This window comes from Bradyrhizobium glycinis (assembly GCF_016031655.1).
Lineage (GTDB): Bacteria > Pseudomonadota > Alphaproteobacteria > Rhizobiales > Xanthobacteraceae > Bradyrhizobium > Bradyrhizobium glycinis.
Window position 1 is genome coordinate 1 of record NZ_JACCHQ010000011.1, and the last position, 202,190, is coordinate 202,190.

At 64.2% G+C, this 202,190-nt stretch carries 187 protein-coding genes, 3 tRNA genes and 3 pseudogenes; 107 read left to right on the forward strand and 86 right to left on the reverse strand.

All coding sequences use genetic code 11. The features are described from left to right. The 3 genes from HZZ16_RS38155 to HZZ16_RS17415 all read right to left on the reverse strand — a co-directional run. On the reverse strand, nucleotides 1–1,988 hold a 1,988-nt coding region (locus HZZ16_RS38155), incomplete at its 3' end, for a primase-helicase family protein (protein ID WP_197949893.1). A gap of 114 nt (nucleotides 1,989–2,102) precedes the next feature. After that, on the reverse strand, nucleotides 2,103–2,726 hold the full coding sequence (locus HZZ16_RS17410) for a hypothetical protein (protein WP_197949895.1): 624 nt from the start codon (nucleotides 2,724–2,726) through the stop codon (nucleotides 2,103–2,105). Between the two features lie 512 nt (nucleotides 2,727–3,238). Continuing rightward, nucleotides 3,239–3,520: a helix-turn-helix domain-containing protein gene (locus tag HZZ16_RS17415; protein ID WP_246510189.1), complete on the reverse strand. Its 282-nt coding sequence runs from the start codon at nucleotides 3,518–3,520 to the stop codon at nucleotides 3,239–3,241. A gap of 17 nt (nucleotides 3,521–3,537) precedes the next feature. Here HZZ16_RS17415 and HZZ16_RS17420 point away from each other — a divergent pair, with 17 nt between their 5' ends. Then, entirely contained in the window at nucleotides 3,538–4,047 is a 510-nt protein-coding gene (locus tag HZZ16_RS17420) for a hypothetical protein (protein ID WP_197949899.1), read from the forward strand. Here HZZ16_RS17420 and HZZ16_RS38160 read toward each other — a convergent pair. Beyond that, nucleotides 4,044–4,421: a hypothetical protein gene (locus tag HZZ16_RS38160; RefSeq protein ID WP_311974181.1), complete on the reverse strand. Its 378-nt coding sequence runs from the start codon at nucleotides 4,419–4,421 to the stop codon at nucleotides 4,044–4,046. The two genes, HZZ16_RS17420 and HZZ16_RS38160, sit on opposite strands and share 4 nt — an antisense overlap. A gap of 127 nt (nucleotides 4,422–4,548) precedes the next feature. Here HZZ16_RS38160 and HZZ16_RS17430 point away from each other — a divergent pair, with 127 nt between their 5' ends. Continuing rightward, nucleotides 4,549–5,097, forward strand: a complete 549-nt coding sequence (locus HZZ16_RS17430) for a hypothetical protein (protein ID WP_246510190.1) — start codon at nucleotides 4,549–4,551, stop codon at nucleotides 5,095–5,097. Between the two features lie 31 nt (nucleotides 5,098–5,128). Here HZZ16_RS17430 and HZZ16_RS37215 read toward each other — a convergent pair whose 3' ends face one another. Both HZZ16_RS37215 and HZZ16_RS17440 read right to left on the reverse strand, forming a co-directional pair. Further along, nucleotides 5,129–6,829 carry a hypothetical protein gene (locus HZZ16_RS37215; protein WP_246510191.1) on the reverse strand — a complete coding sequence of 567 codons (1,701 nt, stop codon included), beginning with the start codon at nucleotides 6,827–6,829 and terminating at the stop codon, nucleotides 5,129–5,131. Next, nucleotides 6,826–6,999 carry a hypothetical protein gene (locus HZZ16_RS17440; protein ID WP_197949901.1) on the reverse strand — a complete coding sequence of 58 codons (174 nt, stop codon included), beginning with the start codon at nucleotides 6,997–6,999 and terminating at the stop codon, nucleotides 6,826–6,828. The genes HZZ16_RS37215 and HZZ16_RS17440 overlap by 4 nt, the downstream gene beginning before the upstream one ends. 64 nt (nucleotides 7,000–7,063) lie before the next feature. Between HZZ16_RS17440 and HZZ16_RS17445 the strand changes: the two genes are divergently transcribed. Continuing rightward, nucleotides 7,064–7,495, forward strand: a complete 432-nt coding sequence (locus HZZ16_RS17445; RefSeq protein ID WP_197949903.1) for a hypothetical protein — start codon at nucleotides 7,064–7,066, stop codon at nucleotides 7,493–7,495. Here HZZ16_RS17445 and HZZ16_RS17450 read toward each other — a convergent pair. The 7 genes from HZZ16_RS17450 to HZZ16_RS17480 all read right to left on the reverse strand — a co-directional run bounded on the left by HZZ16_RS17450 (nucleotide 7,441) and on the right by HZZ16_RS17480 (nucleotide 11,755). Beyond that, the gene (locus tag HZZ16_RS17450; RefSeq protein WP_197949905.1) at nucleotides 7,441–8,304 is read right to left on the reverse strand and encodes a phage tail tape measure protein; all 864 of its coding nucleotides are present in this window, start codon (nucleotides 8,302–8,304) and stop codon (nucleotides 7,441–7,443) included. The genes HZZ16_RS17445 and HZZ16_RS17450 overlap by 55 nt on opposite strands. A gap of 3 nt (nucleotides 8,305–8,307) precedes the next feature. Further along, nucleotides 8,308–8,976: a hypothetical protein gene (locus HZZ16_RS17455; RefSeq protein WP_197949907.1), complete on the reverse strand. Its 669-nt coding sequence runs from the start codon at nucleotides 8,974–8,976 to the stop codon at nucleotides 8,308–8,310. Then, nucleotides 8,973–9,227, reverse strand: a complete 255-nt coding sequence (locus HZZ16_RS17460) for a hypothetical protein (RefSeq protein WP_197949909.1) — start codon at nucleotides 9,225–9,227, stop codon at nucleotides 8,973–8,975. The genes HZZ16_RS17455 and HZZ16_RS17460 overlap by 4 nt, the downstream gene beginning before the upstream one ends. 2 nt (nucleotides 9,228–9,229) lie before the next feature. Then, entirely contained in the window at nucleotides 9,230–9,457 is a 228-nt protein-coding gene (locus HZZ16_RS17465) for a hypothetical protein (protein ID WP_197949911.1), read from the reverse strand. A gap of 110 nt (nucleotides 9,458–9,567) precedes the next feature. Beyond that, nucleotides 9,568–9,780, reverse strand: a complete 213-nt coding sequence (locus HZZ16_RS17470; RefSeq protein WP_197949913.1) for a hypothetical protein — start codon at nucleotides 9,778–9,780, stop codon at nucleotides 9,568–9,570. 68 nt (nucleotides 9,781–9,848) lie between these two features. Continuing rightward, on the reverse strand, nucleotides 9,849–10,337 hold the full coding sequence (locus HZZ16_RS17475; protein ID WP_197949915.1) for a hypothetical protein: 489 nt from the start codon (nucleotides 10,335–10,337) through the stop codon (nucleotides 9,849–9,851). Next, nucleotides 10,334–11,755, reverse strand: coding sequence for a tyrosine-type recombinase/integrase (locus HZZ16_RS17480; protein WP_197949917.1), 1,422 nt, complete (start codon nucleotides 11,753–11,755; stop codon nucleotides 10,334–10,336). The genes HZZ16_RS17475 and HZZ16_RS17480 overlap by 4 nt, the downstream gene beginning before the upstream one ends. A gap of 547 nt (nucleotides 11,756–12,302) precedes the next feature. Between HZZ16_RS17480 and HZZ16_RS17485 the strand changes: the two genes are divergently transcribed. Further along, a complete protein-coding gene (locus tag HZZ16_RS17485) occupies nucleotides 12,303–12,794 on the forward strand; it encodes a DUF421 domain-containing protein (RefSeq protein ID WP_197949920.1) in 492 nt (163 codons plus the stop codon). 69 nt (nucleotides 12,795–12,863) lie between these two features. On the opposite strand, the gene HZZ16_RS17490 is transcribed toward HZZ16_RS17485, so the two are convergent. Further along, nucleotides 12,864–13,487, reverse strand: coding sequence for a TetR/AcrR family transcriptional regulator (locus tag HZZ16_RS17490; RefSeq protein ID WP_311974185.1), 624 nt, complete (start codon nucleotides 13,485–13,487; stop codon nucleotides 12,864–12,866). A gap of 121 nt (nucleotides 13,488–13,608) precedes the next feature. On the opposite strand from HZZ16_RS17490, the gene HZZ16_RS17495 reads away from it, so the two are divergent. Then, entirely contained in the window at nucleotides 13,609–14,583 is a 975-nt protein-coding gene (locus HZZ16_RS17495; protein ID WP_197949924.1) for an alpha/beta hydrolase fold domain-containing protein, read from the forward strand. A gap of 152 nt (nucleotides 14,584–14,735) precedes the next feature. Here the strand turns inward: HZZ16_RS17495 and HZZ16_RS17500 are convergent, their stop codons facing one another. Next, nucleotides 14,736–14,975, reverse strand: a complete 240-nt coding sequence (locus HZZ16_RS17500) for a hypothetical protein (protein ID WP_025036674.1) — start codon at nucleotides 14,973–14,975, stop codon at nucleotides 14,736–14,738. Nucleotides 14,976–15,383: 408 nt separating this feature from the next. Here HZZ16_RS17500 and HZZ16_RS17505 point away from each other — a divergent pair, with 408 nt between their 5' ends. After that, complete coding sequence (locus HZZ16_RS17505; RefSeq protein ID WP_197949926.1) at nucleotides 15,384–16,355, forward strand: SDR family NAD(P)-dependent oxidoreductase; 972 nt, start codon at nucleotides 15,384–15,386, stop codon at nucleotides 16,353–16,355. Nucleotides 16,356–16,829: 474 nt separating this feature from the next. Next, nucleotides 16,830–17,942, forward strand: a complete 1,113-nt coding sequence (locus HZZ16_RS17510) for an alpha/beta hydrolase family protein (RefSeq protein ID WP_197949928.1) — start codon at nucleotides 16,830–16,832, stop codon at nucleotides 17,940–17,942. A gap of 15 nt (nucleotides 17,943–17,957) precedes the next feature. Here the strand turns inward: HZZ16_RS17510 and HZZ16_RS17515 are convergent, their stop codons facing one another. Further along, entirely contained in the window at nucleotides 17,958–18,464 is a 507-nt protein-coding gene (locus tag HZZ16_RS17515) for a MarR family winged helix-turn-helix transcriptional regulator (RefSeq protein WP_197949930.1), read from the reverse strand. A 409-nt stretch (nucleotides 18,465–18,873) separates the two neighbouring features. Here HZZ16_RS17515 and HZZ16_RS17520 point away from each other — a divergent pair, with 409 nt between their 5' ends. Next, entirely contained in the window at nucleotides 18,874–20,361 is a 1,488-nt protein-coding gene (locus tag HZZ16_RS17520) for a porin (RefSeq protein WP_197949932.1), read from the forward strand. A gap of 374 nt (nucleotides 20,362–20,735) precedes the next feature. Here the strand turns inward: HZZ16_RS17520 and HZZ16_RS17525 are convergent, their stop codons facing one another. From HZZ16_RS17525 to HZZ16_RS17535, 3 genes are all read right to left on the reverse strand, one after another. Then, nucleotides 20,736–21,215, reverse strand: coding sequence for a GcrA family cell cycle regulator (locus tag HZZ16_RS17525; protein ID WP_197949934.1), 480 nt, complete (start codon nucleotides 21,213–21,215; stop codon nucleotides 20,736–20,738). A 75-nt stretch (nucleotides 21,216–21,290) separates the two neighbouring features. Then, nucleotides 21,291–21,488: a hypothetical protein gene (locus HZZ16_RS17530; protein ID WP_024341172.1), complete on the reverse strand. Its 198-nt coding sequence runs from the start codon at nucleotides 21,486–21,488 to the stop codon at nucleotides 21,291–21,293. A gap of 200 nt (nucleotides 21,489–21,688) precedes the next feature. Beyond that, entirely contained in the window at nucleotides 21,689–22,630 is a 942-nt protein-coding gene (locus tag HZZ16_RS17535) for an acetamidase/formamidase family protein (protein ID WP_197949936.1), read from the reverse strand. 194 nt (nucleotides 22,631–22,824) lie between these two features. On the opposite strand from HZZ16_RS17535, the gene HZZ16_RS17540 reads away from it, so the two are divergent. The 3 genes from HZZ16_RS17540 to HZZ16_RS17550 are packed head-to-tail and all read left to right on the forward strand — an operon-like array spanning nucleotide 22,825 to nucleotide 25,618. Then, nucleotides 22,825–23,592: a YdcF family protein gene (locus HZZ16_RS17540; RefSeq protein WP_197950206.1), complete on the forward strand. Its 768-nt coding sequence runs from the start codon at nucleotides 22,825–22,827 to the stop codon at nucleotides 23,590–23,592. A gap of 55 nt (nucleotides 23,593–23,647) precedes the next feature. Next, nucleotides 23,648–24,430 carry a DUF169 domain-containing protein gene (locus tag HZZ16_RS17545; RefSeq protein WP_197949938.1) on the forward strand — a complete coding sequence of 261 codons (783 nt, stop codon included), beginning with the start codon at nucleotides 23,648–23,650 and terminating at the stop codon, nucleotides 24,428–24,430. Nucleotides 24,431–24,439: 9 nt separating this feature from the next. Then, complete coding sequence (locus HZZ16_RS17550; protein ID WP_197949940.1) at nucleotides 24,440–25,618, forward strand: saccharopine dehydrogenase family protein; 1,179 nt, start codon at nucleotides 24,440–24,442, stop codon at nucleotides 25,616–25,618. 154 nt (nucleotides 25,619–25,772) lie between these two features. Here HZZ16_RS17550 and HZZ16_RS17555 read toward each other — a convergent pair whose 3' ends face one another. Then, nucleotides 25,773–26,969 carry an FAD-dependent monooxygenase gene (locus HZZ16_RS17555; RefSeq protein WP_197949942.1) on the reverse strand — a complete coding sequence of 399 codons (1,197 nt, stop codon included), beginning with the start codon at nucleotides 26,967–26,969 and terminating at the stop codon, nucleotides 25,773–25,775. Between the two features lie 148 nt (nucleotides 26,970–27,117). Between HZZ16_RS17555 and HZZ16_RS17560 the strand changes: the two genes are divergently transcribed. Continuing rightward, nucleotides 27,118–27,594 (forward strand): MarR family winged helix-turn-helix transcriptional regulator, encoded by a 477-nt coding sequence (locus HZZ16_RS17560; RefSeq protein ID WP_197950208.1) that lies wholly within the window; start codon nucleotides 27,118–27,120, stop codon nucleotides 27,592–27,594. Here HZZ16_RS17560 and HZZ16_RS17565 read toward each other — a convergent pair. From HZZ16_RS17565 to HZZ16_RS17575, 3 genes are all read right to left on the reverse strand, one after another. Further along, complete coding sequence (locus tag HZZ16_RS17565; RefSeq protein WP_197949944.1) at nucleotides 27,563–28,819, reverse strand: O-antigen ligase family protein; 1,257 nt, start codon at nucleotides 28,817–28,819, stop codon at nucleotides 27,563–27,565. The two genes, HZZ16_RS17560 and HZZ16_RS17565, sit on opposite strands and share 32 nt — an antisense overlap. A gap of 158 nt (nucleotides 28,820–28,977) precedes the next feature. Next, nucleotides 28,978–30,528 (reverse strand): undecaprenyl-phosphate glucose phosphotransferase, encoded by a 1,551-nt coding sequence (locus HZZ16_RS17570; RefSeq protein WP_197949946.1) that lies wholly within the window; start codon nucleotides 30,526–30,528, stop codon nucleotides 28,978–28,980. A 117-nt stretch (nucleotides 30,529–30,645) separates the two neighbouring features. Then, entirely contained in the window at nucleotides 30,646–31,779 is a 1,134-nt protein-coding gene (locus tag HZZ16_RS17575) for a glycosyltransferase family 4 protein (RefSeq protein WP_197949948.1), read from the reverse strand. A 201-nt stretch (nucleotides 31,780–31,980) separates the two neighbouring features. On the opposite strand from HZZ16_RS17575, the gene HZZ16_RS17580 reads away from it, so the two are divergent. Next, nucleotides 31,981–34,305, forward strand: coding sequence for a GumC family protein (locus HZZ16_RS17580; protein ID WP_197949950.1), 2,325 nt, complete (start codon nucleotides 31,981–31,983; stop codon nucleotides 34,303–34,305). 148 nt (nucleotides 34,306–34,453) lie between these two features. Here HZZ16_RS17580 and HZZ16_RS17585 read toward each other — a convergent pair whose 3' ends face one another. Further along, nucleotides 34,454–35,635 (reverse strand): GNAT family N-acetyltransferase, encoded by a 1,182-nt coding sequence (locus HZZ16_RS17585; RefSeq protein WP_197949952.1) that lies wholly within the window; start codon nucleotides 35,633–35,635, stop codon nucleotides 34,454–34,456. Nucleotides 35,636–35,765: 130 nt separating this feature from the next. Here HZZ16_RS17585 and HZZ16_RS17590 point away from each other — a divergent pair, with 130 nt between their 5' ends. After that, a complete protein-coding gene (locus HZZ16_RS17590) occupies nucleotides 35,766–36,812 on the forward strand; it encodes a polysaccharide deacetylase family protein (protein ID WP_197949954.1) in 1,047 nt (348 codons plus the stop codon). On the opposite strand, the gene HZZ16_RS17595 is transcribed toward HZZ16_RS17590, so the two are convergent. Further along, on the reverse strand, nucleotides 36,796–37,017 hold the full coding sequence (locus tag HZZ16_RS17595) for a DUF2842 domain-containing protein (protein WP_197949956.1): 222 nt from the start codon (nucleotides 37,015–37,017) through the stop codon (nucleotides 36,796–36,798). The two genes, HZZ16_RS17590 and HZZ16_RS17595, sit on opposite strands and share 17 nt — an antisense overlap. Before the next feature lie 109 nt (nucleotides 37,018–37,126). Here HZZ16_RS17595 and HZZ16_RS17600 point away from each other — a divergent pair, with 109 nt between their 5' ends. After that, nucleotides 37,127–38,209, forward strand: a complete 1,083-nt coding sequence (locus HZZ16_RS17600; protein WP_197949958.1) for a COX15/CtaA family protein — start codon at nucleotides 37,127–37,129, stop codon at nucleotides 38,207–38,209. Here the strand turns inward: HZZ16_RS17600 and HZZ16_RS17605 are convergent, their stop codons facing one another. From HZZ16_RS17605 to HZZ16_RS17620, 4 genes are all read right to left on the reverse strand, one after another. Further along, the gene (locus tag HZZ16_RS17605) at nucleotides 38,210–38,551 is read right to left on the reverse strand and encodes a hypothetical protein (protein ID WP_197949960.1); all 342 of its coding nucleotides are present in this window, start codon (nucleotides 38,549–38,551) and stop codon (nucleotides 38,210–38,212) included. A 189-nt stretch (nucleotides 38,552–38,740) separates the two neighbouring features. Next, the gene (locus HZZ16_RS17610; protein WP_197949963.1) at nucleotides 38,741–40,021 is read right to left on the reverse strand and encodes an O-acetylhomoserine aminocarboxypropyltransferase; all 1,281 of its coding nucleotides are present in this window, start codon (nucleotides 40,019–40,021) and stop codon (nucleotides 38,741–38,743) included. 150 nt (nucleotides 40,022–40,171) lie between these two features. After that, nucleotides 40,172–40,756: a CoA-binding protein gene (locus tag HZZ16_RS17615; protein ID WP_197949965.1), complete on the reverse strand. Its 585-nt coding sequence runs from the start codon at nucleotides 40,754–40,756 to the stop codon at nucleotides 40,172–40,174. A 26-nt stretch (nucleotides 40,757–40,782) separates the two neighbouring features. After that, nucleotides 40,783–41,607, reverse strand: a complete 825-nt coding sequence (locus HZZ16_RS17620) for an enoyl-CoA hydratase (RefSeq protein ID WP_197949967.1) — start codon at nucleotides 41,605–41,607, stop codon at nucleotides 40,783–40,785. Between the two features lie 85 nt (nucleotides 41,608–41,692). Between HZZ16_RS17620 and HZZ16_RS17625 the strand changes: the two genes are divergently transcribed. The 6 genes from HZZ16_RS17625 (at nucleotide 41,693) to HZZ16_RS17650 (ending at nucleotide 45,485) form a co-directional block, all read left to right on the forward strand. After that, a complete protein-coding gene (locus tag HZZ16_RS17625; protein ID WP_025036650.1) occupies nucleotides 41,693–42,121 on the forward strand; it encodes a PaaI family thioesterase in 429 nt (142 codons plus the stop codon). 158 nt (nucleotides 42,122–42,279) lie between these two features. After that, nucleotides 42,280–42,744 carry a 50S ribosomal protein L13 gene (rplM, locus tag HZZ16_RS17630; RefSeq protein ID WP_197949969.1) on the forward strand — a complete coding sequence of 155 codons (465 nt, stop codon included), beginning with the start codon at nucleotides 42,280–42,282 and terminating at the stop codon, nucleotides 42,742–42,744. A 1-nt stretch (nucleotide 42,745) separates the two neighbouring features. Beyond that, entirely contained in the window at nucleotides 42,746–43,225 is a 480-nt protein-coding gene (rpsI, locus tag HZZ16_RS17635; protein ID WP_028178828.1) for a 30S ribosomal protein S9, read from the forward strand. Between the two features lie 229 nt (nucleotides 43,226–43,454). Then, on the forward strand, nucleotides 43,455–44,675 hold the full coding sequence (locus HZZ16_RS17640; RefSeq protein ID WP_197949971.1) for a GGDEF domain-containing protein: 1,221 nt from the start codon (nucleotides 43,455–43,457) through the stop codon (nucleotides 44,673–44,675). 59 nt (nucleotides 44,676–44,734) lie between these two features. After that, nucleotides 44,735–44,971, forward strand: coding sequence for a hypothetical protein (locus tag HZZ16_RS17645; protein ID WP_197949973.1), 237 nt, complete (start codon nucleotides 44,735–44,737; stop codon nucleotides 44,969–44,971). Nucleotides 44,972–45,188: 217 nt separating this feature from the next. Further along, nucleotides 45,189–45,485: an antibiotic biosynthesis monooxygenase family protein gene (locus HZZ16_RS17650; protein ID WP_025036647.1), complete on the forward strand. Its 297-nt coding sequence runs from the start codon at nucleotides 45,189–45,191 to the stop codon at nucleotides 45,483–45,485. Between the two features lie 82 nt (nucleotides 45,486–45,567). On the opposite strand, the gene HZZ16_RS17655 is transcribed toward HZZ16_RS17650, so the two are convergent. Then, the gene (locus HZZ16_RS17655; protein ID WP_197950210.1) at nucleotides 45,568–46,716 is read right to left on the reverse strand and encodes an AI-2E family transporter; all 1,149 of its coding nucleotides are present in this window, start codon (nucleotides 46,714–46,716) and stop codon (nucleotides 45,568–45,570) included. Nucleotides 46,717–47,044: 328 nt separating this feature from the next. Here HZZ16_RS17655 and HZZ16_RS17660 point away from each other — a divergent pair, with 328 nt between their 5' ends. From HZZ16_RS17660 to HZZ16_RS17700, 9 genes are all read left to right on the forward strand, one after another. Continuing rightward, on the forward strand, nucleotides 47,045–47,695 hold the full coding sequence (locus tag HZZ16_RS17660) for a class I SAM-dependent methyltransferase (protein WP_197949975.1): 651 nt from the start codon (nucleotides 47,045–47,047) through the stop codon (nucleotides 47,693–47,695). Continuing rightward, nucleotides 47,692–48,558 (forward strand): glycosyltransferase family 2 protein, encoded by an 867-nt coding sequence (locus HZZ16_RS17665; protein ID WP_197949977.1) that lies wholly within the window; start codon nucleotides 47,692–47,694, stop codon nucleotides 48,556–48,558. Before HZZ16_RS17660 ends, HZZ16_RS17665 begins: the two co-directional genes overlap by 4 nt. Before the next feature lie 22 nt (nucleotides 48,559–48,580). Continuing rightward, nucleotides 48,581–50,494 carry an asparagine synthase (glutamine-hydrolyzing) gene (asnB, locus tag HZZ16_RS17670; protein ID WP_197949979.1) on the forward strand — a complete coding sequence of 638 codons (1,914 nt, stop codon included), beginning with the start codon at nucleotides 48,581–48,583 and terminating at the stop codon, nucleotides 50,492–50,494. A 14-nt stretch (nucleotides 50,495–50,508) separates the two neighbouring features. Continuing rightward, entirely contained in the window at nucleotides 50,509–51,312 is an 804-nt protein-coding gene (locus HZZ16_RS17675) for a class I SAM-dependent methyltransferase (RefSeq protein WP_311974193.1), read from the forward strand. A gap of 356 nt (nucleotides 51,313–51,668) precedes the next feature. Continuing rightward, nucleotides 51,669–53,069 (forward strand): hypothetical protein, encoded by a 1,401-nt coding sequence (locus HZZ16_RS17680; RefSeq protein WP_197949981.1) that lies wholly within the window; start codon nucleotides 51,669–51,671, stop codon nucleotides 53,067–53,069. A 90-nt stretch (nucleotides 53,070–53,159) separates the two neighbouring features. Next, nucleotides 53,160–53,933 carry a gamma-glutamyl-gamma-aminobutyrate hydrolase family protein gene (locus HZZ16_RS17685; RefSeq protein WP_197949983.1) on the forward strand — a complete coding sequence of 258 codons (774 nt, stop codon included), beginning with the start codon at nucleotides 53,160–53,162 and terminating at the stop codon, nucleotides 53,931–53,933. A gap of 154 nt (nucleotides 53,934–54,087) precedes the next feature. Beyond that, on the forward strand, nucleotides 54,088–54,621 hold the full coding sequence (locus HZZ16_RS17690) for an REP-associated tyrosine transposase (RefSeq protein WP_197949985.1): 534 nt from the start codon (nucleotides 54,088–54,090) through the stop codon (nucleotides 54,619–54,621). A 576-nt stretch (nucleotides 54,622–55,197) separates the two neighbouring features. Beyond that, complete coding sequence (locus tag HZZ16_RS17695) at nucleotides 55,198–56,580, forward strand: NfeD family protein (protein WP_197949987.1); 1,383 nt, start codon at nucleotides 55,198–55,200, stop codon at nucleotides 56,578–56,580. Beyond that, on the forward strand, nucleotides 56,577–57,338 hold the full coding sequence (locus tag HZZ16_RS17700) for a slipin family protein (RefSeq protein ID WP_197949989.1): 762 nt from the start codon (nucleotides 56,577–56,579) through the stop codon (nucleotides 57,336–57,338). Before HZZ16_RS17695 ends, HZZ16_RS17700 begins: the two co-directional genes overlap by 4 nt. Nucleotides 57,339–57,481: 143 nt before the next feature. Here the strand turns inward: HZZ16_RS17700 and glnA (HZZ16_RS17705) are convergent, their stop codons facing one another. Continuing rightward, nucleotides 57,482–58,891, reverse strand: a complete 1,410-nt coding sequence (glnA, locus tag HZZ16_RS17705) for a type I glutamate--ammonia ligase (protein ID WP_197949991.1) — start codon at nucleotides 58,889–58,891, stop codon at nucleotides 57,482–57,484. 153 nt (nucleotides 58,892–59,044) lie between these two features. Further along, nucleotides 59,045–59,383 (reverse strand): P-II family nitrogen regulator, encoded by a 339-nt coding sequence (locus HZZ16_RS17710; RefSeq protein WP_007603495.1) that lies wholly within the window; start codon nucleotides 59,381–59,383, stop codon nucleotides 59,045–59,047. Nucleotides 59,384–59,763: 380 nt separating this feature from the next. On the opposite strand from HZZ16_RS17710, the gene HZZ16_RS17715 reads away from it, so the two are divergent. Then, the gene (locus tag HZZ16_RS17715; RefSeq protein ID WP_197949993.1) at nucleotides 59,764–61,263 is read left to right on the forward strand and encodes an NAD(P)H-hydrate dehydratase; all 1,500 of its coding nucleotides are present in this window, start codon (nucleotides 59,764–59,766) and stop codon (nucleotides 61,261–61,263) included. A gap of 4 nt (nucleotides 61,264–61,267) precedes the next feature. On the opposite strand, the gene HZZ16_RS17720 is transcribed toward HZZ16_RS17715, so the two are convergent. Further along, nucleotides 61,268–62,569, reverse strand: a complete 1,302-nt coding sequence (locus HZZ16_RS17720) for a multicopper oxidase family protein (protein WP_197949995.1) — start codon at nucleotides 62,567–62,569, stop codon at nucleotides 61,268–61,270. Nucleotides 62,570–62,723: 154 nt separating this feature from the next. Between HZZ16_RS17720 and HZZ16_RS17725 the strand changes: the two genes are divergently transcribed. The 3 genes from HZZ16_RS17725 (at nucleotide 62,724) to HZZ16_RS17735 (ending at nucleotide 65,261) form a co-directional block, all read left to right on the forward strand. After that, a tRNA-Leu gene (locus HZZ16_RS17725) sits at nucleotides 62,724–62,808 on the forward strand. A gap of 174 nt (nucleotides 62,809–62,982) precedes the next feature. Next, nucleotides 62,983–64,344, forward strand: a complete 1,362-nt coding sequence (gene tig, locus HZZ16_RS17730) for a trigger factor (protein WP_197949997.1) — start codon at nucleotides 62,983–62,985, stop codon at nucleotides 64,342–64,344. A gap of 281 nt (nucleotides 64,345–64,625) precedes the next feature. Then, on the forward strand, nucleotides 64,626–65,261 hold the full coding sequence (locus HZZ16_RS17735) for an ATP-dependent Clp protease proteolytic subunit (RefSeq protein ID WP_027559514.1): 636 nt from the start codon (nucleotides 64,626–64,628) through the stop codon (nucleotides 65,259–65,261). 61 nt (nucleotides 65,262–65,322) lie between these two features. Here HZZ16_RS17735 and HZZ16_RS17740 read toward each other — a convergent pair whose 3' ends face one another. Continuing rightward, complete coding sequence (locus HZZ16_RS17740) at nucleotides 65,323–65,529, reverse strand: hypothetical protein (RefSeq protein WP_197949999.1); 207 nt, start codon at nucleotides 65,527–65,529, stop codon at nucleotides 65,323–65,325. Between the two features lie 182 nt (nucleotides 65,530–65,711). On the opposite strand from HZZ16_RS17740, the gene clpX reads away from it, so the two are divergent. From clpX to HZZ16_RS17760, 4 genes are all read left to right on the forward strand, one after another. Beyond that, nucleotides 65,712–66,983 (forward strand): ATP-dependent Clp protease ATP-binding subunit ClpX, encoded by a 1,272-nt coding sequence (gene clpX, locus HZZ16_RS17745; RefSeq protein ID WP_008547851.1) that lies wholly within the window; start codon nucleotides 65,712–65,714, stop codon nucleotides 66,981–66,983. 322 nt (nucleotides 66,984–67,305) lie between these two features. Continuing rightward, nucleotides 67,306–69,729 (forward strand): endopeptidase La, encoded by a 2,424-nt coding sequence (gene lon / locus HZZ16_RS17750; protein ID WP_172783507.1) that lies wholly within the window; start codon nucleotides 67,306–67,308, stop codon nucleotides 69,727–69,729. 59 nt (nucleotides 69,730–69,788) lie between these two features. Beyond that, nucleotides 69,789–70,193, forward strand: coding sequence for a GFA family protein (locus HZZ16_RS17755; protein ID WP_197950001.1), 405 nt, complete (start codon nucleotides 69,789–69,791; stop codon nucleotides 70,191–70,193). Nucleotides 70,194–70,240: 47 nt separating this feature from the next. Then, a tRNA-Val gene (locus HZZ16_RS17760) sits at nucleotides 70,241–70,317 on the forward strand. 166 nt (nucleotides 70,318–70,483) lie between these two features. Here the strand turns inward: HZZ16_RS17760 and HZZ16_RS17765 are convergent. Beyond that, the gene (locus tag HZZ16_RS17765; RefSeq protein ID WP_197950003.1) at nucleotides 70,484–71,098 is read right to left on the reverse strand and encodes a hypothetical protein; all 615 of its coding nucleotides are present in this window, start codon (nucleotides 71,096–71,098) and stop codon (nucleotides 70,484–70,486) included. A 300-nt stretch (nucleotides 71,099–71,398) separates the two neighbouring features. Continuing rightward, nucleotides 71,399–72,484 (reverse strand): acyltransferase family protein, encoded by a 1,086-nt coding sequence (locus HZZ16_RS17770; RefSeq protein WP_197950005.1) that lies wholly within the window; start codon nucleotides 72,482–72,484, stop codon nucleotides 71,399–71,401. 178 nt (nucleotides 72,485–72,662) lie between these two features. Between HZZ16_RS17770 and HZZ16_RS17775 the strand changes: the two genes are divergently transcribed. The 3 genes from HZZ16_RS17775 (at nucleotide 72,663) to HZZ16_RS17785 (ending at nucleotide 76,454) form a co-directional block, all read left to right on the forward strand. Continuing rightward, nucleotides 72,663–73,523: a class I SAM-dependent methyltransferase gene (locus HZZ16_RS17775; protein WP_197950007.1), complete on the forward strand. Its 861-nt coding sequence runs from the start codon at nucleotides 72,663–72,665 to the stop codon at nucleotides 73,521–73,523. 140 nt (nucleotides 73,524–73,663) lie between these two features. Beyond that, nucleotides 73,664–74,698, forward strand: coding sequence for an acyltransferase family protein (locus HZZ16_RS17780; protein WP_197950009.1), 1,035 nt, complete (start codon nucleotides 73,664–73,666; stop codon nucleotides 74,696–74,698). 76 nt (nucleotides 74,699–74,774) lie between these two features. Then, nucleotides 74,775–76,454: a hypothetical protein gene (locus HZZ16_RS17785; protein WP_197950011.1), complete on the forward strand. Its 1,680-nt coding sequence runs from the start codon at nucleotides 74,775–74,777 to the stop codon at nucleotides 76,452–76,454. Here HZZ16_RS17785 and HZZ16_RS17790 read toward each other — a convergent pair. The 6 genes from HZZ16_RS17790 to HZZ16_RS17815 form a co-directional block, all read right to left on the reverse strand. Next, nucleotides 76,447–77,421 carry a cation diffusion facilitator family transporter gene (locus tag HZZ16_RS17790; RefSeq protein WP_197950013.1) on the reverse strand — a complete coding sequence of 325 codons (975 nt, stop codon included), beginning with the start codon at nucleotides 77,419–77,421 and terminating at the stop codon, nucleotides 76,447–76,449. The two genes, HZZ16_RS17785 and HZZ16_RS17790, sit on opposite strands and share 8 nt — an antisense overlap. Before the next feature lie 2 nt (nucleotides 77,422–77,423). Further along, the gene (locus HZZ16_RS17795) at nucleotides 77,424–80,642 is read right to left on the reverse strand and encodes an efflux RND transporter permease subunit (protein WP_197950015.1); all 3,219 of its coding nucleotides are present in this window, start codon (nucleotides 80,640–80,642) and stop codon (nucleotides 77,424–77,426) included. Further along, nucleotides 80,635–81,612, reverse strand: a complete 978-nt coding sequence (ihpB, locus tag HZZ16_RS17800; protein ID WP_197950018.1) for a divalent metal ion exporter adaptor subunit IhpB — start codon at nucleotides 81,610–81,612, stop codon at nucleotides 80,635–80,637. Before ihpB ends, HZZ16_RS17795 begins: the two co-directional genes overlap by 8 nt. After that, complete coding sequence (gene ihpA, locus HZZ16_RS17805; protein ID WP_197950020.1) at nucleotides 81,609–82,883, reverse strand: divalent metal ion exporter subunit IhpA; 1,275 nt, start codon at nucleotides 82,881–82,883, stop codon at nucleotides 81,609–81,611. The genes ihpB and ihpA overlap by 4 nt, the downstream gene beginning before the upstream one ends. Before the next feature lie 56 nt (nucleotides 82,884–82,939). Further along, the gene (locus HZZ16_RS17810) at nucleotides 82,940–83,302 is read right to left on the reverse strand and encodes a hypothetical protein (RefSeq protein ID WP_197950022.1); all 363 of its coding nucleotides are present in this window, start codon (nucleotides 83,300–83,302) and stop codon (nucleotides 82,940–82,942) included. 120 nt (nucleotides 83,303–83,422) lie between these two features. Beyond that, nucleotides 83,423–83,653: a hypothetical protein gene (locus HZZ16_RS17815; protein WP_197950024.1), complete on the reverse strand. Its 231-nt coding sequence runs from the start codon at nucleotides 83,651–83,653 to the stop codon at nucleotides 83,423–83,425. Nucleotides 83,654–84,012: 359 nt separating this feature from the next. Between HZZ16_RS17815 and HZZ16_RS17820 the strand changes: the two genes are divergently transcribed. After that, on the forward strand, nucleotides 84,013–84,903 hold the full coding sequence (locus HZZ16_RS17820) for a hypothetical protein (protein ID WP_197950026.1): 891 nt from the start codon (nucleotides 84,013–84,015) through the stop codon (nucleotides 84,901–84,903). A 17-nt stretch (nucleotides 84,904–84,920) separates the two neighbouring features. On the opposite strand, the gene HZZ16_RS17825 is transcribed toward HZZ16_RS17820, so the two are convergent. The 5 genes from HZZ16_RS17825 to HZZ16_RS17845 all read right to left on the reverse strand — a co-directional run bounded on the left by HZZ16_RS17825 (nucleotide 84,921) and on the right by HZZ16_RS17845 (nucleotide 88,094). Then, nucleotides 84,921–85,757: an alpha/beta fold hydrolase gene (locus HZZ16_RS17825; protein ID WP_246510192.1), complete on the reverse strand. Its 837-nt coding sequence runs from the start codon at nucleotides 85,755–85,757 to the stop codon at nucleotides 84,921–84,923. Nucleotides 85,758–85,774: 17 nt separating this feature from the next. Then, on the reverse strand, nucleotides 85,775–87,025 hold the full coding sequence (gene pepT, locus HZZ16_RS17830; RefSeq protein ID WP_197950028.1) for a peptidase T: 1,251 nt from the start codon (nucleotides 87,023–87,025) through the stop codon (nucleotides 85,775–85,777). Between the two features lie 97 nt (nucleotides 87,026–87,122). Then, the gene (locus HZZ16_RS17835; protein WP_157283547.1) at nucleotides 87,123–87,452 is read right to left on the reverse strand and encodes an HU family DNA-binding protein; all 330 of its coding nucleotides are present in this window, start codon (nucleotides 87,450–87,452) and stop codon (nucleotides 87,123–87,125) included. A 201-nt stretch (nucleotides 87,453–87,653) separates the two neighbouring features. Continuing rightward, nucleotides 87,654–87,730 (reverse strand) — tRNA-Asp (locus HZZ16_RS17840). 160 nt (nucleotides 87,731–87,890) lie between these two features. Then, on the reverse strand, nucleotides 87,891–88,094 hold the full coding sequence (locus tag HZZ16_RS17845) for a hypothetical protein (protein ID WP_197950030.1): 204 nt from the start codon (nucleotides 88,092–88,094) through the stop codon (nucleotides 87,891–87,893). Nucleotides 88,095–88,468: 374 nt separating this feature from the next. On the opposite strand from HZZ16_RS17845, the gene HZZ16_RS17850 reads away from it, so the two are divergent. The 28 genes from HZZ16_RS17850 to HZZ16_RS17985 all read left to right on the forward strand — a co-directional run bounded on the left by HZZ16_RS17850 (nucleotide 88,469) and on the right by HZZ16_RS17985 (nucleotide 117,448). Then, nucleotides 88,469–90,718, forward strand: a complete 2,250-nt coding sequence (locus tag HZZ16_RS17850) for a TonB-dependent siderophore receptor (RefSeq protein WP_197950216.1) — start codon at nucleotides 88,469–88,471, stop codon at nucleotides 90,716–90,718. Between the two features lie 707 nt (nucleotides 90,719–91,425). Beyond that, on the forward strand, nucleotides 91,426–91,791 hold the full coding sequence (locus HZZ16_RS17855; protein WP_008136158.1) for an NADH-quinone oxidoreductase subunit A: 366 nt from the start codon (nucleotides 91,426–91,428) through the stop codon (nucleotides 91,789–91,791). Beyond that, a complete protein-coding gene (locus HZZ16_RS17860; protein WP_036025347.1) occupies nucleotides 91,782–92,372 on the forward strand; it encodes a NuoB/complex I 20 kDa subunit family protein in 591 nt (196 codons plus the stop codon). Before HZZ16_RS17855 ends, HZZ16_RS17860 begins: the two co-directional genes overlap by 10 nt. A gap of 11 nt (nucleotides 92,373–92,383) precedes the next feature. Next, nucleotides 92,384–92,995, forward strand: a complete 612-nt coding sequence (locus HZZ16_RS17865) for an NADH-quinone oxidoreductase subunit C (RefSeq protein ID WP_197950032.1) — start codon at nucleotides 92,384–92,386, stop codon at nucleotides 92,993–92,995. 2 nt (nucleotides 92,996–92,997) lie between these two features. After that, nucleotides 92,998–94,194 (forward strand): NADH-quinone oxidoreductase subunit D, encoded by a 1,197-nt coding sequence (locus HZZ16_RS17870; RefSeq protein WP_197950034.1) that lies wholly within the window; start codon nucleotides 92,998–93,000, stop codon nucleotides 94,192–94,194. Then, the gene (locus tag HZZ16_RS17875) at nucleotides 94,194–95,186 is read left to right on the forward strand and encodes an FkbM family methyltransferase (RefSeq protein ID WP_197950036.1); all 993 of its coding nucleotides are present in this window, start codon (nucleotides 94,194–94,196) and stop codon (nucleotides 95,184–95,186) included. The genes HZZ16_RS17870 and HZZ16_RS17875 overlap by 1 nt, the downstream gene beginning before the upstream one ends. 12 nt (nucleotides 95,187–95,198) lie before the next feature. Beyond that, entirely contained in the window at nucleotides 95,199–95,810 is a 612-nt protein-coding gene (gene nuoE, locus HZZ16_RS17880) for an NADH-quinone oxidoreductase subunit NuoE (protein WP_061877839.1), read from the forward strand. Continuing rightward, a complete protein-coding gene (locus HZZ16_RS17885; RefSeq protein ID WP_197950038.1) occupies nucleotides 95,810–96,016 on the forward strand; it encodes a hypothetical protein in 207 nt (68 codons plus the stop codon). Before nuoE ends, HZZ16_RS17885 begins: the two co-directional genes overlap by 1 nt. 15 nt (nucleotides 96,017–96,031) lie before the next feature. After that, entirely contained in the window at nucleotides 96,032–97,357 is a 1,326-nt protein-coding gene (gene nuoF, locus HZZ16_RS17890; protein WP_183238902.1) for an NADH-quinone oxidoreductase subunit NuoF, read from the forward strand. Between the two features lie 4 nt (nucleotides 97,358–97,361). Next, nucleotides 97,362–97,571, forward strand: a complete 210-nt coding sequence (locus HZZ16_RS17895) for a hypothetical protein (protein WP_197950041.1) — start codon at nucleotides 97,362–97,364, stop codon at nucleotides 97,569–97,571. Between the two features lie 13 nt (nucleotides 97,572–97,584). After that, nucleotides 97,585–99,660: an NADH-quinone oxidoreductase subunit NuoG gene (gene nuoG, locus HZZ16_RS17900; protein WP_197950043.1), complete on the forward strand. Its 2,076-nt coding sequence runs from the start codon at nucleotides 97,585–97,587 to the stop codon at nucleotides 99,658–99,660. Nucleotides 99,661–99,670: 10 nt separating this feature from the next. Further along, entirely contained in the window at nucleotides 99,671–100,738 is a 1,068-nt protein-coding gene (gene nuoH, locus HZZ16_RS17905; RefSeq protein WP_100232716.1) for an NADH-quinone oxidoreductase subunit NuoH, read from the forward strand. A gap of 8 nt (nucleotides 100,739–100,746) precedes the next feature. Next, nucleotides 100,747–101,241: an NADH-quinone oxidoreductase subunit NuoI gene (gene nuoI, locus HZZ16_RS17910; RefSeq protein ID WP_210342510.1), complete on the forward strand. Its 495-nt coding sequence runs from the start codon at nucleotides 100,747–100,749 to the stop codon at nucleotides 101,239–101,241. Nucleotides 101,242–101,250: 9 nt separating this feature from the next. After that, nucleotides 101,251–101,889 carry an NADH-quinone oxidoreductase subunit J gene (locus tag HZZ16_RS17915; RefSeq protein ID WP_197950045.1) on the forward strand — a complete coding sequence of 213 codons (639 nt, stop codon included), beginning with the start codon at nucleotides 101,251–101,253 and terminating at the stop codon, nucleotides 101,887–101,889. Further along, nucleotides 101,886–102,194 (forward strand): NADH-quinone oxidoreductase subunit NuoK, encoded by a 309-nt coding sequence (gene nuoK / locus HZZ16_RS17920; protein WP_008547737.1) that lies wholly within the window; start codon nucleotides 101,886–101,888, stop codon nucleotides 102,192–102,194. Before HZZ16_RS17915 ends, nuoK begins: the two co-directional genes overlap by 4 nt. 8 nt (nucleotides 102,195–102,202) lie before the next feature. After that, nucleotides 102,203–104,302, forward strand: a complete 2,100-nt coding sequence (gene nuoL, locus HZZ16_RS17925; protein ID WP_197950047.1) for an NADH-quinone oxidoreductase subunit L — start codon at nucleotides 102,203–102,205, stop codon at nucleotides 104,300–104,302. Beyond that, the gene (locus HZZ16_RS17930; protein ID WP_197950049.1) at nucleotides 104,303–105,811 is read left to right on the forward strand and encodes an NADH-quinone oxidoreductase subunit M; all 1,509 of its coding nucleotides are present in this window, start codon (nucleotides 104,303–104,305) and stop codon (nucleotides 105,809–105,811) included. A gap of 22 nt (nucleotides 105,812–105,833) precedes the next feature. After that, on the forward strand, nucleotides 105,834–107,270 hold the full coding sequence (gene nuoN / locus HZZ16_RS17935) for an NADH-quinone oxidoreductase subunit NuoN (protein ID WP_197950051.1): 1,437 nt from the start codon (nucleotides 105,834–105,836) through the stop codon (nucleotides 107,268–107,270). A 1-nt stretch (nucleotide 107,271) separates the two neighbouring features. After that, the gene (locus HZZ16_RS17940) at nucleotides 107,272–108,078 is read left to right on the forward strand and encodes a biotin--[acetyl-CoA-carboxylase] ligase (RefSeq protein ID WP_197950053.1); all 807 of its coding nucleotides are present in this window, start codon (nucleotides 107,272–107,274) and stop codon (nucleotides 108,076–108,078) included. Then, nucleotides 108,078–109,748, forward strand: a complete 1,671-nt coding sequence (locus tag HZZ16_RS17945; RefSeq protein WP_197950056.1) for a ribonuclease J — start codon at nucleotides 108,078–108,080, stop codon at nucleotides 109,746–109,748. Before HZZ16_RS17940 ends, HZZ16_RS17945 begins: the two co-directional genes overlap by 1 nt. A gap of 10 nt (nucleotides 109,749–109,758) precedes the next feature. Beyond that, entirely contained in the window at nucleotides 109,759–110,163 is a 405-nt protein-coding gene (gene mce, locus HZZ16_RS17950; protein ID WP_197950058.1) for a methylmalonyl-CoA epimerase, read from the forward strand. Between the two features lie 9 nt (nucleotides 110,164–110,172). After that, the gene (locus tag HZZ16_RS17955; protein ID WP_197950060.1) at nucleotides 110,173–110,448 is read left to right on the forward strand and encodes a DUF1467 family protein; all 276 of its coding nucleotides are present in this window, start codon (nucleotides 110,173–110,175) and stop codon (nucleotides 110,446–110,448) included. 144 nt (nucleotides 110,449–110,592) lie between these two features. Beyond that, nucleotides 110,593–111,873, forward strand: coding sequence for an S-methyl-5-thioribose kinase (mtnK, locus tag HZZ16_RS17960; RefSeq protein WP_197950062.1), 1,281 nt, complete (start codon nucleotides 110,593–110,595; stop codon nucleotides 111,871–111,873). A gap of 197 nt (nucleotides 111,874–112,070) precedes the next feature. Continuing rightward, a complete protein-coding gene (locus HZZ16_RS17965; protein WP_197950064.1) occupies nucleotides 112,071–113,660 on the forward strand; it encodes an ABC transporter substrate-binding protein in 1,590 nt (529 codons plus the stop codon). Nucleotides 113,661–113,714: 54 nt separating this feature from the next. After that, a complete protein-coding gene (locus HZZ16_RS17970; protein WP_197950066.1) occupies nucleotides 113,715–114,638 on the forward strand; it encodes an ABC transporter permease in 924 nt (307 codons plus the stop codon). Further along, entirely contained in the window at nucleotides 114,635–115,456 is an 822-nt protein-coding gene (locus HZZ16_RS17975) for an ABC transporter permease (RefSeq protein WP_197950068.1), read from the forward strand. Before HZZ16_RS17970 ends, HZZ16_RS17975 begins: the two co-directional genes overlap by 4 nt. Then, nucleotides 115,453–116,433 carry an ABC transporter ATP-binding protein gene (locus tag HZZ16_RS17980; RefSeq protein WP_197950070.1) on the forward strand — a complete coding sequence of 327 codons (981 nt, stop codon included), beginning with the start codon at nucleotides 115,453–115,455 and terminating at the stop codon, nucleotides 116,431–116,433. The genes HZZ16_RS17975 and HZZ16_RS17980 overlap by 4 nt, the downstream gene beginning before the upstream one ends. Next, nucleotides 116,426–117,448, forward strand: coding sequence for an ABC transporter ATP-binding protein (locus tag HZZ16_RS17985; protein WP_197950072.1), 1,023 nt, complete (start codon nucleotides 116,426–116,428; stop codon nucleotides 117,446–117,448). Before HZZ16_RS17980 ends, HZZ16_RS17985 begins: the two co-directional genes overlap by 8 nt. A gap of 109 nt (nucleotides 117,449–117,557) precedes the next feature. On the opposite strand, the gene HZZ16_RS17990 is transcribed toward HZZ16_RS17985, so the two are convergent. The 4 genes from HZZ16_RS17990 to HZZ16_RS18005 form a co-directional block, all read right to left on the reverse strand. After that, nucleotides 117,558–118,037 carry a YybH family protein gene (locus HZZ16_RS17990; RefSeq protein WP_197950074.1) on the reverse strand — a complete coding sequence of 160 codons (480 nt, stop codon included), beginning with the start codon at nucleotides 118,035–118,037 and terminating at the stop codon, nucleotides 117,558–117,560. Between the two features lie 483 nt (nucleotides 118,038–118,520). Beyond that, the gene (locus tag HZZ16_RS17995; protein WP_197950076.1) at nucleotides 118,521–119,060 is read right to left on the reverse strand and encodes a c-type cytochrome; all 540 of its coding nucleotides are present in this window, start codon (nucleotides 119,058–119,060) and stop codon (nucleotides 118,521–118,523) included. Beyond that, nucleotides 119,047–120,318, reverse strand: a complete 1,272-nt coding sequence (gene soxC / locus HZZ16_RS18000; protein ID WP_197950218.1) for a sulfite dehydrogenase — start codon at nucleotides 120,316–120,318, stop codon at nucleotides 119,047–119,049. Before soxC ends, HZZ16_RS17995 begins: the two co-directional genes overlap by 14 nt. A gap of 398 nt (nucleotides 120,319–120,716) precedes the next feature. Next, nucleotides 120,717–121,343, reverse strand: coding sequence for a LysR family transcriptional regulator (locus tag HZZ16_RS18005; protein WP_197950220.1), 627 nt, complete (start codon nucleotides 121,341–121,343; stop codon nucleotides 120,717–120,719). A gap of 130 nt (nucleotides 121,344–121,473) precedes the next feature. Between HZZ16_RS18005 and HZZ16_RS18010 the strand changes: the two genes are divergently transcribed. Both HZZ16_RS18010 and HZZ16_RS18015 read left to right on the forward strand, forming a co-directional pair. Further along, on the forward strand, nucleotides 121,474–121,866 hold the full coding sequence (locus tag HZZ16_RS18010; RefSeq protein WP_197950078.1) for a RidA family protein: 393 nt from the start codon (nucleotides 121,474–121,476) through the stop codon (nucleotides 121,864–121,866). A gap of 46 nt (nucleotides 121,867–121,912) precedes the next feature. After that, nucleotides 121,913–122,614, forward strand: a complete 702-nt coding sequence (locus tag HZZ16_RS18015) for an L-2-amino-thiazoline-4-carboxylic acid hydrolase (protein ID WP_197950080.1) — start codon at nucleotides 121,913–121,915, stop codon at nucleotides 122,612–122,614. A 269-nt stretch (nucleotides 122,615–122,883) separates the two neighbouring features. Here the strand turns inward: HZZ16_RS18015 and HZZ16_RS18020 are convergent, their stop codons facing one another. The 4 genes from HZZ16_RS18020 to HZZ16_RS18035 all read right to left on the reverse strand — a co-directional run bounded on the left by HZZ16_RS18020 (nucleotide 122,884) and on the right by HZZ16_RS18035 (nucleotide 126,761). After that, nucleotides 122,884–123,909, reverse strand: a complete 1,026-nt coding sequence (locus HZZ16_RS18020; RefSeq protein ID WP_197950082.1) for an ABC transporter permease — start codon at nucleotides 123,907–123,909, stop codon at nucleotides 122,884–122,886. A gap of 11 nt (nucleotides 123,910–123,920) precedes the next feature. Then, nucleotides 123,921–125,423 (reverse strand): sugar ABC transporter ATP-binding protein, encoded by a 1,503-nt coding sequence (locus HZZ16_RS18025; RefSeq protein ID WP_197950084.1) that lies wholly within the window; start codon nucleotides 125,421–125,423, stop codon nucleotides 123,921–123,923. A 15-nt stretch (nucleotides 125,424–125,438) separates the two neighbouring features. Then, nucleotides 125,439–126,461 (reverse strand): sugar ABC transporter substrate-binding protein, encoded by a 1,023-nt coding sequence (locus tag HZZ16_RS18030; protein WP_197950086.1) that lies wholly within the window; start codon nucleotides 126,459–126,461, stop codon nucleotides 125,439–125,441. Between the two features lie 138 nt (nucleotides 126,462–126,599). Further along, complete coding sequence (locus HZZ16_RS18035) at nucleotides 126,600–126,761, reverse strand: hypothetical protein (RefSeq protein WP_197950088.1); 162 nt, start codon at nucleotides 126,759–126,761, stop codon at nucleotides 126,600–126,602. A gap of 480 nt (nucleotides 126,762–127,241) precedes the next feature. Between HZZ16_RS18035 and HZZ16_RS18040 the strand changes: the two genes are divergently transcribed. The 8 genes from HZZ16_RS18040 (at nucleotide 127,242) to HZZ16_RS18075 (ending at nucleotide 136,192) form a co-directional block, all read left to right on the forward strand. After that, complete coding sequence (locus HZZ16_RS18040; RefSeq protein WP_197950090.1) at nucleotides 127,242–127,616, forward strand: DUF2946 family protein; 375 nt, start codon at nucleotides 127,242–127,244, stop codon at nucleotides 127,614–127,616. 86 nt (nucleotides 127,617–127,702) lie between these two features. Then, nucleotides 127,703–129,913, forward strand: a complete 2,211-nt coding sequence (locus tag HZZ16_RS18045) for a TonB-dependent receptor family protein (RefSeq protein ID WP_197950092.1) — start codon at nucleotides 127,703–127,705, stop codon at nucleotides 129,911–129,913. A gap of 68 nt (nucleotides 129,914–129,981) precedes the next feature. Beyond that, entirely contained in the window at nucleotides 129,982–130,515 is a 534-nt protein-coding gene (locus HZZ16_RS18050; RefSeq protein WP_197950094.1) for a copper chaperone PCu(A)C, read from the forward strand. A 29-nt stretch (nucleotides 130,516–130,544) separates the two neighbouring features. Continuing rightward, nucleotides 130,545–131,063, forward strand: coding sequence for a YcnI family protein (locus HZZ16_RS18055; RefSeq protein ID WP_197950096.1), 519 nt, complete (start codon nucleotides 130,545–130,547; stop codon nucleotides 131,061–131,063). After that, nucleotides 131,063–132,625 (forward strand): copper resistance CopC/CopD family protein, encoded by a 1,563-nt coding sequence (locus HZZ16_RS18060; RefSeq protein WP_197950098.1) that lies wholly within the window; start codon nucleotides 131,063–131,065, stop codon nucleotides 132,623–132,625. The genes HZZ16_RS18055 and HZZ16_RS18060 overlap by 1 nt, the downstream gene beginning before the upstream one ends. A 164-nt stretch (nucleotides 132,626–132,789) precedes the next feature. After that, nucleotides 132,790–134,109, forward strand: a complete 1,320-nt coding sequence (gene proS / locus HZZ16_RS18065; RefSeq protein ID WP_197950222.1) for a proline--tRNA ligase — start codon at nucleotides 132,790–132,792, stop codon at nucleotides 134,107–134,109. A 90-nt stretch (nucleotides 134,110–134,199) separates the two neighbouring features. Further along, nucleotides 134,200–135,480 (forward strand): lipoprotein-releasing ABC transporter permease subunit, encoded by a 1,281-nt coding sequence (locus HZZ16_RS18070; RefSeq protein ID WP_197950100.1) that lies wholly within the window; start codon nucleotides 134,200–134,202, stop codon nucleotides 135,478–135,480. Between the two features lie 7 nt (nucleotides 135,481–135,487). Further along, nucleotides 135,488–136,192: an ABC transporter ATP-binding protein gene (locus tag HZZ16_RS18075; protein ID WP_197950102.1), complete on the forward strand. Its 705-nt coding sequence runs from the start codon at nucleotides 135,488–135,490 to the stop codon at nucleotides 136,190–136,192. Nucleotides 136,193–136,285: 93 nt separating this feature from the next. Here the strand turns inward: HZZ16_RS18075 and HZZ16_RS18080 are convergent. Beyond that, nucleotides 136,286–137,364: pseudogene (locus HZZ16_RS18080) on the reverse strand (quinone oxidoreductase family protein). A gap of 121 nt (nucleotides 137,365–137,485) precedes the next feature. On the opposite strand from HZZ16_RS18080, the gene HZZ16_RS18085 reads away from it, so the two are divergent. Next, complete coding sequence (locus HZZ16_RS18085) at nucleotides 137,486–138,271, forward strand: helix-turn-helix transcriptional regulator (protein ID WP_197950104.1); 786 nt, start codon at nucleotides 137,486–137,488, stop codon at nucleotides 138,269–138,271. A gap of 58 nt (nucleotides 138,272–138,329) precedes the next feature. Here the strand turns inward: HZZ16_RS18085 and HZZ16_RS18090 are convergent, their stop codons facing one another. From HZZ16_RS18090 to HZZ16_RS18100, 3 genes are all read right to left on the reverse strand, one after another. Continuing rightward, nucleotides 138,330–139,634, reverse strand: coding sequence for a hypothetical protein (locus HZZ16_RS18090; protein WP_197950106.1), 1,305 nt, complete (start codon nucleotides 139,632–139,634; stop codon nucleotides 138,330–138,332). Between the two features lie 169 nt (nucleotides 139,635–139,803). Further along, nucleotides 139,804–140,685 carry a DMT family transporter gene (locus tag HZZ16_RS18095; protein ID WP_197950108.1) on the reverse strand — a complete coding sequence of 294 codons (882 nt, stop codon included), beginning with the start codon at nucleotides 140,683–140,685 and terminating at the stop codon, nucleotides 139,804–139,806. A gap of 71 nt (nucleotides 140,686–140,756) precedes the next feature. Beyond that, nucleotides 140,757–141,293: a TetR/AcrR family transcriptional regulator gene (locus tag HZZ16_RS18100; RefSeq protein ID WP_446479843.1), complete on the reverse strand. Its 537-nt coding sequence runs from the start codon at nucleotides 141,291–141,293 to the stop codon at nucleotides 140,757–140,759. Nucleotides 141,294–141,899: 606 nt separating this feature from the next. On the opposite strand from HZZ16_RS18100, the gene HZZ16_RS18105 reads away from it, so the two are divergent. The 18 genes from HZZ16_RS18105 (at nucleotide 141,900) to lpxB (ending at nucleotide 165,093) form a co-directional block, all read left to right on the forward strand. Then, nucleotides 141,900–142,625, forward strand: a complete 726-nt coding sequence (locus HZZ16_RS18105) for an outer membrane protein (protein ID WP_197950110.1) — start codon at nucleotides 141,900–141,902, stop codon at nucleotides 142,623–142,625. A 450-nt stretch (nucleotides 142,626–143,075) separates the two neighbouring features. Next, entirely contained in the window at nucleotides 143,076–146,579 is a 3,504-nt protein-coding gene (gene dnaE, locus HZZ16_RS18110; protein WP_197950112.1) for a DNA polymerase III subunit alpha, read from the forward strand. Nucleotides 146,580–146,685: 106 nt separating this feature from the next. Next, nucleotides 146,686–147,195: a DUF2846 domain-containing protein gene (locus HZZ16_RS18115; protein ID WP_311974214.1), complete on the forward strand. Its 510-nt coding sequence runs from the start codon at nucleotides 146,686–146,688 to the stop codon at nucleotides 147,193–147,195. A 171-nt stretch (nucleotides 147,196–147,366) separates the two neighbouring features. Beyond that, on the forward strand, nucleotides 147,367–149,994 hold the full coding sequence (locus tag HZZ16_RS18120; RefSeq protein ID WP_197950116.1) for a caspase family protein: 2,628 nt from the start codon (nucleotides 147,367–147,369) through the stop codon (nucleotides 149,992–149,994). Between the two features lie 220 nt (nucleotides 149,995–150,214). Continuing rightward, nucleotides 150,215–151,210 (forward strand): 30S ribosomal protein S2, encoded by a 996-nt coding sequence (locus HZZ16_RS18125; RefSeq protein WP_197950118.1) that lies wholly within the window; start codon nucleotides 150,215–150,217, stop codon nucleotides 151,208–151,210. Between the two features lie 133 nt (nucleotides 151,211–151,343). Then, nucleotides 151,344–152,267, forward strand: coding sequence for a translation elongation factor Ts (gene tsf / locus HZZ16_RS18130; RefSeq protein ID WP_197950120.1), 924 nt, complete (start codon nucleotides 151,344–151,346; stop codon nucleotides 152,265–152,267). Nucleotides 152,268–152,327: 60 nt separating this feature from the next. Then, entirely contained in the window at nucleotides 152,328–153,044 is a 717-nt protein-coding gene (gene pyrH / locus HZZ16_RS18135; protein ID WP_197950122.1) for a UMP kinase, read from the forward strand. A 66-nt stretch (nucleotides 153,045–153,110) separates the two neighbouring features. Next, a complete protein-coding gene (gene frr / locus HZZ16_RS18140) occupies nucleotides 153,111–153,674 on the forward strand; it encodes a ribosome recycling factor (RefSeq protein ID WP_027575609.1) in 564 nt (187 codons plus the stop codon). Nucleotides 153,675–153,686: 12 nt separating this feature from the next. Further along, the gene (locus tag HZZ16_RS18145) at nucleotides 153,687–154,445 is read left to right on the forward strand and encodes an isoprenyl transferase (RefSeq protein WP_197950125.1); all 759 of its coding nucleotides are present in this window, start codon (nucleotides 153,687–153,689) and stop codon (nucleotides 154,443–154,445) included. Then, nucleotides 154,442–155,284 (forward strand): phosphatidate cytidylyltransferase, encoded by an 843-nt coding sequence (locus tag HZZ16_RS18150; protein ID WP_197950127.1) that lies wholly within the window; start codon nucleotides 154,442–154,444, stop codon nucleotides 155,282–155,284. Before HZZ16_RS18145 ends, HZZ16_RS18150 begins: the two co-directional genes overlap by 4 nt. Nucleotides 155,285–155,288: 4 nt before the next feature. Continuing rightward, nucleotides 155,289–156,512 (forward strand): 1-deoxy-D-xylulose-5-phosphate reductoisomerase, encoded by a 1,224-nt coding sequence (dxr, locus tag HZZ16_RS18155; RefSeq protein ID WP_197950129.1) that lies wholly within the window; start codon nucleotides 155,289–155,291, stop codon nucleotides 156,510–156,512. 44 nt (nucleotides 156,513–156,556) lie between these two features. Beyond that, the gene (gene rseP / locus HZZ16_RS18160) at nucleotides 156,557–157,708 is read left to right on the forward strand and encodes an RIP metalloprotease RseP (RefSeq protein WP_197950131.1); all 1,152 of its coding nucleotides are present in this window, start codon (nucleotides 156,557–156,559) and stop codon (nucleotides 157,706–157,708) included. Between the two features lie 176 nt (nucleotides 157,709–157,884). Further along, the gene (bamA, locus tag HZZ16_RS18165; protein WP_197950133.1) at nucleotides 157,885–160,410 is read left to right on the forward strand and encodes an outer membrane protein assembly factor BamA; all 2,526 of its coding nucleotides are present in this window, start codon (nucleotides 157,885–157,887) and stop codon (nucleotides 160,408–160,410) included. 125 nt (nucleotides 160,411–160,535) lie between these two features. After that, nucleotides 160,536–161,603, forward strand: a complete 1,068-nt coding sequence (gene lpxD / locus HZZ16_RS18170; RefSeq protein WP_197950135.1) for a UDP-3-O-(3-hydroxymyristoyl)glucosamine N-acyltransferase — start codon at nucleotides 160,536–160,538, stop codon at nucleotides 161,601–161,603. Then, complete coding sequence (gene fabZ, locus HZZ16_RS18175) at nucleotides 161,600–162,061, forward strand: 3-hydroxyacyl-ACP dehydratase FabZ (RefSeq protein WP_036010015.1); 462 nt, start codon at nucleotides 161,600–161,602, stop codon at nucleotides 162,059–162,061. Before lpxD ends, fabZ begins: the two co-directional genes overlap by 4 nt. A gap of 185 nt (nucleotides 162,062–162,246) precedes the next feature. Beyond that, nucleotides 162,247–163,038: an acyl-ACP--UDP-N-acetylglucosamine O-acyltransferase gene (lpxA, locus tag HZZ16_RS18180; RefSeq protein WP_197950137.1), complete on the forward strand. Its 792-nt coding sequence runs from the start codon at nucleotides 162,247–162,249 to the stop codon at nucleotides 163,036–163,038. A 7-nt stretch (nucleotides 163,039–163,045) separates the two neighbouring features. Next, complete coding sequence (locus HZZ16_RS18185) at nucleotides 163,046–163,915, forward strand: LpxI family protein (RefSeq protein ID WP_197950139.1); 870 nt, start codon at nucleotides 163,046–163,048, stop codon at nucleotides 163,913–163,915. Beyond that, complete coding sequence (lpxB, locus tag HZZ16_RS18190) at nucleotides 163,915–165,093, forward strand: lipid-A-disaccharide synthase (protein WP_197950142.1); 1,179 nt, start codon at nucleotides 163,915–163,917, stop codon at nucleotides 165,091–165,093. The genes HZZ16_RS18185 and lpxB overlap by 1 nt, the downstream gene beginning before the upstream one ends. Before the next feature lie 122 nt (nucleotides 165,094–165,215). Here lpxB and HZZ16_RS18195 read toward each other — a convergent pair whose 3' ends face one another. Continuing rightward, nucleotides 165,216–166,751: a PAS domain S-box protein gene (locus HZZ16_RS18195; protein WP_197950144.1), complete on the reverse strand. Its 1,536-nt coding sequence runs from the start codon at nucleotides 166,749–166,751 to the stop codon at nucleotides 165,216–165,218. A 312-nt stretch (nucleotides 166,752–167,063) separates the two neighbouring features. On the opposite strand from HZZ16_RS18195, the gene HZZ16_RS18200 reads away from it, so the two are divergent. After that, nucleotides 167,064–167,276, forward strand: a complete 213-nt coding sequence (locus tag HZZ16_RS18200) for a hypothetical protein (RefSeq protein WP_197950146.1) — start codon at nucleotides 167,064–167,066, stop codon at nucleotides 167,274–167,276. 151 nt (nucleotides 167,277–167,427) lie between these two features. On the opposite strand, the gene HZZ16_RS18205 is transcribed toward HZZ16_RS18200, so the two are convergent. The 9 genes from HZZ16_RS18205 to gltX all read right to left on the reverse strand — a co-directional run bounded on the left by HZZ16_RS18205 (nucleotide 167,428) and on the right by gltX (nucleotide 177,190). After that, a complete protein-coding gene (locus HZZ16_RS18205) occupies nucleotides 167,428–167,745 on the reverse strand; it encodes a hypothetical protein (protein ID WP_197950149.1) in 318 nt (105 codons plus the stop codon). 207 nt (nucleotides 167,746–167,952) lie between these two features. Beyond that, nucleotides 167,953–168,720 carry an SDR family NAD(P)-dependent oxidoreductase gene (locus tag HZZ16_RS18210; RefSeq protein WP_197950151.1) on the reverse strand — a complete coding sequence of 256 codons (768 nt, stop codon included), beginning with the start codon at nucleotides 168,718–168,720 and terminating at the stop codon, nucleotides 167,953–167,955. Next, complete coding sequence (locus HZZ16_RS18215; protein ID WP_197950154.1) at nucleotides 168,717–169,826, reverse strand: ABC transporter ATP-binding protein; 1,110 nt, start codon at nucleotides 169,824–169,826, stop codon at nucleotides 168,717–168,719. Before HZZ16_RS18215 ends, HZZ16_RS18210 begins: the two co-directional genes overlap by 4 nt. 10 nt (nucleotides 169,827–169,836) lie before the next feature. Beyond that, the gene (locus tag HZZ16_RS18220; RefSeq protein ID WP_197950156.1) at nucleotides 169,837–170,694 is read right to left on the reverse strand and encodes a carbohydrate ABC transporter permease; all 858 of its coding nucleotides are present in this window, start codon (nucleotides 170,692–170,694) and stop codon (nucleotides 169,837–169,839) included. Then, entirely contained in the window at nucleotides 170,687–171,592 is a 906-nt protein-coding gene (locus HZZ16_RS18225) for a carbohydrate ABC transporter permease (RefSeq protein ID WP_376707575.1), read from the reverse strand. The genes HZZ16_RS18220 and HZZ16_RS18225 overlap by 8 nt, the downstream gene beginning before the upstream one ends. Nucleotides 171,593–171,606: 14 nt before the next feature. Continuing rightward, complete coding sequence (locus HZZ16_RS18230) at nucleotides 171,607–172,893, reverse strand: ABC transporter substrate-binding protein (RefSeq protein WP_197950161.1); 1,287 nt, start codon at nucleotides 172,891–172,893, stop codon at nucleotides 171,607–171,609. Between the two features lie 59 nt (nucleotides 172,894–172,952). Beyond that, on the reverse strand, nucleotides 172,953–174,131 hold the full coding sequence (locus HZZ16_RS18235) for an ROK family transcriptional regulator (RefSeq protein ID WP_197950226.1): 1,179 nt from the start codon (nucleotides 174,129–174,131) through the stop codon (nucleotides 172,953–172,955). A gap of 185 nt (nucleotides 174,132–174,316) precedes the next feature. Next, on the reverse strand, nucleotides 174,317–175,618 hold the full coding sequence (gene gltA / locus HZZ16_RS18240) for a citrate synthase (RefSeq protein ID WP_197950163.1): 1,302 nt from the start codon (nucleotides 175,616–175,618) through the stop codon (nucleotides 174,317–174,319). 144 nt (nucleotides 175,619–175,762) lie between these two features. Further along, complete coding sequence (gene gltX / locus HZZ16_RS18245; RefSeq protein ID WP_197950165.1) at nucleotides 175,763–177,190, reverse strand: glutamate--tRNA ligase; 1,428 nt, start codon at nucleotides 177,188–177,190, stop codon at nucleotides 175,763–175,765. A gap of 155 nt (nucleotides 177,191–177,345) precedes the next feature. On the opposite strand from gltX, the gene HZZ16_RS18250 reads away from it, so the two are divergent. Next, nucleotides 177,346–179,022 carry a glutamine--tRNA ligase/YqeY domain fusion protein gene (locus tag HZZ16_RS18250; RefSeq protein WP_197950167.1) on the forward strand — a complete coding sequence of 559 codons (1,677 nt, stop codon included), beginning with the start codon at nucleotides 177,346–177,348 and terminating at the stop codon, nucleotides 179,020–179,022. A gap of 8 nt (nucleotides 179,023–179,030) precedes the next feature. After that, nucleotides 179,031–179,417, forward strand: coding sequence for an SgcJ/EcaC family oxidoreductase (locus HZZ16_RS18255; protein ID WP_197950169.1), 387 nt, complete (start codon nucleotides 179,031–179,033; stop codon nucleotides 179,415–179,417). A 40-nt stretch (nucleotides 179,418–179,457) separates the two neighbouring features. Here the strand turns inward: HZZ16_RS18255 and HZZ16_RS18260 are convergent, their stop codons facing one another. The 3 genes from HZZ16_RS18260 to HZZ16_RS18270 are packed head-to-tail and all read right to left on the reverse strand — an operon-like array spanning nucleotide 179,458 to nucleotide 181,687. Further along, nucleotides 179,458–179,943: an adenosine-specific kinase gene (locus tag HZZ16_RS18260; protein ID WP_197950172.1), complete on the reverse strand. Its 486-nt coding sequence runs from the start codon at nucleotides 179,941–179,943 to the stop codon at nucleotides 179,458–179,460. A gap of 37 nt (nucleotides 179,944–179,980) precedes the next feature. After that, the gene (locus tag HZZ16_RS18265) at nucleotides 179,981–180,661 is read right to left on the reverse strand and encodes a phosphoribosylanthranilate isomerase (protein ID WP_197950174.1); all 681 of its coding nucleotides are present in this window, start codon (nucleotides 180,659–180,661) and stop codon (nucleotides 179,981–179,983) included. A gap of 21 nt (nucleotides 180,662–180,682) precedes the next feature. Beyond that, complete coding sequence (locus HZZ16_RS18270) at nucleotides 180,683–181,687, reverse strand: ribonuclease Z (protein ID WP_197950176.1); 1,005 nt, start codon at nucleotides 181,685–181,687, stop codon at nucleotides 180,683–180,685. Between the two features lie 118 nt (nucleotides 181,688–181,805). Between HZZ16_RS18270 and HZZ16_RS18275 the strand changes: the two genes are divergently transcribed. Further along, nucleotides 181,806–182,255, forward strand: a complete 450-nt coding sequence (locus HZZ16_RS18275) for a YbhB/YbcL family Raf kinase inhibitor-like protein (protein WP_197950178.1) — start codon at nucleotides 181,806–181,808, stop codon at nucleotides 182,253–182,255. Nucleotides 182,256–182,268: 13 nt separating this feature from the next. Here HZZ16_RS18275 and glnA (HZZ16_RS18280) read toward each other — a convergent pair whose 3' ends face one another. Continuing rightward, nucleotides 182,269–183,699, reverse strand: a complete 1,431-nt coding sequence (gene glnA, locus HZZ16_RS18280; RefSeq protein WP_197950180.1) for a type I glutamate--ammonia ligase — start codon at nucleotides 183,697–183,699, stop codon at nucleotides 182,269–182,271. A 156-nt stretch (nucleotides 183,700–183,855) separates the two neighbouring features. Continuing rightward, on the reverse strand, nucleotides 183,856–184,038 hold the full coding sequence (locus HZZ16_RS18285) for a hypothetical protein (RefSeq protein ID WP_074120097.1): 183 nt from the start codon (nucleotides 184,036–184,038) through the stop codon (nucleotides 183,856–183,858). A gap of 279 nt (nucleotides 184,039–184,317) precedes the next feature. On the opposite strand from HZZ16_RS18285, the gene HZZ16_RS18290 reads away from it, so the two are divergent. Beyond that, nucleotides 184,318–184,641, forward strand: coding sequence for an SPW repeat domain-containing protein (locus tag HZZ16_RS18290; protein ID WP_446479844.1), 324 nt, complete (start codon nucleotides 184,318–184,320; stop codon nucleotides 184,639–184,641). A 157-nt stretch (nucleotides 184,642–184,798) separates the two neighbouring features. On the opposite strand, the gene HZZ16_RS18295 is transcribed toward HZZ16_RS18290, so the two are convergent. Then, nucleotides 184,799–186,127 carry an MFS transporter gene (locus HZZ16_RS18295; RefSeq protein ID WP_197950182.1) on the reverse strand — a complete coding sequence of 443 codons (1,329 nt, stop codon included), beginning with the start codon at nucleotides 186,125–186,127 and terminating at the stop codon, nucleotides 184,799–184,801. 292 nt (nucleotides 186,128–186,419) lie between these two features. On the opposite strand from HZZ16_RS18295, the pseudogene HZZ16_RS18300 reads away from it, so the two are divergent. Both HZZ16_RS18300 and HZZ16_RS18305 read left to right on the forward strand, forming a co-directional pair. Next, nucleotides 186,420–186,582, forward strand: a pseudogene (locus HZZ16_RS18300) (DUF2171 domain-containing protein); the annotation flags it as partial. A 99-nt stretch (nucleotides 186,583–186,681) separates the two neighbouring features. Then, the gene (locus tag HZZ16_RS18305; RefSeq protein WP_197950184.1) at nucleotides 186,682–188,961 is read left to right on the forward strand and encodes a ComEC/Rec2 family competence protein; all 2,280 of its coding nucleotides are present in this window, start codon (nucleotides 186,682–186,684) and stop codon (nucleotides 188,959–188,961) included. A gap of 126 nt (nucleotides 188,962–189,087) precedes the next feature. Here the strand turns inward: HZZ16_RS18305 and HZZ16_RS18310 are convergent, their stop codons facing one another. The 6 genes from HZZ16_RS18310 to HZZ16_RS18335 all read right to left on the reverse strand — a co-directional run bounded on the left by HZZ16_RS18310 (nucleotide 189,088) and on the right by HZZ16_RS18335 (nucleotide 194,534). Next, a complete protein-coding gene (locus tag HZZ16_RS18310) occupies nucleotides 189,088–189,522 on the reverse strand; it encodes a hypothetical protein (protein WP_197950186.1) in 435 nt (144 codons plus the stop codon). A gap of 557 nt (nucleotides 189,523–190,079) precedes the next feature. Beyond that, nucleotides 190,080–190,781: a transcriptional repressor LexA gene (lexA, locus tag HZZ16_RS18315; RefSeq protein WP_036009965.1), complete on the reverse strand. Its 702-nt coding sequence runs from the start codon at nucleotides 190,779–190,781 to the stop codon at nucleotides 190,080–190,082. A gap of 176 nt (nucleotides 190,782–190,957) precedes the next feature. Continuing rightward, nucleotides 190,958–192,166: a molybdopterin molybdotransferase MoeA gene (locus HZZ16_RS18320; RefSeq protein ID WP_197950188.1), complete on the reverse strand. Its 1,209-nt coding sequence runs from the start codon at nucleotides 192,164–192,166 to the stop codon at nucleotides 190,958–190,960. Between the two features lie 220 nt (nucleotides 192,167–192,386). After that, nucleotides 192,387–192,590 (reverse strand): hypothetical protein, encoded by a 204-nt coding sequence (locus HZZ16_RS18325; RefSeq protein WP_057030494.1) that lies wholly within the window; start codon nucleotides 192,588–192,590, stop codon nucleotides 192,387–192,389. Between the two features lie 159 nt (nucleotides 192,591–192,749). Then, on the reverse strand, nucleotides 192,750–193,373 hold the full coding sequence (locus HZZ16_RS18330; RefSeq protein WP_197950190.1) for an HAD family hydrolase: 624 nt from the start codon (nucleotides 193,371–193,373) through the stop codon (nucleotides 192,750–192,752). A gap of 27 nt (nucleotides 193,374–193,400) precedes the next feature. After that, complete coding sequence (locus HZZ16_RS18335) at nucleotides 193,401–194,534, reverse strand: alpha-hydroxy acid oxidase (RefSeq protein ID WP_197950192.1); 1,134 nt, start codon at nucleotides 194,532–194,534, stop codon at nucleotides 193,401–193,403. A 303-nt stretch (nucleotides 194,535–194,837) separates the two neighbouring features. Between HZZ16_RS18335 and HZZ16_RS18340 the strand changes: the two genes are divergently transcribed. Further along, entirely contained in the window at nucleotides 194,838–196,172 is a 1,335-nt protein-coding gene (locus HZZ16_RS18340; protein WP_197950194.1) for a S41 family peptidase, read from the forward strand. Between the two features lie 83 nt (nucleotides 196,173–196,255). Here the strand turns inward: HZZ16_RS18340 and HZZ16_RS18345 are convergent, their stop codons facing one another. From HZZ16_RS18345 to HZZ16_RS18365, 5 genes and pseudogenes are all read right to left on the reverse strand, one after another. After that, nucleotides 196,256–198,988 (reverse strand): bifunctional diguanylate cyclase/phosphodiesterase, encoded by a 2,733-nt coding sequence (locus HZZ16_RS18345; RefSeq protein WP_197950196.1) that lies wholly within the window; start codon nucleotides 198,986–198,988, stop codon nucleotides 196,256–196,258. 183 nt (nucleotides 198,989–199,171) lie between these two features. Further along, nucleotides 199,172–199,702 (reverse strand): cyclic pyranopterin monophosphate synthase MoaC, encoded by a 531-nt coding sequence (gene moaC / locus HZZ16_RS18350; RefSeq protein WP_197950198.1) that lies wholly within the window; start codon nucleotides 199,700–199,702, stop codon nucleotides 199,172–199,174. A 1-nt stretch (nucleotide 199,703) separates the two neighbouring features. Next, complete coding sequence (gene trpC / locus HZZ16_RS18355) at nucleotides 199,704–200,525, reverse strand: indole-3-glycerol phosphate synthase TrpC (protein WP_197950200.1); 822 nt, start codon at nucleotides 200,523–200,525, stop codon at nucleotides 199,704–199,706. Nucleotides 200,526–200,533: 8 nt separating this feature from the next. Continuing rightward, complete coding sequence (gene trpD, locus HZZ16_RS18360; RefSeq protein WP_197950202.1) at nucleotides 200,534–201,547, reverse strand: anthranilate phosphoribosyltransferase; 1,014 nt, start codon at nucleotides 201,545–201,547, stop codon at nucleotides 200,534–200,536. Nucleotides 201,548–201,561: 14 nt separating this feature from the next. Continuing rightward, nucleotides 201,562–202,190: pseudogene (locus HZZ16_RS18365) on the reverse strand (peptidylprolyl isomerase); the annotation flags it as partial.

Below are 202,190 nucleotides of genomic sequence, written 5' to 3' on the forward strand. Positions count from 1 at the left end.
ATCGGCGGCGTCTGTAAACCTGCCGCAGACAGCCGTTCCGCTGCTGCGATCTGGTCCCGCAGCGAGAGTTCGCACTTGGCGTAGACGGGCGCTCGCTTCCCATTCACCACCCAATAGCCATCCCCGGCGGACGGGTTGCGGACCGCCACGTAGTCGCATTCCTCGAACCGGTGCGGGATCTTGCGACGATTACGACGGTCTTGCAGCCATTCGCCGAAGCTCGAGGCGGCTCGCGTCAAGACGTGCCCTACGGTAACCGCGTCGGGCTTTCCAAGCGCATCGAGCGCGTCGGCCATCTCCGCATCCTCAGGAGCGCGAGAGCTGTCCACCATCTCCCAAAAGGCGCGCGTCTTGGGCGGAGGCGCCTTCGGATCAAAATCGGTCAGGTCGAGCGTTGCAAGATGATGAGCCACGATCTCGGAGCCGCCGTGGCCGAACCAATTGTAGAGCTTATTCCAATAGTCCGGTCCAAAGTCGTCTTTGGTGCGTGCGGACCAGGCCACGAAATGGCGGCGGTCATCGGCCGGCAGATGCATGGAGTCCTTGTTGTTGGTCGTTATGATGACGCCACAGACGTTGAGCACTGCGTGTTCCCGCAAATGTTTCTCGTCAACACGAAGCACGTCGGGCGGTGCCGCAGTGAGTGTTTTCATGTGCTCATAGAAGCCGTATCGATCCACTTCACCGAGATCGCGAGCTTCGCTGATGCGTAGGATCACAGACTTGACGAATCCGTTGAAGCGCCCGAGCATTTGTACTGGCGAGACCTCGGTGAAATTCCATGGCCCGATGGCCTGTTTCACAGGCTCAAGCATGGTATCTTTGCCGATGCCCTGAGGGCCTCCAAGGACGAGCGCGTGATTGATCTTCTGTTCGGGACGCTGCACCCGATGAGCGAGCCATTTGATGATGTGGGCGGCATCGGTCTCGAAAATGCGCGCAATGTGTGCGGTCCAAAGCGATGCGTCGCCGGCTACCGGTTTGATCACAGGCGCACGGTATAAGTTGAACACGCTGCACCCCTGACGATCGATCCAACCGCCGTCGGCAATCAGTTTGTCGGCAATGACCATGGGGCGCCCGGGTGCCCAAGTCATTTGCTCAACGGCGCGGTGCTTCGCGAGCCACGTAGAAGCTTGAATCGGCTTCTCCCGCATTGGCACGGTGACCGGCCCGATTTTGGAATTAACGCTGGTCGATGGCCACATTTCCCGCGTTGGCGTGAAGATATAGGCGCCGGCGGGCAGGCACGCGTAGAAGTCTTCCAACGCGACTGCCTGTTGCGCTGTCAGATTGGGATGGCCAGGGAGGGGGAGCGGGCACGGTATGGCTTTTTGGGCCTCGTAGCGGGCCATCATGATTTCGTTCTCAATGCGTAAGCGGTCGCGAATGGACAAGGCCGCTAAATCGGAGTCGGTCAGCCTCAGTAGGCCCTTGGCCCGCATCGCGGCCAGCGCGGCGGGATTCGTAACGCCTGCTGCTATCTCCAACTGCTCGATTTCTGCAGAGTCGAGTTCGTAGAAAAGGCGGTGGAGCTGCTTGATTGCTTCCACCTCATCGGAGGCGCCTTCGTCGCCATCCGGCAGGAGCACCCACAACCCGCCTTCGTCGTCTTCCTCGTGAGATAGTGAAGCCAACGCACGAAGGACCAGAACGTCTTTGCCATCCTCATACGGGCGATCCGCTTCGGTCCACAGCGCCTCCAGGTCTTCGGGATCGCCCCATTCAGCCAGTACGGGCGCAAGCCACTCCTCGGCGAATTCATAGTCGCCATGGACCAGCCTTCGAATGTCCCAAACAAAATGCCGGATGGGGAAAACGGGAGGATGCTTTTCGCAATAGAACAGCCATGAGGCCACGAGATTGCGCGGGATCGCCACCACCAGAGCATCTTGCAACGTAGCTGGCATCGCATATGCGTGCCCCTGTTCGTATTGGAAAAGGCGCTCATGCGCGCGCGCCCATTGTTCGACGTTCTCAACTCTCACTGTCGGGTACTCCTACTTTGCGGAGCCCCGAACCAACATCTGATTGCAAAAGTCGCGGAACGTGCTAGGTAAAGGCCGCCAAGCAATTTACCGAAGACGTCTGCGGCCCTGCGATCAGTCCTGATCCGGGGCCGTTTCGTTTGTTGCCAGTTCCTCGAATACGATTCTGTTGAAGCGGACGATGCGTTCGATCGCTGCTTCCGCTGGCGAGCGGTGTCCCGCTGGTTCAAAAATGAATATTGCCGAGTTGTTGACCTGTGGGCGGTCCATCGTGATTGCAGCGCTACGATCGTCATTGAAGTCCACCACCACGTTGGCGCGAACTCCATCTTCCCAGCCGCTGAAAGCGCCGCTTCGCATACTTCCGACAATGCCGTCGAGCGCCCGCCCTAAGTCATCGAATTTAATTCCCAATCCTTCTACAAATTGAAACGCGGCACGCGCGTTGTCTTTAGGAGACAATTTCGTTCGCAGCGGATTGTAGGTGGCTTGAGCAAGTTTGAAACGCCGGATGCGCTTCACGTTCGAGACACGGGACTCACCTCGGCCCGGATCGAAGGCGAAGCCGAGAAGCGTGTTGATCCGATCGGAGTCGGTCATCGTCACGCCGCCATACCGGCCGGGTTCGCCCTTCGATACCAACTTACCGGATTGCAGATCCCGGAAACGATCTGCGGCCGTCCCTGGTGGAATGGACGTCAGCTTTGAAACTGTTGCCTTGAGCAGATTTGCCTTCATGGCAACAGAAGGTAGCAGGTTAAATGTTGAAAGTCAATGTTTAGAAGATTAATGCCAAAGCCGGCGAGTGATGTTCAGGAAGCCAGCCAGAGGCACGCCTATCAAAATGCCAGCCATGCCGTATGCAAGCCCGAACAGCGTCGCTGTCCATGGTCCAGTGCTTGTGGCGATGCCATAGGCTGCCCCGAGAGTGCCAAGCGTCCCGGCGACTACGAACATATTGCGGTCATTGCGGGCCTCGACGTTGTGGGTGGGCGGCCTGCGACCCAGCTTAGGCGGCCCAGCCAAGTGCTTTGAACCACAGCTCGGGCACGCGGTCGCATTGAGTGAAACCGCATTCCCGCAGTCGTAGCAATCGACAAGTTTCCGGATCTGACCCATAGCCTTGTACCGTAGGGCGTCACGCTCCCGGTGTCTATTCCCTGTCCTTCGAGCGCGACGCTTTCAAACCCATCTCAATCAGCTGCCTGATGGCGTCCGAGGCATTGGGAATCGGCCGCTGTTTGGCGCGCCTACGTCTGAACAGCCGGTAAACTTCCCCGAATCCCCGCGCCTTGAGCGTTGGGTGGTAGGAAGGTTATGCCGGCTCCACTTAGTGCCCGGCCGATTTTTTCAATCGCTTCGTCGCGCGCAGCTGATCGCCACTGCAAACTAGATTCGATGCGCGGTTCGCCGTCTATCTTCTCGATCTCTTGGACGGTTGAAATTCCGACGCCAGCAGATTTCGCCAGATCGGCGGCCGTCCATCTGAGAAAAGCCCTTGCCGCTCGGATTTGTGCACCAGTGATACGCATTGTCGTCTCCGACATTGATGTTGACAATCAACATAGAAAACAAGGGCGGCAATAGTCAACGAAAATCATTGACTATTAGAATCGAATCCTTATCCTCGACGACATCGCCAAGCCAACGAGGAGTCCCCGCCATGATCAATCCTTCCACCTTCAATCCTGCCCGCAGCACGCACATCTACACCCTCCCGGGTGCTTACTTTCCCGGCGCAGGCGCCTTCATGGAATTCGCGCTCGAGCGCCGCCAATATGAGGCGGCCGTACAGACGTTCGCCAAAGAGGCGAGTCCGGCCGGCATCGCTGCATCGATCGCGGCGGCTCGCCGATCCGGCTTCAAGATGAGCAGGGCCGAAGCCCGCGAAGCTGCCGCCGTCGGACTGCGCGAGAGCCTTTTGGCGCTCGGCTATGACGAAGAGGAGATCCAGTGGCATGCGGCCCGCCGCGGCCGCCGTGATCGCCAATTCTACTTCACGGACCTGCGCACGGTAGCCGCGCATTGGGATGAACTGAGGAAGCGCGGGACGCATTAGGGCTTCTTGCGGGGCGGCCCGGCTCCTCGCTTGGCCGCCTTTCGCGCTTCGTATCTGGCTTCCCATTCATCCTCTCTACGCTGCTCCTCCCGACGCCGCAGCGCTTCGCGTGCCTCCTCAAGGGCAGCATGGGACAGTTCGACGGCGGAAAGATCACCGGCAGACGGCTTTGCACCTAACCGGCCCGTGAATATCCTATCGAGCGGGTTCGCCTGTTGCTCGGAAAGATCGGTGAACGCAGCATCGAGCTGCAATCGGTCCCAGATCAGGCGTGAGAATACCCGCTTCGGGCCGGGCATCCAGCCGGCCTGCACCATCCGGTCAAACGTGGTGGTGCTCACGCCAACGTAGCGCGCAGCTTCATCACGCGACATGCCCCTTGGAGGGTAGGCAATCTGATCGGGCCAGAGCGTCATAACCGCGCGAATAGCATGGCCGCGGGCGGTCTATGTTGACAATTTCCAATAGGTGCTTGTTTTCACAGAAATTTATGGTTGCACCATGCAGGCAATTGCGTTTGAATGTCCCGATTGGGGGGAATTCATGTTTATTCGCAATTGCACAGCGGCTGTTTTGGCCGTCGTTCTCGCTGGATGTCAGACGGCCGTACAAGCGCCGAACACCGCGAGCGGAAAGCCAGAGGTCACGATCCGCGCAACGACTGCCGCGATCAAAGCGCGGCTGCTGTCGCTCGCGCTCGACAAGCGATTCAACGTGACCAAAGACACCGAGTACCTATTGCAGATCGAAAAGCCGTCCGAGAACTTCGGTGCCACCCTCTTGCTCGGTTCGAGGTACGACGGCATCCCGGCAGAGCGGATCGTGTTCACATTTGCGCCGATCGGCGACTCGACCCGCGTTGTCGCCGCCGGGATGTTCGTCACGAACCCGGGGTCGGCTTTCGAGCGCATCACTCCGGTCAATGGCGGTGAAGGCGCAATGCGAACACAGCAGACGCTTGATGAACTGAAGGTAAGCATGGAAACGCCCACACCGCCACCGGCCGCCCCAGTTGCCGCCGCTCGCAAGCCCGCAAAGCCGGCGAGTTAGGACATCTCCGCAGCTCGCCGTTCCACCGGCGTCAGCCCCGCACCTCGACCAACAGCGCCGAGCGCAGGCCGTCGGCGGCCGAATTGAAATACAGATTGACCGACGTCGAAGCATTACCGCCGCCGAGCACGGTTGCGTAATGATTTCCCTCCGATAGTCGCTTCTTTGCGGTGCAGCCGAGAGGCCGAAGCGCGCCAGCTGTGCCGTCCGAAATCGCTGCCATGCCGGGTTCCGCCGTCGCGCCGTCAAAACCGACCGCAAAAAAGCCCGCCTGATTGGCTGTGCTGACATATCCTGAGCCGACGAGGCTCGCGATCACCAGTTCGTCTGGCCAGGTCAAGAACGGAACGCGCATTTCGCTGTGCAACTCGACAAACGCGGCGTTTGTAGCCGCGCGCGTCGCCGTGTTGTTGGCGACTGCGCTTTTGCCGGATCGATTGAACCAGGATAGGACTAAAAAATCAGTCCAGGCCGGACCCGAGATCGGCTGGGCCATGCCGACCAGCGAACGCGTGTTGTCGCCACTCTTGATCTCGGTTCCTTTGTTGCCTGATGTTGTCGACGTGGCATGTGTCGTGGTCGATGCCTCGAGCGTCATCGTGCCGGCGCTCATATAGGCATAGATGTAATAGAGCATACCCGCGGTCAGCCCGGTGGCAGAGAGGGAAACGCCTGCGTCTGGGACGGCGTAGGTCGCGCCCGCGATCGTGAGCATATTCCCATTGAATGGCGACAGGATAAGGTTCGAACCCGATTTCGTCAGCTTGCATTGCCCATAGGTTTGGGGAATTCCGAGATTGCCGCGGGCCGTCGCCGCATCGGCCAAGTCCGAAAGATTGTTCGCGCTCGACAGATCACCGGCGCCGGGTTGGCCGACCACGTTGAAATTCCAATGGGCGAGCGTGCCGCTGCCGTTGGTCTTGTCGACGCTGATTGTCAACGTCGTGCCGCTGTAGGTCGCAAGCCCTTCCATCCAATTCGACGTATTTGCGGCCGAACTCGCCCGCACGCGCGCTCCGTTCTGGTAGGCGAAGCCCGACTGCGTGGTAAAGGCTTTCGAGCCCGTGCCTATAGTGAGTGACGTGGTCGACATGCCACCGTAGCCGGCGCCCGTTGCGCCCGTCGCGCCGGTGTCGCCCTTGCTCGCCAGCAGTTGCCAGTAGGTCGTATTAGGCGGGATGTGGTTGGTGTGGTCGAGCACGCACACGTAGCTCGAACCACTGAGCGTCACCACGTCGCCGACAGCATAGCCGGTCGCGCCGCTCCATGCGCCCTTGAGTTGGAACGCCTTATAGATTCCGAGATAGGACCACACGCCTCCCGACTTCACCCAGGTATTGCCCGTGGTCGGCTGGAACGCATATTGGCCCTCATTGCCAAGCGACGGGTCGGGCTCTGCGAGCGACGAACCGACGAAGACGAAAAAGCCGGATGTATTGAGCGCGGCGACGAGTTGGTTCACGTCCGCCATCGCCTGCGCGCCGGCAAATCGCTGCGGCGACACCTGCCAGATCTTGTAGGCGACCGCCGTTTGCGCACCGCCGCCCCACGGCGGAATGGTCAATGTTCCGGTGTCCACGACATCCGAAATGATCGACTGATAATTGCCAATCTGCAGAATGTCGCCTGCACGCACATTGACGCCCGACCAGATCGTGCCGGTGCCTGTGACGGTCGTTCCGCCCGCCGAAACGGTTGCGGTGCCAGTGGAATAACTTACGAGTGCGGTCATTTCTTTTGTTTCCGTGCTTCGGCTATTGCGTTTGCTTCGTCGATTGGCAGCCAGGCTCCATCGATCTTTCGCCAGGCTTTGCCGCTCGAGTGTTGAAAGGCGAGCCAACCGCACGCGTGCGGCGGCGGAGCGGATAGATCGGGCGGAAGGTTGTGGAGTTCGACTTTCATTGCTTGGTCCTCGTTGTGATCGGATATCGAATGCTCAACGCGCGTCCGCGGTGGCACACCCGACGTGACCGAACCGGCGGGCGTCCCTGCCAGCTCAGCCGCCGGACTGCTGCAATTGATCGTCACCAGCTGCCGCAGTCACATTTGCCAAGTTGGCGGTCATCTCGACCGCTTCCGCTCGGCAAACTCTCAAAAACTCTGCGTATTCCGTATCTCCAACATGCTGCGCAAGCGCAGCGCGAAAAGCTTCCGTGTGATCCGCTCGATTTGGAGCGCTCACCGCAATGCGCGATTTTCAGGCTCACTCATCGGATCGCTCCGGCCAGCGCCAGCGGGTGAACTCGGCTTCTGCTTCGTCCGATTGGTCGAAGTCCGGATCAACCACGTCGCTCGCTATCTTTGGCGGCGCGATCGGATCGCTTTCGCGCTCGTGTCCTGGCGTCATAGATCCCGCCTTTTCTTCGCGCTCTGCACGATTCGCACCGTGTCCGAGTAGCGAGCGGCGCGATCGCGCGCCAACTCCTCACGCAGTTGCGTCACGGTCTCGGCGGAAGCGCCTTGCCCAATGTTGATTTGCCGATTGTCCTGCATGACCACGGCGGGGCTGCTGCCGCCGCCCGCGGCGCGGCTCATCTGTCCGACCAATCCGCCGTCCGCGTAGCCGCGCAAGCTGTCCAGATTGGCCACGCCGACGCGCCGCACGGTCACGGCATCCATCACGTATTCGCCTTTGTGGACAATGCCGGCCGGCTGATACTTGCCGCCGTGTCCGGTGTAGCCGCCATTGGCAAACCCAACGGTCGGCATCATGTAACTGCCGACGTCGACCGATCCGGTGACGCCGCCACCCAGGCCGAACAAAGCCCCAATGCCGCCGGTCGAGCCGCCAAACGCATTCGCAAAGAGCGAGTCTGCCGCCATGGATGCGAGTTTGTCGGACAGCTTACCAAGGGCATCGAGGCCCGCAGACTTGAACGCGTCCCAGGCGCTTGCACCGCTACGCAATTGCTGGCCGAACGACGTGAAGAACCCGCGATTGACGCTCATTCCTTCGGTCATCAGCGAGTCGAGTTGCTTCCGAGCATTGCCGGCGTCGTTCAACGCCTGCTGCAACTGGGGAAGTGCAGCCCCCGCGACCCGCGCCTGATCGGCCAGATCCTCCACTTGCCGGGCGCTGTAGTTCATCGCTGCGGAGAATTCTTCCAAGTTTTTCGGATCAACGAGGCCGCGGTCGATCCAGCTTTGAAACTGATCGCCCATAGCCTTGGCGGCGTCCTTCGTCCGGAAAATGCCGATCTGCGCCATCGGTCAATGCTCCTCGGTCGACATACGATGCCCAATTAGATCGCCCGGCCAACGGTGGAATATTCGCCGCTCGATTCCGTTTGGTCTCAGCACCGTCAGCTCAGCGAAGCCGCCCACACGCGAAAAGCCGTCGTCTGCGGGTATCCTGCGCTGCAGCTTGATCAGCTCGAGCAGGCCACGCTCGATGTTTTCGGGCGTGTGGTCTGGATCCGGCTTGATGAAGCCGGCTTCAGCGATCAATTCGTCAGATGGCCAGGGGCCAAAGAAGGTCGGGCCGACTGGCAAGGGCAGATACGGTTGCGAGCCAAATCCTGTGCTGTCGTGATCACCCGGAGTTCGAGCGAAAACGATCATCGGGCTACCGCGGAAGAAGCCGGCGAAACTGAGTTCGAACGGACGGTCGAGCTTGAATTCCTCAACGACCAACCGTAGCTCGCGGTAGGTGATGCCGACCATTTCCTCGAAACTCGATGCGCGTCGGCTCAATTCCCGAGCTGCGGTATCGAGACCAAAGCTATTGCCTCGTCCCGTGATCACGGCCGGCCACTCTGGAATGGCGCGGACTTTCGATCCAAATTTGCAGACGAAGCCTCGGTCGTCGTAGCTTGCGGCATCTGTTGCGATCCAAACGCAGTTGTGACGCTTCGATGCGATGAGATTGTTGGCGGTCATCGGCGCTGCCTCTTGAGGCGGCGTTCGGCGTCGACACGGCTTATCGTCTCAAGCGCCATTTTGAATTTGGTATGGACCTCAATCGCGGCCGAAAAGTACGCCTCGTCACGCGCCTCGCTGTTGAACTCGCGCAACCGCTCGCAAGCGAGGTCGAATATCTGCTCGAGATCGGATTCATCCGCCCCGCTGCGGACGCCGTCCAACAGCGCGGCTTCGAACTTGAGCACGATCGTTTTCAGGGCGCCGGTCATCCTCAGCCGCCGCTATAGGTTGCCTGCTGCGTTCCGGACGTGCTGACGATCTGCGCCTCCCAGTCCTGCGCCTGGTTTGCGGCAAACTCGGCGTGCTGAAGCATCCGAACCATGTCGTTCATCGCAGCGTGATCGTCGGGAAAGCCGAGCACAGCCGCGCCGCCTCCGATGTTGCGATTCCGCAACTTGGCGGCGAGCGCGTGTTTCGCAGCGAGAACGATAGGCTCCATGCGCGAGTCGTTGTCGCAGCGCGCAGCGCGTTCGAGGATTGTGTTGCGGAACTGGGGATTCATCGATTTGACCTATGTTGCGGATTTGCGGTGAATGTTGATTGTCAACATCAGGCCGCAACGGGCTGGCGGCGCGCGGCGACGGCGCGCTCCCACTCGACGAGATCAGCGAGACGCCAGAAGCGGTTGCGGGCGATGTAGAGCGGGCGAGGGAAGGCGGGATCGTCTTTCAGACGACGCTCGACCCACATATGGCTCACGCCTCCGTAGCGGGCGCGGAGCTGCGACGTGCGGATCAGGGCATCGGGATCGTCGGCGGACATTTATGATCTCCTGTTATGGGCAGGAAATCACGTCTCCGAACATCTGTAATCAGCAGCTAAAAGCGGATTTACGTGCTGCGGGATTTAGTTCGCGATTTGGACGATCGACGCACGATGTTCTCAAGCACTTCCGGATCCATTTTGAAGTGTCGCGCGGCAGCCTCCAAGAGGGCGCTATGACCGCGATGCGCTTTCTTATTGTCGTGCATCCACTTCTTGATTGTGAGGAACTGGCTATCCCGCTTGTCGATCCACGAGACGCGGCCTTTGCCGTCAACAAAGAATGTGTGCTGTGGCCGGCGGGCCGGCTTTCCTCTCGGCCGTTTTTCTTTGTCTTCCAGTACATTAGCCAGGAAGGCGCGGACGTCCTCATCCGACAGGGAATGTTCGCTGCGGAGCATCGCGGCGAGCGAGCGGCGGTCGCCACGTTTTGCCCAATCAAGTGCCTCCTGCCAGGCGATTGAGATTTGAGCTGCGGCTGCATCGTTGTCGCGGGCCGATTCTTCTTCGTGAGACAGCGGCGCGCTCTGGGGCGGCGGGGGTACTTTCGCGCTCATGCTGGCTCTCTCTGGAATGGGACCACATTGCTCGCTGAGCGGTTGTTGACCATATCCTCGACATACCGGCCCCAGGCGGCAAACGCCTGGGTCTTCTCACGCAGATATTTATGGCGAGCGTAGACTCTGGCAACGCCGCGGATCGCGCCCGATGAGTGGTTGACGCACGCTTCGGCGATCTCGATCGAAAACCCGAGCGCCTGCAGGCCGGAATAGAAAGTCCGGCGTAGATCGTGTAATGTCCAAGGCTCCAAGTGCGCGTGCGGATCGCCCTTGCGCAGCTCGGCAAGCATAGCTTCATCGAAGCGCTTTTTAGCCTTCGAGAGACCGCTAATCGGCGTTTCGCCGGTCGTGGTGAACAGCAAACCCTTTCCCTTGATGGAGGGCAGGGACTTGAACAACGCGATCGCTTGCGGACTGAGGGGCACAAGGTGCTCGCGCCCGTTCTTGGTTCGCTCTTTCGGGATTGTCCACAATGGCTCATTCCAGCGACTCCCGTCATCGAGGACCACTGACGTGCCCTGCAAGTCCAGTTCCGATCGAGGCAGCTCGCGCAGCTCGTCGCGCCGCTGTCCAAGAAGGATCAGTCCCTGCACGAGACGTCCAAAGGGGTAGCCTTCCCGATCGGCCACTTTCCAGGCCGCGACCAGCTCGGCGGCGGTCAACTTGCGCTCGCGCTCGGTTTCATGAGCGAACGCATCGAGCGATGCGACGGGAGAAGATTCCCGCATATCGCGGTCGACGCACCAGTCAAAAAAGGTCTTGAGGGTCGTCAGGGTCCGATTGGCCGTGACGCCGCGGCCGGAATCGACAAGCGCGTCGAGCAGCACGATCGCGTCGTGCTTGGTGATGGAGGCGAGTGTTCGACCTGACCATTTGCCCAGCACTCCATTTCCCGTCGGCTCCCATTCGCCCGGCTTCTCCGGATCGGGCTTCAGGCCGAAGTAGTGGGCCGTTAGGAGGCGGGTCGACTCGCGCAGCCCCTGGCGCTTTCGGCCTTTGTAGCGCTTCAGGAACTCGACCATAGTCGCGTCTATGGTGTCGTCGCGAACCGCCTCCCGCTTCGCCTCAGCCTTTTCTTGGCGCCTGACATGGGTGGGGTCGATCCCGCGCCGGACATCCTCCGCGGCGGCGGTGGCCAGCATTCTGGCTTGGCCGGGCGTTAGGGGGTGACCGATCTGCGGCTGAGCCGGGGAGGGGGTGAGCGCCAGCGGTCCAAGTGTCAGCTTCTTGGGGGCGCGCTGACCGACTTCGTCGCGCTCCACCGGGGAGCGGAAGCGAAAGACCCACGATTTGATGCCGGAGGGGTGAACCACCAGAAAGAGGCCGGCGGCACCGCCGTCCGACTTCTCATAACGGACCGCGCGGGGCTTAAGCTGCTCGATAGCCAGGTTGGAGAGCGCCCTAGTCTTCGCCATGCCGTTACCCCAAGGTGCCGTGGGGTAACGTCTCGATGCTGTTAGCTCGTGTTACCCCACGTGCGTAACATGACGGAACAATCGGAAAAAATCAATGAAAAACAAGCAGATTTTGGGTGCAGGACGTTCTGTGTTGTTACGCCTCGTTACGGTGTAGCGTTCGTCTGGGAGACTAGGGGTCGGAGGTTCAAATCCTCTCGCTCCGACCATTTTTTCAACATCTGTCGGGTTGACCGTCGGCGTGGAGCCTACTCCGGGCCGCGAGGGATGCCTGTGACCAAAGCGCGGCCTGCGGCGGGCGGTACATCAAAACGCCGAAAACAACCCCATGCACAGTAGCGATGTCATTGGGGCATAAGGGTTTTCCGAATCGATTTGACGCGTCGGACCGGGGTAAGGAGCGGATCGTCCAGAGGACAATGACGATCGAGCTGTCGGCTGGAGGCTCAACTCTTGACCCTTCTTCTCGCAATTCCGAAAACCGTCGTGTCCGATACGAGCATCGATGCGTGGCATCAGGACGCTTCCATTTAGGTGCGAGGGCAACATGTTTCAGCTATCGTGGAGCGAGATCTTCGTCCCGACGCATTCTGTCATGGAAATGATCGTGCGGGGCACCATCATGTACCTTGGCGTCTTCACCCTGATGCGCTTCGTTTTGAAGCGACAAACCGGCGGGCTCAGCATCCCCGATCTGCTTCTCGTCGTCCTGCTGGCGGACGCGGCACAGAATGGCATGGCGGGTGAATACCACTCGATCACAGAAGGTATCGTGCTCGTTGCCACCATCATTTCCTGGAATCTTGCCATCGACTGGGTCGGGTATCACTTGCCTTTCGTGGAGCGGCTTGCTCGGCCCGCGCCGCTCCTCCTCATCAAAAACGGGCAGGTCCTTCGCCGCAACATGCGGCAGGAGCTGGTGACGATGGATGAGTTGATGAGCAAACTTCGCGAGGAGGGCATAGCGAGTCCCTCGGACGTCGTAGAGGCATATATCGAGGGCGACGGAAATATCAGCGTGAAAAAGAAGGAAGCCTGACGGCCTTCGTCTGCCCGCCGAAATGATCGGCGTTGCGCAGCATCGTAAGTGCCCTGGCTTGACGCCCACCTACCTCAAATACCCCACCACCATCCGCGTCGTCTCGTCCACCAGCACCTTCACCATCTTCTCCGACAGCATCTCGGCGCCGTTCAGCACCGTGTTGTGCGCGATGGCTTCGATCGTGCTCACGCACATGAACGCTGCGAGAGCGGGGTCGAGCTTGCGCATCTCCTTGCGGTGGCGCTCGAGATAGGTGCGCACGAGGGCGTTGATTTCGTGACTGTAGGCTTCGACCTCCGCGAGGTGGCCGGAGCGGGGGATCTGCTCGGCGAGGATGCGGTGCAGATCGGGGTCGATGTGATGGGCCTCGATCACGACCGTGACGAGGCGGCGCACGGCTTTCTCGATCGGCAGGTCGGCGACCTCCGCGAAGGCGGCGCGGACGAGCCTCATGATCGCCTCGTTGTGACGATCGATCACGGCGGCGACGAGCGCCTCCTTGCTGGGAAAATATTGATAGAGTGAGCCGACGCTGACGCCGGCGACGTCCGCGATGCGGTTGGTGCTGGTCTTCTCGAAACCTTCACGGACCAGAATGCGAGCGGTTGCCTCGACCAGCGCGTCGACGGTGGCGCGCGAACGCGCCTGCGAGGCTTTTTTCCGGGGATTTGTCGGAGGTTTGCGGGCCACGGTCTTGTGATCTGAATGCGAGTGGAAAAAGCGAGTGAATGCTCGCATTATATCGACGAGTGGCGGCGGGTCGGCAAGCCTCTTCGTCGCCAGGTCGAAACAGGTGGATGGGGATGTGGCGATGAGCGTTGCAAGACTTGTGTCGGCGTTTCAGTTCTGCCCGGGCGCTTGCGTGTTCGGTGCACGAGCCTCGCGCGATCCCGCGCCGAGCCTGCAAAGCCGCGCCTTCAACCTGCTGCTGCGACAGCTCCCGTACAAGGCGCAGCTCGCATCCGCCGAAGCGGTGCAGGCGCATGTGCAGAAGCTGGCGCTGGCGCCGGCCTCTCACGAGCCGATCGGGGTCGGCGGCAGCGTCGAGGTGACGCTGACCAAGATGGGCGGATGGCCGGTCTATTACACCGCACCGTCCTCAGGCCACGAGGGCTGCAACTACGTCATGTTCCTGCATGGCGGCGGCTACATCAACGAGATCGTGCCGGCGCATTGGCGCTTCGTCGGCGAGATGACGCGCAAGGCGCGCGTCTCGTGCGTCGTGCCGATCTACCCGCTGGCGCCGCGGGCGACGGCCAAGGACGTCGTGCCGGCGACGGCCGAACTGCTGCGCATGCTGCTGGAAGACGCCGGCGAGGCAAAGGTGACGGTGGTCGGCAATTCGGCCGGCGCTGGCCTCGCGCTCGCCGCCTGCCAATGGCTGCGTGATCGCGGTCATCGGCAGCCGAGCCGGATGCTGCTGATCTCGCCCGCGGCCGATGCCTCGGTCAGCCGTCCGGAGCAGGTTGCGATCGCCGCGCGCGACCCGATCCAGGATATTCCGGGCATCGTCGAGGCGGCACGCCTCTATGCCGGCGAGCTCGAGGTCGGCCATCCCTTCGTCAGCCCGCTCAACGGCGGCTTCCGCGCGCTGGCGCCGATGACGATCTTTTCAGGCACGCGCGATCTGCTCTATCCCGACAGCGTCGACCTTTCCGCAAGAGCGAGGGCAGTGGGCGTGCCGGTCGAGCTGCATCTTATGCGCGAGCAGCCGCACAACTTCGCGCTGATGCCGACCCCGGAAGGGCGGCGAGCGCGCGCGATCATCTGGCGTGAGGTGGCTTAGAAGGAGGGCGTGATCATTGTCACATAGCGCCTGCCGTGATCGGTCTGGCGCTGGCAGTGTCCGCAGGGAGGGATAAGCGGCCCCCGGGGCGTTTCCTCTTCGATTGGTCGTCCTGGTATCCGTGGTCTCGGTACCAGTCGTTTTGCGGGGCCTTAGGCGTGGCCCTTGATCTCATAGTGACCCGGCACGCATTTGTAGCGCTCGAGGCGCCAGTTCGCGTGATAGATCGGATGCTCGCCCATCCACTTCGCGAGAGGCGCTTGTGCGCCGATCGCGCACTGCATCAGCGAAATCTCGGGTGTCATGTTGCTGTCGGTCACGATTTCCTCGACGCAACTGCCTGAGCTGGCTGCGCCAAGCCGGCAAAGCACGGCAACGACGGTCACGAACATTCCTATCACCTCGTCGGTTGTTTCTGACCACGAAGAGGATGCAAGCGGAGTGCCAGAGCCTGTGACACGCAAACAACACGCTGGCCTGGCCGACTCAACCCAGCGTCCACCCCCATTTTGGCGATTCGGATTGTAAAAAAATCGCCATTAACCCGAAGCCGGACAAATACGGGGAACCCCCAGGAAAACACCCGGGAATGATCGATTGTTCGGGTCGCGTGGCCTATGAGCTACTTCACATGGCCCGCGCAGCATCGCGCGTAGTCCGCCCGCCGAAATAACCGAGGGCGAAGATGGCAGCACACGGCTTTTACCCGCGGATGTCGCGCTGCTACAGTTTTGCGCGCGCCTCGGTCAGCGGCGCCGTGACCAAGAAAACACACCGACAAGGGGAGGGACCGAAGTCCCATGAACGATTTTGCTGGAAAGATCGCAGTCATCACCGGCGGCGGCACGGGAATGGGGCGCGAGCTCGCGCGGCAGCTCGTCGCCGAAGGCTGCAACGTCGCGATGTGCGACGTCTCGGAAGCGGCGATGGCCGAGACAAAGCGGCTCTGCGAAGTCGAGAAGCTGCCGCAGGGCCTGCGCGTGACGACGCATGTCGCCGACGTCGCGATCGAGGATCACCTGAAGCGGTTTCGCGATGAGCTCGCCGAGCAGCAGAAGACGGACAAGATCCATCTCTTGTTCAACAATGCCGGCATCGGTGGCGGCGGCAGCCTGTTCACCAACACCCGCGAGCAGTGGGAGCGCACCTTTAACATCTGCTGGGGCGGGGTCTATCTCGGCGTGCGCACCTTCCTGCCGATGCTGGTGGCGGCGGACGAGGCCCACATCGTCAACACCGCCAGCGTCAACGGCTTCTGGGCATCGATCGGCATGGGGCAGGCGCACACCGCCTACAGCGCGGCCAAGTTCGCGGTGAAGGGATTTACCGAAGCGCTGATCAACGATCTTCGCCTGCACGCCCCGCACGTCAAATGCTCGGTGGTGATGCCCGGCCACATCGGCACGTCGATCGTCTCCAATTCGCGCAAGGTGCAGAGCGGCGACGGCTCGGAGCGGCTCAATGCCGACGAGGTGGCGCTGACCCGCAAGCGCATGGCCGCGGCCGGCGTGCCCGATGCCGACAAGATGTCGGACGAGGACATCCAGGCGGCGTTCGCCGAGCGCGCCCGCAGCTTCCTGGAGGACGCGCCGACCACCGCCGCGCAGGCGGCGAAGATCATTCTCGACGGCGTCAAGGCCGAGCGGTGGCGCATCCTCGTCGGCGAGGATGCCAAGCGCCTCGACGAGCGCGTGCGCGCCACGCCGGAGCAGGCTTACGACCGCGCCTTCTACGAAAGTTTTACTCAGGAGGTCGGCTGGCGGCTTGGTTGAGACCGCCCCCGGGGCACCCGCCTATCGCACTCGAGAGCTTTCCCCCTGCGGCCATCCTTCGAGACGCCGCTTTGGGGCGGGCTCCTCAGGATGAGGACGGAGTGCGTGGCTGCAGTTTAAAAAGGCACGGACGCCAATTCGCCTCATCCTGATGAGGAGGCGCGTCAGCGCCGTCTCGAAGGACGAGGCGTGCGCGCAGGCCGCCGCTAGGTCATATTCGTTAGCGCGCCCAGCGAGGCGCGCCAATATGGGTATGATGGTCGTCATGGCAAGAGATGCTCGGACAATTCTAGGTGCCAGCTGCTGCCAATGTTCGTCGCGCACCATGAGCTGTTGGAATGTCACCCATTCGTCATGACGATGTTCAAGCGATGTTGATCTCAAATGCCTGTAATGACGCGCGGGGCGGCTTGGTCGGCGACTTGAAATGGTTTAGTCAATCGGGGTAACGCGACGACCAGAGCGTAGCTCCCGATGATGCCCGCATGCCTCTCCGACGACTGGACCTTTTGCCCGGAGCGAGAGGACATTTCAGCTGAGTTCACGCGGCTGCTCACGGCGGCGCAAGAGGGCGGCGCCACGATCGCGGAATGCCTCATGATCGCCCGGCAGCTGAAGCGCGGCGATGACCGCTCCTGGCACCGCGAATGGAAGAAGCTGGCGCAGACCAATCGGCAGCGCGCGGAGACCGCGTTCGCGGAGGGCCACCGCGCCAGTGCGCAGCGCAATTGGCTGCGCGCGATGAACTATTATGGTGCCGCAGCGATGCCGCTCGACCCCGCCGACGAGCGCCGCTGGGTCGCGGTGCTGGCGATGCAGGAATGTGCGCGCCGCTACCTCGCCGCGCGCAGCCCGGCCGGCGAGGTGGTGACGGTACCCTGGCTCGACGGGCATTCGCTTCAGGGCTACTTCCTGCCTGCGTCATCGGGGAAGGAGCCGGCTCCGACGGTGATCTGCATCGGCGAGCCCGGCCATCGCAAGGAAGAATTTCTGTTCAAGCTCGTGCCGCACGCGCGCGAGCGCGGCTTCTCGATGCTCGCGCTCGACCTGTTCGGCGATCAGCGCGACGACTTTCTCGAGGCGCTATTGCGGCGCCAGGATCTCGAGAGCGCGATCCCCGGCGTCATGGATTATCTGGAGACGCGGCAGGACGTCGACTTCGCACGCGTCGGGATCATCGCCGATGGCTGGGGCTCGTCCTTCGTGGCGCGCGCGGTCTTGCAGGAGCCGCGGCTTGCCGCCGCCGTCTGCGACGGCGGCCTGTGGGACCTGCACGAGCGAGCCTTCTTCGCAAGCCGATTCGCGATGAGTGACGTCAGCATCGTCCCGGTGCCACATGCGCCGCTGATGGCCTCCAGCGCCGATTGCCCCGTGCTGATCACGCTCGGCGAGGACGGCTGGCTCAAGGCCGATCGGGCGCGTCAGCTCGTCCGGAACTCCCGGCTCGGCAGCTCGGATGTCATGCTGAAAGTGTTCACCGCGGCGGAGACCGGCGCGGCGCAGGCCCACGCCGACAATCCCACCCTTGCCAACGAGTACATCTTCGACTGGCTCGAATCGCGCCTCCGCGCCGGCAGGCGGATCTAGCAGCCAGCTCCCGCGTCAGAAGTCGAGACTGAGGCGGACGCAGGCCTTTTCGAGACGGGTCTTCAGCGTCGCGAGCTTGGTGGTGAATTCCGTCAGCTCGTCCTCGTCGAACTCCTGGAAGACGAATTCCTTGATGGTCTTGTACTGCTCGTTGAGGCTCGCAAGGTGCTTCTGCGTCTTGTCGGTCAGGGACAGCCGGACCACGCGCGCGTCGGTCGGCGAGGGGCGGCGGCGCAACAGCCCCTTCTTTTCCAGCAGCTTGGACTGGGTGGTGACGAAGGACGGATCGACGTGGAGGAGCTTGGACACGACGTTGACCGGAATACCGTCGTCCTTGTCGAGGTCGGAGATGGCCATTAGGATCAGCCATTGCGGGCCGCTGATGCCGAGCGTCCTCGCCCAGAACTGACGCAGCTCCTCGAGATACATGTTGATCGACGATATCTCCCAGGTGAAGCGCCTGATGATATCCAGGTTGCCGATGGTGCGCAGGCGCGCTCCTTCCTTCCTTGTCGCGGACACAGCGTCACTCCCGCAAGCTGATTCTCTTCCGATCGTTCATTTGCGGCGGGCATAGTCCACGCAACTCTGCTCTGACGCAAGTGCAGAGCAGGCTAATTGCGTCACGAAAACTACAAATATGATCCCATCAGCATTTTCGCTCAACGCCGGTGTTGCGCCGCAGACACAGGGCTCGTGAAACCATAAAGCTGATCTAATAAACTATTTTGATTAATGGAATGGCGCGCGCATATTGCGTGGCGACGGTGGGGGGTTCTCGATCGTCCCGTTGCAGGTGGTTCGCTCACGTCGCTCGCGAATGCGGGTACGTCCGAAAACGCGAAGCGGCCGAGCGGATTTGATGAAGAGACGGGGATCTGGGGGGCCTTACGGTCCGGTCTCCGTAAATGAGCAACTTGGAGGTTTTTAAATGAAAGTGGTGAAGAGCCTTTTGCTCGGCACTGCGGCGGGATTGATCGCCGTTGGTGGAGCTCAGGCAGCCGATCTTCCCGTGAAGGCCAAGGCGGTCGAATACGTGAAGATCTGCTCGCTGTACGGCGCCGGATTCTACTACATGCCGGGCACCGATACCTGCATCAAGTTCGGTGGTTACGTCCGCGCCGACATGATCCTCGGCGGCGCAGGCGATTATAACTTCCAGCAGGGCGCCAACGCGGGGTCGAACAACCGTTTGACCAACTACTATTTCGGTCGCGCTCGTTTCGACTTCAACGTCGACACGCGCACGGCGACCGAGTATGGCGTGGTCCGCACCTATGCCGACGCGGTCTTCACCTGGGATACGCAAAGCGTCACCGGCAGCAACCCGTCGGCCATTTCGGGCACGCCTAACACTTCGGCCGCGCTCGGTCTGTACCATGCGTTCATCCAGTTCGCCGGCTTCACCTTCGGCCGCACGGTCTCGATCTTCGATGCCCCGTGGCAGAGCTATCCGGCTGGCGGGCCCGACACCATTCCGGGCGGCAGCAATCACACCAACGGTGTGAACCAGGTCGCCTACACGGCCGACTTCGGCCAGGGCATCACTGCGTCGTTCGCGTTGCAGGATGAGACGTCGGCGACGAACGGCCAATCGAACCTCTGGAACGTGTCTTCGGGCACGGCTGCCCAGTTCGTGACGGGCGTCTATGGCGCCAACGCCTGGGGCGGCACGCGTTCGCCCGACATCATCGGTCAGGTTCGTGTCGACCAGGCCTGGGGTCTCGCCCAGCTGTCGGTTGCCGCGCATGAGCTCCATACAGCCTATTACGGCGCGACTGAAGTCACCGGTCATCCCTCCGACAAGTGGGGCTGGGCCGTGCAGGGCGCTTTGTCGATCAAGAACATCCCGACCGGCGCGGGTGACGTGATCAACCTGCAGGCTGTCTACACGGACGGTGCGACGCGCTACAACTTCCAGAGCCTGTTCCCGCAGAGCTTCTTCATGTTCAGCGGAAGCAGCAATGGCGCGTATCAGAGCACCGGGTTCGCTGGTCTGGCTGACGGCGTGTTCGGAACTGCTACCGGCATCGATACCGTCAAGACCTGGGGCCTCCGCGGTGGCTATACCCACAACTGGAGCCCGAACTGGGCCAGCGCCATCTACGGTGGCTATGCCCAGCTGAGGTACGGCACGACCGGCAAGGCCCTGATCTGCACCAACTTCGCGGCGATCGCGTTGGCCGGCGCGACCTGTAATCCGGACTTCAACTTCGCGGTGGTCGGTGTGAACACCGTGTGGACTCCGGTCAAGGGCCTCGCCTTCACTGCCGACCTGAGCTGGTCGCGTCTGGACCAGAAGTACTCTGGCTCCATCGCGAGCCCGGGCATTGCCACCGCTGCGAAGCCGGCGGCCGTGTACGAGCTGAAGGACCAGAACTCGGTCGCCATGATGCTGCGCGCTCAGCGCAACTTCTGATCATCGATCGCGCAAAATCGATCGGAGAACCCCGGCGGGAAACCGCCGGGGTTTTTTCACGCGCAGTGGTTTCGGAAAACCGAATGGCCGTTGCGGAACACGAAGGCTAGCCATGCGATTGGATCGCGTCAGACTTATTTACTTACTTGAGCTACTAAGCTATATAGCACCCAGCCAGATACGAAAGTTGCGGCTCTTAGCTTCATGCTAAGCCTCCAGAGACCTCCGGCGATGCCCCGCCGGAGGTTTTTTGTTGTCGCGATGCGCACTAAAGCGCGATGAGATTTGGACGAATTGTCATCGCGCTTTAGGTCTTTGTTTGAGCATGATCCTTTCGGAAAACCGCTGCACACTTTTCCGGATCATGCTCTAGCTCAGCCGCGTATCGCGCGGGCGCGCAGAGGCGGCCGGTAGGCGAGGCGGCTATGGCCGGCGCAATAGGGCTGGCCGTCCGGCGCCGTGTTGCCGCAGAAGCAGAAATCGTCTGCGCCCGGGGTCGAGATCGGCCAGCGGCAGCGATTCTCGGACAGCTCCAGCAGCGAGCAGCGGTTGGTCTCGTCGATCGGGCCTGCAATCACCGGCGCATCGTTTTCGCCATAGAGCGTGGCGAGCATCTCGTATTGCAGCCGCGGCACGGCCTTGCGCATCCGCGCCGGCGCCAAGCCTTTGTCCTGAACCTTGCGGTCGTCGACCGTCCGGCCGCGCGTCAGATTCAGCCGCGACAATTTGCCGATCACCGCGTTGCGGCTGACGCCGATGTCGGCGGCGATCTCGCGACAGGAGAGGCCGGCCTCGAAGTGCTGCTTCAGGAGCTCGATTCGTTCGTCGGTCCAGGTCGGTGAGAGAACAGGCATTTGTTGGCGATCCCAGGTTGCAGATGTCGGCCATCCGCCGTCTCGAGATCCGTCCGCCTCACGCCCCGAGTGCGCTCACGTCCTGCCATTGTCGCGGATCGACAGAAGACCGTCCTTGATGGCGAGACGGATGCCTTCCTCGATCAATGTCCGTGCGACGCCGGGAACGCTGGTGCCGTGGGTGCCCTGTCTCACCAGCTTCTCCAGATACGCGATGGTCGAGAGCGCCAGGGTTACGGGAATGCGGTCAGTCTCGGCTTTTTCGGTGGCCATGGCCCGAACGCTAGCCTCTTACTCGGGTACATAAAAGTAACGATTAAGACTCTATTTAGGTTCGGGGGTGGAAGTCAAATCGGCGCCAAAGCAGCGGCCCACCCAATTGGAATCGCTTGGGAATCGGACACGGCACGGCGCGCCGCGGGGAAGACCGGGCGGCGGCGTGAGGTCGGCAGGTCAGGGAAGGGCGCGGCGGCTCAGCCGTGCACGATCGCCTTTTCGATCATGCAATGGATGCCTTTGGCGCCGTTGACGGTCTGGGTCACCCGGAGATCGGCGGCGAGGCTGCACAGCGTGTAGGCATCCTCGCGGGACAGATTTCGCGTCTCGCCGAGCAGCGCGATCATATCGCGCAGCGCGCGCACCACGCATTGGTCGAGATCGGGGTCCATCGCCATGGTCATGTAATGCGTCGGCGTCTCGGCGCGGGGGTAATCGAGCTTCAGGTCCTTGCGCAGCGTCAGGCGGAAGCGACCCTGCAGCGCGGTTTCGATCGCGGTGACGCAGACCTCGCCGTCGCCCTGCACGCCATGGCCATCGCCGCAGGAGAACATCGCCCCCGGCACGAACACCGGTAGATACAGCGTCGCACCGGCTCCTAGCTCCTTGTTGTCGAGATTGCCGCCCATCGCGCGCGGGATCAGCGAGGAGATGCGGCCCCAGGCTGGCGGCGGCGAGACGCCCATCACGCCGAAGAAGGGCTTGAGCGGCAGGTCGAGGCCCCATGGCATGCGGCCGACCATTCGCGTCCGGTCGAGCGGGATGTTGAGGATCCGCGTCTCCTGGAAATCGTCGGGCAGGGTGCCGGACAGAGGCTTGATCATGTTCCAGCCCCAATCCTGCCGGAGCTGGACGTCGAGGATCTCGACCGCGAGCACGTCGCCCGGCTCGGCCCCTTCGACAGCGATCGGTCCGGTGAGGATGTGGCCCGGCAGCATGCGCTCGTTTTTGGCATGAACCTGGTGCATCTCGGGCGGAATGTGAAACTTGTCGCGATCAGGCAGCTTGTCGGGACCGCCGCTGATGGTGTCGACCGTCACCTCGTCGCCGCTCTTGACGGTGAGGACCGGATTGAGTGCGGCTTCGAAGAAGCCCCAGTGGCAGGTTTCGGGACTGGAATGCAGGTGATGATGGGTCATGGCCGGGTCCGCTTCCGTTTCATCAGCGCGGGCTTGACCCGGCGATCCATCCTCTTTCAAGAAGATTTCTGAAGATGGCGGGGCCGGTCAAGCCCCGCACAGAAGACCAAGTCATTCAGGCCAAGTCCTTCAGGCTACTCGATTTCAGCGAGGCTCCCCTGTTTTTCGTTCTTTCCAAGACCCTGGGTACCGCGCTGCTGCCGATCAATCTTCTGGTCGAGCTCGGAATTGTGGCTGTCGTGCTGATGGCGACGCGCTTTGCCGCATTTGGCCGCAGGCTCGCCATAACCACGCTGGTGCTGCTGGCGCTCGCGGCGTTCTCGCCGCTCGGCAATCTCCTGATCTATCCGCTGGAGTCGCGCTTCCCGGCGTGGGACGCCTCGCGCGGCGCGCCCGACGGCATCATCGTGCTCGGCGGCTCGGTCGACACCGACCTGTCGGCGGCGCATCGCACGCCGGTGGTCGCGCACGCGGCCGATCGTCTGTTTGCGCCGGCCGAGCTTGCGCGCCGCTACCCCAATGCGCGCATCGTCTTCACCGGAGGCTCCGCGAACCTGGTGTCGACCGATGCCAGGGAGGCCGACTATTCCGCGCCGATCCTGGAGAATCTCGGCATCGCGAAGGACCGCCTGATCCTCGAACGTAGCTCCCGCAACACCTGGGAGAATGCGATCTTCACCAAACAGCTGGTATCTCCAAAGCCGGGCGAACGCTGGCTGCTGGTGACGTCGGCCTATCACATGCCGCGCTCGATGGGGATCTTCCGCAAGGCTGGATTTGACGTCGAAGCCTATCCGGTCGACTGGCGGATGGGGGGACGCGAGGATCTGTTCTCCTTCACCAATGTGGGCGCGGACGGCTTGGGACGAACCGAAGTTGCGGTGCGCGAGTGGATCGGTCTTACCGCTTACCGTCTGATGGGCAGGATCTCCGAGTTGCTTCCGGGACCCGCGAAGGACTAGAACGAAGCCGCAAAACAAGAATACGCGGCGCACCATCGCCGGCGCGGAGGAAGCCATGCAACAGCAGACTGCAGACAGGATCGATCTTGCCGGCCTGGTCGCCGATCTCAACAGCCTGCTGCGGCTGAAGACGAATGTGATCGGCATGAAGTTGTTCGCGAGCGTCGCAGAGATGGAGGCGATCCCGAAGATCCGCCGCCCAAACGCAATTCACACCACCGACCAGATCGTCAGCATGGCCGCGCGCCTGGGGTGGACCGTCGGCATCACCGCCGACGATCTCGTAGGCGCGCAATGCCGCGCGGTGATCGGTCTTGCGCCGCAGGACGAGAAATGGCTCGCCGGTGAAAATTACGTCGGCGTCTGGCACGGCACCGCCGAGGACGCGCGCAAGCGCCAGGAGGCGCTGGACGTGGTACCGTTCGGGCACTATCAGGCGCTCGCCGTCAGTCCACTCGCGAGCGGCCGGCTCGATCCGCCCGACATCTGCCTCGTCTATGCAACCCCGGGGCAGATGATCATCCTGATCAACGGGCTGCAATATACCGGCTACAAGAAGTTCGAATGGGGCGTGGTCGGCGAGACCGCCTGCGCGGATTCCTGGGGGCGGGCGCTCAAGACCGGGGAGCCCAGCCTGTCCTTGCCATGCTATGCCGAACGGCGCTATGGCGGCGTGCCGGACGAGGAGATGCTGATGGCCTTGAAGCCCTCGCATCTCGCCAAGGCAATCGAAGGCATGAAGGCGCTGGCGAAGAACGGCCTGCGCTATCCGATCCCGCCCTATGGCATTCAAAGCGATGTCCGCGCCGGCATGGGCGTGAGTTACGCGAAGAAGTAAAGGCTGATCATGAGCTCTGCGAAATTCGACATCGTCGTCTACGGCGCGACCGGTTTCACCGGCCAGCTCGTCGCCGAATATCTGGCGGCGCATTACAAGGACGACAAGGCGCTCAAATGGGCGATGGCGGGACGCAGCCTCGACAAGCTGAAATCGGTGCGCGACGCGATTGGTGCGCCGGCCGACACGCCGCTGATCACAGCCGATGCCTCGGATGCGGCGTCGCTGAAGGCAATGGTGGCGCAGACCAAATCGATGATCACGACGGTCGGCCCCTACCAGTTCTACGGCGAGGATCTGCTCGCTGCCTGCGTCGCTGCCGGCGTCGATTATTTCGATCTCTGCGGCGAGCCGGTCTGGATGCGGCAGATGATCGACAAGTACGAGGCCGCGGCCAAGGCGAGCGGCGCGCGCATCGTGTTCTCCTGCGGCTATGATTCCGTGCCGTTCGAGCTCGGCACCTTCTTCGTGCAGGAAGAGGCCAGGCGCGTGTTCGGCGCGCCGGCACCGCGTGTGAAGGGCCGCGTGCGCGACATGCGCGGCACGCTGTCAGGCGGCACCGCGGCGAGCGCGAAGGCGACCTTCGATGCCGTCGCCAAGGACCTCAGCCTCGTCGCCATCCTCAACGACCACTTCGCATTGACGCCCGGCTTCACCGGCCCGAAGCAGCCCAAGGGCAACAGGGCGGTCTTCGAGGAGGACCTGCAATCCTGGGCCGCGCCGTTCATGATGGCGCTGATCAACACGCGCAACGTCCATCGCTCAAACATGCTGATGGGTTTTCCCTACGGGAAGGACTTCGTCTACGACGAGATGGTCCTGACGGGTGCCGGCGAGAAGGGCGAAGCCAACGCCAAGCGCGTGATGGCGGCCAATGCCGAGAAGACCGGGCCGAACGCGCCGAAGCCGGGCGAGGGGCCCTCGAAGGAAGAGCGCGAGAACGGCCTGTTCAACCTGCTCTACGTCGCGATCGCCCCCGATGGCCGCATGGTCCGCGCCGGCGTCACCGGCGACCGCGATCCCGGCTACGGGTCGACCTGCAAGATGATCTCCGAATGCGCCATCTGCCTGCTGCGCGATGCGAGCGATGTTCCGGCGGGCTTCTGGACGCCGGGCGCGGCGATGCAGCACAAGCTGATCAAGCGGCTGCAGGACAACGCGGGGCTGACGTTTGGGGTGGAGAAATAGGCGCCTCCTTCGCCTCGCCCCGCTTGCGGGGAGAGGCCGACGCGCGCAGCGCGGCGGGTGAGGGGGCTCTCCGCGAGTCCAATGCTCACCATTTTTGCGGAAGCGCCCCTCACCCCAACCCTCTCCCCGTAAGAACGGGGAGAGGGAGAAGAGATCACACCGCCCGCGCATCATACACGTACATGAAATCCATGCCTTTGGCGCCCAGCGGCAGCAGCCATTTCAGCATCTGATTGCGCATCCAGGCGCCGGCGGCGCTGAACTCGCGCTTGTTGTTGCCGTTGCGGCGGGCGATCGCGACGATCTTCTCGGTGCGCGGGCGGCGCTCGGCCTCGAAGGCCTGGAAGGTGGCGCCGAGCTCCTGTCCGTCCTGCATCAGCCGCGCAAGCCGCATTGCGTCCTCCAGCGCCAGCGAGGCGCCCTGGCCGGCATGGGGGCTGGTCGCGTGTGCGGCATCGCCGATCAAGAGCGAACGCTTGCGCGACCAGGTCGGCAGGGTCGCGACGTCGAGCGTGTCGGTGACCACGATGTTCTCGGCCGCTTCGATGATGGCGGGGATCGGATCGTGCCAGCCATGATGGAAGCCGCGCAGATGCTGCTTCAGCGTCGCATGGTCGAGCGCGCGGAACGTCGCCGCGTCCATGCCGTGTGCCGGCTGCGTGCTCCACCACATCACGCCGTCCATCGGATCGGGGCTGCAATAGCCATAGCCGAAGAAGCCGCTCTGGCCGAACGTCGTTTCGACGTGCTTGCCAATCGATCTGCCGTCGAGCACGGCGTGCGGCACGAAGCCGCCGAAGCCGATCAGGCCGGTGTCGAACGGCTGCGGCCCATCCGGCACGACCTGGCGGCGCACAACGGAGTGCACGCCGTCGGCGCCGATCAGGAAGTCGCCTTCGGCGGTGGTGCCGTCGGCGAAGTAGGCGATGATCGGCTGGTCGCCGCGGTCCTCGATCTTGATCAGGCGCTTCTCGAAATACAGCGAGACGCAGGCGCACCAGGCCTTGTCGATCAGGATCTCGTTCAGCGTGGCGCGCGAGATGTTGACGGCCGGCTGGCCGAAGCGCCGCGCCATGTCGCGATTGATCGAGCCGAGCTTCTCGCCGCCCTGCGAATAGAAGTCGAAGGCTTCCGCGACCGAGCCGCGGCTGATCAGCTCCTTCGCGAGCCCGATCTCCTCCAGGACATGCATGCCGTTCGGTGCGATCTGCAGGCCGCCGCCGATGCCTTTCGAATAGGGCCAGGCCTCGTAGATGGCGGATTCGATGCCGGCGCGGCGCAGCAGGATCGCGGCGACGGGTCCGGCGATGCCCGCGCCGATGATCAGCGCCTTGCGGGGACGGTGGGCCATGGCTTGCTCCCGACGTTTCCGTGGTGCTACGAGAGTGTTACGGTCGCTAAATATCTTAGTGGCTAAGATATATATTGATTAAGATAAGAGGCCGGTCTTGTCAAGGACGAAGGTGCGCGCGGCGCTGTTGCTGGAACTCGAGGAGGCGATGCGCAGGTCGTCGGCGCAAGGCGTGCTCTACGGCCAGACCGTCGCCAACGTTGCCGGAATTGCCAATTCCGACCTCGAATGCATGGACATCCTCTATCTCGAGGGCCGCGTCACCGCAGGCCGGCTCGCCGAGGTGACGGGCCTGACGACCGGTGCGATCACCGGCGTGGTCGACCGGCTCGAGAAGGCCGGCCTGGTGCGCCGCGAGCGCGACGAGAAAGACCGCCGCAAGGTGTTCATCGCGGTCGTGCCCGAGGCGATCGCAAAGCTCGGACAATTCTACGTGCCGATGCAGCAGGCGATGGAGAAGGTCTTTGGCGCCTATTCCGACGAGGAGCTGCGCCTGCTGCTGCGCTTTGCCAATGAGGCTTACAAGGGTGTGCTGGCGGCAACCGAGGCGCTGAAGGGGCTACTCGATACGCCCCCGGAGAAGCGCCCCGAGCTCAAGCTGAAGAAGCGTCCTCGCCAGCCCTAGTCTTATAGACCTGCGCGGCCGCGATCATGCCCCACATTGCGCCCAGCATCATCCAGAAGTGCCGCCAGTGATCGGTGTCGATCACGAAGCTTTCGCCGACGGTACCGAGGAAGGCGGAAAACATCGCGAGGTAGGCGCGCTGCCACGGCACACGGACGAAGACGTGGCGGAAACCCATGATGACGGTGGTGAAGACCAGCGCGGGATAGCACACACCTGACAGCCAGCCGCCGGACATGAAGGCGTTGAGATAGGAATTGTGGGTGTCTTCGGGGAAGTAGCGGTGGAATTGCAATGGACCGATGCCGAACGGCAGGTCGAGTGCCATCTCCGCACCGAGGATGTGCCGGCCGAACCGGCCGAAGCGGCCTTCGTCATAGCTCTGGCCAAAGCTCGCGCGCTGCTTGAACATCTCGGCCGTGGCATCGAGCGACAGCAGCACGGCGATCAGCGCGAGGCCGAGCACGGCGGCGACGATTGCCATGATGATGATGCGCGAGCGCTGCGCGTTGGTGCGGCTGGTCAGCACCATTAGCGCCAGCATGAAGGCGGAGGTCAGCACCAGGCCGCCCCAGGCGGCGCGCGAGAAGGCGAGCAGGATCGCCAGCGACATGATGCCGAAGGCGATGACGTTGCGGAAGGCCTTGGCCAATTTGTCGGAGACCACGCTCTGAAGCGCGAACAGCGCCGGCAGAATCAGGAAGGCGCCGAGCACGTTCGGGTCCTTGAACGTGCCGCGCGCTCGGCCGTACAGCGTGAGGAGATCGTTGCCGCCGGGAACCAGGTGGAAGTAGCCGGCGATCGCCAGCAGCGCGGCAATCATCGCGCCGACCACGAGGCCGCGGCGGAGCATGTCGAGCCGGGCCTCGGTGTCCTCGGAGATGACCATGGCGAAGAACAATACGGTCGCCGCCATGTACCAGGAGGTCGCGATCCAGCTCACCACCTCCGTCTGCTCGAACAGCGGAATCGCGCTGATGGTGTAACCGACATTGAGCAGGATCAGCATCAACACAAGCGGCATCAGCACCAGCCTCAGGCGCAGGCCGGTGGCGAAAAAGGTGACGGTCGCGAGCAGCGTCGCGATCTCGTAAGGGCTCGGCTCGATGAAGACGATGGCGCCAGAGGCGCCGACCAGCCACACCAGCGCGCGCTGCAGCGCCAGCACGCCCGGCGCGGTCGTCGCGGCGACATTCACTCCACCGGCTGTCGCCGCATACGCCATCACACGCTCATACGCTTACGCAACTCGTCGTCACAAACACACCTGTTATCGCCCGGCTCGACCGGGCGATCCAGTACGCTGCGGCGCCTATTGCGGAAAACAGCCGGCGCCGCGGCGTACTGGATGCCCCGGTCAAGCCGGGGCATGACGAAGCAAACTCAATACGCGTTCTCGTTCTTGGTCAGCAGCGAGATCGGCGTCTTCAGGAGAATGACGAGGTCGAACAGCACCGACCAGTTCTCGATGTAATAGAGGTCGAACTCGACTCGCTTCTGGATCTTCTCTTCGTTGTCGATCTCGCCGCGCCAGCCGTTGATCTGGGCCCAGCCGGTGATGCCCGGCTTGACGCGGTGGCGGGCGAAATAGCCGTCGACAGCTTCGTCGAACAGCCGGCTCTGCAGCTTGCCTTGCACGGCATGCGGGCGCGGGCCGACCAGCGAGAGATTGCCGGCGAATACGACGTTGAAGAGCTGCGGCAGCTCGTCGAGGCTGGTCTTGCGGATGAAGCGGCCGACGCGGGTGACGCGCGGATCGTTCTTGGTCACGACCTTCGAGGCCGTCGGATCGGCCTGATGGTGGTACATCGAACGGAACTTGTAGACGTCGATGCGCTCGTTGTTAAAGCCGAAGCGCTTCTGTCGGAACAGCACCGGGCCCGGGCTGTCGAGCTTCACGGCGAGCGCGACCAATCCCATCACCGGCAGCGCTGCGAGCAGCGCAAGACTGCCGACGATACGGTCGAACAGCCATTTCATCACCAGGTCCCAATCGGTGATCGGCGCCTCGAACACGTCGAGCGTCGGCACCTCGCCGAGATAGGAATAGGAGCGGGGCCGGAAGCGCAGCTTGTTGGTGTGCGCCGACAGGCGGATGTCGACCGGCAGCACCCAGAGCTTCTTCAGCATCTCCAGGATGCGCGTCTCGGCCGAGATCGGCAGCGCAAACAGCACGAGGTCGACGCGGGTGCGGCGGGCGAACTCGACGATGTCGTCGACCTTGCCGAGCTTGCGCGCGCCGGCGCAAGTGTCGAGCGCGCGGCTGTCGTTGCGGTCGTCGAACACGCCGAGCACGTGGATGTCAGAATCCTCCTGTGCCTTCAGCGCTTCGACCAGCTGCTCGCCGTTGCTGTCGGAGCCGACGATGATGGTGCGGCGGTCGAGCCGACCCTGGCGCGCCCAGGCCCGGACCAGCGAGCGCAGCACCAGACGCTCGGCGATCAGCGCTGCGAGCCCCAGGAAATAGAAAGCGGCCAACCACAGCCGCGACACCTCGCTGCCGAACTTGGCGAAGAAGGAGATGCCGATGAAGAGCAGGAAGACGAACGACCAGGACGAGATCATCCGCGTCATCTGCCGGAGCTGACCACGGAACAACTGCACCTGGTAGATGTCGGCGGCCTGAAAGCAGACCACGGCGGCAATGGCGACGGCGATGACCTCGGCTGGATAGATCCAGCTGAACGCCCCCGCCAGCGGCATGACATAGCCGAGATAGACTGCAATACCGACGAGGCTCAGCAGCGCGAAATCAGCAAGGCGCACGAATCCGGCGATCACGATCGGCGAATAGGCGCGGGCGACCTTCTGGTTGACGACCTCGAGCGCGGCAGGCGAGAGCCGGCGACGGCGCTCCACGAAGGGCTGGTCAGCAGGCTTTGCCGCAGCGTTGGCCGCGGCATCGAGCATCGAGCGTGCGTTGAGCGGTTCCACGGGCGTTCACGTCCATTCCAGAACCCGTGGCACGGCCTTGCGCGCCCGGGCAAGCATCCCCTCGCGCTTCGATTATCGAACAAATCGGAAGATTTTCTAAAGCTGGCTTAAGGATGGTTAATGATTGGCAAATGCGTCGCGATAGCCGGCGAGCACGCCCTCGACCATCGCGGCTTGCGAGAAGTGTGTCGAGATGCGCTCGCGCAAGGAGAGTGCGCGTTGCGCGGTCGTTGGCGGATCGTCCAGCGCTGCGGCGATCGCCTCCGCCATGGCTTCGGGATCGCTGGGCGCGAACAGCGCGGGGCTGTCGATGCCCAGGATCTCGGGGATGCCGCCGATCTTGGATGCGATCATCGGAATGCCCGCGGCGCCGGCCTCGATCACGACGTAAGGCATGGAATCGCCGCGCGAGGGGACGACGAGCAGCCGTCCCTTGGAGAAGCCGTAGCGCGCCTTGACGTGACCGATGAAGCGGATGGCGCTCGAAAGGCCCAGCCGCTCGACCTGCGCCTTCAGCGCGGCGGTCTCCTCGCCGTCGCCGCCGAGCGTGAGCGTGACCTTCCTGCCGCCTTCATGCAGGCGCGCCACGGCGTCGACCAGCAGGTCGGCACCCTTGATGTGCCTGAACTCGCCGACATAGCAGAGGTCGGTCGCATCCTCGGCGGTGATGACAGGCTCGAACTCCTCCGGCGTCACGCCGTTGAAGACGCAATGCACCACGCCCTTGGGCGTGCCGACGATACGCTGATAGGTGTCACGGGCAAAGGCACTCTCGAACAGGAACAGGTCCGTGGAGTCCATCAGCGCGCGTTCGAGCCGCGCGTAGGACTCGCCCTTGAAGGTGTTGAGCGGATAGTGCAGCGAGCCGCCATGCGGGGTGTAGATGCGGATGGTATCGTCCGAGCGCCGCCGCATGCGGATGAAGGCGCCGGCCTTGGCGCCGTGGCCGTGCATCACATCGGGCTTGAGCGCGGCGATAAGCCGCCGCATGCGGAGCCATACCAGGACGTCGTCAGGCGACGGTTCGCGGCGGATCGCCATGCGGTGCACGCCGAGCTTCAAGCGCGGTGCGAGCTCGGTCAGCGCCTTGTCGGCGCGCTCGCCGCCGGTGAGGCTGTCGGCGAGAATGCCGACATGATGGCCCCGGTCGACCTGGCCGTTGGCGACGTCGAGGATATGACGGAAGATGCCGCCGACCGGGGCGCGCACGGCGTGAAGGATGCGAAGCGGCCGGTCAGGAGAGGGGGGCATGATCAAAACCAGCTCGACGGCGACTGCCGAACAATTCTCACGAAATAATCGAGATGGATTAAGGGGTGTCGTGGTTAACAAACGGTGACGGGCGCACGCGCGCAAGGCGCATGCGGTCACGATTAACCCAGCGGCAACCTTAATGGAGTGTAATCGCCCCGGTTGAGGTAGAGTCGCAGCATTGCCCTGCGGGAGTGTTCGATGCGTTTAGCGTTCTGGCGTGCCGGCAAGGACAAGGCTGTGATCGCGCGAGCCGTCGCGAAGTCCAAAGGCGAAGCTGCGCACAAGACTGAAGCGAAGGCCGAAAGGATCGAAGCCAAGGTTGAGGCCAGGATCGAAGCGAAGCCCGAAGCGAAGTCCGTGCCCGTCATAGCCAAGCCTGCGCAGGTCGAATCCGGCGACATCGACCTGCACGCGCTCGGTGCGGCCCTGACGCGCAAGCGCGGCTGGGTCATCGTTCCGACGGTGCTGGCGCTCGTTGCGTCGCTCGCCATCGTCAATCTCGTCACGCCGCGCTACAAGTCCGAAACCCGCATCCTGATCGACGGCCGCGAGAACGTGTTCCTGCGTCCGAACAGCGATCGCACCGAGGAGCGGCAGACGCTCGATGCCGAGGCCGTCACCAGCCAGGTGCAGCTGGTGCTGTCGCGCGATCTGGCGCGCGAGATCATCAAGAAGAACAAGCTCGCCGAGCGCCCCGAATTCGATCCCGTGCTGCAGGGCATCTCGCCGCTGAAGTCGCTTGCCGCGCTGATCGGCATCGGCCGCGATCCGTTCGCGATGACGCCGGAAGAGCGCGTGCTCGATTCCTATTACGAACGGCTTCAGGCCTACGCCGTCGACAAGTCGCGCGTGATCGTGGTCGGATTCCAGTCCGCCGATCCCGAGCTTGCCGCGCGTGTCGCCAACTCGATCGCCGACGGTTATCTCGTGCTGCAGCAGGCGGCGCGCCAGGAGCAGGCCAAGAACGCCAGCCAATGGCTGGCCGGCGAGATCGAAAGTTTGCGCAAGAAGGTCTCGGACGCCGAAGCCAGGGTCGAGGACTTCCGTTCCAAGTCCAGTCTGTTCGTCGGCACCAACAACACCACGCTGTCGAACCAGCAGATGGGCGAGGTCAATACCCAGCTCAACAATGCGCGCTCGATGAAGGCGGATGCGGAATCCAAGGCACGGCTGATCAAGGAGATGCTGCAGAGCGGCAAGCCGATCGAGGCATCCGAGGTCGTGAACTCTGAATTGATGCGGCGGCTGTCGGAGCAGAGGGTGACGCTGCGGGCGCAGCTCGCCGAGCAATCGTCGACGCTGCTTGGCAATCATCCCCGGATTAAGGAGCTGAAAGCGCAGCTCGGCGACCTCGACAATCAGATTCGCGACGAAGCCGCCAAGATCTCGCGCTCGCTCGAGAACGACGCCCGGATCGCCAGCGGTCGGGTCGATGGCCTCACCGTCAGCCTCGAACAGCTCAAGAAGCAGGCGGCCTCCACCAACGGCCAGGACGTCCAGCTCCGCGCGCTGGAGCGCGAGGCCAAGGCGCAGCGCGATCTGCTCGAGACCTATCTTGCCAAGTACCGCGAGGCCAACACCCGCGAGACCATCGACACCGCGCCGACCGACGGCCGCATCATCTCGCGCGCCATCGTCTCGAACACGCCGGCCTATCCGAAGAAGCTGCCGATCGTGCTGATCGCGACGATCGCAACGCTGCTGCTCTCGTCCGGCGTCGTCGTCACCGGCGAGCTGCTGCGCCAGACCGCGCCGCGCGCGGCAATGGGCTCCGCGCAGGCGCCGGTGCGCCAGGAGCCGCTGGTCGTTCAGCGGACGATCGAGCCCGCAATCGACCGGAGCAGCGAACCAATGTTGGATCCGGTGTTGGCGGAGTCCGCGCCGCTGCAGCCTGAGATGGCGGCCGATTCGGATACGAGCGAATTCGCCGAGATCGAACGTCTGGCCGACGATCTGCGTGCCGCGGGCGCCGCGGCCAAGAAGGTCACGGTGCTCGGCACGGCGCCGGGCGAAGCCATTACGCTGTCGACGCTGACGCTGGCGCGGAACCTAGCGCGCGATGCACGTGTCGTCGTGGTCGATCTCGCCGCGTCCTCGCCGACGCTTGCCGCGGTATCCGCCGATGCGCAGGCTCCCGGCCTTGCCGAGCTGATGCAGGGCGAGGCCTCGTTCGCGCAAGTTATCACCCGTGATAAACTCTCGCGGCTGCATCTGGTCTTGGCCGGTCGTCCCGGCTTCGACCGCAGCCTGCTGCAATCGCCGCGCGTCGCGCTCGCGATCGACGCACTGCTGCGGGCTTACGATCACGTGCTGATCGACGCCGGCAGCGCCTCCGATCTTCCGGCCGAGCTGTTGACGGCGCATGCCCGCGCCGTCGTGGTGCCCGACGCCGCGATGGCGCCGGATGCGCGTGCGCAGATGTCCGAGCAGCTGAGAGCCGTCGGCTTCAGCGAGGTGGCAATGCTGAGCAAGCCGGTGCAGGCGTCGGATGCAATGGAGACGCCGCGCGTCGTGGCGGCGTAGGCTTTTCTGTCTCTCTCCGCCCACTCGAACTCGTAGGGTGGGCAAAGGCGCCCTTGCGACGTGTCCACCGCCTGTCCAATGCAGTAATGCAAGACGTGGGCACGCTTCGCTTTGCCCACCCTACGATGTTGGCGTTTGCGGAGAGATCTTACCCGAACGCCTGCCGCAGCCGGCGGGCCATGTCGAACAGCATCTGGTTCTGCTTAACCAGCCGCTTGCCGTGGCTGAGCGAGGACAGTGCCATCGCCGCGAGCCTGCCGCGCGAGGTCAGTGGGACGAAGCTGTCGAAAATCTCCTCGTCGTCCTTGCAGAACATCCGCTTGTAATCGTCCGAACCGATGCCGAGGTCGAGCGAGCGGTAGCCGCGCTCGCCGTAGCGGTCGATGATGTAGCGCATCAGGATCAGGCCGGGGCTGTAGCGGGCCCGCTCGCTCATCGTGTAGGTGTTGAACATCATCGAGAAGCGCTCGCCGTCGGCGACGCCGGCGAAGATCGCGATCACCTCCTCGTCGCATTCCAGCGCATGGATGTCGATGATATGACCTTCGCCGCGTGGCGCAAGGCAGGCGCTGCGGACGAATTGCTCGACGCCGGGTTCGGCGAAGACGTTCGGGAGCTTCTGCTCCGCCATCCGCGCCGGCTTGATGCGGAAGAACCAGTCGAGCAGGCGGGTAATGTCTGCGTCCGACGTGGCCAGGTGATAGCGATAGCCGGCGAGGGACTGAAGTTTCTTCTCCTTGCTCTTGAGGCGGCGGCGGAGGGAATTGCTGATCCGCGATGCCGGCGGGCCGCCCGGCTCCATCACCAGTCGCGGACAGCCGTTGATCGCGCGCTGCCGCGGCAGGGCTGCAAACGGGTTCTGCTGGTCGTGCCAGCGCTCGGGCTGCTGCGTCAGCGCGAGCACGTCGACGTGCTCACCGAGCGGCGCAAGCAGTGCATCGAGATCGGCGCCGGCGGCCTCTGCTGCGAACTCGGCGTTCCACAGGCCCATGTTGAATGTCGTGTGCTTGCCGCCCATGAAGCCGGCGGTGCGCATGCCGTGGCCCTGGCGCAGCGAGAGCGGCAGCAGCAGGAGCGGCCGGCGCTCGGCATCACGCGCGATCACAATGAAGGGGCAGGCACCTTCACGGGCGCCGACCAGCCGCTGCCAGGGGCCGAGCAGGTCGAAGCGCTGGTAAGGCGTGAAGAAATGGCCGCTCGCCTCGAAGCCGCGCCAGACCGCCTCGGCCTCGGCGAGATCCGTGACGATCTCCACTCCCGCGATACGGCTCGCTTTCGACCGCGCTGGCGCTTCTTCCGTCCGGCCTTGCATCGCCGCAGCCATGGTCATTCGCGAAACCTGTCGAGAAAAACGAAAATACGGAGTTCGGCCTGTGGCCGACCTTTGCAAACAAAGGTCAACAAAGGGTAATGACGAGGGCAGAGGGAACTGACCGCCGGCGCGCGCGAAGGGTGGGATCTTGGCTTCCGACGACAGACAGCTGGAACGGCTGCGCCTCGAGCTGGCCTGGTTCACCGGCCAGGCTATGCTGCGCAGTCGCGGTGCCGGCGCCATCCTGTGCTTCCAGCATGTGCGGCCGCGGCGGCGCGGATTTCAGCCGCTGCGCGAACACGAGATCACGCCGCAATTCCTCGATCGCGCCATCCGCGCGCTGAAGCGGTGGAAGTACGATTTCCTCGGCATGGACGAGGTCTGCCGGCGCGCGGTGACGCTGCCGGAGAAGCGGCGCTTCGTGGCGCTGCCCTTCGATGGCGCGCCTAAGGATCTCATCACGTTCGCCTATCCGGTGCTGGCGCGTCACGCCGTGCCCTTCACGATCTATGTGCCGACCGCTTTTCCTGACGGTGTCGGCGAAGCCTGGTGGCTTGGGTTGGAGCAGGTGATCGCGCGCGAGAGCCGCATCAGCCTGATGATGGGCGAGAAGGAGCAGCGCTTCACTGTTGCCGACAAGGCCGGGAAGCAGGCGCTGTTCTCGTATCTGGAGAGCTGGCTGCGCTCGCTGCCGCCGGCGGATCTGTCGGCCGCGATCGCCGATCTCTGCACGCGCTACCGGATCGACCTCGCCGCGCTCTCGCGCGAGGCGTCGATGGATTGGGAAGACCTCGCCAGGCTCGCCGCCGATCCGCTCGTGACGATCGGCAGCGCAACGGTGAACTATCCGGTCTTGGCCAACATGAAGGACGCAGCCGCCCTGCGCGAGATGACGATGGGCAAGGCCGTGGCGGAATCGGCCTTCCAGCGCGAGATCAGGCATTTCGCCTATCCGTTCGGCGACCGCGCTTCGTTCCGGCGCAGCCACGTCGTGATGGCGGAGCAGGCGGGCTTCGCCAGCGCGGCCTCGACGATCCCGGGCATCGTGGAGGCGGAGGGACGCACGAACTTGCGCGCGCTGCCGCGGATCTCCTGGGACGGGCGTGTGCGCTCGCTGCGGATGCTGCGCGTGCTGGTGTCGGGCGTCGCCTTTGCGCCGGTGAGGCCGACCGGGAGCGCTACGAGCCGGACCTGACGCGATCGGGCCGCTGCATCCAGCTCACGATCGGCATCGCGGGCAGGACCCAGCCCATGCCGACCACGACGTAGTAGATCGCTTGCCGCCAGCCGGATTCCGCGATCCACGGCATCTGCGCCGCCGCCATCCCGAGCAGGGCCCAGACGGTGGCCAGCACCAGGAGCAGGATGGCGCCGAGGAACTTGCGGGTGCGGATCGTCATGGCGGGACTTTAAGGCTTTCACGTAACTTGCGCTGCGGGAGCGGGGGACTATAAGGGGCACGCAATCCGGTTCAAGTCTCTTCGCCACAGGCTTGGTTTTGTCTCTGAAATGACGACGATTTCCGCCCCATCCGAGCCGCATCGCGCCGTGCGCTGGTGGCTGATCGCCGTGGCCGCGCTGATCGCGCTGATGGTGCTGGTCGGCGGCGCGACACGGCTGACGGAATCGGGCCTGTCGATCGTCGAATGGAAACCGGTGACGGGCAGTGTTCCGCCGCTGTCGGAAGCGGCGTGGGCCGAGGCGTTCGAGGCCTACAAGAAGATCCCGCAATATCGCGAGCTCAATTCAGGCATGAGCCTGTCCGAGTTCAAGACGATCTTCTGGTGGGAGTGGAGCCACCGGCTGCTCGGCCGCTTCATCGGCGTCGCCTATCTGCTGCCGTTCCTGTTCTTCCTCTGGCGCGGCGGATTGTCGGGTGAGCTGAAGCGCAGGCTGTGGCTGCTGTTCGCGCTCGGCGGCCTGCAGGGGGCGGTCGGCTGGTGGATGGTCGCCTCGGGCCTGACGGAGCGGGTCGAGGTGTCGCAATATCGACTGGCGACGCATCTTTCGCTCGCGCTCCTGATCTTCGCCGGTATCGTGTGGACGGTGCGGCGGCTCGAGCAGCGGCCGCAGATCGCAGCGTCCGCGCGGCTGAGATTCACGAGCGCGCTGCTGCTCGTGGTGACCTTCGTGCAGATCTATTTCGGCGCGCTGGTCGCGGGCCTGCGTGCCGGGCGGGCCTACAACACCTGGCCTGAGATCGATGGGGCGCTCATCCCGTCGGCGGAGCGGCTGTGGTTCGAGACGCCGTGGTGGCGCAACATGTTCGACAATGTGCTGACGGTGCAGTTCGAGCACCGCATGACCGCCTATGCACTGTTCGCGCTCGCGCTGCTGCACGCGATCGACGCGGTGCGCTCGCGTGCAGGCGCGGCAGCAAGCGGCGCGCTGTGGCTGTTCGCAGCTGTGAGCGTGCAGGCTGTGCTCGGCATCCTCACGCTGCTCAACCAGGTGCCGATCGATCTCGCGCTGACCCACCAGGCGGTTGCGATCGTGGTGTTGACGCTGGCGGTGATGCAGGTCGAGCGGCTGGCGTCACGGCAATCTGCGCAGGTGCAGCCGCGCGCGGTTCCCGTTGGGCAGCCCGGCTGATCAGCAATAGCCGTAGACGCCGCACGCATAGGGCAGGCGCCAGAAATAATCGACCTGCTTCCCGCCGTAATAGGCGCCCTGATAATCGTAGCTCCAGGGGCGGCCGTAATAGCCCGGCAGCGTGTGGGAGCCGGGCAGCAGCGGCGTGCCCGGCAGGTTCCGGATATAGCTGCCGATGCCATAGGCCGGCGAGATCAGCGCATCCGGATCGGTCTCGACATAGACCTGCGGCGGGTCCTGCGGCAGCCCGGCCGCGCGCCGCTTGTACACCGGCAGATCGGCGGCCATGGCAGCCGAGACCGTCAGCATCATAGCCAGGGCGGGCACCATCCAGCGCAGCATTATCGGCTCCGAATCAAGAGGGGCGATCCAAGAGCGATGTATGGGGCCGATATGGTTAATGAGGGTTAACTGACGATCATGAATGTCATTCCGGGGCGGTGCAAAGCACCGAACCCGGAATCCAGAGGTTGCAGCATAACGTCGAGATTCCGGGTTCGCGCTGCGCGCGCCCCGGAATGACGATGAGGATTACGCCCCCAGCGCCTGCTCCAGATCCGCGATCAGATCTTCCTTGTCCTCGATGCCGACCGAGAGCCGGACCACGTCGGGACCGGCGCCGGACTTGATCTTGGCGGCGTCGTCGAGCTGACTGTGCGTGGTCGAGGCCGGATGGATCACCAGCGAGCGGGTGTCGCCGACATTGGCGAGATGCGAGAACAGCTGCAGCTTCGACACCAGGCTGACGCCGGCGTCATAGCCGCCCTTCAGGCTGAAGGTGAACACCGCGCCGGCGCCCCGCGGCGCGTATTTGCGCGCGAGCTGGTTGTACTTGTCGTTCGGCAGGCCGGCATAGCTCACCGAGGCCACCGCCGGATGTCCGGCGAGATATTCGGCAACGGCCTTGGCATTGTCGCAGTGCTTCTGCATGCGCAGCGGAAGCGTCTCGATGCCGGTCAGGATCATGAAGGCGTTGAAGGGCGACAGCGCAGGGCCGAGGTCGCGCAGGCCCAGCACGCGGCAGGCGATCGCGAAGGCGAAATTGCCGAAGGTCTCCTGCAGCCGGATGCCGTGATATTCGGGGCGCGGCTCCGACAGCATCGGATATTTGCCCCCCGTGGACCAGTCGAAGGTGCCGGCGTCGACGATGATGCCGCCGAGCGAGTTGCCGTGGCCGCCCAAAAATTTCGTCAGCGAGTGCACGACGATGTCGGCGCCATGATCGATCGGGCGGATCAGGTAGGGCGAGGCCAGCGTGTTGTCGACGATCAGCGGCACGCCCGCCTTGCGTGCCACCGTCGAGATCGCCTCGATGTCGGTGATGCTGCCGGCGGGATTGGCGATGGACTCGATGAAGATCGCCTTGGTGCGCGGCGTCACCGCACGCTCGAAGCTCGCAATGTCGTCGGGATCGGCCCACACCACGTTCCAGCCAAAGCTCTTGAAGGCGTGCGTGAACTGGTTGATCGAGCCGCCATAGAGCTTTCGCGCGGCGATGAATTCGTCGCCGGGTTGAAGCAGCTGCTGCAGCACCACGACTTGCGCGGCATGGCCGGACGCCACTGCGAGCGCGGCCGTGCCGCCTTCGAGCGCGGCGACGCGCTCTTCCAGCACCGCATTGGTCGGATTGCCGATGCGGGTATAGATGTTGCCGAACGCCTGCAGGCCGAACAGCGAGGCGGCGTGATCGGCATCGTTGAAGACGAAAGAGGTCGTTTGATAAATCGGAGTCGCGCGCGCGCCGGTGGTGGGGTCGGGCTGTGCACCGGCATGCACGGCGAGCGTTGAAAATCCCGGAAGGCGATCGCTCATTTGGGCGTCCTGTTCTTGTGGTCTGAAAATCGCGCGGCATGCTGATCGGCGCCGTGCCCGCCGTCAAGGCGCGGCTTCACATCAGGATCATTTTGGGAATGCTCGTGCTACGCATAGTCGCGTTCGCGAAACGAAACCTTCGCGATTGCGTCAGCTTTGCTCGCTCTTGTTCTTCGCGGCGCGATCCGATGCGGCAGTGTCGCCACCGCCGACGCTCATCCGATTGAGGGACAGCCGCATGCCCTGCGTCGGTGCCGGCGCGCGCTTGGAGCTGAGCGTGCGCGAATTCACGCCCATCCAGGAGATCTCCGACGACAGGCGGCCATATTCGATCTTGGGGCAGCGGTTCATGACCACCTTGATACCGACGGATTCTGCTTTCGCCGCCGCCGCATCGTCGCGCGCGCCGAGCTGCATCCAGATCACCTTCGGCAGCGGGTCGAGCGTGAGCGCCTCCTCGACTACGGGCATGATGTGGCTGGAGTTGCGGAAGATGTCGATCATGTCGACGGGACGGCCGATGTCCGACAGCGACGCGACGAAGGGCTTTCCGAGCAGCTCCTTGCCGACATGGCCGGGATTGACCGGGATCATGTCGTAGCCGCGCTGCATCAGGTATTTGAACGCGAAATAGCTCGGCCGCACGTTGACCGGCGAGGCCCCGACCATCGCGATCGATTTCACGCTGTTGAGGATGCCGCGGATGTAATTGTCGGGATAGGCGTCGTGGTTCATCACTTATCTTTTCGTGTTGGCGGGGATCACTCATCCCGCCATGTCGGAGCGCGCTTCTCGATGAAGGCGCCGATGCCTTCCTCGGCGTCGCGCGCCATTATGTTCTCGGTCATCACCTCTGCGGCATAGCGATAGGCGTCGGCAAGGCTCATCTCGGCCTGACGGTAGAAGGCCTCCTTGCCGAGCTTGATCGTATGGGCCGATTTCAACGCGACCTGTTGCGCGAGCTCGATCGCGGCGCCGAGTTCGGTGCCGGCGGGAACGACGCGGTTGACGAGACCGATCTCGCGGGCGCGTTCGGCCGTGACAGGCTCGCCCGTCAGCAGCATCTCCATGGCCTGCTTGCGCGGCACGTTGCGCGACAGCGCCACCATCGGCGTCGAGCAGAACAGGCCGATGTCGACGCCGGGTGTGGCGAACTGCGCCGCATCCGATGCGATCGCCAGATCGCAGCTTGCTACGAGCTGGCAGCCTGCCGCGGTGGCGATGCCTTGGACGGCGGCGACCACGGGCTTGGGCAGGCGCACGATCGCCTGCATCATGGCACTGCATGCGGTCATGATCTGCGCGAAATAAGCCCGGCCGCGGTCCGCATCGGTGCGGCGCGCGGTCAGTTCCTTCAGGTCGTGGCCGGCGGAAAAAGCGGGGCCGTTAGCCGCGATGACGGCCGCACGGATGTGCTTGTCTTCCGCGATGGCATTGAGGCTCGCATGCAGCTGTCCGATCATCGCCTCCGAGAGGCTGTTGCGCGCCGCTGGTCGGTTCAGTGTGAGCACAGCGACGCTGCCGACGATCTCGCGCAGCAGGATCGGCGGTTGCGGGGAGGGAGCGCGGGCGGCCTGGACGGACATTGACGCGATTTCCGCTAAATGATTGCAATTGGATGACACCGATAACTTAATGTAACAGGGCAGCCGAAGCGAGGGTGGGGACGGCATGGCGTTAGCGAAAATGAGCGTGGCGGAGCTGGAGCAGTTCCTCCGTGACGAGTTTCCCCAGGCCTTCAGCGGTGACGACATCACGATCGAGAGCGCGGACGGCCAGACCAGCCTCTTGCGCCAGCGCTACAGCGAACGGATGCTGCGGCCCGGTGGAACCGTGTCCGGACCCACATTGATGGCGCTCGCGGATTTCGCGATGTACGTGGTGCTGCTGTCCGCGATCGGGCCGATCGGGCTCGCCGTCACCACCAATCTCAACATCAACTTCCTGCGCAAGGGCCAGCCCGGGCAGGATGTGCTGGCCGAGGCCCGGCTGCTCAAGCTCGGCAAGCGCCTCGCGGTCGGGGAGGTGAACCTCTTGTCCGGGACCTCACCCGATCCGATCGCCCACGTCACCTCGACCTATTCCATTCCAAATGTTTGAGCTTTTTGCAGGTAACATCGCACCTTATTTTTAAGCCATTGATTTTGAAGGCCTAATTTCCGATCTGAGGCATTGACCGTTGCGCCGCTCTTCTCTAGAAACCCGCGCAGTCCGGCGCGGTGTTCGCGCCGATATCTCCCGTCCACGGAAACTCCGACATGAAAACCTTTTCGGCAAAGCCGGCTGAGGTGACGAAGAAGTGGGTGCTGATCGACGCCAAGGGTCTGGTCGTCGGCCGTCTCGCCACCATCGTCGCCATGCGCCTGCGCGGCAAGCACCTCCCGACCTACACCCCGCACGTCGATTGCGGCGACAACGTCATCATCATCAACGCGCAGCATGCGGTCCTCACCGGTCGCAAGCGCGAGCAGAAGACCTACTACAAGCACACCGGTTACGTCGGCCACGTCAAGGAGCGCACCGCGCGCCAGATCCTCGAGGGCCGTCATCCCGAGCGCGTGCTCGAGAAGGCCATCGAGCGCATGATCCCGCGTGGTCCGCTCGGTCGCGTCCAGATGGGCAACTTGCGCGTCTACGGCGGGGCTGATCATCCGCACGAGGCACAGCAGCCCGAGAAGATCGACATCGCCAAGTTGAACCGCAAGAACATGAGGGCCGCATAACATGGCCGAATCCATCCAGTCGCTCGACCAGCTCTCGCAGCTCAAGACGGCGGCCGCGCCCGAGGCGCCCAAGCACGAGAAGAAGGTCGACAAGTTCAACCGCGCCTATGCGACCGGCAAGCGCAAGGACGCGGTCGCCCGGGTCTGGATCAAGCCGGGTGCCGGCAAGGTCACCGTCAACTCGCGCGAGGTCGAGGTCTATTTCGCCCGTCCCGTGCTGCGCATGATGATCGAGCAGCCGTTCTCGGTGGCCCAGCGTTCGGGCCAGTACGACGTGATCTGCACCGTCGCCGGCGGCGGTCTGTCCGGCCAGGCCGGCGCGGTCCGTCACGGCATCTCCAAGGCGCTCACCTATTTCGAGCCGGAGCTGCGCGGCGTGCTCAAGAAGGGCGGCTTCCTCACCCGCGACTCGCGCGTGGTCGAGCGCAAGAAGTACGGCAAGGCCAAGGCCCGCCGGTCCTTCCAGTTCTCGAAGCGTTAATCGCTTTTGTCGCATTCGCCGCGAAAGCGGCTTCAATGAGATGCAAAAGGGCGCTGAATTCAGCGCCCTTTTTGTTGTTCGTTTGTATGCAAATTGATGGCGTGTTTCCCGAAAACTTGGGGACCTTCGAAAACCTGAATGGAACCCGCGAGACCTAGCGTCGCCTTCGGAAGGGCGCGCAAATCGGCTGGGCCGATCGCGTAACTGCTATGTTCTAGAGGGGGCCGACATGATGTCGCTCGATAGCATCACGCTCTATTTGGTCGCCACCATGGTCGCCGCATTGCTCGGCGCCATGATGGTGTTTTTCGGCAAGCAGGAGAACAGCCCGGCGCTGAAATGGTGGGGCACCGCCTATCTGCTCGGTGCCGCCTCCGTCGCGCTATGGACCGCGGCAGGCGACAGGCTGGGGCCGCACATTTACCTCGCACTGAACGCCGTCGGTTTCGTCGCCTGCGGCATGGTCTGGAACGCCGCGCGCGTCTTCCACGGCCGCAAGCCGAACTGGCCCGGGCTCGTGCTCGGCGCACTCGCCTGGGTCGCAGCTGCGACGCTGCTCGATCCCGCGGCATCGATGCTGCGCATGTTCGTCGGTGCCGGCATCGTTTCGGTATATGCGGCGCTGACTGCGAGCGAGCTCTGGACCGAACGGCGCAAGAGCGTGCAACGGCGCTGGCCCGCCTTCGCGATGCCGGTGATGCACGGCTGCGTGTTGATGCTGCCGATCCTGATCGGCAGCTTCCTGCGCCCGCATGATGCCAGCTTCTCCTCGAGCATCTGGGTCACCGTGTTCGCGGTCGAGCTCATACTCTATGCCGTCGGTACCGTGTTCGTGATCTTCATGCTGGTGTCGGAACGCACCGTCACCGCGCACCGGACGGCGGCATCGACCGATCCTTTGACCGGCATGCTCAACCGGCGCGGCTTCTCGGAGGCCTGTGCGCGCGTGATCGAGCGCGAGGCCAAGGCCGGGCGGCCGGTGACCGTGATGATCTTCGACATCGACCACTTCAAGTCGATCAACGACCGCTTCGGCCATCCCGCCGGCGACGAGATGCTGAAGCTGTTCTCGACTGTCGTGGTCAGCAACTTGCGCATTTCCGACCTGTCGGGCCGCATCGGCGGCGAGGAGTTCGCCGCGCTGTTGCCGTGCTCGCTGGAGGAGGGCGTGCTCGTCGCCGAGCGCGTGCGCGAGGCGTTCGAGACCTCCGGCGTCGTCGTCGACGAAGGCCCGGTCGATACCACCGTCAGCATCGGCGTTGCCGGAGGTCCGGCCGGCACCGAGCTCGAGGTGCTGCTGGCCTCCGCGGACACCGCGCTCTATCAAGCCAAGCGCGGCGGCCGCAACCGCGTCGAGGCGGCCGAGGAGCTGCCGCTGTCGCTGGAGAACTGGCGCCGCCAGAGCGCGGCGCGGACCGGCGCATCGCAGGCGCGCCCGGCCACTGCGTGAGAATGCAGGGCGGGCTTGCGTAAATCTCTGTTTACCATTCGATTCCTACCATCGTGGTCATGGAATCGATCCGTCGACAGAATCCGCAAGCCGCCCTGATGTCGCTCGAGGCCGAGGCTGCCTCGGCCCGCGGCGGTTTCGCCTGTCTGTTCTCCACCACGGACGAATACGAGACGGCGCTGATCACCGAGCGCCGCGCGCAAGGACGCTACACGCAGCAACGCAGCTACTGGCCGTTCGTCTTGTTCGCGGGTTGTGCGCTGATCGTGACGGGCACTGTCCTGCTGTTGGCCTGACGTATCAGCAATTTGGCCGGGCAGGGCGCCGTTTCGGCGCCTTTTTCTTTGGCGCCGGCTACGCTAAAGCATGATCCGGACCCGAAGGGCCGCGTTAGCGCAAAGTGCGAAACGGTTTTCCGGAAAGGTCATGCGTATAACGACCGAAAGCGCGATGACGATCCCAAATCGCATCGCGCTTAAGACACGGGCATCGAACAAACAGGGTGGAAAGCCGATGATCACCGAGATCGCGCAAATCGACGTCAAGCCCGGCAGCGAGAAGGACTTTGAGGCGGCCGTTGCCAAGGCCAAGGCCGCTTTCGGCCGCTCCAAGGGCTTTCACGGCTTCGAGCTGCACAAGTCGATCGAGAAGCCGCAACGCTACCGGCTGATGGTGAAATGGGCGACGCTGGAGAACCACACCGTGGACTTCCGCGGCTCGGAAAATTTCACGGAATGGCGCGGCCTGGTCGGCCAGTATTTTGCCGCGCCTCCCGAGGTCGAGCACACCGAGACCGTGCTGACGACCTGAGGCTTTATGTCGGGAGCATGATCTTATCGGAAAACCGCTCCACACTTTGCGCTAACGCGGCCCTTCGGGTCCGGATCATGCTCTAGGCCGCCTCCGCTAGAGCCGGCGCCTCATACGTCTTGACATGGTCGATCATGACCTTGGCGATGGCGACCAGCGGGAGCGCCAGCGCCAAGCCCCAGATGCCGAACACGACGCCGAGCAGGATCTGGAACGCGAACAGCGTGGCCGGCGGGATGTCGAGCGCCTGCCGCTGCAGGATCGGCGTCAGCACATAGCTTTCCATGGCGTGCACGCCCATGAAGAGCAGAAAGGCCGACAAGGCGGGGATCCAGCCCGAGGCGAGGCTCGCCAGCACCACGATGACGCCGGCGATGATCGCTCCGACGGTCGGGATGAAGGCGAGCAGGCCCGCCTGGATCCCTAAGATGAATGCGCCGGGGATGCCGATGACGGCAAGTCCGATCCAGGTCACGGCGCCGACCGCGATCATGACGATGATCTGGGCGATCAGCCAGCGCTCGAGCGTTTCGGCGATACGGTCGATGACGATGGTGACACGGGTACGGTGCCGCGCCGGCGCCAGGAACAGTAGGCCGTCATGATAGACGCTGGGCTGGGCAGCGAAGGCGAGGCCCAGGAACAGCACGATGAAGATGTTGCCGACGCCGTGAATGGTGCCGAGCAGCAGCTTGAGGGTCTGGCTCACGATCGCCCCGCCGCTCGAGGCGAGCGTGCCGGCACTAGGCAGCGGAGGCCGCGAAGGCGCTGCGGGCGCGGGCGTCGCCTCCAAGGACGCGTTGGTCGCGGGGTCCGAGGCAGCGTTGCCGAGATCAAAGAAGCTGGTGTCGATGCCGTGGCTCTCGAGCAGGGATCTGACATTGGTGATCTGCGACTTGATGGTCTTGCTCAGCAGGGAGGCCTGTTCGGCAATGGTGGCGCCGCCGAGATAGGCGACGCCCGCGAGCAGCACGGCGAGCGCGACGCAGACGATTGCAAGCCGGATCGTGTGAGGCAGGTGGACCCGGCGGCCGAGCGCATTGACCAGAGCGTTGAGACCGAGGCCGAGCAGCATGCCGGTGAAGATCAGCAGCAGGGTGGCCGCAAAATACCAGGTGAAGGCGAGCAGCGCAGTGAACAGCACGACGCCGATGCCTCCGACCGCGATCGCCCAGGCCTGATCCCGCGCGAGGTCGCTGCGGCTCGGGGGCCTCTTGTCTACGGGGCCCATCACGTCACATCTTCCTTCTGGACATCGTGCTTGCGCGTCTGCCAATGACATCGACGGGAAAGTTTGCCGGAAGCGTGCCCCGGAGCCAAGCTCTTTCGTGGAAATCAAGGCCCCTGCACGGAGTGCGACCCGCTCGGCCATCGTCAACTTGGACGAGAGCCGGGTGCCGAATGCGCTTGAGAAACGGATGTCGGCCTGCTAATTCGGCTGAAGAAAAAGGGCAGGTTCCGTGGTCCAAGTCTCCCGTCCTCTGCAGCCTGTCCCGATCGACTCTCTGAAGACCGGAGCCGATACGTATTCCAGCGCGATTGCAGACGCGCAAAACTACATGAACTGGGTCATCGACCAGTTCCGTCCTTATCTGCGGGGACAAATCGTCGAAGTTGGATTTGGCCACGGCCACTACAGCAAGGTGCTGGGCGAGCTTGGCGATTATTGCGGGGTGGACCACGATTGCGAGAGTGTCGAGCATGCCGCGCGGACCATGCCTGACCGAAAGTTCGCGGTCTGTGACATCTTGGTTCGGGATCAGCTGCGGTCGCTGTTTCCAGCCGGCGTCGACGCGGTCTTCTCCATCAATGTTCTCGAGCACATCGAGGATGATGCCACCGCAATCGCCAATCTGGTCGACGTGCTGAAGCCGGGAGGCCACCTGCTAATCAGCGTTCCCGCCCTGATGCTGCTCTACAACGACCTCGATCGTCTGGCGGGACACTGCCGTCGCTATACTACGACGCGCCTGGCGAGTCTGTTGGCTGATCAGCCGGTCGAGCTCGTTCGGCTCAGCTACTTCAACCCCATCGGCGGATTGGGCTGGCTGGCCAATCGCCTCAAGCGACACCATTCGCTCAACGATAACGCCGTGAACGGCCAGATTGCACTGTTTGACAAGTACATCGTGCCGCTATCGCGGGCGCTCGATCCGCTCTCGCGAAAATTCTTTGGTCAATCGGTCACCTGTATTGCTCGCCGCTCATGATTTCGATCGTCATTCCCGCGCTCAACGAATGCGACGGCATCGTTGAAACCATCGATCGAGCCAAGCGAGCTCTCGACGGCGCTCAACTAACCCCTTACGAAATCGTCGTTGTCGACGACGGGTCCGCCGACGGGACCGGTGCGCTCGCCGAACAGGCGGGGGCCAAGGTGCTGAGGCATCCCCATAACATCGGCTATGGTCGCTCGTTGAAGGATGGAATCCGCGCCGCGTCCTATGACACGATCGTCATCAGCGACGCGGACGGCTCCTACCCGATGGAAGCGATTCCGGCGCTCGTGGCACGCTACAACCAGGGCTTTGACATGGTCGTCGGCGCCCGGACCGGGCCCAATTATCGCGAGTCCACGCTGAAGTCGCCGTTGCGCGCGATCCTGAAGGCGATCGTCGAATTTACCGCCAATCGCGAAATTCCCGACATCAATTCTGGCCTTCGCGTGTTCGGCAGGAAGGTTGCCGTCTCCTATTTCGAGCATGTCAGCGACCTCTTCAGCTTCACGACGTCGCTCACACTTGCCTACATGATGAACGCGAAATTCGTCGATTACATCGACATCGACTACAAGGAGCGGATCGGTCGCTCCAAGGTGAATCTCTTCCGCGACTCCATCCGGACCCTGCAATATGTCCTGGAGGCTTGCACCTACTACAATCCGTTGAAGATCTTCGTGCTGCTGGCCATGATGTGCATGGCGCTTGCACTGGTCTCGCTCATTGGCGGCGTCATCCTCCAGCTCCTTAGCGCCTTTGTCCTGGGTGTCGGAGCGATCCTGCTCGGCATTCTTGTGGTCGCTATGGGGCTGCTCGCGGTGCTTCTGAAGCAGATCATGAACCAGCGACCATGATCGCGCTCGGCAGGGGAATGCGATGTGCGGCATAGCAGGTATCTTTCATCGTGACGGTCGCGCCGCCGACGGTGACGCAGTCGCGGCGATGTCCGCCGCTTTGGTTCATCGTGGGCCCGACGGCGAGGGTACCTGGCTGGAAGGGGCCGTCGGTCTCGCCCATCGCCGGCTCGCCATCCGCGATCTCTCCGATGGCGGACGTCAGCCGATGCTCGATGCCTCCGGCCGTATCGTCGTCACCTACAACGGCGAGATTTACAACGATCAGGAACTGCGACACGAACTCGAGCGATCGTTCGGTTTCCGGTTTCGCAGCAGTTGCGACACCGAAATCCTTCCCTACGCTTATCTCGCCTGGGGCGATGCCATGTTCGAGCGACTCGAAGGCTTTTTCGCCATCGGGCTGTGGGATCGTCAGGAGCGTCGCCTGATCCTCGGGCGCGACGGGATCGGGATCAAGCCGCTGTACTATTCCGAAGGCCGCGACGGCGTCCTGTTCGCGAGCGAGATCAAGGCCATCACCGCGAGTAAAGAGGTCGCCGCGCGGATCGACCCCGTCGCGCTCCACACTTTCCTCGCCGCTGGCCACACCGGCACGCGGCAAAGCCTTTTTCAGGAGATCAGGCACGTTCCGCCCGGCACGATAATCGCTTTCACCGAGCACGCGCGAACCGAACGATGCTTCTGGCGCCCGGTGCGTTCGCCTGCGATCGACGACCTCGATGAAGCCGTTGCCCGGCTGCAATCGACGATCGAGACGGTGGTGAAGAGCCAGATGGTGAGCGATGTCCCTCTCGCGGTGCTTCAGAGCGGCGGCATCGACAGCTCGCTGATCAGCCTGACCCTCGGGCGGCTTGGATTGAAGCCGCCCTTGTTCACGGCCGGCTTTACCGAGAAGAGCCATGACGAAACGGAGGTGGCGCAGCAGATCGCCGCCGCTGCCGGCCTGCCGCTCAACGTCATCGACGGGGAAGCGGGCGAGCGGGCCGAGGCTGCGCTGCGGGCAGTGGTCTATCACTTTGACGGTCAATGCGCCGACACCGGCGCGCTCGGATTCTACCACCTGGCCGGTGCCGTCCGGCGGCATTCCACCGTGGTCCTCTCGGGCGACGGAGGCGACGAGTTCTTCGGCGGATATGAAACCTATGCCGCAACCATGATGGCGGAGGGCGCGCGTCGTCTCGTTCCGCGCAGCGTCGCTGGCCTGACCGGGCGCCTCGCCTATGCGTCCGTTCGTGGCAACGAGAAGCGGCTTCCCGCGACGGCACAACTCGCCCGCTTTGCGCTCGGTCTCGGCGAGGGCGGTTGCAGCCCGCATCTGCAATGGCGGCGGCTCGTTCCCCGATTTCTCGCCGACAGGATCTACGATCGTGCGATGACCGATCTCATACAGACCAACCCCTTCTCGGAATACGCCGAATATTACGCGGAGCCGCACGAGAAGGTGCTCGATCGGGCTCTGATCGCTGACCAGCGCTTCCATCTCCAGAGCGTTCTTGCCAAGGTCGATGCCATGAGTATGGCCCATGGTCTCGAGGTGCGCGTTCCAATCCTCGATCGGCGCGTCATGGACCTCGCCGGCAGCCTCGATGTCTCGCTGCTCAATCCCTGGCCGAAAGGGGCGCCCAAATACGTGTTGCGCAAGCTCGCCGAGCGCCTGGGTATGCAGGGGGCGGCCGCGTGGTCGCGCAAGCGCGGCTTTAACGTACCGATCGCGCAATTGATGAGGCGCGGCGGATTGCGGCCGATCTGCGTTCGGGTGCTCGATCGCGAGGCTGACGTATTTGCCCCCTTTCTCAAGCCCGACGCAATCCGGCGGCTGTGGCACGAGCATCTGGAGCGGAGGAGCGATCATGCGTTCGCGCTCTGGCCGATCCTGACGCTCGGAATCTGGTTGACGGGGCTGGCGGCGCCCGCGCCGCGCCAGGCTAGCTGACCGGGAGCGAACGCGTGCCGGACGTGAAGGATCAGACGATCAGGGATTTCGGGGAGCAATGGACCGCGTTCCGCGACAACCCCGGTTATTATGGGTCGGCGGATCTGCTCGCCGACCTGTTCGGTCCGTTGCTGGCCCTTGACGATGTGAGGGGCAAGCGGATCGCCGACATCGGAAGCGGCACCGGACGCATCGTCAACATGCTGCTCGATGCCGGGGCGGAGCGTGTCGTCGCCGTCGAGCCCTCCGACGCCATGCAGGTGCTGAAGGACAACACCTCGGCGCGCGCCGACCGCATCGATTATCTGCAGGGGCCGGGCGATCGGTTGCCGCCTGATCTCGGGCTCGACTATGTGGTTTCGATGGGGGTGCTGCATCATATCCCCGAGCCGGCGCCGGTGGTCCGCGCGGCATTTGCTGCACTCCGCCCCGGCGGACGCTGCATCGTCTGGCTCTACGGCTATGAAGGCAACCAGGCTTATCTGTCGCTCGCGATTCCGCTGCGCAAGCTCACGATTCTGCTGCCGCACCGGCTGCTCGTGGTGATGTCCCACGGGCTCGAATGGGCACTGACGGCCTATATCGGCCTCTGCCGGATCTTGCCGCTACCGATGCGGTCTTACATGCGTTCGGTGCTGGCGAAGTTTCCGCGCAGCGTCCGCCGCCTGACCATCTACGACCAGCTCAATCCTGCTTACGCGAAATATTACACGCGCGCCGAGGCTGAAGCACTGTTGTCGGATGGCGGATTTGGCGACGTCAGGCTCTACCATCGTCACGGCTATAGCTGGACGGTGTCCGGCACCCGCCCGGCATGATCTGATCTTCCTGAGGGCCGCCGCCTTCGCGCCGCCAGTGCATTTGGAGAATCAATTTGCCTGCTATCGACATCGGAGGTGAGTGGGGGCCAAGTCGGAAGTGGCAGGCGCTCCTCGCATGGGCAAGCCGTCTCACGTGGTTCGGCATCTGGGTCTGGGCGATCGGTCTTGCACTGATGGTTCATCTGGCGTTTCTGGTGGCCTGGCCGGATCATTTCGTCCACGAGGATAGCGATGCCTATCTGGACGAGGCGCAGGCCATTCTGAGCGGCCATTACATCGATAATACCGGAAAGCGGCCGTACGGCCTGGCGGTGTTCCTGGTACTGCTGTCCAAGCTGTTCGGGCCGCATATCGTGGTCTTCGTCATCGTCCAGCATCTGATGAGCATCGGCACGGCTCTTCTCGTCGCCGCGACGGTGCGCTTTGCCGGTGCTCCCCGAATCCTGTCGGTCCTGGCCTTTCTGATCGCCGCGCTCTATGCGCGCACGGTTCACTACGACAACACGATCGGCGCCGAGAGCATCTCGAACTTTCTGGTCAGCCTTGCGGCCTTCCTCGCCGCAGGCATCGCCTTCAGGAAGTGGTCGCCATTCGTCGCTGCAGCGGCGCTCGGGGCAAGTCTGGGAGCCGTCATGACGTGCCGGTCGGCCGCGGTCGGACAAGCTGCGGTCATCCTGCTCTGGTTGGTCGTGGTGCTGGATGCCGGATGGCTGCGCCGACTGAGCGTGGTCGCGCTGGCAGGCGGCCTCGCCACGGCCGTGTACCTGATCCCGACGGCGGTCAATTACGCGATCGGAAAGCGTCCGGCCGGCAACGAAAGCGTGGCGGTGATGGCATTCGTGGTTGGCTATTCCGGCGACTTCGATCACGGGGTCCATCTCGACAGGAAGGCCAAGGCGCGGGCCTTCGTCGAGCGGATGCGGGCGCAGGATACGCCCACCGGCTGGTCCGATATAGTGGTCTATCAATGGCCCTTTGGCGCCCTGGAGGAGCTGAAGAAGCCTGGCGACAGCGCGGAAGAATTCGAGAAGGTGGTTCGCGACATCTTTGTCGAGACGCTGACGACTCCGTCGACGCTGTATCGGCACATCAGCAGGCATTTCCTGCGCGAAATGTACTTCCTGCTGTTTGACGGCAATAGCGCGGCGCGGCGCGCCATCAATCCGCAGGGCTACGAATTCTTCGTGCGCCGAGACGCGTACCCTTTTTTTGGAAGCCCGACCGGGCTCAAATATCGGCGGCTGGTCTACGACTATTACAAGCCTCACTGGCGGCTGGAGCGGTGGCTCTTGCCGACGTCGGATCAGGTGCAGGTGAGGCTGGACTACCTCTTGACGCTCGGCTACCAGCCGCGACCGGATCTGGCCGATCTGTGGTTCGGATTGACCATCTCGAGCGAGTATGATGATTTCCCGGGGCCAATCCGCTGGATCTCCGCGGCGACGCTGATCCTCGCGATTGTCCTGTTGTCAGGTGTCATCGGCGCCCGTATCGGATTTGTGTCGCCGCTGCCCACGAATCTGGTCGCAGGCGGCAGCTTGATGATCCTGCTCGCGCTGGTCAGCGCCGCGTTGCCGTGCTTTCTGATCTATGGGCTCAACCGCTACGCCTACTATGCCGTCCCATTTCTGGGCGGCGCGAGTGCCATTCTGGCGGCGGTTCTGTTTGACCGGATCCGGCTTTTGGTCGCTGGAGCGTGGAAGCATCTGCGAGGCGGCCGGGCGGCCGGGGCGGAGGCATTTGCGCGAAAATAGCATTGCCGTCCCGCGATCCCCTCTGTTGAATTTGTTCCATCGGAGGGGCATGTTTGGGGAATCTTCTTATCGGGAGGCGCGGAACGACAGATGAGAAAGCCGGTCGTCGGCGTGATCGGGAATTCCTATCGCGTCGAGAATCGATTTCAGGTCCAAATGGTTGGCGAGCGAAACCTGCGCGCCGTGGCCGAAGTCTCCGGCGGCCTGCCGCTGATGTTCGCCGGGTCGCCCGATATCACCGATATCCCGGCGCTGCTCGATACCGTGGACGGCATCATCCTGACCGGGGCCCGGGCCAACGTTCACCCGACCCGCTTCAACGTCGATCCCTGCGAAAAGCACGAGCCCTATGACATCCACCGCGACGAAGTGGCTCTGGCCCTTTCGGTTGCCTGCGTCGCCCGCGGCGTCCCGCTGTTCGGCATCTGCCGCGGCCTGCAGGAGATGAACGTCGCCTTCGGCGGCTCGCTGCATCCCGAGATCCGCGAGATTCCCGGCCGCATGAACCACCGCATGCCCCGGCTCGAGAACGGCGAGATCCATCCCGATCCGACCGTGGTGTTCGCCGACCGTCATGACGTGGAGCTGACGCCCGGCGGCGCCTTCGCCAAGATTCTCGGCTGCGAGAAGATCCGGGTCAATTCGCTGCACGGACAGGGCATCCTCGATCCCGGCAAGCGCGTGCTGATCGAAGGCATCGCCGAGGACGGCACCATCGAGGCGATCCGCATCGCGGACGCCCCGAGCTTTGCGCTCGGCGTGCAATGGCACGCGGAGTACGACCCGCAGCACAATCCGATCAACCGCAAGCTGTTCGAGGCCTTTGGCGAGGCGCTGGTGACAAGGCAGAAGGCGGCGGCGTAGCTCACGCTCGTGTCCCGGACAAGCTGCAACCCGGGAGCGATGCGGGCGTAGAGCCGGGAAGCCGGCTTCTGCCACGTTGCACAACTCGGCTTGGACTGAGTAGGGCGGATTAGCCGAAGGCGTAATCCGCCATCTTCTTGACGGGGCAGCTGCAGTGCCAAATTACCGCCGTGCATTTGTTCCGGGTGGCTGCTGGTTCTTCACGGTCAATCTTCTTGACCGTAGGCAGCGGCTGCTCGTCGAGCACATCGCAGCGCTGCGCGCGGCCGTTGCAGCGACGCGTCGGGACTATTCGTTCACGATCGATGCGTTTGTCGTTCTTCCGGACCACCTTCATGCGGTCTGGACGCTTCCCGGCGGCGATACCGACTTTTCGATGCGGTGGAGATTGATCAAAACCCGCTTCGCGAAATCCCTGCCGAAGACAGAACCTTTAACCGCTGTACAGATCGCAAGACGGGAGCGTGGCGTATGGCAGAACCGATTCTGGGAGCACCTCATCCGCGACGAAACCGACTACGCACGCCATGTCGAGTATTGCTACATCAACCCAGTCAAGCACGGATATGTGACCTGCGTGTTGGATTGGCCGCATTCGTCATTTCACCGAGATGTCGAGGCCGGACTGTTTCCGGCGGATTGGGCGGGAGATAGCAACGCGGACGGTAACTTTGGCGAACGTGCGTGAGCGTCGCAAGCAGTCGGCGGATTACGCCTTCGGCTAATCCGCCCTACGAGGACTGGCCATCCAAGGCGCATCTCAAATCTCGGGCCGAATAAACCAATCGGTAGGAATTGCTCCGATGCGATTTTTGCGGCTCTGATTTGTTCTTTGAGAACGAAGTGGAGTCGGATGCAGAACGAAAGCTGACATCAGTGCCAGCTTGCGGAATGCCTTGCGAGCTGCAGAAGGCTTTCACGGCGACGTGGTAGAGTGGAGGCAGATCCCATCTTCGTTGCACCGTTCGAGGGGATGGGACTCACCCTTCCGTCCCGACCATTCGGTCCGACCGAGGAATTGCCATTGTCGCTCATCACGTGCTGCCGACAGGGCACTCGATCACGGAGGACGATATTGGCCTGACGCGCGAATGGTTGAAGCCGCTGCTGGGCCAGGCAGAAGGTCGATAGAGCCACGCCGCGAGCGCGTCGGCAATCCTGCATGGGCATTCCCATTGCGTTGCACAATCGCAATGTTGATCTCCACGCGCAGCATTGAGGTTCATGAGAAGGATACCATATGCTCTGCAAGGGAGCCCGTGCCGTGCAGACCATGAAGGCGGCCCTCGTTGCGGCGATCACCGTCGTGGCTTTGATCTGCTGCCTCCTTCCCAGCTCAGCGGAGGAGAGCCAGCGCGTAGCCCTTGTTGTTTCGATCGACGGGGCAATTGGCCCGGCGTCAGCCAGCTACGTGCGGGAGGCTTTGGCCACGGCGAGCAAACGGCGCGCCGAGGTCGTGCTTCTGAGGATGAACACGCCCGGCGGGCTCAATTCCAGCATGCGCGAGATCATCGCGGATGTGCTCGCCTCGCCGGTCCCTGTCATTGGCTACGTCGCTCCCTCCGGCGCCCACGCGGCGAGTGCGGGGACCTATATCCTTTATGCGACCCACATCGCGGCGATGGCACCAGGTACCAACATCGGTGCGGCGACGCCGGTCCAGATTGGCGGGCCGCTGCCGGGCCTGCCGAGCGGCACACCCGACAAGGATGGCAAAGACAAGAAGGATGAGCCGAAGGACGCGATGACGGCGAAGGCCACGAACGATGCCGTCGCCTTCATCCGAAGCCTCGCCGAGCTGCGCAACCGCAATGCGGAGTGGGCGGAGAGGGCGGTCCGTGAGGCCGCAACACTCTCTGCCAACGGCGCGCTGGAGGCACGTGCCATTGATCTCGTCGCGCGCGATCAGGCTGAATTGCTGCGGCACTTGGACGGCCGTGTGGTGGAGCTCGCAGGCGGCAGGACGCAACGCCTCGCAACAAAGGATGCTGTCGTCGAAGCCATCGAGCCCGGACGGATATCCCGGTTCCTGGCGGTCATCACAAACCCGAACGTGGCGTTCATTCTCCTGATGGTCGGCATCTACGGCCTGATCTTCGAGTTCATGTCTCCCGGAGCCGTCGCCCCGGGAGTCGTCGGCGCGATCTGCCTGCTGATCGGCCTCTATGCGCTCAATTTGCTGCCGATCAACTATGCCGGCCTCGCCCTGATGCTGGTGGGACTCGTGCTTCTCACCGTTGAAGCCTTCAACCCGACCGTGGTGGTCGGCTTCGGCGGGATCATCGCTTTCGTGCTGGGAGCAATGATGCTCTTCAGGAGCGAGGCGCCTGGCTATCAACTGTCCTGGTGGGTGATCGGCACTACTGCGGTCGTGTTCAGCGGCTTTGCTCTGATCGTGCTTGGCTCGCTTCGGCGCGTCCGCAAAGCTCCTGCGCTGGTCGGCGCACAGGCCATGCGCGGCTTGCCCGCCGAGGTTCTCGATTGGAACGGGAACGAAGGTCATGTCTTCGCCCATGGTGAGCGCTGGCAGGCGCGCGGCGCCGAAACCTTTGAGCCCGGAGAGACAGTGGAGGTCGCCAATGTCGTCGACCTGACGCTGCTGATACGCCGCACACCCGCCCGGACAGGCGAGGGAGGTACATCATGATGCTGGAATATTTGACGTATTCGGCGCTTGCGCTGCTTGTCATCGTGTTTCTATCCCAGGCTATTCGAATCCTGCGCGAATACGAGCGCGGCGTCGTCTTCACGCTAGGCCGCTTTACCGGTGTGAAGGGCCCCGGCCTGATACTCCTCATCCCGATCGTGCAGCAACTCGTCAAGGTCGATCTGCGGGTGATGGTGCAGGTGGTGCCGCCGCAGGACGTGATTTCGCGGGACAACGTCTCCGTCAAGGTCAACGCCGTCCTATACTTCCGCATCGTCGACCCCGAGCGCGCCATCATCAAGGTCGGCGACTACATGGCGGCGACCAGCCAGTTGGCCCAGACCACGTTGCGTTCGGTGCTCGGCAAGCATGAGCTCGACGAGATGCTTGCCGAGCGCGACAGATTGAACGCCGATATCCAGGAGATCCTCGACAAGCAGACTGATGTCTGGGGCATCAAGGTCACCGGCATAGAGATCAAGGACGTCGATATCAACGAAACCATGGTTCGCGCGATTGCCAAACAGGCTGAGGCGGAGCGCTTGCGGCGGGCCAAGGTGATCAATGCGATGGGCGAGCAGCAGGCCGCCGAAAAGCTCGTCGAAGCCGGCCGGATCCTGGCGCAGGAGCCTCAGGCAATGCAGCTGCGTTACTTCGCGGCTCTGCACGACATCGCCGGTGAACGCTCGTCAACCGTGGTGTTTCCGCTCCCCACCGGCCTGCTCGACCATTTGATGCCGCGACCTAACAACCCGTAACAGAAAGCGGAGGTGCTGATCGCGAGCGGCGCCACTGCTCCGGCCGAGCCGCAGCGGCGAGGCGGTAGCGGTCGAGACTTCTCAAACGAAAAGGCGCCTCCTTCCGGAAGCGCCTTTTGCCTGTCTCGTCCTGAGCGGGCCGCTCAGCCCGAATAGTACATGTCGAACTCGACCGGGTGCGGGGTCATCTCGAAGCGCTCGACCTCGGTCATCTTCAGCTCGATATAGGCGTCGATGAAGTCGTCGTCGAACACGCCGCCGGCCTTGAGGAAGGCGCGGTCCTTGTCGAGGTTTTCGAGCGCCTCGCGAAGCGAGCCGCACACCGTCGGGATCTGCTTCAGCTCTTCCTTCGGCAGGTCGTAGAGGTCCTTGTCCATCGCCGGACCCGGATCGATCTTGTTCTTGATGCCGTCGAGGCCGGCCATCAGCATCGCGGCGAAGCCGAGATAGGGATTGGCGAGCGGATCGGGGAAGCGCACCTCGACGCGCTTGGCCTTCGGCGAAGCGGTGTAGGGGATGCGGCAGGAGGCCGAGCGGTTGCGCGCGGAATAGGCGAGCAGCACGGGGGCCTCATAGCCCGGGACCAGACGCTTGTAGGAGTTGGTCGACGGGTTGGTGAAGGCGTTGATCGCCTTGGCGTGCTTGATGATGCCGCCGATATAGTGGAGGCAGGTCTCCGACAGGTCGGCGTACTTGTTGCCGGCGAACACCGGCTTGCCGTCCTTCCAAATCGACTGGTGCACGTGCATGCCCGAGCCGTTGTCGCCATAGACCGGCTTCGGCATGAAGGTGGCGGTCTTGCCGTAGATGTGCGCGACCTGGTGGATGCAGTATTTGTAGATCTGGATGTGATCGGCCATCAGCGTCAGCGTGTCGAACTTCATGCCGAGCTCGTGCTGGGCGGAAGCGACCTCGTGGTGATGCTTCTCGACCTTGACGCCCATCTTGGCCATGGCGCCGAGCATTTCCGAGCGCATATCCTGAACGGAGTCCTGCGGCGGAACCGGGAAATAGCCGCCCTTGGTGCGGACGCGGTGGCCGAGATTGCCGCCTTCATATTCGGTGTCGGAGTTGGTCGGCAGCTCCGAGGAGTCGAGGCGGAAACCGGTGCTGTAGGGGGTGGCCGAGAAGCGCACGTCGTCGAACACGAAGAACTCGGCTTCGGGGCCGACGAACACGGCGTCACCCACGCCCATCGACTTCACCATCGCCTCCGCCTTCTTGGCGATGCCGCGGGGGTCGCGATTGTAGGGCTCGCCGGTGGTGGGCTCGAGCACGTCGCACGTGATGACCATGGTGGTCTCGGCGAAGAACGGGTCGATCGTCGCGGTCACCGGATCGGGCATCAGGCACATGTCGGACTCGTTGATCGCCTTCCAGCCGGCGATCGAGGAGCCGTCGAACATCGTCCCTTCGGCGAAGATGTCTTCATCGATCATGCTGACGTCGAACGTGACGTGCTGCCACTTGCCGCGCGGATCGGTGAAGCGCAGGTCGACGTACTTCACGTCGTTGTCCTTGATCGATTTCAGGACGTCTTTGGCGGTCTTCATGCATACCCCTTATGGCTCTGCGGGTCGGTTTCCAGGTGAGCAAGATTGTTCTCGCTTTTGGCGAGTTCGCGCGCGACCGCACAAACGAAATCAGGCCGCCGAAGCAGCCTTATTTCTTGTCAGAGTGTCGCAAAATGCGGGATAGCACCCGGCTCAGATAGCGTCCAGCCCGGATTCGCCGGTTCTGATGCGGATCGCCTCTTCGATGTTGGAGACGAAAATCTTGCCGTCGCCGATGCGGCCGGTCTGCGCGGCGCGGCGGATCGCGTCGATGGCGCGCTCGACGAGATCGTCGCCGATCACGATCTCAATTTTGACCTTCGGCAGGAAGTCGACGATGTATTCTGCGCCGCGGTAAAGTTCGGCGTGACCCTTCTGCCGGCCAAAGCCCTTGGCCTCGGTGACGGTGATGCCCTGGAGACCGACTTCCTGAAGCGCTTCCTTCACCTCGTCGAGCTTGAATGGCTTGATGATGGCTTCGATTTTCTTCACTGCGCGACTCCCGGCCTTTCGATCCAATAGCAACGTCTTCGTCAGGACGCGCATTTCTCAACGCACGATCTTGTCTTCTCTGTGCCGGGATCCCTGACCTGTCCGGCAACAACGGCCGGTCATACCCTTCAAGATGTCAGTGAGCACGACGAACCGAAGCGGCTTCCTCGAAAGCAGGGTCTATGCCAAGTTGCAAATGCCCTGATTATCGGAGCGTTATCAGCCTTTTAACGAGCATCTCTGAGGGTAGTGCCGACTTGCACAAAATACCGAAGACTACGAAATAGGCAAACGGTTCAATATGTGTGCAGATCGACGCTCCCGTCGTCCGATCGGCGCGAAAGATGCCTGTTGAACAGGCGTTTGTACTAGGAAGTGGCATGGAAGTTCTGACCAACGCCGAAATGCAGCGCGCTGACCAGCTCGCCATCGCGGCCGGCACGCCCGGTTTCAAGCTGATGCTGAGCGCCGGCCAGGCGGTCGCCGAGGCCGCCCATGCGTTGGTGGAGGAGGGGCCGATCCTGATCGTGGCCGGACCCGGCAATAATGGCGGGGACGGTTTCGTCGCCGCCGCCGAGCTCGCCGCGCAGGGGCGCGAGGTCTCGGTCATCCTGATGTGCGAGCGCGACCAGCTGCAGGGCGATGCCGCTTCCGCCGCGCGCGGCTGGAAGCATCCGGTGCTGCCCTTCAACCCGCAGGCGATCGGCAGGCCTGCTCTGATCATCGATGCGCTGTTCGGCGCGGGCCTCAGCCGCTCGATCGAGGGCGAGGGGCGGGAGATGATCGAGGCGATCAACGCCAACGGTGCCCCGGTGCTGGCGGTCGATTTGCCGAGCGGCATCAACGGCACCAGCGCGGCCGTGATGGGCGTGGCGGTGAACGCCACCGAGACCGTCACCTTCTTCCGCAAGAAACCGGCGCATCTGCTCTTGCCCGGGCGCAAGCATTGCGGCCGCGTGCGCGTTGCCGACATCGGCATCGATGCGCAGGTGCTGGAGGAGATCGCGCCGCAGACCTTCGAAAACGATCCGGATGTCTGGGGTGCCGCCTTTCCGGTCCCGCGCATCGACGGCCACAAATACGCGCGCGGTCACGTGCTCGCGGTCTCTGGCGACGCAGCCGCGACCGGCGCGGCGCGGCTCGCGGCGCGCGGCGCGTTACGGGCCGGTGCCGGGCTGGTGACGCTCGCCACACCGCGCGATGCGCTCGCGATCAATGCAAGTGCGCTGACAGCGGTGATGGTGCGCCCCGTAGATACCGTGGTCGAGTTCGGCGAGCTGCTCGGCGACAAGCGCTACAACACCTGCATCATCGGTCCCGCCGCCGGCGTCGGCGAACGCACCTGTGACATGGTCCACACCGCGCTTGCGGCACAACGGCATCTGGTGCTGGACGCGGATGCGCTGACCAGCTTCGCGGCAACGCCAGAGCACCTGTTTGAAGCAATCAAATCCTCGCACGACAACGCGGTGGTGCTGACTCCGCACGAAGGCGAGTTTCCGCGCCTGTTCTCCGACCTCAGCAACAAGCATCCCGGCCGCTCCAAGCTCGAGCGCGTCCGCGCCGCCGCCGAGCGCTGCGGCGCCGTCGTGCTGCTGAAGGGCCCGGACACCACAATCGCCGGCCCCGACGGCCGCGCCACCATCGCCGCCAACGCGCCGCCCTGGCTCGCCACGGCCGGCGCCGGCGACGTGCTGTCCGGGATCATCGCGGGGCTGCTGGCGCAGGGCGTGCCGGCGTTCGAGGCCGCCAGCATCGGCGTCTGGATGCACGGCGAGGCGGCGAGCGAAGCCGGGCCGGGCCTGATCGCGGAGGATCTGACCGAGACGCTGCCGGCCGTGCACCGGCGGATCTATGATGCGCTTGGGGTGGAGTACTGAACGTTCACTCCACCCCATACCACCGCACCAGGCGCGGCGCGGCCCAGTCGGTCGCGACGGATTCGATCAGCCAGCGTCCGGCCGAGGTCGCGGCGAAGGCGATGCGCTGGGTCTGGCCGGGCTCGATCGCGAGCGTGTCGAGCCAGTAGGGCTTCCAGCCGTCGTCGAGCTTGTCGAGCAGCCGGAAATGGTGGCCGTGCAGGTGAAACACGGTGGTGATCGGGGCAGGGTTCTGCAGGGCCAGCACGACGGTGCGGCCGGTCTTGGCGCGGAAGGCGGGGGCGGAGGCGGTGGAGAAGGTTGCCGGCCGAACCCAGCCGGAATCGGCTGCTCCGAGCGCGACATCGAACCGCAGGGCGCCTCTCAGATCGAGCTTCTCGGGGAGATCATTCGATGGGAGCGGCTGGGGCGGTGGCAGCGGAGCACGCTCCAGCTTCCCGGAGACGGTCAGATTTCCGACCCGGCGCGCCTCCTTGCCATCATGCAGCAGAAATGGGGCCGAGGCGGCCGCATCCACGTAGACGTCGGCCCGTGCACCCGGGGCCAGCACCAACGCGCCGTTGCGCGCGGGAAACGGCTCGCCCGGCTGGCTGTCCAGAGCCATCACGTTGACCTCGTGGTTTTCTAATTTGATTGCGAGAACAGTGCGTTGGGAGCCGTTGATAAAGCGCAGCCGCAGCCGCTCGCCCGCCGAAGCTGAGAGTTCGAATGAGGTCTTGCCGTTGATTGTGTAAAGCGGCGTCGTGTCCTTGGGATCTTGGCCCGGCGGGACTGCGGTGCCATCCGGCCGCAGGCGCCATTCCTCGATAAATAGGACCACGTCGCGATCGACGGGAGCGCGACTGGGCTCGGCCACGATGATCGGAAGCGCGCGTGCGGGCTGCTTCAGGCCGCCTTCGAAGAGGCGGAAGTCGGCCAGCAATGTCCCTGCGTTAGGTGCTGAAATAATTGATGTTTCCGTCGTATCCGGTGCTGCCGGGGTGCGGCCGCGGAGCGGGTCGGCCGCCATCGGCGCGTGAAGGCCGTACCAGACTGGCGCAAGCGGCACAGGCAGGTTGTTGCTGAAGACCACCTGGCAGCGGTCGAAGCGCTTGAGACGCACGTCCCCGATATGGCTTACGGCGGCCAGCTCCCAGATCGGTGTAGCCGACTGACCCGGTCTCAGGGACAGCGTTGCCGACCTCGCCTGAAGCGCGAGCTGGGCCGTCACGGAGGGGCCTGCGCCGCCAGCGATCAGCCCGGCTGCCGAGGCCCCCAAGCCGGCCAAAACCTCGCGCCGATGTAGAGCATGGATCCGCATTGTCATGGCACGATCCGGACCACGCCGGGCTGGATAAGTCCAGCCGCAGTGCCTACTTGAAGCCTGCCTCCATCAGGCCATTTTTTTGCTGCGAACAGTCAGGCACATGCTATAAGCCCGGCCGCCCGCGGCATCGCGGCCGGTCTTGATGCAAATTCACGCGGGCGTGGCGGAACTGGTAGACGCGCTGGATTTAGGTTCCAGTGACGAAAGTTGTGGGGGTTCGAGTCCCTCCGCCCGCACCAAGCGCTTATCGCGTTTGCACGGATTACGAGGCCTGCTTCCGCGCGGATGATCGTCCGCAGGAAGCGGGTCCGATGAACCACCGGCGTGGAGGCGTTTGCCTCGCGCCGGATCGATTAACGACAGCGTCCCGACGCGCGACGTGCCGGGGCCGAACGAAAAGAAGATTGGACGCCATGCAGGTCACAGAAACCCTCTCGGAAGGTTTGAAGCACGAGTTCAAGATCAGCGTTCCCGCGTCTGATCTCGACGCCAAGGCCGGCGCCAAGCTCGTCGACCTCAAGGACAAGGTCCGCATCAATGGCTTCCGTCCGGGCAAGGTGCCGGTCTCGCACCTGAAGAAGGTCTATGGCCGCTCGGTCATGGCCGAGACCATCGACCAGACCATCCGCGACACCAACACGCAGCTGTTCTCCGAGCGCGGCTTCCGTCTCGCGACCGAGCCGAAAATCACCATGCCGACGGAGCAGAAGGACGTCGAGGAGCTGCTCAGCGGCAAGACGGATCTGACCTACACGGTTGCCATCGAGGTGGTGCCGGCGATCGCGCTCGCCGACTTCAAGAGCTTCCAGGTCGAGAAGCCCGTTGCCGAGGTCACCGACGCAGACGTCGACGAGGCGATCAAGCGCATCGCCGATTCCAACCGCACCTATGCCGCCAAGGGCGAGGGCGCCAAGGCGGAGCAGGGCGACCGCGTTACCATCAACTTCAAGGGCACCATCAACGGCGAAGTCTTCGAGGGCGGCACCGGCGAGGGTATCCAGGTGGCGATCGGCTCCAACACCTTCATCCCGGGCTTCGAGGAGCAGCTGATCGGGATCGGTGCGGGTGAGACGCGCACGCTGAAAGTGTCGTTCCCGAAGAACTACATGAACGACAAGCTCGCCGGTCAGCCGGCGGAGTTTGAGACCACCGCGACGCTGATCGAGGCGCCGCAGGACCTTGCGATCGACGACGAGTTCGCCAAGTCGCTCGGCCTGGAATCGCTGGAAAAGCTGAAGGAGGCCGCACGCGAGCGGCTGACCGCCGAGTTCGCCACCGCAACGCGCCAGCGCGTCAAGCGCGCGCTGCTCGACCGCCTCGACGAGGCGCATCGCTTCGAGGCGCCGCCCTCGCTGGTGGACGAGGAGTTCAGCCTGATGTGGAACTCGGTCAAGGCCGAGATGGACTCCGCCGGCAAGACCTTTGCCGACGAGGACACCACCGAGGAGAAGGCGAAGGAGGAGTATCGCAAGATCGCCGATCGTCGCGTACGGCTCGGCCTGGTGCTCTCCGAGATCGGCGAGAAGAACAAGATCACCGTGACCGACGACGAGGTCGGCCGCGCCGTGATCGAGCGCGCGCGCTCGATGCCCGGCCGCGAAAAGGAGGTCTGGGACTTTTACCGCAACAACGCCCAGGCGCTGGCCCAGCTTCGTGCGCCGATCTACGAGGACAAGGTGGTCGACTTCATCCTCGAGCTCGCCCACGTGACCGAGAAGAAGGTCTCGCGCGAGGACCTCTACAAGGACGAGGACGCGGAAAAGACCGCAGCCTGAACGATTTGGGGCAGCCATCTATTAATGATGATCGACGAAGAGGCCCAGCTAGCCAGGTGGCCGGCTGGGCCTCTTTGTGCGAATCAGCTTCAACTGCCCCTACGGATTAAGCCTTAATGCGCTGCGCACTTGTCAGAAGCGAAATGGGCTATATCTGTCGCTACGCCTTCTACTTCGTACCCAAGTTCCTGCATCACGGGACGTCCATTCGCCTCTCGGCCAGTCCAGCCAAACTGGCAAACCTGCCCGGCGATGTCCGTCTCCGAAACCCTAGGTGACTCATGCGCGATCCGGTTGAAACCTACATGAACCTCGTGCCCATGGTGGTCGAGCAGACCAACCGTGGCGAGCGCGCCTACGACATTTTCTCGCGCCTCTTGAAGGAGCGCATCATCTTCGTGACCGGCCCGGTCGAGGACGGCATGTCGACGCTGATCGTCGCGCAGCTCTTGTTCCTCGAGGCGGAAAATCCGAAGAAGGAAATCTCGATGTACATCAACTCGCCGGGCGGCGTGGTGACGTCGGGCCTTGCGATCTACGATACCATGCAGTTCATTCGCCCGCCGGTCTCGACCCTGTGCACCGGTCAGGCGGCTTCGATGGGCTCGCTGCTGCTCGCCGCCGGCGAGAAGGACATGCGCTTCTCGCTGCCGAACGCGCGCATCATGGTGCACCAGCCCTCCGGCGGCTTCCAGGGCCAGGCCACCGACATCATGCTGCACGCCCAGGAAATCCTGAACCTGAAGAAGCGGCTCAACGAGATCTACGTCAAGCACACCGGCCAGACCTACAAGTCGATCGAGGACGCGTTGGAACGCGACAAGTTCCTGACCGCGAACGACGCCAAGGAGTTCGGCCTGGTCGACAAGGTGATCGACAAGCGCGCCGAGGAGCCGGCGCCGGCGAAAGCCCCGTAGCACTACTGGGGCTCACGACAATCCCTCGGTTTGCCGTGGATCCGTCAGGGCGGCGTTCACGTTAGGTGCGCGTGCGCGCGGCGCAAAACGCGGTTTTGCGCTCTGCGACAAGCAGAAAGTTCCGCTTTCGTGCTTGTTTTTCGTGGTAATCCAGCAACGCCGGGGTGTTTTCGATCACTTCGCCCGTGCCAAGACCGGAAATCACGGTATTGTCACGGGTAGCCGGCGACCCCCGATTAGCGAATTCTTGATAGTCGGGTGACAGCATGGTTGGCTACGATTGATCGGCTATGATCGCGGGAGAATCGAACGACCGTGATTCGCACGGGATGTAGTAAAGCGTAGGGTCTTTTTTGGTACGGAATTTGCTCTACTTAAGCTTCATGCCGACTGTCGTGTCGGAATGGAGCGATCGAGCGGAACGGGATCGAACCGCGGACGGAGACATGAATGAGTAAGGTCGGCACGAGCGACTCCAAGAACACGCTATATTGCTCGTTCTGCGGCAAGAGCCAGCACGAAGTCCGCAAACTGATCGCGGGTCCCACGGTCTTCATCTGCGACGAGTGCGTCGAGCTCTGCATGGACATCATCCGCGAGGAGAACAAGTCCTCGCTGGTCAAGTCGCGCGACGGTATTCCGACGCCGAAGGAAATCTGCAAGGTGCTGGACGATTACGTGATCGGTCAGAGCCATGCGAAGAAAGTCCTCTCCGTCGCGGTGCACAATCACTACAAGCGCCTCAACCATCAGACCAAGCACAACGACGTCGAGCTCGCGAAGTCGAACATCCTGCTGATCGGTCCGACCGGCTCGGGCAAGACGCTGCTCGCGCAGACGCTCGCCCGCATCCTGGACGTGCCGTTCACGATGGCCGATGCGACCACGCTGACCGAAGCCGGCTATGTCGGTGAGGACGTCGAGAACATCATCCTGAAGCTGCTCCAGGCCGCCGACTACAACGTCGAGCGCGCCCAGCGCGGCATCGTCTACATCGACGAAATCGACAAGATCAGCCGCAAGTCCGACAACCCCTCGATCACGCGTGATGTGTCGGGTGAGGGCGTGCAGCAGGCGTTGCTCAAGATCATGGAAGGCACGGTGGCTTCGGTCCCGCCGCAGGGCGGCCGCAAGCATCCGCAGCAGGAGTTCCTGCAGGTGGATACCACCAACATCCTGTTCATCTGCGGCGGCGCCTTCGCCGGCCTCGAGAAGATCATCTCGGCGCGCGGTCGGTCGACCTCGATCGGATTCGGCGCCCAGGTGCTCGCGCCGGAGGATCGCCGGACCGGCGAGATCTTCCGTCACGTCGAGCCTGAGGACCTCCTGAAGTACGGCCTCATCCCCGAGTTCGTCGGTCGTCTGCCCGTCGTGGCGACGCTCGAGGACCTCGATGAGACCTCGCTGAAGAAGATCCTGACCGAGCCGAAGAACGCGCTGGTGAAACAGTACCAGCGGCTGTTCGAGATGGAGAACATCGAGCTGACCTTTGCTGACGAGGCGCTTGGCGCGGTCGCCCGCAAGGCGATCGAGCGCAAGACCGGCGCGCGAGGCCTGCGTTCGATCCTCGAGGCGATCCTGCTCGAGACCATGTTCGATCTGCCGGGCCTGGAAGGTGTGGAAGAAGTTGTGATTTCCCGCGAAGTCGTGGAAGGCACGGCGCGTCCGCTCTACATCTATGCCGATCGATCCGATCGCGCCGTCGAGAACGCCAGCGCCTGATCTGACGGCGCTGGAACGCTCCAATCGTCTCCTCAAACTGGGCTGTGGAACTGGTATTTCCGCAGCCGATGTTGCGTCGCTTACTGCGCGCGTAAGCGCCTGATGGCGCGCGTCTTTCGATGACTTGACACCCCCCGGGTCGATAGCCACCTAATGTCGGCGGCGAGCGAAAATTCTCTTCAAGATTCGCCTCAGTTCCGTTCCGGCGAGCCGGTCCAACTTGTAGAGGACCGACCGGTTCTGCGGATCACCTCGGCACCTTGTGGCGGTTGCGCATGATCGGCGGGCTGCGTGCAAGGGGGCAAAGCAAAAGGAAAAGGCCATGACTAATCCAAAACCCCGGCCAACCATCGTTCACGGCGAAGCGCACGCCTATCCCGTGCTGCCGCTGCGCGACATCGTCGTCTTCCCGCACATGATCGTTCCGCTCTTCGTCGGTCGCGAGAAGTCGATCCGCGCGCTCGAAGAGGTGATGAAGAACGACGCGCTGATCATGCTCGCGACGCAGAAGAACGCGTCCGACGATGATCCGGCGCCCGATGCGATTTACGAGACCGGGACGCTTGCCAGCGTGCTGCAGCTCCTGAAGCTCCCCGACGGCACCGTGAAGGTGCTGGTCGAAGGGCTCGAGCGTGCGCGCGTGGCGAAGTACACCGATCGCGCCGACTATTATGAGGCGACCGCCGTCGCGCTCGCCGACACCGATGCGAAATCGGTCGAGGCGGAAGCGCTGGCGCGCTCGGTCGTGTCCGATTTCGAGAGCTACGTGAAGCTCAACAAGAAGATCTCGGCCGAGGTCGTCGGCGTCGTGCAGGCGATCACCGATTTCGCCAAGCTCGCCGACACGGTTGCCTCGCATCTCGCGGTCAAGATCGCCGATCGCCAGGGTATCCTGGAGACGCTGTCCGTCACCACGCGCCTGGAGAAGGTGCTGGGCCTGATGGAGAGCGAGATCTCGGTGCTGCAGGTCGAGAAGCGGATTCGTTCTCGTGTCAAGCGGCAAATGGAGAAGACCCAGCGCGAGTATTACCTCAACGAGCAGATGAAGGCGATCCAGAAGGAACTCGGCGACGACGACGGTCGCGACGAGCTCGCCGATCTCGAAGAGAAGATCTCCAAGACCAAACTCTCCAAGGAAGCGCGCGAGAAGGCGCAGCATGAATTGAAGAAGCTGCGCCAGATGTCGCCAATGTCCGCGGAGGCGACCGTCGTGCGCAACTATCTGGATTGGCTGCTGTCGATCCCGTGGAACAAGAAGTCCAAGGTGAAGAAGGACCTGGAGCAGGCGCAAGCCATCCTGGACTCCGATCACTACGGCCTTGAGAAGGTCAAGGAGCGTATCGTCGAGTACCTCGCGGTGCAGTCGCGCGCCAACAAGCTGACCGGGCCGATCCTGTGCCTGGTCGGGCCTCCAGGCGTCGGCAAGACCTCGCTCGGCAAGTCGATCGCGAAGGCGACGGGGCGCGAATTCGTGCGCGTCTCGCTCGGCGGCGTGCGCGACGAGGCCGAGATCCGCGGTCACCGCCGCACCTATATCGGCTCGATGCCCGGCAAAATCATCCAGTCGATGCGCAAGGCGAAGTCGTCCAATCCGCTGTTCCTGCTGGACGAGATCGACAAGATGGGCGCCGATTTCCGCGGCGATCCGTCGTCGGCACTGCTCGAGGTGCTCGATCCCGAGCAGAACGGGACCTTCAACGACCATTATCTCGAGGTCGACTACGATCTGTCCAACGTGATGTTCATCACCACCGCGAATACGCTCAATATTCCGGGGCCGCTGATGGACCGCATGGAGATCATCCGGATCGCGGGCTACACCGAGAACGAAAAGGTCGAGATCTCGCGCAAGCACTTGATCCCGAACGCGGTCTCGAAGCACGGCCTGGACTCCAAGGAGTTCTCGATCGACGACGAGGCGCTGCTGCTTCTGATCCGCCGCTACACCCGCGAAGCGGGCGTGCGCAATCTGGAGCGTGAGCTCTCCACACTGGCCCGCAAGGCGGTGAAGGAGCTGATGATCTCCAAGAAGAAGTCGGTCAAGGTCACCGAGAAGACTCTGGAAGAGCTGCTCGGCGTGCCGAAGTACCGCTTCGGCGAGATCGAGAGCGAGCCGCAGGTCGGCATCGTCACCGGCCTTGCCTGGACCGATGTCGGCGGCGAGCTGCTGACGATCGAAGGCGTCATGATGCCCGGCAAGGGCAAGATGACGGTCACGGGCAATCTGCGCGACGTCATGAAGGAGTCGATCTCCGCGGCGGCGTCCTACGTCCGCTCGCGCGCGATCAACTACGGCGTCGAGCCGCCGCTGTTCGACAAGCGCGACATCCACGTGCACGTGCCGGAGGGTGCGACGCCGAAGGATGGCCCGTCCGCGGGCGTTGCGATGGCCACGGCGATCATCTCGGTCATGACCGGCATCCCGGTCCGCCATGATGTCGCGATGACCGGCGAGATCACGCTGCGCGGCCGCGTGCTGCCGATCGGCGGCCTCAAGGAGAAGCTGCTGGCCGCGGCCCGCGGCGGCATCAAGACGGTGCTGATCCCCGAGGACAACGCCAAGGATCTCACGGAGATTTCCGATGCGATCAAGGGCGGCATGGAGATCATCCCGGTCTCGCGCCTCGACGACGTCGTCGCCAAGGCGCTGGTGAAGAAGCCGGTGCCGATCGTCTGGGAAGAGGACACCAAGGTGACGGTGAAGCCGGACGGCGATGAGGCTGCGGGCGGCCTGACCGCTCACTGAGGTTCAACGCAAATGATAAAACGGCGCCTTCGGGCGCCGTTTTTGTTTTGGAGCTGGTGATGCGGATCGACGGACAATGCCATTGCGGGAAGATCACCTATGAGGCCGAGGTCGATCCGGAGGCGGTGTCGGTCTGCCACTGCACGGATTGCCAGACCCTGACCGGCTCGCCGTTCCGGGTGACCGCGGTCTGTTCGGGCGCAGACGTCCGCCTGACGCGCGGCGCGCCCAAGATCTACGGCAAGCGCGGCGACAACGGCCGGATGCGCTTTCAGCATTTTTGCGGCGACTGCGGTTCCCCGCTGTTCACCAGCGGCGAGGGCGATCAGGCCGACGATTGGGGCATTCGTTGGGGCTCGATCCGCCAGCGTAGTCAGCTGCGGCCCGTTCGGCAGATCTGGTGCCAGTCGGCGGCGGTGTGGATCGACGCCGTGCCGCTGCTGCCGGGGCGGCCGCAGGATTGAGGTCGGGCTTGCCCAGCGAGGGCGGGTAGGGATAAAGAGGCGGCACGGGGCGGTTAGCTCAGCTGGTTAGAGCATCTCGTTTACACCGAGAGGGTCCGCGGTTCGAATCCGTGACCGCCCACCATTCCTAAAAGACCCACCATTCCTAAAAGACATGTCGGCTTGGCGATCTACTCGCCCGCTGGATTGCGGCAGAGCTGAACGCTGGTGGCAATGCGCGCAGATGGGACTCGCTGCGCGCACCTGCCGCGCTCGTCCGATCTCCACCCCTCAAGCCCTGCGTTGTACGGTCACGTCAACGGCTTTGCCGTTTCCTTCACCGCCTGCGCTGTCGTTGCCATGCCGGCGGCATAGGCAGCTCCTGCGCCGAGGAGAAGCGAGCAGAAGCTTGCAAACATCACGTATGAGAAGTGTTTGCGGGCCTCGTCGAGCTGGGCCGGCGTCGCCGGCCGAGCCGTCGCACCGACCGTGTCTCGACCCGTATTGTTCGTCCAATAGGCGATACGGGCGCTCGCTGTATATGACGGGCCTACAAGGTTGCTGGCGATGCTGGTCGCAGCCGCCGGCATCATCGCTGCCGCAGCCACCACGACGACGGTTGCGACCGCCCAGGCGGCAAGTGCGTGGCCGACGCGGCCGAGTCCGGACTGATCCGGCGAGTTGGCTGCCGCAACGGCACCGCCAACAAAGGCAGCAATGATTCCCGACACCGCCCACCACACGAATGCGGCCCAGCTAGCGCCAGCGGGTGCCGTCGAGGCTGTGGGAATGTCGATTGCGAGCAGACCGATGCCGAGACCGAGCATGGTCAGCAAGATTTGGACGACCAACGATGCGAACATGCCAGCCAGTACGGCCGACCAGGTCCAGCCAAAGAAGGGGTTGGGTATTGCACGTGTCACCATGGCGAGATCCTCCACGAACTTCCATTTCCCGTTCCAACGCGCCCTTAAATCTTCCGTTCCTGGATCGGGAACTCCCGCGGGCTTCGTGGCTTGGTTTACGGCAAAGCTAAAAGAGGCCGGACACCATGACACTTGGTCGAGGCGCCCTATTGTGGCTGCTAGGAATTCCGCTCCCGGTTATCCTGCTGCTTGCGCTGTTCTGGCGCTAGCTTGCGGATCGGAAGGAGGGAGGAGAAGGCGCGGCGCTCGATGGCGGGCCCAGCGCACAATTCGGTTTTGCGACAAGGACGGGCGCGTCGGTCACCCAATCGGCAAATCCTGGCGCGCTACGTCGCCTCTGCGCTCGGTGGTGGGGTAGTCGCGTCGCGCCATTGCCGGCTGCCACCGGCCAAGCCAGGCGAGCGGATGGGCCAAAAAGCCGGTCAGCGGCTTGATGGTGGGTTTTTCGACCAGAACGTAGACCAGCCAGGCGACGGCAGCGAGGAATGCGGGAAGGACGAACGCGCGGATCAGCATGTCGCCCGCCGAGTCACGGCCCACATGGGCCCAGTGCAGGATCATCATCCCGACGTCCTGATGAATCAAATAGAGCGGGTAGCTGATGACGCCGATGAAGGCGAGGGCGCTCGACCAGCGTGGCAGCAGCTGGTCATACCGCGCGGCGAGATAGACGGCGGCCGTTCCGGACCAGAGCAGCAGCGAGCGGTACACCTCGAGCGGCACCGACGGTTGCTTGACGTTGAATGTCAGGTGATAGAGATCGACGGAGAACGCCACGAGGATTCCCGCCATCGCCTCCCTGGTGCGTCCCCTGACGAGGGCAGCCACGCTCATGCCCGCGATGAAAAACGGGAAGAAATCGTTGGAGGTGTAATAGTCCGTGCTGGTGGCCACCGTCCGGAAGATAGTCACGGCGCACAAGAGTGTCAGCAGACGTTGCTTGAGGCCCAACGCCATCATCAGGAAGCAGAAGAAGTAGAATTGAAACTCGATCTGCAGCGACCAATAGGCCCCGTCGGGCAGATTGTAGTTCACCTGCAGGACGTTGAGCGTCGGAAGCGCGATCAGCGTGTAGACGTAGTGAACCCATTTCAACCCGCGGCCGGGCTCCACCAGCTCAGGCGCGACAATCTTGAACAGCGTCGTCAGGAAACCGCAGACGATCAACGCGGGAAGCAGACGGCCGAGCCGTTTCGCGTAGAAGTGCCAGGCCGTTTGCGACGTCTCGGCGCTGAATGCGATGCAGTAGCCGCTGATGATGAAGAACAGCAGGACGCCGAACGCGCCCCGGTTGAACGCCTGCACCGGGACGAAGTGATAGAGCAGTACCCAGATGATGGAAATGGCGCGCAGGCAATCGATGCCGACCGATCGTTCCGATTTCAAGGGCTTTCTCCTGTCCGGGCCACTTAGCACAGTGGCTTGCGGTTGTGTCAACTTGGCGTGACAGCGGCATCGCCGGTCAAGCCGCATCGTGCCGGAATCGGTCTTGCGGCGGAGAACGACATGCGGCTAAGCCTCTTTGGGCCGATCGGAGCAAATCGGCATTGTCGCGGAGAAGTCGATGCAGCAGCCCGGTGGACAGGCGGAGAATGCCGACCAGATTGCGTATTGGAACGGCCCGAGCGGGCAGCGCTGGGCCGATCGCCATGCGGTGCAGGAAAAGCTGCTCGGGCCTATCGCCGATGTTTTGATCGAGCGAGCAAAACCGAAGCCGGGCGAGCGCGTGCTCGATGTCGGCTGTGGCTCCGGCGCGACGACTTTTGCCTTCGCGAAGGCCGTGGCGCCTGATGGCTTTGCGCTGGGGCTCGATGTGTCCGCGCCGATGCTGGCGCAGGCGCGGTCGCTCGCGCCAAAGGACCTGCCGCTCGATTTCGTGCTGGCGGATGCGACCGTTTATCCGTTCGAACCGGCGAGCTTCGATCTGCTCGCCTCGCGCTTTGGCGTGATGTTCTTCGCCGATCCGATCGCGTCCTTCACCAATCTGCAGCGCGCGCTTAAGCCGACCGGCCGGCTCGCCTTTGCCTGCTGGCGCGAGCCGAAGGAAAATCCATGGATGATGGCGCCGCTGATGGCGGTCTACAAGCACGTGCCGAAGATGCCGCCGGTCGGGCCCGAGGAGCCCGGTCCATTCGCCTTTGCCTCGGAGGAGCGTGTCACGCGCATCCTGAAGGGCGCCGGCTTCGTCGATATTGCGATGGAACCGCACAATCTCGCCATGGACATCGCGATCGGCGGCGGGCTCGATGCTGCCGTCGAGGGCTCGCTTCAGATCGGCCCTGCCAGCCGCGCGCTCCAGGGCCATCCGCCGGAAACCTATGCGGCCGCGGAGGCCGCGATCCGCGACATGCTCGCGCCGTTCCAGAAGGGCCAGTCGGTGGAGTTGCAGGGCGCGATCTGGATCGTGACGGCGAAGGCGGCATGATGTTGCGCACCGGTATTGATCGATGACGGTGACAGATCGCGTCGGATGCGGCAATTGGCTGAATTGCGCAATCAAATTCCCAAACGTTGCGGTTGCAGTCGATTGCGTGGGGAAGAGCACACTGCTAGGTTCGCCATGAAATGGCGGATCATCAACTTCATGGCCGGCTGCCCGGCATCCAGCTCGGGCGCGCATTCGCCGCCTTGGCGGTTTTCTACTTCCACACGCATCTCGCGCTGAACTACTTTGATCCGGCGCGGCTCTACACTTGGCAGTTTCTCGCCGACCGCGGCGCCGCCGGCGTAGATCTCTTCTTTGCGATTTCCGGCTTTATCGTCTGCTACGTCTCGAAAGCGCCGGGCTATACGCCCCTCAACTTCCTCGCCAAACGCTTCTTCCGAATCTATCCCCTCAATGCCTTGGCGACGCTTGTCATGGTCGTGCTGTTCAGCCGCAGCATCGGCGGTCCGCCGCATGAGATCGAGCCGGGCCGGCTGTTGCGGTCGCTCCTGATTCTCCCGCAACAGACTCCGATGAATGCGGTGGGATGGACACTCGAATACGAGGTGATCTTCTACGTGGTCTCCGCCATCCTCATTCCGCTCGGGGGCGTCAGACTGTTGCTGGTCTGGTGCGTTGCCGCTGCTGCGATCGGGACCGGAATTGCGCCGCAGCCTCCGATCATCTCGCGTTTCGGTGACGATCACTACGCAGACTTTGCCGCCGGGGTGTTCGCCTACATGATGGTTGCACGGCTTCCGCCGCGCTGGAGTTCCAGCCTGGTGCTGCTGGCGCTGGCGATCGGCACCTATGTTTTCGGGCTGCGCTTGTCGCCGTGGATGACACCGGCGGCGTGCTGCCTTGCCGTTGCAGGCCTCGCGCTCCTGCCGTCTGCGCCGCGGCCGATCGTCAAGCTTGGCGACATCTCCTATGGACTCTATGTCTGGCACTGGCCCTTGTTCATGATCCTGCCATGGCTGGCGCTGCGAAAGCAATTCGACCCGGGAAACGGCGAGATCTGGCGCTGGATCCTGCTCGCGTTTCTCGTCGCCATCGCGTCCGCGTCCTGGATCTGCTTCGAGCGCCCGATCAATCGTTGGGCGGCGCGCTGGCTGGACGAGCGATCGAGAACCGGCACTGTCGTTGGCGCATCACGCTCCGACGCGATAACCTAGTCGGGCGTTCCGGCATGTATGCGGCGCAATCGCGCGGCCGATCCGTCGGCGATGATAGCAAAAGCGAGCATTGCGGATGAGCGGAGAACGGGGCGGGCGCGCCGGGTTGTTGCCTGGATGGCTCGGATGGGCGAATTCCATTGCCTGGTTCTGGGTTTGGATCTGCGCGATCGGCCTCGTCCTGATGGTTCACCTTTCCTTCCTGGTGGCCTGGCCGGATCACTTTATCCACGAGGACAGCGGGGCCTATCTCGCTCAGGCGGAATCCATCCTGAAGGGTCACTATCGCGAGGACGCGGTGAAGCGGCCATACGGCGTGGCGATCTTCCTCGTGTTGCTGTCGAGGCTGTTCGGCCCTCACATCCTCGTCTTTGTCATCGTCCAACATCTGATGAGCGTCGGCACTGCTCTGCTCGTCGCCGCTACCGTGCGTGTTGCCGGCGCACCCCGCTTTTTTGCGGTGCTAGCCTTCTGCCTTGCAGCGCTCCATGGTCGTATCATCCACCACGACAACACCGTTGGGGCGGAGACGATTTCCAACTTCCTCGTCAGCCTTGCGGCCTTCATTGCCGCGGGAGCGGTGTTGCGAAAATGGTCTGCGTTTCTCGATGCGGCGTGCGTGGGCCTGGTGCTTGGAGCGCTCCTGATTTGCCGGTCGGCCGCGATAGTACAGGCCGCGGTCATCCTGTTGTGGCTGGCTCTGGCATTGGACGCTCGCTTCCTGAGTCGGCTCGGCGCGGTTGGATTGGCGGCTCTTCTTGCTTCGACTGTCTATCTCACTCCGGCGGCGGTCAATTTCGTGATTGGAAAGCCTCCTGCCGGCAATGAGACGTTGGCGGTGATGGCCTTTGTCGTCGGCTATTCGGGCGATTTCGATCATGGTTTCCATCTTGACCACAAGGCGCAGGCGCGCGAATTCGTCGAGAAGATGCGGGCCGCGGATACCGGTGAGGGATGGCCCGACACGGAAGCGTATCAATGGCCGTTCGGCGCGGTGCACCGATTGAAGATGACCGGTGAAAGCGATGCGGACCTCGAACGGGTCGTGCGCGATATCATCGAAACGCTCACGACGCCGTCGACGCTCTATCGGCACCTGACGAAGCATGTCCTGTGGGAAATGTATTTCTTGCTGTTCGACGCGAATGCGGTGGCGCGGCGGACGCCTCCTCCACAGGCCTATGAGTTCTTCGTCAACCGGGATAGATATCCATTGTTCGGAAGTCCGACCGGTTTCAAGTCCGGCCAGCTGGTTCACGACTATTACAAGCCGGGGTGGCCGCTGGTGCGGTTTCTGCCGACGGCGGCTCAACTGCAGGGCAGGCTGAGCTGGTTCATGGGGTTCGGCTATGCGCCAAGCCCGAACCTGGTGCCGCTGTGCTGCAGGCTGCAAGTCTCGACTGAATACGACGACTGGCCGGGGCCGATCGTCTGGCTGTCCACGCCGACGCTGTGTCTCGCGCTTGTCCTGCTGATCGGCGTCGCGGCAAGCCGTGCCGGTGTCATTGGCCGCAGCTCCGGCGGCCTTGCTGCCGTGGGCGCCCTGATGGTCCTGCTCGCGCTGGTCAGCATCGGATTCCCTGCGTTCCTGATTTACGGCTTCAATCGCTACGCCTATTACGCCCCTTCCTGGGAGGTTCGAGCGCCATTCTGGCCAGCCTGTTATTCGACCGGATCAGGACTTGCTTCGTCGCTGTGTGGGCGGCGACGTCCCGGCGGCTGCGTGGCGGGGGGAGCGCCAGAGCCGCTCAGATGACATCATCCGGCGCCAGCGCGCAGCCGTTGTCGGGATGCGTCTCGACCTGGAGCGTGGTGTGGTCGATGCGGAAGGATGTCTTGAGGAGCTGCGTCGTCTGCATCAGGAATGCGTCGTCGCTGCCTGCCGGCATCACGAGATGGCAGGTCAGCGCGGTTTCCGTGGTGGAGATCGCCCAGACGTGGAGATCGTGAATCCCTGAGACGCCCGGTCGCGCCAGCAGGAACGCCCTGATTGCGGCGAGGTCGGTACCCTTGGGCGCGGCCGCCATCGACATGTCGATGGAGCCGCGCAGGAGGCTTGTCGTGCTCCAGAGGATCACCGCGCAGATGACGAGGCTGGTGACGGGATCGAGCCAGAGCCAGCCGGTCCAGATGATCAGCGCGGCCGAGACCACGACGCCGAGCGAGACCGCGGCATCGGCGGCCATGTGCAGATACGCGCCTTCGATGTTGATGTCGTCCTTGCGGCCGCTCGCGAACAGCAGGGCGGTGAAACCGTTGATGAGGATGCCGATACCGGCGACCACCATCACGGTGACGCCTGCGACCGGCTCCGGCTCGCGCAGGCGCAGGATCGCCTCCCAGCCGATGGCGCCGGTCGCGACCAGCAGGAACACGGCATTGGCCAGCGCCGCCAGGATGGTAGAGGCGCGAAAACCGTAGGTGAAGCGGCCGCTGGGCGCGCGGCGGGCTGCGATCGAGGCGCCCCAGGCGATGACGAGGCCGAGCACGTCCGACAAATTATGGCCGGCATCGGCGAGCAGGGCGGTGGAGTTGCCGACATAGCCGTAAACCGCCTCGGCCACGACGAGCGCGATGTTGAGCGTAATTCCGAGCGCGAACGCCTTGCCGAAATTGGCGGGCGCGTGGACATCGCCATGCCCATGACCATGATCGTGCCCATGCGCATGCGAGTGGTCCGCATGATCATGGTGGTGATGACCGTGGTGGTCGTGGCTGCCCAAACCTAGCGCTCCGCGGACGCCGCCAAATCAGGGGCCATTGTAGGCGTTTCGTGTGCCACGTCACGGCGGAACAGCGTGTAGAGCGCCGGCAGCACCAGCAGCGTCAGGATGGTCGATGAGATGATGCCGCCGATCACCACGGTCGCGAGCGGCCGCTGCACCTCGGCGCCGGCGCCGGTGGCGAGCGCCATCGGCACGAAGCCAAGCGAGGCGACGAGCGCGGTCATCAGCACTGGACGCAGCCGCGTCAGCGCGCCCTCGCGCACGGCCTCCGCGACCGAGCGTCCCTCGCTGCGCAGACGCTCGATAAAGGCGATGATGACGAGGCCGTTGAGCACGGCAACGCCCGACAGCGCGATGAAGCCGACGCCGGCGCTGATGGATAGCGGGATGTCCCGCAGCAGCAGCGCGGCGACGCCACCGGTCAGCGCCAACGGCACGCCGGAGAACACCAGCGCCGCATCCGCCGCCGATCCCATGCCCATGAACAGCAGCAGGAACACCAGCAGCAGCGCCACCGGCACCACGATCGTCAGCCGCTTGGTTGCCGAGACCAGCTGCTCGAACTGGCCGCCCCAGCCGATCCAGTAACCCGGCGGCAGCTTGACCTTCTCGGCCACCGCGGCCTCGGCCTCCGCGACGAAGGAGCCGAGGTCGCGCGCACGGACATTGGCGGTGACGACGATGCGCCGCTTGCCGTTCTCGCGGCTGATCTGATTCGGCCCCGGCGTCGCATCGACGGTGGCGACCGACGACAGCGGCACGTAGCGCATCTGGGCGAGCGGAGAGCTGGCTAGCGTCGTTCGAACGGCGCCGCTGATTGCCGCGTCCTCACCGGGCGGCAGCGGGATCGGGATCGCCCGGATCGCCTCGAGATTGCCGCGCAGGTGCTCGGGCAGGCGCACGACGATGTCGAAGCGGCGATCGCCTTCGAACAGCTTGCCGGCCGACTTGCCGCCGACCGCGATCTCGACGATGCCCTGCACCTCGGCGACGCTGAGGCCGTAGCGGGCGAGTGCCTGGCGGTCGAGACGGACGGTGAGGATCGGCAGGCCCGCGACCTGCTCGATCTTGACGTCGCTTGCCCCGCGGATGCCGCGGATTGCGGCTTCCACCTGTCTTGCGGCGCCTTGCAGGATGTCGAGATCGTCGCCGAAGATCTTGACACCGATATCGGTGCGTACGCCCGAGATCAGCTCGTTGACGCGGAACTGGATCGGCTGGGAGATTTCATAGGCGCTGCCGGGAATCTCGTCTGCAGCATGCTCGATGGTCTCGACCACCTCCGATTTCGGCTTGCCCGGGTCGGGCCATTCGGTGCGCGGCTTCAGCATGATGTAGCCATCGGTCTGCGCCGGCGACATCGGGTCGGTGGCGATCTCGGCGGTGCCGATGCGGGTGAAGAACTCCTTCACCTCGGGGATCTGCTTGATGCGCTTTTCCAGCGCCTTCTGCAGGTCGAGGGATTGCGTGAGGCTGGTGCCGGGAATCCGGATCGAAGCCAATGCGACGTCGCCTTCGTCGAGGCTCGGAATGAACTCGCCGCCCATCCGCGCGGCGGCGATTCCGCTCGCGGTCAAGATGAGCACGGCCATCACCGCGACCACGGCCCGATTGTCGATGGCAAAACGGAGCAGGGGGAGGTAGGCGCGCTTCGCCATCCGCATGAACAGGTTTTCGTACTCGGACACCTTGCCGGTGACGAAGATGGCGACGGCCGCCGGCACGAAGGTGATGGAGAACAGCACGGCTGCGCCGAGCGCCATCAGCACGGTCAGCGCCATCGGCGTGAACATCTTGCCCTCGACACCGGTCAGTGTCAGCACGGGCAGGTAGACCACGGCGATGATCAGCGTTCCGAACAGGCTCGGCTTGATCACCTCGCTCGACCCGCGCAGGATCGCGCGCAGCCGTTCCGAGGTCGTCAGCAGGCCGCCCTTGTCGCGTTGGGCCGCCGCCAGCATGCGCAGGCAATTCTCGACGATGATGACGGCCCCATCGACGATGATGCCGAAGTCGATTGCGCCAAGGCTCATCAGGTTCGCGCTGACCTTGGCCTCGACCATGCCGGTGATGGTCATCGCCATCGACAGCGGAATGACGCAGGCTGTGACCAGCGCGGCGCGGATGTTGCCAAGGATCAGGAACAGCACGGCCACCACCAGCGCCGCGCCTTCCAGCAGGTTGTTCTTGACCGTGCGGATGGTGGCTTCGACGAGGTCGGTGCGGTCGTAGACGGTCCGCGTCACGACGCCCTCGGGCAGCGACTTGGCGATTTCCTCCAGACGGGCCGCGACGCGGCGGGCCACGGTCCGGCTGTTCTCGCCGATCAGCAGCATGGCGGTGCCGAGCACGGTCTCCTCGCCGTTCCACGTCGCAGCGCCCGTGCGCAAATCGCGCCCCTCGGTGACAGCAGCGACGTCCCTGATCCTGACGGGATTGCCGCCGCGCGAGCCGATGACGATGTCCTGGATTTCGCTGATAGTGCCGACCTGGCCCGGCGAGCGAACCAAATATTGCTCGCCGTTGCGCTCGATATAGCCGGCCCCGACATTGGCGTTGTTGGCGGCGAGCGCCGTCATCACGTCGCGAAAGCCGAGCCGGTAGGCCATCAGCTTGCCGGGATCCGGCAGCACGTGGAATTGCCGCTCGAAGCCGCCGATCGTGTTGACCTCGATCACACCAGGCACGTTGCGAAGCTGCGGCCGGATGATCCAGTCCTGCACGGTGCGCAGATCGGTCAGCGAATAGTCGCGGCCGCCTTGCGTCTTCGCGCCCGCTTTGGCCTCGACGGTGTACATGAAGATCTCGCCGAGGCCGGTCGAGACCGGGCCCATCGCGACCTCGACGCCAACAGGCAGCTGGTCCTTGGCCTGCTGGATGCGCTCGCCGACGAGCTGGCGGGCGAAGTAGATGTCGGTGCCGTCCTTGAACACGACCGTGACCTGGCTGAGGCCGTAGCGCGACAGCGAGCGGGTGTAGTCGAGCTTGGGCAGGCCGCCCATCGCGGTCTCGACCGGGAAGGTGATGCGCTGCTCGGTCTCGAGCGGCGAATAGCCGGGGGCCCGGGCGTTGATCTGGACCTGGACGTTGGTGATGTCGGGGACCGCGTCGATCGGCAGGCGCTGGAAATTCCAGGCGCCGAAAGCGACGGCGCCGAGCGCGAGCAGGAGGACCAGCCAGCGCTGGGCCAGCGAGACGGCGATGAGGCGCTCAATCATGCTCGGCCTCGCCCTTGCCCATCTCCGCCTTCACGACGAAGCTGTTCTCCGCGACGTAATGCTCGCCGGCCGCAAGGCCGGCCTTGATCTCGACGTGGCGTGGATCGGAATCCCCTGTTTCCACCGGGCGGGCCTCGATCTTGTCGCCGTCCTCGCGCACGAACACGATGGTCTTGTTCTCCAGCGTCTGGATCGCGCTGCGCCGCACCGCGACCGCGACATTGCGCGCCGCGAGGATCAGCCGCGCTGTGACGAACAGGCCGGGCCGCAGGCGTCCGTCCGGATTTGGCAGCACCACACGCGCCAGCGCGGTCTGGGTCTCGCTACTGCCAATCGGCGCCATGTAGGAGATCGTGCCCCTGATCTCGCCGCGGCCGTCGTCGGGATCGATCAGCACCTCGTCATTGAGGCGGACGCGGCGGAGATCCTGCCGGTAGATCGACAGGTCGACCCAGATGGTGGAGAGGTCGGCGACGACGAAGGCCGGCTTCTGCTCGGAGGCGTATTCGCCGAGCGAGATCTGCCGCTCGACGATGGTGCCGGCGATCGGCGCCTTCAGCTCGTAGACGGTGAGGCTCTGGTTGCTCTCGATCGCGGCGAGCAGATCATCCTTGGCGACCTTGTCGCCGATCCGCTTCTGGATCGACTTGGCGAGGCCCGGAAAGCGCGGCGTCACCTGCACCACGGCTTCCTGGTTGGCGCGCAGAATGCCGTTGAAGGCGAGCGTGTCGGTCAGTGTGGCGCTCGCGGCTTCCGCCAGCGTGACGCCCGCGGCCGCCAGCTTGACGTCGGAGATGCGGATGCGGTCGGCGCCGTGCTCGTCCTGCTCGACATGGTCGTTCGGCTTCTTCTGTACGGAATGCTCGGCATGCTCGCTGTGCACAGGCTTCGCCGGCGCGAGCAGGGAATAGCCGTAAGCGCCGAGCGCAGCGGCAATGACGGCCACGAGAACGGTGGAGGAGATCTTCATCGTGCGCTCTCCCGCGCCAGCGTAAAGGGATTGCCGACGAGACCTTCGATGGTCGCGACGCCGGCGTGAAAATTCTGCAGCGCCTCCTGCTCGCGCAGCCGCGCCTGGGTGACGCTGGCCTGGGCGTCCAGCACTTCGAGCAGGGTGAAGCGGCCCTGGCCGTAGCCTTGAGAGATCGCCTCGGAGGCCTCGACGGCCTTGGGGATTGCGGTCTCGCGCAGCACCGCGAGCTCGCGCAGCGATCCCTGGAGCGAATCGTAGGCGCGGCCGGCGATCACGATCAGCGCGTTGCGGTTGGCCTCGCGCTCGGCTTTGGTCTTGGCGAGGCTTTCCTGGGCCGAGAGGATGTTGCCCTGGTTCTGGTCGAACACGGGGATCGGCACCGAGACGGAGAGCCGGACCGCATCGTCATTGGTCTCGCTAAAGTGGCGCCAGCCGGCCGCGATCCGCACGTCGGGATAGGGCTTGAGCCGCGCCAACAAGAGCTCGGCATTGCGCTGGGCGTAGACCGCGGTCCAGCGCACCAGCTGCGGATTGGCATCGATGGCGGCAACCACCGACTGGAAGGTTGGCGGCTTGCCCATGGTGTCGAGCCGGCCGGACACCTCGCCGAATTTCGCGGACGCATCGCCCATCAGCACCGCAAGCTCGCGCCGGGCGCTCGCCAGCGTCGCCTTGAAGCGCTCGCGGTCGGCCTTCACCAGGGCGGAGGCGACCTCGGCGCGGCCCGTCTCGGCCGGCGAGGACGCGCCGGCCTCGACACGGCGGCGCAAAAGCGGTGTCAGCCGGTCGATGGCGGCGATCTGCTCGTCGAGGATCTGGATGCGCCGCTGCGCCCCGAGCACGCTGAGAAAGGCGATCGCGGTCTCCGACAGCACTTCCAGCCTGATCGCCTTGCGCTGGATCGCGGCGACCTCGACGCCGGCGTCTCCGGCCGCGATCCGTGCGTCGCGCTTGCCGAACAGCTCGAAGGCCTGGCTGATCTGGAGCGTGGTCTCGGCCGAGCGCGTTCCGCGATATCTGCCGGAGCCGAATGAATCGTCCTGTTCATAGGACAGTTCCGGGTTGAGCAGGGCGCCCGCCTGGATGCGCTGGCCCGTGGCGATGCCGACATCGCGCTCGGCTGCCGTCAGGCGCGGGCTCGCCGCCAGCGCGCGCGACAGCGCGCTCCGCATCGTCAAAGTCTGGGCGTGAGCCGGTGCAAGCGTCGATGCTGCAATCAGGCACGCTGCCGCGCACGCCAGGCGCGCGGCCATTCCCCTGCAAAACATGAAATCGACCTGTGAAGGATGAACCTAATGGGCGCGGGGGCGCCGGACCAATCCGTTCAGGCAATAGGTCTGGGAGGGGGAGAGTCGGTATCGGGCACAATTCCGGCGAGGCGGGGGGCCTGTTGCGGGCTCGGGGCCGACACGAGCGCGATCGCCGCGGTCGACGGTGCCGGCTGTGCCACCGTCAGCGAGAAGCAGCCGTGGCAATGATGTCCGCCGGTGGCCTTGTGGTCGCCATGGCTGGAAGCGCCATCGAGGACCGCGGCGATCTCCGAACCGCCGCGGGGCGTGGTGACGTCGATGTCGTGCGCGCCGTGCAGCGCGCCCGCGAGCAGATAGACCGCCGCGATCAGTACGGACAGCAGCCCGCGCCGGAAACGCGAGCGGCAGGATCCTGAGGGCCGGCGGTTTGCGAGCACGAGGTCACTCTGGTTGCGGTCTGTGCCCGGCCTAGCATGGGTGCGGGAACAGTGTCGACCCGCAACATTGTTACGTTCCTGGAACAATTGCCGCAGCAGCGCATGCGCTACTAGCGCCTCTCACTGGCGGACAATGACGCGCCGAAGTGGCGCCACGGCTTCGATCGTGGAGGCCGGAGCTTCGCTGCCACAGTCGCCTTCCATGGTGATAACGGCGTGACAGCTCGCTTCCATCGCCCGTTCCAGCCATTTGATGGCTTCGTCGATCCATTGGTCGTGGTGCTCGGGATCGGCGAGGGCCTTCTCCCGGAATGCATTCGCCTGATGCAGGCACGCCGTTCTGCGGTCCACGCGCCTCTCCTGATCTGGAGGTCCCGCCCTGATCGCATCATTGATGATCCCGGCTCCGGCGTCGTTAACATACGACAGGAGGGGACGAGCCGGCCGCAACGCGGAAAGGCCCCAGCCGGACGAGCCGGCTGGGGCCTCATGTGCTCACAATCTCTATCCCTAGGGCTTGGACAGACAACCCCCATCTTCCAAGTTCGTTCCATGCGATCTGTCCAATTTGGAACGTTCCTCATACCTCGCGATTAGCGAGCAGAAGAACTGAGGAGGACGGACTATGGACGGATTGATCTATCTGATCGGCTTGATCGTCGTCATCATGGCGATCCTGTCGTTCTTCGGCCTGCGCTGAGTGCGCCGCGATGACGGTTGAAACTCTGATGCGGGAAGAGGTCATGGAAGGCGGCCTGGCAGGCGAGGCGCCTCGAACCATCCAGTGGAGCTCGGTGTTCGCGGGCGCGCTTGCTGCGAGTGCAATGTCGTTCATCCTGATCGGATTTGGTGTCGCGATCGGTCTCGGTGTCAGTTCGGCCTCGCCGAGCTGGCGCGATGCCTCGGCGGCGCTGGCGCTGCTTTCCGGGCTGTATCTGATCATCCAGGCGATCGTAAGCTTCGGCTTCGGCGGTTACGTCGCCGGCCGGACCACCCGGCCCGAGCCCGCGCTCACAACCATCGCGGATGACGGCGAGCGGCGGGACGGACTCCATGGCCTGACTGCCTGGGCGCTGGCGGTCCTGGCCGGCGCGGCTCTGCTGGCGCTTCTCGGCGCTGCCGCGATCGACCGTTCGCCGATGCGCAGTTCGGCGAACAACACCTCGGCGGCCGAGCCCTTGTTGAGCTACGAGCTCGACAAGCTGTTCCGCGCGCCGCGCCGCGCACCGAACACCGACCTGAGGGAAGCGCGGGCGGAAGCGGGACGTATCCTGATGACGTCGTCCAGCCACAGCGGCGTCAGCACCGATGACCGAGCCTATCTCGTGCAACAGGTCGCCGCCGTCACGGGACTGGCGGCCCCCGAGTCCGAGCGGCGGGTTGATACGCTGATCGCAGCCTCGAAGACGGCCATCAACCGGGCGCGACGTAACTCGATCATCGTGGCCTTCTCGGTCGCAGCCGCGACCCTGATCGGCGCCGCGGTGGCCTGGGCTGCAGCCGTTGCCGGCGGCCGGCATCGTGATGGAGCACCGTTGCCGAACTGGATGGCGAGCGCCAACCGCTTCCATCGCAATCCGCGCGCAATGCCGGTGCCGTAGGCCAACCGGGGGGTGGACTATCCGTCCGCCCCCGCATGTCGCTGAACGAACTCGGCAACGAGAGCTGTGATCTCCGGCGGGCGCTCCAGGCTGGGCAGATGGGCCACATCATGCACTTCACGGCCTTCCGCGCGCGGAATTGCCGTGACGAGATGACGGCAGCGGTCCTGCACATGGGGGAAATCGAGGTCACCCCAGATGATGAGGGTCGGCACTACGATCTCATGAAGCCGGTTGAAGAAGGGTCTGATGTCGATGTCCGATCCAAAAGGTGGCGAGCGGAGTGCGATGCCGTTCATCTCGAGGAACAGGTCGCGAGCTTGACCGCCAACGCGACCTTCGGCAGCCCGTGGTCCGTCCAGCCAGAGCCGCGCCTTCATCGCGTTCATCCGATCTAGATCACCTGACGCTTCGATCTCCTTCCATTGCATCATCAGTGTCTCGATGTCGGCGGGATAGACCGGATCGGGTGCACCTGCGACATTGGGGGCGATCAGAACCAGCGCACGAACGCGCGAGGGGTGCCGAACGGCGGCATCAAGCGCGATGCGCCCTCCGAGAGAGCAGCCGACGAGGATTGCGGGCTCGCCACCTGCGGTCGCCTCCAGCACTGCGACGAGATCGGCGAGCGCGGAAAAGTCTTCGGGCTCGGCGCGGGTTTCGCCGAAGCCGCGTCGGTCATACCCGACCGCCCTGTGCGTGGCGCTGAATTCATCGAATTGAGCGCGCCACATGCGTCGGTCGCACACATTGGCATGAAGAAAGACGATGGCAGGGCCGTCCCCCGCCACTTCTGTCGCAAGGCTGGCACGGCCGGATACGATGTATTGCATGGAAGCGCGGTGATGATTCATTCCAGTCTCGTCGCGCTTCAGGCTTTCTCTTCCCAGATCATCGCCAGATGCACGATGGTCTCCACCGCCTTTTCCATGTCCTGCCGGCTGACCCATTCGAGCCGCGAATGGAACGCGTGCTCGCCGGCGAAGATGTTGGGGCAGGGCAGTCCCATGAAGGACAGGCGCGAGCCGTCGGTGCCGCCGCGGATCGCAGTGCGCATCGGGCGCAGGCCGGCGCGGCGGATCGCCTCGATGGCGTATTCGAGCGCGTGCGGGTGACGATCGATCACCTGCTTCATGTTGCGGTACTGCTCCTTGACCTCGAACGTGTAGGTCGAGCGCGGATAGTCCTTCATCACGTCCTTGACGATGCCCTCGAGCAGCGCCTCCTTCTCCTTCAGCCCTTCCTCGGTGAAGTCGCGGACGATGAAGGAGAGCGTCGCCTGTTCGAGCGCGCCGTCGATGCCGATCGGATGCAGAAAACCCTGCTTGCCTGACGTGGTCTCGGGCGAGCAGCCCTCCTTCGGCAGACGCTCGATGATGGCGGCGGCGATCTTGATGGCGTGCTCCATCTTGCCCTTGGCGTAGCCGGGATGGGCGCTGACGCCGTTGATGGTGATGGTGGCGCCGTCGGCCGAGAAGGTCTCGTCCTCGACGCAACCGGCGCTCTCGCCGTCCATCGTGTAGCCGAAATCGGCGCCCAGCTTGTTCAGGTCGACATTGTCGACGCCGCGGCCGATCTCCTCGTCCGGCGTGAACAGGATCTTGATGGTGCCGTGCTTCACGTCGGGGTTGTTGAGGAAGAAATGCGCGGCATCCATGATCTCGGCAACGCCGGCCTTGTTGTCGGCGCCCAATAGCGTCGTGCCGTCAGTGGTGATGATGTCGTTGCCGATCTGGTTCTTCAGCGCCGGGTGCTCATTGAAGCGGATCACCTGGCTGGTGTCGCCGGGCAGGACGATATCGCCGCCGCGATAGTTCTTCACGATTTGTGGCTTGACGTCCTTGCCGGTGACGTCGGGCGAGGTGTCCATGTGCGAGCAGAAGCAGATCACCGGCACCTTCTTGTCGGTATTGGCGGGGATCGTTCCGTAGACGTAGCCGTAATCGTCGAGATGCGCGTCCACAACGCCCATGGCCCGCAGCTCGGCAGCGAGCACGCGGCCGAGATCCTTCTGCTTCTCGGTCGACGGCGAGCTGGGCGATGCCGGATCGGACTGGGTATCGATGGTGACGTAGCGCAGGAAGCGTTCGGTCACGGTATGCGAAAAGGAGAGGGAGGACATTTCTGGTCAAACCGCCGGGTGTTCGGGAAGCTGGCGGTATATCAGAAAAGCGGGCCGTGATGCGGCCGGAACGGGCTCGGCTCAGGGGTAGGTGGCCTCAGATCGCCTCCTTCAGTTCCTTCACCGGGCGGAATGCGACCTTCCTGGTGGCCTTGATGTGGATCGCTTCGCCGGTGGACGGATTGCGGCCGGTGCGGGCGGCGCGCTTGCGGACCTGGAGGATGCCGAGGCCGACGATGCGGACCCGGTCGCCCTTCTTGAGGTGCTTGGCGATCAGATCGACCATGTCGGTCAGCACCGCCTCAGCGTGCTTCTTGGAGACATCCTGGCGCTCGGCAATGTCGGCGGCGAGGTGCTTGAGCGTGATGGTGGCGGGCGCGGCTGCCTTCTTCGCCGAATCCTTCTTGGCCGGATCCTTCTTAGCCATGTCTGGCCTCCTATCGTCCAATGACAGGGTGTCCCGGAAAAGCCGAGATGATTTGGGCATCCCTCTAAGTCCTTCCAGGCGTAGACGATTCGGACGCGGGCTGACTATGCCGAGAGTTCCCGATGGCGGCCAGAAATTGCGCGCGGAGCCGTGAAAGGCGTCGAGAAGTTCGGGCTAAGCTGATGAGGGGATTGCCAAAAATGGCGCGAGAGACGGGGCTCGAACCCGCGACCTCCGGCGTGACAGGCCGGCGCTCTAACCAACTGAGCTACTCCCGCGTGGTTCGCTGGACGCGCGCGGAACGAGGGGGGACTTAAAGGGGGGACATGGTGAAGTCAAGGACGTTGCGCTTCCCCAGGGCATCCCCGCTAAGCATTGCTCTGGAAAACCAAAAAGGCCGCCCGGCGGCGGCCAATTGTCAGCCCAAAAGGACAGGCATCAGCGAATCTCGGACGTGCCAGCGCTGGTCACCACCACCGGCTTGCCGGCCTTAATGACGTGGGTGGACTGGGCAGTCTGGCTGTAATCGGCATGGGTGCGGGCCGCGATCCCGAGGCCGGCCACGGCAATGCCGGCCACCAGCGCCACCACCACGATCTTCAGGTGGGTCGCACGATCAGCAGAATGAATTGAGTGGTTCATCTGAGCCTCCCGACGGGCTTGGCCGCCGTCTATGGGCTCATCTTCTAGGCGCCATCTGTTTCCGGATGGTTTCGCGGGTTCCGCAAAATGGTTTCATCGGCCGCTTGGCGGGGCTCGTCCGGAGTTAGGTGGAGGCGGTTGCCCCAAGGCGGGCACGTCGATCCGGAGTGAGGACGTCTTCGACGCGGCGGAAGCTAAGCTCATGTAGAGCGGTCCAAACGCTGGAGTACTTCTAAGAGTCTTTCTAAGAAGCTTTCAATTAGGGAAATCGCGCGCCCTCACATAAGCGTCACCACAAGCGCATGCCGTCGGGGAACAGGCGGCATGATGCATCGAACATGCAGCTTTGGGGTGGCGCGTTGAACAGTCTTGGAATGTTGCGGTCGGCCGTGTTGGCGACCGCATCCGCTTGGGTCTTGATGCCTCAGGCATCGCTTGCACAAACTTCCACGCAGAGTGGCGCGCAGAACATTCCGTCGGTCACGGTGACGGCGCCGGAAGCGCGCCGCCGCGCGGCCGCCACGTCCCCTCAGCGCCGCGTGACGCGGACCTCGGTACAGACCCCCGCCAGGAACAGGCCGCAGCCACGGCGCGAAGTTGGCTTCGTGGAAACGCCGCGCGGGCCGGTGAACGGCTACGTCGCCGGCCGCAGCTCGTCGGGCACCAAGACCAACACGCCGATCATGGAGACACCGCAGGCGGTATCGGTGATCGGCGCCGAGCAGATCCGCGACCAGAAGCCGAACAAGCTCGACGAGATCGTGCGCTACTCGCCCGGCATTCACGGAGAAACCTACGGCGCCGACAACCGCAACGATTGGTTCCAAATTCGCGGATTCAAGGCCGAAGATGTCGGCCTGTTCCTCGATGGACTGCAGCTTTTCTATACCTCTTACGCCAGTTGGAAGCTGCAGCCGTTCAACCTAGAACGCGTTGAGATCCTGCGCGGGCCCTCGGCGGTCCTGTACGGCGGATCGAATCCGGGCGGCATCGTGAACGCCATTTCGAAAACGCCGCCTGCCGAGCCAGTCCGCTATCTCGAGGCTGGCGTCAATAACTTCGGCAACACTTATCTGTCGTTCGATTTTGGTGGTCCCGTTGCAACCGCGACCGAACCGGGCAAGCTGTTCTACCGCGTGATCGGGCAGGTCAAGGGCGGCGGCACTCAGGTCGATTTCACGCCGGACAACAACTACTTCATCGCGCCGTCCTTTACCTGGAAGCCCGATGAAGACACGTCTTTCACCGTCTTAGCGTCGGCATCCAAGTACGAGACGCGCAGCCTCAACTTCCTTCCTTATGTCGGCACGGTCGTGAATGCGCCCTGGGGAAAGATTCCGACCAGCCTCTTCGCCAGCGATCCGAGCGTCGACACCTTCCAGCGGGAGCAGGAAATGATCGGCTACCGTTTTGAGCGAAATCTCTCTGACAACGTCACTGTGCGGCAAAACGCGCGCTTTGCACATGTCGACGTAACCCTTTCGACCCTTTACGGCCTCGGCTACCTGACGACGCCTGCCGCGGCAAACCTCAACCGGGGCAACTTCCTAACCCACGGCATTGCAAATCAGGCCAATCTGGACAATCAAGTCGAGTATCGCTTCGCGACCGGCCCGCTGCAGCACACATCGCTGTTCGGTGTGGACCTCAAACACTACAAGATCGACGATTGGCAGGGCTTTGGCGCGGCAACGCCGCTCAATTTGCTGAATCCGACCTATACGCCCACCGCACGCTTCGCCGGTGCCCCGTATCAGAACGCCACGCTGACCCAAAGGCAGGTCGGCGTGTACGCGCAGGATCAGATCAGGCTTGACCGGCTGACGCTGGTGCTGTCGGGTCGCAACGATTGGGTTGACACTGACAACGACAACCATATCGGCTCGAGCATGGGGCGGAACGACAGTGCGTTCTCTGGCCGCGCCGGTCTGATCTATAATTTCGACAATGGGATTGCTCCTTACGTCTCCTACGCGACGAGCTTCAATCCGATCATCGGCACCAACTTCACGCTCAATCAGCTCTATCTGCCGGAGACAGCAAGGCAGGCGGAAGTCGGCCTGAAGTACCAACCGCTCGGCTTCGACGGTCATTTTGGTGTCGCGCTGTTTGACCTCAAGCGCGACAACGTGCTGACCACCGACCCGAACAATGCGTTGTTGTCGGTGCAGACCGGGCAGGTAACCTCGCGCGGCATCGAGCTCGAGGCCGTGGCCAACGTTATGCCCGGGCTGAAGGTAATCGCGTCGCATACCGTCTTCGACATCTTCGTGAGCCGCGACCTCAACAGCGCACTGATCGGCAAGGCGCCGACCAACACGCCAAGCCAGCTCACCTCTGGCTGGGCCGACTACACCATCCAATCCGGCCCCCTGGCCGGGCTCGGTTTCGGCGGCGGCATCCGCTATGTCGGCAAATCCTACGCCGACAACATGAATACGCTGGAGGTCCCGGCCTATCTCTTGGGCGATGCGGCCGTTCACTACGAATGGCAGGGCTGGCGATACGCGCTCAACGTGTCGAACGTCACTGATAAGACCTTTGTGGGAAGCTGCTCTTCTCCCACCGCCTGCTTCTACGGCGACCGCCGGCGCGTCACCGCCAGCGTCTCCTACAAATGGTGAGGAGGGGCGAGGGCAGGGCCGGAAGGCTCTGGGAACCAAGCGCAATTAATCGTGACGTTCGCTCGGCTCCGCCTGGGCGTCCGCTGATCCGCCGTCACGATGAGCTCGCGGGCCATGCCCCCGGCCCGAAGCTCATCCGAGCGCGGCGCGCGCGACCAGCAGGTCGCCGCCGCCGTGCCCGCGGCCGGCTTGGAGCCAATCGCGGGCACATTCGACGGACGAGCCCCGGTCCTGTGATGACGCATGGCTCCTCTGATACTCTGAGCTGTGGACAGGTCTTTCCTGCACCTGAGGCGGCGGCACCAGCATTGGTGTCCTGGCCACGCCCGCTTGGAGGGCCATCAGCAAACTATGTCGCCGCGACAACGGAGAAGTTGCCCCTGCGGCGCTGATTGCCGGGGCCGGGTGCGCAGCCGCACCAAAACCTGAGCATTTTGGTCGGTCAGCGCACAGCGAATAGCTGCCTCGGCGCGAGCGCCGCAATGCCCGAACGGCTGACCTGCGAGACCGTGGCAGCCCTTGCTGGCCATGGCGATCTGCTCCATACCAGCGCGGGGTGATTCCGGGATTTTCACCGTTCTGGGGGCGGCAAAGGGCCTGAAAACAGCGTGTCTTGCGCCCATTGGTGCACTGCGCTAAGGCTCAGAATAATTCCAAATCGGACGAATCCGTGGCTGTCCCGAGGCTGCGGGAAAAAGGGCTCGCCCATGAGCGGCATTCTGCAGAACTATCTTCCACTCGTCGTCTTTATAGGGGTAGCGGGCCTCATCGGCCTCGTGCTGCTGATCGCGCCCTTCATCGTGGCGTTCCAGCAGCCGGACCCCGAAAAGCTGTCGGCCTACGAGTGCGGTTTCAACGCCTTCGACGACGCCCGCATGAAGTTCGACGTCCGCTTCTATCTCGTCGCCATCCTCTTCATCATCTTCGATCTCGAGGTGGCGTTTCTGTTTCCCTGGGCGGTGGCGTTCGGCAAGCTTGGCGCGACCGGCTTCTGGTCCATGGTGGTGTTCCTTGCCGTGCTGACGGTCGGATTCGCCTATGAATGGAAGAAAGGGGCCCTCGAATGGGATTGAACCCGGCTACGCAGTCCGCAGGTCCGGTGATCGCACCGGCCCCCAAGGGCATTCTGGATCCGTCGACCGGCAAGCCGGTCGGGGCCAATGATCCGTTTTTCCTCGAGGTCAATTCCGAGCTGTCCGACAAGGGCTTCTTCGTGGCCGCGACGGATGACCTCATCACCTGGGCGCGCACCGGCTCGTTGATGTGGATGACCTTCGGTCTTGCCTGCTGCGCGGTCGAGATGATGCAGGTGTCGATGCCGCGCTACGACGTCGAGCGCTTCGGCTTCGCCCCGCGTGCCTCGCCGCGTCAGTCCGACGTGATGATCGTGGCGGGAACGCTGACCAACAAGATGGCGCCGGCGCTGCGCAAGGTTTACGACCAGATGCCCGAGCCGCGCTACGTCATCTCGATGGGCTCCTGCGCCAATGGCGGCGGCTATTATCACTATTCCTATTCGGTCGTGCGCGGCTGCGACCGCATCGTGCCGATCGACATCTACGTGCCGGGCTGCCCGCCCACGGCGGAAGCGCTGCTCTACGGCGTGCTGCTGCTGCAGAAGAAGATCCGGCGCACCGGCACCATCGAACGCTAAGGTTTTACGTCATGGACGACGCCAAGCTCGACGCCCTGGGGCAGACGATCGTTAGCGCGCTTCCGGGCGCCGCGACCGGTCACTCGGTGGCCTTCAACCAGCTCACCGTGGACGTCGAGGTCTCCAGGATCGTCGAGGTGGTCAAGTACCTCCGCGATGACCCGAACTGCCGTTTCGTCAACATCACCGACATCACGGCGGTCGACTACCCGGATCGCGAAAAGCGCTTCGACGTGATCTACCACTTCCTGTCGCCGACGCTGAACGCGCGGATCCGGCTCAAGGCGCAAGCGGACGAGACCACGCAGGTGCCGTCGCTAATCGACGTCTTCCCCGGCGCCGACTGGTTCGAGCGCGAGGCCTACGACCTCTACGGCGTGTTCTTCGTCGGCCACCCCGACATGCGCCGCATCCTCACGGATTACGGCTTCGAGGGCCATCCGCTGCGCAAGGATTTCCCGCTCACCGGCTTCGTCGAGGTCCGCTACGACGACCAGGAGAAGCGGGTGGTGTACGAGCCGGTCCGGCTCAGCCAGGAATTCCGCAAGTTTGACTTCTTGTCGCCGTGGGAAGGGGCGGACTATCCGCTGCCGGGGGACGAAAAAGCGGGGCCGAAGAGCTGATCATGAACGAGCAACCGCAGAATCTCCGCAACTTCACCATCAACTTTGGTCCGCAGCATCCTGCGGCGCACGGCGTGCTGCGCCTTGTGCTGGAGCTCGACGGCGAGGTGGTCGAGCGCGTCGATCCCCATATCGGCCTGCTTCATCGCGGCACCGAGAAGCTGATCGAGCAGAAGACGTACTTGCAGGCGATCCCGTATTTCGACCGGCTCGACTACGTTGCGCCGATGAACCAGGAGCACGCCTTCTGCCTCGCCGCCGAAAAGCTGCTCGGCATCGAGGTGCCGCGCCGCGGCCAGCTGATCCGCGTGCTCTATTGCGAGATCGGTCGCATCCTCTCGCATCTGCTCAACGTCACCACGCAGGCGATGGACGTCGGCGCGCTGACCCCGCCGCTGTGGGGCTTCGAAGAGCGCGAGAAGCTGATGGTGTTCTACGAGCGCGCCTCGGGCAGCCGCATGCATGCAGCCTATTTCCGCATCGGCGGCGTGCACCAGGACCTTCCGCAGAAGCTGATCGACGACATCGAGGCCTGGTGCGATCCGTTCCTCAAGGTGGTGGACGATCTCGACCGGCTGCTCACTGCCAACCGCATCTTCAAGCAGCGCAACGTCGATATCGGCGTGGTGCCGCTGAGGGAAGCCTGGGAGTGGGGATTCTCCGGCGTGATGGTGCGCGGCTCGGGCGCGGCCTGGGATCTGCGCAAGTCGCAGCCCTATGAATGCTACGCCGAGATGGATTTCGACATCCCGATCGGCAAGAACGGCGACTGCTACGACCGCTATCTGATCCGCATGGAAGAGATGCGCCAGTCCGTGCGCATCATGAAGCAGTGCATCCAGAAGCTGAACGCGCCCGACGGCAAGGGCCCCGTCGTCGTCGAGGACAACAAGGTGGCGCCGCCGCGCCGCGGCGAGATGAAGCGCTCGATGGAAGCGCTGATCCACCACTTCAAGCTCTACACCGAAGGCGTCCACGTGCCGGCCGGCGAAATCTATGCCGCGGTCGAGGCGCCGAAGGGCGAGTTCGGCGTCTATCTCGTCGCTGACGGCACCAACAAGCCCTACAAGTGCAAGATCCGCGCGCCGGGCTTTGCCCATCTGCAGGCCATGGATCACATCTGCCGCGGCCATCTGCTGGCCGACGTCTCGGCGATCCTGGGCTCGCTCGACATCGTGTTCGGAGAGGTCGATCGGTGATGGCGCAGGCGCCAATCCAGTTTGACCGCGCCTCGGGGGCCCTTGAAGGGGCCAACCTGTGGGAGCGGACGGCTGCCTTGGCGCTGGTGACGGGATCGAAGATCTCCTCGCACTTCTCGCATATGGGCTACATCGCCTGCGCGAATTTGCTGCGCAAGACGCTGCCCGAGCGGAACATCGCGATCAGGCTCAATCCCGACGCCGTGTTCGAGTTCCCTTACGGCGACGGCTATTGGAGCAAGCTGCTCAACCGCTCCTACATTTACGAGGACGAGCTCGAGCTCTTGTTCGCCAACTCCATCGACGTCGACTACACGCTGCTCGATTGCGGCGCCAATTACGGCTATTGGTCGGTGCTGGTCTCGAGCAAGCCGTTCGGCGCGCACAAGGCGATCGCGATCGAGCCGTCGGGCCAGAACTATTCGAAGCTCGCCAACAACGCCCGCATCAACGCTGGCCGCTTCGAGACCATGAAATGCGCCATCGGCGCGGCGCGCGGCACCGCGCGTCTGTCGGGCACCAAGCACGAGGCCTTCAGCATCGCCGGCGATCAGTCGGCGGGAGGCGAGGAGGTGCCGGTGATCGCGCTCGACAATTTGATCGAGGACGGCAAGGTCGCGGCCACCGGCAAGTACCTGATCAAGCTCGACGTCGAGGGCGTCGAGATCGAGGCGATCAAGGGCGGGGCACGACTGCTTCAGGCCGACAGCGTCATCATGTGCGAGGAGCACGGCAGCGACCGTTCTCATGCCGTGTCGCGTTTCATCCTCGAGCAGACCCCGCTGAAGCTGATCGTGTTCGATCCGCGCAGCAACCGCATGGAGACCGTGACCGAGCTGTCGATCCTCGATCGCATCAAGGTCTCGACCCACGTCGGCTACAACGTCTTCGGCACCGCAAGCGCATTCTGGCAGGACAGGATCGAAGCCCTCAACGCCAAGAACCTGAATGCCAAAAATCTGAATGCCAAGTCCGCGCGCCGCATGCAGTGAGAGATTGAAGAGATGTCCGTTCGCCGATTAGCACCGAAGGAAGTCCAGCCCGCGAGCTTTGCGTTCACGGAGGAGAACCTGGCATTCGCCCGGCAGCAGATCGCGAAATATCCCGCCGGCCGCCAGGCCTCCGCCGTCATCGCCATCCTCTGGCGCGCGCAGGAGCAGAACGAGGGCTGGGTGTCCGAAGCCGCGATCCGCGTCATCGCCGACATGCTCGACATGCCCTATATCCGCGTGCTGGAAGTCGCGACCTTCTACACCATGTTCCAGCTGGCCCCGGTCGGCAAGAAGGCCCACGTCCAGGTCTGCGGCACCACGCCGTGCCGGCTGCGCGGCGCCGAGGACCTGATCCACGTCTGCGAGCACCGCATCCATCACGAGCCCTTCCATCTCTCCAAGGACGGCAATTTCAGCTGGGAAGAGGTGGAGTGCCTGGGCGCCTGCGTGAACGCTCCGATGGTGCTGATCGGCAAGGACACCTATGAGGACCTGACCAAGGAAAGCTTCGGCAAGGTGCTCGATGGCTTCGCTTCGGGCAATCCGCCGAAGCCCGGTCCGCAGAACGGCCGCCAGTTCTCGGCGCCGATCACCGGGCCGACCACGCTGAAGGAGACCACCTGATGCGTGATCTCGCTTCGTCGGTAGCGCAGGGGAGCGGTGGCATGAAGAAGTGGGGCTTCATCGCGATGCACGCCGTGGTGGCGGCCGCCTTCATCTTCCTGCTGCAGCGCTTCGGCCTGAACGCATCGCTGGAATCGGCTTCGCTCTGGGCGCTGACGTTTGGCATCTGCGCCGCCGGACTTGCCTACAAGCAGTCCAATCGTTGATCGGAAAGCACTGATATGCTCGAGGACAAGGACCGCATCTTCAAGAACCTCTACGGCCTCCACGATTGGGGGCTCGAGGGGGCGCGGCGCCGCGGCGCCTGGGATGGCACCAAGAATATCATCGACAAGGGCCGCGACTGGATCATCAACGAGATGAAGGCGTCGGGCCTGCGCGGCCGCGGCGGCGCCGGCTTCCCGACCGGTCTCAAGTGGTCCTTCATGCCGAAGGAATCGACCGACGGCCGGCCGAGCTATCTCGTCGTCAACGCCGACGAGTCCGAGCCCGGCACCTGCAAGGACCGCGAGATCATGCGGCATGATCCGCATCTGTTGGTCGAGGGCTGCCTGATCGCCAGCTTCGCGATGAACGCGCATGCCTGCTACATCTATGTCCGCGGCGAGTTCATCCGCGAACGCGAGCGCCTTCAGGCCGCGATCGACCAGGCCTATGAAGCCAAGCTGATCGGCAAGGACAACGTCAACGGCTGGCCGTTCGACCTCTACGTTGCCCACGGCGCCGGCGCCTATATCTGCGGCGAGGAGACCGCGCTGCTCGAAAGCCTCGAGGGCAAGAAGGGCCAGCCGCGGCTGAAGCCGCCGTTCCCGGCCAACGTCGGTCTGTTCGGCTGCCCGACCACGGTCAACAACGTCGAGTCCATCGCCGTTGCGCCTGATATCTTGCGGCGCGGCGCGGCATGGTTCGCCGGCATCGGCCGGCCGAACAATGTCGGTACCAAGCTCTTCTGCATCTCCGGCCATGTCGAGCGGCCCTGCAATGTCGAAGAGGCCATGGGCATTCCGTTCCGTGAGCTGATCGACAAGCATTGCGGCGGCATTCGCGGCGGCTGGGACAACCTCAAGGCCGTGATCCCCGGCGGCTCGTCGGTGCGCATGGTGCCGGCCGAGCAGATCATCGACACGCCGATGGATTTCGACTCCCTGAGCAAGCTGCGCTCGGGCCTCGGCACCGCCGCCGTGATCGTGATGGACAAGTCGACCGACCTGATCCGTGCGATCGCCCGCATCTCCTATTTCTACAAGCATGAGAGCTGCGGCCAGTGCACGCCGTGCCGCGAGGGCACGGGGTGGATGTGGCGCGTCCTGACCCGCATGGCCGAAGGCCGCGCCCACAAGCGCGAGATCGACATGCTGCTCGAGGTCACCAAGCAGGTCGAAGGCCACACCATCTGCGCGCTCGGCGACGCCGCGGCCTGGCCGATCCAGGGCCTGATCACGCACTTCCGTCACGAGATCGAAGCGCGCATCGACCAATATTCGCACAAGGCCGATGTCGACGACATCGGCGTCCGCGATCCCGTGAACATGGTCGCGGCGGAGTAGGACAATGGCCAACGAACCCGACAGCATCGTGCTCGCCTTGCTCCGCAAGATCGATCAGCGAACCGAGAGGATGGCAGACGATCTGCAGGATCTGAAGGTGCGCGTGACCGCGGTGGAGGAGGGGTTGGCCGGAGTGAACCGCCGACTTGACCGGCTGGAGATTCGCGTCGACAGGATCGAGAGACGCCTCGAACTGACCGACGCCACGCATTGAGAGAACTGAGTCTATGACCAAGCTCATCATCGACGGCAAAGAGATCGACGTCCCCGCCGAGTACACGCTGCTTCAGGCGTGCGAGGCGGCCGGCGCCGAGATTCCGCGCTTCTGCTATCACGAGCGGCTGTCGATCGCCGGCAATTGCCGGATGTGCCTCGTCGAGGTGAAGGGCGGCCCGAAGCCGGTCGCGAGCTGCGCCTGGGGCGTGCGCGACTGCCGTCCGGGCCCCAAGGGCGAGCCGCCGGAGATTTCGACGCGGTCGCCGATGGTGAAGAAGGCACGCGAAGGCGTGATGGAGTTCCTTCTGATCAACCATCCGCTGGACTGCCCGATCTGCGACCAGGGCGGCGAGTGCGACCTGCAGGACCAGGCGATGGGCTATGGTGTCGATACCAGCCGCTTCGCCGAGAACAAGCGCGCGGTCGAGGACAAATATCTCGGCGCGCTGGTCAAGACCTCGATGAACCGCTGCATCCAGTGCACGCGCTGCGTCCGCTTTTCGGCGGAAGTGGCCGGCGCGCCCGAGATGGGCGCCACCGGCCGCGGCGAGGACATGGAGATCACGACCTATCTCGAGCACGCGCTGACGTCGGAACTGCAGGGCAATCTCGTCGACATCTGCCCGGTCGGCGCGCTGACCTCGAAGCCCTATGCCTTCGCGGCGCGCCCGTGGGAGCTCGGCAAGACCCAGTCGATCGACGTCATGGACGGTCTTGGCTCTGCGATCCGCGTCGACACCCGTGGCCGTGAGGTGATGCGGATCTTGCCGCGCATCAACGAGGCCGTGAACGAGGAGTGGATCTCGGACAAGACCCGGCACGTGGTCGACGGCCTGCGTACCCAGCGTCTTGACCGGCCCTATATCCGCGAGGCCGGCAAGCTGCGCGCCGCGAGCTGGCCCGAGGCCTTCGCCGCCATTGCCGCCAAGGCGGCCCGCACCGACGGCAAGCGCATCGGCGGAATCGCCGGTGATCTCGCCGGCGTCGAGGAGATGTTCGCGCTGAAGGACCTGCTCGCCAAGTACGGCTCGAGCAATCTGGCGGTGCAGGGCGGCGATGCCTTCGATCCCGCGCTCGGCCGCGGCTCCTACATCTTCAACCCGACGCTCGCCGGCATCGAGCAGGCCGACGCGCTGCTCATCATCGGCGCGAACCCGCGCAAGGAGGCGGCCGTGTTCAACGCCCGCATCCGCAAGCGCTGGCGCGCCGGCGGCTTCAAGGTCGGTGTGATCGGTGCCAAGGCCGACCTGACCTATGATTACGACCATCTCGGTGCCGGCACCGAGACGCTGGGTGAGCTCGCCGCCGGCAAGCACTCCTTCATGGACGTGCTGAAGAACGCCAAGAACCCGATCATCCTGGTCGGTGCGGGCGCGGCCGCCCGTCACGACGGCGCCGCCATTCTCGCAGCCGCCGCCAAGCTCGCGCTCGATGTCGGCGCGGTGAAGGACGGCTGGAACGGCTTTGGCGTGCTGCACGAGACCGCCTCGCGCGTCGGCGCGCTCGACATCGGCTTTGCCGCAACCAGCGGCGGCCTCAATGCCGCGCAGATGACGACCTTCGGCACGCTCGACTTGCTGTTCCTGCTCGGCGCCGACGAGATCAAGGCCCCGGACGGCACCTTCGTCGTCTATATCGGCACCCACGGTGATCGCGGCGCACACCGCGCCGACGTCATCCTGCCGGCGGCTGCCTACACCGAGAAGTCCGCGATCTACGTCAACACCGAAGGCCGCGTGCAGATGACCGGCCGCGCCGCGTTCCCGCCGGGCGAGGCCCGCGAGGACTGGGCGATCATCCGCGCGCTGTCGGAAGCGCTCGGCAAGAAGCTCGGCTACGACTCGCTTGCGCAGCTGCGCCAGGCGGTGTTCAAGGCCGTGCCGCATCTGATCCGTCTCGACCAGATCGAGGCCGGCTCGGCCGACCAGGTCAAGAAGCTGGCGGGGAAGGGCGGCTCGCCCGAGAAGGCGCCGTTCAAGCCTCTGGTCGAGGACTTCTATTTGACCAACCCAATCGCGCGTGCGTCCGCCGTGATGGCGGAATGCTCGCGCCTCGCCTCCGGGCAGATGCTGACCGCAGCAGAGTGAGCGTGATCTGATGGAATTCTTCGAAAGCGCATTCTGGACCGGATTTCTCTGGCCGCTGATCATCATGGTCGCGCAGAGCGTCCTGGTGCTCGTCGTCCTGCTGGTGGCGATCGCCTACATCCTGCTCGCCGACCGCAAGATCTGGGCGGCGGTACAGATCCGCCGCGGCCCGAACGTGGTCGGTCCGTGGGGCCTTCTGCAGTCTTTCGCCGACCTGCTCAAGTTCGTGCTGAAGGAGCCGATCATCCCGGCCGGCGCCAACAAGGGTGTGTTCCTGCTGGCGCCGCTGGTGTCCTGCGTGCTCGCGCTCGCCGCCTGGGCGGTGATCCCGACCAATCTCGGCTGGGTGATCTCCGACATCAATGTCGGCGTCCTCTTCATCTTCGCGATCTCGTCGCTGTCGATCTACGGCATCATCATGGCCGGCTGGTCGTCGAACTCGAAATATCCCTTCCTGGCTGCGCTGCGCTCGGCCGCGCAGATGGTGTCCTACGAAGTCTCGATCGGTTTCGTGATCATCACCGTGCTGCTCTGCGCCGGCACGTTGAACCTCACGGCCGTGGTCGAGGCCCAGCATGCGCGCGGCCTCGCCAGCCTGATCGGGCTGCCGCAGCTCACGATCCTGAACTGGTACGTCTGGCCGCTGTTCCCGATGTTCGTAGTGTTCTACGTCTCGGCGCTGGCGGAAACCAACCGTCCACCCTTCGACCTCGTCGAAGCCGAATCCGAGCTCGTCGCCGGCTTCATGGTCGAATACGGCTCGACGCCCTACCTCTTGTTCATGCTCGGCGAGTATGTCGCGATCGTCACGATGTGCGCGTTGGCGACCATCCTGTTCCTCGGAGGCTGGCTGCCGCCGGTCGATCTGCCGCCCTTCAACTGGGTGCCGGGGATCATCTGGTTCTCGCTGAAGCTGTTCTTCATGTTCTTCCTGTTCGCGATGGCGAAGGCGATCGTGCCGCGCTACCGCTACGACCAACTGATGCGCCTTGGCTGGAAGGTATTCCTGCCGTTGTCGCTGGTGATGGTGGTCGTGGTGGCCGGCGTGCTGCATTTCGCCGGCATCGCGCCGAAGTGAGGGCCGTCATGGGTATCAACGTCAACGCCACTGCACGCTCGCTTCTGCTGTCGGAATTCGTCTCGGCGTTCTTCCTCGCCATGCGCTACTTCTTCCAGCCGAAGCCGACCATCAACTATCCGTTCGAGAAGAACCCGATCTCGCCGCGGTTCCGCGGCGAGCACGCGCTGCGCCGCTATCCGAACGGCGAAGAGCGCTGCATCGCCTGCAAGCTGTGCGAGGCGATCTGCCCGGCGCAGGCCATCACCATCGAGGCCGGCCCGCGCCGCAACGACGGCACCCGCCGCACCGTGCGCTACGACATCGACATGGTGAAATGCATCTATTGCGGCCTCTGCCAGGAAGCCTGTCCGGTCGATGCCATCGTCGAAGGCCCGAACTTCGAGTTCGCGACCGAGACCCGCGAGGAACTCTATTATGACAAGGCCAAGCTGCTCGCCAACGGCGACCGCTGGGAACGCGAGATCGCGAAGGCGATCGAGCTCGACGCGCCGTACCGGTGAGGTGAGGGCATGATCCTTCCCGCGCTGTTCTTCTATCTTTTCGCCGGCGTCTGCGTCGCCTCGGCCGTGATGGTGATTGTCTCGCGCAATCCCGTGCACTCGGTGCTGTACCTGATCCTGGCCTTCGTCAACGCCTCCGGCCTGTTCGTGCTGATGGGCGCCGAGTTCCTCGGCATGATGCTGATCGTCGTCTATGTCGGCGCGGTCGCGGTGTTGTTCTTGTTCGTGATCATGATGCTCGACGTCGACTTCCTCGAGCTGCGCGAGGGCTTCATCGAATACTTGCCGGTCGGCCTCGTGATCGGCGGCATCTTCCTGTTCGAGCTGCTGCTCACCGTCGGCTTCTGGGTCATCAATCCCGGCGTCTCCAAGGCGATCACGGCGGCGATCCCGGCCAATGTCAGCAATACCGAGGCGCTCGGTCTCGTGCTCTATACGAAGTACATCCACTACTTCCAGCTCGCCGGCATGGTGCTGCTGGTCGCGATGATCGGTGCGATCGTGCTGACGCTGCGGCACAAGGCGAAGGTCAAGCGGCAGGACATCAACGTTCAGAACGCACGCACGCCCGACATGGCGATGGCGATGCGCAAGGTCGCGTCGGGGCAGGGGCTCTCGGACGCCGATGCTGCGGAGTGGGTGAAATGACGATCGGGCTCGGACATTATCTGGCGGTCGGCGCGATCCTGTTCACGCTCGGGATCCTCGGCATCTTCCTGAACCGCAAGAACATCATCGTCATCCTGATGTCGATCGAGCTGATCCTGCTCTCGGTCAACATCAACCTCGTGGCGTTCTCGACCTTCCTCGGCGACATCGTCGGCCAGGTCTTTGCGCTGCTGGTGCTGACGGTCGCTGCTGCGGAAGCTGCGATCGGTCTCGCCATCCTGGTGGTCTATTTCCGCAACCGCGGCTCGATCGCGGTTGAGGACGTCAATCTGATGAAGGGCTGAGCTCTCAAATGGTTCAGGCGATCGTTTTCCTGCCTCTGCTGGGCGCCATTTTGGCCGGCCTGATCGCGCTTGTGGGCGCGCATGCCCGCAACCCCTCGGGCGACGAGGTCGAGCATCACGGCGACCACGGCCACGGCGCGCATGCGCATGCATCCGATACGATCAACGAGGATGCATCCGTCATTCACGAGACGCATCACGAGCCCGGTGACGGGCATGACGGTCACGGTCCGGCCGAGCCGCCGGCGGCGGGCTCGCGCGCGGCCGAGCTGATCACCACCGGGCTGCTGTTCGTCGCGGCGGCGCTGTCCTGGATGACGCTGGTCGATGTCGGCTTCATGCACCATGACATGAGGATCCAGCTGCTGCCCTGGATCTTCTCCGGCGACCTCCAGGTCTGGTGGACGCTGCGCGTCGATACGCTCACGGCCGTGATGCTGGTGGTGGTGACGACCGTGTCCTCGCTCGTGCACCTCTATTCCATCGGTTACATGGACGAGGACCCGAACCGGCCGCGCTTCTTCGGCTATCTCTCGCTGTTCACCTTCGCCATGCTGATGCTGGTGACGGCCGACAACCTGGTGCAGCTGTTCTTTGGCTGGGAGGGCGTGGGTCTCGCCAGCTACCTCTTGATCGGCTTCTGGTACCAGAGGCCCTCGGCGAACGCCGCTGCCATCAAGGCCTTCGTGGTCAACCGAGTCGGCGATTTCGGCTTCGCGCTCGGCATCTTCGCGGTCTTCATGCTGGTCGGCTCGACCGATTTCGAGACCATCTTCCACGCCGCGCCCGGCCTCACCGGCAAGACCATCAACTTCCTGGGCTGGCACGCCGACGCGCTGACCCTGACCTGCCTGTTGCTGTTCATGGGCGCGATGGGCAAGTCCGCCCAGTTCCTGCTGCACACCTGGTTGCCGGACGCGATGGAAGGCCCGACCCCGGTGTCGGCGCTGATCCACGCCGCGACCATGGTCACCGCCGGCGTGTTCATGGTGGCGCGTCTGTCGCCGCTGTTCGAGCTCGCGCCGAATGCCCAGGCCGTCGTGATGTTCTTCGGCGCGACCACGGCGTTCTTTGCCGCGACCATCGGCCTCGTCCAGAACGACATCAAGCGCATCGTCGCCTACTCGACCTGCTCGCAGCTCGGCTACATGTTCGTGGCGATGGGGGCAGGGGCCTATTCGGTCGGCATGTTCCATTTGTTCACGCACGCCTTCTTCAAGGCGCTGCTGTTCTTAGGCTCCGGCTCGGTGATCTACGCGATGCACCACGAGCAGGACATCCGCAACATGGGCGGCCTCTGGAAGAAGATCCCCTACACCTATGCGGTGATGGTGGTCGGCACGCTGGCCCTGACCGGCTTCCCGCTCACGGCCGGCTATTTCTCCAAGGACGCCATCATCGAGTCCGCCTACGCCTCGCACAATCCGTTCGCGGTGTACGGCTTCCTGATGACGATCATCGCGGCCGGCCTGACCTCATTCTACTCCTGGCGCCTGATCTTCAAGACCTTCCACGGCGAGCCGCATGACGAGCATCACTACGAGGCCGCGCATGAGGCTCCGCTCTGGATCCTGATCCCGATCGGCGTGCTCGCTGTCGGCTCGATCCTGGCTGGTTTCCCGTTCAAGGAGCTGTTCGCCGGTCACGGCATCGAGGAGTTCTTCCGTGAGTCCGTGAAGATGAACCCGCACATCATCGAGGAGATGCACCACATCCCCGCGACCATCGCTTTCCTGCCGACGGTGATGATGGTGGTGGGCTTCCTGATTTCGTACCTGTTCTATATCCAGCGGCCCTACATCCCGGTCCAACTCGCCAAGGAGCAGCCGGGGCTGTACCAGTTCCTGCTCAACAAATGGTACTTCGACGAGCTCTACGACTTCATCTTCGTCCGTCCGGCGAAGTGGATCGGCTACCAGCTCTGGAAGAAGGGCGACGGCTTCATTATCGACGGCTTCGGCCCCGACGGCGTCTCGGCCCGCGTGCTGGACGTCACCCGCAACGTCGTCAAGATCCAGACCGGCTATCTCTATCACTATGCATTCGCCATGCTGATCGGCGCCGCCGGCCTGATCACCTGGTTCATGTTCGGCTTTGGAGGCCAGTAAATGACAACCTGGCCCATTCTTTCGGTCACGACGTTCCTGCCGCTGGTCGGCGCGCTGATCGTCTATCTCAGCCGCGGCGATGATGAGGCGGCCAAGCGCAATTCGCGCTGGATCGCGCTCTGGACCACGCTGATCACCTTCGCGGTGTCGGTGATCCTGGTCATGCGCTTCGATCCCGGCAATCCCGACTTCCAGTTCGTCGAGAAGGCGAACTGGCTCGCCACCGGCATCACCTACCACATGGGCGTCGACGGCATCTCGCTGCCGCTCGTGATCCTCACCACCGCCGTGATGCCGTTCTGCATCATCGCGAGCTGGAAGGCGATCACGAGCCGCGTCCGCGAATACATGATGGCGTTCCTGATCCTGGAAACGCTGATGGTCGGCACCTTCTCGGCGCTCGATCTCGTGCTGTTCTACCTGTTCTTCGAGGGCGGCCTGATCCCGATGTTCCTGATCATCGGCGTCTGGGGCGGTCCGCGCCGGGTCTATGCCTCGTTCAAGTTCTTCCTCTACACGCTGCTCGGCTCGGTGCTGATGCTGCTCGCCATCATGGCGCTGTACTGGAACGGCGGCACCACTGATATCCCAACCCTGATGCACACCGCTGTGCCGCGGTCGTTGCAGACCTGGGCGTGGCTCGCCTTCTTCGCCTCCTTTGCGGTGAAGATGCCGATGTGGCCGGTGCACACCTGGCTCCCCGACGCGCACGTTGAGGCGCCGACCGCGGGCTCTGTGGTCCTCGCCGCGATCCTCCTGAAGATGGGCGGCTATGGCTTCCTGCGCTTCTCGCTGCCGATGTTCCCGCTGGCCTCGCACGATTTCGCGCCACTGATCTTCACGCTTTCGGCGATCGCCATCATCTACACCTCGCTGGTCGCCCTGATGCAGGAGGACATGAAGAAGCTGATCGCGTACTCCTCGGTCGCGCATATGGGCTTCGTCACCATGGGCATCTTCGCCGGCACCATGCAGGGTGTCGCCGGCGGCATGTTCCAGATGATCTCGCACGGCATCGTCTCCGGCGCGCTGTTCCTCTGCGTCGGCATCGTCTACGACCGCCTGCACACCCGCGAGATCGCGGCCTATGGCGGCCTCGTCAATCGGATGCCGCTCTATGCGATGACCTTCATGGTGTTCACCATGGCCAATGTCGGCCTGCCCGGCACGAGCGGCTTCGTCGGCGAGTTCATGACGCTGCTCGGCACCTTCAAGGTCTCGATCCCGACCGCGTTCTTCGCCAGCTTCGGCGTGATCCTCTCGGCCGCCTATGCGCTGTGGCTCTACCGCAAGGTCGTGTTCGGGGCGTTGGTCAAGCCGTCGCTGGCGAGCATGAAGGATCTCACCTTCCGGGAGTGCCTGACGCTGTTTCCCATGATCGCGCTGACGATCCTGTTCGGCGTCTGGCCGAAGCCGGTGCTCGACATGTCGGCCGCCTCGGTCCAGCAACTCGTCAACAATTACAACACCGCCGTGACGGCCGTGAAGGCCGCCGCACTGCTCCAGTGATCGGGCAGGTCAGGATATCGCCATGAGCTTTTCGACTGCAGGTTATCAACTGGCGCCCGTGCTGCCCGAGCTCGTGCTCGCGGTCGGCGCCATGGCGCTTCTCATGCTCGGGGCCTATCGCGGGCAGGAGACGACCAGGACCGTCACGTCGCTGGCGGTGGTGCTTCTGATCGTAGTCGGCGCGCTCGTCTACATGCAGCCCGCGGGCAAGCAGGTGACGTTCGGCGGCAGCTTCGTCGTCGACGACTTCGCCCGCTTCATGAAGATCCTTGCGCTGATCGGCTCGGCGGTGACGCTGATCCTGTCGACCGAGTTCCTGTCCGACCCGTCGCGCCGCATCTTCGAATATGCCATCCTGGTGCTGCTCTCGACCCTCGGCATGATGGTGCTGATTTCGGCCGGCGACCTGATCTCGCTCTATCTCGGCCTCGAATTGATGTCGCTGGCGCTCTACGTCGTGGCGGCCTCGAACCGCGACAACGCCAAGTCGACCGAAGCCGGCCTGAAGTATTTCGTGCTCGGCGCACTGTCCTCGGGCATGCTGCTGTACGGGGCATCGCTGGTCTATGGCTTCACCGGCACCGTGAGCTTCGCCGGCATCGCCGCGGCCGCGACGGTCTCGAATGTCGGCCTCGTGTTCGGCCTCGTCTTCCTGCTCGTCGGCCTCTGCTTCAAGGTTTCGGCCGTGCCGTTCCACATGTGGACGCCAGACGTTTACGAGGGCGCGCCGACCCCGGTTACCGCCTTCTTCGCCTCGGCGCCGAAGGTCGCCGCGCTCGCCGTCTTCACCCGCGTCACGCTGACTGCATTCCCGGGTATCGTCTCGCAATGGCAGCAGATCCTGGTGTTCGTGTCGATCGCCTCGATGGCGCTGGGCTCCTTCGCCGCGATCGGCCAGAGCAACATCAAGCGCCTGATGGCCTATTCGTCGATCGGCCACATGGGCTTCGCGCTGGTCGGCCTTGCCTCCGGCACGGTGGAAGGGGCGCAGGGCGTCCTGATGTACATCGTGATCTATGTCGCGATGACGCTCGGATCGTTCTCCATCATCCTCGCCATGAAGCGCAACGGCCAGGCCGTGGAGCAGATCAGCGATTTCGCCGGCCTGTCGCGCACCAATCCGCTGCTCGCCTTCATGTTCGCGATGCTGCTGTTTTCACTCGCCGGCATCCCGCCGCTCGCCGGCTTCTTCGCCAAATGGTACGTCTTCGTCGCCGCGATCAAGGCGAACCTGTTCACGCTCGCTGTCATCGGCGTCCTGACCAGCGTGGTCGGCGCCTATTATTATCTCGCCATCGTCAAGACGATGTATTTCGACGAGCCGGCCGGCCGGGTCGATCCGCTGCGCATCGAGGTGCGGACGGTGCTGGCCGTGGCGGGCCTGTTCAACCTGCTGTTTGCGCTGTTCGCGGGGCCCGTGGTGAGCGTCGCCTCCGCCGCGGCAAAGTCGCTGTTCTAGGATGGCATTCGCGCTCGGTCCTTGCGCATCGGCCGCGGGCTACAAGCTCGCGGCGTTCGAACGGACCGGCTCGACCAACACCGAGGCGATCGAGCACGCCCGCTCCGGCGAACGTGGCCCGATGTGGTTCGTGACCTCCGAGCAGACCGCCGGTCGCGGCCGGCGCCAGCGCGCCTGGATCGCGCCGCGCGGCAATCTCGCCGCCAGCATTCTCGAAGTGATGGACGTCGCCCCCGCCGTCGCCGCCACGCTCGGCTTTGCCGCAGGGCTGGCCGAGGAGGCGGCGCTGGAGAAGGTGAGCGCCGAGGCCGCGCTCCGTCTCGGCGAAGGCCGGCCCCGCTACGCCCTGAAATGGCCGAATGACGTGCTTGCCGGCGGCAAGAAGTTGGTCGGAATCGGACTTGAGGCCGAGGCCGTCAATGGTGGCCTCGCCGTCGTGGTCGGCATCGGCACCAACGTGGTTGCCGCGCCCGAGGGCACCCCGACACCCGCGGTGTCGCTTGCGGCGCTCGGCGTCCAGATCAGCGCCGAGGAGCTGTTCACGGCTCTGTCCGATGCCTGGGTCGAGTTCCGCGGCATCTGGGACAATGGCCGCGGCTTTGCCGAGATCCGCAGGCGCTGGCTGAAGCGCGCCGCCGGCCTCGGCGAGAAGGTTGCCATCCACACGGGAACCATGACGCTGGAAGGTGTTTTTGACACCATCGACGACGCCGGCTGCCTGATCGTCCGCACTGCGGAGGGCCGTCTTGTGCCGGTGGCGGCGGGCGAGGTGTTCTTCGGCCCCGTCGCCTCGGTGGGAGCTGCGTGATGGCAAGGCCGGACGAATTGGTGTTTGCGCCGCTCGGCGGGGTCGGCGAGATCGGCATGAACCTGTCGATCTATGGCCTCGGCAACCGCCACCAGCGCGCCTGGCTTGCCGTCGATCTCGGCGTCTCCTTCGGCGACGAGGAGCATCTGCCGGGCATCGACCTGATCATGCCGGACATCTTCTTCCTGGAGAAGGAACGCAAGAACCTGATGGGTCTCGTGCTGACGCACGCCCATGAGGACCATTTCGGCGCCATCATCGACCTCTGGCCGAAGCTGAAATGCCCGATCTACGCCACCAGGTTCAGCGCGGCGCTGTTCGAAGCCAAATGCGCCGCCGAGCGCAACGCGCCAGAGATTCCGGTCACCGTGGTGCCATCGGGCGGCCGTGTCGATATCGGCCCGTTCAACGTCGAATTCATCCCCGTCGCGCATTCGATTCCGGAAGCGCATGCGCTCGCGATCCACACCGAACCCGGCATCGTGCTGCACACCGGCGACTGGAAGATCGACCCGACCCCGACGCTGGGCGCGCCGACAGACGAGAAGCGGCTGCGCGAATTGGGCGAGCAGGGCGTGCTCGCTTTGATCGGCGATTCCACCAACGCCGTGCGCGACGGCCGTTCGCCTTCCGAGGCCGAGGTCGCCAGGACCATCATCGACCTCGTCAAATCCGCCAAGGGCCGCGTCGCGGTCACGACGTTCGCCTCCAACGTCGCCCGCGTCAAAGCGGTGGCCGACGCCGCGAAAGCCGCCGACCGCGAGGTCGTCGTGGTCGGCCGGGCCATGGAGCGTGTGGTGCAGGTCGCGCGCGAGACCGGCTATCTTGAGGGCGTGCAGAACTTCCGCTCGCCCGAGGTCTACGGCCACCTGCCGCAGGACAAGGTGCTGGCGCTGTGTACGGGAAGCCAGGGCGAGCCGCGCGCCGCGCTGGCCCGCATCGCCAATGACGACCATCCCGAAATCACGCTCAACCGCGGCGACAGCGTCATCTTCTCCTCGCGCACCATTCCCGGCAACGAGAAGGCGGTCGGCTCGATCATCAACAATCTGGTGCTGCAGGGCGTCGAGGTCATCACCGACCGCGATGCGCTGGTCCACGTCTCCGGTCATCCCCGCCGCGACGAGCTGCGCGATATGATCTCCTGGGTGAAGCCGCAGCTCCTGATCCCGGTCCACGGCGAGGCGCTGCACCTGCACGAGCATGCCAAGCTCGCCCGCGCCGCCGGCGTGCCGCGCGTGCTGGTCTGCCGCAATGGTGACCTCGTCAAGCTCGGCCCCGGCGATCCCGGCATCGTCGGCGAGGTGCCATCGGGCCGTCTCTACAAGGACGGCACGATCCTGGAAGACTCCAAGTCCCGTGCCGTCATCGAGCGGCGGCGCATGGCGTTCTCCGGCTGCGCCTTCGTCGCCATCGCCATGACCGCCCAGGGGGAGCTGGTCGACGAACCCGAGGTCGATCTGGTCGGCATCCCCGAGAAGAACCGGGCCGGGGAGACCTTCGACGACATCGTCTTCGATGCCGTGATGTCGACCATCGAAGGTCTGCCGAGGGCGCGACGGCGCGATCCGGACGCTCTGGCCGAGTCGGTGCGACGCGCTGTCCGGGCCGTGATCAACGAACATTGGGGCAAAAAGCCCCCCTGTCTGGTACATGTACTGACGGTATAGGGAGGGGAATATGCTGGGCCGGCTCAACCATGTCGCGATCGCGACCAAGGACGCGGTCAAGGCCGCGAAGATCTACGGTGCGGCGTTCGGCGCCCCGATCTCGGAGGCCGTGCCGCTGCCGGACCACGGCGTCACCACCGTGTTCGCGACCCTGCCAAACACCAAGATCGAGTTCATCGAGCCGCTCGGCGAGGACTCTCCGATCGCGAAGTTCATCGAGCGCAATCCCGACGGCGGCATCCACCATGTCTGCTACGAGGTCGTCGATATCATCGCCTCGCGCGACACGCTGGTGAAGGAGGGCGCCAGGGTGCTCGGCGACGGCGTGCCGAAGATCGGCGCCCACGGCAAGCCGGTGCTGTTCCTGCACCCCAAGGATTTTTCCGGCGCCCTGGTCGAGATCGAGCAGGCGTAAGGCCGCGTCATGGCCATCCAGATCTCCACCGCGCTTGCGATCTACTTCGTCATCTGGTGGGTCGCCCTGTTCCTGACGCTGCCGTTCGGCGTGCGCAGCCAGCACGAGGATGGCGTCGGCGCCCCCGGCACCGACCCCGGCGCGCCGATCCTGACGCGGATGGGCCGCAAGCTGATCTGGACCACGATCATCTCGGCCGTGATCTACGGCCTCGGCATCGCGGCCTATCGTGCCGGCTATCTCTCGATCGAGCGCCTGTCGAAATTGATGGGAATGCCGTTTTAGTTTCATCTCTCCCTTCGGCTACACGCTGGTGGCGGACAGCGTCTATTGTGATTACGATCCGGTCAAAAGAACGGCTGGGATCGGCTCGAGCTTCCTGGAGCGGGAGTAACGATCCGGCCATGCCAAGCATGGGATGGGATCGTCATGGGGCAGGGGGATTACCAGATTCTGCATGAGGCCGACTTGCGGGCCTATCTCGCCGGCCTGCCGGACCTGAAGGGGCTGCTTGGCGGCGAGCCGGCCGCGTGGGCGATCACCGAAGTCGGCGACGGCAACCTCAACCTCGTCTTCATCGTCAAGGGCGCGCGCGGCGGCATCGCTGTGAAGCAGGCGCTGCCTTACGTTCGCCTCGTCGGCGAGAGCTGGCCCTTGCCGTTATCGCGCGCCCATTACGAATATCTCGCGCTGATGCGGCAGGCCCAGCTCGCGCCGGGCCTCGTGCCGGCCGTGCTGCACCACAACGTGGCCCTGGCGCTGATCGTGATGGAGCTGCTCGAGCCCCACATCATCATGCGCAAGGGGCTGGTCGCGGCAACGCGCTATCCGCGTTTCGTGGACGACATCACGACCTTCATGGCGCGGACGCTGTTCTTCACCTCCGACCTCGCGCTATCAGCGGCCGAGAAGAAGGAAGCCATCGCCGCCTTCGCCGGCAACCACGCGCTGTGCAAGATCACCGAGGATTTGATCTTCACCGATCCCTACCGCATCGCCGAGCAGAACCGCTGGACCGCACCCTATCTCGACGGCCTCGCCGCGAGCTTGCGCGAGGATTTGGAGCTGCACGTTGCGGTCTCCCGGCTGAAGCTGAAATTCATGGCGAGCCCGGAAGCGCTGATCCATGGCGACCTCCACACCGGCTCCATCATGGTCACGAACAGCCAGACCCGGGTGATCGACCCGGAATTCGCATTCTACGGTCCGATGGGCTTTGACGTCGGTGCCGTGCTGGCCAATCTCCTGATGGCCTATTTCGCCTCCGCCGGCCACGAGCGCGCGCCGGGCGAACGGGCGGCATTCGAGGCCTGGGTGCTGGAGACGGTCGAGCAGGTCTGGACCGAGTTCGCCCGAAAATTCCTCGATCTCTGGCGCGCCGGCGCGGCCGGTGACGCCTATCCGCCCTCGCTCTTTCCCGGCGAGAAGGGGGCGGCGCGGCTGGAGGCCGAGCGGCAGGCCTACATGCAGCGCCTGTTCACTGATGCGGTCGGGTTCGCCGCCGCAAAAATCATCCGCCGCATCTTCGGTCTTGCCCATAACATCGACTTCGAGCTGATCGAGGATGCAAAGAAACGCGCGATCAGCGAGGCCCGTGCCGTGCGGCTGGCGCGCGTGATGATGGTGGAGCCGGGGGCATTTCCCGTGATCACCGACGTCACGGCCGCCGCGCGAAACCTGCGCGATTGGGTGCCGGAATTGTCCGGCTGAGAGGGCTTCGCTCGCGCGCGCTCCACGGTGCTTCTGGGGCCCCCGTCGGCATGCCCGCCCGATGACGCACCGCGTCAATGCCCCGCCGAAGGACTGCCTCAGGAACCGGCATCGCCTGCCGTCAAAACGAAGCTTGCCTTCGGCCGCCGACGAGTGATCAAATCTGGTTTCGGAATACGCCTGCGTCGGGGGGACATATGATGTTCAAGACCATCGCGATCGTTGCCGGTTTGGGACTGGCGCTCAGCGCCACGGCGGAGGCGCAGACGCCGCGCAAGGGCGGAACCATCCGCATGACGGCGCCCTACGGCTCGAGCTTCACCAGCCTCGACATTCACACCACGCAGCGAGCCCAGGACGAGATCTACGCCAAGGCCTTGCACCGTTCGCTCTACATCTGGAATTCGGCGGAAGGGAAACCAGTGCTGGAGCTTGCCAAGGAGGACGTGGTTTCGGGCGGAGGCCTCGTTCACACCTTCAAGCTGCGCGATGATGCCTATTTCCACAGCGGCCGCAAGATGACCGCCGACGACGTCATCTGGTCCTACAACCGCATCATGGACGGCAGCAAAGCCTATCCCGGCGCGCGGTACGTCCGTGTGATCGAGGGCGCGGCCGCAGTGGAGAAGGGCCAGGCCAAGGAGATCTCCGGCCTGAAGAAGATCGACGACTTCACCATCGAGATGAAGCTGACCGAGAAGGTCGATCCGGGCTTCTACTTCTTCACCGCTCTGACCTCGATCTATCCCGCCGACGAGGCCGCCAAGGAGAGCTTCATCCAGAAGCCGATCGGTCTCGGGCCCTTCAAGTTCGTCGAGCACGTGCCGGGATCGCGCATCGTCCTGGAGCGCTGGGACCGCTTCTACAAGCCCGGCAAGCCCTATGCCGACAAGATCGTCGTGTCGGTCATGGGCGAGGCTGCGGCGCGCGACGTCGCCTTCCGCAACAAGGAGATCGACACCTCGGTGCTGGGACCTGCGCAATACGTCGCCTACCAGTCCGACGCCGAACTCAAGGGTACCATCGTCGAGGTTGCCGAGGTGTTCACCCGCTATATGGGGATGAATCCCGCGTTCAAGCCGTTCTCCGACAAGCGCGTGAGGCAGGCGATCAATTACGCCATCGACACCGACTTGATCATCAACAAGCTGGTCAAGGGCAAGGCCTACCGCGCCACCAGCTGGCTGCCGCTGACCGCGCCGGGTTACGACAAGACGATGAAGCCTTATCCCTACGATCCCGCCAAGGCCAAGCAGCTGCTCACCGAGGCCGGCTACGCATCCGGTTTCGAATTCGAATGGACCACCAGCCAGAATGAGAGCTGGGGCCTGCCGATCGTATCGGCCGTCATCCCGATGCTGGACAAGGTCGGCATCAAGGCCAAGGTCAAGCAGGTCGAGACCGCGGTGCTGGCGGAGGTGGTTCGCACCGGCGATTACCAGGCCTTCATCTATTCCCAGGCAAGCGGCCCGGATCCCCAGGCCGCGCTGAAATGCTTCCATTCGGCGACGCCGCAGTCGGCCTGCAACTACACGACCTTCAAGAATGCCGAGTTCGACAAGATCATCGATGAGGCCGGGCAGGCCGACGACATGGCCAAGCGCATCCAGCTGCTGCAGAAGGCCAATGCGCTGCTCTACGAGGAGGCACCGGTCTGGTTCTTCAACTACAACAAGGCGGTCATGGCGGTGCAGCCGTGGCTGAAGGGCATTCAGCTGAACGCGACGGAGCTGACCCACCAGAACGTCGAGGATCTCTGGGTCGACGAGACCTCGCCCGCGAAGTGACACGCGCGCTCCCTCCAGCGCGACGGGCGAGGGAGGGAGCGGGGAAAAGTTGAGATGCTCGCGTTCCTGATCCGCCGCGTCCTGCAGACCATCCCGACCGTGCTCGCCGTGGTGCTGCTGGTGTTCGTGCTGTTCAGCGTCGTTCCCGGCAGCATCGTCTCGAGCATGAGCGACGACAGCGATCCGCAAGTCGAGCTGCGCATGAAGAAGCAGCTCGGCCTCGATCAGCCCGTCTATATGCGCTTCGGCGCCTATGTCGCGCGACTCGCGACCGGCGATCTCGGAGCCTCGTTCCGGACCCGTGAGCCTGTCACGGCCATGATCGCCAAGCGGGCCTGGCCGACACTGCAACTGATCTTCGCATCCATGGCGTTTGCGGTACTGCTCGGCGTGCCGCTCGGCTTCGTCGCGGCCTTGCGGCCGGGCAGCCTCGTCGACACCGTCTCGATGATGCTGGCGGTGTCGGGCCTGTCTTTGGCCAAGTTCTGGCTCGGACTGCTGTTGATGTACCTGTTCGCGCTCAAGCTCGGCTGGCTGCCGAGTTTCGGCTATGGCGATGGCAGCCTCAAATATCTGATCCTGCCCGCCGTGACGCTCGGCGTCTCGCCGATGGCGCTGCTGGCGCGGACGACGCGCGCCGCGGTGCTCGAGATCATGACCGCGGACTTCGTCCGCACGGCGCGTTCGAAGGGCATGAGCGAGACCAGGGTCGTGAAATGGCACGTGATGCGCAATGCGCTCGTTCTCATCCTCACGACCATGGGTCTGCAATTCGGCGCGTTGATGGGGCAGGCGGTCGTGGTCGAGAAATTGTTCTCCTGGCCGGGCATCGGCTCGTTGCTGGTCGACAGCGTGCTCCAGCGCGACATTCCCGCCGTCCAGGGCTCCATCCTCGTCGTGGTGCTGTTCTTTCTGTCGATCAATCTCTTGATCGACGTGCTCTACGGCGTGATCGATCCCAGGATCAGATACGCATGAAGCTCCGCGCCAATCTCGTCATCGGCGGGTCGTTGTTCGCGCTGGCGATCCTCGTCGGCCTGCTCGCGCCCTGGCTGGCACACACCGATCCGGTCATGGACGCCAACCTCATGAATGCGGAGGAGCCACCGAGCTGGACCTGGTGGTTCGGCACCGACGCGCAGGGCCGCGACATCTATTCCCGCGTCCTCTACGGCGCGCGCGTCTCTCTGACGGTCGGCATCGTCTCCCAGCTCATCAACAGCGTCATCGGCGTGGCGCTCGGCCTGAGTGCCGGCTATTTCGGCGGCTGGTGGGACGATGTCGTCAATGCCCTGACCAATCTCATGCTCGCGATTCCCTCGCTGATCTTCGCGCTCGCCATCATGGCGGTGCTGGGTCCCGGCCTGACCAGCCTGTTGATCGCGCTCGGGCTGACCAACTGGTCGTTCACCTGCCGGCTCGCACGGGCCTCGGCGCTGTCGCTGCGGAGCCAGGGTTATGTGCAGGCGGCAACCGTGCTTGGCTACGGCGATGCGCGCATCATGATCACGCAGCTGCTGCCGAACATGCTGGGACCGATCGTCGTCATCGGCACGCTGGGCATGGGCAGCGCGGTGCTGTCCGAAGCCGCATTGTCGTTCCTGGGCCTCGGCGTCCGCCCGCCCTTTCCGAGCTGGGGCAGCATGTTGTCGGAGGCGCGTGAGCAGATCACGACGGCGCCGTGGCTTTCGATTTTTCCCGGTCTTGCCATCTTCCTGACCGTGCTCGGCCTCAATCTGCTCGGCGACGGTCTGCGCGACATTCTCGATCCGCAATCGCGGAGCCGGCGCACATGACCGGCAGTCCGCTGCTCGAGGTCGAGGATCTCCGCATCGATCTCGATGACGGATCGAGGCGCGTTGCCGCGGCCGAAGGCGTTTCATTCCGCATCGATCGCGGCGAGACGTTCGGCCTCGTCGGCGAGTCCGGCTGCGGCAAGAGCATCACGGCGCTCGCCTTGATCGGCCTGCTGCGGCCGCCGCTCTCGATCGGCGGCGGCGTCATCCGGTTCGAGGGACAGGAGATCCAGCACCTGTCCGCCGCCGGGCAACGGCAGCTGCGCGGCAATCGCATCGCCATGATCTTCCAGGAGCCGATGACGGCGCTGAACCCGGTCTCGCCCGTGGGGCGGCAGATCGCCGAGATGTTCGTGCTGCACAAGGGCAAGAGCTGGCGGGAAGCCAACCAGCTGGCGGTCGAGGCGCTCGCGAGCGTCCGCGTCCCCGCGCCGGAGCGGCGCGTCAAGGACTATCCGCATCAGCTGTCCGGCGGGATGCGCCAGCGCGTGATGATCGCGATTGCGCTCGCCTGCGGTCCGGACCTCTTGATCGCCGACGAGCCGACCACCGCGCTCGACGTCACCGTGCAGGCGGAGATCATCGAGCTGATGCGCAATCTGTGCGCCGAGCGTGGAACGGCGATCCTGATGATCAGTCACGATCTCGGCCTCGTTGCCAATGTCTGCCGCCGCGTCGCCGTCATGTATGCCGGCCGCATCGTCGAGGAGCGCGGCTCCGCCGACATCTTCCGCGCGCCCTCCCATCCCTATACGCAGGGCCTCGTCGACTCGCTGCCGCGGCTCGGCAGCCGCGCCGCGCACGGCCGCAGCAGGCTGAAGGAGATCGCCGGCGTCGTGCCTGCGATTACGCGCTTCCCCGATGGCTGCCGGTTCAATCCGCGTTGCGCGCAGGCGACCGATATTTGCCGAACCACCGCGCCGCCGATGGAAGAGCTGGAGGCGGGCGGTTTCGTCCGGTGTCACCACCATGCATGAACCGCAGGGCAGAGCGGACGACGACGTCATCCTCAGCGTGGAGGATCTCGCCGTTCATTTTCCGCTTCGAGGCGGCCTGCTGGGCCGCGGCCGGCGGCTGCTCCGCGCCGTCGACGGCGTTGACCTTAGGCTGAAACGCGGCGAATGCCTCGGCCTCGTCGGCGAGTCCGGCTCCGGCAAGTCGACGGTCGCGCTCTCGATCCTCGGCCTGCTCACGCCGACGCGCGGCCGCATCGTGCTGGACGGGCAGGTCGTCACGAACCGGCAATCCGGCGACCGCAAGGCGCTCGCCCGCATCGTGCAGATCGTGTTCCAGGATCCCTACGCCTCGCTCAATCCGCGCCAGACCGTTCGCCGTACGCTCGAAGATCCCCTGCGTGTGCATGGCGTGACCGCGAAAAGCGAGATCGAGGACCGCGTCGCGACCATGCTGAGGCATGTCGGCCTCCGCCCCGAGCAGGCCGACCGCTATCCGCATGAATTCTCCGGCGGCCAGCGCCAGCGCATCGGCATTGCCCGCGCGCTGATCCTCAACCCCAGAATCGTCATCTGCGACGAGCCGGTCTCGGCGCTCGACGTCTCGATCCGCGCCCAGATCATCAATCTGCTACTGGAATTGAAGGACACGCTCGGCCTGTCCTACATCATGATCAGCCACGACCTCGGCGTCGTCGAGCACATGAGCGACCGCGTCGCCGTGATGTATCTCGGCCGCATCGTCGAGAACGGCCATTGGCGCGAGATCTTCGAGCGTCCCGCGCATCCCTACACGCAGGCCCTGATCGCGGCTATCCCCGATCCCCTGCGCCATGCCCCGCTGGCAACGACCGGCGGCGACCTGCCCAATCCACTCAACCCGCCGAACGGCTGCGCCTTCAGCCCGCGATGTCGGTATGCGGAAGCGGTGTGCCGAAGCGAGCCGGAGCCAACGCTGGAGATGCGGGCGGATGGGCATGCGGTGCGGTGCTGGCGAGCTGACGAGATCGCCAGTCAGACGGCATTGGCCGCGACCTAGCGACTTGCTCAATGTCCGCTTCGACCCGAAAGCGACCGAATTGCTGTGCCGCTGCGAAGTGACGCGATGGGCCGAGAGGCGACATCAAAGATTTTTCGATGTAGCGGGCCTATTTTGGTGGCGGACTGTCAGCGTTCCAAGTGTCGCGCCAATAGAGCCATTTACCGCCGACCTTTTTCGATACTGACAGAAACTTGCCGGTCTCGACCACATTCCCTGCCTTGTCCTTGATCGTATAGGAGCCCGAAGACCAGCCCTGGTTGCCGTTGGCGCCGCCATCCTGTTTGTCGGCGAAACTGAACACAAGGCCGGCCTTGGCTGCTTCCGACGACATGTTCGCCAGGAAAGTGCGAATGGCGTCGCGACCCGTCACAGCCGGTGCGTTGGGCGGCATCAACACTGCGCGTTCGTCGTACAACTTCGCCATCGCATCGCCGTCGGCGGCCGTGAAGCCTTTTAGCCAAGCCTGATCGGCCGCATGGAGTGCCTTCACCTCCGCCTCCGGTCCGGCAGCCCACGCCGGCAAACCTACAACGGAGAACATCATGAAGAACGATATGACATTTGCGACTTGAGCTACTGTGCGCATAGCTATTCCTCCGCGTGGCCCACCCGCGCGCTCAAGGTAGCACTTCAGTCGCCAGAGGGAAGGCGGCTCAGGCGGTCGCATCTCGGCCTCGGCCTAGCAGCGCTGAAAAGCTCCAGGCCTCAATGCGTAAGCTGACGGCCGCGTGCGAGGCCGAGGTCAAGTGCCGGAAAATCAGCAACAGATTGGTGGGTCATATAGAAACGGGAAATGTCCCTGCCATACTTTCTGGGATGCACCCCATCCCGGTCAAGCATCATTGAGGAAGTCCGTGGTCCTCAGCAACGGCCGCCTCGCCAGCCGCACTGTGACCGCAGCTGGTATTGAAGCAGGCGGCCGGTAGGTCTTGCGGATGTCTGCGTTGGGTCAAAAACCAGTCTACGCTGCCTGCAAGCCGCTTCCGGTCTACACGAGACAGCCGACGCTTGGGCAAGCTTTGAGCTAGGCAACACCGGGCCATAATCGGACAAACGTCCGGCTCCGCAGCTACTTCGGATTGCGCGGGAACGGGATGAACCCGTCGCGGTTCGGCATTCGCACCTCCGGCAGCGAGTGCGCATCGATTACATCGTTCGGCCCAATGATCCCGTTGAGATTGAGGATGTAGGCCGAGACTGCGTAGACTTCGTCCGCGGTGAGCGATTTTGTATCTTGGAATGGCATTGCGCGACGGACATAGTCGAACAGGGTTGTTGCATAGGGCCAGAAACTTCCCACAGTCTTTATCGGCGTTTTATCCGGCGCCAGTGTGCCGATGCCGCCGACGAGCGCTCCAGCGAGCGCGACGTTGGGCCTCTCTCCCTTCTCGCCGTGACAGGCCTGACATTTCGCTACATAGATGGCCTCACCCTCGATTGCGGTACCTCGGCCAGGCGGCAGACCTGCGCCATCCGGTCCGATGCTGATGTCCCACGGGGCGATATCGGCCGGCGCGATCGGTTGCCCGAGCTGCGGGGCTTGGGCCTGTGCCGCCGGTGCCAAGGTCAGCATGGCTATGCAGACTGCAATGGGTTTAAGCGTAAACATTGCTGACCTCCCCCATCTCGTCAATTCGCCAGCTTGCGATGGCGTTGTAGTGGTAGACCCCACGAAAGCCGCGCTCAGCCGCGAACTGCGCGCGCGTTGGCTGCACCATGCCGGTGTCGTCAGTGGCGCGACTCTGCAGCACGGCGGGACTCCCGTTCCATTGCCACGCTGCGCGGAAGCGTACAGGCGCCTTTGGCAGGATCGGGCCCTGCAAAGCCGCCGGCGCCCAGCTTCGTCCACCGTCAGCCGACACGTCGACCTGCCGGATGCTGCCGTTGCCCGACCAGGCAAGCCCGGAGATCTCGTAGAATCCCGGTTCCCTCAGCGCGAGCCCCGGCGACGGCCGCGTGATGACGGATTTGACTTCGATCGGAAACACGAACTGCCAGGCCTTTTCGTCTTTGAGCAGGATCGTGTACTTCGATGTTTCGTCTTTGGTCATGGCGGGGCCGGCAGTCAGCTTGAGCCGACGCAGCCACTTCACATTCATGTTGCCCTCGAAACCAGGCAGCAGCAGCCGCACGGGGTAGCCGTTCGAAGGCCGCACTCGCTCTCCGTTCTGATAGAGACAGAGCAGCGCATCATCCATCGCCTTGGTGAGGGGGATGCTACGGCTCATGGCGGCAGCATCAGCGCCCTCGGCGATCACCCAGCGTGCCTCAGGTTCGATGCCGGCTTCATCGAGCAAAGTGGACAGCCGCACGCCAGTCCATTCCGAGCAACCCAGCAGGCCGTGAATAGCCGCCACATTGAGCGGCTGGGCCTGAGGCGCGTTGAGCGCCAGGCTGTTGCCGCCACACTCGATGAAGGCGATGCGCGATTGCATCGGATAGCGAGACAGCGCTTCGAGCGTAAACACAAGCGGGCGCTTCACAAGTCCATGGATCACCAGCCGGTGTTGATCGGGATCGATTTCTGGGACGCCGGAATGGCTACGTTCGAAATGCAGACCGGATGGCGTGATCATTCCTTCGAGCATGTGCAGCGGCGTGCGTGACGAGCCGACACCGGGTGGGTTCGGGGGCGGCGGAAATACTTTGACCACCTTGCTCTCGAACGGTGACGGCTGGCCATAGCCGGCAAATCCCGTACCCGGCACCTTCATCCAAGGCTGCACCGCAAGGGGTTCTGCCGATCCGCAGGATAAGCCCGCACCGGTCGCACCGATAACGAGCGTGCCTTCGAGAAAGACGCGGCGGCTTAGAATTCCATTGCCCGCCGCCGGATCGCCTAGTTCGGGATGTGTTCTTCTAATCATGAGCAGCACTCCCTTATCGCGGTCAATGGAAGCATATCGTTGCCCGCGCGCACGGCTAGCGCTCGGTGAGAGACCGGCACAAGAGGACTGTCGGTTTTATTGAGCGTACGATGCCAGCCGACGGCATTCCCTGCTGCCATTCGCCTCGAAGGAGACGTCGGCACGTCTCGAAAGCAGCTCCAAAGAAGCGTACAAGATCCCACGCCTTTTCAAAAGACGTCGATGTTGACCAGAATGTCGCACAAACAAGTCCGGTCAAAACCAGCGACTCGGATGTCCGAGTTGGGTCATTTTCGACCGATGCAGCGGGCATTGTCGGCCGGTCGATTCCGCTTTGCTACAAGGAACACCGCTGCCGGGGTAGCTAGACGCCGAGTTATTACGGTTTTGCGGTCACCTCAACTCCCGACGCCGCCCACCAGACGCGGGCGCCGGTTTGCGCTTGGCTTCTCGGTCGCCAGAGCGCGCAGCCACGCGCGAAAGCTGACGACCTCCGGACAGTCCGCCGTGCCTTCCGGCGCAACCAGCCAATCACCCGCGCCTGATCCCTCATTAATCCGTTCGCAGCGATAGCCCGGATGGTGGCTCACGCCGCGGGCGATCAAGAGATCGACCTTTCCCTCGACGAGCTCGTGCAGGCCGGCGGGCTGCAGCACCCGCAAGCCGATCTCCGCATGCGCGCTGCGAAACGCCGCTAGGTCGAGGCGACGCAGGTCGTAACTGCCGTGGACCCCCAATTGCAGCAGCGCCGTGCCTGATGGCTTCAACTGCGAGGTCGCCTCGGCAATGTGGCGAAAGCCTTCGGAGATCCCGGGCAGATAGGCCTGGCCTGCCTCGGTCAGGATGAGCTGCTTGTGCAGCCGTTCGAACAGTTGCACGCCGAGGCGCGCCTCCAGGGCTTTCACCTGCTGCCCCACGGCCGCGGGCGTGACGTGCAATTCGTGCGCGGCGAGCTTGAAGCTGAGATGGCGCGCGGCGGCCTCGAAGGCGCGGAGCGCGTTGAGCGGGGGAAGGGCGTAGGTCATCGCAACCGCACTTTGACACCGATGGGCCGCGTCCTTGCAATAGATTTTCTTGCGCTGAACCGCAGCAATGATGCTTTGCGCTAGCGCGATGCCGCCGGATACGGTCGACCCGCAAATCCGGAGAAATGCCATGTCCCCAGCCCACATCGTCAGCCACAATCCCGCAACGGTTCACCCGCCTGCCGGCGGCTACTGCATGGGACTTGAGCTGGAGCAGCATCGCCGCCTGCTTTTCATCAGCGGCCAGGTCCCTGAAAAATCGGACGGCACCGTACCCGACGGCTTCGAGGCGCAATGCGAGCAGGCCTGGCGCAATGTCAGGGAAGTGCTCGCCGCGGCAGGCCTCGGCGTCGAGCACCTGGTCAAGGTTACCACGTTCCTGACCGATCGCAGTCAGGTCGTCACCAACCGCGCCATTCGCCGCGCCATGCTCGGGGAGCACCAGCCGGCGCTGACTGTCGTGGTCGTCGAGACCGTCGACAGCAAATGGCTGCTGGAGATCGAGGCGATCGCCGCGGAGTGAGGCGGCGTCGTCGATGTTGCAATGAGCCAATCATATCAGGTGTCCAATGGCTGAGATCCATCCGTTCTACCAGACGCACCGGCACGCGATGGAGGCCTCCATGCGCGAGCGACTAGACCTTGCCGAAGCGATGCTCCGCGAGCACGCGCATCTCTCCGATATCGACGCAATCAGGCAGGAGGTGATGGACGAATTCGAGATCGTCCTCACCCAGATGCCCTATGTCGGCGGCGCGGCAAGCCGCATGAGTGATTTCTTCATGCGCCTGACCGGCTTCATGGCCATCAGTCGGGTGCTGCGGCGGCGTGGCGTGCCGGTGCCCGTGATCGGCGAGATCGAGCGGGAAATCTACAAGGCGCAGCTGCTGACGACACCCGAAGCCGAGCGTCTCGCCGCGGGGCGTCAATTCATGTCACGGGAGAACCAGGCCTTGATGCGCGAACAGGCAGCAAGGAGCGTTACAAACGCTCACCAAACCGAGTTTCCGGAAGACTTCGTCTACGATTTCGTCGAGCCGGGTCCGCAGGACAGCTTCGAGTTCGGCATCGACTACAAGGCCTGCGGCTTCTGCAAGCTCGCGGCGCGCCACGGCGACAAGGAGATCCTGCCGAACATCTGCGGCCTCGACTTCGTCGCCTACGCCACGCGAGGCATCCGCCTGGAGCGGACCCAGACGCTGGCGGGCGGCGCCAGCCACTGCAATTTCCGCTTCTCGCGGCTACCGTCGAATGTGAAGGCTGAGAGTTAGCCCCGCATCGTCATTGCGAGCGCAGCGAAGTAATCCAGACTGCCGCCGCGGAAAGACTCTGGATTGCTTCGCTGCGCTCGCAATGACGGGGTAAGCCACGGCTCTTGGACGTGCCTGCCGATGATGACATCATACCCCTGTTTTGCCCGACGGAGCAAATCGACTTCGCCAAATCGGCAATTTCACGACATTCGCCGGCAAGTCATTGATTTCGCTGGCCCCGGCTACTGTGCATGGGGTTGTTTTCGCACTTTTTGTTTGCCGGCCGTCTACTCCGCCGCTTTCTCCCTCAGGCGCTGTGCATAGACGTTGATGACCAGCGCCGCCAGGAGGATCAGGCCGCGGATCAGGATCTTCAGGAAGCTGTCGATGTTGACGTGGTCGAGGCCATTGTTGAGCACGCCGAGCACAAAGAGGCCGACGATGGTGTTGCCGATGCCGCCGCGGCCGCCGAACAGGCTGGTGCCGCCGACCACGACGGCGGCGATGGAATCGAGCAGGTAGGTGTCGAACTCGTTCTGCTGCGCGCTGCCGAAATGGGCGACGCCCAGCATGCCGCCGATGCCCGAGCACACCGCCGAGATGACCATGACCGCACCGAGGATCAGCTTGACGTTAAGGCCCGAATATTCGGCTGCCTCGCGATTGCCGCCGACCATGTACACGTAGCGGCCGAAGCGTGTGTAGGTCAGCACCAGATGGCCGGCGAGCAGCATGATGGCGGCGACGATGACGATCCAGGGGATGCCGCCGATCGAACCCGAGCCGAGCGTCGTGATCAGGCTCGGCACCTTGTAGGCGATCTGGCCGCGCACCAGGAGCGCGGAGATGCCGGCGGCGATCTGCATCATCGCCAACGTCATGATGAAGGAGGGGATGCCGATCACGGTCAGCCCCAGCGCGTTGACGAGGCCGAGCAAGGCGCAGAGCAGGAGCGACAGGATGATCGCGACCGCGCCGGGCAGGGGGACGTTGGCGATGTTGACGTAGGATTCCTGCAGCGTGAAGTAGGCGACCGCAATGCCGGTGACATTGGCGATGGCAGCGATCGACAGGTCGATCTCGGCGCAGAGGATCACGAAGGTGAGGCCGACGGCGATGATGCCTGTCACCGATACTTGGGTCAGGATGTTGCCGAGATTGTCGAGCGTCGCGAAGGAGGGACTGGCGAACGCGAAGAAGGCGGTGAGGAAGATCAGCGTCAGGAACGGAGCGATGTTGCGCATCTGCGAGCGCAGGAAGGGCGCAAGGCCCCGCGTCCGTTGTCCCGTCGCCATGGCCGTCTCGCTGCTCATGTGCTTCTCCGTCACGCCGCTTCCAGCAGGCGGTCCTTGCTGACCGGCTCGTTCTTGAATTCACGCACCAATGCGCCGCGCTTGAGCACGAGGATGCGGTCGGCCAGCGACAGCACCGTCTCCGGCTCAGTCGACAGCACGATGATGGCGAGCCCTTTTGTGCGGAGGTCGCGGACGATGTTGATGACGTCGTTCTTGGCGCCGACATCCATGCCGCGGGTCGGCTCGCACAGCACCAGCAGCTTGGGCGGGTAGGTCAGCCACTTCGCCAGCGCCACCTTCTGCTGGTTGCCGCCCGAGAGCATGCCGAGATCGAGGCCGACCACCGGCGGCCTGATCTGCAGCTGGTCGACCTGGCGCTTGGCGATATCGCGCTCCTGCGCCGGCTTGAGCAGGAGCGAGGAGATGCGGTCGAGAATGCTGATCGAGATGTTCTTGTAGACCGGCTCCTGGTGAAACAGCATGTCGCGCCGGCTCTCCGGCACCAGCGCCACGCCGGCGCGCCGCGCCGCCGCCGTGCTGGCGAAAGTTTTCGGCACGCCTTCGACTGCAAGCGTGCCGCTGTCCGGCTTCAGCTTGCCGAACAGGATGCGCGACAGCTCCTGCTGGCCGCAGCCCATGAAGCCGTAGATGCCGAGCACCTCGCCGGCACGGGACTCGAACGAGACGTCCTGAAGGCTGCGGGACAGCGACAGCTGGTCGGCCTTGAGAATGACCTTGCTACCGCTCGGCTGTGGCAGCATCAGATCGTCGGTGTAGCTATGCTCGAGCGCCTCGCCGCCGCGGCCGATCATGGCCTCGATCAGCGCGCCCTTGCTGGTTGCGGCGCTCGCTGTCTCCGCAACCTTGCGTCCGTTGCGGAACACGGTCACCGTGTCGGACACCAGCAGGATGTCCTCGATGAAATGCGAGATGAAGACAATGGCAGTGCCTTCCTCGCGCAGCCGCCGCAGCGTTGTGAACAGGCGCTCGACCTCGGGCGGGGAAAGGGCGGAGGTCGGCTCGTCCAGGATGACGATGCGCGCGCCGGAGAACAGCACGCGCGCGATCTCGATCAGCTGCTGCAGCCCGATCGGAAGGTCGCCGAGCCGCGCCATCGGATCGACATCGATGCCGAAGCGGGCGAGCTGCTCGCCCGCTTCGCGCGCCATCCGCCGCCATTGCACGAGGCCAAGTGCGTTCGTCGGCTGGTTGCCGAGGAAGACGTTCTCCGCGACCGTCAGGTCGGGCGCGACGCTGAGCTCCTGGTGCACCATGGCGATGCCGGCGGCGTGCGCATCGCGCGCCGAGCGAAAATGCATCTCCCGGCCGTCGACCAGGAAGCGGCCGGAGAACTCGGTGTGCACGCCGGCGATGATCTTCATCAGCGTGCTCTTGCCGGCGCCGTTCTCGCCGACGAGACCGTGGATCTCGCCGGGATAGAGCGCGAAGTCGACACCACGAAGCGCTTCGACGCCGCCGAAGCTCTTCGTGATGCCCTGCAGTTCCAGGATGGGCTGTTGTCCCACGCTCATGAAAGATCTGGAGGCTCAGATCAGGAAGTGATCCTGCATCCACTGCATCCCGGCGGCGTTGGCCTTGGTCACGACCGGGCCATCGGTGACGACGTTCTTCGGGATGCCCTGTCCACTCTTCTCGCCGCCGACCACGGCGGAGACGCCCGCGACGATCGCGCCGCCATGGATGCGGCAGGACGGATTGCGGACGGTCGCGAACATGCGGCCTTCGCTGACCGCCTGGATTGCCGGCGGCATGGCGTCGACCCCGCCGATCAGGATGTTGGTACGATTGCGCGCCTTCATGATGTTGTAGGCGGCGAGCGCCATGTCGTCATTGTGGAAGAAGGCCGCGTCGATCTGCGGGTATTTTGTGAGGTAGGTTTCCCAGAGGCGGGCGGTCTTCGACACGTCCCAATCGGCCGGCTGGGTGTCCAGCACTTCGATGCCCGGGAATTGCTTGACCACCGAATTGAAGCCCTTGGCGCGGCCCTGCGCACCGGTATGGCCGAGCGCGCCCTGCGTCATGATGATCTTGCCCTTCCCGCCCATGGCGTTGCACAGCGCCTGCGTTACCGAGGCGCCCATGAACTCGTTGTCAGGAGCGAGGAAGGAATGGACGTTGATCTGATCGAGTGGCGCGATCAGCGTGTCCATGTCGATCACGGGCGTGCCGGCGTCGATCATCTTCTGTACCGGCTGGGTGAGGGTGCCGATGCCGAAGGCCTGGATCGCGACGAAGTCCCATTTCTGCGAGGCCATGTTGTCGATCGCCGCGCGTTGCTTCACGGCGTCGAGCTGGCCGTCGAACCAGGTCACCTCGACATTGAACAGCTTGCCCCAGAATTCCGCGGCCTGCTTGCCTTGCGCGCACCAGGTCGCCTGAAGGCCCGCATTGGAGAAGGCCGCCTTCAGCGGCTTTTCGCTGCGTCCGACCTCGGCGGCCAGTGCAGGGTTTATGCCCATGCTGCCGAGGAGGGCAGCTCCGGCGCCGGCGGTCGCTGCCGCCTGAAGAAGATCGCGCCTCGTCGTCGAGAAATCTTTCGTCCCGGACATCGCTCGCTCCCATATATTTGTCGTCGGCGCGTCATTGGTTGCGCTACCGATGTCCGAAAGTCTCTCACAAGAGTTGTTCGCACTCAATCTTCAATCAGCCGCGAGATCGCGGCAGCCTGAGTGCATCGTGCGAGGCGATCAGCCGGAAATTCCCGCCGCACTCGCCGGCCACATCGAGAATGCCGCCTGCGTTTCCGGATGCGGTTCGAACGGAGCTTGATCAACGAGCGGCGTAACTTCGGCGCAGCGCGAGGCGGCACGTTCGAATCTGTCCTGGATTAGATGAATGGCCGCGTTCATCGACAGTTCAGCCGCGTGGGCAAAAAAAGAGCGGGGCCCTGGCCCCGCTCAAAAATTGTGTCGACCCTATTATCCCCGATCTTAAGAATTGATCTTGATTGACGGGGCGACGCTGCGTTTTGCGCGCCAGGGGCTCCTCCCGAGACTTGGACCACTAGGCCTCGACCTCGCGGTCAGCGCCTGAGCAAGAGGGATGCTAGATCAACTTTTCTCACTTGTCATCATTTTCGGCAACGAATGTTCAAAATAGGAGCAGCTGACGAAACGATCGGGCTTCCGGTCCCCTAAATATATGACAAGTATAAGAAATTTGTGGATGGCCGGGCGGTTTCCCCTGCCTTAGATGCCGGCCGACGGGAGGGTGGGGTCGCCCGACCAAAGTTTTCGGGCAGTTTGCGCAGGGCCAAGCAGGCGGCTGAACTGGCCTCGACTCGGCTGCATCCGGGTGATTAGTTAGCGCACGAACGAATGGTCCGGCGGATGCGCGCGCGCCTGCAAAAATTCCTGCCCTTGGTCCTGCTCGCCCTGGTGATGCAGGTGCTGGCACCGATCGCCGCCTGTCTCGCGGCCGGCCAGGCTGCGGCCGATCCGTTCTCTGCAGGCGTCATCTGCCACAGCGCAAGTGAGCAGGGCGGCCCGGTCGATGAGACCGGGACGCCGGCCGCAAAAGCTGGCACATGTGCGCTTTGCTGCCTCGCGCATGCTGACGCCTCGCTTGACGCGCCGCCCCATGCGCCGTTCTCAACTCCCGTCCGCCCCATCGCCCGCATCGTCTGGCACGTGGCGAACGCACCCGTCCTCGCCGCCGTCGACGGTTCGAGCGCTTGGGCACGCGCTCCCCCTCGCATTTCCTGATCCGCGAAACCTTCAACTCCGAGCCGGCTTCGGCCGTGCCGGGGATCGCAATGCGCCGGCTCTCTGCCGGCATCAGGAATGACCTCATGCCTCGTTCGGGCTTCTTTCGACTGCTTTCCGCACCCGGAATTCTGCTTGCCTCAACTTCTGCCCTCGTTGTGCCGTCCAATGCAATCGCAGAGGAAAACCGACGCGAGCTTCCCCCCGTCACGGTTGACGCGCCGCGGGAGAAGCGGGCCTCACCAGCCCGCGCACAGCGAACGACCGCGCGATCAACGCGGGCCCGCGCGCCTGCAATTGCGCCTGCGCAACCGACGGCAGCTTCCGAAGGGGGCCCCGGCCCTGGTGCCCTGACCGTTCTCACCGCCCAGCAGGCGCTGAGCCAAATCAACCAGACGCCGGGCGGCGTAGCGCTGGTCACAGCGGAGGCCTACCGGAATTCGACTCCCGCCAGCACGATCAAGGATGTCCTGGACTACGTGCCCGGCGTGTTTGCGCAGCCGAAATGGGGCGACGACACGCGGCTTTCGATCCGCGGATCCGGCCTGTCGCGCAATTTCCATCTGCGCGGCGTGCAGCTTTACATGGACGGCATCCCGATCAACACGGCGGACGGCTACGGCGATTTCCAGGAGATCGACCCGACCGCCTACAAATACGTCGAGGTGTACAAGGGCGGGAATGCGCTGCAGTTCGGAGCCAATTCGCTGGGAGGCGCCGTCAACTTCGTGACGCCATCGGGACGCGACCGATTTCCGAATGGCGTCTCGCTCGACGTGGGAGCCTTCGGCTTCAGGCGACTGCAGGCCAATGCAGGGGGCGTCAACGGGCCGTGGGATGGTTTCGTCACCGCATCGACGCAGGCCACGGACGGCTTCCGCGATCACGGCTTTGGCTCGGGCAACCGCGTGAGCGGCAATGTTGGCTACCAGTTCTCGCCGGATTTCGAGACGCGGTTCTATCTCAACGCCAACGAGGTGCGGCAGCGCATTCCAGGAACCGTCACCAAGGCGTCTGCCTTGACCAATCCGGAGGCCGCGGCTGAAGCGAACGTTGCCCTGGACCAGCAGCGCAACATCGACACGGTCAGGCTGGCAAACAAAACGACGATCCGCTTCGACGACACCAGGCTCGAGTTCGGCGCCTTCGGCGTCGACCGGCACCTCATGCATCCGATCTTCCAGTGGCTCGATTATCGCTACAAGGATTACGGCGGCTTCGCGAAGGTTACGGACGACCGCATCATCGGCGGTTACCGCAACAGGCTGGTCGCGGGCATCAACCTGTTGAATGGCAGCATCGACAATCAGCAATTCGCCAACATTGCGGGACAGAAGGGGGCATTGCTGTCGTCGTCGTTCGATCGCTCGGAGAACACCTCGGTTTACGTTGAGGACAGCTTCTACTTTCTGCCCAACGTCGCCGCGATTGCCGGCACGCAATTTCTGCATGCGACCCGCAATCGGCGGGACCGGTTTCTTAGCGACGGCGACCAGTCGGGAGCAACCCGCTTTGATCTTTGGTCGCCGAAGACGGGCCTGCTGTGGCAGATCGACCCGACGTGGCAGGCCTTCGCCAACGTTTCGCGTAGCGCCGAAGTGCCGAGCTTCGGCGAGAGCGCGCGCGGTCCTGGCATTCCGACGATTCCGTTCACCAGCATCCGCCCGCAGATTGCGACGACCTACGAGATCGGGACGCGCATGAGACGGCCCGACTATACGTGGGAGTTGACGGCCTATCGCGCCAACATCCACGATGAGCTGCTGTGCCTCTACAGCGCCTTCGGCAATTGCAACGTGACCAATGCCGACCGAACCTTCCACCAGGGCGTGGAGGCTGGGGCAGGGGCAGCAATCTTCCGCGACATCTTCGTGACAGGAGGCGCGCCCGACAAGGTGTGGCTCAACATCGCCTATACTTATAGCGATTTTCGCTTCGATAGCGACACGAGGTTCGGCAACAACCAGCTGCCTGGTGCGCCAAGTCACTATCTGCGCGCCGAATTGCTCTACAAGCATCCGACCGGGCTCTACGCTGGTCCGAACGTCGAATGGGTGCCGCAAGCCTATTTTGTCGACAGTATGAACACGTTGACGACGGAGTCCTATGCGCTGCTCGGATTGAAAGCGGGCTTCGACAATGGCGGGCCGTTCTCCGCCTATATCGAGGGTCGAAACCTCACCAACAGGACCTACATTGCAAGCGCCAGTATCATCGATCGCGCCACCGCGACGTCGGCGTTGTTTGAGCCAGGCGCCGGCCGGGCCGTCTACACCGGAATGAGGTATCGATGGTAAGCGCACTGAGGCTGCCGAAAACCACCACGACCGACCATGCTCGATCAGATCAAAGCCGAGGGAACCAAATGAACAGGATCAAGCTATCACTTCTCGCCGTCGCCATGCTGCTTGGCACCAGCGCGGGGGGCGCAGCCGAGGACGTCAAGACCGGCGATCTCGTCATCTCGCAGGCCTGGAGCCGGGCGACGCCGGGCGGCGCCAAGGTCGCCGGCGGCTATCTGACCATCGAAAACAAGGGCAACGCGGCCGACAGGCTTGTCAGCGTGTCCGCCGATATCGCAGGCAAGGCCGAAATTCACGAGATGGCGATGGACAATGGCGTGATGAAGATGCGCCCGCTCGACAAGGGACTGGCGATCGATCCCGGCAAGACCGTGAAGCTCGCGCCCGGCGGCAATCATTTGATGCTTCAGGAGCTGAAGGGACCGTTCAAGCAGGGCGACAAGGTGCCGGTGACGCTTCAGTTCGAGAAGGCCGGAAAGGTCACTGTTGCCCTCGACGTCCAGGGCGTCGGCGCGCAGGCGCCGGGCGATGGCGGACACTCGGGTCACATGGACATGAAGAAAATGCCGGATCATTCGGGAATGAAGATGAAATGACACTGTTCTGGATTCTCGGGAGACCGAATATGTCGAAGCGATCCTGCCTGATCCTGATAGCAGCGCTGGCCGCATCACCAGTGGCGGCGCACGTCTCGCTCGAGACCAAACAAGCCATCATCGGCGCGTCCTACAAGGCGGTCTTCACCGTGCCGCATGGCTGCGCGGGTTCGCCGACGGTGAAGATCCGCGTGCAGATTCCGGAAGGGGTCATCGCGGTGAAGCCGATGCCGAAGGCCGGCTGGATCATCGACCTCGTCGAGGGCAAATATGCCGGGGAATACGACTATCACGGCAATAAGCTCTCGTCCGGCGTCAAGGAGGTGGCGTGGTCCGGCGGCAAGCTGCCGGACAAGAACTATGACGAGTTCATCATGCACACGGTTCTGACCGACAGGCTCAAGCCGAACACGACCCTGTACTTTCCTGTGGTTCAGGAATGCGAGACTGGCGTCAGCCGCTGGATCGAGATCCCTACCGAGGGGGCAGGGCATTCGCATGAGGGCAAGTCGCCGGCGCCTGGCGTGAAGCTCCTGCCGAAACCCTGATGCGTCTCCTCGCCGCGCTCGCGACGCTGCTCTTCGCTGTCGGTTTCGCGAGTGGTGCGCTCGCGCATGCGGCGCTGATCTCGGTCGAGCCGGCGAGCGGCAGCACGCTGGCAACCGCGCCGGAGGTGGTGGAGCTGCGCTTCAACGAGCCGGTGACGCCGGGCGCGATCCGGCTGATCGACGGGGCGGGCAGGGTGCGGGACGATCCGCGTGTCAGTGCGTCGGGCGAGACGATTTCCGTGGCGATGCCGGCGGATTTGCCTGAGGGGACAGCGGTCGTCAGCTATCGCGTGGTCTCGCAGGATGGCCATCCGGTCGTGGGTTCGGTGATGTTTTCGGTCGGCACGCCGTCGGAGACGAAGCCGCCCGCGAGTGCGGACCATTGGTTGGGCGCGCTGATCTGGCTGGCGCGTGTCGGCCTCTATCTCGGGCTGTTCGTCGGCGTCGGCGGTGTGTGGTTCGCGCGCTGGATATCTCGGTCGCTGACAGGCACGACCGTGCCGCGCGCGGCGCTCGCCGTCGGCCTCCCGAGCGCGGTGGTCTCTCTCGGCGCGCTGGGCCTCGATCTCCTCGGCCTGCCGCCGGCGGCGCTCGCGACGGCCGCGCCTTGGAAGGTCGCGGTCGCAACCAGCGCCGGCCGCGCGTTTCTTGTTGCCGCCGCCGCGATGCTGTTCGCTCTGCTGGCGCTGCGCAGCGCATGGTCTTCGCGGGCGCTTGCGATCATTGCCATGGTCGGTGTGGGCTTGTCGCTTGCCATGAGCGGGCACGCCGCAACGGCGCCCCCTCAAATGATAATGCGAGCGGCGATGTTTCTTCACGGGCTGTGCGTTGCGCTGTGGATCGGCGCTCTTGCTCCGCTGGCGGCATTGCTGTCGAAGCCGACGCCAGCAACACTTGCCGTCGTGAGCCGCTTCTCGGGCATCGCCACTCCGGCGGTCGGCGTGCTGGCATTGACGGGCCTTGTCCTTGCGATTGTTCAGCTCGAGAAAGCTTCGGCGTTGGTCGAGACCCGCTACGGCCTCATCCTCTCGATCAAGCTCGCGCTGGTCCTCCTGCTGCTCGCACTTGCGGCGCTCAACCGCTTCCGCCTCACTCCGGCGTTCGCACGTGATCGCGGTGCCCAGGTCATCCTGAAGCGCTCGATCCTCCTCGAATGCGTGATCGCCCTCGCCATCTTCGCCGTCGTCGCCGGCTGGCGCTTCACGCCGCCGCCGCGAACGATTGTTCCGGAGACGCCTCTGGCGATCCACATCCACAGCGACAAGGCGATGTTCCAGGTGCTGGTGTCTCCTGGAAACGTCGGCAAAGACGATTTCGTGCTCCAGCTCATGACCGGCGAGGGGACGCCCCTGGCGGCCAAAGAGGTGACGTTGACCCTCAGCCTGCCCGAGCGTGGCATCGAGCCGATGGAGCGGGACGCCTCGCTCGGGCCCGATGGCTACTGGCACGTGCGCAAGGTCGAGCTGCCCTTCGCCGGCCGCTGGCGTATCCGGATCGAAGCGCTCGTGAGCGATTTCGAGAAGGTCTCGCTTGCGGATGAAGTCGAGGTGCCGCCGCCCTAGGCTCGCCCGCTTTGCAGGGCACGCTGCTCCTCAAGTCAAACCTGAAGGCAACGGAAAAATGACAGGTATTTCGCCGCGTTAGCGGCTTTTCCTCAATCCCGTCTTGTGTTTTCGCTCCCAATCCGGTTTCACTGCAGGCGATCACTGATTCCCAGAGTATGACCATGCGGTTGTCGCGGTTCTTTCTGCCCATCCTGAAGGAAAATCCGAAAGAGGCGGAGATCGTCTCGCATCGGCTGATGCTGCGTGCCGGCATGATCCGGCAGGAGGCTGCGGGCATCTATGCCTGGCTGCCGCTCGGGTTTCGCGTGCTGAAGAAGATCGAGCAGATCGTGCGTGAGGAGCAGGATCGCTCCGGCGCGATCGAGGTCTTGATGCCGACGCTGCAGCTCGCCGATCTCTGGCGCGAGAGCGGCCGCTACGACGCCTACGGCCCGGAGATGCTGCGCATCGCCGACCGCCACAAGCGCGAGCTGCTGTACGGGCCGACCAACGAGGAAATGATCACCGAGATCTTCCGCGCCTACGTGAAGTCCTACAAGAACCTGCCGCTCAATCTCTATCATATCCAATGGAAATTCCGCGACGAGCAGCGTCCGCGCTTCGGCGTGATGCGCGGCCGCGAGTTTCTGATGAAGGACGCCTATTCCTTCGACCTCAACGAGTCCGCGGCGCGCGTCGCCTATAACAAGATGTTCGTCGCATATTTGCGCACCTTCGCGCGGATGGGGCTGAAGGCAATCCCGATGCGCGCCGAGACCGGCCCGATCGGCGGCGATCTCAGCCACGAGTTCATCGTGCTCGCCGAGACCGGCGAATCCGGCGTGTTCATCAATCGCGACGTGCTGGACCTGCCAGTGCCGGGCGAGGACGTCGATTATGAGAGCGACCTGACGCCGATCATCAAGCAATGGACCTCGCTCTATGCGGCGACCGAAGACGTCCACGACGCCGCGCGGTTCGAGCAGGAGGTGCCCGCGGACAAGCGGGTGAACACCCGCGGCATCGAGGTCGGCCAGATCTTCTATTTCGGCACCAAATATTCCGAGCCGATGAAGGCGCTGGTGGCGGGGCCGGACGGCGTCGACGTGCCGATCCATGGCGGCTCGTACGGCGTCGGCGTCTCGCGCCTGCTAGGTGCCATCATCGAGGCCTGCCATGACGATGCCGGCATCAAATGGCCGGAGGCGGTGGCACCGTTCCGCGTCTCGATCCTCAACCTGAAGCAGGGCGATGCCGCGGTCGATGCGGCCTGCGAGAAGCTCTATGCAGAGCTCACGGCCAAAGGCGTCGACGTGCTCTATGACGACACGGATCAACGCGCCGGCGCCAAATTCGCCGCCGCCGACCTGATCGGCATCCCCTGGCAGATCATGATCGGGCCGAAGGGGCTCGCCGACGGCAAGGTCGAGATCAAGCGGCGCAGCGACGGCGCGCGCGAGACCATGTCGCCTGCAGACGCGGTCGCAAGACTCGTGGGCTGACAAGGCTGGTCGGCTGAATATTGTTCATCGCGCGATATCGCGGCCGCCAATCCGGCCACAATTGACCCCGAATCATGGGATTATCGAGCGATGGATGAGACCATGACCGACACCGTGCAAACCGCGCCTTTCGCGCCATTCGAGTGGATGCTGTCGGCGCGCTATTTGCGGGCGCGCCGCAAGGAGGGATTCATCTCGGTCATCGCCGGGTTCTCCTTTCTCGGCATTATGCTCGGCGTCGCGACGCTGATCATCGTCATGGCCGTGATGAACGGCTTCCGCAAGGAGCTGCTCGACAAGATCCTCGGGCTGAACGGCCACATCCTGGTCCAGCCCCTGGAATCGCCGCTGACCGACTGGAAGGACGTTGCCGACCGCCTCAGCCAGGTCGAGGGCATCCGGCTCGCGGCGCCGGTGGTTGACGGTCAGGCGCTGGCGTCATCGCCATGGAATGCCTCGGGCGTCCTCGTGCGCGGCATCCGCTCCGACGATCTCAACAACCTCACCTCGATCGCCAAGAACATCAAGCAGGGCTCGCTCGAGGGGTTTGACGAAGGGCAGGGCGTCGCGATCGGCCGGCGCCTCGCCGACCAGCTGTCGCTGCATGCGGGTGACAGCATTACGCTGGTGGCGCCGAAGGGCGCGGTCACGCCAATGGGCACCACGCCGCGCATCAAGCCGTACAAGATCGTCGCGGTGTTCGAGATCGGCATGTCCGAGTACGATCTCGGCTTCGTGTTCATGCCGCTCGCCGAAGCGCAGGCCTATTTCAACCGTAGCAACGACGTCACCTCGATCGAGGTGTTCACGACCAATCCCGACAGGATCGACGCCTTCCGCAAGGCGGTGACGGAGGCGGCGGGCCGGCCGATCTTCCTGGTGGATTGGCGGCAGCGCAACTCGACCTTTTTCAACGCGCTCCAGGTCGAGCGCAACGTGATGTTCCTGATCCTGACAATGATCGTGCTGGTCGCCGCGCTCAACATCGTCTCCGGCCTGATCATGCTGGTGAAGGACAAGGGCAGCGACATCGCGATCCTGCGCACCATGGGCGCCTCGCAGGGATCGATCATGCGGATCTTCCTGATCACGGGCGCCTCGATCGGTGTGGTCGGCACGCTGGTCGGCTTCTGCGTCGGCCTCGTGATCTGCCTCAACATCGAATCGATCCGGCAGTTCCTGTCCTGGCTGACCTCGACCGAGCTGTTCTCGCCGGAGCTCTATTTCCTATCGAAACTGCCGGCCGAGATCGACGTCGGCGAGACCACGGCCGTCGTCATCATGGCGCTGACGCTGTCGTTCCTGGCGACGCTGTATCCGTCGTGGCGCGCCGCGCGCCTCGATCCCGTCGAAGCGCTGCGGTACGAGTGAGGGCCTGATGGAGCAGCAGCAGGGGGCGGAAGATGTACCGGTCATTTATCTCCACGAGATAAAGCGGCAGTACTTGCAGGGCGAGGTGCCGTTGACGATCCTCGACGGCGCCAAGCTGGCGCTGTGGGCCGGGCAGTCCGTCGCCCTGGTGGCGCCGTCTGGCTCGGGCAAGTCGACGCTGTTGCATATCGCGGGACTGCTGGAAGCGCCCGATTCCGGCGAGGTCTACGTCTCGGGCGCGCCGACCTCCCAGCTGCCCGACATTGAGCGCACCCAGCTGCGCCGCACCGATATCGGCTTCGTCTATCAATCGCATCGGCTGCTGCCGGAATTCTCGGCGCTCGAGAACGTCATGCTGCCGCAGATGATCCGCGGCCTGAAGAAGTCCGAGAGCGTCAAGCGCGCCAAGGAGATCCTGGGCTATCTCGGGCTCGGCGACCGCATCACTCATCGCCCGGCCGAGCTGTCGGGCGGCGAGCAGCAGCGTGTCGCCATCGCCCGCGCAGTGGCCAACGCGCCGCGCGTGCTGTTTGCGGACGAGCCGACCGGCAACCTCGATCCTGCGACAGCCGAGCACGTGTTCCAGGCCCTGATGCAGCTGGTCAAGGCGACGCACGTGTCGATGCTGATCGCCACCCACAACATGGAGCTTGCCGGCCGCATGGACCGGCGGGTCTCACTGTCGCACGGCCAGGTGGTCGAGCTCGACTAAGAAACCTCGAAAACAACCCCATGCACAGTAGCCAAGTGCTTGGTGGGACTTGCGAAAAAATTCGGCGGCGGCGCTCCGCCGCCGCCTCGGTCTTCAAGGCCTGATCACCGTCAATTTGAACGGCCCGCCATTGGCCGCTGCGTGCTCCACGGCCTCGTTGGCATGATCGAGGTCGAAGGCTGTGGTCTCGTACTCCTCCAGCTTGAGCAACCCCGCGCGCACCAGCGCGATCAGGCGAGCCGCGGCATCGCGCGGATACATCCAGACGCCATGGATCGTGATGCATTCGCGCATGATCCAGTTGTAGGGCAGCTCCAGGCCCGGGCCGCCCTGCATGTTGACGCCGCCCATCAGCACGACACGGCCATTGGGCCGCACCGTCATGATCGCGGCGCGCACCACCGTCGTGGCGACGGAGGGCGGCATAATATCGAGCGCGCAATCGATGGGGCCAGGCGCCGCGCGCTTCATCAGCTCGCGGTCGTCATTCTCGTTGCCCGTCAGCTTCACCGGCCTGACGCGCGCGCCATAGCGACGCACGAGTTCGGCGAGCATCTTCTCGTTGCGGCCCGGCGCCACGACACAGGCCGCGCCCATCGCGAGCGCCACGGCCACGGCGGCGCTGCCGAAATTGCCGGTCGCACCGCTCACGAGCACGGTCTCGCCGGGCTGCAGCCTTGCGGCAAGGAAGCCGCCATAGGGCACGAGCATGGTGCCGAGCACGCTCCATTGGGTGGCCTCGGCCTCGCTGAGTTCGCCGAGCCGCGTCACGTTCTCTGTCGGCACCCTCATCCGCTCGGCGAAGGAGCCGTGGTGGAAATATTTCTGCAGCCGCATGCCGCCTTCGCCGCGCGCGCTCACACCCTGCAGGTGAATGTCGGGAGCGATCGCGTCGTCGCGCGAGCGCACCGTCGGATCGCAGAGCACCCAGTCGCCCACGGACAATTTCGTTGCGTCCGGGCCGATCGCGCGCACGCGGCCGACGCCGCCGGCTCCGGGAATGACGGGCAAGTCCAACGCGTATTTGCGTTGGCCGCTGAACACCTCGTTGGAATAGGACAGCACGCGGTGGCGACGACATCGACGATCACCTCGCCGGTGCCGAGCACAGGTTCGGGAACCTCCTCGACGACCAGTGGGGATCCGAAAGATTTGAGTACGGCAGCCTTCATGATGTTGACCTTCGTTCGCACCTCATTGTGAGGTGCACGGAATATGCGAGGGCTGTTGTGCGGCAGGAAGGCCTGGTATTATCCTAGTATTCCGAGGGCCCTCCATCGAGGAGCGAAATCAATGGCCGATCCACGCCGCGTCGAGTTCGGGGATTTCCTGAGGTCCCGCCGCGAAAAGCTGTCGCCAAAAGCGGTCGGACTCCCGATGGGCAGGCGTCGGCGCACCGCAGGGCTGCGCCGCGAGGAGGTCGCGCAGCTCGCCGGCATCGGCGTCGACTGGTACGTCCGTCTCGAGCAGGGCCGCACGGTCAGCCCGTCCGTCACCACCGTGGATGCGCTGGCCCGGGCCCTCCGTCTCAGCAAGACGGAGCATGCGCATCTGAAGGCGCTGGCCCGTGATGGTGCAAGAAGCGCGTTCACGCGCGAAATCGTGCCACCGTCGATCCGGCGGATGATCGAGAGTCTGCATCAGCCGGCTTACATCACCGGGCGGCGCTGGGACGTGCTGGCCTGGAATGCGGCGGCGGAGGAGGTCTTTGGCTTTAGCCAATTCCCAGAGCGGGATCGCAATACGCTGCTGCTGGTCTTGACGAACAAGCAGACTAGAAAATTCTACGGCGCGAGCTGGACCGAGGTCGCCAAGCGCATGGTCGCGATGTTCCGCGCCACGCACGACGTCTGGGCCGGCGATCCCGCCTTCACGGAGCTGCTGACGCGACTGCGCGAGGGCAGCCCGGAATTCGTCGAATGGTGGGAGGCGCACGACATCCGCAGCACCATCTCGGGCAGCAAGACCATGCACCATCCGACCAAGGGCGTGCTGCACTTCGAGCACACCAGCTTCCAGGCCAACGACGACCCGGCGCTGAAGCTCGTGATCTATACGCCGGTTGATGGTAGGGACTGATCGACGCAGGCTTCAGCTTCTGAACAGCGACTGGCAAGCCTCGTCGCTCGCAGCGCGCTCATGGCGCGGCTGCGGCGGAAGGCGCTGCGCTGGCGTTCGGCAGGGGACCTGCTGTCCAGGGAGTATCCGTCCAGGTCGTCGGCTGCAGAGGATTCGCTGGCCAGGCTTTTGCCGGGGCTGTCGTCGCCGATGTGCACGACGTCCCGAGCTGCGTCCACACCGACGGCAAACCGGTCAAATCGATGTTGAAGCGCGTGACGTCTGCCTTACCCTCTGGTTCCGGTGTGGTTTCCCGGACCTGCAGAGAGTGCGAGGCCAGCACCGCTTTAACCATGTCGGGATCGACGGCGCCGTTCCAGACCTCGTACTTTCCGAACCGCACCGGAGGTCCTCCCGCGTGCTTGCTGAGATCGGCACTGGCTGCCATCTGGATCGTTCTCTGGCCGGTGCCGGCTGCGTCGATCTCGCCCATGAACAGCAGCGGCACGCGATTCTTGCTTTCGCAATAGAGGCGCCATTCCATGGTCCGGAACGACGCAGCGCTTTCCTTCTTCACCGCAGCCATCTTGCTGATGAAGGGCCGCGCTCCTTTCTCCAGCCGCCACATCGTTTCGGCGAGCGGTCGCGTGTCGATGCCGAAACCGTAGAGCTCGGATCGCGTCAGCACGTGCAGGCTTTCGAACTTCACCGTCCGGATCAGGGAATCGAGCTCGCGACTAATTCCCATCGCTGCGATGAACGCGGCGCGATCGCGATCTGCCGCCAGGAGCCGGCGACGCCTGTATTCCGCGACGGCCGCCGGATCAGGCCGTCCAGCAAAGGCGAGCACCAGCCTGGAATTATGCACCGCCATTGTTGCGTCGGGGGCGACTTCGCGCGATGTCGCCCCGAGAAGCACGTATCCACAGGCCGAGTTGCACATGGCACGGTAAGTGGTGAGCTCGGCCTCGATCTCGCCGCTTGCGTTCTTGAGCTTCAGGCACGCGGCGTCCGCCTGCGTGCCCGCCGCGCAGGCGGTCGCGATCGTCCGGCCAACCCTGGCGATCGCCTTGCGGCTGCGCAGCAACCGCGCGATCGCGTAGGACTGCTCGACGTTGCCGCCCGGCGAATGGAGATAGATCGGACGCTGCAGGTCCTTGACGGTGGCGAGGAAGCGGCGAACGCGCAGCGCAGCCTCCCGATCGATCTCGCCCTCGATCGCGATCCAGCGATCGCAGCCCGGACCGCATACGTCGGCCGGCCCCTTGGCGAGATAGATCGTCAGCCTGGAGGCAAATCTGGCTTTCTCGGCCGGCGTTGCTTCGGCACGTAACGTGCCCGGAAGCAACAGCAAGGCAAGGAGAAGCAGGATGCGGGCGAGCATGTAAGGATCGACTGCGCGAAGGACGGCTGGGATGGACGCTATACGATGACTGGCGCGGCCACAACTTGCGGCCGCGTGCGCGATGCGCATTGTTTCGGATCGACGTCTGGCGCGGTGCGCATGAGGCGATGTGAATCGCCAGCGGGATTCCTGATCAACGAGGGCGGCTTCATTCCCGGGAGGTCGGATTCAGGCCACTTGAACGCTCCAGCTTCATCTGTGTCATGGCGACGCCGGAGATTGCGAGCAGCCCGCCGACGATCAGTTTCGGCGTCATCTGCTCACCGAGGAACATCACGCTCGACATCAAGGCGAACACCGGAAGCAGCAGGCCGAAAGGTGCGATGCGGCCCATGGAGCAACGCGCGATCAGCCAGAACCAAAGGCCAAACCCGACAATTCCGCCGATGAAGATGGTGTAGGCGAGCGCCAGCCAGCCACGTCCATCCGCCGTGACGAGGCTCGTCGTTTGGCCGTATTCAAGGAGCAGCGACATCAGCATCACCTGTGGCACCGTTAGCAGCGACGACCACCCCATCAGCATCAGGGGATCGAAAGGCCCGTAGCGCTTCGTCAGGACGTTGGACACGGCGAATGCGAAGGCGGCCCCGATCACCAAGAGGAGCGGAAGCGGCTTTGCCGCCAGGTCGGGCCCCGCTGCCAGCACAATCACGCCAAGGAATGCGAGCACCACGCCGGCGGAGCTGGCGAGCGACGGCCGCTCCGCGAGCAACGGCCAGGCCAGCAGAACCGCGAAGGGCGGGGCGAGCTGATAGGCAACGGCCGACATGCTTCCCGAGCCGAGCTCAAGGCCGACATAGAACAGCCCGAAATTCAGCCCACCCAGGAAGATCGAAATGGCAGCGACAGGGCCGAGCTGCTGGCGCGTGGGCCTCTTGACGAACGGAACGAGCAGCAGCGCGATCGCCAGGAAGCGCATGGCAAGGAAGAAGAGCGGCGGAAACTCCGCGACGCCCACCTTGATGACCACGAACTGATAACCCCAGAGCAGGGGGACGGCCACCGCACAGACCATCTGGATCGCAGACATCGCATTGTTCCTTTCACGACCGATCGGTCTAAATATCGACGCGCCGACGCCGGAGGGGCGTCTGTTGGTGGTTACGTTACGAAGCGGTCGAGCAGGGCGTCAGCAGTGGCTTGCGATGCGGCCCGTGCGGGCGCCGTCTTGCTGACCACGCGCAGCCCTTCGACGAAACAGACGAGAATGCGGGCGGCGCTTGCGGGCTCGACGCCGTCGGCCAGCCTGCCGGCCGTCTTCGCACGGGACAATGCATCCACCAGCCTGGCCTCCATCGTCTTGAAGAAGCCCGCGGCGCGTCGCGCGACCTCGGCGTCCTTCCCGGCCAGCTCCATGGCTGTGGCCACAAGCAGGCAGCCGCGGCGCCCATGGGCGCCGCTGGTGCGGTCGACATAGCCGGCAAGGAAAGCCCGCAAGCCATCGACCGGATCCCTGTGTGGGGCGAGTTCGACATCCATCCGTGCGATGGCTTCGGCGATGTAGCGATCAAGCGCGAGCAAGAACAGCGAATGCTTGTCGCCGAACGCGGCGTAGAGGCTGCCGCGCGACAGCCTGGTCGCGCGAAGAAGATCCGGCAGCGCCGTAGCATGGTAGCCGCGCGACCAGAACACGTCCATCGCGCATCCGACGGCGGCGTCAATGTCGAAGCTTCGCGGTCGGCCGCGGGGCGATTGCACTGAGGTCTGTCGGGCCATTCTAGATATATAGACTAATTGGTCCATATATCGCAAGGGAACCTTCGACCCCGCGCTTACGGCGCCGCCCGCGGGAGGTCTACTGCGAAAAATACGGATTGGCGACACAACTCGCCGAACGTCCCACCGCCAGAAACCTGGATTGCGCGAGCGAGTGGAGCGGCTGGATCCGTGCCGAACATGCGCAAGCGAGCTTGCGATTGATGCGCGCACGAATGTGATGAATGCCAGCGAAAATATGGCGACAATGGGATGAGCAACTCACCCGCGCTTTGCGACTTTCCCATCACGCGAATGTGCGCGCGACGATGTTACGCGCGCATGCAGTTGATCTCGTCGCGTCGACGCTGAAACGGCTGAAAACCCTTGTTTCAAAGGGTTTCCACGCACGCGTCGATTAACATTCGTTAATGAGCGAGGTCCTTTCGATCGCACTGTGGCGTCGGGGTTACAGCAATTCCGTCGATCGCTGTTATGACCAACGCCACGGCCCGGGGGCCTCTCTGAAGAAACTGGAACGGGAATCAAATGAAGAAGAAGTTGTTGCTCGCCGCTGTCAGCCTTGTCGCGCTCAGCGCGGCTGCGCCGGCGCTGGCTGCCGATCTCGCGGCGCGGCCCTACACCAAGGCTCCGCCGGCGGCGATCGCCGCCGTTTACGACTGGAGCGGCTTCTACATCGGTCTCAACGGCGGCGGCGGTTCGTCGAACGCGAAATGGGACCTGGTCGGTTTCGGCCGTGATGGTTCGCACGACGCGACCGGCGGCACGGTGGGTGGCCAGATCGGGTATCGCTGGCAGTCTGGGCAGTTCGTGTTCGGCGTGGAAGGCCAGGGCAACTGGGCCGACTTCTCCGGCAGCCATGTCGGCGCGATCTCCGGCTTCACCAATAACACCAAGATCGATGCGTTCGGTCTGATCACCGGTCAGGTCGGCTACGCCTGGAACAACGTCCTGCTCTACGTCAAGGGCGGTGCGGCTGTGGTCAGCACCAAGTACGACGCCTCGTTCGCGGGCACGTCGCTGGCGTCGGGCAACGACACCCGTTGGGGCGGCACCGTCGGCGCAGGCCTCGAGTATGGCTTTGCCCCGAACTGGTCGGTTGGCGTTGAGTACGACCATATCTTCCTGGATGGCGGCGACAAGAACCTGACCGGCCCCATCGGTGTCCTGCCGGTCAACGTCAAGCAGGACGTGGACATGGGTCTGGTCCGCCTGAACTACAAGTTCGGCGGCCCGATGCTCGGCCGTTACTGATCCTGATCGCTCCCACTGGAGCGGTGGTCGAAAGCCCCGGCCTTGGCCGGGGCTTTTTTGTTGTTTGTATTCAGCGAGTTAACCATCTCCTTTCGGCAGCTTCCGGACCGCTTGACTCCATAGAACAAAATGAGAACTATGTTCTTCATTCGTTCCACCAAGGGGAGCAGGCCATGTTCAGGGTTTTCGTGGAAGAAGCCGCCGCACTGGCGTCCATCACGCTGTTCGTCGGGATGATCGCGATCTGGGCTCAGGTCATTCCGCAGCTCTAGTCTGGCTTCCTCTGACCTCTTGGGGAAAAGCGGGACGACGCGGCGAAGCGGCCGCTCCAGCGTGGACTCTGAAGCCGTGAGACCCCACCATTGAGAGGCGAGTCGGCCGCGCGGGTGCATGATGCCTTGAGGCGCCGGCGACCGCTCCATTTCATCTGCAAGAGGCCGTCACGCGACCATGCCGAGCGCCGGATTTGTTCACCTTCACGTTCACTCGGCCTATTCGCTGCTCAAGGGCTCGATCAAGATCGCCAAGCTCGCCGAGCTTGCCAAGAAGGACCACCAGCCGGCCCTGGCGCTGACCGACACCGACAATCTGTTCGGCGCGCTGGAGTTCTCCGACAAGATGGCGGGTTCCGGCATCCAGCCGATCGTCGGCTGCGAGCTCGCCATCGATTTCGGCGATCAGGATCCCAATGCGCGCAATGCGATGGGGCCGTCGCGCGTGGTATTGCTCGCCGCGCAGGGGCGCGGCTATCGCAGCCTGATGCGGCTGAACTCGCGCGCATTCCTGGAATCGCCGGACAGCCATGCTCCGTTCATCAAGCTCGACTGGCTTGAGGGCGAGACCGAGGGCCTCATCGCGCTGACGGGCGGGCCGGACGGGCCGATCTCGCTGGCGCTCGCCGGCGGCATGGTCGAGCTCGCCGGCGCGCGCTGCGAGCGTCTGGCTGCTTTGTTCGGCGACCGTCTCTACGTCGAATTGCAGCGCCACAACACCGAGAAGGAGCGGCGCGTCGAAGGCGGCCTGATCGACATCGCATACGCCAAGGGACTGCCGCTGGTTGCGACCAACGAGCCGTATTTCGCGACCACCGACGACTACGAAGCGCATGATGCGCTGCTCTGCATCGCCGGCGGCCGGCTGATCGCCGAGACCGACCGCGTGCAGCTGACGCCGGATCATCGCTTCAAGACGCGCGCCGAGATGGCGGTGCTGTTCGCCGACATTCCGGAGGCACTTAGCTCGACGGTGGAGATCGCCGAGCGCTGTTCGTTCCGGCCGATGACGCGCAAGCCCATCCTGCCGTTCTTCACCGTCGGCGCCGCCTCGAGCTCGGATGCGGCCGCGGTCGAGGCCGCCGAATTGAAGCGGCAGGCAGAGGAGGGGCTCGCCAAGCGCCTCAGCGTCCATGGCCTGTCGCAGGGCACGACGGAGGAGACCTACGCCAAGCGGCTCGCCTTCGAGCTCGATGTCATCACCCGCATGAAATACGCGGGCTACTTCCTGATCGTGTCCGACTTCATCAAATGGGCGAAGAGCCAGGGCATTCCGGTCGGGCCGGGCCGCGGCTCGGGCGCGGGCTCGCTGGTGGCGTGGGCGCTCACCATTACCGACCTCGATCCGATCAGGTTCGGCCTGCTGTTCGAGCGCTTCCTCAATCCGGAACGCGTCTCGATGCCGGACTTCGACATCGACTTCTGCCAGGACCGCCGCGGCGAGGTGATCAGTTACGTGCAGCAGCGCTACGGCCGCGACCAGGTCGCGCAGATCATCACCTTCGGTACGCTGCAGGCGCGCGGCGTGCTGCGCGACGTCGGCCGTGTGCTGCAGATGCCCTATGGCCAGGTCGACAAGCTGACCAAGCTGGTGCCGCAGAATCCGGCGGCGCCGGTGACGCTGGCGGCCGCGATCGAGAGCGAGCCGAAGCTGCAGGCGTTCCGCGACGAAGATCCCGTGGTGGCGCGCGCCTTCGACATCGCCCAGCGTCTCGAAGGCCTGACCCGCCACGCCTCGACCCACGCGGCCGGCATCGTGATCGGCGATCGTCCGTTGAGCGAGCTCGTGCCGCTCTACCGCGATCCCAAGTCCGATATGCCGGTGACCCAGTTCAACATGAAATGGGTCGAGCCCGCGGGGCTCGTCAAATTCGACTTCCTCGGCCTGAAGACGCTGACCGTGCTCGACGTCGCCTGCAAGCTGCTCAAGCCGCGCGGCATCCATGTCGATCTCGCCACACTGCCGATCGACGATGCCGAGAGTTATGCGATGCTGGCGCGCGGCGACGTGGTCGGCGTGTTCCAGGTTGAAAGCCAGGGCATGCGGCGGGCGCTGATCGACATGCGGCCGGACCGTTTCGAGGACATCATCGCGCTGGTCGCGCTCTATCGGCCGGGCCCGATGGCGAACATCCCGACCTATTGCGCGCGCAAGCACGGCGACGAGGAGCCGGAATATCTGCATCCCGTGCTGGAACCGATCCTGAAGGAGACCTTCGGCGTCATCATCTACCAGGAGCAGGTGATGCAGATCGCGCAGGTGATGTCGGGCTATTCGCTCGGCGACGCCGACCTGCTGCGCCGCGCCATGGGCAAGAAGATCCGCGCCGAGATGGACAAGCAGCGCGACATCTTCGTCGCGGGCGCGGTGAAGAACGGCGTGCCGAAGGGGCAGGCCGAGACCATCTTCGAGCTGCTCGCAAAGTTCGCCGATTACGGCTTCAACAAGAGCCACGCGGCGGCCTACGCGCTGGTGTCCTACCACACCGCCTACATGAAGGCGCATTATCCGGTGGAGTTCATCGCCGCGTCGATGACGCTCGATCTGAACAACACCGACAAGCTCTCCGAATTCCGCTCCGAGGCGCAGCGCCTCGGCATCAAGGTCGAGCCGCCGAACATCAACCGGTCGGGCGCGACCTTCGAGGTCGGCGAGAACACGATCTACTACGCACTCGCCGCGCTCAAGGGCGTCGGCATCCAGGCGATCGAGCAGATCATCGCGGAGCGCAACAGAGGCGGCCTGTTCACCTCGCTGGCCGATTTCGCCGCGCGCGTCTCGCCGCGCGCGATCAACAAGCGCATCATCGAAAGTCTCGCCGCCGCCGGCGCCTTCGACACGCTGGAGCCGAACCGGGCCCGCGTCTTTGCCGGCGCGGACGCGATCCTCGCCGCCTGCCAGCGCGCGCATGAAGCTGCGACGATCGGCCAGAACGACATGTTCGGCATGTCGGCGGATGCGCCGACCATCATGCTGCCGCAGGTGGAGCCGTGGCTGCCGGCCGAGCGGCTGCGCCGCGAATACGACGCGATCGGCTTCTTCCTGTCGGGACATCCGCTCGACGATTACGCGACCGTGCTGAAGCGGCTGCGGGTGCAGAGCTGGGCCGAGTTCTCGCGCGCGGTGAAGACCGGCGCCACCGCCGGCAAGGTCGCCGCGACCGTGGTCTCGCGCATGGAGCGGCGCACCAAGACCGGCAACAAGATGGGCATCATGGGCCTGTCCGATCCCACCGGTCATTTCGAGGCGGTGCTGTTCTCGGAAGGCCTTGCGCAATATCGCGACGTGCTGGAGCCAGGCGCGGCCGTGCTGCTGCAGCTCGGCGCCGAGCTCCAGGGCGAGGACGTCCGCGCCCGCGTGCTGCATGCCGAGCCGCTCGACGATGCCGCGGCCAAGACGCAGAAGGGCCTGCGCATCTTCCTGCGCGACACCAAGCCGCTGGACTCGATCGCCAAGCGTCTCGCCGGGCCCGATATGGCTGCGTCGAACGGCGGCGCGCCGAAGGTTGGCAGCCCCGGCATCGCACCGCGCGGAAACGGCGACGGCGAGGTCTCGCTGGTGATGATGCTCGACCTCGAGACCGAGGTGGAGATGAAGCTGCCAGGCCGCTTCAAGGTCTCGCCGCAGATCGCCGGCGCGATCAAGGCGGTGGCAGGCGTGGTGGACGTGCAACAATTGTGAGCCTCGTCCAGGGTTTGCAAAAGATCCATTGCAACCACGCGATGTTGTCCGATATGCTCGCAATCGGGCGAATTGGGGCATTGGGGTAATGACGTTCTGGCGGGGGGTGTTCGCGCTGCTCATCGCGGTTTGGCTGGGCGGCTGCGAAACTGAACGAAAAGGCTTGGACTTCTCGGGAATGATGCAACGCGTCGGACCTCCCGCCGCGGGACGGTCGCGCATCGTCGTACTTCGCGAGAAGGGGTATGCCGGCATCGGCGATGCCGGGTGGGATGTCAAGCTGGACGGCGGACCGATGGCCGACCTCAAGACCGGAACCTATGTCTATCTCGATCGTCCAGCGGGGCAGCATCAGCTTTCGGCGACGGCTGCGATGTTTCCGGGCACAAGCCAGCGGGAGTTTTCCACGCAAGCTGGCCGCACCTATTTCTTTCTGGCACGACCGAGCGAGAGGTCGAAAGTTCTGGGTGGAATGGCAATGGCGGGCGGCGTCGCCGGCCTGCTTGTCGGGGCCGCAGTCACGTCCAACAACAGCAATCCCGGGCCGCTCGATTTCTTTCCCCTGGAGGAAGATGCCGCCCGCACCACGATTGCCGAGCTTCGCCTCGCGCCGTAGCGGCAGGTCGCTCACGCGTCGCTGATCCCGCGACAGTACAGGCCCCGCGCTTGATGGCGGGTGAGGCCCGGCCATGTCGCTGCCTCAATCCCGGCATCTCGTTCAAGTGCCATTCAGCTGGCCGCGCGCCTGATGCGCGGTGGCCACCTCAACAACAAAGCGGGCACAGCCATGCGCGGGACGCTCAAACTCTTTCTCTGCCTTCTCCTGCCGATGGCCGTCCTTGCCGCGGGCGCGCCGCATCAGGCCCGCGCGCAAGCGCAGGAGAAGCGCATCGCGCTCGTGGTCGGCAACGGCGCCTATGCCAAATCGCCGCTGGCGACCACCGCGAACGATGCCGGCCTGATCGCACAGACGCTCCAGGCGGCCGGCTTCGACGTGGTCGGCGCGCGCGATCTCGACGGCGACACGCTGCGCAAGAGCTTGCGCGATTTCATCCAGAAGGCCCAGGCGTCGGGCCCGGGCACCGTCGCGATGATCTATCTTGCCGGCTACGGCGTGCAACTCGCCGGTGAGAACTATTTCATCCCGGTCGATTCCAACATCAGCCGCGACACCGACATACCGACCGAGGCCCTGCGCATCAGCGACTATGCGCGCCAGCTCGCATCTAGTCCGCTCAAGGCCAATATCGTGGTGCTCGACGCGGCCCGGGCGCAGCCCTTCATCGAGGGCGGTCAGCCGATCGCAAGCGGTCTGGCGCTGGTCGAGCCCGAGGCGAACATGCTGATCGCCTTCAATGCCGCGCCCGGCACGGTGGCGCCGGAGGAGCCGGGGCCCTACGGCATCTATGCGCAGTCGCTCGCCGAGATGATCCGCACCGGCGGCCTGCCGCTGCCCGAGGTGTTCGACCGCGTCCGCCTGCGCGTCAACGAGGCCTCCAAGGGCGCGCAGGTGCCCTGGAACGAGCAGAAGATCTCGGCGCCATTCTCGTTCTTCGAGCGCGCGCCCGATGCGCCGCCGCCACAGGCTGCGCCCGACCAGGTCGCCGCGATCCGCAGCAAGTCGATCCGCGATCTCGGCGTGCAGGACGCCTATGCCGCCGCGCTCGAGCGCGACACGCTGCCGGCCTATGAGGAGTTTCTCGCGGCCTATCCGAACGACCCGCTCGCCAAGCGCGTGATGGCGATCGTTGCCGCGCGCCGCGAAGCCATCACCTGGCGGCGGACCTACCGGACCGACACGCCAGAGGCCTATTGGTCGTATCTGCGCCGCTATCCGCGCGGGCCGCATGCGGCGGACGCGCGGCGGCGCCTTGCGATCCTCACTGCGCCGCCCGAGCCGCCGCCGACCTTCGCGATGATCGACTACGACGTGCCGCCACCGCCCCCGGAGGAGGTGGTCTATGTCGACCGTCCCGTGCTGTACTTCAGCGATCCCGATTTCGGCTTCGCGCCGCCACCGCCGCCGCCGGTCTATTATCTGCCGCCGCCGCCGCCGGATTTCGTCGTGCTGCCGCCGCCGCTGCCGGTGGTCGGCCTGTTCGTGCTGCCGCAGCCGGTGTTCGTGCCGATCCCGGTCTTCGTGAGGCCGCCGGTCTATGTCGCGCCGCCGCCGAACAACATCATCTACCAGAACATCCACAACACCACGGTCATCAACACCGTGATCAACCAGCCGCCGGCGCCGCCGCCGGCCGCGGGGCCGGCACCCGGACCGGCCAATCTGGCGCCGGCCGTTGCCGGCCGCGCGACGCCGGCAGGTCCGGCCGTGCCGCAGGCGGTCGCCCAGCGCGCCGCCCTGATCCAGCAGGGCAAGGCGCCGATGCCGCCGAGCGCGACGGTCCAGCCGACCGCGAGGCCGGGTATCGCGACACCGGCTCCGGCCAATGTCGCGCCTGGCACGACAGCGCCGCCGCCCGCAGGCGCCAAGCTGCCGCAGGCCAATACGGTGCCGCCGCCGGGAGCTCCCGGCAGCCCACCGGCCGGTCCGGCGCCCGGAGCTGGGACGCCCAGCGGCACATCCAGCCCGACCGCGAACGCTCCTGCCGGTAACGCCGCAGCAACCCCGCAAGCGCTGGCCCCGACCAAACCGCCGCCGGCCAATACGCTGCCGGTGCCCGGTACTCCCGGTGGGCCGCCGCCGGCCGCGGCCGCGCCGGGGACTATCCCGTCCCCTGGCAAGCCCGCCGCGACCGCCACGGCGCCGAGCGGCAACGTCCCACCGACGCAGCTGAAGGCGGCAACGACGCCCAATCAGCCGCCAGGTTCCGGAAACGCGGCGACCCCGTCAGCGGCCCTGCCCAAGCCGCCGGGGACGACGACCCCGCCCGCGCCTGACCTGCGCGGCAGGCCCGGCGCGCCCCAGCCGGGTGCCTTGCAGCCGCCGAGCGCGGCTTCCGGCAAGCCCGCGGCCCCGACCGCGCTCAAACCCGCGACACCTCCGCCGCCCGTGGCGGCACGGACACCGTCCGGAGTTCAGGATCATCGGCCCGCGCCACCGCCGCCGCAGGCCGCCAGGCCCGCCGCTCCACCGCCGCATCCCCAGGCCTTGGCAAGGCCGACGCCGCCGCCTCCGCCGCGCGTTGCTCCACCTCCGCCACCGCGAGCGGCGCCTCCGCCCGTGGCCGTGGCGCGGCCGGCGCCACCTCCACCTGTGGCCCGGCCGGCGCCGCCTCCGCCAGCGATGGCGCGGCCGGCACCACCTCCGCCGCCTGTCGCACGGGCAGCGCCGCCGCCACCACCTCCGGTCGCCCGACCGGCGCCGCCGCCGATGGCCGCCGCGCCGCGTCCGGCACCACCTCCGCGGCCAGCCGGCCCGCCGCCGAAGAGCTGCCCACCGGGCCAGCCCAAGTGTTAGGAGTGTTAGGAGGCTCAAGGGGCAGGGGACGGTGGGATGCGACAGCACCCTAGAGGCGTCCCCAAAGGCGGTTATTTCCTTGCTTCTGGCCGAAATGGCGCTATATAGCGCGCCATCTCACACGGAAACATGGCTCACAAGGCCGTCCGGTGGCAGCCGGGGCGAGAACGCTCCGTTTTGCTCACACGTTTCCGGAGGAACCAACCGGAGAATTAGAACGATGGCGCTTCCCGACTTCACCATGCGTCAGCTGCTCGAAGCTGGCGTGCACTTCGGCCACCAGGCCCACCGCTGGAATCCGAAAATGGCTCCGTTCATTTTCGGCACCCGCAACAACATCCACATCGTCGACCTCGCCCAGACCGTGCCGATGCTGCACCAGGCTCTCCAGGCCGTCAGCGACACCGTGGCCAAAGGCGGCCGCATCCTGTTCGTCGGCACCAAGCGCCAGGCGCAGGACGGCGTTGCCGACGCGGCCAAGCGCTGCGCGCAGTATTTCGTCAATTCGCGCTGGCTCGGCGGTACGCTGACCAACTGGAAGACGATCTCGGCCTCGATCAAGCGCCTGCGTCACCTCGACGACGTGCTCTCGGGCGGCGAAGCCAATTCCTACACGAAGAAGGAGCGCCTGACGCTTCAGCGCGAGCGCGACAAGCTCGACCGCTCGCTCGGCGGCATCAAGGACATGGGCGGTCTGCCCGACCTGATCTTCGTGATCGACACCAACAAGGAAGACATCGCGATCCAGGAAGCCCAGCGGCTCAACATCCCGGTCGCAGCGATCGTCGACACCAATTCGGACCCGAAGGGCATCACCTATGTGGTGCCGGGCAATGACGACGCCGGCCGCGCCATCTCGCTGTACTGCGATCTCGTCGCGCGTGCGGCCATCGACGGCATCTCGCGCGCGCAGGGCGATTCGGGCATCGACATCGGCGCCTCGGCCCAGCCGGTCGCCGAAGAGCTGCCAGCAGCATCCTCGAGCGGCTTCCAGGGTCTTGCGGGTCCTCGCGGCACGGCCGACGACCTCAAGAAGCTCCCGGGCGTGTCGGGTGCGATCGAGAAGAAGTTCAACGATCTCGGCATCTTCCACTATTGGCAGCTCGCCGAGCTCGACCACGACACCGCGCACACGATCGGCGAAGAAGTCGGTCTGCCGAGCCGCGCGGATGCCTGGGTGGCCAAGGCCAAGGCGCTGACCGCGGAAGCGGAATAGTCAAAAAGAGTGATGGGTTGGCCGGATAGGATCCGGCCACCATTTCAGTTGACTCGAATTCCTGAGATGGACCGCGGCGGGGCGCCTCGACGCCACGCTGCGGCAAACCGGCAGGCACAAAGGATTTTCAACGATGGCAACGATCACTGCTGCGATGGTCAAGGACCTGCGCGAATCGACCGGCGCGGGCATGATGGACTGCAAGGCCGCGCTCACCGAGACCAATGGCGACATGGAAGCGGCGCAGGATTGGCTGCGCAAGAAGGGGCTGTCCAAGGCCGCCAAGAAGTCGGGCCGCGTCGCCGCGGAGGGCCTGATCGGCGCGCTCACCAAGGGCACCAAGGGCGTCGTGGTCGAGGTCAACTCCGAGACCGACTTCGTCGCGCGCAACGGCCAGTTCCAGGGCCTGGTCAAGATGATCGCCCAGGTTGCGTTCGACGTCGGTGCCGACGTCGAGAAGATCAAGGCCGCCAAGGTCGGCGACGTCACGGTCGAAACCGCCATCAATGATGCGATCGCCACCATCGGCGAGAACATGACGCTGCGCCGTGCCGCCCAGCTCGAGGTGAGCCAGGGCGTGGTCTCGCACTACGTCCACGGTGCCGTCATCGAGGGCGCCGGCAAGATGGGCGTGATCGTGGCGCTGGAATCGCCGGGCAAGGCCGATGAGCTCGCCGCGCTCGGCCGTCAGATCGCGATGCACGTTGCGGCCGCCAACCCGCTGGCGCTCGATCCGTCCGGCCTCGATCCGGCCGTGGTCAAGCGCGAGAAGGACGTGCTGGCCGACAAATACCGTCAGCAGGGCAAGCCCGAGAACGTGATCGAGAAGATCGTCGAGTCCGGCCTCAAGACCTACTACAAGGAAGTCTGCCTGCTCGAGCAGGCCTTCATCCACGACACCGGCAAGTCGGTGGCGCAGGCGGTGAAGGAGGCCGAGGGCAAGGTCGGTGGCGCTGTGAAGATCGCCGGCTTTGTGCGTTATGCTCTCGGCGAGGGAATCGAGAAGCAGGAAAGCGACTTCGCGGCCGAGGTCGCCGCGGCCAGCGGCAAGAAGTAAGCGCCGGAACGTTCCTTCCGGCGAGCCGCCGGAAGCGGCGCCCGGAGAAGGAAAGTGCTCATGACTGATCCGGTCTATCGTCGCGTCGTGATCAAGCTGTCCGGCGAATATCTCGCGGGACAGCAAGGCTTTGGCATCGATCAGCCGACCGTCGACCGGGTTGCGGACGACCTGATCGCCGCCCGTCATCTCGGCACCGAGGTCGCGGTCGTGATCGGCGGCGGCAACATGGTCCGGGGTGTCGAGGTCTCATCCCGCGGGGTGTCGCGCACCACCGGCGACACCATGGGAATGCTCGCCACCATAATGAATTGCCTCGCGCTGGAAGCGGCGATCGAGCGCAAGGGAACGCCGGCACGGACGCTGTCGGCCTTCGTCATGCCCGAGATTTCCGAGCTGTTCACCCGCACTGCAGCGCACAAATATCTGGCCGAGGGCCGGATCGTGCTGCTCGGCGGCGGGACCGGCAATCCGTTCTTCACCACCGACACGACCGCGGTCCTGCGGGCCGCCGAGATCGGCGCGCAGGCGGTCCTGAAGGCCACGAATGTGGATGGGGTCTACTCGGCCGATCCGAAGCAAGATCCGACCGCGACTCGGTTCGACCGCCTGACGCATTCGCAGGCGATCGAGGGCGGTTACAAGGTGATGGATGCGACCGCCTTCGCGCTTGCCCGCGAGACATCGCTGCCTATCATCGTATTCTCGATCGCGGAGCCGGGCTCGATCGGCGCGATTCTGCGTGGCGTCGGCCACGGAACCATCGTCGCCGGCTGACGGCTCATCTGGCGCGCCGAAAGGGACGGTGCGGAGCGGTCGCCGGGATTTTGAAGGAGAAACGTGATGGCCACGGGTAATTTCGACCTCAACGAAGTGAAGCGCCGCATGCAGGGCGCCGTCCAGTCCCTCAAGCACGAGCTCGGCGGCCTGCGCACGGGACGCGCCTCCGCCTCGATGCTCGATCCGGTGCAGGTCGAGGCTTATGGCAGTCACATGCCGCTCAATCAGCTCGCCACCGTCAGCGTGCCGGAGCCGCGGCTGATCTCGGTGCAGGTCTGGGACAAGTCGATGGTCAAGGCCGTCGAGAAGGCGATCGTGGATTCCAATCTCGGCCTGTCGCCCGCGACCGAGGGCCAGGTGCTGCGCCTGCGCATTCCCGAGCTCAACGAGGAGCGCCGCAAGGAGCTGGTGAAGGTCGCGCACAAATATGCCGAAGCCGCCAAGGTCGCCGCACGTCATGTCCGCCGCGACGGTCTCGACGTGCTCAAGAAGCTCGAGAAGAATCACGAAATGTCGGAGGACGATCAGAAGCGTCACGCCGACGAGGTGCAGAAGGCGACCGACGGCACCATCGCGGAGATCGACCAGTTGCTGGCCGCCAAGGAAAAAGAAATCCTCACCGTTTAAGGCATCGCCTTCATGTCCAACGCCGCCGCGCCCGCAACGGAAGGACCTGACAGGTCCGAGGCGCCTGCGCATGTCGCCATCATCATGGACGGCAACGGGCGTTGGGCGGCTGCGCGCGGTCTGCCGCGAGCGGAAGGGCATCGCCGCGGCGTGGACGCGCTGCGCCGCGTGGTGCGCGCCTCGCACGAGCTCGGCATCCGCTATCTCACCATCTTCTCGTTCTCTTCGGAGAATTGGTCGCGCCCGGCGAGCGAGATCGGCGACCTGTTCGGCCTGCTGCGGCGCTTCATCCGCAACGACCTGGCGAGCCTGCACCGCGACGGTGTCAAGGTCCGCATCATCGGCGAGCGCGAAGGGCTCGAGAGCGACATCTGCGCCTTGCTGAACGAGGCCGAGGAACTGACGCGCGACAACACGCGCCTGACGCTCGTCGTCGCCTTCAACTACGGCTCGCGGCAGGAGATCGCCAAAGCGGCGCAGAAGCTGGCCCGCGAGGTCGCGGAGGGTAGGCGGGATCCTGCCACGATCGACGCCGAGACGCTTGGCGCGCATCTCGACGCGCCCGACATCCCGGACCCCGATCTCATCATCCGCACCAGCGGCGAGCAGCGCCTGTCCAACTTCCTGATGTGGCAGGCCGCCTATAGCGAGCTCGTGTTCGTGCCGATCCATTGGCCCGACTTCGACAAGGCGGCGCTGGAAAGCGCGATCGCCGAGTTTGGCAGGCGCGAACGCCGTTTTGGCGGCCTGGTCGCGAAGACCGCCTCGTGAACGAACCCGATCCTGCATCGGCGGGCGTCAAGCCTGCCCCGAGCAATCTGGTGATGCGGGTCCTCGCAGCGCTGGTGCTGGCGCCGCTGGCCATTGCGATCGCCTATGCCGGCGGCTGGCTGTGGGCGCTCCTCGTCACGCTGGTCTCGATCGGGCTGTTCGCGGAATGGCTGATGGTGGTGGGTGCGGGATCGGCCGCGCTGACCGGGGCAGGGACGGTCGCGATCGCCATGATGGGAGCCTCCGTCGCTTTCGGCGCGCTCAAGACGTCCGTCGCCACCGGCCTCATTGGCGGAGCCATCGTGACGCTGATCGCCCGGGGCAAGTTCTTATGGGCGGCCAGCGGATTTGCCTATGCGGCGGCGGCGCTGCTGGCCTCGATCCTGGTGCGGAAGGATCTCGTCAACGGCTTCTCCGCGCTGATGTTCGTGCTCCTCGTGGTGTGGGCGACCGACATCGGCGGCTATTTCGCCGGACGCAGCATTGGTGGTCCGAAATTATGGCCGCGCGTGAGCCCGAAGAAGACCTGGGCCGGCGCGCTCGGCGGCTTTGCGGCGAGCCTTGCGGTCGCGGCCGGCTTTGCCGCGGCCGGGATCGGAAAGGCGGTTCCACTGCTGCTCGTCAGCGCCGTCCTGTCGATGGTGTCGCAGCTCGGCGATCTCTTCGAATCCGCCGTGAAGCGGCGCTTCGGTGTCAAGGATTCCAGTCACTTAATTCCCGGCCATGGCGGGCTTATGGATCGTCTGGACGGTTTTGTCGCCGCCATCCTGGCGGCCTGGATTATCGGCTTTTTCCGCCATGGTGTGCATAGCGCCGGAAGCGGTCTTATGGTTTGGTGAGGATATGAGTGCCGTTCCCTTGCGTAACAACAGGCTTGCTGCGTCCGACATTCGCAGTGTCACGGTCCTCGGGGCCACTGGCTCGATCGGCGACAGCACGATGGATCTCTTGCGCGCCTCGCCCGAGCGCTACCGTGTTGAGGCGCTGACCGCGAACGGCAATGTCGCGGCGCTCGCCAAGCTCGCCAAGGAATTCAACGCGCGCTACGTCGCGATCGCCGACGCCTCCAAGCTCGCCGAGCTCAAGGCTGCGCTCGCGGGCACGAGCACGGAATGCGGCGCCGGCGAAAGCGCGGTGATCGAGGCCGGCGCGCGTCCGGCCGACTGGGTGATGGCGGCTGTCAGCGGCGCTGCCGGGCTGAAGCCGGCGCTCGCCGCGGTCGATCGCGGCGCGCATGTCGCGCTCGCCAACAAGGAGTGCCTGGTCTGCGCCGGCGACTTCTTCATGCAGCGTGCGGCAAAAGCGGGCGCCTGCATCCTGCCGGCCGATTCCGAGCACAACGCGCTGTTCCAGGCGCTGAGCTCAGGCAATCGCGACGAGCTCGTCCGCGTCATCATCACGGCCTCCGGCGGCCCGTTCCGGACCTGGAAGCCTGTCGACATCGAGCAGGCGACGCTCGAGCAGGCCCTGAAGCATCCGAACTGGAGCATGGGCCAGAAGATCACGATCGATTCGGCCTCCATGATGAACAAGGGGCTCGAGGTGATCGAGGCGTCCTATCTGTTCGCGCTCTCGCCGGACGAAATCGACGTGCTGGTTCATCCGCAGTCGATCATCCACGGCATGGTCGAGTTTTCCGACTGCTCGGTGGTGGCCCAGCTCGGCGCGCCCGACATGAGGACGCCGATCGCCCATTGCCTCGGCTGGCCCGATCGCATCAAGGGCCCGGCGGCCAAGCTCGACCTTGCCAAGATCGGCCAGCTGACCTTCGAAGCGCCGGACTTCGAGCGCTTCCCCGGCCTGCGGCTGGCCTACGAATCGCTCCGGACCGGGAAGGGTGCGACCACCGTCTACAACGCCGCCAACGAGGTCGCGGTCGCCGCCTTCATCGGCGGCAAGATCCGGTTCGGCGCGATTGCCCGGCTGGTCGAGGCGACCCTCGAGGATTGGATCAAAGGTGGCAACCAGGCGCCCCTGACCTCCGCGGACGATGCAATCTCTGTTGACCATGTTGCGCGAAATAGGGCTGCCGCCCTATTGCCTCAAATTGCCTTAAAGGCATCCTAGTTGGTTCGGGACCAGGGCCTTGCGGCGCTGGGTGAGGGAATTCGATGATCGACTTTTTCGTCCATAGTTTCAATACGTTGAGCCATGGGCTCCTCGGCTACGCGGTTCCCTTCCTGTTCGTCCTGACCATCGTCGTGTTCTTCCACGAGCTCGGCCATTTCTTGGTCGCGCGCTGGGCGGGCGTGCGCGTGTTGACCTTTTCGCTCGGCTTCGGCCCCGAGCTGGTCGGCTTCAACGACCGCCATGGCACCCGCTGGAAGATCTCGGCGATCCCGCTCGGCGGCTACGTCAAGTTCTTTGGCGACGAGAGCGAGGCCTCGACCCCGTCGGCCCAGACGCTGGCGGCCATGTCGGCCGAGGAGCGCGCCGGCAGCTTCCACCACAAGAAGGTCGGCCCCCGGGCGGCGATCGTCGCGGCCGGACCGATCGCCAATTTCATCCTGGGCGCGCTGATCTTCGCCGGAATGGCGCTCTATTACGGCAAGCCGAGCACGATCGCCCGGGTCGATGGTGTGGTCGCTGACGGCGCGGCGGCCGCCGCCGGCTTCAAGGTCGGCGACATCGTCGTCCAGATCGATGGCAAGCCGATCGAGAGCTTTGCCGACATGCAGCGAATCGTTGCGATGAACGCCGGTTCGGCGCTTACTTTTCAGGTGAAGCGCGACGGCGGGATCGTCTCGCTGACCGCTACCCCGGCGCTGCTGGAGCGCAAGGATCCGTTCGGCAACAGCCACCGCCTTGGCGTTCTCGGCGTCGAGCACAAGTCGCAGGCTGGGGAGGCCTCGACCACCCCGGTCGGCGTCGGTGAAGCGCTCAAGATCGGTGTCGAGCAGGTCTGGTTCATCATCACCAGCACCTTCAAGTTCCTGGGCTCGCTGTTCGTCGGCCACGGCAATCCGAACGAGGTCAGCGGCGTCCTGGGAATCGCGAAAATGTCGGGGCAGGCGGCCAGCGCCGGGTTCCAGTTCGTGATCAATCTCTGCGCGGTGCTGTCGGTCTCGATTGGCCTTTTGAACCTGTTCCCGATCCCGCTGCTCGATGGCGGCCACCTGATGTTCTATGCGGCCGAGGTGGTCCGGGGCCGGCCCCTGTCCGAGCGGACCCAGGAAATGGGGTTCCGAATCGGGCTTGGCCTCGTGCTGATGTTGATGGTGTTTGCGACCTACAACGACATCCTGCGGATGGCCGCTTCCTGATAGGGGCTTTTTTGTGGCGTTGCTGTTGAGCAACGTCTTGGAATGAAATTGAAATTACGGCGCTTTCGGCCGTTTGCGGCGTCGGCGAAATTGGCTACAAGCGGCCAGAACTTGGGGAATCTCCGGACCGGCGTTGGGGTTGGGTCTGGCAGGGAATGATAAGGGCGCGTTGCGCGATGAAGTTTGGACTGCGACTCCGGGGGGGCTTGCTCGCAACCCTGATCTTGTTCGGCGCGCCGGTGGTTGCCCCGGTTGGGGCTGTTTTCGTGTCTTCGTCTGCGCTCGCTCAGACCGTTCAGTCGATTACCGTCCAGGGGAATCGCCGCGTCGAGGTGGAGACGATCCGCTCCTATTTCAAGCCGGGTCCGGGCGGCCGGCTGGATCAGGCCGCCATCGACGACGGCCTCAAGGCGTTGATCGAGACCGGCCTGTTCCAGGACGTCCGGATCAACCGCGGTTCCGGCGGCCAGCTCATCGTCTCCGTGGTGGAAAACCCGGTGATCGGCCGCATCGCCTTCGAGGGCAACAAGAAGATCAAGGACGAGCAGCTCACCGCTGAAGTCCAGTCCAAGGCCCGCGGCACCTTCTCCCGCGCCATGGTGCAGTCGGATACGCTCCGTATCGCCGAAATCTATCGCCGCTCCGGTCGCTACGACGTGCGCGTCACGCCCGAGATCATCGAGCAGCCGAACAATCGCGTCGACCTGATCTTCACGATCGAGGAGGGCGTCAAGACCGGCGTCCGGTCGATTGAGTTCGTCGGCAACAATGCCTTCTCGTCCTACCGCCTTCGCGACGTGATCAAGACGCGCGAAACCAATCTGCTGAGCTTCCTCGGCAGCGGTGACGTCTACGATCCCGACCGCGTCGAAGCCGATCGCGATCTGATCCGCCGATTCTACCTCAAGAACGGCTTCGCCGACGTGCAGGTCGTCGCGGCGCTCACCGAGTACGACCCGGAAAAGAAGGGCTTCAACGTCACCTTCAAGATCGAGGAAGGCGCGCAATACCGCGTCGGCGCGGTGGATTTCCGCACCAGCATTCCGAACTTCGATCCGAGCTCGATGCGCGCCTATTCGCGCGTCAATGTCGGCTCGCTCTACAACGTCGAATCGGTCGAGAAGTCGGTCGAGGAGATGCAGATCGAGGCCTCCCGCCGCGGCTATGCTTTCGCCGTGGTGCGGCCCGGCGGCGACCGCAACTTCGAAGCGCACACCGTGTCCGTCGTGTTCAACATCGACGAGGGCCCGCGCACCTATATCGAGCGAATCAACCTGCGCGGTAATACCCGCACGCGCGACTACGTGATCCGCCGCGAGTTCGACATCTCGGAAGGCGACGCCTACAACCGCGCGCTGGTCGACCGTGCCGAGCGGCGCCTGAAGAACCTCGACTATTTCAAGAACGTGAAGATCACGACCGAGCCGGGCTCGTCGAGCGACCGCGTCATCCTGATCGTCGACATGGAAGAAAAATCGACCGGCGACTTCTCGGTCTCGGGCGGTTACTCCACCACCGACGGCGCGCTGGCCGAAGTCTCGATCGCCGAGCGCAACCTGCTCGGTCGCGGCCTGTTCGCCAAGGCTGCGGTGACTTATGGCCAGTATGCGCGCGGCTACTCGCTGTCGTTCGTCGAGCCGTATCTGCTCGACTATCGCGTGGCGCTCGGCCTCGACCTCTATCAGCGTGAGCAGAAGTCCAACAGCTACATCTCCTACGGCACCAAGACGCTCGGCTTCTCGCCGCGCCTTGGCTTCTCATTGCGTGAAGATCTCGCGCTCCAGTTGCGCTACTCGGTCTATCGGCAGGAGATCACGCTGCCGAGCTACCTGGCGAACTGTAACAACAACATCTTCGATCCCAACTACAATCCGAGCCCGGCCTTCATTGCGGCCGGCAACCCGCCCAGTCCCTCGAACACCTCGACGCTTGGTTGCTACAGCGACGGCGAGGCCTCGCTGCCGGTGCGCAAGGAGCTCGCCAACGGCAAGACGCTGACCTCGGCGCTCGGCTACACGCTGACCTACAACACGCTGGACAACAACAAGAACCCGACCGACGGTCTGCTCGTCGACTTCCGGCAGGACTTCGCCGGCGTCGGCGGCGACGTCTCCTATCTGAAGTCGGTCGTCGATGCGAAGTACTACACCCCGCTCGTCTCAGACATCGTCGGCCTCGTCCGCGTGCAAGGCGGCATGCTGAACAAGATCGGCGACGATCTGCGCATGCTCGACCACTTCCAGATGGGCCCGAACCTCGTCCGCGGCTTTGCCCCGAACGGCATCGGTCCCCGCGACTTGAATCCGTTCGGTACGCAGGATGCGCTCGGCGGCACCAAGTACTGGGGTGCTTCGTTCGAATTGCAGATGCCGTTCTGGTTCCTGCCCAAGGAAGTGGGTCTGAAGGGCGCGGTCTATGCCGACGCCGGCGGCCTCTACGACTACAGGGGACCGACGAGCTGGACCACCACCAACGAGGTCAACGCGCCGGGCTGTATCCCGTCGACCATCAATCCCTCGAGCACGGGAACCTGCACCGGTCTCGTCTATGACGACAGCAAGGTCGTCCGCTCGTCGGTCGGTGTCGGCGTGATCTGGCAGTCGCCGTTCGGACCGCTGCGCTTCGACTACGCCGTGCCGCTCAGCAAGGGCAAGTACGACCGCACGCAGGAGTTCCGGTTCGGCGGCGGCACCACGTTCTAATTCGATCAGCACGGCACGATCCGGATCACCGGAGCCGGTTTCCGAAAGGAATCGTGCCGATCCAAGAGATGAGGCATGATGCGGCCTGACCGCTTCATGCCGAAGCCGGACCGCGACGGGGTGGAATGGCGCAGCCGACCTTCTTCACAAAGCCGCCTGCCGCAGCGTTGGCCGACATCGCCACGCTGACCAAGGCGCAGCTGGTCGATCCCGCGAGGGGCGGCCACGTCATCACGGGCGTTGCTTCGCTCGACGAAGCGGGCCCGATGCATCTGGCGTTCTTCGACAACCTCAAATACGCCGATCAGCTCAGAGCGACCAAGGCGGGGGCCTGTCTGGTCAGTCCGCGCTTCGAGGCCGAGGTGCCCGAACATGTGGCGGTGCTGCGGGTGGCGCAGCCATTCCGCGCCTTCGTCCGGATCGCGCGGGAATGGCACGCCGACGCGCTGCGGCCGCAATCCTGGGTTGGCAACGACGGTATCGCGCCGTCGGCCATCATCGATCCCACGGCCCGGCTCGAGGACGGCGTGGTCGTCGACCCCCTTGCCGTGATCGGCCCGGAGGTCGAGATCGGCAGCGGCACCGTGATCGGCGTCGGAGCGGTGATCGGCCCGGGCGTCAAGATCGGCCGGGATTGCAATGTCGGCGCCCGGACCGCGATCCAGTGCGCATTGATCGGCAACAACGTGCTGATCCATCCCGGCTGCTCGATCGGCCAGGACGGCTACGGCTTCATCTTCTTCGGCCCTGAAGGTCATCTGAAGGTGCCGCAGACCGGACGCGTGCTGATCCAGAACGACGTCGAGGTCGGGGCCAACACCACGATCGATCGGGGGTCCTTGCGCGACACCGTGATCGGCGAGGGGACCAAAATCGACAATCAGGTCCAGATCGGCCACAATGTGACGATCGGCCGGCACTGCCTGCTCGCGGCCCAGATCGGCCTCGCCGGCAGCCTGACCATCGGCGACAACGTGGCGCTTGGAGCGAAGGTTGGCATCAACAATCACCTCAAGATCGGCGACGGAGCGCAGGTGACGGCGATGAGCGCGGTCAAGGACGACATCCCGCCGGGCGGCCGCTGGGGCGGGCATTTCGCCAAGCCGACCAAGCAATGGTTCAAGGAGATCATCGCGGTGGAGCGCCTGGTACGCGACAGCAAGGCCGATCCGAAGGACGAGGGACGGGAATGACGGCGGAATCACCTGTTAAGTTCGAGCTGGTGGACATCAACGCGATCCTCCAGACGCTGCCGCACCGCTTTCCGATGCTGCTGATCGACCGCGTGATCAACATCCGCGCCGATTACAGCGGCATCGGCATCAAGAACGTCACCTTCAACGAGCCGGCGTTCCAGGGGCATTTCCCCGAGCGTCCGGTCTATCCCGGCGTCATGATGATCGAGGCGATGGCGCAGACCGCGGGCGTGATCGGCATCAAGTCGGTCGAGGGCACCGAGAAGCCGCGGGCGGTCTATTTCCTGACCATCGACAAGTGCAAGTTTCGCAAGCCGGTGCTGCCTGGCGATACGATCGAGTATCACATGCGCTCGCTCGGCCGCCGCAAGACCATGTGGTGGTTTCACGGCGATGCCAAGGTCAACGGTCAGGTCGTCGCTGAAGCCGACGTCGGCGCCATGCTGACTGATTGAGCGGATCGACGAATAGCGAATAGAGAATGGCGCGTAGTCCACTTTCCATTCGCAACTCGCCATTCGCCCTGAAATGCGCCGAGATGATACGTCACTGGACAGATCGGGCATAGTCGCGCTAACCAGCCGAAAACCGAGCGAATTCAATACATAACCAGACCTTCTTGACGAGTAAGATTGGCTTGATGAGCAAGATTGATCCCACCGCGCGGATCGCGGACGGCGCCGTGATCGGCGAGGGCACCGAGATCGGACCCTATTGCATCATCGGCCCGAACGTCGTCATTGGCGCGAACTGCAAGCTGATCGGGCATGTGCACGTCACGGCGCAGACCACGATCGGCGACGGCTGCACCATCTATCCGTTCGCTTCGCTGGGCACGCCGCCGCAATCGCTCAGCTATCGTGGCGAGCTGACGCAGCTCAGGATCGGCTCGGGCTGCACCATCCGCGAATCCGTGACCATGAACGCGGGGACCGTCGCCGGCGGGGGCGTCACCTCGGTTGGCGACCGCGGCTATTTCATGAACTGCAGCCACGTCGGCCACGACTGCCATGTCGGCAACGACGTGATCTTCGCGACCTCAGCGACGCTTGGCGGTCATTGCGAGGTCGGCGACTTCGTCTTCATCGGCGGACTGTCCGCCGTGCACCAGTTCACCCGCATCGGAGCGCAGGTCATGGTCGGCGGGGTGTGTGGCGTCCGCGACGACATCATTCCGTTCGGTCTCGTCAACGGCCAATATGCCGTGCTCGAAGGCCTCAACCTGATCGGCATGAAGCGGCGCAAGTTCACCAAGCAGCGCCTCGCCACCGTGCGCGCGTTCTACCAGAAGCTCTTCCATGGCCCCGGCACCTTCGCCGAGCGGCTGGAAGCGGCACGGCCGCTCGCGGGCGAGGACCCCGCGATCGCCGAAATTCTCGACTTCATCGGCAAGGGCAAGCGCCCGCTCTGTCTTCCCGCCATCGCGAAGTGATGCTGGGATGGCCGCGGGCACGACATCGGCGGCTTTGCAGGTTTCGTCACCGGTCGGCATCGTCGCCGGCGGCGGCGCCATGCCGTTCGCGGTCGCCGAGTCGCTCGCCGCGCACGGCATCACGCCGGTGCTGTTTCCGTTGCGCGGGGCCTGCGATCCCCAGCGGGTGGAGAAATTCCGCCATCGCTGGATCTCGGTCGGCCAGCTCGGCCGCGCGATGCGGCTGTTCCGCGAGGAGGGCTGCCGCGACCTGATCTTCATCGGAACATTGGTGCGGCCTTCGCTGTCTGAGATCCGGTTCGACTTCACGACGCTGCGCCTGCTCGGCAACGTCATCCGGGCCTTCCGCGGCGGCGACGATCATCTGCTGTCGGGTGTCGGCCGCATCCTCGAGCAGGACGGATTCCGGATGGTCGGCATCAAGGACGTTGCGCCGGATCTGTTGATGCCCGAGGGCTGCATAAGCCGCGCCTGGCCGAGCGATGCCAGCAAGACCGACATCGCGCGCGGCCGGGCGGTGCTGACCGCGCTCGGTCCGTTCGACATCGGCCAGGCTGTGGTCGTGATCGACGGTCATGTGGTGGCGGTCGAGGACATCGAGGGCACCGACGCGCTGCTCGCCCGCGTCGCGCGGCTGCGCGAGGAGGGCCGCATCCGCGCCGCTACCGGACGCGGCGTGCTGGTGAAGGCGCCGAAGAGCGGTCAGGACCTGCGTTTCGACCTGCCGACGATCGGTCCGCGCACCATCGAGGGCGTCGCGGCCGCCGGCCTTGCCGGCATCGCCGTCATCGCGGGCAACACCATCGCCGCCGAGCCGCAGGCGATGATCGCACTTGCTGATGCCAAATATCTCTTCGTCATCGGCCTGCCCGCGTGATGTCGCGTGATCCCGAGCGCAAGATATTCCTGATCGCGACGGAGGAATCCGGCGACAGGCTTGGCAGCGCCTTGATGAAGGTGCTGCGCCAGCGCCTCGGCGACGGCGTGCAGTTCGTCGGTGTCGGCGGCCGCACCATGGCGCGCGAGGGCCTGGAATCGCTGTTTCCGATCGAGGAGCTGTCGATCGTCGGGTTTGCGGCGGTGGTGCAACAATTGCCGAAGATCCTGCGGCTGATCCGGCAGACCGCCGACGCCGTGACCGAGGCCGCGCCCGACGTGCTCGTCATCATCGACAGCCCCGACTTCACGCACCGCGTCGCCCGCCGCGTGCGCGCGCGCAGTCCCGCGATCCCGATCGTCGATTACGTCTCGCCGCAGCTCTGGGCATGGCGGCCGGGACGGGCGCGGACCATGCTCGGCTATGTCGACCACGTGCTCGGCCTGCTGCCGTTCGAGCCGGAGGAATACCGCAAGCTCGGTGGGCCGCCCTGCAGCTATGTCGGCCATCCCCTTGTCGAGCAATTGGGCTCGCTGCGGCCGAGTGCGGAGGAGCAGAAGCGCCGCGACGGTGAGCCGCCCGTGCTGCTGGTGCTGCCCGGCAGCCGCCGCAGCGAGGTCAAGCATCATCTCAACGTGTTCGGCGCAACGCTCGGGCGCTTACGGGGCGAGGGCTGCGCGTTCGAATTGATGCTGCCGACCATGCCGCATCTCGAAGCCATCATCCGCGAAGGCATCGCGAATTGGCCGGTCAAGCCTCAGATCGTGATCGGCGAGAACGAGAGGCGGGCCGCCTTCCGCATCGCCCACGCCGCGCTGGCGAAATCCGGCACGGTGACGCTCGAGCTCGCGCTGTCAGGCATTCCGATGGTGACGGCCTATCGCGTCGGCGCGATCGAGGCCTTCATCCTGCGCCGCGCGATCCGCGTCTCGTCGGTGATCCTCGCCAATCTCGTGATCGGCAAGGATGTCATTCCGGAGTATCTGCAAGAGGAGTGCACGCCGGAGAAGCTGGCGCCAGCGCTTCGCGACGTTCTGACGGATTCCACGCTGCGGCGGCAGCAGGTCGAGGCCTTTGCCAGGCTCGATCAGATCATGTCGACCGGCACCACATCGCCGAGCGTGCTCGCCGCCGACATCGTGCTCGCAACGACGCGGAAGAGTGGGCGAACGAGCTAGGGTATCTCATGAACGTCTGCTTGCAACAGCACAACGGAAGCCACTCGGCCTGGCTGCTCTCCAAAAACCAAAGGCCAAGAAACGCAACAGCGAAGGCGTGAGTGACGCTGAAGCGACGTGGATCACCCCTGTTGCGAAGGCAGACTAAAGTGAAACACGGCCCCCCGTGGTTCATTCGCACCAGTCCAAAGTCGTCCTCCGTGCGCCTCGATGATCGATTGGCAAATCGATAAGCCCATGCCGGTCCCGTCCGGCTTGGTGGTGTAGAAGGGCTCGAACAGGCGGTCAACGATTGCGACGTCAAGTCCAGGTCCGGTATCGCGTACGGCGACAACAACGCGATTTGATGCATCTGCAGCCGTGCTGATCCGCAGCTCTCGTCCGCCAACGTCGACGCAGTTCATTGCCTCGATCGCGTTGAGGATCAAATTGAGAACCACCTGTTGCAGCTGAACGCGATAGCCCTTCACGAGCGGCAAGCCGGGGGCGAGGTCGGTCTGGATCGAGACGTCATGTTTGAGCAGCTCGCTACGGGCTATGGTGATCACGTCCAGGATTGCAGCATTGACATCGACGCTCTCCTTCGGCGCTGGAGCTTTCTTGATCAAGGAACGGATCCAACTGATGATCTCGCCGCCTCGCTTGGCTTCTGCGACAATGGATACGAGCGCCTGCTGCGCCTTTTCGAAATTTGGAGATTGTGTTCCTAGCCAGTTCAGTGCGGCCTCTGCGTTGCAGAGCACCGCGGTGATTGGTTGGCTTGATTCGTGTGTCACCGAAGCCGTGACCTGGCCCATTGCCGCCGCGCGATTGGCGTGTGTTAGTTCAGCCTGCATCTCACGGAACGTCTCGGCGGTTCGCTTGCGTTCGGTGATGTCGCGGCTCAGACAAATGATTCGTGACTGTCCGACTTCGCAGAATTCCCGCATACGAACTTCGACGGGAAACACAGTGCCGTCCTTTCGGCAATAGCGCCTCTCGAGCGTAGCGATGCCGCCGGCCTTGAGACGCTCCCGGTTGCGACGCCAAGTCGCTTCATCCATCTCCAGATCGAACAAAGCCGCAGTTGCCCCAACCAGTTCGGCCCGGCTGTAGCCGAGACTTTCGCAGGCATTCCGATTCACATCGAGAACGCGACCATCTTCACTGTGCAACATGAACGTATCGGTCGCGTGGTCCACGAAGGTACGGAAACGGGCCTCGCTCTCGATCAGTGCCTGTTCGGCGCGCTTGCGCTCGGTGATGTGGCGCCCCACACCGCGGTAACCCACGAAGTTCCCTGTCTTGTCAAAGATGGGCAGCCCAGAGACGGAAATATAGCGCTTGCCGCCGTCAGGTGTCGGCCGCGCGAGCTCGAAATCGCGAAACGGGAGGTGAGCGTCGAGTATCTCCCGGTGTTTGCGCCAGCCATCTGCGTCAGGTTCGAGATACGGGACCTCCCATCGTGTCCTGCCGATCTCGGAGACCGGCGGCTCGGGAAGCGTCTCGGCGAACTCCTGGCGGATGAAGCGATGCTGCGCGTCCGTTTCCCAGTACACATCAAAGGAGAATTGCACCAGCGTGCGAAAGCGCTCCTCGCTCTCGCGCAGTGCCTCCTCGGGGCGCTTGCACTCGTTCGAATCGATCGCGACCGACGGCACTTGAATCGCATGTTGCATGATCATCTCTTGCTCACGCGTGATGGATCAATCGACCGATTTGTCGTACCGGATTGCGTCCCGTCCCGGAGTTATCCAAGATTGATCAGGAATATGCCTTTGGCGACTATACTCCCGTATACAGGGCCTCTCTATAGCGACGTGCCTGTGACGAACCCGAGCCGAAACAACGCGAGCTGAACCCGGGTCCGTCAACGCATGCGTGTGAGGCGGCCCGTCTTTCTTCTCTCGCGGGCGGCGACCAATGTCCGTCGATAGTGGCCGACGCCCGCCTTCGATGCGATATGGGAGCAACGGCCGGATGCCGTGCTGGTGAGCGGAGAGGGCGATCTTTACGCCAACCGCCAGCTCATCGCCGAGCTCGCCGTGAAAAAGCGCCTGCCGACGATATGTCCGTACCGCGATTACGTCGAAGCCGACGTATTGATGGGTTATGCTCTCAATCTCACGGAGCTGTTCAGGCAGTTGGCCGATGACGTGCAACAAGTCCTGAAAAGGCCGCTCTCAGGGGAGAACCGGACCTGACGCATTGAGCGGCCGGGCCGCCGCTGGTGAGCCGGAAGGCCATTCGGTCGGCGGCCGATCGACACGCTAAGTCCAGGACCCGAATGCGAATTGTGAGGTCACTTCCGGGCCCGCACCACTCACCACAGACGCAGAGTGCGCTCCAAGAGTTCTATTTCGGAGTGCCGGTCTGGCTCCCCGATCCGGTGGTCTGCCCACTTCCCGGCCGGCCCGGAGGATTCGCAGAAGCGGCCGGCTTGTCCTGATCGGCCACGTATCCGGACTCTCCGGAGTTGCGGGTCTTGATGCCCTTGTCCGCGTCGCGCTGCATCTGCTCATTGGGCTGACCAGCCTTGAGCCCTTGGTCCACGTCGCGGTTCATCTCCTCCTTGGTTTGCTCACTGGGTGCGGCCTTTTGCTGTTGGGCCGTTGCTTGGAAGGCAATTGCGCTTCCGGCGACTACAATCAACGCGAGAATTGCTGTTCGCATGCTTCTCCTCCACGGCTTGCTCCGGCCCCTAAACGCGCGAACCTCCCAAGGTTTCCTAGTTCCAATCGCTATTGCCGAAAATCACGTCTTGCGATCAGGTGGGTTGCGCTCAAGGCGCCGATTTGCCCAGCGGCATGCATTGATGTGTGTGTTTGACGTTTCACTCGGACAGCAAAGCGGACCCGAACGAGTTCATGAGCACCCGCCCTAAGCCAGTCCGCCATCGACGCGAAAGCACTGGCTGGTGATGCGCTGACTTTCGTCGGAGGCGAGGAACAGCGCCATGTTGGCGATGTCCTCGGGCGTTACCGCATCGGGCACCGCCTGGCGCGAGCGCATCTCGGCGATGACCCGATCGTCCGGATACCACAACCGGCGCTGGCGCTCGGTGATCACCATCCCCGGCGCGATTGCGTTGACGCGAATGCGGTCGGAGCCGACCGATCGCGCCAGCGAGTTGGTGAAGCCGACGATCGCCGCTTTCGCCGCGGCATAGACCGGCAGCGCCGGCGCGCCGCGCATCCAGGCGATCGAGGACATGTTGATGATCGAGCCGCCGCCGCGCGCCTGCATCTGCGGAACCACCGCTTGCGCGGCGAAGAAGACGTGCTTGAGATTGACGCCGATCATCCAGTCGAACTGGGATGGCGTGACGTCGGCGAGAACCTGACGCTGATCGTTTGCGGCGTTGTTGACGAGAACGGCGGCATCGCCGAGCGAACGCTGGGCCTCTGCCATGGCGCTGCGCAGGGCGTCGATGTCGAGGATATCGCAGGGCACGAATAGCGGCGCGGGCCCGGACGAGGTCGCTATCTCCCGTACCAGGGCTTCGCCGGCATCCTTGTCGATATCGAGGAAGGCGACCCGGGCGCCTTGGCCTGCGAAGGCCCGGACGAAGGCGGCGCCGATGCCGCTGGCGCCTCCGGTAATCAAGACCACGCGGCCGGCAAGGCTGGAATAGGTCGTCTTCGTCATGCGATCAGGCGCTCCGTCTCGGGGTCGAACAGGCAAATGCGGCGGGTGTCGAGCGCGAAGACGGCGGACGTGCCGGGCGCGGGGCGGATATCCGGCGAGATCCGCGCCATCGCGGGCTCGCCGCCGAGCCGCAGCAACACCATCGTCTCGGCACCGGTCGGCTCGACCAGCTCCACCGGCGCCTCGACGAGGACAGGAGCCTCGCTGGAAAATGTGCGGCTGCCCTCGGCAATGCATTCCGGCCTGATTCCGAACACCACCTTGCGCCCGACAAAGGGGGCTGCGGCGTCATATCCCCTCAGGCGCAGACGAAGCTCGTCGACCCGTCCCGCGCCGATCACGACGACCGGGCCGTCATTTTCGGCTTCGAGCCGCGCCGGCATGGTGTTCATCGGCGGCGAGCCCATGAAGCGTGCGACGAACAGATTGGCGGGAAAGCGATAGACGGTGTCGGGGTCGGCGAATTGCTGCACGCTGCCCTGATGCATCACGGCGATCCGCGTCGCCATCGTCATCGCCTCGATCTGATCGTGGGTGACATAGACGATGGTGGCGCCGATGCGCTGGTGCAGGCGCTTGATCTCCATCCGCATCTCGACGCGCAGCTTGGCGTCGAGATTGGAGAGCGGCTCGTCGAACAGGAAGAGCAGGGGATTGCGCACCAGCGCGCGCCCCATCGCCACGCGCTGGCGCTGGCCGCCGGACAATTGCGAGGGCTTGCGGCCGAGCAGCGGCTCGATCTGGAGCAGTTTTGCGACATTCGCGACCGCAGCGTCCTGCTCGGCCTTGGGAATGTGACGGCATTCCATGCCGAAGGTGATGTTCTGTCGTACGGTCATCGAGGGATAGAGCGCGTAGGACTGGAACACCATGGCGATGTCGCGGTCCTTCGGCGCGACGTCGTTGACGACGCGGCCGCCGATTTCGATCGTTCCCGCGCTCGGGCGGTCGAGCCCGGCGACGATGTTGAGCAGCGTGGACTTGCCGCAGCCGGACGGGCCGACCAGCACGGTGAACTCGCCGCTCTCGATGTCGAGCGCGATGTCCTTCAGCACCTCCAGATTGGCGTAGCGCTTGGACAGGCCGCGAATGCTCAGTGCTGCCATGACAACTCCATCATTTCACGGCGCCGGCAGTCAGGCCGCGGACGAAGTACTTGCCGCCGAGGAGGTAGATCAACAGCGTGGGCAGCGCGGCGATGATCACCGCTGCGCTCTGCACGCCATGTTGCGGGATATCGGCGACCGCGGCGGACAGCGCGATAAGCGCCGCGGTGACGGGCTGCTGCTGGCCAGTGATGAACGTCACGCCATAGAGAAACTCGTTCCAGATATGGGTGAACTGCCAGATCACCGTGACGATCAGGATCGGCCCGGAGAGCGGCAGGATGATGCGCCAGAAGATGCGGAAGAAGCCCGCGCCGTCGATCCGCGCGGCCCTGATCAGTTCATGGGGAATGGCGACATAATAGCTGCGGCAGAACAGCGTGGTGAAGGAGAGCCCCTGGATGGTGTGAATCAGCACAAGGCCCGTGAGCGTGTTGATGAGGCCGACGTCCCGCAGCACGATGGTCCAAGGCAACAGGCGCATCTGCTGGGGGAGAAACAGGCCGAGCGTCACGATGCCGTAGATCCAGTTGTCGCCGCGAAAGCGCCAGAGCGACACGGCGTAGCCGGCGATTGCGCCGAGCAGGGTCGAGAAGATCGTGGCGGGAATCGTGACCAGCGCGGAGTTCAGCATGTAGGGCCGGATGCCGGCGCAGGTCTCGGCGACGCAGAAGCCGCTCCAGGCTGCCGCGTAATTGCTCCAGGCCAGATGCTGCGGCCAGCCGATCATCGATCCCTGCGCGATCTCCTCGTTGGTCCGGAGCGAGTTCAGCACCACGACGACGAGCGGCGCGAGCCAGGCCGCGGCGATCAACGAAACGGCGAGATAGATCAAGATCCGGCTCGGTGCAAAGCTGCGATCAGGCATGCGCGGCCCGCCGTCGCTGGATGTATCGCCACGCCGCATAGGGCAGCAGCACGGCGAGAAGAATGAGCAACATCAGCACGGCCGCTGCCGCGCCGCGGCCGAGCAGGCTGCGCTGGAACATCAGGTCGTAGACGACGAGTGCCGGCAGCTGGGTCGCGATCCCCGGTCCGCCGTTGGTGAGCGCGCGGACGAGATCGAACGTCGAGATCGCGAACTGCAACTGGATCACCACGACGGTGATGGTGATGGGCCACAGCGACGGCAGGATGATGCGCCGGTAGGTTCGGACCGGACCCGCGCCGTCGATCTGCGCGGCCTTGATGATGTCGCTGTCGACGGAGCGAAGGCCGGCAAGGAACAGCGCCATGGCAAAGCCCGAGGATTGCCAGATCGCAGCGATGACAATGGTCCAGATCGCCATGTCGCGGTCGATCAGCCAGTCGAACTTGAAGGTGGTCCAGCCGAGGTCGTGGACCAGCTTCTGGATTCCAAGGCCGGGATTGAGCAGCCAGCTCCAGACCGTGCCGGTGACGACGAACGACACCGCGAGGGGATAGAGGAAAATCGATCGCAGCACGTTCTCGCCGCGAATGCGCTGATCGAGCAGGATCGCAAGAATGAGGCCGGTCACCGCGCTCAGCAGCACGAAGGCGCTGCCGAACAGCAAGAGATTGTCGAAGGCGATCTGCCAGTTGCGTGAGGCCGCGACCGCGGAATAGTTGCGCAAGCCGACCCAGCCCGTAACGGGAACGAGCGTGGACGGTGTGAACGAGATCCAGATCGTCCAAAGCGAAAACGAGACGAGGTGCGCGGCAGAGAGCAGCAGCGGCACCCAGATCATCAGATATTCGGGCAGCCGGCGCACCCATTCAGGAAGCGCCGGCCGGCCCGGTCTCATCGTGGCGGCATTGCTCAACGCGCGCCCTCGACGGCCTCAGCGAGGCGCATGGCGGCCTGCTCCGGCTTGATCGTCTTGTTCTTCACATACTCGGTGATCACGTCGATCATCGCGGCCGTCATGCCGTTTTCCTGCGCCATGTTGTGCGCCATGCTGAGGACGGCCTGATTGCTGGCGATGGCGTCCTTCAGGGCCTTTGCGGTCGTTCGTTGCCCCTCGGACCAGCCTTCGCCGGACAGATCGACATCGGTGCGCACCGGAATCGATCCCGTGATCTGCGAGTACATCGTCTGGATTGCCGGATCCATGACGAGCTGGGCCATCAGCGTCTGGCCGGCTTGCAGGTCGGGCTCCTTGCGCTGCCAGAAGATGAAGGCGTCGGCGTTCAACAGGAAGACCGGCTTGCCGTTGTCGCTCGGGCCTGGCGCAATCATGAAGTCCTCGAGCTTGAAGCCGGCATTGCGCAAGACGCCCTGGGCCCAGCCGCCCATGATCATCATACCCATGTCGCCGTCGATGAAGCGCTTCAGGTTGGTCGAGAAATGCTGGGCGCCGACGTTGGGGTCCATCCAGTCGGCGATCTTGCGCACCTGGACGAACGCGGCCTTGATCTCGGGGCCCTCGAGGGCCTTCTTCTCCAGATTCATGATGGCCGCGCGATAGGCGAGGGGACTGATGCCCGCGAGAGCCGCCTCGAATTTCTGTCCGTCGTCCGGGCGGGTGCCGCCGTTGGCAATAGGGAAGGCGACGCCGCCCGTCTTCATCCTTTCGGCGAGGTCGTTGAAGTCGGCCCAGGTGACGGGGACCTTGTCCGCCTTGGCCTTGTCCATCGCGCGCTTCGACAGGAACAGCATGTTGGTGCTGTAGATCTGCAGCGGTAGCGCAATCCATTTGCCGCCAGGCTTGTGCAGTTTTGCAAGGTCGGGCGCGACGACCTTCTCGTAGCCGGCGGCCGCGACGAGCGCGTCGAGATTGACGGTCGGGGCAATCTTCGACCAGGCCGCAATCTCGGGACCTTTGAGCTGCGAGCAGGCAGGCGGGTCACCGGCCATGATCTGCGCGCGCAACTTGTTCATCATCTCGGTGGTGAAGCCGGGGACGGGCGAGTGCTGCCAGACACCGCCTTTCTCCTCGAATTTCTTGCCGAGCGCCGTGATGGCGGCCCCATCGCTGCCCGCCGACCATTGCGAGATCGCGGTCAGTCGCGGCTTGGCCGCGCCTTGCGCGCGGGCAAGGTGCGGAAATGCGAGCGCGGCAGCGGATCCAGCGAGCAGACGACGCCTTGTTGTTGTGATCGGCATGGCAGTTCCTCCCGGTGTGAAAACTTTCGCCCTTGCGGGCTATTCAGGCTCAGCGCATGTCAGGCCGCCTCCGTCGATGCCGCCGGCATGCCGCCGCGGCTGGCGAGACAAAACGCGGCGAATGCGAGCGCAGCCTGCGGATCGTTGCCCGTCGACGGCGGCACGAAGGCGAGCGAGACCTGCGCCAATTCGCGTCCGCCCAGCAGGCAGGCGTCGATCCCGTCGACCAGTGCTTTTCGATCCTCTTCCGCTAGAAGCGACGGCCAGCCGCTGATCGCAACGCCGCCGCATGGCTTGACGTTCAGCGTGTTGCCGATCGCAAGGCCGAGCCGGAACAGCCGTCGGCGCAATTCCTGCCGCACGCGCGACGAGATCGGGACCGTGTTCACCCATTCGTTGCCGAGCTGGAGCAGCTCGGTTTCGGAAACGCCGAGAAGCTCGGCCAGCGCGGGAATCGACGCATAGGCCTCGACGCAGCCGTTATGTCCGCAGCGGCAGCGCGGTCCGTCAGGCCCGAACACCATGTGGCCGAGCTCGATCGGCTGCAGGGCATCGGCCTCGGCCGGATCGTCCATCCAGGCGCCGGCGACGCCGTGGCTGACGAGCACGAACAGATGCGTGTCGTTGAACGGATAGTTTTCCGTGCGGCAGCAGTGAAAGGTGGCATGCGCGACGACTGAATTGGTGAATTCGAGCGGCACGCCCGCGAACATCTCGCCGAACATGTCGCTGACGCGAGCGAGGTCGCAGGGAATGATCGGGTTGGCCGATATGCTGAGCCGACCGAGGCCAGGAATCGAGACGCCGATCTGGGAGAGGGTGATCCGGCGCCGCCGCGTCCAGTCGCGCAGCAACGTCATCGCTTCGCGAAACGCCCGGCCGACGGTCTCGGCGTTCGGCGTCTTCGGCAGCGGCACGCGCTCGGTGTAGTGCAGCTCGCCCGACAGGCCGCCGACACCGACGCTGAGCCGCTGCGCCGTCAGCTCGAAGGCTGCCAGCGCCACCGCGCCGTCGAGCGACACGAGGCCGGTCGGGCCGCCGACGTAAGGGGCAGGGCGGCGCACTTCCTCGATCAGGCCTTCCGCCTTCAGGTCGAGCAGGATGCGCGACAGGCTCGCTTCCGACAGGCGCACGGCCTTGGCCAAAGGCGGACGAAACGAACCGCCCGACTGAAGCAGATGAGTCAAAATGGCAGCCCGCGTCTGCCGCCGACTTCTCGGCTGCTCCGGCATTTCCATCCCTGTCGTCATTCTTACTTAGTGTAAGAATGCGCGCGGAGCCTTCTGGCTGTCAAGCGTTCGGCCGGGCCACGCATCGACTTGTTGTTGTGCGCGGCAGCATGGATCGGTCGTGCAATCGGTCTCACAAACGAAAACGGCGCCATCGCAAGAGGGCGCCGTTTCGAAAGTCGTGATGATGATTGTCAGCGCTTGTCGATCGGCACGTAGTCCCGCTTGGCGACGCCGGTGTAGAGCTGGCGCGGGCGGCCGATCTTCTGCTGGGGATCCTCGATCATCTCGCTCCACTGGCTGATCCAGCCGACGGTGCGGGCGACCGCGAACAACACGGTGAACATCGAGACCGGGAAGCCCATCGCCTTCAGCGTGATGCCCGAATAGAAGTCGACGTTCGGGTAGAGCTTGCGGTCGATGAAGTACTGGTCGCTGAGTGCGATCTTCTCGAGCTCCATCGCCACCTTCAGCATCGGATCGTCGCCATGGCCGGTCTCCTTCAGCACGGCATGACACATCTTCTGCATGATCTTGGCGCGAGGATCGTAGTTCTTGTAGACCCGGTGGCCGAAGCCCATCAGGCGGACTTCGGAGTTCTTGTCCTTCACCTTGGCGATGAACTCGGGGATCTTGTCGACCGTGCCGATCTGATAGAGCATGTTCAGCGCGGCCTCGTTGGCGCCGCCATGGGCCGGGCCCCAGAGACAGGCGATGCCGGCCGCGATGCAGGCGAACGGGTTGGCGCCCGAGGAGCCGGCGATGCGCACCGTCGAGGTCGAGGCGTTCTGCTCGTGATCGGCGTGCAGGATGAAGATCTTCTCCAGCGCGTCGGCGAGCACCGGGCTGACCTTGTAGTCCTCGCAGGGCACCGCGAAGCACATGTTCAGGAAGTTCTCGGCAAAGCCGAGCGAGTTCTTCGGATAAATGAAGGGCTGGCCGACAGTGTACTTGTAGGCCATTGCCGCGAGCGTCGGGATCTTCGCGATCATGCGCATGGAGGCGATCATGCGCTGCTTCGGATCGTTGATGTCGGTGGAGTCGTGATAGAACGCGGCGAGCGCGCCGACGGCCGCAACCATGATCGCCATCGGATGGGCGTCGCGGCGGAAGCCCTGGAAGAAGCGGGCCATCTGCTCGTGCACCATCGTGTGATGGGTCACGCGGTAGTCGAAATCCTTCTTCTGCGCGGCGGTCGGCAGGTTCCCATAGAGCAGCAGGTAGCAGGTCTCCAGGAAGTCGCCGTGCTCGGCGAGCTGCTCGATCGGGTAGCCGCGGTATTCCAGCACGCCCGCGTCGCCGTCGATATAGGTGATCTTGGACTGGCAGCTCGCGGTCGAGGTGAAGCCCGGATCGTAGGTGAACAGGCCGGACTGGCCGTAGAGCTTGCCGATATCGATGACGTCAGGCCCGACGCTGCCGCTGAGGATCGGGAGATCGAAATTCTTGTTTCCGACCGTCAGCGTCGCGGTCTTTGGGCTTGGTTTTGCGTCCATCAGAGGTCCCCGATGTGTGGTGAAACGGGCCGGAGCCGGAGGCCCCCAGGGAGACCATGGGAGCAGGCCGGATGTTCCAGAATGTGGGGGAGATGGGTATATTATTGCTATGTGCGCTGCAAGATCGCCGCACGCATGGTCGACTTACGTCGTAGACTGATCCATGAGCCGGCCAAGGCTTTCCTGGCGCCCCAGAACGTCCAAAACCTCAAATATACCAGGGGACGTCGTCCGTCCGGTGAGCGCCGCCCGAAGCGGCTGGGCGACCGCGCCGAGCTTGAGACTATTTTCCTCGGCAAAGGCGCGCAGCGCCGCTTCCGTGGTGGCGCCGCTCCACGTCTCGACATTCTCCAGCGCGGAATGAAGCTGGCCGATCAGCTTGCGGTTCTCGGGCGTCAGCAGCGCCTGCGCCTTGGGATCGAGCGCCAGCGGCCGGTCGGCGAAGATGAAGTGGGCGCCGTCGATCAGCTCGATCAACGTCTTGGCGCGCTCCTTGAGGGCCGGCATGGCCTTGAGCAGCTGCGCGCGCGTGGTGTCGTTTAACTTGGCCTTAATCTCGTCGCGGCTCGGCACGATGTGGTCGAGTACGTCCACGAACATCCTCACGAGCGATTGATCGTCGGTGTGACGGATGTAATGGCCGTTGAGGTTTTCCAGCTTGGCAAAATCGAAGCGGGCGGCGGCACGGCCGACGCCGGCGAGATCGAACGCTTCGATCATCTCCTCGGTCGAGAAAATCTCCTGGTCGCCGTGGCTCCAGCCGAGCCGGACGAGGTAGTTGCGCAGCGCAGCCGGTAGGTAGCCCATGGCGCGGTAAGCATCGACGCCAAGCGCGCCGTGCCGCTTGGACAATTTCGAGCCGTCCGGGCCATGGATCAGCGGGATGTGGGACATGCTCGGCAGCGCCCACCCCATCGCATCGTAGATCTGCTTCTGGCGCGCGGCGTTGATCAGGTGGTCGTCGCCGCGGATCACGTGGGTGACGCCCATGTCGTGGTCGTCGACGACAACCGCGAGCATGTAGGTCGGGTTGCCGTCGCCGCGCAGCAGGACGAGATCGTCGAGGTTCTCGTTCTGCCAGACCACGCGGCCCTGGACCTGGTCCTCGATCACGGTCTCGCCGGTCTGCGGCGCGCGCAGGCGGATGGTGGGCTTGACGTCGCCCGGAGCCGTCGCCGGGTCGCGGTCGCGCCACATGCCGTCATAGAGGCGGGTGCGCCCCTCGCTGCGCGCCTTCTCGCGCATGGCGGCGAGCTCCTCGGCGGTGGCGTAGCAACGGTAGGCCTTGCCGTCGGCCAGCAGCTGCTCGGCGACCTCGCGGTGGCGGGCGGCGCGGGCGAACTGGTAGATGACCTCGCCGTCCCAGCCGAGCTCCAGCCACTTCAGCCCGTCGAGAATGGCGCCGATCGCGGCTTCCGTGGAGCGTTCCCGGTCGGTGTCCTCGATCCGCAGCAGCATCTTGCCGCCGTGCTTCTTGGCATAGAGCCAGTTGAACAGCGCCGTGCGGGCGCCCCCGATATGGAGGAAGCCGGTCGGCGAGGGAGCGAAGCGCGTGACGACGGAATCGGACATTCTTGGCAGGGCCTATGCATTGGAGGCGGTGGTGTATAGCAGGAACGGGACATAACTAAAGGGCGACGGCGGACCTGACAGGCCTTGCTTAAGCTCTTGGCGCGGCCACGCGAATTTGGCAGAAGAACCGCTGATTTCCCTACAGGATTTTCGTAATGACAGAACCGGTGGCAGCTGAGGTTGGGCGCGATTTCATTCGTGACATCATCCAGGCCGACCTCGATCAGGGCAAATACAAGGAGATCGTGACCCGGTTCCCGCCGGAGCCGAACGGCTATTTGCACATCGGCCACGCCAAGTCGATCGCACTCAACTTCGGCATCGCCCAGGAGTTTCCGGGGCGCTGCCACCTGCGCTTCGATGACACGAATCCGGTCAAGGAGGAGCAGGAATATATCGATTCCATCCAGGCCGACGTGCGCTGGCTCGGCTTCGACTGGGGCAAGAACCTGTTCTTCGCCTCGGACTATTTCGACCAGCTTTACGAATGGGCGGAGAAGCTGATCCGCGACGGGCTCGCCTATGTGGACGACCAGACCCAGGAGGAGATCCGCGCCTCGCGCGGCACGCTGACCGAGCCCGGCAAGAACTCTCCGTTCCGCGACCGCAGCGTGGAGGAGAATCTCGATCTGTTCCGCCGCATGAAGGCCGGCGAATTCCCCAACGGCGCACGCGTGCTGCGGGCCAAGATCGACATGGCCGCGGGCAACATCAACCTGCGCGATCCCGTGCTGTACCGCATCCTGCATGCGCACCATCCGCGCACCGGCAACGCATGGTGCATCTATCCGAGCTACGACTATGCCCACGGCCAGTCGGACGCCATCGAAGGCATCACGCACTCGATCTGCACGCTGGAGTTCGAGGACCACCGGCCGCTCTACGACTGGTTCATCGAGAAGCTGCCGGTGCCCTCACAGCCGCATCAGTACGAATTCGCGCGGCTGAACCTGACGTACACGCTGCTGTCCAAGCGCGTGCTGACGCAGCTCGTCCGCGACGGCCATGTCGCGGGCTGGGACGATCCGCGCATGCCGACCATGGCGGGCATGCGCCGCCGCGGCGTGCCGCCGGCGGCGCTTCGCGAGTTCGTCAAGCGCATCGGCGTCGCCAAAGCCAACAGCGTCGTCGATGTCGGCATGCTGGAGTTCTGCATCCGCGAGGAGCTGAACCGCACCGCGCAGCGGCGCATGGCTGTGTTGAAGCCGCTCAAGGTCGTGATCGAGAATTATCCGGAAGGGCAGACCGAGGAGCTCGAGGCGATCAACCATCCCGACGATCCGTCGGCCGGCACGCGGAAAATCACGTTCGGCCGCGAGCTCTATATCGAGCAGGACGACTTCATGGAGAACCCGCCGAAGAAGTTCTTCCGCCTGTCGCCGGGCAACGAGGTGCGGCTGCGCTATGCCTATTTCGTCAAGTGCACCGGCGTGATCAAGAACGACAAGGGCGAGGTGTTGGAGCTGCGCTGCACATACGATCCCGCGACCAAGGGCGGCAATGCACCCGACGGCCGCAAGGTCAAGGCGACCATGCACTGGCTGCCGGCGTCGGCCTCCAAGCCGGCGGAGATCCGCATCTACAACCAGCTGTTCGCTAGTCCCAGCCCGGATGCTTCGAATTTTGCGGCCGATCTCAACCCGAACTCGCTGGAGATCCTCACCGATGCGCGGGTCGAGGTATCAGTTGCGGAGAGCAATTCGACCGAGCCGATGCAGTTCGAGCGCCAGGGCTATTTCGTGCGCGACAAGGACTCGACGCCGGGCAAGCCGGTGTTCTCGCGCACCATCGGCCTGCGCGATACTTTCGCGAAGGAAGTCGCCAAGGGCTGAGCTAGAACATGGGCAACGAAGCCGACGCCATCGTTTCCGCCATCATCGCGAAATGGTGCGCCGGCTTCGCGACGCTCGATGCGGCTGCGCTGTCCTCGCTCTATGCGAGGAACGCGTTCTTCTTCGGCTCCAACCCGAAGCTCTATCGCGGCAGGGACGGCGTCGCCGAGTACTTCAATGGCCTGCCACGCTGGCGCAGGCCGAGCGCGACCTTCTCGGAGGTGCACGCCGCGCAGGCCGGCCCTGACCTGATCAACATGGCCGCGACCATCACGTTCGATCTCGCCGGCGAGCGGGACGATCTCGTCGTGAAGATGAGCTGGGTCATCATCCGCGAGGACGACGACTGGAAGATCGTCAATCACCATGCTTCGGCCAAGGCGCCGCTGATCTAGCGCCGGATGCGTACTTCATCGCATCCACTTCACCCGGTCGCTACAGCTTGTACCCGATCTTCCTCAGGAGGTCCTTCCGCCACGCAATGTCGGCGTCGGTCTCGATACCCAGCGGTGAGGCGCCATCCACTATGCCGAGCACGCCACGGCCGAGCTCGGTTTGCGCGACGATCACCTGCGTGGCGTTGGCCGTCGCGCAGTAGATGCGGCAGACCTCCGGCACAGAGCGCACGGCAGCCAGGACGTTGACCGGAAAGAAGCCGTCGCCCAGGAAGATCAGAAAAGTGTGGCCGGCGCCGATGGCCAATGCGTTGTTGCGGGCGTGGGTGAGGGCCGCTTCGTCATTGCCCGACCAGCGCACCAGCCGCTTGCCGGAGGCTTCGCAGAAGGCGAGCCCGAAGCGGATGCCCGGAACCGTGCCAACGAGCGCCTCGTGGAGGTCTTCCACGGTCTTGATGAAATGCGACTGACCGAAGATGAAGTTGGCCGCGTCCGGCTTGACGATGGGTACGACGGTGAGTTCCATGGCCGCGCTCCTCCAGGAGAGGGCTACACGATTCATGTTAGGCCGACGGAAAGCGATTGTCAGCCGCCGCCCGAGCCGCTTCGTGGAACCGGCGGACTCGCTCCAGGTCCTTGTCGTGCGAACCGTCCTGATCCGTCTTCGTCTTGGAGTCGACGCCCGCTGGGCGGACAGCTTGGATCGCTCCTGCGACGTTGTCCGGTCCGAGGCCGCCTGCGAGGACGACCGGAATACGGACAACGTCCACGATGCGGCGACTGATATTCCAATCATGCGTCACGCCGAGCGCGCCGATCTGCTTGTCGGTGGACCGATAACTGTCGAGCAGCAGAAAGTCTGCAATGCCAACGTAGCTCTCGGCAATCGCGACGCTTTCCTCGGAGAACACTGGTATGCTTCTCATCACGACGATCCCCGGCAACATGCGTTTGAGCGAAGCAACATCTTGCGGGGAAAGCAGTTCGGCGCTGGCTCCCAAATGGACGATTGCGGGGTTGAGCTCGCGCGCCCAAGACGCAATCAAGGAAAGATCCCGGGTCAGAAACAGTGCCGAGAATTTCGATGGCGGTACAATTGCCGCGCCGATCTTGGAAGCCGTCGAGATCGGCAGTTCGCGCGGAAATTGGCCGTCTCCGACGAGCACGCCGATATGATCGACGCCAATGGCCGAAAGTGCTGACGCCTCTTCGGGGGTGGAGATTTCATAGATCTGGGTCAACATCGGGCGTCACCTCTCCGAGTCTCAGGCGCGAGGTGCCCCGAACGCCGCCATCACCTCGGCCAGCATCCGCTCCTGCTCTCCCCCATAGCGCGGAGAGAAATGAAAGGGCTCGACGCGGCGGACATTGGCTTCCCGTGCGACTTCTCCGGCAGCCGTGGTGGTAAGATGAGCCCGCTGCTTCGCTATTGCGGCGTCCGCGTCCGCAAACGCCGCCTCGATGAAGAGGATGTCTGCATTCTGAATCAGCGCCACGATGGCGGCACGATTGGCCGGCGTGTCGGCAACATCGGTCACATAGGCGATTTTCTGGCCGGCAGTGACCGTCACAAGATCGCGCAGGCTTGAGAGTGGCACGAGGCGATCCGACTTGGCCGCTTCCTCGATATGGATCAAATGATCTTCCGCGCGACGCTCGACGACGGCTTTCTTTAGCGACAGCAACCAGGGACCGACGGGTAGTCCACGCTCCGACAGCCTATTCTTCCATACGTTGACATGGGCCGCTTCCTGCAGCGCAAAGCCGAGGCAGGGCGTGCCATGCTCAAGGATCGCGGCTGACACGCGATGGGTCGGTTCATCGCAGAGTACGCCCGCAGTGGTCTTGCGAGAGGCGGATGGCTCTGCCGCGAAGCCTTTCCTCAGCCGGAACCGCGTGGTGGAGATGGAATCTTCCGCACCAAGTTCGCTGACGTCGAAAACAAGATCGCAGGGATAGTTTTCGACCAGGTTCCAGCGATAGGCCTGAAGCTTGTGAAAGACGTGCTCGGCCAAGCCGGGCGGACCGAACAGCTGTACCGATTTCTCGCGCCCGACGAGCAAACGCAGCAGATGGTCGAAGCCAACGAAATGATCGATATGCGCGTGCGAGACAAAGACCTGATCGACGCGTCGGATCTTCCGTGGTGCCAGTGAAGCAATCTCTCCGATATCGAACAGCAGGCTTCGCTTCTCGAACAGCGTCTCGACATAGACCGTTGGATCGCCGTAGCGACCGTTGACCAGGCTAGGATGGAAAAGCGGTCGCATGACAACAATTCTGCTGCAACAGTTCCAAATGCATCTCCCCTCATCTTAGGGGACGGCGATGGATTCCGCACCGGGCAGGATCGAGCTAGAATACATCAATCGGATCGAGGAGAGAGCCATGAAACTCGTTTCAAGCGCCTTCGCCGATGGTGCCGCAATTCCGCGACGGATTACCTGTGATGGCGAAAATCTTTCGCCACCTCTGCAATGGAGCGACGCGCCGGAGGGGGCGCGGAGTCTTGTCCTGCTCTGCGACGATCCCGATGCGCCCGCCGGCAAATGGCATCACTGGGCAGTCTACAACATTCCGCCGGCGGTCACGGAACTTGCGATCAACGCCGCGCAGAACGCCAGAATGAAGCAAGCCGTCAACGATTTTCGGAAGGTGGGCTATGGCGGCCCGTGTCCGCCGCATGGCCATGGGCCTCATCATTATCATTTCCGACTGCTTGCCCTCTCGATGGAGGACCTGCCGACAAAGGCCAATGCATCCTGCAGCGACATCGAGCGAGAGGCGCGCAAGCACCTGATCGCGGAGGCGACCCTCGTCGGTTGGTATGAGAGGTAGGCGAAAGAATGCCCTAGATGTCGTAATACAAATGGAACTCGTAAGGATGCGGTCGCAGCCGGATCGGGTCGACCTCCTTCTTGCGCTTGTAGTCGAGCCAGGTTTCGATCACATCGGTGGTGAAGACGTCCCCGCGTAGCATGAATGCGTGGTCGCGCTCGAGCGCGTCGAGCGCCTGGTCCAGCGATCCCGGCGTGGACTTCACCTCCTTCGCCTCCGCAGGCAGGAGGTCGTAGAGATTCTTGTCGATCGGGCTGCCAGGGTCGATCTGCTTGTCGATACCGTCGAGGCCCGCCATCAGCATTGCAGCGAAGGCCAGGTAGGGATTGCAGGAGGGATCGGGTGAACGAAACTCGACGCGCTTTGCGCGCGGATTCGGCGAATACATCGGAATCCGGCAGCAGGCGGAGCGATTGCGCTGAGAGTAGACGAGGTTGATCGGAGCTTCATAACCCGGCACGAGGCGCCGGTAGGAGTTCGTGGTGGGGGCGCAGAGCCCGCACAACGCCCAGGCGTGGCTCAAGAGCCCGCCGATATAGTAGCGCGCGAGCTGGCTCAGCTCGGCGTAGTCGCCCTTATCGTAGAACAAATTGGTCTCGCCCTTCCAGAGCGACTGGTGAACGTGCATGCCCGAAGCGTTGTCCTCGAACAGCGGCTTCGGCATGAAGGTCGCGGTCTTGCCATGCTGATGTGCGGTGTTCTTGACCACGTATTTGTAGATCATCAAATTGTCGGCCATGCGGGTCAGCGTGGTGAAGCGCATGTCGATCTCGTTCTGGCCGCCGGTCGCGACCTCATGGTGGTGGGCTTCGATCTGGATTCCTAGAGATTCCATCGTCAGCACCATTTCGGTGCGCAGCGCCTGCATGCTGTCGGTCGGAGGAACGGGAAAATATCCCTCCTTGGGGCGCGGCTTGTGCCCCAGATTCGGCGCCTCCTCGGCGCCGGTGTTCCAGCTGCCTTCGCTGGAATCGATCTCATGCATGGCGTAATTGATGCCCTGACCGTAGCGCACCTCGTCGAAGACGAAAAACTCAGCTTCCGGGCCGAAGTAACTTGTATCGGCGCGACCAGTACCCTTGAGATAGGTTTCAGCCTTCTGAGCGACATAGCGCGGATCGCGGCTATAGGATTGGCCCGTCACGGGGTCGCGGATGTTGCAGATGAGGACCAGCGTCTTTGCCGGGCTGTAGGGGTCGAGGAAGGCCGTCGTCGGATCGGCGACGACCAGCATGTCGCTCTCCTGAATCTCCTGGAAGCCGCGGATCGATGAGCCGTCGAACCCGACGCCCTCCTCGAGCGCATCGATGCTCACCGCGCTCGGCGGGACGGAAAAGTGTTGCCATACCCCCGGTAGGTCAGTGAACCGCAGGTCGATCATCTCGACCTTCTCGTCCTTGATCGCCTTCACGAGATCTTCGGCCGTCGCACATTTTGGAAACATGGCTCGCTCCCTGCATCATTGAGATGCGCGTCTTGCGGGTCGCGTTGCCGCTCAGCCGCAGCCGAACGGCTTGCGACGGATTATGGTCCATACTCCGTTGCCGCCCCTCCAGCCTCAATCCGACTGGGCGGCATTTGCAGTCAGCGGCCAGCTGCTTCAGCTTTGGTGAGGCCCTCGCATCAGCTTCATGGCGTCTTCGATATGCCGCCAGGTCTTGGCGAGCTCAAGCTCGCCCTTCGACTCGAGCTCGATGGCATTCTGGGCGGCTTCCGCAATGGCCTTGGGGCCATGTGCTTCCAGCAACTGTCGAGCATAGTCGTGGATTTCGATTTCTCGCATGGCGTCACCTCCCTCATGTCCCCGGCGCAGTACGAATGACGTGCGGCCCGGGACGATAGACGTCGACACCTATCAAGCGCGGCAAGTCTGCATCCTGGTGCAGGCACTCGCAAGGGCTCTTTCCGGGCATGGGCCGCGAGGATTGGATCCGGCTCCAGTCGCGGCGACACGGCGCAGGTCGGAGGGATGCATTTTCTCAGTTGCGTCACCATCCAACCGGAAGAGAGGAGGTGAGCATCATGCGCGATCCAACATTGGCAAGACGCTGCCAGCCTGTTGGTGGGCCTTTGGCTGGTCCTTTCTTCCTTTATCCTGGGCTGGTCCGGGGCGCCTGTCTGGATCTCCATCGCGCTCGGGCTCGGTGTCATGCTGTTTGCCATCGAGGCATTTGTCATCCCGTCCTATCTGGAAGAATGGGGAGAAATGCTGCTGGGCCTGGCTCTGCTACTGGCACCTTGGACCTTTCGCTATGAGCCGGTATCGGCCACGGTGAGCAGCGTGCTGTCCGGTATACTGGTGATCCTCCTCGCTGGCTGGGAGTTGATGACCGATCGCGATTTCAGCACCTGGTGGCACGATCGCTGGCATCGCCTGGCCGGCTGAAAAGAGGTGCTAGTCTGGCGCTCGCGGACCGCCATTTGCTGGCGGTCGGCAGTTCGAGATCGGCTCGCTCGGGCGCGCTGCCGATGGGAACGATCGTCACTACGCCTCGACGCGAACGCCGGTGCAGGGCCCCGCGTCCTGCACCAGGATCAACCCATCACGATGCTGCCCTCGGCTCGATCGGCTGCCAGATGCTGATCTTGCGTGTCTCCGGCATCAGGAACAGCGCGAGCAGGAAGCATACCGCGGGGACCGCGATCGGATAGATCAACGCGTAGCCGATGCTCCCGGTCGCCGCGAATGCCGCCGACGTGATGAACGGCACCAGCCCGCCACCCCAGCCATTGCCGATGTGGTACGGCACCGAAACCGACGTGTACCGGATCCTGCCCGGAAAGAATTCCGCCAGGAACGCGCCGACCGGCCCGTAGACCATCCCAACGTAGCAAACGAGGATGAAGATGATGAAGATCGCGGTCGGATAGTTGATGTTGCCGGGCTGCGTGACCGCTCCCAGCCATAGATACAGCGGATAGTACGTGATCGCGGCGAGCAGCATGCCGCCCAGGATGACCGGCTTGCGGCCGATCTGATCCGACAGCCAGCCGAAGAAAATCAGGCTCGGTGTGGCAATCAACAGCGCTGCTCCCACGATGTAGGAGGAGGTCAGCGGGTCGACCTTGGAGACCTGCTGAAGGAAGTACAGCGCCCAGAACTGACCGCTGTACCAGACCACGCCCTGTCCAATCAGGACCACGATTGCGATCCCGATGAATTTGACGTTCGCGCTGAGGAATGCCTCCTTCCAGGGATTCCTCGTCATCTGGCCACGGGCCCTGATCTCCTGGAAGATCGGCGTCTCCTGGAGCTGGAGTCGAATGTAGATCGCGATGGCTACCAACAGGAAGGACACCAGGAACGGAACGCGCCAGGCCCACTCGTCGAAGACCTGATTGCCGAACCAGGTCCGTGTCAGGATGATCACCGCCAGTGAGACCACGATGCCGAGAGTCGGAGAAGTCTGCAGCCAGCCCGTGTAGTAGCCGCGCTTGTCATCCGGCACATGCTCCGCGACATAGGTGATGGCGCCGCCATATTCGCCGCCCAGGCACAGACCCTGGATCATGCGCAGGCCGAATAGAAGGAACGCCGCCGTGAGACCGATGGACTGGTAGGTCGGTATCAACCCGATTGCCCCCGTACCCAGTCCCATTCCGCTCAGTGTGATGAGGAACGTATATTTTCGCCCGACCCGATCGCCCATCCATCCAAAGAGGAAAGCTCCCAACGGACGGATCAGGAATCCTGCAGTGAACAGCGCGATCGTGCTGAGGAGAGCCGCAACCGGGTGGGACGGCTCAAAGAACTTGACCGACAGAACTGCGGCCAGGCTGCCAAAGATATAGAAATCATACCATTCGATGACGTTTCCAACCGACGCGGCAACAATCACGCGGCGAAAATCGCTCGGTACTTGAACTGCCATGTGCTGCTCCTATCGAATTCAAACGCTACTCCGGGCGCCTCTTCAGCGCTCATTCGCTCGCGGAGTACGCTTGGCGCGCGACGCTACAGGCGAGAATTGCGAGTGCGTCCGCAACGCCTGGTCTCAGGGACGCTCGAGTCACCTGAGAAAAAGCTCCAGCGGTCTCTTCGATACCGCGAGCTATCACGACCTGCCCGTCTGCCGGGGAGGTATAGAAGCAGTGTAATCCCGCTCGCGCTGGCATCTTATGAGACTTTCGGCTCAATCGACTGAACCGAGGGCTGACCCCCGCGTCGAGAGCAATCGCATCAAGCTGACCAAGAAGGACAGCGGGGGAAGGCAGCCACAAGGGGCACAATCACTTCATCGACGAGGGGCTCGTGGCCGATGTCGAAGGCAACAGGGTCCGGCTGTCCGCCAAGGCGTCGGTGGCCGTGACCATGGAAGGGGAAAAGTACGGAGCTCCGCCGCCTGTTCCTGATCTGTACCGCTATTCGTACGGCTGCACGGTCCGGTAGCCTGCGTACCCGTCGTGTATCGTTGGGTGCAGGGGTATGGCGGAGCCGGGGCGGCCAGGACGCTCCCAGGGAGTTGCCGGGACGTGGCCGGTCGGCCGCGCCGCGCCGGCCGGCGGCATTGCGCCTGCGGGCTTCGGCATCTGGCCGGCGATCGCCGAAACGCTGCGCCAATGGGCGCGCGCCGAGGCCGGGCCTGGCCGGCTGTTGCCGTGGGTGCCGGTCGCCTTCGGCGGCGGCATCGCGCTTTATTTCGCCGCCGATCATGAGCCGGTGCTGTGGGTGGTTGCCGCGACGGCCATCGCGCTGATGCTCGGCGCGGTGCTATTGCGTCGGAGCCGGCTGTTTGCGCCTGCCATCATGCTCGCGGCGGTCGCATGCGGTTTTGCCATGGCGACTTGGAAGACGGCGCGCATCGCTCATCCCGTGCTGGCCAAGCCCCTCTATTCGGTGTCGCTGTCGGGCTTCGTCGAAGCGCGCGATATCCGCGAGCGCACCGATCGCTTCGTGCTGCGCGTCAGCGCGATGGAGGCGCAGCGCAGCGACGTCAAGCTCGAGCGCGTGCGCCTGTCGGTGCGCAAGGGCACGGCGCCGGAGGTCGGCAGCTTCGTGCAATTGAAGGCGCGGCTGATGCCGCCGATCTCGCCGGTGCGTCCCGGCAGCTATGATTTCTCGCGTGACATGTTCTTCCAGGGCATCGGCGCCTCCGGCTTCGTGATGGGCGTGATCACGGCATCGACGCCGCCGGATGCCGGCGGCCTGCGGCTGCGCTACGCCGCCTTCATGCAGGGCCTGCGCGACGCGATCGATGCGCGCATCCGCGCAACGCTCGAGGGCGACAATCGCGCGATCGCAACTGCACTGCTCACGGGACGGCGCGATGCGATCACCGCACCCGTGAACGATGCCATGTTCGTCTCGGGGCTCGGTCATGTGCTGTCGATCTCCGGTTATCACATGGCGGTCGTCGCGGGCGTCGTCTTCTTCGCGGTGCGTGCGCTGCTGGCCTTGATCCCGGGTCTGGCGGCCGGCTTTGCCATCAAGAAATGGTCGGCGGCCGCGGCGCTGGTCGCGGCCGCGTTCTACCTCTTGCTGTCGGGCGCGGAGGTCGCGACGCAACGCTCGTTCTTCATGACGGCGGTGGTGCTGATCGCCGTGATGGTCGACCGCCGCGCCATCACGTTCCGCACGCTGGCCGTGGCGGCGCTGATCGTGCTCGCGGTCGCGCCGGAGGCGTTGGTGCATCCGAGCTTCCAGATGTCGTTCGCGGCAACGCTCGGGCTGGTGGCGCTGGTGCAGATCGGCATGCCGAACCTGCTCGCCTCGCCCGATCATTCCGCCACGGCGCGGATCGCGCTGTGGGGCGGCCGCGAGATCGCGATGCTGTTCCTGGCCTCGCTGATCGCGGGGCTCGCCACCACGCCATACGCCGCCTTCCACTTCCATCGCGTGACGCCGTACGGCGTGCTCGCCAATCTCGGCGCCATGCCGGTGGTCTCGGCGCTGGTGATGCCGGCCGGGCTGCTCGGACTGCTTGCGGCACCCTTCGGGCTCGACGGCGTGTTCTGGTGGTTGATGGGGATCGGCATCGAGTGGATGGTCCTGGTCGCGCGCTGGGTGGCGGCCCTGCCGGGCGCGGTCGGCCGCATTCCCGCCTTCGGCATCGCGCCGCTGATCGCAGCCAGCCTCGGGCTCATCGTGATGGGCCTGTTGCGCACGCCCTTGCGCTGGTCCGGCGCCCTGGTGCTGCTGGCGGCGATCCTCTGGGGGCTGTCGGTGCGGCAGCCCGATATCCTGATTGCCGGCGATGGCGCGAGCGTCGCGGTCCGGGGCGGGGATGGGCGCTTGCACGTGATCCGCGCCAGCAAGGACGGCTTCCTGCTCAAGGAGTGGTTGGCCGCCGATGCCGATCCGCGCGATGCAGGCAACGCCTCATTGGCGAGCGGCGTGTCGTGTGACGAGTCCGGTTGCGTAGCGCCGCTCGCGGACGGACGGCTGATCGCGTTGGCGACGCGCATCGACGCGCTCGCCGATGATTGCAGCCGCACCGCGCTGGTGGTGACGGCGCGGCCCGCGCCGTCCGATTGCGCGGCGATGGTGGTCGATCGGGCGCGTCTTGCCAGTCAGGGCGCACTGGCTCTGACGCGAAGCGGCGAGGGTTTTTCGGTGCAGGCGGTGAGAGCGAGAGGGGCAAGCCGTCCCTGGCTGCCGGCCGGCGCCGGCGAGGGGGATTTCGACGGCAGCCTCGTGCCGAAGGCGGCCGTGCCCCGCAACCGGGACGCAACGCCATCGGAGGCCGACTTGCAGGCCGACGATTGAGGATGATGTGGGGGAAATCGGTCCGACGGGATCACGCAGGACGTAAAACCATACCATCTCGCCGGCCTCGGCCGGCGATGGCATTTCATATCCTGGCCCTCGACCTTGCGGCCGGGGGCGACGACGTCAGCCGATCGGCAGGCGCGTGATCGTAGGCCGCGTGTCGGCGACGATCTGCGGCTTGTGCTCGCGCTCGGGGGCCGGCTGCGTCACGGGCAATTGCAGCACGGTCGCGCGCTGGCCTTCGACGAGCTGCGTCACCAGCACGTATTTGCCGTCGGGGAATTCGATCGCGTCATGATGGCGATCGGGAATATGCGGGTCGATCTTGCCGAACTTGCCGACGCGGGAGTTGACGGTGCGCGTCCAGATCCAGCGGTTGTCGTAACGGACGTTGTCGGCGAAAGCGAGCTCCGTTCCCGGCAGCAGGCAGACCGCGACAGAGAGATCGGCTTCGGAGGCGAAGCCGCGTGTCGAGGTACCGCGGAAGGTTGTCGTGACGATCGTCTCGCCGACTTGTGCGGGGCGGGTCGCAACGGCGTGCAGGCTGTAGTCACACATCGGGGTGCTCCTCATGCGAAGATAGCAACCCGCGCCTCTTCTGAGGCGCAGGCCTCTATCAGAGTGGAAGTATGCAACGCTCTGCTTGGTTATAGGCAAATCTACGGCTGCGATTTGCAAGCTGCAATCACATTATCTTTCCCGAATCCAATAGGAACAAAGCCGACGTCTGTGCATTCTGCCGGCACCATGTCAGCGCCCCGCGGGCGCCGACCAATCCGAGTATTGCCCACTGGAATTCGGAGGCTGTGCGATTGCATTCCGCGCGTTGCGGATATGCCCGTTGGTCGCCGATTGCTCGCGCACATGGCGGTGCGCTTGTGTGGCCATGGCTTGCGATGCCGATGCTGCGATCAGCGCCGCAATGATTGTCCATCAAAGAATTTGGCACATGGCGTCTCCTCGAACTCTCAGGTCGCGAAGCGATGTTGCTTCGCGTGGCGTTTCGAGGATGCATCGCCGGAGCAGGGGCCGGACGATCTGAGCAGAACGGAAAAACCATCCAGCCGGAGCGGAAATGATACGCTCCAACAGGTGTCGAACGACCGCAGGACCGCTCAGTACTTCCGGTAAAGCCCGATCAGCTTGCCCTGAATCTTCACGCGGTTCGGCGGAAGAATGCGGACCTCGTAGGCGGCATTGGCGGGCTCGAGCGCGATCGAGGCGCCGCGGCGGCGGAAGCGCTTGAGCGTGGCCTCCTCGTCGTCGATCAATGCCACCACGATGTCGCCGGTATTGGCGGTCTCGTTGCGCTGGATCAGCGCCATGTCGCCGTCGAGGATGCCGGCCTCGACCATCGAATCGCCGCGAACTTCGAGTGCGTAGTGCTCGCCCGAGCCGAGCATGTCCGGCGGCACGCTGATGGTGTGGCTGCGGGTCTGCAGCGCCTCGATCGGCGTGCCGGCCGCGATGCGGCCCATCACGGGCACCGCGACCGGGCGCTCGCCCTCGTCGGCGGGCGGACTGGAGCTCGCGCGCACCTTGCCGAGATTGCCCTCGATCACGCTCGGGGTGAAGCCACGGCGATTGCCGGCGGCGGCCTGGAGCTCGGGCAGCTTGATCACCTCGATGGCACGGGCACGGTTGGGCAGGCGGCGAATGAAGCCGCGCTCCTCGAGCGCGGTGATCAGGCGATGGATGCCTGACTTGGAGCGCAGGTCGAGCGCATCCTTCATCTCGTCGAAGGACGGCGGCACGCCGCTTTCCTTCAGACGCTCGCTGATGAACCGCAGAAGCTCGTATTGTTTGCGCGTCAACATCTCGACCAAAGTCCCCCGGTTGATGTCGTTCGATTCCGAGACGATGAAGTCGGCAATAAGCCGCTACATCCTCGAAACAAATCATGAACAGACACTATATGTTCGATATGTGTTCCGCAACTGCTTAATTTATAGTGAACGAGGCCAAACTCGCGGAATACGTGTGGCCGGGTGGCTCAGACGGGCAGCCGGAGCACCTCGCAGGGCGTGCCGGCCTCGGCCTTTGGCGCGAACGGTGCGCGCACCAGAAGTACCTGTGCCGCAGCGAGATTCGCAAGCAGAGAGGAGTCCTGGTGGCTGACGGGAAGGGCGACGCGCGTGCCGTCGTCGCGCACCTCCAGCCGCGCACGCAGATAATCCTCGCGCTGGTCGTTGGCGCCGAGATCGCGGCCCAGCACGGCGCGCTCGCGCTGATGATGAATCGCCGAACGGCCCGACAGGGCGCGAATCAAGGGCACCATGAACAGGAAGGCGCACACATATGACGATACGGGATTGCCGGGCAGGCCGATCACGCGCATCGCGCCTATTCGACCGTGCATCATCGGCTTGCCCGGCCGGATCGCGATCTTCCAGAACGCCATCGCGATGCCTTCGCCCTTGAGCGCCTGCTGGACCAGATCGTGGTCGCCGACCGACGCACCTCCGGTCGTGATCAGGATGTCGGCACCGCTCTCGCGTGCGCGGCGGATGCCTGCGGACGTCGCCTCCAGCGTATCGGCGGCAATTCCGAGGTCGATGGTCTCGGCGCCCTCGCTGCGGGCGAGCGCGTGCAGGGCATAGCCGTTGGAATAGACGATCTGGCCGGGACCAGGCGTGGTGCCTGGCATCACGAGCTCGTCGCCAGTGGCGAGAATCGCGACCCTCGGGCGGCGGATGACGGCAAGATGCGGATGGTTCATTCCGGCGGCGAGGGCGAGATCGCGCTCGGTGAGACGGATTCCCTTGCGCAACAGCACGTCGCCTTCGCGGAAGTCGACGCCTGCAGGGCGGATGTGCCGGCCCAAAATGGCGGCTTCGTTGATCGTGACATGCTTGCCGTCGGTAGCCGTGTCCTCCTGGATCACGATGGCATCGGCGCCGTCGGGAACGACGCCGCCGGTGAAGATCCGCACGGCCTCGCCGGGGCCAACGCTTCCTGCGAAGGGCCGGCCCGCGGCGACCTCACCGACGACGATCAGCCTGGAATGGACGGCCGCGTCGGCCGCACGCACGGCATAGCCGTCCATTGCCGACATCGCCTTCGGCGGCTGCGTGCGCCGTGCCGCGACATCGCGGGCGAGCACACGATGGTAGGCCTCGTCGAGGCAAACCATCTCTTCAGCCAGCGGCTCGGCGCCGGCCAGCACCGCGGCGAGCGCGTCAGAAACCGGCATCAGGGCCACGGGCGAACTCCTGCTGGGCACATCAGTCAATGGGCGGCGAGAGTTCTAGCCGACAGCAGGCGTGAGGCAAAGCGGCACGCAGGATGGTTCATCCCTGCGAGATCGCCGGGCCCGATGAGGGCGGCTCAACTCCGCCGCGGCATGATGCGGAAGGCGAGACAGACCGGCACGGGATAGCCATGGCGAGAATGAGAATGACGAGTGCCACGGCCAACAGCGTTCAACGCCCCGTCGGATCGCCCGGACTGACGTCCGCGACGTCGGGCGGCTTGGGACCCTGATCCTTGTCGGGCAGCGGATCGGCCTGGGATTTCAGGTCGGCGGCCTTGCTGATCAGCTTGGCGGAGAGGTCAGAATCCGAGGTGGTTCTGGCGAATTCGAGCAGGAGAGAGGCTTGCTTGGTGAGATAGGTCTTGCCCAGCACGTCGATCGGTCCAATGTAGAAGTCCCCAACGGACTCATGAGTCCGAAAGCTGGTATTCCGTTCCCGGAACTCTGTATAAAAATGCACAAAGTGATCGGGTTCCACATTTTCGGCAAATTTTGTTCCGGGAAGTGAGCGCGCTCCGGGCTTTTCCGCGGCTCAGATACCCAGTGCTTTCAATGCGTTCCCGACATCAAGCGGCGAGGTGACATGCACGGCGGTCAAGCCGCGCGCCCGGGCTCCCTCGATGTTCTCGGCGAGGTCATCGAAGAACACGATACGCTCGGCCGGCACGCCGATCGCCGCCACGACATGGTCGAAGGCCTCGGCATCGGGTTTGCGCAGGCCGATGCTGGAGGACAGATACAGCTCGCGGAAATGGCCGAGCAGACCGGCATATTCCTTCGAGAAATAGTCGACGTGCGGCCGATTGGTGTTGGAGAAAGCGTAGAGCGGCATCTGCTTCGCCGCGCGCGGCAGCAGCTCGGCGATATCAGGCATCTCGCCGGCGAAGATCGCGTTCCAGCCTTCCAGGAATTGCGCATCCGTGATGCCGATCCCGAGCGAGGACCGCAGCGAGGCGAAATAGTCGGCATCGCTGATCTTGCCCATCTCGTGCAGGCGGTAGGCCTCATCACGCACATAACGCGCGATGATGGCCTCCGGCTGACAGCCGGCATGTCCCGCCCAGCAGGCGATCGCCTTGGAGAAGTCGATGTCGAGCACCACGCGCCCGAGGTCGAACAGCAGCGCATCCGCGCTGCCGGGAGAGAGCGATGTCATTGCGTCCTTTTCAACTCCGTATGGTCGTCAGTAACGATAGGGCTCGTGATCGAACAGCGGGAACGCGCTGAACACGCTGGGCGCGTTGGTGGCGGTCGCCGGATGCAGGCAGGATTTGTCGATCTCGGCGAATGAGGTGGCGCCCAGGAGGCCGAGGCAGCGCAGCACCTCGTCTTCGAGCAGCTCCAGCATCCGCGCGACGCCGGCTTCGCCGGCTGCCGCCAGCGCCCAGCATTGCAGCCGGCCGATGCCGACGAGGTCGGCGCCCGCCGCGATCGCCTTGACGATGTCGGTGCCGCGGCAAAAGCCGCCGTCGACCATGATCTTGGCGCGGCCCTTCACGGCGTCGACGATCTCCGGCAGCACGTGCATGGCGCCACGGCCGTGGTCGAGCTGGCGTCCGCCATGGTTGGAGACGTAGATCCACTCGACGCCGTGATCGAGCGCGATCTGCGCATCCTCGGCCGTGGCGATGCCCTTGAGGATCAGCGGAATTTTGAACTTGTCCTTGATCATCTTCACGGTCCGCCATTCCAGGCCCTTCTGGAAATCGCCGCCGGTGGCGCGCAGGCGGCTCTCGCGAACGTAGCGCTTGGCGATGTCACGTTCACGACGGCTGTAATGGGCGGTGTCGACGGTCAGGCAAAAGGCGGCATAGGCGTTCTTCTCGGCCCGGCTGACGACGTCGGCGACGAAGGCATCGTCGCCCCGGACATAGAGTTGATAGAGACGCAATGCATCGGGGGCAGCCTCGGCTGTCGTCTCGAGGCCGGGCTCGGACACCGAGCTCAGCATGTGCGCCGCGCCGAACCTGCCTGCAGCGCGCGCGACGCTCGCCGCGCCATCCGGATCGAAGATCTCGAGTGCGCCAACGGGAGCCAGCACCACCGGCAGACGCAGCTTGCGGCCGAACTGCTCGACACCGCCATCGACCCAGCGCACGTCGCGCAGCACGCGCGGGCGGAAGGCGATCTCGTCGAGAGCCATGCGATTGCGCCGCATCGTGGTTTCGGTTTCGGCGGCGCCGACGATGTAGTCCCAGGCATTCTGGTTGAGGTTGGCGCGCGCCTTCCGGACGAACTCGTGCAGGTTCTGGAACGGCTCGTCGCTGGCACCGAGCTCGACGTTCCGTTCCGGCCGGATGCGGGGCGCTTCATTCATTTTTGTCCTCCCGAGAATTTGAAGTCTTGTCGCCATCGCCTATCGCGTCCGGCCCTCCAAAACCATCCTAAAATCGCATAGCTGCGAGGCGTGGTGGCCCGGACCGGTGCCGTGTTGCTTCAAAGCAGTTTCGGAACGTTGCCAAAAGTTTAGGCCAAGGCGAAGGGATTTCTTCAGTGTGCCCTCAGCGTGGCATCCCGGCCTTGAAGAAACCAGAATGGTATTGTGAGAGATGAGCTGGATCGCCATTTGCATGGCGTCTCCCAAACCCCTCAAGAGAAACGCCAAGCAAAAGGCTCCCTCATGCGGAAAACCCTGCTGTTCCCCCTGGGCGCGCTCACGGGAGCGTGCCTGACCCTTCTGGTAGCCAGCCCGCAGGGCGGCGTATGGGCGGCGCGGGCGGCAGTGAGCGCGGATGATGCCTATTCCCAGCTCAATCTGTTCGGCGCCGTGTTCGAGCGGGTCAAGGCCAGCTATGTCGAGAAGCCGGACAATGCCAAGCTGATCGAGGGGGCGATCACCGGCATGGTGACCTCGCTCGACCCGCATTCGCGCTACATGAACGCCAAGGGCTGGACCGAGATGCAGGAGACCACCTCCGGCGAGTTCGGCGGGCTCGGCATCGAGGTCACGATGGAAGATGGCCTCGTCAAGGTCGTCTCGCCGATCGACGACACGCCGGCTTCGAAGGCCGGCATCATGTCCGGCGATCTCATCGGCAAGATCGACGGCGAGGCCGTGCAGGGCATGACGCTCGAGCAGGCGGTCAACAAGATGAAGGGGCCGGTCGACACCAAGACCAAGCTGACCATCATCCGCAAGGGCGCGGATGCGCCGCTCGACGTTGCGATCACGCGCGAGATCATCCATGTGCGTCCGGTGCGCTTCCGCGTCGAGAACGGCGACATCGGCTATATCCGCATCACCTCGTTCAACGAGCAGACCACCGAAGGCCTGAAGAAGGCGATCGCCTCGGTCTCCAAGCAGGTCCCGCCGGAGAAGCTCGCCGGCTACGTGGTTGATCTGCGCAACAATCCGGGCGGCCTGCTCGACCAGGCCGTGTCGGTATCGAGCGCCTTCCTGCAGCGTGGCGAGGTCGTTTCGACCCGCGGCCGCAGTCCGGAAGAAACCCAGCGCTTCACCGCCCATGGCGGCGACCTCACCAAGGGCAAGCCGATCGTCGTGTTGATCAACGGCGGCTCGGCCTCGGCCTCGGAGATCGTTGCCGGTGCGCTGCACGACCACAAGCGCGCCACGCTGATCGGCACGCGCTCATTCGGCAAGGGCTCGGTGCAGACCATCATTCCGCTCGGCTCCGGCAACGGCGCGCTGGCGCTGACCACGGCGCGCTATTACACGCCGTCGGGCCGCTCGATCCAGGCCCAGGGCATCGCGCCCGACATCGAGATCCTCCAGGACGTGCCGCCCGAGCTGAAGGGCCGGATGGACACCATGGCGGAATCCCAGATGCGCGGGCATCTGTCGGCCGGCGAGGGCGGCGAGCAGACCGGATCACAGTCCTACGTCCCGCCGGAAGAGAAGGACGACAAGGCCCTGCACGCGGCCTACGATTTCCTCCGCGGCGTCACCGCAAATGTCGCCGCCAAGCCTGCGACGAAGGCTGCGGTGCCGAACTAGATCTTACTAGCTCCAGATGATGGATCGCCCGGGAGCGGATGACCGCTTCCGGGCGATTTCGTTTGCAGCGCCGCTTCGAAGAGCTAACCGACCTCGCGGCGGCGGCTCTCGCTGCCTTCGCGCCGGCCGCGCCGGCCGCGGTGCAGCGCGAACAGCTCCAGCATCTTGTCGGCGGGCTTGGCGGCGCTGAACAGATAGCCCTGCATCTCGGAGCAGCCGAGCGTGCGCAAGAGGCGCTGCTGCTCCTCGGTCTCGACGCCCTCGGCCGTCGTGGTCATGCGGCGGGCGGCGGCCAGGTTGACGACGGCCTGAACGATGCTGGCGGAGCCGTCGGGGCGGGCGATGTCCTCGACGAAGCAGCGGTCGATCTTGATCTTGTCGAACGGGAAGCGGTGCAGATAGCTCAGGGACGAGTAGCCGGTGCCGAAATCGTCGAGCGCGATGCGCACGCCGATGGCGCGGAGCTGGTGCAGGATCGCAAGCGCAGCATCGTCGTCGCGGATCAGGACCGCCTCGGTGATCTCGAGCTCAAGCCGGCTCGCCGGCAGGTTCGACGCGGCCAGCGCCGCCATGATCTTCAGCGCCAGCGTGCCGCTCTTGAACTGCACCGGCGAGACGTTGACGGCGAGGCGGATGTCGTCGGGCCAGCTTGCCGCGTCCCGGCACGCGGTCGCCAGCACCCATTCGCCGATCTCGTTGATGAGGCCAGTGTCTTCGGCGATCGGAATGAAGTCGGCGGGCGAGATCCAGCCGCGCTCGGGATGGCGCCAGCGCACCAAAGCCTCGCAGCCGGTGATGCGGTCGTCCTTCAGGCCGAGGCAGGGCTGGTAATAGACCTCGAGCCCGCCTTCGCGACCTCCTTGCGCGATGGCGTGGCGCAGGTCGCTCTCGAGCTGGCGGCGTTCGCGCACCTTGGCGTCCATGTCCGGCTCGAAGAAGCGGTAGGTGCGGCGTCCGGCGGACTTGGCCGCGTACATTGCCATGTCCGCGTTCTTCAGGATCTGGTCCAGCGCCGTGCCGTGCTCCGGCGCGAGCGCAATACCGATGCTGGCGTCGCTGGTGAGATGGTGGCCCATGCAGTCGACCGGCGCGCGGATGGTGTCGAAGATGCGCGCGACGAGCTCGTTGACCTGATCGAGCGACGTCACCGCGCCCTGCACGATGGCGAATTCGTCGCCGCCGAGGCGCGCCACGAAGTCTGCCGGGCCCGCACAGCGGCGGAGGTTGGTCGCGATCGATTTCAACAGCTCGTCGCCGACGAGATGGCCGAGCGCGTCGTTGACGCCCTTGAACTCGTCGATGTCGATGTAATGCACCGCGATCTGCTCGCCGCCGCGGGCCGCGGCCAGCTCCTGCCGCAGATGCTCGTGGAACATGGCGCGGTTGGGCAGGTCCGTCAGCGCATCGTAATGGGCGAGGTGGGTGATGCGCTCCTCGATGCGCCGGCGCTCCGTGATGTCCTCATGGGTCGCCACCCAGCCGCCATCCGCGAGCGGTTCGTTGAGGATGTGAATCGAGCGGCCGTCGGCGGTTTCGACCACCATGGAGTTGCGGAGATGAATGTCCTTCAGGACGCGCGCGACATAGGCATCGACGTCGCCGGTGAACGAGCCGGTTGTTTTGCGATGGGCGATGATGTCGTGGAAGCTGCAGCCGGGCTTCACGACCTTGGCCGACAGACCGTACATTTCGATGTAGCGCTGGTTGCAAACAACCAGCCGTTGCTCGGCGTCGAACAGGAGGAGACCCTGCGTCATGTTGTTGACGGCGCGGTCGAGCCGCTGCTTCTCCAGCGTCAGCCGTTCGCGCGAAAGGCGGTGCTGCTCCAGCAGCTTGCGCACGACCGCAATCAGCACGCCTGCGATCGCGAGCGCGGAAGAGGCCGCGATCGAGATCAGGATGCCGATCTGCTCGCGCCAGTCCGCCAGGGCCGCCGCGCGCGTCGTGGTGGCCATCACCAGGATCGGGAAGTGGGGCAGGGCGCGGGAGGAGATCAGCCGGTCCTCGCCGTCGACGGGGCTGTTGAAGCGGCCGGCGAAATGATCGAGCCCGAACACCCTCTGATGCTCGAACGGTCCGGTCTTGAAGTTTCGTCCCATCAATTCGCCGGAATGCGGATAGCGAGCGAGCAGCGTGCCGTCGCGATGCAGCATCGAGATCGTCGCGCCTTCGCCGAGCACCACGGAGGCGAAGAACTTCTCGAAATTGGCGGGCTCGATTCCGCGTCCGACCACACCGAGGAACTCGCCGCGTGGCCCGACGACCCGCCGGGCCACCAGAATGGTCCATGCACCGGAGATGCGGCTGTGCAGCGGCTCGATCAGGACATCAGGCGCATTGGGATCGTACTTGAAGGTGCGGAAGTAGGCACGATCGGCGACATTCACCTTGGGGGCCGGCCATGCCGTCGAGGAATTGATCAGATTGCCTTCGGCATCGATGATGTTGACGCCACCCATATAGGGCAGCGCCTCGATCTTCGACCGCAGCATCCGGTGCACGTCCTCGCCCGAGAGGCGCTTGCGATAGTCCTCTCCGGTCGTAATTCCGATGCTGCGGACGTGGTCGACGAAATCCTTCTGGATGACGGCGAAATCCTGCAATTGCTGGTCGAAATGATGAGCGAGCAGCAGCACGGTATTCTCCAGCTCGCGGCCGGAATTGCGCAGCGCTCGCTCCCGGAAGTTCTGCGCCATCAGGACCGAGCCTATGGCGATGGCTGCGATCAGCAGCGTGCCGCCCGCCACCAGCCAGCGGATCGGGCCGCTGCGCACGAAGACCTGGTCAAAGAGACGACTGCCGAGTTTCATCTTCATGCTGGATTCGTTGCCGCGCACACGTCAGGATCAATTCAGGACCCTGAGAACATCCGTTGGTTTACGGTGACGGTGTGGAGGTAAAGTTAGGAAGCGCGGTTAACGAGACGTGAATGCTCGCGCGCAAAAGCGATCCATGCGCGCGGCGCGAATATGAATATGGGGTGCCAACACAAACCCGCTTCAGGCGCGGTAATGGCCCGATTTGCCGCCGAGCTTCTCGACCAGATGGATGCCCTCGATGCGCACGCCCCGCTCGACGGCCTTGATCATGTCGTAGATGGTGAGGCAGGCGACCGAGACCGCCGTGAGCGCCTCCATCTCGACGCCGGTCGGCCCCGTCACCTTCACGCTGGCCCGTACCACGCAGCCCGGCAGCTTTGCGTCAGGCTCGATATCGACAATGACCTTCGATAGCGCGAGCGGATGACAGAGCGGGATCAGCTCCGAGGTGCGCTTGGCGGCCATGATGCCGGCGATGCGCGCGGTGCCGAGCACGTCGCCCTTTTTCGCGTTGCCGGACACGATCAGATCGAGCGTCGCCTTGGTCATGACGACGCGCCCCTCGGCGACCGCCAGCCGCTCGGTCGCCGGCTTGTCCGAGACGTCGACCATCCGCGCCTCGCCGGAGGCGCCGATATGGGTGAGGGCGGGGCCGGGGGCGGCCTTGGCCTGCTTCGCCTTGGCTGACCTCTTCCCTGGCTGGCGCGCCATGTCAGCGCGTGCCCGCCGCGCGCGCCGTCGCCTCGCGCGCGAGCAGCGCGCGCGTCGCCGCCGTGACGTCGGCCTGTCGCATCAGGCTCTCGCCGACCAGGAACGTCGACATGCCGACGCGCTCGAGCCGGGCGAGGTCCGCGGGCGTGAAGATGCCGCTCTCGCCCACCATCAGCCGATCCGAAGGGATCAGCGGAGCCAAGGCCTCGCTGGTCGCGAGCGTGGTTTCGAAGGTCCTGAGATTGCGGTTGTTGACCCCGATCATCGGGGAGCGAAGTTTCAGCGCCCGGTCGAGCTCGGCGCGGTCATGGATCTCGATCAGCACGTCCATGCCGTAGGCGAGGGCGGCGTCTTCGAGGTCTCTTGCGGCAGCGTCGTCGAGCGCCGCCATGATGATCAGGATGCAGTCGGCGCCGTGCGCGCGCGCCTCGACCACCTGGTAGGGATCGAACAAGAAATCCTTGCGCAGCACCGGGAGCGAGGTTGCTGTGCGCGCGGCCACCATGAAGTCGAGATGGCCCTGGAACGAGGGCGTGTCGGTCAGCACCGACAGGCAGGCGGCGCCGCCGGCTTCATAGGCCTTTGCGAGTGCCGGCGGGTCGAAATCGGCGCGAATGAGCCCCTTGGAGGGTGAGGCCTTCTTGATCTCGGCGATCAGCGCGTAGCCGCCCTTGGCGTGCTTGGCCTTGATCGCGCGCAGGAAACCGCGCGGTGCGGAGGCCGCCCTGGCCTGTGCCTCGACAGTTGAGAGCGGACGCGCTCGCTTCGCCGCCGCGATCTCCTCGCGCTTGTAAGTCTCGATCTTGGTCAGGATGTCGGACATGCGGGAGTTCAGCTCTTGGAGACCGTGACCAGCTGCTTCAGCTTCGCGTTCGCTGCGCCGCTGTCGATCGAGCGGACGCCGATCGCGACGCCCTCCTTGAGGTCCTTGGCGCGGCCGGCCACGACCAGCGCGGCGGCTGCGTTGAGCAGCGCCACGTCGCGATAGGGGCTCGGCTTGCCGTCGAGCACGCTCTGCAACGCGATCGCGTTGGCATCGGCGTCACCGCCTTTGAGCGCACCGGCCTCGCAACGCGGGAGCCCGGCTTCCTCCGGTGTCACCTCGAAATTCCGGATCTCGCCGTTGTGGAGCGCGGAGACGAAGGTCGGGCCGGTGAGGGTGATCTCGTCGAGACCGTCGGAGCCGTGCACCACCCAGGCGGTGTCGGAGCCGAGGTTCTTCAGCACCTGCGCCAGCGGCTGCACCCATTGCCTCGAGAACACGCCGACCATCTGCCGCTTCACGCCGGCCGGGTTGGACAGGGGGCCGAGCAGATTGAAAATCGTGCGCGTGGCGAGCTCGACCCGGGTCGGGCCGACATTCTTCATGGCGGGATGGTGGGCGGGGGCGAACATGAAGCCGATGCCGCATTCGCGCACGCAGCGGCCGACCTGCTCCGGCTTGAGATCGATCTTTACCCCGAGCGAGGCCAGCACGTCGGCGGCGCCCGAGCGCGACGACAGCGCGCGGTTGCCGTGCTTGGCCACGGGCACGCCGGCGCCCGCGACGATGAAGGACGCGCAGGTCGAGACGTTGACCGAGCCGGAGCCATCGCCGCCGGTGCCGACGATGTCGACCGCCTCGGGCGGCGCCTGGACGGTCAGCATCTTCGAGCGCATCGCCGCGACCGCGCCGGTGATCTCGTCCACGGTCTCGCCGCGCACCCGCAGCGCCATCAAGAGCCCGCCCATCTGCGACGGCGTGGCCTCGCCGCTCATCATGGCATCGAAGGCGGAAGCGGCTTCGTCACGCGACAGGCTGGCGCCGGTCGCCACTTTTCCAATGATCGATTTCAGGTCGTCCATCGCGTGCTTTCAACTCACTGGTTCGCGCCGGTCACCTGCGCGAAGGCGGCCTGATTAATGGTGGTCCCGATATCGGTTTCAAGCTTGTTGACGTAGGAAGCGACCTGCTCCTCGGTCTGGGCGCGGTCGAGGCTCTCCTTCAGCTTCTTGACCGCGTCGGAGGCAAGGTCGACAGCGGGATCGATGATGTCGGTGACGCGGAAGACGATCACCTCGCTGCCGCCGCTCACGGCCGTCTGCCCGATGCCGTCCTTGGCGGTGCGGAAGGCCGCCGCAACGACGGTGCCGGGCACGGGCGAGTCGTCGCGCTTGAAGCCGGTCGCGGTCTCGACCCTGGCGCCGACCGCGGCGGCCTCGTCGGCGAGCTTGCCGCCCGCTTCGAGCTTCTGCACCATCTCGGTCGCCTTGGCCTTCAGCTTGGCCGCGATCTGGTCCTGGCGCCAGCGCGCCTCGACCTGATCGCGGACCTCGTCGAGATTGCGGTCGCGCGAGGGCGTGATGGCGAGCACGTCGTACCAGACATAACCGCCCTTGAACGAGATCGCGTCGTTGTCGACGCCGACATCGGTGTTGAAGGCCTGCGACACCACGTCGAGGCCCTGCGGAATGTTGGCGACGGGCTGGCCGTTCGGGGCGCGGCCAG

Excerpts from the sequence above, each read along its gene's own strand:
- HZZ16_RS17765 (WP_197950003.1), bottom strand. The coding sequence starts at position 71,098 with ATGGTGACACGTGCAATACCCAACCCCTTCTTTGGCTGGACCTGGTCG.
- moaC (WP_197950198.1), bottom strand. The coding sequence starts at position 199,702 with ATGGCGCGCCAGCCAGGGAAGAGGTCAGCCAAGGCGAAGCAGGCCAAG.
- HZZ16_RS17965 (WP_197950064.1), top strand. The coding sequence starts at position 112,071 with ATGATGTTCAAGACCATCGCGATCGTTGCCGGTTTGGGACTGGCGCTC.
- trpC (WP_197950200.1), bottom strand. The coding sequence starts at position 200,525 with ATGTCCGACATCCTGACCAAGATCGAGACTTACAAGCGCGAGGAGATC.
- nuoI (WP_210342510.1), top strand. The coding sequence starts at position 100,747 with ATGGGTATCAACGTCAACGCCACTGCACGCTCGCTTCTGCTGTCGGAA.
- HZZ16_RS17820 (WP_197950026.1), top strand. The coding sequence starts at position 84,013 with ATGACGGTTGAAACTCTGATGCGGGAAGAGGTCATGGAAGGCGGCCTG.
- HZZ16_RS17685 (WP_197949983.1), top strand. The coding sequence starts at position 53,160 with ATGAGAAAGCCGGTCGTCGGCGTGATCGGGAATTCCTATCGCGTCGAG.
- frr (WP_027575609.1), top strand. The coding sequence starts at position 153,111 with ATGGCCACGGGTAATTTCGACCTCAACGAAGTGAAGCGCCGCATGCAG.
- pepT (WP_197950028.1), bottom strand. The coding sequence starts at position 87,025 with ATGTCCTCCCTCTCCTTTTCGCATACCGTGACCGAACGCTTCCTGCGC.
- glnA (WP_197949991.1), bottom strand. The coding sequence starts at position 58,891 with ATGAAGACCGCCAAAGACGTCCTGAAATCGATCAAGGACAACGACGTG.
- HZZ16_RS18040 (WP_197950090.1), top strand. The coding sequence starts at position 127,242 with ATGCGCGCGCGCCTGCAAAAATTCCTGCCCTTGGTCCTGCTCGCCCTG.
- rplM (WP_197949969.1), top strand. The coding sequence starts at position 42,280 with ATGAAAACCTTTTCGGCAAAGCCGGCTGAGGTGACGAAGAAGTGGGTG.
- HZZ16_RS17785 (WP_197950011.1), top strand. The coding sequence starts at position 74,775 with ATGAGCGGAGAACGGGGCGGGCGCGCCGGGTTGTTGCCTGGATGGCTC.
- HZZ16_RS18270 (WP_197950176.1), bottom strand. The coding sequence starts at position 181,687 with ATGCGACCGCTTTTCCATCCTAGCCTGGTCAACGGTCGCTACGGCGAT.
- HZZ16_RS18295 (WP_197950182.1), bottom strand. The coding sequence starts at position 186,127 with ATGGCAGTTCAAGTACCGAGCGATTTTCGCCGCGTGATTGTTGCCGCG.
- HZZ16_RS18225 (WP_376707575.1), bottom strand. The coding sequence starts at position 171,592 with ATGAGACCGGGCCGGCCGGCGCTTCCTGAATGGGTGCGCCGGCTGCCC.
- lexA (WP_036009965.1), bottom strand. The coding sequence starts at position 190,781 with ATGTTGACGCGCAAACAATACGAGCTTCTGCGGTTCATCAGCGAGCGT.
- HZZ16_RS17415 (WP_246510189.1), bottom strand. The coding sequence starts at position 3,520 with ATGCGTATCACTGGTGCACAAATCCGAGCGGCAAGGGCTTTTCTCAGA.
- rseP (WP_197950131.1), top strand. The coding sequence starts at position 156,557 with ATGATCGACTTTTTCGTCCATAGTTTCAATACGTTGAGCCATGGGCTC.
- HZZ16_RS18105 (WP_197950110.1), top strand. The coding sequence starts at position 141,900 with ATGAAGAAGAAGTTGTTGCTCGCCGCTGTCAGCCTTGTCGCGCTCAGC.
- pyrH (WP_197950122.1), top strand. The coding sequence starts at position 152,328 with ATGACTGATCCGGTCTATCGTCGCGTCGTGATCAAGCTGTCCGGCGAA.
- HZZ16_RS18015 (WP_197950080.1), top strand. The coding sequence starts at position 121,913 with ATGGCTGAGATCCATCCGTTCTACCAGACGCACCGGCACGCGATGGAG.
- HZZ16_RS17915 (WP_197950045.1), top strand. The coding sequence starts at position 101,251 with ATGATCCTTCCCGCGCTGTTCTTCTATCTTTTCGCCGGCGTCTGCGTC.
- HZZ16_RS18275 (WP_197950178.1), top strand. The coding sequence starts at position 181,806 with ATGAAACTCGTTTCAAGCGCCTTCGCCGATGGTGCCGCAATTCCGCGA.
- HZZ16_RS17865 (WP_197950032.1), top strand. The coding sequence starts at position 92,384 with ATGGACGACGCCAAGCTCGACGCCCTGGGGCAGACGATCGTTAGCGCG.
- HZZ16_RS18235 (WP_197950226.1), bottom strand. The coding sequence starts at position 174,131 with ATGGAAATGCCGGAGCAGCCGAGAAGTCGGCGGCAGACGCGGGCTGCC.
- HZZ16_RS17970 (WP_197950066.1), top strand. The coding sequence starts at position 113,715 with ATGCTCGCGTTCCTGATCCGCCGCGTCCTGCAGACCATCCCGACCGTG.
- HZZ16_RS18330 (WP_197950190.1), bottom strand. The coding sequence starts at position 193,373 with ATGACATCGCTCTCTCCCGGCAGCGCGGATGCGCTGCTGTTCGACCTC.
- HZZ16_RS17475 (WP_197949915.1), bottom strand. The coding sequence starts at position 10,337 with ATGAGCGCGAAAGTACCCCCGCCGCCCCAGAGCGCGCCGCTGTCTCAC.
- HZZ16_RS18075 (WP_197950102.1), top strand. The coding sequence starts at position 135,488 with ATGGAGCAGCAGCAGGGGGCGGAAGATGTACCGGTCATTTATCTCCAC.
- HZZ16_RS17600 (WP_197949958.1), top strand. The coding sequence starts at position 37,127 with ATGACGACGATTTCCGCCCCATCCGAGCCGCATCGCGCCGTGCGCTGG.
- HZZ16_RS17520 (WP_197949932.1), top strand. The coding sequence starts at position 18,874 with ATGAAAGTGGTGAAGAGCCTTTTGCTCGGCACTGCGGCGGGATTGATC.
- lpxD (WP_197950135.1), top strand. The coding sequence starts at position 160,536 with ATGGCGCAGCCGACCTTCTTCACAAAGCCGCCTGCCGCAGCGTTGGCC.
- tig (WP_197949997.1), top strand. The coding sequence starts at position 62,983 with ATGCAGGTCACAGAAACCCTCTCGGAAGGTTTGAAGCACGAGTTCAAG.
- HZZ16_RS17645 (WP_197949973.1), top strand. The coding sequence starts at position 44,735 with ATGGAATCGATCCGTCGACAGAATCCGCAAGCCGCCCTGATGTCGCTC.
- HZZ16_RS17640 (WP_197949971.1), top strand. The coding sequence starts at position 43,455 with ATGATGTCGCTCGATAGCATCACGCTCTATTTGGTCGCCACCATGGTC.
- nuoE (WP_061877839.1), top strand. The coding sequence starts at position 95,199 with ATGTCCGTTCGCCGATTAGCACCGAAGGAAGTCCAGCCCGCGAGCTTT.
- HZZ16_RS18335 (WP_197950192.1), bottom strand. The coding sequence starts at position 194,534 with ATGAATGAAGCGCCCCGCATCCGGCCGGAACGGAACGTCGAGCTCGGT.
- HZZ16_RS17855 (WP_008136158.1), top strand. The coding sequence starts at position 91,426 with ATGAGCGGCATTCTGCAGAACTATCTTCCACTCGTCGTCTTTATAGGG.
- HZZ16_RS17735 (WP_027559514.1), top strand. The coding sequence starts at position 64,626 with ATGCGCGATCCGGTTGAAACCTACATGAACCTCGTGCCCATGGTGGTC.
- HZZ16_RS17510 (WP_197949928.1), top strand. The coding sequence starts at position 16,830 with ATGATGCCCGCATGCCTCTCCGACGACTGGACCTTTTGCCCGGAGCGA.
- HZZ16_RS17875 (WP_197950036.1), top strand. The coding sequence starts at position 94,194 with ATGGCGCAGGCGCCAATCCAGTTTGACCGCGCCTCGGGGGCCCTTGAA.
- HZZ16_RS18005 (WP_197950220.1), bottom strand. The coding sequence starts at position 121,343 with ATGACCTACGCCCTTCCCCCGCTCAACGCGCTCCGCGCCTTCGAGGCC.
- HZZ16_RS18310 (WP_197950186.1), bottom strand. The coding sequence starts at position 189,522 with ATGTGTGACTACAGCCTGCACGCCGTTGCGACCCGCCCCGCACAAGTC.
- HZZ16_RS17430 (WP_246510190.1), top strand. The coding sequence starts at position 4,549 with ATGCAGGCAATTGCGTTTGAATGTCCCGATTGGGGGGAATTCATGTTT.
- HZZ16_RS17795 (WP_197950015.1), bottom strand. The coding sequence starts at position 80,642 with ATGATTGAGCGCCTCATCGCCGTCTCGCTGGCCCAGCGCTGGCTGGTC.
- HZZ16_RS17525 (WP_197949934.1), bottom strand. The coding sequence starts at position 21,215 with ATGCCTGTTCTCTCACCGACCTGGACCGACGAACGAATCGAGCTCCTG.
- ihpB (WP_197950018.1), bottom strand. The coding sequence starts at position 81,612 with ATGAAGATCTCCTCCACCGTTCTCGTGGCCGTCATTGCCGCTGCGCTC.
- asnB (WP_197949979.1), top strand. The coding sequence starts at position 48,581 with ATGTGCGGCATAGCAGGTATCTTTCATCGTGACGGTCGCGCCGCCGAC.
- ihpA (WP_197950020.1), bottom strand. The coding sequence starts at position 82,883 with ATGTTTTGCAGGGGAATGGCCGCGCGCCTGGCGTGCGCGGCAGCGTGC.
- HZZ16_RS17825 (WP_246510192.1), bottom strand. The coding sequence starts at position 85,757 with ATGAATCATCACCGCGCTTCCATGCAATACATCGTATCCGGCCGTGCC.
- HZZ16_RS17455 (WP_197949907.1), bottom strand. The coding sequence starts at position 8,976 with ATGACCGCCAACAATCTCATCGCATCGAAGCGTCACAACTGCGTTTGG.
- bamA (WP_197950133.1), top strand. The coding sequence starts at position 157,885 with ATGAAGTTTGGACTGCGACTCCGGGGGGGCTTGCTCGCAACCCTGATC.
- HZZ16_RS17605 (WP_197949960.1), bottom strand. The coding sequence starts at position 38,551 with ATGCTGCGCTGGATGGTGCCCGCCCTGGCTATGATGCTGACGGTCTCG.
- HZZ16_RS17860 (WP_036025347.1), top strand. The coding sequence starts at position 91,782 with ATGGGATTGAACCCGGCTACGCAGTCCGCAGGTCCGGTGATCGCACCG.
- HZZ16_RS17470 (WP_197949913.1), bottom strand. The coding sequence starts at position 9,780 with ATGTCCGCCGACGATCCCGATGCCCTGATCCGCACGTCGCAGCTCCGC.
- HZZ16_RS17420 (WP_197949899.1), top strand. The coding sequence starts at position 3,538 with ATGTTGACAATCAACATAGAAAACAAGGGCGGCAATAGTCAACGAAAA.
- HZZ16_RS18090 (WP_197950106.1), bottom strand. The coding sequence starts at position 139,634 with ATGCTCGCCCGCATCCTGCTTCTCCTTGCCTTGCTGTTGCTTCCGGGC.
- HZZ16_RS18085 (WP_197950104.1), top strand. The coding sequence starts at position 137,486 with ATGGCCGATCCACGCCGCGTCGAGTTCGGGGATTTCCTGAGGTCCCGC.
- nuoN (WP_197950051.1), top strand. The coding sequence starts at position 105,834 with ATGAGCTTTTCGACTGCAGGTTATCAACTGGCGCCCGTGCTGCCCGAG.
- rpsI (WP_028178828.1), top strand. The coding sequence starts at position 42,746 with ATGGCCGAATCCATCCAGTCGCTCGACCAGCTCTCGCAGCTCAAGACG.
- HZZ16_RS18145 (WP_197950125.1), top strand. The coding sequence starts at position 153,687 with ATGTCCAACGCCGCCGCGCCCGCAACGGAAGGACCTGACAGGTCCGAG.
- HZZ16_RS17655 (WP_197950210.1), bottom strand. The coding sequence starts at position 46,716 with ATGGGCCCCGTAGACAAGAGGCCCCCGAGCCGCAGCGACCTCGCGCGG.
- nuoL (WP_197950047.1), top strand. The coding sequence starts at position 102,203 with ATGGTTCAGGCGATCGTTTTCCTGCCTCTGCTGGGCGCCATTTTGGCC.
- mtnK (WP_197950062.1), top strand. The coding sequence starts at position 110,593 with ATGGGGCAGGGGGATTACCAGATTCTGCATGAGGCCGACTTGCGGGCC.
- HZZ16_RS17440 (WP_197949901.1), bottom strand. The coding sequence starts at position 6,999 with ATGAAAGTCGAACTCCACAACCTTCCGCCCGATCTATCCGCTCCGCCG.
- nuoF (WP_183238902.1), top strand. The coding sequence starts at position 96,032 with ATGCTCGAGGACAAGGACCGCATCTTCAAGAACCTCTACGGCCTCCAC.
- HZZ16_RS18035 (WP_197950088.1), bottom strand. The coding sequence starts at position 126,761 with ATGAACGCGGCCATTCATCTAATCCAGGACAGATTCGAACGTGCCGCC.
- HZZ16_RS18120 (WP_197950116.1), top strand. The coding sequence starts at position 147,367 with ATGCGCGGGACGCTCAAACTCTTTCTCTGCCTTCTCCTGCCGATGGCC.
- proS (WP_197950222.1), top strand. The coding sequence starts at position 132,790 with ATGCGGTTGTCGCGGTTCTTTCTGCCCATCCTGAAGGAAAATCCGAAA.
- HZZ16_RS17610 (WP_197949963.1), bottom strand. The coding sequence starts at position 40,021 with ATGAGCGATCGCCTTCCGGGATTTTCAACGCTCGCCGTGCATGCCGGT.
- HZZ16_RS17720 (WP_197949995.1), bottom strand. The coding sequence starts at position 62,569 with ATGACAATGCGGATCCATGCTCTACATCGGCGCGAGGTTTTGGCCGGC.
- gltA (WP_197950163.1), bottom strand. The coding sequence starts at position 175,618 with ATGGACGCAAAACCAAGCCCAAAGACCGCGACGCTGACGGTCGGAAAC.
- HZZ16_RS17665 (WP_197949977.1), top strand. The coding sequence starts at position 47,692 with ATGATTTCGATCGTCATTCCCGCGCTCAACGAATGCGACGGCATCGTT.
- clpX (WP_008547851.1), top strand. The coding sequence starts at position 65,712 with ATGAGTAAGGTCGGCACGAGCGACTCCAAGAACACGCTATATTGCTCG.
- soxC (WP_197950218.1), bottom strand. The coding sequence starts at position 120,318 with ATGATTAGAAGAACACATCCCGAACTAGGCGATCCGGCGGCGGGCAAT.
- HZZ16_RS17505 (WP_197949926.1), top strand. The coding sequence starts at position 15,384 with ATGAACGATTTTGCTGGAAAGATCGCAGTCATCACCGGCGGCGGCACG.
- trpD (WP_197950202.1), bottom strand. The coding sequence starts at position 201,547 with ATGGACGACCTGAAATCGATCATTGGAAAAGTGGCGACCGGCGCCAGC.
- HZZ16_RS18285 (WP_074120097.1), bottom strand. The coding sequence starts at position 184,038 with ATGCGAGAAATCGAAATCCACGACTATGCTCGACAGTTGCTGGAAGCA.
- HZZ16_RS17715 (WP_197949993.1), top strand. The coding sequence starts at position 59,764 with ATGGAAGTTCTGACCAACGCCGAAATGCAGCGCGCTGACCAGCTCGCC.
- HZZ16_RS17495 (WP_197949924.1), top strand. The coding sequence starts at position 13,609 with ATGAGCGTTGCAAGACTTGTGTCGGCGTTTCAGTTCTGCCCGGGCGCT.
- HZZ16_RS18340 (WP_197950194.1), top strand. The coding sequence starts at position 194,838 with ATGCGGAAAACCCTGCTGTTCCCCCTGGGCGCGCTCACGGGAGCGTGC.
- HZZ16_RS18100 (WP_446479843.1), bottom strand. The coding sequence starts at position 141,293 with ATGGACGTGTTCTGGTCGCGCGGCTACCATGCTACGGCGCTGCCGGAT.
- HZZ16_RS17895 (WP_197950041.1), top strand. The coding sequence starts at position 97,362 with ATGGCCAACGAACCCGACAGCATCGTGCTCGCCTTGCTCCGCAAGATC.
- HZZ16_RS17845 (WP_197950030.1), bottom strand. The coding sequence starts at position 88,094 with ATGAACCACTCAATTCATTCTGCTGATCGTGCGACCCACCTGAAGATC.
- HZZ16_RS18070 (WP_197950100.1), top strand. The coding sequence starts at position 134,200 with ATGGATGAGACCATGACCGACACCGTGCAAACCGCGCCTTTCGCGCCA.
- HZZ16_RS17775 (WP_197950007.1), top strand. The coding sequence starts at position 72,663 with ATGCAGCAGCCCGGTGGACAGGCGGAGAATGCCGACCAGATTGCGTAT.
- HZZ16_RS17755 (WP_197950001.1), top strand. The coding sequence starts at position 69,789 with ATGCGGATCGACGGACAATGCCATTGCGGGAAGATCACCTATGAGGCC.
- HZZ16_RS18045 (WP_197950092.1), top strand. The coding sequence starts at position 127,703 with ATGCCTCGTTCGGGCTTCTTTCGACTGCTTTCCGCACCCGGAATTCTG.
- HZZ16_RS17660 (WP_197949975.1), top strand. The coding sequence starts at position 47,045 with ATGAACTGGGTCATCGACCAGTTCCGTCCTTATCTGCGGGGACAAATC.
- HZZ16_RS18220 (WP_197950156.1), bottom strand. The coding sequence starts at position 170,694 with ATGCCTGATCGCAGCTTTGCACCGAGCCGGATCTTGATCTATCTCGCC.
- HZZ16_RS18305 (WP_197950184.1), top strand. The coding sequence starts at position 186,682 with ATGGCGGAGCCGGGGCGGCCAGGACGCTCCCAGGGAGTTGCCGGGACG.
- nuoK (WP_008547737.1), top strand. The coding sequence starts at position 101,886 with ATGACGATCGGGCTCGGACATTATCTGGCGGTCGGCGCGATCCTGTTC.
- HZZ16_RS17480 (WP_197949917.1), bottom strand. The coding sequence starts at position 11,755 with ATGGCGAAGACTAGGGCGCTCTCCAACCTGGCTATCGAGCAGCTTAAG.
- HZZ16_RS18185 (WP_197950139.1), top strand. The coding sequence starts at position 163,046 with ATGGCCGCGGGCACGACATCGGCGGCTTTGCAGGTTTCGTCACCGGTC.
- HZZ16_RS17595 (WP_197949956.1), bottom strand. The coding sequence starts at position 37,017 with ATGACGATCCGCACCCGCAAGTTCCTCGGCGCCATCCTGCTCCTGGTG.
- HZZ16_RS18345 (WP_197950196.1), bottom strand. The coding sequence starts at position 198,988 with ATGAAGATGAAACTCGGCAGTCGTCTCTTTGACCAGGTCTTCGTGCGC.
- HZZ16_RS18250 (WP_197950167.1), top strand. The coding sequence starts at position 177,346 with ATGACAGAACCGGTGGCAGCTGAGGTTGGGCGCGATTTCATTCGTGAC.
- HZZ16_RS18030 (WP_197950086.1), bottom strand. The coding sequence starts at position 126,461 with ATGTCCGGGACGAAAGATTTCTCGACGACGAGGCGCGATCTTCTTCAG.
- HZZ16_RS17990 (WP_197950074.1), bottom strand. The coding sequence starts at position 118,037 with ATGCGCACAGTAGCTCAAGTCGCAAATGTCATATCGTTCTTCATGATG.
- lon (WP_172783507.1), top strand. The coding sequence starts at position 67,306 with ATGACTAATCCAAAACCCCGGCCAACCATCGTTCACGGCGAAGCGCAC.
- HZZ16_RS17975 (WP_197950068.1), top strand. The coding sequence starts at position 114,635 with ATGAAGCTCCGCGCCAATCTCGTCATCGGCGGGTCGTTGTTCGCGCTG.
- HZZ16_RS18020 (WP_197950082.1), bottom strand. The coding sequence starts at position 123,909 with ATGAGCAGCGAGACGGCCATGGCGACGGGACAACGGACGCGGGGCCTT.
- HZZ16_RS17535 (WP_197949936.1), bottom strand. The coding sequence starts at position 22,630 with ATGACCCATCATCACCTGCATTCCAGTCCCGAAACCTGCCACTGGGGC.
- HZZ16_RS17625 (WP_025036650.1), top strand. The coding sequence starts at position 41,693 with ATGGCGTTAGCGAAAATGAGCGTGGCGGAGCTGGAGCAGTTCCTCCGT.
- HZZ16_RS17530 (WP_024341172.1), bottom strand. The coding sequence starts at position 21,488 with ATGGCCACCGAAAAAGCCGAGACTGACCGCATTCCCGTAACCCTGGCG.
- nuoH (WP_100232716.1), top strand. The coding sequence starts at position 99,671 with ATGGAATTCTTCGAAAGCGCATTCTGGACCGGATTTCTCTGGCCGCTG.
- HZZ16_RS37215 (WP_246510191.1), bottom strand. The coding sequence starts at position 6,829 with ATGACCGCACTCGTAAGTTATTCCACTGGCACCGCAACCGTTTCGGCG.
- HZZ16_RS18265 (WP_197950174.1), bottom strand. The coding sequence starts at position 180,661 with ATGTTGACCCAGATCTATGAAATCTCCACCCCCGAAGAGGCGTCAGCA.
- HZZ16_RS17650 (WP_025036647.1), top strand. The coding sequence starts at position 45,189 with ATGATCACCGAGATCGCGCAAATCGACGTCAAGCCCGGCAGCGAGAAG.
- HZZ16_RS38160 (WP_311974181.1), bottom strand. The coding sequence starts at position 4,421 with ATGTCGCGTGATGAAGCTGCGCGCTACGTTGGCGTGAGCACCACCACG.
- dxr (WP_197950129.1), top strand. The coding sequence starts at position 155,289 with ATGAGTGCCGTTCCCTTGCGTAACAACAGGCTTGCTGCGTCCGACATT.
- HZZ16_RS17585 (WP_197949952.1), bottom strand. The coding sequence starts at position 35,635 with ATGACCATGGCTGCGGCGATGCAAGGCCGGACGGAAGAAGCGCCAGCG.
- HZZ16_RS17955 (WP_197950060.1), top strand. The coding sequence starts at position 110,173 with ATGGCCATCCAGATCTCCACCGCGCTTGCGATCTACTTCGTCATCTGG.
- HZZ16_RS18125 (WP_197950118.1), top strand. The coding sequence starts at position 150,215 with ATGGCGCTTCCCGACTTCACCATGCGTCAGCTGCTCGAAGCTGGCGTG.
- HZZ16_RS17560 (WP_197950208.1), top strand. The coding sequence starts at position 27,118 with ATGCGCAGGTCGTCGGCGCAAGGCGTGCTCTACGGCCAGACCGTCGCC.
- glnA (WP_197950180.1), bottom strand. The coding sequence starts at position 183,699 with ATGTTTCCAAAATGTGCGACGGCCGAAGATCTCGTGAAGGCGATCAAG.
- HZZ16_RS17985 (WP_197950072.1), top strand. The coding sequence starts at position 116,426 with ATGCATGAACCGCAGGGCAGAGCGGACGACGACGTCATCCTCAGCGTG.
- HZZ16_RS18215 (WP_197950154.1), bottom strand. The coding sequence starts at position 169,826 with ATGGCAGCACTGAGCATTCGCGGCCTGTCCAAGCGCTACGCCAATCTG.
- HZZ16_RS17485 (WP_197949920.1), top strand. The coding sequence starts at position 12,303 with ATGTTTCAGCTATCGTGGAGCGAGATCTTCGTCCCGACGCATTCTGTC.
- HZZ16_RS17995 (WP_197950076.1), bottom strand. The coding sequence starts at position 119,060 with ATGTTTACGCTTAAACCCATTGCAGTCTGCATAGCCATGCTGACCTTG.
- HZZ16_RS18255 (WP_197950169.1), top strand. The coding sequence starts at position 179,031 with ATGGGCAACGAAGCCGACGCCATCGTTTCCGCCATCATCGCGAAATGG.
- HZZ16_RS17930 (WP_197950049.1), top strand. The coding sequence starts at position 104,303 with ATGACAACCTGGCCCATTCTTTCGGTCACGACGTTCCTGCCGCTGGTC.
- HZZ16_RS17835 (WP_157283547.1), bottom strand. The coding sequence starts at position 87,452 with ATGGCTAAGAAGGATCCGGCCAAGAAGGATTCGGCGAAGAAGGCAGCC.
- HZZ16_RS17555 (WP_197949942.1), bottom strand. The coding sequence starts at position 26,969 with ATGGCCCACCGTCCCCGCAAGGCGCTGATCATCGGCGCGGGCATCGCC.
- HZZ16_RS17780 (WP_197950009.1), top strand. The coding sequence starts at position 73,664 with ATGGCGGATCATCAACTTCATGGCCGGCTGCCCGGCATCCAGCTCGGG.
- gltX (WP_197950165.1), bottom strand. The coding sequence starts at position 177,190 with ATGTCCGATTCCGTCGTCACGCGCTTCGCTCCCTCGCCGACCGGCTTC.
- HZZ16_RS17850 (WP_197950216.1), top strand. The coding sequence starts at position 88,469 with ATGTTGCGGTCGGCCGTGTTGGCGACCGCATCCGCTTGGGTCTTGATG.
- HZZ16_RS17620 (WP_197949967.1), bottom strand. The coding sequence starts at position 41,607 with ATGTCCGTCCAGGCCGCCCGCGCTCCCTCCCCGCAACCGCCGATCCTG.
- HZZ16_RS18210 (WP_197950151.1), bottom strand. The coding sequence starts at position 168,720 with ATGACGAAGACGACCTATTCCAGCCTTGCCGGCCGCGTGGTCTTGATT.
- lpxA (WP_197950137.1), top strand. The coding sequence starts at position 162,247 with ATGAGCAAGATTGATCCCACCGCGCGGATCGCGGACGGCGCCGTGATC.
- HZZ16_RS17450 (WP_197949905.1), bottom strand. The coding sequence starts at position 8,304 with ATGGCGCAGATCGGCATTTTCCGGACGAAGGACGCCGCCAAGGCTATG.
- HZZ16_RS18260 (WP_197950172.1), bottom strand. The coding sequence starts at position 179,943 with ATGGAACTCACCGTCGTACCCATCGTCAAGCCGGACGCGGCCAACTTC.
- HZZ16_RS17740 (WP_197949999.1), bottom strand. The coding sequence starts at position 65,529 with ATGCTGTCACCCGACTATCAAGAATTCGCTAATCGGGGGTCGCCGGCT.
- HZZ16_RS17980 (WP_197950070.1), top strand. The coding sequence starts at position 115,453 with ATGACCGGCAGTCCGCTGCTCGAGGTCGAGGATCTCCGCATCGATCTC.
- HZZ16_RS18230 (WP_197950161.1), bottom strand. The coding sequence starts at position 172,893 with ATGCCGATCACAACAACAAGGCGTCGTCTGCTCGCTGGATCCGCTGCC.
- dnaE (WP_197950112.1), top strand. The coding sequence starts at position 143,076 with ATGCCGAGCGCCGGATTTGTTCACCTTCACGTTCACTCGGCCTATTCG.
- HZZ16_RS17945 (WP_197950056.1), top strand. The coding sequence starts at position 108,078 with ATGGCAAGGCCGGACGAATTGGTGTTTGCGCCGCTCGGCGGGGTCGGC.
- HZZ16_RS17575 (WP_197949948.1), bottom strand. The coding sequence starts at position 31,779 with ATGCCCCCCTCTCCTGACCGGCCGCTTCGCATCCTTCACGCCGTGCGC.
- lpxB (WP_197950142.1), top strand. The coding sequence starts at position 163,915 with ATGTCGCGTGATCCCGAGCGCAAGATATTCCTGATCGCGACGGAGGAA.
- HZZ16_RS17410 (WP_197949895.1), bottom strand. The coding sequence starts at position 2,726 with ATGAAGGCAAATCTGCTCAAGGCAACAGTTTCAAAGCTGACGTCCATT.
- HZZ16_RS18095 (WP_197950108.1), bottom strand. The coding sequence starts at position 140,685 with ATGTCTGCGATCCAGATGGTCTGTGCGGTGGCCGTCCCCCTGCTCTGG.
- HZZ16_RS17565 (WP_197949944.1), bottom strand. The coding sequence starts at position 28,819 with ATGGCGTATGCGGCGACAGCCGGTGGAGTGAATGTCGCCGCGACGACC.
- HZZ16_RS18205 (WP_197950149.1), bottom strand. The coding sequence starts at position 167,745 with ATGCGAACAGCAATTCTCGCGTTGATTGTAGTCGCCGGAAGCGCAATT.
- HZZ16_RS17700 (WP_197949989.1), top strand. The coding sequence starts at position 56,577 with ATGATGCTGGAATATTTGACGTATTCGGCGCTTGCGCTGCTTGTCATC.
- mce (WP_197950058.1), top strand. The coding sequence starts at position 109,759 with ATGCTGGGCCGGCTCAACCATGTCGCGATCGCGACCAAGGACGCGGTC.
- HZZ16_RS18010 (WP_197950078.1), top strand. The coding sequence starts at position 121,474 with ATGTCCCCAGCCCACATCGTCAGCCACAATCCCGCAACGGTTCACCCG.
- HZZ16_RS17545 (WP_197949938.1), top strand. The coding sequence starts at position 23,648 with ATGCAACAGCAGACTGCAGACAGGATCGATCTTGCCGGCCTGGTCGCC.
- HZZ16_RS18025 (WP_197950084.1), bottom strand. The coding sequence starts at position 125,423 with ATGAGCGTGGGACAACAGCCCATCCTGGAACTGCAGGGCATCACGAAG.
- nuoG (WP_197950043.1), top strand. The coding sequence starts at position 97,585 with ATGACCAAGCTCATCATCGACGGCAAAGAGATCGACGTCCCCGCCGAG.
- HZZ16_RS17460 (WP_197949909.1), bottom strand. The coding sequence starts at position 9,227 with ATGACCGGCGCCCTGAAAACGATCGTGCTCAAGTTCGAAGCCGCGCTG.
- tsf (WP_197950120.1), top strand. The coding sequence starts at position 151,344 with ATGGCAACGATCACTGCTGCGATGGTCAAGGACCTGCGCGAATCGACC.
- HZZ16_RS17550 (WP_197949940.1), top strand. The coding sequence starts at position 24,440 with ATGAGCTCTGCGAAATTCGACATCGTCGTCTACGGCGCGACCGGTTTC.
- HZZ16_RS17940 (WP_197950053.1), top strand. The coding sequence starts at position 107,272 with ATGGCATTCGCGCTCGGTCCTTGCGCATCGGCCGCGGGCTACAAGCTC.
- HZZ16_RS18060 (WP_197950098.1), top strand. The coding sequence starts at position 131,063 with ATGCGTCTCCTCGCCGCGCTCGCGACGCTGCTCTTCGCTGTCGGTTTC.
- HZZ16_RS17615 (WP_197949965.1), bottom strand. The coding sequence starts at position 40,756 with ATGAACCACGACGCCTATCCCGACAATTACATCCGCGGCATCCTCAAC.
- HZZ16_RS18055 (WP_197950096.1), top strand. The coding sequence starts at position 130,545 with ATGTCGAAGCGATCCTGCCTGATCCTGATAGCAGCGCTGGCCGCATCA.
- HZZ16_RS17870 (WP_197950034.1), top strand. The coding sequence starts at position 92,998 with ATGAACGAGCAACCGCAGAATCTCCGCAACTTCACCATCAACTTTGGT.
- HZZ16_RS18195 (WP_197950144.1), bottom strand. The coding sequence starts at position 166,751 with ATGCAACATGCGATTCAAGTGCCGTCGGTCGCGATCGATTCGAACGAG.
- fabZ (WP_036010015.1), top strand. The coding sequence starts at position 161,600 with ATGACGGCGGAATCACCTGTTAAGTTCGAGCTGGTGGACATCAACGCG.
- HZZ16_RS17465 (WP_197949911.1), bottom strand. The coding sequence starts at position 9,457 with ATGGAGCCTATCGTTCTCGCTGCGAAACACGCGCTCGCCGCCAAGTTG.
- HZZ16_RS17885 (WP_197950038.1), top strand. The coding sequence starts at position 95,810 with ATGCGTGATCTCGCTTCGTCGGTAGCGCAGGGGAGCGGTGGCATGAAG.
- HZZ16_RS17580 (WP_197949950.1), top strand. The coding sequence starts at position 31,981 with ATGCGTTTAGCGTTCTGGCGTGCCGGCAAGGACAAGGCTGTGATCGCG.
- HZZ16_RS18050 (WP_197950094.1), top strand. The coding sequence starts at position 129,982 with ATGAACAGGATCAAGCTATCACTTCTCGCCGTCGCCATGCTGCTTGGC.
- HZZ16_RS17500 (WP_025036674.1), bottom strand. The coding sequence starts at position 14,975 with ATGTTCGTGACCGTCGTTGCCGTGCTTTGCCGGCTTGGCGCAGCCAGC.